This is a genomic window from Burkholderia sp. BCC1988 (assembly GCF_905339895.1).
Taxonomy (GTDB): Bacteria; Pseudomonadota; Gammaproteobacteria; order Burkholderiales; family Burkholderiaceae; genus Burkholderia.
Genome location: NZ_CAJPHA010000004.1, coordinates 1 through 229,341 on the forward strand (window position 1 = coordinate 1; position 229,341 = coordinate 229,341).

The 229,341-nt window shown below is 67.6% G+C and carries 211 protein-coding genes, 1 tRNA gene and 4 pseudogenes (1 of these 216 only partly in view); 107 read left to right on the forward strand and 109 right to left on the reverse strand.

The features are described from left to right. From U4012_RS06605 to U4012_RS06615, 3 genes are all read right to left on the reverse strand, one after another. Positions 1-2,775: beta strand repeat-containing protein (locus U4012_RS06605; RefSeq protein ID WP_321797096.1), on the reverse strand; the 2,775-nt coding region annotated here is incomplete at its 3' end. A 93-nt stretch (positions 2,776-2,868) separates the two neighbouring features. Further along, positions 2,869-4,293 carry an HlyD family type I secretion periplasmic adaptor subunit gene (locus tag U4012_RS06610; protein ID WP_124489852.1) on the reverse strand — a complete coding sequence of 475 codons (1,425 nt, stop codon included), beginning with the start codon at positions 4,291-4,293 and terminating at the stop codon, positions 2,869-2,871. Further along, positions 4,277-6,469, reverse strand: coding sequence for a type I secretion system permease/ATPase (locus tag U4012_RS06615; RefSeq protein ID WP_321797099.1), 2,193 nt, complete (start codon positions 6,467-6,469; stop codon positions 4,277-4,279). Before U4012_RS06615 ends, U4012_RS06610 begins: the two co-directional genes overlap by 17 nt. A gap of 469 nt (positions 6,470-6,938) precedes the next feature. Between U4012_RS06615 and U4012_RS06620 the strand changes: the two are divergent. The 23 genes and pseudogenes from U4012_RS06620 to U4012_RS06730 form a co-directional block, all read left to right on the forward strand. After that, positions 6,939-7,865, forward strand: a pseudogene (locus U4012_RS06620) (potassium channel family protein); the annotation flags it as partial. Positions 7,866-8,396: 531 nt separating this feature from the next. Continuing rightward, complete coding sequence (locus tag U4012_RS06625) at positions 8,397-8,582, forward strand: hypothetical protein (RefSeq protein WP_321797101.1); 186 nt, start codon at positions 8,397-8,399, stop codon at positions 8,580-8,582. A 10-nt stretch (positions 8,583-8,592) separates the two neighbouring features. Continuing rightward, a complete protein-coding gene (locus tag U4012_RS06630) occupies positions 8,593-8,910 on the forward strand; it encodes a hypothetical protein (protein WP_321797103.1) in 318 nt (105 codons plus the stop codon). Beyond that, the gene (locus U4012_RS06635) at positions 8,907-9,176 is read left to right on the forward strand and encodes a hypothetical protein (RefSeq protein ID WP_321797105.1); all 270 of its coding nucleotides are present in this window, start codon (positions 8,907-8,909) and stop codon (positions 9,174-9,176) included. Before U4012_RS06630 ends, U4012_RS06635 begins: the two co-directional genes overlap by 4 nt. Next, on the forward strand, positions 9,176-11,005 hold the full coding sequence (locus tag U4012_RS06640) for a replication endonuclease (protein ID WP_321797107.1): 1,830 nt from the start codon (positions 9,176-9,178) through the stop codon (positions 11,003-11,005). Before U4012_RS06635 ends, U4012_RS06640 begins: the two co-directional genes overlap by 1 nt. Positions 11,006-11,105: 100 nt before the next feature. After that, complete coding sequence (locus U4012_RS06645) at positions 11,106-11,285, forward strand: hypothetical protein (RefSeq protein ID WP_321797109.1); 180 nt, start codon at positions 11,106-11,108, stop codon at positions 11,283-11,285. Positions 11,286-11,296: 11 nt separating this feature from the next. Beyond that, positions 11,297-11,599: a hypothetical protein gene (locus U4012_RS06650; RefSeq protein ID WP_321797111.1), complete on the forward strand. Its 303-nt coding sequence runs from the start codon at positions 11,297-11,299 to the stop codon at positions 11,597-11,599. Between the two features lie 2 nt (positions 11,600-11,601). Further along, the gene (locus U4012_RS06655) at positions 11,602-12,186 is read left to right on the forward strand and encodes a hypothetical protein (RefSeq protein WP_321797113.1); all 585 of its coding nucleotides are present in this window, start codon (positions 11,602-11,604) and stop codon (positions 12,184-12,186) included. Next, entirely contained in the window at positions 12,183-12,842 is a 660-nt protein-coding gene (locus tag U4012_RS06660) for a hypothetical protein (RefSeq protein WP_321797115.1), read from the forward strand. The genes U4012_RS06655 and U4012_RS06660 overlap by 4 nt, the downstream gene beginning before the upstream one ends. Before the next feature lie 114 nt (positions 12,843-12,956). Beyond that, positions 12,957-13,136, forward strand: coding sequence for a hypothetical protein (locus tag U4012_RS06665; protein WP_321797116.1), 180 nt, complete (start codon positions 12,957-12,959; stop codon positions 13,134-13,136). 7 nt (positions 13,137-13,143) lie between these two features. After that, positions 13,144-13,266 carry a hypothetical protein gene (locus U4012_RS06670; protein WP_321797117.1) on the forward strand — a complete coding sequence of 41 codons (123 nt, stop codon included), beginning with the start codon at positions 13,144-13,146 and terminating at the stop codon, positions 13,264-13,266. Between the two features lie 59 nt (positions 13,267-13,325). Continuing rightward, positions 13,326-14,168 carry a major capsid protein P2 gene (locus U4012_RS06675; protein WP_321797118.1) on the forward strand — a complete coding sequence of 281 codons (843 nt, stop codon included), beginning with the start codon at positions 13,326-13,328 and terminating at the stop codon, positions 14,166-14,168. 33 nt (positions 14,169-14,201) lie between these two features. Continuing rightward, positions 14,202-14,651, forward strand: coding sequence for a hypothetical protein (locus U4012_RS06680; protein WP_321797119.1), 450 nt, complete (start codon positions 14,202-14,204; stop codon positions 14,649-14,651). Further along, positions 14,651-14,920, forward strand: coding sequence for a hypothetical protein (locus U4012_RS06685; protein ID WP_321797121.1), 270 nt, complete (start codon positions 14,651-14,653; stop codon positions 14,918-14,920). Before U4012_RS06680 ends, U4012_RS06685 begins: the two co-directional genes overlap by 1 nt. Before the next feature lie 29 nt (positions 14,921-14,949). Then, positions 14,950-15,288 (forward strand): hypothetical protein, encoded by a 339-nt coding sequence (locus tag U4012_RS06690; protein ID WP_321797123.1) that lies wholly within the window; start codon positions 14,950-14,952, stop codon positions 15,286-15,288. A 26-nt stretch (positions 15,289-15,314) separates the two neighbouring features. After that, a complete protein-coding gene (locus U4012_RS06695; protein ID WP_321797124.1) occupies positions 15,315-15,866 on the forward strand; it encodes a hypothetical protein in 552 nt (183 codons plus the stop codon). Then, a complete protein-coding gene (locus tag U4012_RS06700) occupies positions 15,866-16,570 on the forward strand; it encodes a hypothetical protein (RefSeq protein ID WP_321797125.1) in 705 nt (234 codons plus the stop codon). The genes U4012_RS06695 and U4012_RS06700 overlap by 1 nt, the downstream gene beginning before the upstream one ends. Continuing rightward, positions 16,567-18,243, forward strand: a complete 1,677-nt coding sequence (locus U4012_RS06705; RefSeq protein WP_321797126.1) for an SGNH/GDSL hydrolase family protein — start codon at positions 16,567-16,569, stop codon at positions 18,241-18,243. Before U4012_RS06700 ends, U4012_RS06705 begins: the two co-directional genes overlap by 4 nt. Then, positions 18,240-18,854: a glycoside hydrolase family 104 protein gene (locus U4012_RS06710; RefSeq protein WP_321797128.1), complete on the forward strand. Its 615-nt coding sequence runs from the start codon at positions 18,240-18,242 to the stop codon at positions 18,852-18,854. The genes U4012_RS06705 and U4012_RS06710 overlap by 4 nt, the downstream gene beginning before the upstream one ends. Then, entirely contained in the window at positions 18,851-19,183 is a 333-nt protein-coding gene (locus U4012_RS06715) for a hypothetical protein (protein ID WP_321797130.1), read from the forward strand. The genes U4012_RS06710 and U4012_RS06715 overlap by 4 nt, the downstream gene beginning before the upstream one ends. Next, entirely contained in the window at positions 19,180-19,638 is a 459-nt protein-coding gene (locus U4012_RS06720) for a hypothetical protein (protein WP_321797131.1), read from the forward strand. Before U4012_RS06715 ends, U4012_RS06720 begins: the two co-directional genes overlap by 4 nt. Before the next feature lie 4 nt (positions 19,639-19,642). Further along, positions 19,643-20,080, forward strand: coding sequence for a 3TM-type holin (locus U4012_RS06725; RefSeq protein ID WP_321797132.1), 438 nt, complete (start codon positions 19,643-19,645; stop codon positions 20,078-20,080). After that, positions 20,077-20,331 (forward strand): hypothetical protein, encoded by a 255-nt coding sequence (locus tag U4012_RS06730; RefSeq protein WP_321797134.1) that lies wholly within the window; start codon positions 20,077-20,079, stop codon positions 20,329-20,331. The genes U4012_RS06725 and U4012_RS06730 overlap by 4 nt, the downstream gene beginning before the upstream one ends. Before the next feature lie 88 nt (positions 20,332-20,419). On the opposite strand, the gene U4012_RS06735 is transcribed toward U4012_RS06730, so the two are convergent. The 4 genes from U4012_RS06735 to U4012_RS06750 all read right to left on the reverse strand — a co-directional run bounded on the left by U4012_RS06735 (position 20,420) and on the right by U4012_RS06750 (position 26,385). Then, on the reverse strand, positions 20,420-20,842 hold the full coding sequence (locus tag U4012_RS06735) for a hypothetical protein (RefSeq protein ID WP_321797136.1): 423 nt from the start codon (positions 20,840-20,842) through the stop codon (positions 20,420-20,422). A gap of 14 nt (positions 20,843-20,856) precedes the next feature. Then, entirely contained in the window at positions 20,857-21,312 is a 456-nt protein-coding gene (locus U4012_RS06740) for a DUF3653 domain-containing protein (protein WP_321797138.1), read from the reverse strand. 369 nt (positions 21,313-21,681) lie between these two features. Beyond that, on the reverse strand, positions 21,682-22,278 hold the full coding sequence (locus U4012_RS06745) for a recombinase family protein (protein ID WP_044848672.1): 597 nt from the start codon (positions 22,276-22,278) through the stop codon (positions 21,682-21,684). A gap of 21 nt (positions 22,279-22,299) precedes the next feature. Further along, a complete protein-coding gene (locus U4012_RS06750) occupies positions 22,300-26,385 on the reverse strand; it encodes a CheR family methyltransferase (protein ID WP_321797141.1) in 4,086 nt (1,361 codons plus the stop codon). A gap of 702 nt (positions 26,386-27,087) precedes the next feature. Between U4012_RS06750 and U4012_RS06755 the strand changes: the two genes are divergently transcribed. From U4012_RS06755 to U4012_RS06765, 3 genes are all read left to right on the forward strand, one after another. Beyond that, positions 27,088-27,477, forward strand: coding sequence for a hypothetical protein (locus U4012_RS06755; RefSeq protein ID WP_124485938.1), 390 nt, complete (start codon positions 27,088-27,090; stop codon positions 27,475-27,477). 98 nt (positions 27,478-27,575) lie between these two features. Then, a complete protein-coding gene (locus U4012_RS06760) occupies positions 27,576-27,773 on the forward strand; it encodes a hypothetical protein (protein WP_044848675.1) in 198 nt (65 codons plus the stop codon). A 130-nt stretch (positions 27,774-27,903) separates the two neighbouring features. Further along, the gene (locus U4012_RS06765; protein ID WP_321797146.1) at positions 27,904-28,458 is read left to right on the forward strand and encodes a phasin family protein; all 555 of its coding nucleotides are present in this window, start codon (positions 27,904-27,906) and stop codon (positions 28,456-28,458) included. 34 nt (positions 28,459-28,492) lie between these two features. On the opposite strand, the gene U4012_RS35890 is transcribed toward U4012_RS06765, so the two are convergent. Further along, positions 28,493-28,786: a hypothetical protein gene (locus tag U4012_RS35890; protein ID WP_415750357.1), complete on the reverse strand. Its 294-nt coding sequence runs from the start codon at positions 28,784-28,786 to the stop codon at positions 28,493-28,495. A 543-nt stretch (positions 28,787-29,329) separates the two neighbouring features. Between U4012_RS35890 and U4012_RS06775 the strand changes: the two genes are divergently transcribed. Next, complete coding sequence (locus tag U4012_RS06775) at positions 29,330-29,821, forward strand: PRC-barrel domain-containing protein (protein WP_321797148.1); 492 nt, start codon at positions 29,330-29,332, stop codon at positions 29,819-29,821. 52 nt (positions 29,822-29,873) lie between these two features. On the opposite strand, the pseudogene U4012_RS06780 reads toward U4012_RS06775, so the two are convergent. The 6 genes and pseudogenes from U4012_RS06780 to U4012_RS06805 all read right to left on the reverse strand — a co-directional run. Continuing rightward, a pseudogene (locus tag U4012_RS06780) lies at positions 29,874-30,026 on the reverse strand (BON domain-containing protein); the annotation flags it as partial. Positions 30,027-30,205: 179 nt separating this feature from the next. Continuing rightward, positions 30,206-31,210 (reverse strand): chemotaxis protein CheB, encoded by a 1,005-nt coding sequence (locus U4012_RS06785; protein ID WP_321797151.1) that lies wholly within the window; start codon positions 31,208-31,210, stop codon positions 30,206-30,208. Between the two features lie 204 nt (positions 31,211-31,414). After that, the gene (locus tag U4012_RS06790; RefSeq protein ID WP_321797153.1) at positions 31,415-35,557 is read right to left on the reverse strand and encodes a CheR family methyltransferase; all 4,143 of its coding nucleotides are present in this window, start codon (positions 35,555-35,557) and stop codon (positions 31,415-31,417) included. Between the two features lie 364 nt (positions 35,558-35,921). After that, a complete protein-coding gene (locus tag U4012_RS06795) occupies positions 35,922-36,188 on the reverse strand; it encodes a hypothetical protein (protein WP_321797155.1) in 267 nt (88 codons plus the stop codon). A gap of 40 nt (positions 36,189-36,228) precedes the next feature. Continuing rightward, entirely contained in the window at positions 36,229-37,242 is a 1,014-nt protein-coding gene (locus tag U4012_RS06800; RefSeq protein ID WP_321797624.1) for a hypothetical protein, read from the reverse strand. Positions 37,243-37,626: 384 nt separating this feature from the next. Beyond that, positions 37,627-39,222, reverse strand: coding sequence for a GMC oxidoreductase (locus U4012_RS06805; protein ID WP_321797626.1), 1,596 nt, complete (start codon positions 39,220-39,222; stop codon positions 37,627-37,629). A 359-nt stretch (positions 39,223-39,581) separates the two neighbouring features. Here U4012_RS06805 and U4012_RS06810 point away from each other — a divergent pair, with 359 nt between their 5' ends. Both U4012_RS06810 and U4012_RS06815 read left to right on the forward strand, forming a co-directional pair. Continuing rightward, positions 39,582-39,842, forward strand: a complete 261-nt coding sequence (locus U4012_RS06810) for a hypothetical protein (protein ID WP_044848681.1) — start codon at positions 39,582-39,584, stop codon at positions 39,840-39,842. Between the two features lie 788 nt (positions 39,843-40,630). Further along, positions 40,631-40,891 (forward strand): hypothetical protein, encoded by a 261-nt coding sequence (locus tag U4012_RS06815; RefSeq protein WP_044848682.1) that lies wholly within the window; start codon positions 40,631-40,633, stop codon positions 40,889-40,891. A 149-nt stretch (positions 40,892-41,040) separates the two neighbouring features. Here the strand turns inward: U4012_RS06815 and U4012_RS06820 are convergent, their stop codons facing one another. After that, on the reverse strand, positions 41,041-41,997 hold the full coding sequence (locus tag U4012_RS06820; RefSeq protein ID WP_321797159.1) for a hypothetical protein: 957 nt from the start codon (positions 41,995-41,997) through the stop codon (positions 41,041-41,043). Positions 41,998-42,023: 26 nt separating this feature from the next. Beyond that, complete coding sequence (locus U4012_RS06825) at positions 42,024-44,369, reverse strand: hypothetical protein (protein WP_321797161.1); 2,346 nt, start codon at positions 44,367-44,369, stop codon at positions 42,024-42,026. Positions 44,370-44,650: 281 nt separating this feature from the next. Here U4012_RS06825 and U4012_RS06830 point away from each other — a divergent pair, with 281 nt between their 5' ends. Beyond that, entirely contained in the window at positions 44,651-47,035 is a 2,385-nt protein-coding gene (locus U4012_RS06830; protein ID WP_321797163.1) for a xanthine dehydrogenase family protein molybdopterin-binding subunit, read from the forward strand. Then, a complete protein-coding gene (locus tag U4012_RS06835) occupies positions 46,963-47,421 on the forward strand; it encodes a (2Fe-2S)-binding protein (protein ID WP_321797165.1) in 459 nt (152 codons plus the stop codon). Before U4012_RS06830 ends, U4012_RS06835 begins: the two co-directional genes overlap by 73 nt. A gap of 17 nt (positions 47,422-47,438) precedes the next feature. Here U4012_RS06835 and U4012_RS06840 read toward each other — a convergent pair whose 3' ends face one another. Beyond that, a complete protein-coding gene (locus U4012_RS06840; protein WP_321797166.1) occupies positions 47,439-49,556 on the reverse strand; it encodes a serine/threonine protein kinase in 2,118 nt (705 codons plus the stop codon). Positions 49,557-50,003: 447 nt separating this feature from the next. Here U4012_RS06840 and U4012_RS06845 point away from each other — a divergent pair, with 447 nt between their 5' ends. Next, positions 50,004-50,222: a hypothetical protein gene (locus U4012_RS06845; protein ID WP_124645719.1), complete on the forward strand. Its 219-nt coding sequence runs from the start codon at positions 50,004-50,006 to the stop codon at positions 50,220-50,222. Between the two features lie 29 nt (positions 50,223-50,251). Here U4012_RS06845 and U4012_RS06850 read toward each other — a convergent pair whose 3' ends face one another. Beyond that, complete coding sequence (locus U4012_RS06850) at positions 50,252-50,494, reverse strand: hypothetical protein (protein WP_321797171.1); 243 nt, start codon at positions 50,492-50,494, stop codon at positions 50,252-50,254. 42 nt (positions 50,495-50,536) lie between these two features. Continuing rightward, positions 50,537-51,058, reverse strand: coding sequence for a lecithin retinol acyltransferase family protein (locus U4012_RS06855; RefSeq protein WP_321797173.1), 522 nt, complete (start codon positions 51,056-51,058; stop codon positions 50,537-50,539). A 482-nt stretch (positions 51,059-51,540) separates the two neighbouring features. On the opposite strand from U4012_RS06855, the gene U4012_RS06860 reads away from it, so the two are divergent. Both U4012_RS06860 and U4012_RS06865 read left to right on the forward strand, forming a co-directional pair. Continuing rightward, complete coding sequence (locus U4012_RS06860; RefSeq protein ID WP_044846565.1) at positions 51,541-51,825, forward strand: hypothetical protein; 285 nt, start codon at positions 51,541-51,543, stop codon at positions 51,823-51,825. 84 nt (positions 51,826-51,909) lie between these two features. After that, entirely contained in the window at positions 51,910-52,680 is a 771-nt protein-coding gene (locus U4012_RS06865) for a PP2C family protein-serine/threonine phosphatase (protein WP_321797177.1), read from the forward strand. Between the two features lie 15 nt (positions 52,681-52,695). Here the strand turns inward: U4012_RS06865 and U4012_RS06870 are convergent, their stop codons facing one another. The 8 genes from U4012_RS06870 to U4012_RS06905 all read right to left on the reverse strand — a co-directional run bounded on the left by U4012_RS06870 (position 52,696) and on the right by U4012_RS06905 (position 64,159). Further along, on the reverse strand, positions 52,696-54,024 hold the full coding sequence (locus U4012_RS06870) for a sigma-54 interaction domain-containing protein (RefSeq protein WP_257772333.1): 1,329 nt from the start codon (positions 54,022-54,024) through the stop codon (positions 52,696-52,698). Further along, positions 54,021-57,092: a peptidase domain-containing ABC transporter gene (locus U4012_RS06875; RefSeq protein ID WP_321797181.1), complete on the reverse strand. Its 3,072-nt coding sequence runs from the start codon at positions 57,090-57,092 to the stop codon at positions 54,021-54,023. Before U4012_RS06875 ends, U4012_RS06870 begins: the two co-directional genes overlap by 4 nt. Positions 57,093-57,110: 18 nt before the next feature. Then, positions 57,111-57,863 (reverse strand): peptidylprolyl isomerase, encoded by a 753-nt coding sequence (locus U4012_RS06880; RefSeq protein WP_321797183.1) that lies wholly within the window; start codon positions 57,861-57,863, stop codon positions 57,111-57,113. A 101-nt stretch (positions 57,864-57,964) separates the two neighbouring features. Further along, positions 57,965-59,374: an HlyD family secretion protein gene (locus U4012_RS06885; RefSeq protein ID WP_082088613.1), complete on the reverse strand. Its 1,410-nt coding sequence runs from the start codon at positions 59,372-59,374 to the stop codon at positions 57,965-57,967. After that, on the reverse strand, positions 59,361-61,220 hold the full coding sequence (locus U4012_RS06890) for an FHA domain-containing protein (RefSeq protein ID WP_321797187.1): 1,860 nt from the start codon (positions 61,218-61,220) through the stop codon (positions 59,361-59,363). The genes U4012_RS06885 and U4012_RS06890 overlap by 14 nt, the downstream gene beginning before the upstream one ends. Before the next feature lie 191 nt (positions 61,221-61,411). Further along, positions 61,412-62,839: an efflux transporter outer membrane subunit gene (locus U4012_RS06895; protein ID WP_321797628.1), complete on the reverse strand. Its 1,428-nt coding sequence runs from the start codon at positions 62,837-62,839 to the stop codon at positions 61,412-61,414. Between the two features lie 423 nt (positions 62,840-63,262). Then, a complete protein-coding gene (locus tag U4012_RS06900; protein ID WP_124485920.1) occupies positions 63,263-63,688 on the reverse strand; it encodes a DUF4399 domain-containing protein in 426 nt (141 codons plus the stop codon). A 42-nt stretch (positions 63,689-63,730) separates the two neighbouring features. Then, positions 63,731-64,159, reverse strand: coding sequence for a DUF4399 domain-containing protein (locus U4012_RS06905; protein WP_257772328.1), 429 nt, complete (start codon positions 64,157-64,159; stop codon positions 63,731-63,733). 400 nt (positions 64,160-64,559) lie between these two features. Here U4012_RS06905 and U4012_RS35895 point away from each other — a divergent pair. Together U4012_RS35895 and U4012_RS06910 are read left to right on the forward strand one after the other, a co-directional pair. After that, positions 64,560-65,183 (forward strand): annotated as a pseudogene (locus U4012_RS35895) (caspase family protein); the annotation flags it as partial. A gap of 3 nt (positions 65,184-65,186) precedes the next feature. Next, positions 65,187-66,458, forward strand: coding sequence for a formylglycine-generating enzyme family protein (locus U4012_RS06910; protein WP_415750364.1), 1,272 nt, complete (start codon positions 65,187-65,189; stop codon positions 66,456-66,458). A gap of 34 nt (positions 66,459-66,492) precedes the next feature. On the opposite strand, the gene U4012_RS06915 is transcribed toward U4012_RS06910, so the two are convergent. The 8 genes from U4012_RS06915 to argH form a co-directional block, all read right to left on the reverse strand. Next, positions 66,493-67,941: an MmgE/PrpD family protein gene (locus U4012_RS06915; RefSeq protein ID WP_321797191.1), complete on the reverse strand. Its 1,449-nt coding sequence runs from the start codon at positions 67,939-67,941 to the stop codon at positions 66,493-66,495. Continuing rightward, positions 67,938-68,204 (reverse strand): hypothetical protein, encoded by a 267-nt coding sequence (locus U4012_RS06920; RefSeq protein ID WP_321797193.1) that lies wholly within the window; start codon positions 68,202-68,204, stop codon positions 67,938-67,940. Before U4012_RS06920 ends, U4012_RS06915 begins: the two co-directional genes overlap by 4 nt. A gap of 24 nt (positions 68,205-68,228) precedes the next feature. Next, positions 68,229-68,846 carry a polysaccharide deacetylase family protein gene (locus U4012_RS06925; protein WP_321797195.1) on the reverse strand — a complete coding sequence of 206 codons (618 nt, stop codon included), beginning with the start codon at positions 68,844-68,846 and terminating at the stop codon, positions 68,229-68,231. After that, positions 68,843-69,733: a polysaccharide deacetylase gene (locus tag U4012_RS06930; RefSeq protein WP_321797197.1), complete on the reverse strand. Its 891-nt coding sequence runs from the start codon at positions 69,731-69,733 to the stop codon at positions 68,843-68,845. The genes U4012_RS06925 and U4012_RS06930 overlap by 4 nt, the downstream gene beginning before the upstream one ends. 7 nt (positions 69,734-69,740) lie before the next feature. Continuing rightward, the gene (locus U4012_RS06935) at positions 69,741-70,574 is read right to left on the reverse strand and encodes an ABC transporter substrate-binding protein (RefSeq protein WP_124485914.1); all 834 of its coding nucleotides are present in this window, start codon (positions 70,572-70,574) and stop codon (positions 69,741-69,743) included. Positions 70,575-70,682: 108 nt separating this feature from the next. Further along, a complete protein-coding gene (locus tag U4012_RS06940; RefSeq protein WP_415750358.1) occupies positions 70,683-71,486 on the reverse strand; it encodes an amino acid ABC transporter ATP-binding protein in 804 nt (267 codons plus the stop codon). After that, on the reverse strand, positions 71,483-72,376 hold the full coding sequence (locus U4012_RS06945; protein WP_321797202.1) for an amino acid ABC transporter permease: 894 nt from the start codon (positions 72,374-72,376) through the stop codon (positions 71,483-71,485). Before U4012_RS06945 ends, U4012_RS06940 begins: the two co-directional genes overlap by 4 nt. Further along, positions 72,370-73,803, reverse strand: a complete 1,434-nt coding sequence (gene argH / locus U4012_RS06950; protein WP_124485911.1) for an argininosuccinate lyase — start codon at positions 73,801-73,803, stop codon at positions 72,370-72,372. Before argH ends, U4012_RS06945 begins: the two co-directional genes overlap by 7 nt. Before the next feature lie 126 nt (positions 73,804-73,929). Here argH and U4012_RS06955 point away from each other — a divergent pair, with 126 nt between their 5' ends. Next, on the forward strand, positions 73,930-74,808 hold the full coding sequence (locus U4012_RS06955; RefSeq protein ID WP_321797204.1) for a LysR substrate-binding domain-containing protein: 879 nt from the start codon (positions 73,930-73,932) through the stop codon (positions 74,806-74,808). A 31-nt stretch (positions 74,809-74,839) separates the two neighbouring features. On the opposite strand, the gene U4012_RS06960 is transcribed toward U4012_RS06955, so the two are convergent. The 5 genes from U4012_RS06960 to U4012_RS06980 form a co-directional block, all read right to left on the reverse strand. Further along, on the reverse strand, positions 74,840-75,397 hold the full coding sequence (locus tag U4012_RS06960; RefSeq protein WP_321797206.1) for a GNAT family N-acetyltransferase: 558 nt from the start codon (positions 75,395-75,397) through the stop codon (positions 74,840-74,842). Between the two features lie 73 nt (positions 75,398-75,470). Then, positions 75,471-76,220 carry an amino acid ABC transporter ATP-binding protein gene (locus tag U4012_RS06965; protein ID WP_044846549.1) on the reverse strand — a complete coding sequence of 250 codons (750 nt, stop codon included), beginning with the start codon at positions 76,218-76,220 and terminating at the stop codon, positions 75,471-75,473. Continuing rightward, positions 76,207-76,857, reverse strand: coding sequence for an amino acid ABC transporter permease (locus U4012_RS06970; RefSeq protein WP_321797208.1), 651 nt, complete (start codon positions 76,855-76,857; stop codon positions 76,207-76,209). Before U4012_RS06970 ends, U4012_RS06965 begins: the two co-directional genes overlap by 14 nt. Then, positions 76,854-77,540, reverse strand: coding sequence for an amino acid ABC transporter permease (locus tag U4012_RS06975; protein ID WP_044846547.1), 687 nt, complete (start codon positions 77,538-77,540; stop codon positions 76,854-76,856). Before U4012_RS06975 ends, U4012_RS06970 begins: the two co-directional genes overlap by 4 nt. Positions 77,541-77,629: 89 nt before the next feature. Then, a complete protein-coding gene (locus U4012_RS06980) occupies positions 77,630-78,436 on the reverse strand; it encodes a transporter substrate-binding domain-containing protein (RefSeq protein ID WP_321797211.1) in 807 nt (268 codons plus the stop codon). 444 nt (positions 78,437-78,880) lie between these two features. On the opposite strand from U4012_RS06980, the gene U4012_RS06985 reads away from it, so the two are divergent. From U4012_RS06985 to U4012_RS07010, 6 genes are all read left to right on the forward strand, one after another. Continuing rightward, positions 78,881-80,374 (forward strand): efflux transporter outer membrane subunit, encoded by a 1,494-nt coding sequence (locus U4012_RS06985; RefSeq protein ID WP_415750359.1) that lies wholly within the window; start codon positions 78,881-78,883, stop codon positions 80,372-80,374. Continuing rightward, positions 80,371-81,444 carry an HlyD family secretion protein gene (locus U4012_RS06990; protein WP_124519794.1) on the forward strand — a complete coding sequence of 358 codons (1,074 nt, stop codon included), beginning with the start codon at positions 80,371-80,373 and terminating at the stop codon, positions 81,442-81,444. Before U4012_RS06985 ends, U4012_RS06990 begins: the two co-directional genes overlap by 4 nt. Further along, the gene (gene rbbA, locus U4012_RS06995) at positions 81,441-84,254 is read left to right on the forward strand and encodes a ribosome-associated ATPase/putative transporter RbbA (RefSeq protein ID WP_321797217.1); all 2,814 of its coding nucleotides are present in this window, start codon (positions 81,441-81,443) and stop codon (positions 84,252-84,254) included. Before U4012_RS06990 ends, rbbA begins: the two co-directional genes overlap by 4 nt. A 2-nt stretch (positions 84,255-84,256) precedes the next feature. Next, positions 84,257-85,381: an ABC transporter permease gene (locus tag U4012_RS07000; protein ID WP_124485894.1), complete on the forward strand. Its 1,125-nt coding sequence runs from the start codon at positions 84,257-84,259 to the stop codon at positions 85,379-85,381. A gap of 153 nt (positions 85,382-85,534) precedes the next feature. Beyond that, positions 85,535-85,720, forward strand: coding sequence for a DUF2964 family protein (locus U4012_RS07005; RefSeq protein WP_044846572.1), 186 nt, complete (start codon positions 85,535-85,537; stop codon positions 85,718-85,720). Positions 85,721-85,889: 169 nt separating this feature from the next. Next, positions 85,890-87,293 carry an MBL fold metallo-hydrolase gene (locus tag U4012_RS07010; protein ID WP_321797221.1) on the forward strand — a complete coding sequence of 468 codons (1,404 nt, stop codon included), beginning with the start codon at positions 85,890-85,892 and terminating at the stop codon, positions 87,291-87,293. Positions 87,294-87,386: 93 nt separating this feature from the next. Here U4012_RS07010 and U4012_RS07015 read toward each other — a convergent pair whose 3' ends face one another. Genes U4012_RS07015 through U4012_RS07035 form a run of 5 tightly spaced genes read right to left on the reverse strand, consistent with a single transcriptional unit; the run spans position 87,387 to position 92,556 of the window. After that, positions 87,387-88,427: a zinc-dependent alcohol dehydrogenase family protein gene (locus U4012_RS07015; protein WP_124645760.1), complete on the reverse strand. Its 1,041-nt coding sequence runs from the start codon at positions 88,425-88,427 to the stop codon at positions 87,387-87,389. Continuing rightward, entirely contained in the window at positions 88,424-89,455 is a 1,032-nt protein-coding gene (locus tag U4012_RS07020) for a bifunctional enoyl-CoA hydratase/phosphate acetyltransferase (RefSeq protein ID WP_321797630.1), read from the reverse strand. The genes U4012_RS07015 and U4012_RS07020 overlap by 4 nt, the downstream gene beginning before the upstream one ends. An 8-nt stretch (positions 89,456-89,463) precedes the next feature. After that, a complete protein-coding gene (locus U4012_RS07025; protein ID WP_321797224.1) occupies positions 89,464-91,293 on the reverse strand; it encodes a PHA/PHB synthase family protein in 1,830 nt (609 codons plus the stop codon). Continuing rightward, positions 91,290-92,036 carry a beta-ketoacyl-ACP reductase gene (locus tag U4012_RS07030; protein ID WP_321797225.1) on the reverse strand — a complete coding sequence of 249 codons (747 nt, stop codon included), beginning with the start codon at positions 92,034-92,036 and terminating at the stop codon, positions 91,290-91,292. The genes U4012_RS07025 and U4012_RS07030 overlap by 4 nt, the downstream gene beginning before the upstream one ends. Then, positions 92,026-92,556 (reverse strand): hypothetical protein, encoded by a 531-nt coding sequence (locus U4012_RS07035; protein ID WP_321797227.1) that lies wholly within the window; start codon positions 92,554-92,556, stop codon positions 92,026-92,028. The genes U4012_RS07030 and U4012_RS07035 overlap by 11 nt, the downstream gene beginning before the upstream one ends. 190 nt (positions 92,557-92,746) lie before the next feature. Here U4012_RS07035 and U4012_RS07040 point away from each other — a divergent pair, with 190 nt between their 5' ends. The 4 genes from U4012_RS07040 (at position 92,747) to U4012_RS07055 (ending at position 96,212) form a co-directional block, all read left to right on the forward strand. Beyond that, positions 92,747-93,586, forward strand: a complete 840-nt coding sequence (locus U4012_RS07040) for a universal stress protein (RefSeq protein WP_321797229.1) — start codon at positions 92,747-92,749, stop codon at positions 93,584-93,586. An 8-nt stretch (positions 93,587-93,594) separates the two neighbouring features. Continuing rightward, the gene (locus tag U4012_RS07045; protein WP_321797231.1) at positions 93,595-94,806 is read left to right on the forward strand and encodes an acetate/propionate family kinase; all 1,212 of its coding nucleotides are present in this window, start codon (positions 93,595-93,597) and stop codon (positions 94,804-94,806) included. Between the two features lie 69 nt (positions 94,807-94,875). Beyond that, complete coding sequence (locus U4012_RS07050; protein WP_124485885.1) at positions 94,876-95,379, forward strand: universal stress protein; 504 nt, start codon at positions 94,876-94,878, stop codon at positions 95,377-95,379. Then, positions 95,376-96,212 (forward strand): universal stress protein, encoded by an 837-nt coding sequence (locus U4012_RS07055; protein ID WP_124485884.1) that lies wholly within the window; start codon positions 95,376-95,378, stop codon positions 96,210-96,212. Before U4012_RS07050 ends, U4012_RS07055 begins: the two co-directional genes overlap by 4 nt. Before the next feature lie 52 nt (positions 96,213-96,264). On the opposite strand, the gene U4012_RS07060 is transcribed toward U4012_RS07055, so the two are convergent. Beyond that, a complete protein-coding gene (locus tag U4012_RS07060; protein WP_321797235.1) occupies positions 96,265-96,714 on the reverse strand; it encodes a universal stress protein in 450 nt (149 codons plus the stop codon). 251 nt (positions 96,715-96,965) lie between these two features. Between U4012_RS07060 and U4012_RS07065 the strand changes: the two genes are divergently transcribed. The 3 genes from U4012_RS07065 (at position 96,966) to fnr (ending at position 100,806) form a co-directional block, all read left to right on the forward strand. Continuing rightward, a complete protein-coding gene (locus tag U4012_RS07065; protein ID WP_321797237.1) occupies positions 96,966-98,960 on the forward strand; it encodes a PAS domain S-box protein in 1,995 nt (664 codons plus the stop codon). Beyond that, entirely contained in the window at positions 98,957-99,604 is a 648-nt protein-coding gene (locus tag U4012_RS07070) for a response regulator transcription factor (RefSeq protein ID WP_321797239.1), read from the forward strand. Before U4012_RS07065 ends, U4012_RS07070 begins: the two co-directional genes overlap by 4 nt. 428 nt (positions 99,605-100,032) lie before the next feature. Then, positions 100,033-100,806 carry a fumarate/nitrate reduction transcriptional regulator Fnr gene (gene fnr, locus U4012_RS07075; RefSeq protein WP_044846528.1) on the forward strand — a complete coding sequence of 258 codons (774 nt, stop codon included), beginning with the start codon at positions 100,033-100,035 and terminating at the stop codon, positions 100,804-100,806. A gap of 25 nt (positions 100,807-100,831) precedes the next feature. Here the strand turns inward: fnr and U4012_RS07080 are convergent, their stop codons facing one another. Next, entirely contained in the window at positions 100,832-101,821 is a 990-nt protein-coding gene (locus U4012_RS07080) for a zinc-dependent alcohol dehydrogenase family protein (RefSeq protein ID WP_321797242.1), read from the reverse strand. A 173-nt stretch (positions 101,822-101,994) separates the two neighbouring features. Here U4012_RS07080 and U4012_RS07085 point away from each other — a divergent pair, with 173 nt between their 5' ends. From U4012_RS07085 to U4012_RS07100, 4 genes are all read left to right on the forward strand, one after another. Next, on the forward strand, positions 101,995-103,002 hold the full coding sequence (locus U4012_RS07085) for an Acg family FMN-binding oxidoreductase (RefSeq protein ID WP_321797245.1): 1,008 nt from the start codon (positions 101,995-101,997) through the stop codon (positions 103,000-103,002). Between the two features lie 19 nt (positions 103,003-103,021). Next, entirely contained in the window at positions 103,022-103,357 is a 336-nt protein-coding gene (locus U4012_RS07090; RefSeq protein ID WP_321797247.1) for a c-type cytochrome, read from the forward strand. A gap of 22 nt (positions 103,358-103,379) precedes the next feature. Continuing rightward, a complete protein-coding gene (locus tag U4012_RS07095; RefSeq protein ID WP_321797249.1) occupies positions 103,380-104,399 on the forward strand; it encodes an LOG family protein in 1,020 nt (339 codons plus the stop codon). Between the two features lie 140 nt (positions 104,400-104,539). Continuing rightward, the gene (locus U4012_RS07100) at positions 104,540-104,773 is read left to right on the forward strand and encodes a hypothetical protein (protein ID WP_124485878.1); all 234 of its coding nucleotides are present in this window, start codon (positions 104,540-104,542) and stop codon (positions 104,771-104,773) included. Between the two features lie 121 nt (positions 104,774-104,894). On the opposite strand, the gene U4012_RS07105 is transcribed toward U4012_RS07100, so the two are convergent. The 6 genes from U4012_RS07105 to U4012_RS07130 all read right to left on the reverse strand — a co-directional run bounded on the left by U4012_RS07105 (position 104,895) and on the right by U4012_RS07130 (position 108,304). Then, positions 104,895-105,134, reverse strand: coding sequence for a hypothetical protein (locus tag U4012_RS07105; protein WP_321797252.1), 240 nt, complete (start codon positions 105,132-105,134; stop codon positions 104,895-104,897). A gap of 48 nt (positions 105,135-105,182) precedes the next feature. After that, on the reverse strand, positions 105,183-105,833 hold the full coding sequence (locus tag U4012_RS07110) for a BON domain-containing protein (RefSeq protein ID WP_044846525.1): 651 nt from the start codon (positions 105,831-105,833) through the stop codon (positions 105,183-105,185). Between the two features lie 205 nt (positions 105,834-106,038). Further along, a complete protein-coding gene (locus U4012_RS07115) occupies positions 106,039-106,473 on the reverse strand; it encodes an Hsp20/alpha crystallin family protein (protein WP_044846524.1) in 435 nt (144 codons plus the stop codon). Between the two features lie 177 nt (positions 106,474-106,650). Then, complete coding sequence (locus U4012_RS07120; protein ID WP_321797256.1) at positions 106,651-106,926, reverse strand: DUF1488 domain-containing protein; 276 nt, start codon at positions 106,924-106,926, stop codon at positions 106,651-106,653. 40 nt (positions 106,927-106,966) lie between these two features. After that, on the reverse strand, positions 106,967-107,440 hold the full coding sequence (locus tag U4012_RS07125) for a universal stress protein (RefSeq protein ID WP_124485876.1): 474 nt from the start codon (positions 107,438-107,440) through the stop codon (positions 106,967-106,969). Between the two features lie 240 nt (positions 107,441-107,680). Continuing rightward, positions 107,681-108,304: a hypothetical protein gene (locus U4012_RS07130; RefSeq protein ID WP_321797258.1), complete on the reverse strand. Its 624-nt coding sequence runs from the start codon at positions 108,302-108,304 to the stop codon at positions 107,681-107,683. 143 nt (positions 108,305-108,447) lie between these two features. On the opposite strand from U4012_RS07130, the gene U4012_RS07135 reads away from it, so the two are divergent. From U4012_RS07135 to U4012_RS07145, 3 genes are all read left to right on the forward strand, one after another. Continuing rightward, the gene (locus U4012_RS07135) at positions 108,448-110,046 is read left to right on the forward strand and encodes an AAA family ATPase (protein ID WP_321797260.1); all 1,599 of its coding nucleotides are present in this window, start codon (positions 108,448-108,450) and stop codon (positions 110,044-110,046) included. A 427-nt stretch (positions 110,047-110,473) separates the two neighbouring features. Beyond that, entirely contained in the window at positions 110,474-112,900 is a 2,427-nt protein-coding gene (locus U4012_RS07140) for a membrane-bound PQQ-dependent dehydrogenase, glucose/quinate/shikimate family (RefSeq protein WP_321797262.1), read from the forward strand. A 107-nt stretch (positions 112,901-113,007) separates the two neighbouring features. Continuing rightward, on the forward strand, positions 113,008-114,114 hold the full coding sequence (locus U4012_RS07145) for a porin (protein ID WP_321797264.1): 1,107 nt from the start codon (positions 113,008-113,010) through the stop codon (positions 114,112-114,114). 53 nt (positions 114,115-114,167) lie between these two features. On the opposite strand, the gene U4012_RS07150 is transcribed toward U4012_RS07145, so the two are convergent. Then, entirely contained in the window at positions 114,168-114,938 is a 771-nt protein-coding gene (locus U4012_RS07150) for a class I SAM-dependent methyltransferase (RefSeq protein WP_321797266.1), read from the reverse strand. A 303-nt stretch (positions 114,939-115,241) separates the two neighbouring features. Between U4012_RS07150 and U4012_RS07155 the strand changes: the two genes are divergently transcribed. Continuing rightward, the gene (locus U4012_RS07155) at positions 115,242-115,562 is read left to right on the forward strand and encodes a hypothetical protein (protein ID WP_044846518.1); all 321 of its coding nucleotides are present in this window, start codon (positions 115,242-115,244) and stop codon (positions 115,560-115,562) included. Positions 115,563-115,612: 50 nt separating this feature from the next. Here the strand turns inward: U4012_RS07155 and U4012_RS07160 are convergent, their stop codons facing one another. Then, positions 115,613-116,611 carry an ABC transporter substrate-binding protein gene (locus U4012_RS07160; protein WP_321797269.1) on the reverse strand — a complete coding sequence of 333 codons (999 nt, stop codon included), beginning with the start codon at positions 116,609-116,611 and terminating at the stop codon, positions 115,613-115,615. A 67-nt stretch (positions 116,612-116,678) separates the two neighbouring features. Beyond that, positions 116,679-117,023 (reverse strand): DUF3088 domain-containing protein, encoded by a 345-nt coding sequence (locus U4012_RS07165; RefSeq protein ID WP_044846516.1) that lies wholly within the window; start codon positions 117,021-117,023, stop codon positions 116,679-116,681. 478 nt (positions 117,024-117,501) lie between these two features. Here U4012_RS07165 and U4012_RS07170 point away from each other — a divergent pair, with 478 nt between their 5' ends. From U4012_RS07170 to U4012_RS07185, 4 genes are all read left to right on the forward strand, one after another. Continuing rightward, complete coding sequence (locus tag U4012_RS07170) at positions 117,502-118,686, forward strand: porin (RefSeq protein ID WP_124485866.1); 1,185 nt, start codon at positions 117,502-117,504, stop codon at positions 118,684-118,686. A gap of 126 nt (positions 118,687-118,812) precedes the next feature. Continuing rightward, positions 118,813-120,072: a sulfite dehydrogenase gene (gene soxC, locus U4012_RS07175; RefSeq protein WP_321797272.1), complete on the forward strand. Its 1,260-nt coding sequence runs from the start codon at positions 118,813-118,815 to the stop codon at positions 120,070-120,072. After that, positions 120,065-120,622, forward strand: a complete 558-nt coding sequence (locus tag U4012_RS07180) for a cytochrome c (RefSeq protein WP_321797274.1) — start codon at positions 120,065-120,067, stop codon at positions 120,620-120,622. The genes soxC and U4012_RS07180 overlap by 8 nt, the downstream gene beginning before the upstream one ends. A 112-nt stretch (positions 120,623-120,734) precedes the next feature. Next, positions 120,735-121,934, forward strand: coding sequence for an LLM class flavin-dependent oxidoreductase (locus U4012_RS07185; RefSeq protein WP_321797276.1), 1,200 nt, complete (start codon positions 120,735-120,737; stop codon positions 121,932-121,934). 2 nt (positions 121,935-121,936) lie between these two features. On the opposite strand, the gene U4012_RS07190 is transcribed toward U4012_RS07185, so the two are convergent. The 6 genes from U4012_RS07190 to U4012_RS07215 all read right to left on the reverse strand — a co-directional run bounded on the left by U4012_RS07190 (position 121,937) and on the right by U4012_RS07215 (position 128,719). Beyond that, the gene (locus tag U4012_RS07190) at positions 121,937-123,310 is read right to left on the reverse strand and encodes an LLM class flavin-dependent oxidoreductase (protein WP_321797278.1); all 1,374 of its coding nucleotides are present in this window, start codon (positions 123,308-123,310) and stop codon (positions 121,937-121,939) included. Between the two features lie 39 nt (positions 123,311-123,349). Further along, on the reverse strand, positions 123,350-124,567 hold the full coding sequence (locus U4012_RS07195) for an acyl-CoA dehydrogenase family protein (protein WP_321797281.1): 1,218 nt from the start codon (positions 124,565-124,567) through the stop codon (positions 123,350-123,352). Positions 124,568-124,737: 170 nt separating this feature from the next. Next, entirely contained in the window at positions 124,738-125,625 is an 888-nt protein-coding gene (locus U4012_RS07200; protein ID WP_321797283.1) for an ABC transporter permease, read from the reverse strand. Next, complete coding sequence (locus tag U4012_RS07205) at positions 125,622-126,563, reverse strand: ABC transporter ATP-binding protein (RefSeq protein ID WP_415750360.1); 942 nt, start codon at positions 126,561-126,563, stop codon at positions 125,622-125,624. The genes U4012_RS07200 and U4012_RS07205 overlap by 4 nt, the downstream gene beginning before the upstream one ends. 127 nt (positions 126,564-126,690) lie before the next feature. Continuing rightward, positions 126,691-127,746 carry an ABC transporter substrate-binding protein gene (locus U4012_RS07210; RefSeq protein WP_321797285.1) on the reverse strand — a complete coding sequence of 352 codons (1,056 nt, stop codon included), beginning with the start codon at positions 127,744-127,746 and terminating at the stop codon, positions 126,691-126,693. 43 nt (positions 127,747-127,789) lie between these two features. Then, positions 127,790-128,719 carry a TauD/TfdA dioxygenase family protein gene (locus U4012_RS07215; protein WP_124485858.1) on the reverse strand — a complete coding sequence of 310 codons (930 nt, stop codon included), beginning with the start codon at positions 128,717-128,719 and terminating at the stop codon, positions 127,790-127,792. A gap of 363 nt (positions 128,720-129,082) precedes the next feature. Here U4012_RS07215 and U4012_RS07220 point away from each other — a divergent pair, with 363 nt between their 5' ends. Further along, complete coding sequence (locus U4012_RS07220; RefSeq protein ID WP_321797288.1) at positions 129,083-131,272, forward strand: ATP-binding protein; 2,190 nt, start codon at positions 129,083-129,085, stop codon at positions 131,270-131,272. An 82-nt stretch (positions 131,273-131,354) separates the two neighbouring features. Here U4012_RS07220 and U4012_RS07225 read toward each other — a convergent pair whose 3' ends face one another. Next, a complete protein-coding gene (locus tag U4012_RS07225) occupies positions 131,355-132,065 on the reverse strand; it encodes an MgtC/SapB family protein (RefSeq protein ID WP_124485856.1) in 711 nt (236 codons plus the stop codon). Between the two features lie 381 nt (positions 132,066-132,446). Here U4012_RS07225 and U4012_RS07230 point away from each other — a divergent pair, with 381 nt between their 5' ends. After that, positions 132,447-132,731: a helix-turn-helix domain-containing protein gene (locus tag U4012_RS07230; protein WP_044843467.1), complete on the forward strand. Its 285-nt coding sequence runs from the start codon at positions 132,447-132,449 to the stop codon at positions 132,729-132,731. After that, positions 132,721-134,025, forward strand: a complete 1,305-nt coding sequence (locus tag U4012_RS07235; RefSeq protein WP_044843466.1) for a HipA domain-containing protein — start codon at positions 132,721-132,723, stop codon at positions 134,023-134,025. The genes U4012_RS07230 and U4012_RS07235 overlap by 11 nt, the downstream gene beginning before the upstream one ends. A gap of 174 nt (positions 134,026-134,199) precedes the next feature. Here the strand turns inward: U4012_RS07235 and U4012_RS07240 are convergent, their stop codons facing one another. After that, positions 134,200-134,583, reverse strand: a complete 384-nt coding sequence (locus U4012_RS07240; protein WP_124519732.1) for a hypothetical protein — start codon at positions 134,581-134,583, stop codon at positions 134,200-134,202. Between the two features lie 249 nt (positions 134,584-134,832). On the opposite strand from U4012_RS07240, the gene U4012_RS07245 reads away from it, so the two are divergent. The 4 genes from U4012_RS07245 (at position 134,833) to U4012_RS07265 (ending at position 136,793) form a co-directional block, all read left to right on the forward strand. Next, positions 134,833-135,273: an Hsp20/alpha crystallin family protein gene (locus U4012_RS07245; protein WP_124528629.1), complete on the forward strand. Its 441-nt coding sequence runs from the start codon at positions 134,833-134,835 to the stop codon at positions 135,271-135,273. Positions 135,274-135,288: 15 nt separating this feature from the next. After that, complete coding sequence (locus tag U4012_RS07250; RefSeq protein ID WP_044843463.1) at positions 135,289-135,696, forward strand: Hsp20/alpha crystallin family protein; 408 nt, start codon at positions 135,289-135,291, stop codon at positions 135,694-135,696. A gap of 412 nt (positions 135,697-136,108) precedes the next feature. Then, positions 136,109-136,672, forward strand: coding sequence for an Hsp20/alpha crystallin family protein (locus U4012_RS07260; RefSeq protein WP_321797297.1), 564 nt, complete (start codon positions 136,109-136,111; stop codon positions 136,670-136,672). A gap of 47 nt (positions 136,673-136,719) precedes the next feature. Continuing rightward, a tRNA-OTHER gene (locus U4012_RS07265) sits at positions 136,720-136,793 on the forward strand. A gap of 79 nt (positions 136,794-136,872) precedes the next feature. Here the strand turns inward: U4012_RS07265 and U4012_RS07270 are convergent. The 10 genes from U4012_RS07270 to U4012_RS07315 form a co-directional block, all read right to left on the reverse strand. Then, a complete protein-coding gene (locus U4012_RS07270) occupies positions 136,873-137,268 on the reverse strand; it encodes a hypothetical protein (protein WP_321797299.1) in 396 nt (131 codons plus the stop codon). Positions 137,269-137,352: 84 nt separating this feature from the next. Further along, entirely contained in the window at positions 137,353-137,607 is a 255-nt protein-coding gene (locus U4012_RS07275; RefSeq protein ID WP_124485851.1) for a hypothetical protein, read from the reverse strand. 109 nt (positions 137,608-137,716) lie between these two features. Beyond that, complete coding sequence (gene groL / locus U4012_RS07280; protein WP_321797302.1) at positions 137,717-139,339, reverse strand: chaperonin GroEL; 1,623 nt, start codon at positions 139,337-139,339, stop codon at positions 137,717-137,719. Positions 139,340-139,416: 77 nt separating this feature from the next. Then, a complete protein-coding gene (locus U4012_RS07285) occupies positions 139,417-139,734 on the reverse strand; it encodes a co-chaperone GroES (protein ID WP_124485849.1) in 318 nt (105 codons plus the stop codon). 653 nt (positions 139,735-140,387) lie between these two features. Beyond that, positions 140,388-140,810: an ACT domain-containing protein gene (locus tag U4012_RS07290; RefSeq protein WP_321797305.1), complete on the reverse strand. Its 423-nt coding sequence runs from the start codon at positions 140,808-140,810 to the stop codon at positions 140,388-140,390. Positions 140,811-140,906: 96 nt separating this feature from the next. Further along, complete coding sequence (locus U4012_RS07295; RefSeq protein WP_321797307.1) at positions 140,907-141,386, reverse strand: GNAT family N-acetyltransferase; 480 nt, start codon at positions 141,384-141,386, stop codon at positions 140,907-140,909. Positions 141,387-141,570: 184 nt separating this feature from the next. Continuing rightward, the gene (locus tag U4012_RS07300; RefSeq protein ID WP_124485847.1) at positions 141,571-141,792 is read right to left on the reverse strand and encodes a hypothetical protein; all 222 of its coding nucleotides are present in this window, start codon (positions 141,790-141,792) and stop codon (positions 141,571-141,573) included. A gap of 49 nt (positions 141,793-141,841) precedes the next feature. Beyond that, complete coding sequence (locus tag U4012_RS07305) at positions 141,842-142,654, reverse strand: fused MFS/spermidine synthase (RefSeq protein ID WP_415750361.1); 813 nt, start codon at positions 142,652-142,654, stop codon at positions 141,842-141,844. A 5-nt stretch (positions 142,655-142,659) separates the two neighbouring features. After that, entirely contained in the window at positions 142,660-142,923 is a 264-nt protein-coding gene (locus tag U4012_RS07310; protein WP_321797310.1) for an HPr family phosphocarrier protein, read from the reverse strand. Between the two features lie 35 nt (positions 142,924-142,958). Further along, positions 142,959-143,405, reverse strand: coding sequence for a hypothetical protein (locus tag U4012_RS07315; protein ID WP_044843496.1), 447 nt, complete (start codon positions 143,403-143,405; stop codon positions 142,959-142,961). Positions 143,406-143,612: 207 nt separating this feature from the next. Here U4012_RS07315 and U4012_RS07320 point away from each other — a divergent pair. After that, a pseudogene (locus U4012_RS07320) lies at positions 143,613-143,964 on the forward strand (alkylphosphonate utilization protein). Positions 143,965-144,283: 319 nt separating this feature from the next. On the opposite strand, the gene U4012_RS07330 reads toward U4012_RS07320, so the two are convergent. After that, complete coding sequence (locus U4012_RS07330) at positions 144,284-144,481, reverse strand: ribbon-helix-helix protein, CopG family (protein ID WP_044843458.1); 198 nt, start codon at positions 144,479-144,481, stop codon at positions 144,284-144,286. A 168-nt stretch (positions 144,482-144,649) separates the two neighbouring features. After that, positions 144,650-145,417 (reverse strand): YoaK family protein, encoded by a 768-nt coding sequence (locus tag U4012_RS07335; RefSeq protein ID WP_044843457.1) that lies wholly within the window; start codon positions 145,415-145,417, stop codon positions 144,650-144,652. 245 nt (positions 145,418-145,662) lie between these two features. Here U4012_RS07335 and hyfB point away from each other — a divergent pair, with 245 nt between their 5' ends. Genes hyfB through U4012_RS35900 form a run of 7 tightly spaced genes read left to right on the forward strand, consistent with a single transcriptional unit; the run spans position 145,663 to position 153,211 of the window. Beyond that, positions 145,663-147,669 (forward strand): hydrogenase 4 subunit B, encoded by a 2,007-nt coding sequence (gene hyfB / locus U4012_RS07340; protein ID WP_321797315.1) that lies wholly within the window; start codon positions 145,663-145,665, stop codon positions 147,667-147,669. Then, on the forward strand, positions 147,663-148,613 hold the full coding sequence (locus U4012_RS07345; protein ID WP_044843455.1) for a respiratory chain complex I subunit 1 family protein: 951 nt from the start codon (positions 147,663-147,665) through the stop codon (positions 148,611-148,613). Before hyfB ends, U4012_RS07345 begins: the two co-directional genes overlap by 7 nt. Then, entirely contained in the window at positions 148,614-149,273 is a 660-nt protein-coding gene (locus U4012_RS07350; RefSeq protein WP_044843454.1) for a formate hydrogenlyase, read from the forward strand. Next, a complete protein-coding gene (locus tag U4012_RS07355) occupies positions 149,266-150,729 on the forward strand; it encodes a hydrogenase 4 subunit F (RefSeq protein ID WP_044843453.1) in 1,464 nt (487 codons plus the stop codon). The genes U4012_RS07350 and U4012_RS07355 overlap by 8 nt, the downstream gene beginning before the upstream one ends. Before the next feature lie 3 nt (positions 150,730-150,732). Beyond that, the gene (locus tag U4012_RS07360; RefSeq protein ID WP_321797319.1) at positions 150,733-152,295 is read left to right on the forward strand and encodes an NADH-quinone oxidoreductase subunit C; all 1,563 of its coding nucleotides are present in this window, start codon (positions 150,733-150,735) and stop codon (positions 152,293-152,295) included. Further along, positions 152,295-152,810: an NADH-quinone oxidoreductase subunit B family protein gene (locus U4012_RS07365; protein WP_044843451.1), complete on the forward strand. Its 516-nt coding sequence runs from the start codon at positions 152,295-152,297 to the stop codon at positions 152,808-152,810. Before U4012_RS07360 ends, U4012_RS07365 begins: the two co-directional genes overlap by 1 nt. A gap of 5 nt (positions 152,811-152,815) precedes the next feature. After that, the gene (locus U4012_RS35900; RefSeq protein ID WP_415750362.1) at positions 152,816-153,211 is read left to right on the forward strand and encodes a DUF2970 domain-containing protein; all 396 of its coding nucleotides are present in this window, start codon (positions 152,816-152,818) and stop codon (positions 153,209-153,211) included. A gap of 212 nt (positions 153,212-153,423) precedes the next feature. Here the strand turns inward: U4012_RS35900 and U4012_RS07375 are convergent, their stop codons facing one another. Together U4012_RS07375 and U4012_RS07380 are read right to left on the reverse strand one after the other, a co-directional pair. Further along, complete coding sequence (locus U4012_RS07375; RefSeq protein ID WP_044843449.1) at positions 153,424-153,636, reverse strand: DUF2909 domain-containing protein; 213 nt, start codon at positions 153,634-153,636, stop codon at positions 153,424-153,426. Next, positions 153,633-153,983 (reverse strand): hypothetical protein, encoded by a 351-nt coding sequence (locus U4012_RS07380; protein ID WP_044843448.1) that lies wholly within the window; start codon positions 153,981-153,983, stop codon positions 153,633-153,635. The genes U4012_RS07375 and U4012_RS07380 overlap by 4 nt, the downstream gene beginning before the upstream one ends. 357 nt (positions 153,984-154,340) lie before the next feature. Between U4012_RS07380 and U4012_RS07385 the strand changes: the two genes are divergently transcribed. Continuing rightward, positions 154,341-154,526 carry a ribbon-helix-helix protein, CopG family gene (locus tag U4012_RS07385; protein ID WP_044843447.1) on the forward strand — a complete coding sequence of 62 codons (186 nt, stop codon included), beginning with the start codon at positions 154,341-154,343 and terminating at the stop codon, positions 154,524-154,526. A gap of 21 nt (positions 154,527-154,547) precedes the next feature. Here U4012_RS07385 and U4012_RS07390 read toward each other — a convergent pair whose 3' ends face one another. Together U4012_RS07390 and U4012_RS07395 are read right to left on the reverse strand one after the other, a co-directional pair. Continuing rightward, entirely contained in the window at positions 154,548-155,384 is an 837-nt protein-coding gene (locus U4012_RS07390) for a spermidine synthase (protein ID WP_124528647.1), read from the reverse strand. 46 nt (positions 155,385-155,430) lie between these two features. Continuing rightward, the gene (locus U4012_RS07395) at positions 155,431-155,775 is read right to left on the reverse strand and encodes a zinc ribbon domain-containing protein YjdM (RefSeq protein ID WP_044843445.1); all 345 of its coding nucleotides are present in this window, start codon (positions 155,773-155,775) and stop codon (positions 155,431-155,433) included. A 365-nt stretch (positions 155,776-156,140) separates the two neighbouring features. On the opposite strand from U4012_RS07395, the gene U4012_RS07400 reads away from it, so the two are divergent. From U4012_RS07400 to U4012_RS07410, 3 genes are all read left to right on the forward strand, one after another. Beyond that, positions 156,141-156,404 (forward strand): HPr family phosphocarrier protein, encoded by a 264-nt coding sequence (locus tag U4012_RS07400; RefSeq protein WP_321797330.1) that lies wholly within the window; start codon positions 156,141-156,143, stop codon positions 156,402-156,404. Between the two features lie 75 nt (positions 156,405-156,479). Next, positions 156,480-156,701 (forward strand): hypothetical protein, encoded by a 222-nt coding sequence (locus U4012_RS07405; protein ID WP_124485839.1) that lies wholly within the window; start codon positions 156,480-156,482, stop codon positions 156,699-156,701. Positions 156,702-156,912: 211 nt separating this feature from the next. Further along, positions 156,913-157,467, forward strand: a complete 555-nt coding sequence (locus tag U4012_RS07410; protein ID WP_235879327.1) for a GNAT family N-acetyltransferase — start codon at positions 156,913-156,915, stop codon at positions 157,465-157,467. A 93-nt stretch (positions 157,468-157,560) separates the two neighbouring features. On the opposite strand, the gene U4012_RS07415 is transcribed toward U4012_RS07410, so the two are convergent. From U4012_RS07415 to U4012_RS07425, 3 genes are all read right to left on the reverse strand, one after another. Next, complete coding sequence (locus U4012_RS07415) at positions 157,561-158,046, reverse strand: DUF1641 domain-containing protein (RefSeq protein ID WP_124485837.1); 486 nt, start codon at positions 158,044-158,046, stop codon at positions 157,561-157,563. 113 nt (positions 158,047-158,159) lie between these two features. Beyond that, on the reverse strand, positions 158,160-158,642 hold the full coding sequence (locus tag U4012_RS07420; RefSeq protein WP_321797335.1) for a BON domain-containing protein: 483 nt from the start codon (positions 158,640-158,642) through the stop codon (positions 158,160-158,162). A 512-nt stretch (positions 158,643-159,154) separates the two neighbouring features. Continuing rightward, positions 159,155-159,550: a DUF305 domain-containing protein gene (locus tag U4012_RS07425; RefSeq protein WP_044843440.1), complete on the reverse strand. Its 396-nt coding sequence runs from the start codon at positions 159,548-159,550 to the stop codon at positions 159,155-159,157. 189 nt (positions 159,551-159,739) lie between these two features. Between U4012_RS07425 and U4012_RS07430 the strand changes: the two genes are divergently transcribed. Further along, positions 159,740-161,566, forward strand: coding sequence for a thiamine pyrophosphate-requiring protein (locus U4012_RS07430; protein ID WP_321797338.1), 1,827 nt, complete (start codon positions 159,740-159,742; stop codon positions 161,564-161,566). Positions 161,567-161,640: 74 nt separating this feature from the next. Here U4012_RS07430 and U4012_RS07435 read toward each other — a convergent pair whose 3' ends face one another. Both U4012_RS07435 and U4012_RS07440 read right to left on the reverse strand, forming a co-directional pair. Beyond that, a complete protein-coding gene (locus tag U4012_RS07435) occupies positions 161,641-163,416 on the reverse strand; it encodes a glycoside hydrolase family 15 protein (RefSeq protein ID WP_321797340.1) in 1,776 nt (591 codons plus the stop codon). 5 nt (positions 163,417-163,421) lie between these two features. Further along, on the reverse strand, positions 163,422-163,631 hold the full coding sequence (locus U4012_RS07440; RefSeq protein WP_321797342.1) for an SDR family NAD(P)-dependent oxidoreductase: 210 nt from the start codon (positions 163,629-163,631) through the stop codon (positions 163,422-163,424). A gap of 304 nt (positions 163,632-163,935) precedes the next feature. Between U4012_RS07440 and coxB the strand changes: the two genes are divergently transcribed. The 4 genes from coxB to U4012_RS07460 are packed head-to-tail and all read left to right on the forward strand — an operon-like array spanning position 163,936 to position 169,643. Beyond that, positions 163,936-164,991 (forward strand): cytochrome c oxidase subunit II, encoded by a 1,056-nt coding sequence (gene coxB / locus U4012_RS07445; RefSeq protein WP_321797638.1) that lies wholly within the window; start codon positions 163,936-163,938, stop codon positions 164,989-164,991. 13 nt (positions 164,992-165,004) lie between these two features. Further along, positions 165,005-167,644 carry a cytochrome c oxidase subunit I gene (ctaD, locus tag U4012_RS07450; protein WP_321797344.1) on the forward strand — a complete coding sequence of 880 codons (2,640 nt, stop codon included), beginning with the start codon at positions 165,005-165,007 and terminating at the stop codon, positions 167,642-167,644. Then, positions 167,641-168,042 carry a cytochrome C oxidase subunit I gene (locus U4012_RS07455; protein WP_321797346.1) on the forward strand — a complete coding sequence of 134 codons (402 nt, stop codon included), beginning with the start codon at positions 167,641-167,643 and terminating at the stop codon, positions 168,040-168,042. Before ctaD ends, U4012_RS07455 begins: the two co-directional genes overlap by 4 nt. Continuing rightward, a complete protein-coding gene (locus tag U4012_RS07460) occupies positions 168,033-169,643 on the forward strand; it encodes a cytochrome c (RefSeq protein WP_321797348.1) in 1,611 nt (536 codons plus the stop codon). The genes U4012_RS07455 and U4012_RS07460 overlap by 10 nt, the downstream gene beginning before the upstream one ends. 66 nt (positions 169,644-169,709) lie before the next feature. On the opposite strand, the gene U4012_RS07465 is transcribed toward U4012_RS07460, so the two are convergent. The 9 genes from U4012_RS07465 to U4012_RS07505 form a co-directional block, all read right to left on the reverse strand. After that, complete coding sequence (locus U4012_RS07465) at positions 169,710-171,056, reverse strand: MFS transporter (RefSeq protein WP_044843434.1); 1,347 nt, start codon at positions 171,054-171,056, stop codon at positions 169,710-169,712. Positions 171,057-171,136: 80 nt separating this feature from the next. Beyond that, entirely contained in the window at positions 171,137-171,535 is a 399-nt protein-coding gene (locus U4012_RS07470; RefSeq protein WP_044843433.1) for a RidA family protein, read from the reverse strand. Between the two features lie 112 nt (positions 171,536-171,647). After that, complete coding sequence (gene benD / locus U4012_RS07475; protein ID WP_124521064.1) at positions 171,648-172,424, reverse strand: benzoate diol dehydrogenase BenD; 777 nt, start codon at positions 172,422-172,424, stop codon at positions 171,648-171,650. Further along, the gene (gene benC, locus U4012_RS07480) at positions 172,421-173,443 is read right to left on the reverse strand and encodes a benzoate 1,2-dioxygenase electron transfer component BenC (protein ID WP_321797351.1); all 1,023 of its coding nucleotides are present in this window, start codon (positions 173,441-173,443) and stop codon (positions 172,421-172,423) included. Before benC ends, benD begins: the two co-directional genes overlap by 4 nt. Before the next feature lie 39 nt (positions 173,444-173,482). Continuing rightward, the gene (benB, locus tag U4012_RS07485; protein WP_044843430.1) at positions 173,483-173,971 is read right to left on the reverse strand and encodes a benzoate 1,2-dioxygenase small subunit; all 489 of its coding nucleotides are present in this window, start codon (positions 173,969-173,971) and stop codon (positions 173,483-173,485) included. After that, on the reverse strand, positions 173,968-175,326 hold the full coding sequence (locus U4012_RS07490) for a Rieske 2Fe-2S domain-containing protein (protein WP_124519710.1): 1,359 nt from the start codon (positions 175,324-175,326) through the stop codon (positions 173,968-173,970). Before U4012_RS07490 ends, benB begins: the two co-directional genes overlap by 4 nt. 116 nt (positions 175,327-175,442) lie before the next feature. Further along, the gene (gene catA / locus U4012_RS07495; protein ID WP_321797359.1) at positions 175,443-176,387 is read right to left on the reverse strand and encodes a catechol 1,2-dioxygenase; all 945 of its coding nucleotides are present in this window, start codon (positions 176,385-176,387) and stop codon (positions 175,443-175,445) included. Between the two features lie 74 nt (positions 176,388-176,461). Continuing rightward, the gene (catC, locus tag U4012_RS07500) at positions 176,462-176,752 is read right to left on the reverse strand and encodes a muconolactone Delta-isomerase (RefSeq protein ID WP_321797361.1); all 291 of its coding nucleotides are present in this window, start codon (positions 176,750-176,752) and stop codon (positions 176,462-176,464) included. A gap of 45 nt (positions 176,753-176,797) precedes the next feature. Next, a complete protein-coding gene (locus U4012_RS07505) occupies positions 176,798-177,934 on the reverse strand; it encodes a muconate/chloromuconate family cycloisomerase (protein ID WP_321797363.1) in 1,137 nt (378 codons plus the stop codon). Positions 177,935-178,432: 498 nt separating this feature from the next. On the opposite strand from U4012_RS07505, the gene U4012_RS07510 reads away from it, so the two are divergent. From U4012_RS07510 to U4012_RS07540, 7 genes are all read left to right on the forward strand, one after another. Continuing rightward, on the forward strand, positions 178,433-178,555 hold the full coding sequence (locus U4012_RS07510) for a hypothetical protein (RefSeq protein ID WP_321797366.1): 123 nt from the start codon (positions 178,433-178,435) through the stop codon (positions 178,553-178,555). 150 nt (positions 178,556-178,705) lie between these two features. Continuing rightward, positions 178,706-179,344 (forward strand): hypothetical protein, encoded by a 639-nt coding sequence (locus U4012_RS07515; protein WP_321797368.1) that lies wholly within the window; start codon positions 178,706-178,708, stop codon positions 179,342-179,344. A gap of 335 nt (positions 179,345-179,679) precedes the next feature. After that, positions 179,680-179,988 carry a hypothetical protein gene (locus tag U4012_RS07520; protein WP_321797370.1) on the forward strand — a complete coding sequence of 103 codons (309 nt, stop codon included), beginning with the start codon at positions 179,680-179,682 and terminating at the stop codon, positions 179,986-179,988. Positions 179,989-180,114: 126 nt separating this feature from the next. Then, positions 180,115-180,405 carry a hypothetical protein gene (locus U4012_RS07525; protein ID WP_321797372.1) on the forward strand — a complete coding sequence of 97 codons (291 nt, stop codon included), beginning with the start codon at positions 180,115-180,117 and terminating at the stop codon, positions 180,403-180,405. A 342-nt stretch (positions 180,406-180,747) separates the two neighbouring features. Continuing rightward, on the forward strand, positions 180,748-182,220 hold the full coding sequence (locus U4012_RS07530) for a benzaldehyde dehydrogenase (RefSeq protein ID WP_321797375.1): 1,473 nt from the start codon (positions 180,748-180,750) through the stop codon (positions 182,218-182,220). 14 nt (positions 182,221-182,234) lie between these two features. Beyond that, entirely contained in the window at positions 182,235-183,362 is a 1,128-nt protein-coding gene (locus U4012_RS07535) for an NAD(P)-dependent alcohol dehydrogenase (RefSeq protein ID WP_321797377.1), read from the forward strand. A 183-nt stretch (positions 183,363-183,545) separates the two neighbouring features. Then, positions 183,546-184,811 (forward strand): helix-turn-helix domain-containing protein, encoded by a 1,266-nt coding sequence (locus U4012_RS07540; RefSeq protein ID WP_321797378.1) that lies wholly within the window; start codon positions 183,546-183,548, stop codon positions 184,809-184,811. A gap of 187 nt (positions 184,812-184,998) precedes the next feature. Here the strand turns inward: U4012_RS07540 and U4012_RS07545 are convergent, their stop codons facing one another. The 4 genes from U4012_RS07545 to U4012_RS07560 form a co-directional block, all read right to left on the reverse strand. Next, positions 184,999-186,762, reverse strand: a complete 1,764-nt coding sequence (locus tag U4012_RS07545) for a ShlB/FhaC/HecB family hemolysin secretion/activation protein (RefSeq protein WP_321797380.1) — start codon at positions 186,760-186,762, stop codon at positions 184,999-185,001. A 77-nt stretch (positions 186,763-186,839) separates the two neighbouring features. Beyond that, the gene (locus U4012_RS07550; RefSeq protein WP_321797382.1) at positions 186,840-187,106 is read right to left on the reverse strand and encodes a hypothetical protein; all 267 of its coding nucleotides are present in this window, start codon (positions 187,104-187,106) and stop codon (positions 186,840-186,842) included. Positions 187,107-187,108: 2 nt separating this feature from the next. Further along, positions 187,109-196,471 (reverse strand): hemagglutinin repeat-containing protein, encoded by a 9,363-nt coding sequence (locus U4012_RS07555; protein ID WP_321797384.1) that lies wholly within the window; start codon positions 196,469-196,471, stop codon positions 187,109-187,111. Between the two features lie 555 nt (positions 196,472-197,026). Beyond that, a complete protein-coding gene (locus tag U4012_RS07560; protein WP_321797386.1) occupies positions 197,027-198,211 on the reverse strand; it encodes a sugar transporter in 1,185 nt (394 codons plus the stop codon). Between the two features lie 201 nt (positions 198,212-198,412). Between U4012_RS07560 and U4012_RS07565 the strand changes: the two genes are divergently transcribed. Beyond that, positions 198,413-199,087, forward strand: a complete 675-nt coding sequence (locus U4012_RS07565) for an HAD family hydrolase (RefSeq protein ID WP_321797388.1) — start codon at positions 198,413-198,415, stop codon at positions 199,085-199,087. A 118-nt stretch (positions 199,088-199,205) separates the two neighbouring features. Here U4012_RS07565 and U4012_RS07570 read toward each other — a convergent pair whose 3' ends face one another. Continuing rightward, complete coding sequence (locus U4012_RS07570) at positions 199,206-199,448, reverse strand: DUF6566 family protein (RefSeq protein ID WP_321797390.1); 243 nt, start codon at positions 199,446-199,448, stop codon at positions 199,206-199,208. Between the two features lie 179 nt (positions 199,449-199,627). Here U4012_RS07570 and U4012_RS07575 point away from each other — a divergent pair, with 179 nt between their 5' ends. The 12 genes from U4012_RS07575 to treY all read left to right on the forward strand — a co-directional run bounded on the left by U4012_RS07575 (position 199,628) and on the right by treY (position 222,489). Then, positions 199,628-200,323: an MgtC/SapB family protein gene (locus tag U4012_RS07575; protein WP_321797393.1), complete on the forward strand. Its 696-nt coding sequence runs from the start codon at positions 199,628-199,630 to the stop codon at positions 200,321-200,323. Beyond that, entirely contained in the window at positions 200,320-200,658 is a 339-nt protein-coding gene (locus tag U4012_RS07580) for a hypothetical protein (RefSeq protein WP_321797395.1), read from the forward strand. Before U4012_RS07575 ends, U4012_RS07580 begins: the two co-directional genes overlap by 4 nt. Next, positions 200,655-202,877, forward strand: a complete 2,223-nt coding sequence (locus U4012_RS07585; protein WP_321797397.1) for a VTT domain-containing protein — start codon at positions 200,655-200,657, stop codon at positions 202,875-202,877. Before U4012_RS07580 ends, U4012_RS07585 begins: the two co-directional genes overlap by 4 nt. Next, on the forward strand, positions 202,868-203,683 hold the full coding sequence (locus U4012_RS07590; protein WP_321797399.1) for an endonuclease/exonuclease/phosphatase family protein: 816 nt from the start codon (positions 202,868-202,870) through the stop codon (positions 203,681-203,683). The genes U4012_RS07585 and U4012_RS07590 overlap by 10 nt, the downstream gene beginning before the upstream one ends. Before the next feature lie 12 nt (positions 203,684-203,695). Next, positions 203,696-204,184 carry a phage protein NinX family protein gene (locus U4012_RS07595; RefSeq protein ID WP_321797401.1) on the forward strand — a complete coding sequence of 163 codons (489 nt, stop codon included), beginning with the start codon at positions 203,696-203,698 and terminating at the stop codon, positions 204,182-204,184. A gap of 184 nt (positions 204,185-204,368) precedes the next feature. Next, entirely contained in the window at positions 204,369-207,761 is a 3,393-nt protein-coding gene (locus U4012_RS07600; RefSeq protein WP_321797403.1) for a maltotransferase domain-containing protein, read from the forward strand. Further along, complete coding sequence (gene treS, locus U4012_RS07605; protein ID WP_124521782.1) at positions 207,761-211,171, forward strand: maltose alpha-D-glucosyltransferase; 3,411 nt, start codon at positions 207,761-207,763, stop codon at positions 211,169-211,171. Before U4012_RS07600 ends, treS begins: the two co-directional genes overlap by 1 nt. After that, positions 211,168-213,369 carry a 1,4-alpha-glucan branching protein GlgB gene (gene glgB / locus U4012_RS07610; RefSeq protein WP_321797405.1) on the forward strand — a complete coding sequence of 734 codons (2,202 nt, stop codon included), beginning with the start codon at positions 211,168-211,170 and terminating at the stop codon, positions 213,367-213,369. Before treS ends, glgB begins: the two co-directional genes overlap by 4 nt. A gap of 32 nt (positions 213,370-213,401) precedes the next feature. Beyond that, positions 213,402-215,516 carry a glycogen debranching protein GlgX gene (gene glgX / locus U4012_RS07615; protein ID WP_321797407.1) on the forward strand — a complete coding sequence of 705 codons (2,115 nt, stop codon included), beginning with the start codon at positions 213,402-213,404 and terminating at the stop codon, positions 215,514-215,516. A 9-nt stretch (positions 215,517-215,525) separates the two neighbouring features. Next, complete coding sequence (treZ, locus tag U4012_RS07620; protein WP_321797409.1) at positions 215,526-217,415, forward strand: malto-oligosyltrehalose trehalohydrolase; 1,890 nt, start codon at positions 215,526-215,528, stop codon at positions 217,413-217,415. Beyond that, positions 217,412-219,718: a 4-alpha-glucanotransferase gene (gene malQ, locus U4012_RS07625; protein ID WP_321797411.1), complete on the forward strand. Its 2,307-nt coding sequence runs from the start codon at positions 217,412-217,414 to the stop codon at positions 219,716-219,718. Before treZ ends, malQ begins: the two co-directional genes overlap by 4 nt. Next, a complete protein-coding gene (gene treY, locus U4012_RS07630) occupies positions 219,715-222,489 on the forward strand; it encodes a malto-oligosyltrehalose synthase (RefSeq protein ID WP_321797414.1) in 2,775 nt (924 codons plus the stop codon). The genes malQ and treY overlap by 4 nt, the downstream gene beginning before the upstream one ends. Positions 222,490-222,610: 121 nt before the next feature. Here the strand turns inward: treY and arsH are convergent, their stop codons facing one another. The 5 genes from arsH to U4012_RS07655 form a co-directional block, all read right to left on the reverse strand. Further along, complete coding sequence (arsH, locus tag U4012_RS07635; RefSeq protein ID WP_321797417.1) at positions 222,611-223,333, reverse strand: arsenical resistance protein ArsH; 723 nt, start codon at positions 223,331-223,333, stop codon at positions 222,611-222,613. Positions 223,334-223,353: 20 nt separating this feature from the next. Further along, a complete protein-coding gene (gene arsB / locus U4012_RS07640; protein ID WP_321797419.1) occupies positions 223,354-224,424 on the reverse strand; it encodes an ACR3 family arsenite efflux transporter in 1,071 nt (356 codons plus the stop codon). A 67-nt stretch (positions 224,425-224,491) separates the two neighbouring features. Beyond that, positions 224,492-224,986, reverse strand: a complete 495-nt coding sequence (locus tag U4012_RS07645; RefSeq protein WP_321797421.1) for an arsenate reductase ArsC — start codon at positions 224,984-224,986, stop codon at positions 224,492-224,494. Positions 224,987-225,008: 22 nt separating this feature from the next. Next, the gene (locus tag U4012_RS07650) at positions 225,009-225,344 is read right to left on the reverse strand and encodes a metalloregulator ArsR/SmtB family transcription factor (RefSeq protein WP_321797423.1); all 336 of its coding nucleotides are present in this window, start codon (positions 225,342-225,344) and stop codon (positions 225,009-225,011) included. A gap of 71 nt (positions 225,345-225,415) precedes the next feature. Then, a complete protein-coding gene (locus U4012_RS07655) occupies positions 225,416-225,664 on the reverse strand; it encodes a hypothetical protein (protein WP_321797425.1) in 249 nt (82 codons plus the stop codon). Between the two features lie 120 nt (positions 225,665-225,784). On the opposite strand from U4012_RS07655, the gene U4012_RS07660 reads away from it, so the two are divergent. Beyond that, the gene (locus U4012_RS07660) at positions 225,785-227,035 is read left to right on the forward strand and encodes a phosphatidylserine decarboxylase family protein (RefSeq protein WP_321797428.1); all 1,251 of its coding nucleotides are present in this window, start codon (positions 225,785-225,787) and stop codon (positions 227,033-227,035) included. Between the two features lie 16 nt (positions 227,036-227,051). On the opposite strand, the gene U4012_RS07665 is transcribed toward U4012_RS07660, so the two are convergent. The 5 genes from U4012_RS07665 to U4012_RS07685 all read right to left on the reverse strand — a co-directional run. Beyond that, the gene (locus tag U4012_RS07665; protein WP_321797431.1) at positions 227,052-227,276 is read right to left on the reverse strand and encodes a hypothetical protein; all 225 of its coding nucleotides are present in this window, start codon (positions 227,274-227,276) and stop codon (positions 227,052-227,054) included. Between the two features lie 282 nt (positions 227,277-227,558). Continuing rightward, on the reverse strand, positions 227,559-227,900 hold the full coding sequence (locus U4012_RS07670; protein WP_044843396.1) for a DUF1488 domain-containing protein: 342 nt from the start codon (positions 227,898-227,900) through the stop codon (positions 227,559-227,561). Between the two features lie 3 nt (positions 227,901-227,903). After that, positions 227,904-228,452 (reverse strand): type 1 glutamine amidotransferase domain-containing protein, encoded by a 549-nt coding sequence (locus tag U4012_RS07675; protein WP_044843395.1) that lies wholly within the window; start codon positions 228,450-228,452, stop codon positions 227,904-227,906. A gap of 329 nt (positions 228,453-228,781) precedes the next feature. Then, positions 228,782-229,147, reverse strand: coding sequence for a DUF3022 domain-containing protein (locus tag U4012_RS07680; protein ID WP_321797433.1), 366 nt, complete (start codon positions 229,145-229,147; stop codon positions 228,782-228,784). An 89-nt stretch (positions 229,148-229,236) separates the two neighbouring features. Beyond that, positions 229,237-229,341: the end of a hypothetical protein gene (locus U4012_RS07685; protein ID WP_321797435.1), read on the reverse strand. Its footprint extends 453 nt past the window's final position; 105 of the gene's 558 nt are visible here — the last part of the coding sequence; the start codon falls outside the window, past its right edge — the gene reads right to left on this strand; its stop codon occupies positions 229,237-229,239.

Consider the following 229,341-nt stretch of genomic DNA (forward strand, 5'->3'; position numbering starts at 1 on the left):
GTGATCGGATGCGCTGCTGCCGGAATCGGTGGTGAGCGCCACGCCGGGTGCGGCGGCCGACGTGTCGAGCGTGAAGCTGAACGAAGTCGGATCGGACGTGTTGCCGGCGATATCGGTCTGCCGGACCTGTACGTCGTTCAGGCCTTCGGTGGCGCTGAAACTGGTGCTCCACGTATGACCGCCATCGGTCGAATATTCGACGGTGGCGCCGGTTTCGACGCCGGCCAGGTTCAGCGTGCCGACATTGGTGATGTGATCGGACGCACTGCTGCCGGAATCGGTGGTGAGGGCCACGCCGGGGGCGGCGGCCGACGTGTCGAGCGTGAAGTTGAACGACGTCGCCGACGACGTGTTGCCGGCGATATCGGTTTGCCGGACCTGCACATCGTTCAGGCCTTCGGTGGCACTGAAACTGGTGTTCCAGGTGTGGCCGCCGTCGATCGAGTATTCGACGGTGGCGCCGGTTTCGACACCGGACAGGTTCAGCGTGCCGACATTGGTGACGTGATCGGACGCACTGCTGCCGGAATCGGTGGTGAGGGCAACGCCCGGTGCAGCCGCCGAGGTGTCGAGCGTGAAGCTGAACGACGTCGTCGACGACGTGTTGCCGGCGATATCGGTCTGCCGGACCTGGACGTTGTTCGTGCCTTCGATGGCGTTGAAGCTGGTGCTCCAGTGCGCGCCGTTGTCGACGCTGTACTGCACCGTGGCGCCGGATTCGACACCGGTCAGGTTCAACGTGCCGACATTGGTGACGTGGTCGGACGCATTGCTGCCGGAATCGGTGGTGAGCGCCACCCCGGGCGCGGCAGCCGACGTGTCGAGCGTGAAATTGAACGACGTCGCCGACGAGGTGTTGCCCGCGACGTCGATCTGGCGGACCTGCACGTTGTTCACGCCTTCCAGGGCACCGAAACTGGTGCTCCAGTGCGCACCGTTGTCGACGCTGTACTGCACGGTGGCGCCGGTTTCGATGCCGGTGAGGTTCAACGTACCGACATTAGTGACGTGATCGACAGCGCTGCTGCCCGAATCGACCGCCAACGCCACACCGGGCGCGGCAGCCGACGTATCGAGCGTGAAGCTGAACGACGTCGCCGATGACGTATTGCCGGCGACGTCAACCTGCCGGACCTGCACGTTGTTTACGCCTTCGAGCGCACCGAAGCTGGTGCTCCAGTGCGCGCCGTTATCGACGCTGTACTGCACGGTGGCGCCATTCTCGATGCCGGACAGGTTCAACGTGCCGACATTAGTGACGTGATCAACAGCGCTGCTGCCCGAATCGACCGCCAGCGCCACACCGGGCGCGGCAGCCGACGTATCGAGCGTGAAGCTGAACGACGTCGCCGCCGACGTGTTGCCGGCGACGTCGATCTGCCGGACCTGGACGTTGTTCGTGCCTTCGACCGCGCTGAAGCTGGTGTTCCAGTGCGCACCGCCGTCGACGCTGTACTGCACGGTGGCGCCGGTTTCGACGCCGGTCAGGTTCAACTTACCGACATTGGTGACGTGATCAACAGCGCTGCTGCCCGAATCGACCGCCAGCGCCACACCCGGCGCAGCCGCCGCCGTATCGAGCGTGAAGCTGAACGATGTCGCCGCCGACGTGTTGCCTGCGACGTCAACCTGCCGGACCTGCACGTTGTTCAACCCTTCGACGGCACTGAAGCTGGTGTTCCAATGCGCACCGTTATCGACGCTGTACTGCACGGTGGCGCCGGTTTCGATGCCGGTCAGGTTCAACGTACCGACATTGGTGACGTGATCAACAGCACTGCTGCCCGAATCGACCGCCAGCGCCACACCGGGCGCGGCAGCCGACGTATCAAGCGTGAAACTGAACGACGTCGCCGCTGACGCATTGCCCGCGACGTCAACCTGCCGCACCTGCACATTGTTCACACCCTCGACCGCCCCGAAGCTGGTACTCCAATGCGCACCATTATCGACGCTGTACTGCACGGTCGCGCCACTCTGAACCCCGGTCACATTCAGCGTACCGACATTCGTGACGTGATCAACAGCACTACTGCCCGAATCGATCGCCAGCGCCACACCAGGCGCCACAGCCGCAGCCGTATCGAGCGTGAAACAGCACGACGCCGCCGCCGACGCATTGCCGGCGATGTCGACCTGCCGGACCAGCACGGTATTCGTTCCCTCGACCGCGCTGAAGCCGGTGCTCCAGTGCGCGCCGTTGTCGGTGCTGTACTGAACGGTCGCGCCGTGTGCGATCCCGCCGAGCGAAAGCGTGCAGTCCGACGTGATGTGGTCGGTGGCCGAACTGCCCGTGTCGTGCGCCAGCGCGACGACAGGGGCGGGCGGTGCAATATCGACATAGGCGGTCGCCCAGCTCAGCGTGCCGTTGCCCAACCGGATGGCGTACGTGAAGCTGTCCTGCGCGTAGCCGAGCGTATTGAAGCTGTTCGACAGCCATGACGCATCGAGATGGCTCGCATCGTATCCGACCTTGCCGTCCGACGTGACCCAGATGTGCGCGCCGTGCGCGCTGTAATCCATGCTCACGGCTTCGGCTCTTGCCGTGTCCTGCGTCAGCAGCGCGGTCTGCTCGAGCGCGACGGTCGCTTCGGTGCCGGAGTCGAGCGAGTAGAGCGTCTTGGCCGCGCCGCCGAGATCGTTCGCCATCACGTTCAGGTAGACGGTGGTGAGTGCATTGTCGGTGAGCCCTGTCTGCGCCGACATGAACACATCGTCTTGTGCCTGCGGCGTATTGCTGATGGACACCGCGGTGCCGTTCGAAGTCGTCGCCATGTCGTGCTCCCCGTCCTGTCTGATGTGTATTGATGCAGGCATTTCGCCGCCCCATGCGGCGCTCGCCTGCGGATCTGCAAATCGGTCTTCGTATCAGCGCTCGCGCAACGCCATTTCCTTGGTCTTGATGACGGGCTTGAGCAGGTAATGCAATACGGTCCGGCGGCCGGTCCGGATGTCGACCGTCGCGATCATGCCCGGCACGATCGCGACCGGCTGGCTGCGGCCGCTCGGCTTGTTCTGCCGCGTGCGCACCAGCACGCGGTAGTAGCTGTCGGGTTTCTCGCCGGGGCGGTCGGGCACGATCGTGTCGGCGCTGATGTCCTCGACGACGGCCGGAAAGCCGCCGTAGATGGAAAAGTCGTACGCGGAGAGCTTGACCGTCGCGTCCTGCCCCGGATGCAGGAACGCGATGTCCGCGGGCCGCACGCGCGCTTCGATCAGCAGCGTGTCGTCCAGCGGCACGATCTCCAGCAGGTCCATCCCCGGCTGGATCACGCCGCCGACGGTGTTGATCTTGATCTGCTTGACCATGCCCTTCAGCGGCGCCCGCACCAGCGTGCGCGTGACGCGATCCTCGAGCGCCACATTGGCCGCGCTCAGCGCGGACTGTTCGGCGCGCGCCTGGTTCAGCTCCTTCATCGCGTCGGCGCGGAAGTGCGCGGTCGTTTCGTCGATCTTCTGGCGCGCTTCGCGATAGGCGGCTTCCAGCCGCGGCATCGCCAGCCGCGTCGCGTCGAGGTCGCCTTTCATGTCGTTGGCCTGCCGTTCGAGCCGCAGGACTTCGACATCGGATACCGCGCCTTTCTGCACGAGCGGGCTCGTCAGCGCCAGCTCCTTCGCGACGAGGCCATAGCTATGCTGCAGCTGCGCCTGGCGCGAACGTTTCTCCGCGAGTTCCTGGCGATGCTGTTCGGCCTGTTGCCTGAGCACGTCCAGATTGGCCTGCAATTCGCGCTGGCGCGATGCGAACAGCGAGCGCTCTTCGTCCAGCAGGCCGGGGCTCGTCTGCGCCAGCCGATCGGGTGCGACGAACGCGGCGCCGTTCGCCTCGGCGGTGAGGCGCGCGATCCGGGCAAGCAGCGCGGCATCCTTCGCCTGTCCTTCCTTGTACGACGACGTGAAGCGCGTATCGTCGATGCGCATCAGCGGCTGGCCTTTCTGCACGACCTGTCCCACGCGCACCATGATCTCGGAGACGATGCCGCCCTCGAGGTTCTGCACCACCTGCACCCGGCTGGACGGGATCACCTTGCCTTCGCCGACGGTCACTTCGTCCACTTCGGCGAACGCGGACCAGGCGAGGGCGACGACGAAGAAGGCGAGCGTCGCCCAGAGTATCCAGTGGCTGAAATAGCGCGGCCCTTCCATTGCCGCAGCGCAGCGTTCGCGCATGAACGCCGTATCGTCGGCGCGCGGCCTGAGGGCCGCGCCGATCCGTGCGACCAGCGCCTTGAGCGCCGCGGCGCGGTTCATCGTCGGCGTATCCGCGCCGTCGGGTTCAGCCAGCAGCGACATGGAGCGTCCTCCCTGCAAGCGCGGCCAGGACCTGGTCCTTCGGGCCGTCGGCGACGACGCGGCCCTGATCCATCACGATCAGGCGGTCGACGAGCGTGAGCAGCGACGGGCGATGCGTGACGAGCAGCAGCGTGCGGCCCTCGAGGCGGGCCGCGAGCCGCGCCTTGAACAGTTCCTCGGACCGGTTGTCCATCGCGCTGCTGGGCTCGTCGAGCAACAGCACCTGCGGCGACAGCAACATCGCGCGGGCGATCGCGACCGCTTGACGCTGTCCGCCGGACAACGCTTCGCCGCGCTCGCCGACGGCGAGATCGAAGCCGTTCGGCAAGCGGTTGACGAAGTCGGCGACCCCGGCGACCTGCGCGGCGCGCAGCACGGCGTCGTCGTCCACGCCGGGCGCGCCCAGCACGATGTTGTCCCGCACGGTGCCGTTGAACAGCATCACGTCCTGCGGCACGTGGCCGATCCCGCGCCGCAGCGCGGCGGGATCGTACTGGCGCAGTTCGACGCCGTCGATCAGTACGTTGCCGGAAGCGGGCGGATAGAGCCCCAGGATGAGTTTTTCGATCGTGGTCTTGCCCGAGCCGACGCGTCCGATGATGCCGACGCGCTCGCCCGCGGCGATGCGGAACGACACGCCGTCGAGCGACGTGCCGCTCTGGCCCGGGTACGCGAAGCCGACGTTCCGGAATTCGATCTCGCCGCGCAGCGCCGGCCGGTGCACGAAGCGCTGGTCGGCCGGGCGCTCGCCGGGCAGGTTCATCACGCCGCTGATCGACGCCAGCGCGCTGCGGGACTGGTGGTAGCGGGTCAGCAGCGACGCCACCTGGCCCATCGGCGCCAGCGCGCGGCCCGTCAGGGTCGTGCAGGCGATCAGGCCGCCGGTCGTGAGGCGGTCGTCGCCAATCATATAGACGCCGCACAGGACTACGGCGAGATAGGCCACCTGTTGGGAGAACATCGCAAAATTGACCGCGCATCCCGACAGCAGGCGCGACTTGAGCCCGAGCCGCGCGATCTCGCCCAGCAACTGCTCCCAGCGGGCCTGCATCGGCCCTTCCGCGCCGTTGACCTTGATCGTTTCGAGGCCGACCAGCGTTTCGATCAGCAGCGCCTGCCGTTGGCTCGCGTGGCGCTGGCTGGCCTGCACGGCCCGCGCGAGCGGCCCCTGCACGGCAACGCCCCCGCCGATCACGAGCGGCAGCGCCATCAGCGGCAGCCAGCCGAGCCCGCCGCCGACCCAGAACATCGCCGCGATGAACACCACCGAAAACGGCAGGTCGATCAGCGCCGCCGCGGTGGCCGACGTGAGGAAATCGCGCACCGCTTCGAATTCCTGGATCTGCGACGCGAATCCGCCGACCGACGGCGGGCGCGCGGCCATCCGGATGCCGAGCACTTTTTCGAACAGGTTGGCGGACAGGATCACGTCGATCTTCTTGCCGGCCATGTCGATGAAATAGCCGCGCAACGTGCGCATCACCACGTCGAACACGATCACGAGCACGATGCCCGCCGCCAGCGCCCACAACGTCTCGAGCGCGTGGTTCGGCACGACCCGGTCGTAAACGTTCATCGTGAACAGCGGCATGGCCAGCGCAAACAGGTTGACCAGCATCGACGCGAGCATCACTTCCGCGTAGATCGGCCACGACTGCGCGACCACGCCCCAGAACCAGTTGCGCGGGCGCGGCACGGCGCTTTCCGCGTCGCGCGCGTCGAACCGGTGGGTGGGGCGCGCGAACAGGACGAGGCCGGCATGGCGTTGCGCGAGCTCGGCCGGGGCGAGCGCTGCCTCGCCGCAGCCGGTTTCGGGAAGGATCACCTGCACGGTGCCGGACGCGTTTCTGCGAACCAGCACGCATGCCTGCCCGTCGTTCAGCAGCAGCACGACGGGCAAGACCGCGTCCGGGATGTCGTCGAGCGCGCGCCGGGCCAGTTTGGCGGAAAGGCCCGCGCGCGCCGCTGCCCGGATGAACAGCGCCGGCGTCAGGCGCTGGCCGGCCAGCGGCAGGCCGGCCACGAGCGCGTCGGCGCCCACGGGCCGGTCGAACAGCCGCGTCAACACAAGCAGGCAGCCCAGCAGCGGATCGTCCTCGATGCCCGATCCGTGGGGCAGCTCCCATGCACGCGCGCCTGCCGCGCCCGCCGCGGCTTCCGTCGTGGCGGCGTGCATTACAGTACGCCGCCACGCAGGTGACGGTCGGACTGGTGCGGCAGTCCCCCCGGCGCGGATATCCCCGCCGTCAAGCGCTTTGTCTTGCTCATGCGCTACCCCGATGTTGTTCGTTCGATGTCCGTCGCTTGGTGCGACTGCTTGTCGACTACTGCCTTACGTCGGAGCAACAGCAAGTAGCGGGCCAGATGGGGTGGTGGGCGCGCGCAGCACGGCGGTGCGTGCTTGCGCGAGCCGGCCGGCCGGCGCGAATGGCGATTTGGTTTCGGATCTGATACGAATGAATGCGCGTGGCGTTGCGGACGTGCGCGGCGCGATGCGCGGTGGCGCTCACGCTCTCGTGCGCGGATCAAGATGGCAGGGCAGCAGGGCGGTGGCGAACCGTCGCCGTGGCGCAAGCGGGGCGCTGGGCCCGGCCTCGAGAAATGTTTCAGCGCTGAAACGTCCGGGGTGTCGCGACGTATCGCCGATGCAACGTGGTAAGGCCGGGGGCCGGCAGGCTTGCCGCAGGCGCGCCCGCGATCCGTGGCAGGCGCCGCGTGCGCGCACGCTGTTCACGCGTCCCGCGACGTCGCCGCGGCGCACGCTGCTGTTCCGTCTCGGCGCGGTCGTGGTGCTGTGCATGCTCGCGTTTCTCGTGCTGTATCTCGATCGCGACGGCCTGCGCGATTCGACCAAGAGCACGCCGATGGGCATCGCCGATCTCGTCTATTTCACGATGGTCACGGTCGCGACGGTTGGCTACGGCGACATCGTGCCGGTCACCGCGCGGGCGCGGCTGATCGATGCATTCCTCATCGTGCCGATCTGCATCGGCATCTGGTTCATCTTCCTGGGCACGGCGTATCAGTTCGTGATCCAGCGCGTTGTCGAGGAATTCCGCATGAAACGCCTGCAAAAGCAACTGACCGATCACATCGTCGTGTCCGGCTCGATCGCCGTGCGCGAGCTGCTCGACAGCGGCGTCGATCCGGCGACGGTGATCGTGATCGACGCGCAGCAGCAGGCGCTCAAGGCCGCGACGTCGCTCGGCGTGACCGGGCTGCTCGGCGACCCCGCGCACGAGGACCTGCTGCAGCAGGCGCAAGTGCGCTCGGCGAAGGCCGTGATCATCTCGGTGACCGACGACCCGACCGCGATCCTGCTGACGCTGTCGGTGCGCAGCATCGCGCCCGAGACGAAGATCGTCGTGCGGATCCAGAAGAACCTGTATCAGCGGCAACTGCGCCAGGCGGACGTGATCGTGTCGTCGACGAAGATCGGCGCGCTGCTGCTCGCCGATGCGGTGCACAGCCGCTACATCGTGCCGTTCGTCAACGACATGCTGTCGACCCGCGGCCGCGCGCCACGGCGTGAGCTTGCCGTCCGCCACGTCCTGAATGACCTTGAATCGATCCAGCTCCCGCATGCTCATGGTGATCAGTCCAGGTTGGCCCACGATGCGCTCCAGCAGTTCAAACCGCCGCCAGCATGCGCCGAAACCCTCGAACTACGACATTTCAACTTTGCCCAGATGCGACATTACAACTTTGCTCCCACATCAAAAAATTCGATCATCGGCAAAGTGTCAACCGATAATTTATTTCGGTTAATTCGGTGCCCGAATAATCGATTCGGACTACCGTGTCTCACCTTTCCGCTATGCGACTGCGCCCCGCGCAGCCCTGTCCCAGCGTGCGTTTCGCACCGATTCAATTCCTGTCAGAAACCTTGTAACGCTTAGTCGGGCTGTGCACCGAATGCGGCCCGAATATCGCATTTAGGTCAATCCATTTCAAATGAAAAAGACCAATCGGGGTGCGGACTTAATAGCGTGGATGCCGGGACGAATCGTGTTTGAGGAACGGCCGATGTTTTCGCCCGCGCAATTCATGACGCTGATTTCTACCACTGACGCGCTCATGCGTCGCCTTGTGCGGGGGTACTGATGAAACTGCGATTGCTGATGCAACTGCTGATGCTGGCTCACCGTGCGGGCGTTAAGCGCGGAAGAGGCGACACCCGGCCGTGCAGCGCGGGTTCGCTGTTGTGCGAAGCGCCGCACCCGATCGAGGCTCAAGACCTCGGCATGCTGCTCGCAGCCGTGACGGAAAATGAGTCGGTGATCGAATGAGCGCGGCCGAGTGGTGCGCTTCGTGGGCCGTGTGCATCGCTGGGGCATGGGCGATCGAGCGCGGCATTTCGTGGGTACAGCGGAGGGCGTGGCGATGATGGTCGGTCTGCAGTGGTGGATTTTCGCGTGCGTGATGACGGCGGCCATGCTGGGCGGCTGCGGGCGTGCGAACGGGAGCGACGCAAAGGTGGTGTATCGCGAAGGCAACGACGGGAATCTGATGACGGCGTACGACCGTGAATCGGGGTGCTGGTACGTGCTGAACGGACACGGCATCACCCCGCGCCTTGGGGCGGACGGTAAGCCGATGTGTGGTGGCGCGAAATGAGCGGCTCGGCGGCGTTCGAGGATCTCGGTTACCGGATTGAGGATGGAGATATCGGATATGTGGGTGCTTCCCATGCGTCTTTCGTATCAAAAATTCCCGCGCGGATCAGCGGTCGCGCGACGGAAATGGGCTCGGCGATATGCCGCGAGCTGGTGGGGCAACTGCGCGCGCGCTTTCAGCCACGCGGCGAGCGTGAAGGCACGCGCCCCATTGCGCCGTACGCGTATCAAGCGGCGGTCGCGTACGTGACGCAGGGGCGCCGCTGATGTGGGTCTATGCCGTCGACGCGAAAGCGTCCGTCGAAGCGTTGCCGGCCGCGCAAGGCCTGCGCAAGCGCGTGCCGCTGCGCTGGTATGCGCGCGCCGTGCGCGAGGCGCTCGCGGCGGGGCGGAAGTCGGCGCACAGGCGGCAGGCGTCGCACATGTTCGACGTGGGCGCGGCCGGCGAGGCGCTCGCGGCGTTCGCGGTAGACCACGCGCCGAGCGACGCGGCGATCCGGCCGGATGCCGGCGATTGGGAAATCGTAGAGAAGGCGCGACGCATCGCGGCCGACGTGCAATTGGCGACGCACGGGCTGGAGATTGGCGACGCGCTGATCGTGGCGCGCGTGCGCTGCGATCTGTACGGCGTGGCGATGCCGGATATCGAGGATGCGGAAGGGCAAGTCGCGCGCGTGCGCTGCGAGTTGTGGTGGCGGCGTCGACTGCGCACGCAGCACGCGCGCGGCGCCGAAGCGTCGAGCGTGCGCCTGCGGTTGGTGCATTACGGCGGCGACCCCTACGCGAGCCGCGAGGCGGTCGCGCGGCGCCTGGGGCAGAACGCGCGGAACCGGCTGACGCTGGAATCCGTCGTGGTCGAGAACGATGAGGGCTATCGCGCGACGCTCGCAGAGCTGGCTGACAAGGGCACCGCGAACAAGGCGATTCGCCGCGGCGAGCTGATGACGCGCTTGCGCGGTTGCGAGGATTTGGCGGTCGACGCGCGGTTCGATGCGGTGATGTTCACGCTGACGTGCCCGTCGCGGTTTCACGCGGTGCGCCAGCTCGGCAAGGGCATGCGCTTCGTGCCGAACAAGAAATACGACCCGGCGCTGACCCCGCGCGACGGACAGGCGTATCTGCGCCGCGTATGGGCGCGCATCCGTGCGGAGCTGGCGCGGCTGGGCGTGCGCTATTTCGGGATGCGCGTCGCGGAACCGCACCACGACGCGACACCGCACTGGCACGGGCTCGCGTTCTCCGACGACATAGCGACGTTCGAGCGCGTCATGCGAAAGCACGGCCTGCAGGATTCGGGCGATGAGCGCGGCGCGCAGGAGCGGCGCGTGAAGTTCGAGCGGATCGACCGCGCGCGCGGCTCGGCGGTCGGCTACATCGCGAAATACATCGCGAAGAACGTCGACGGCGCGCACGTAGGCGACCACAAGACGAACGAGGGTTTCGTGGTGGCGCCCGATCTGCTGGGCGATCTGGAAATCACGCCGTCGCAGCGCGTCGAGACGTGGGCGGCGACGTGGGGAATCCGGCAGTTTCAGCAATTCGGCGGGGCGCCGGTGGGCGTGTGGCGCGAGCTGCGCCGCGTGAAAGAGGAGGATTTGCCGCGTGAGGACGAATCGACTGCAGTGCGCGACGCATGGGCGGCAGCGCAAAAGACTGCGGAGCGGCCGGCGGATTGGGCGGCCTACTGCCGGGCGATGGGTGGCGTTGCGGGTGAGGCGCGCGCCGTCTGCGTGAAGCGCGTGCCGACGATCCGCGAGGGGCGCTACGGCGCCGCGCGCGTGCTGGTGCCGCACGGCGTCGCCGCGCGCGGCGTCGCGACGGTGACGGATGGGATTTGCCGCGGCTACTCGATCGAAACCGAGATTTTCGTTCCGTCGACGCGGCATGAATGGCGGGTGGTTTCGCGCAGCGGCGCAGCCGCGAGCACTCGGACTTGTGTCAATAACTGTACGGGAGGGAGTGGTGATGGGACGGGTGACCGCAGACGGGACGGTGATGGAAGGGGGGCGCTGGCTTACCGCCGACGAGCTTCAGCACTTCAAGGAACTGGCGATCGCGGTGCGGGTGCAATACCAAGCTCTGCCGCCGCTGATTAAGACGATGGGCGCCGACAAGTTTCAGCCGGCGTTCGCACTGGTTAGCGCCGTCGAGGCGCTGTAATTCGCTGCATTTCGCAGCATTCTTCAGGAGAGCACCATGTTCAATAGCTTCAAGGCACTGATCGAGAAAATGCGCAGCAATATCGAGCACCGTCTGCACTTGGCGGACGAGCTGGAGGCGCTGGAGGCGCGCGTGACGGCGGTCGAGGCGTATCTGCCGAAGCCGGCGCCGGCAGAATCGGCGCCGGTCGACGGCGCGGCAGCCCAGCAAGCGTAACGGGAGGCGCCATGCCGTATCTCGGAAAAGCCGATTGCCACGTGTGTGATCGCGAGGTCGATGTATCGGAAAGCCGCAACGGCATGGCGTACTACCGCTGTGCCGCGTGCGGCGCGTGGATGCAGCTGAAGGGCGCGCGCGGCGATCGGCTGCTGCGCCAGCATATCCGTGCGTTTCACGACCCCGACGCGGCCCCGCCGACCCCGGCGAAACCCAGCGAAACGCAACCCACGCCGGCCCCGCAGCCGGCCCCGCAAACCAAGGCCGAGCCGGCGCCTAAGCCGCGCCCGAAAGCCGGATTTTGGAGCGTATGACGATGCCCCCCATTCAAGACACCCGCGCCGATTCGACGCTCGATCGGACCGGCGACCAGCAGCCGGCCGACGTGCTGGGCGCGATCGCGCAAGAGGAAATCGACGCGGACGCGGCGCTTGCCGCGAAGATCGAGAAGCAAGTGCAGGACGATGCGGAAGCGGCGTTCGCCGCGCTGGCCGACGATTGGTCCGGCGCGATGCGCCACGCGGCCGATATCGTGACGGCGGCAGCGCCGGAGCTGAAGCCGGTGTGGAACGTCGACGCGATGAACCGCATCGGCGCGGCGCTCGCGCGCTGCGATCTGCACTACGGCTGGGGCGGTGCCGCGCAACTGTTCGGCCATCCTCTGGTCGCGCTCGGCGTCGCATCCATGCCGGTCGTGATCGGCACCGCCGCCTATTTCAAGGCGAAACAGGCAGAGGCGCGCGCGGCCGCGCTGGCCGCGCGGAACGCGATCGCGGACGCGCGCACCGGGCCGATGACGAAGCCAGGGCATCCCGGCGCACCGGTCGCGCCGGTCCCGGCCGGGCCGCACCTAGGCGATGTGATCGACGTATCGCTGGCGCGTGACACGGTGCAGGCATGAGCGGCGCCGCCATCACCAATAGCGCGGACATCATCGGCGTGGTCGGTGCGTCGGGCATGGGAAAGGGGCTCTACGTGAAAGACTACCTGCGGCGCCTGCGTGCGTCGCGGGGCGTGCTGGTGTGGTCGCCGCTGGAGGACACCGACGACTACGCGGACGTGATCGGCGGTGAGCGGGTCGACTCGATCGCCGCGCTGGTGGCGGCGATCAGGGCTGGAAAGCGGCGACTGGTGTTCGTGCCGTCCCATAAGCCGACGACGCTGAAGGAACAGTTCGATCGATTCTGCCGTGTGGTGTGGGAGCTGGACGGCTGGGCGGTCGTGGTCGAGGAACTGTCCAACGTGACGATGGCGAGCTGGGCGCCGCCGGCATGGAAGAAGATCAGCACAGCGGGGCGCCACAAGGGGCTGACGGTGATCGGCACCAGTCAGCGGCCGGCGCACGTCGACAAGGATTTCTTTGGCAACTGCACGCAACTGCGGTGCTACCGGGTCGGCTACCGCAGCGATGCTGTCGCGATGGCCGACGTGATGTTCGTGGATAACCCGGCGGAACACCGGACCCTGCTCAAGCTCGACCAGTTCCACTACATCCACCGCGACAAATTTGCCGGCATCAACACGCCCGGCGTCGTTTCTCCGCCAAAAAAACGCTGATTTTGGCGTCCGGTCGAGCCTGCGAAACGCTGCAAAACGCTGCGTTTCGCAGGATTCGACCATTTCTCGATCCGCCGCGACGATCCGGGCTACACCACTCCATCAAGGTGCCCCGTGTCCACCGGAACCCCGTCCTACCTGCCGAGCCGCTACCGCTTGTCGCAAGAAATCATCGCGACAACGGTCGGCGTGCTCGTCGCCGCCTGGATCATTTCCAAGGTGCCGAGCCTGAAAGCGCTGGTCGACGGAAACACGATCTGGAACACGGAACAAACCCTGTTTCCCACTTCGTGAGGATCGAATGAACAAGGCTCATCTGCATGCAGCACTCGCCACGCTCGCCACGTTCGCCGTGGTCGCGTTCATCCAGAAAAACGTGATGCCGGTGCCGGTCGTCGGCGCGTATCTGCCGGGCGGTCAGTAACCCGCTATCGCGCCGCGCGCTGCCGCGCGCTCGCCATTCACATTTCAGGAGAACGCGCCATGCGCAAGGAAAGACTCGTCAACTTCCAGAACATCGCCGCAGGCCAAGTGGCGATCTTGACGTGCCCGATCGGGCCGACCTATGAACGCTTCAAGATCAACCTGACCGGCGGGCTGCTGATCACGCATCTCGATCAGATCGTCGGCAAGATCAACGACAAGCCGTTCTTCACGGTCAGCGGCGCCGATCTGCTCGCCGAAAACCTCTACGAAGGGCGGTCGAATCCGACCACGCTCGTCCTGCTCGATTTCCTGCGCCAGAACGCAAAATCGAGCGCGTCGAAGATGGGCGCAACCGCGCAGACCAGCGAGCAAATGCTCACGGCGCTGTCGAGCGCGCTGATGCAAAAGCTCACGTTCGAATTCACGATCAACGGGAGCGCGCCGGGCGGCTCGAACATGGTCGCGTTTGCGCAGCTCAACGACCCATCCAAGAACCCGATGGCGCTCAAGCAGCTCTATTCGGCGTTCGCGTTCCCGAACGCGCAGGACAACGACATCGTGCTGGCGGTCGGCCGCGCCGGCGCGATCATCAAGAAGCTGTACATCCACCAGTCGAACTATGGCGCGGGCGGCGCAGGCGCGATCAGCTACATGCAGGTGCGCAACCAAGGTGTGATCATCTGGGAAGGGGCGCCCGCCGACGCGGCCGGCGATCAGGGCGACTACGGCAAGGTGCAGCAGAACGGCCTGACGGTGGTCGACTTCGATCTGCAGGGCTTTCGCGAAAAGTGGCTCAACACGGCGCTCACGCAGAACGTGTTCCTTCGCCTCACGACCACCGGCGGCCCGTTCAACGGCCGGCTGTATCAATCGATCGTTGACCCGGTGCAGCGCGCGTAACGCGGCGTCCGTTCAACCCACAAGGGAGGGCGTATGTCGCTTTTCGACTTCACCATGCCGGACGGGTCGAGCGGCGCCGACCCGTCGACGCTCGACGCATACAGCGCGGGCGGCAGCGATACGACCGACTGGTCGACGCTGACCGGTGTGACCAGCGGGTCGCCGGGCGCCGGCTACGGCTTCGCGACCGGCACCGACACGTTGCCGCAGTCGGCATCGTCGCAAACGCTCGGTCAGCTCCAATCGGGCGGCAGTTCGATCGACTGGAACACGATCCTGATGGGCGGCATGGCGGCGCTGGTATCGGCCGACTCGATCTCGCACGGGCTGACGGCGACCGGTCAAGCGCTGCCGACCTACAAGGCGCCGAACGGGAACGTGTATCCGGTCGGGCAAGGCCCGATCGGTTATCGATCGGGCGGCGGCTTCATGACGCTGTTGCTGATCGGCGCGGTGCTGTTTCTGATCGCGGAGGAAAAGTAATGGTCGCGCCACTGCCAGGGCTTTCGCTGCCGCCGCTGAATTTCGGCGGCGGCTCGGCCGCGCCGTCGAGCGCGTCGCTGTATGACCCGACGAGCTTCACGGATGGCGCGTTCGTCGTGTCCGGTTCGCCGCAACTCGGCACCAGCGTGGCCGGTGCAGTGGCGGGCGCGACAAACAGTTTCGGCATGTTCAACGTGAACAACCTGATGCCGTATCTGTTGATCGGGGGCGTGCTATGGCTCGCGCTGCGGCACCGCAAGTCAGCGTAAGAGAGACGGGCGCCGATGAGGCGCGGCCGTTGCTCGAGCGCGTCGAAGCGTTCATGACCAACGATCGTGAGACGGTAGCGGGGCTCGCGGCGGTTGGCCGCTGTTTCGTGATCGAGCAGGACGGACGGCCGGTCGCGGCGTATGTGTTGCAGCGACAGGGCGATGAATGTTTCGTGCTGGCGGCGGCTGGCGCGGTCGACTTCGATCTGACCGCGTTCGGGCTGGCGCTGATCGAGGCGCATGCGCGCGGCCTTGCCTCGGTCGCGTTTCAGACGCGCCGGCCGGGGCTGATTCGCAAGGCGAGCCGGCACGGCTACCGGATTGCCGGGCGCTGCGAAGCGGGCGTCATCATGAGGAAATCACTGTGATTCGGAACCCACAACAAATCAAATTGATGGCGCTGGGCCTGCCGCCCGTGCCGGCCAATGGCGGCGGCGGTTCGTCGGATTCGCAGGCGTCGACTACGACGACGAACGCTGACCAACGGCTGTCCGTTGCATCGGGCGTGGGCGCTACGGCATCGAGCGGCGGCACCGTCACGCTGAATGTGAGCCAGCTCGACGGCGGCGCCATCGCCCAAGCGTTCGGCCTCGGCGCGCACGCGCTCGACAATGCCGCGCAAGTCGGCACTGCCAGCATGAGCGCGGTGTCGCACACGGCCGAACTGGCGATCAACGGCATGTTGTCCGACTCGGCCGGCACGCGCAGCGCGTATGCGGACGCGGCGTCCGCGGCGATCGCCGCAGCCCGTGACGCCAGTAAGCAGGTAGCGAACGCATACGGTACAGCGACGACAGACGTGATGAACGCGTATGGAGACGCGAACGGTGCGATCAGCGCCGCGTATCAGGACACGCAAACCAGTAACGTGCGGACGCTGATGATCGGTGCGCTGATCGTCGCCGCGCTGGCGGTGTCGATGCCGCTGATCGCAAAGGAGGTCTGATGAAGACCTACACCGCGAAAATCAACGGGGCCGGCTCGCCGTTCCAATCGCCGATCGGTGGGCGCGTGCTGCTGATTCAGGCGTCCGATATCGGGCCGGTGCTGACGGTGATCCTGTCGGACGCGAAGGGCAATCGGTATGAGGTCGGCAACGTCGGCGCCGCGTTCAAGGCAAAGCCGGCGTTCGGTTTCACGTCGGTCGAAATCGACGCACCAGCCGCAGCGAACGTGACGTTCATCGTGTCGGATGGCGACGTGGACCTGCAGGCGAACGCAGCGGGCGTCACGGTGATCAACACGGGCGCGAACCCGGTGCCCGTCTCGCTGGTCGCCGAGCCCGGTGCGCCGGTGCCGGTGACGGTGCAGGGTAATGTGAACGTGACCGGCGCGCAGCTCACTGCGACGAACGTCGGCATCACGCAGGCGGGAAACGCTGCGGAGAATGCACCGGTGCCGGTCCCAGCGTTCAACACGGCCGCGCCGAATCAGGTGGCACTGCTGGCCGCAGCCGCGGCGCGACGCGCGGTGCGGTTCCGGAATGCCGGAACAGGGATGGCCTATATCGGTGGCGCAGGCGTGACGCCGAGCAACGCGGTGCTCGCGCTGAATCCCGGCGACGTGTGGACCGAAAACGACGCGGCGCCCGCCGCGTGGTTCGGGACCAGCGACAACGGCGCGACCATCAACATTCAGGTGCTGCAATGAGCGGATTCGTGCGCAAAGCCACGCTGCCGGCGCTCGCCGCATCGCTGCCGAACTGGAAGCGCGGCGGCGTCGCAGGCAAGAAAGTCGCGTGGGTGGGCGACTCGACCACCTACATCATCGCGACCACCGGACAAATCCAGAACTATCTAAATTCGACCTATGTGAGCGAGCCGGGTAGTCCGCTCTATGGCGTCACGAACCTCTGGTTCGGGTCGAACGGCAACACGCTGTACAACTTCCTGCACGGGACGCCCGCGGGATTCGGAATCGGCGACGTGATCGCGGCGGCCCCGGACCTGATCGTGTTGTGCTACGGCATCAATGACACTCGTCAGGGCGCCACGTCGCAAGCGCAGTTGGTGACGATGCTGAAACAGGCCGTCAACACGCTGCTGGCCGCGCTGCCGAATACGGATATCGTGCTTCGGATGCCGAATTCGTTTCTCACCACGGACCCGGGTGGCTTCGGTTACGTGGTTCCGATCTCGAATGCGCAGCAATACAGCTCGATCCTGCAGGGTGCGTATCTCGCGCTCGAAAATGTATGGCCGAACGTCCCGCTGGTGAAGATTCAGGGTGACGTGTTCCCGGAGGTATGCCCGGCAGCCGGCACCTTGTGGTCAAACCAGATTCACCCATCAGTGGCCGGATACGAGCGGATCATTGACGACGTGGTGCAAAAGCAAATCGGTTGGTATCCGGCCTACAGTGCGGCGCTCGCCGCGCAGGCGATTGCGACCGATTACACCAACGCACACACGTACTATCCGCGCGTGGTGGAAACAGACGATTACCAGTTGCTCACGACGGGCGCATTTAGCACGCAGGGCAGCGGCTACTTGAATTTCGGCGGCGACGTGGGTTGGGTCGGCCAGATCCTCCCGGGCGATATCGTCGTGCAAAACGGCCAGTCGGCATTCACGCTGCCGGCCACCGTGGGCGTGATCAATAACGCGGGCGTGATCGACCTCACGAACCTCGGCGCGGGCAATCCGACCTATGCGCAAGCGGGCGGCACGGTGTCGATCTACCGCCACAAATACGCGGGCATCGCGGCCGCGAAACCGTATCTCAGCGGGAGCACTGCCTATCCTGCGTCGCGTCGACTGCGGATTTCGGCTGCGGGCAACGGGTTCATTCGATTGCAGTCCATGCCCGGTGAAGAGCCGGACGTGACGACGTGGAATTTCCAGAACGGCGACGTACTGCTGTTGTCGGCGAGCGGTGTGGTCACGCTCGCCGGAATCAGCGTCTCGCTGGTGGCCGGCGCGCTGCAGATCAGCATGCCCGGTACCGACTTCACCGGGAACAGTGGACAGTGCTTCGTCGCCTCGAAAAACTTCGAGAAGCCCGGCGAACTGGAGCCCATGCCGGTGACGCTCGATCGCGTCGGCGTGCTCGCCGCTGAAACGCTCACGCGCACGATTACGCGCGGCGGCGTCTACGCGACGCTGATCGCGACCCTGCTCACAGTCGGCACGACGCAGACGACGGTGCAGCTGTACGACAACGGCACGCTGTTCGCGACGGTCACATTCCCGCCAAACAACGGGGCCGGCTCGATCGCGTGGGCGAGCGGTAGCAGCGCGACGATCCTGCCTGGTCACAAGATCACGGCCGTGATTACGCCGGGCACGAACGCGGCGGGCCTGTCGCTGGTGCTCGACGTATGAGCGCGGCGCCGCTGCTGATCCTCGCGGCCGGCGCGCTGATGCTGATGAACGCGAGCGCGGCCGAACAAGACGCGGCCAGCTTCACGCCGGGCGATGTGTTCGGCGGAATCACGGGGGACTATTTGGACATGACCACTTCAGCGACGGGCATCAACGGCGGCAATCGGCAAGCATTCCTCGATATGACCGCGCGCAGCGAATTGGGAGCAGCGTTGATCGCGGAAACCGATAACGGCTACAACGTGTTGGTGGGCGCGACGGCGGCGAACCCGCTCACCTTCAGCGACTACAGCACGCACCCGCGCATCCTGAACCGTGCATTGGATAGCACGGCGGCGGGCCGCTATCAAATCAACTGGCCGACGTTTCAGACGCTCGCGCGTCAAACCGGCGTCTCGGACTTCTCGCCCGACACGCAGGACATGTTTGCGCTGACGCTGGCCGCGAACAAGGGCGCGCTGGCCGATATCGACGCGGGCAATATCGAAGCGGCCATCGCGCGCTGCGCGCCGGTGTGGGCGTCGTTCGCGGGCGCCGGGTACGGTCAGCACGAAAACACGCTCGCGTCGCTGGTCGGCTGGTTTCAGGCGGCAGGGGGCACGGTGGCATGAGCAAACTGAACAATCTGGCAACCGGCCTCGGCGTCGCGGCGCTCGGTTTCGCGCTGGTGCAATATTTCCGCGCGAAATCGAGCGGCGCGAGCGCGGCCGGTAACGCGGCAATCGCGGCGAATCCGAACGCCGGCTCGATCTGGCAAACGCTTACCTTTCCGCTCGGTGATGCGTCCGGCGGCGTCAACATGACCGGCACGCTCGATCAGGTGTACAGCTCGACGGCGTGGAACCCGGACGCGATTTCGGCGCAAATCGGCGCCGATACGGTCGCGGCGATGGGGCAGGCCGGGCAGGGCATGGGGAATTCGTGGGGGTTCCACCTGTGAGCCTGAAAAGCGATGCGCTGGAGGTCGGCGTAACCGTCGTGCTGGCCGGTGCGGCGCTCTGGTATGTCGGCCGCAAGGTGTCGGGCGGCGTCTCGTCGCTCGGCAGCGCGATATCGAACGGGTTGCAGGCGGCTGGCGGGGCGGTGGTCGACACCGCATCGAGCGGCTGGAGCTCGGCGACGGCGCCCGTGCTGCCGACCGATAGCGGCGTGCCGGCGGTCGACGGCGCGGCGGCGCTCGGCAACGGCGTGGTGTCGGCGCCGGTCAATGCGGTGGACTCGCTGTCGATGGGGCTGATCGGCGGCAGTGGCGGAACATCGGGTAACGGCGGGCTCGGCGGCTGGCTCTGGCGCGTCATCAGCGGCGAGGCGTTCGCGCCGAGTGCATCCAGCACGCCGGATGCACAGGCACCGGTAGATGCCGGATTCGATCTTGGAAATTCGTCGGGGTGGTGAAAGCATGGGACTTCTTGACGCGATCTTAGGGCCGGCGGGCGGGGTGGTCAGCCTGTTCGATGACATCATCAAGCGCGCATGGCCGGACCCGGCGCAGCAGGCGCAAGCGCGGCTGCAGCTGCTCGACATGCAGCAGCGCGGCGAGCTCGCGGAACTCGACGCGGACCTGAAAACGCGGCTCGCGCAGATTCAGGTTGACGACGACGAAGCGAAGTCGGAAAGCCTGTTCAAGTCGGGATGGCGCCCGTTCGTCGGCTGGACGTGCGGCGCGGGCGTCGCGTATATGCTCGTCGTGCGGCCGGTCGTGTCGTGGGCGTGTGACGCCTTCTGGCACGTGCCGGCGCCACCCGCGATCGATACGATGGCGCTGCAGTCGATCCTGTTCAGCATGCTCGGCATCGCTGCGGCGCGCACCGTCGAAAAACTGAAGGGCGCGCAATGACGACTGCCGCGCTCAAGCTCGACCGATCGATTCCCGTGTGGGGGATCGTGTGCGCGCTCGCGACGTTGGCCGCGACCGGTGCGGGTGTGGTGTGGAATCTGTCCGGCATCGCGCACGACGTGTCGGAAGTGAAACAGACGCTTGTGGGCCTTCAGGCTCACGAAGAGAACCGCGACGCGCGCGTAACGGCGCTGGAGGCGCGCGTGGTGAAACTGGAAACCAGCGTCGACCTATGGAGGAAAGCACCATGACCAAGCGTCGTCGCACGCCCCCGCGCAACAAAGACGGCCGGTTTCGTCGCCGGAAGTAAAAAAGCCCCGCTTCGGCGGGGCTTTGTCGTTAGAAGGTCGAGCCGGCTGAGTGGCAGGATATGTCGATGAATTCATGCCCGGCCACGCGCACGCCGGATGACATCGCCTCGGCGCGGCTACCCTGGACAAGCGAATCACCCGTCGCTTGCGTGCCTTCGATCGTCACGCCGTATACGCGCGGCGGCGCCGTGCCGGGCCCGCGTTTGAACAGCCGGGAATTCTGCTCGAAACCGAACACGGCGACGACCGGCAGGCCATTGAACGTCAGACCGCGCCGCGGCGGGTAATACGTCAGGTCGGAAACGAGCGGACGATTAAACGACGCGGCTTCCGCGCGCACGAACGGCACGGCGCCGTCGAACACGTTGCAACTGAGGATCGGATAAGACAAGTCCTCGGCGTGGGCCGAAACGCAGGCGATGGACAGCGCGAGCGCGCCGATTTTTCTCATTGGGGGAATCCTCATTAAGCAGTGCGGCTTTTCGGTTTCGGCGGTGGGTTGGTCGGGCGGTCGAACGCGTCATTCGCGGCGCCGCTCATCGCGTCGAGGCGCCGGGCCTGATCATAGACGATCGTTTCGAGCTGCTTGATGCGGCGCTGATGCGCGTCGAGCGCCTGATCTTTCCAATGCCACGCGTTGATGTCGCGCACGGTATAGCGGTGGCCAGTGGGTCCGACCAAGGCGTCGCCGTCGAAGTGGAACTCGCGCCAGTCCTCCGACATGCCGGGTAGACGGCCTTCCGACCAGACGCGCAGCAGCGCAAGCGCGGCCGGCGGCACACGGGTGGCACCGGTGCGCCATCGCATCAGCGTGGTGCGATGCACGCCAAGGATGGCGAGCGCGGCCGGCAGGGTCACGGCGCGGGTGGCGCGGTCGATCAGGTCGCGCAATTCATCGGGGGTCGGTTCAGGCAGGTACATGCGCTTCACCATTGGTACAAGGGTAAGACGGGGATTCGGCATCGCGTGACTCTTGGGGACAGGATGCCGGAGATAACGGCGCAGAATGCCGGGCTCTGCATGGCTGGACTTGCCACAACCTAGGCGGAATCGGACAAGATGTTTCAGGCTTGTAACGATAGATGTTTGATTTGTAACGCATTGTGTCATCCATATAGCCCCGATCAATTGGTCTGTTTTTCTGATAGCTGACACGGGGTAAAAAACCGTGCAAGATGCACTCGAACTGCACTACGGGCGGGGTCTGACCATGATCGAAAATGCGATAATCGGCATTATGTCAACTACACTTCCGACTGTACCCGAGCAGTCAAGACATTTGCGCACCCGTCAGTCTTCGGTAGCGGCAGTCGCGGAAGACGCCCGTATCCGCATGACGGTTTGACGCGAGGTGCCGAATTTACGTGCGACCTCGCTGACCGACAGGCCTTTGTCGAGCGAACGCATGACGCGCTCCTGATCGTGGCGCGACAGCGAGGCTGGCCGGCCAGTATGCTGTCCGCGTTCCTGCGCGAACTTCAGGCCGTTCTGGCTGCGTTGGCTTCTCGTCGCGATTTCCATCTGGACGATCGCGCGCAGCGTTTTGACCGCTTGCCGTTCGGGACGGCCTGCGAGGTCCACGTTGCCGAGCTCGACGCACAGGACGGAAATTCCTTTGTCGCGACATGCCATCAACGTCGAAAGTACATCGCGCGCGCTGCACCCGAGCGCGGAAAGTTCGAGTACCACCAGAGAATCGCCGGGAGCAACGCGCCGCAACAGCCCCTTCAGTTCCGGCCGACCGGCTGCCGCGACGTACGGGTGCACATGCTCGATCGCGGTGCGGCTGAGCACGACGGTGTAACCGGCCTTGTCGAGCTCGAACAACTCCTTTTCCGGATCCTGACGATCGACTGGTTTGTTGAGGTAGAAATAAGTGCGAGCCACGACGGTGTCCTGGAGCGGGCATCAACGACGCGAACGCGCAAGAACGGACAGCAAGTCGTCCAGCGCCACCGGTTTCAGCAGATGCGCATCGAAGCCGGCATTCGTGGCCTCCTTCACGTCGGCCTCCTGGCCAAAGCCGCTGAGCGCGATACAGGTCACCGATCTGAGCGCCGGCGCTTCGCGCAACTTCGCGATGAACGCCAACCCACCCATGCCGGGCATGCCGATATCGGACAGGACGAGGTCCGGTATCTGGCCGTCGAGCAGGGACAACGCCTCTTCTCCGCTGGTCGCCGTCTGAACGATCGCGCCATCGCTTTCCAGCAGGACCTTGAAGGTTTCGACGGTTGTAGCGTCGTCATCGACCATCAGGATATGCAGACCGTGCAACGATTCCGTCATGGGTCCGCTGGCAGGACTCGCAACTGCGACAGCGCGATGGGTCGGGAGCGTGATAGTGAATGTCGCGCCGCGGCCGACACCTTCCGATTCCGCCCGTACCGCGCCGCCATGCAGGCTCACGAGATCCCTGACCAGCGCAAGGCCGATGCCGAGGCCGGCACGGCGTGCGTTCGAGTCCCGGCTTTGCTGGAACATGTCGAAGATGTGCGGCAACAGCGACGGCTCGATCCCGCTGCCGGTATCTGCCACACGCAGCACGGCCTCGGCATGTTCGTTGACCTGCAGCGAGACATCCACCGAACCGCGCTGCGTGAATTTCAGCGCATTGCTGATCAGGTTCCAGACCGTCTGTTCGATTCGCGTGATGTCGGCATGAATGATGACCGGCGAGCCCGTCATGGCGACGTTGAGCGCGAGGCTGCGCTGGGTCGCTTCGGCCTGGACGGCGTCGGTGACACGACGGACGACCTCGCGCAGGTCGACGGGCGTCCGCACCACCGACAGCTTGCCGGTCCGTACGCGCGAGATATCGAGTAAATCGTCGATGATCTGGGCTTGACCCATCACGGTGCGCCGGATCGTGTCGGTTGCGCGCAAGAGGTTCAGGTTTTGCCGCGTTTCCGGCGCGCGCGCAATCAGTTCCGCGCTCGCCGAAATCAGATTGAGCGGATGCTTGAGTTCGTGGGATACCACGGCAAGGAATTCGTCGCGCCGCCGCTGGGTATCCCGCTCGCTGGCTTCTCGAACGAGTTCGGGTTTTGCGGCGCGGGCGGCCGTTGCGGACTCGGCGAATTCCCCGAGGTCACGAGCGATTTTCGCAAATCCGCTCACACCCGGTTCATCCAGACGCGCCAGCACGCCGCTCGCAAAGAAGTGCGTGCCGTCCTTGCGCTGATGCCAGCGCTCCTCCTCGGTGCGCCCGTTCAGTCGAGCCTCCGCGAATTCGCGCCGGGCAACGTTATTGACACGGTCCTCCTCGGTCGAAAGGATATCGGCGGACTGCCCGATCATTTCCGCTTCCGTGTACCCGAAGATCCGCTTCGCACCGGCATTCCAGCTCGTGATGAGGCCGTCGTCGTCGAACGTGATGATCGCGTAGTCCTTGGTGCCCTCGGCCACGATACGCATGCGCCGTTCGCCTTCGCGCAGCCGGTCTTCCGCGTGACGACGGTCCGTGATGTCGACGAACGACAGCACCGCGCCGTCGATACGATCTTCCGTCGTCCGGTAGGGAACGAAGCGCGCGAGATACCAGCGCCCATCGTTGCTCTTCAGCTCCCGCTCGATCAGGCGCAGCGAATCGAACGCCTCCGCTGCATCGTCGGCGAGCTTCGGGTATTCGAGCCGATGCGTGATATCCAGCAACGATCGTCCGATATCGGAAGGAATGATGCTGAAGACATCGGTCGCACGCGGCGTGTAACGCTTGATGCAGATATTGCGATCGACGAAGATCGTGCCGATGTCGTTCGCGGCAATCAGGTTGTGCAAGTCGTCGTTGATCTTGCCGGTTTCCTCCACCTTCGATTTCAGCTCGGCATTGACGGTGGTCAACTCCTCGTTGATCGACTGAAGCTCTTCCTTGCTGGTTTCGAGCTCCTCTGTCGCCGAACGCAGTTCTTCGTTGATGGCCTGAAGTTCTTCGTTGGAGGCCTTCAGCTCTTCCGTCGACGTTTCCGACTGCTCGATGGTCGACTGAAGCTGCTCTTTCGTGCGCTGCAACTCGCGCTCGAGCTGGTTGATGATCGGATCTTTTTGCGCGTCGGCCGTCGATGTTTCCGATCCGCTCATGCTGTCTTCGACTTCATCGAACAACACCAGCACGAAATCCGCATTGGCCTCGGGATCGTGCACGGGACGCGCCGTCATGTTGACGAAATACGAACGTGCCTCGCGCTCTATCCTCACACGTCGCGCTTCCACACTGCGATTCGTGTGCAACGCCTGGTAGATCGCGGTGCGCAGTTCGAGCCGCAGCTCGGGGCGCACCACCGCGATGATGTTGTGAGACGGTTCGCCCCCCGAGTACTGCAGGAAGCGCCCTGCGCGGTCGGACAAGTGAACGATTTCGGAATCACGGCTGACGAGCACGCTGGGCGGTGCATGTTGCTCGACAAGACGCTGATGCAGGTCGCCAAAGGAGAGGCGGCGGCGTCCCGGCGGCTGCACCGTCGAAACGATCGGCCGTGCGCTCAGGGTGCTGGAAATCGACGCCGGCACGAGCGTATCGCCGCGCACCGCCACGTTCGCACGGTAGATGCGGTTGCGCTTGTCGATGACGGTGAACATCGAACTGACGCTGTCGGCCGATTCGGAGCTGCCGAGAAACAGCACGCCGCCCGGACGTAGCGCGAAATGAAACATCTTCAGAATTTCAATCTGGGCTTCCCGATCCAGATAAATCAGCAAGTTACGGCAGCAAATCAGATCGAGCCGCGAGAACGGTGGATCGCTCAACACGTTGTGATGCGCAAACAGCATGTGCTCGCGCAGTTCCTTCTTGACCCGATAGTGCGCGGCGTCTCTTGTAAAGAACTGGCGTACGCGGCCCGGCGTCACGTCGGCGAGAATCGAATCGGGATAGAGGCCGGCACGCGCGAAGGAGATTGCCCGCTCGTCGATATCGGTCGCGAAGACCTGGAACGAATTGCCTTCGGGCGACTTCAGCGATCGATCCTGCAGCAGCATCGCCAGCGAATAGGCTTCTTCGCCGGTGGCGCATCCGACCGACCATACGCGGACGCGGTCCTGCTCGTCTCGCCCATCGAAGATACCGGGCAGGACATCCCGCTCCAGCACGTCGAACGCCTCCTTGTCGCGGAAGAAGTTCGTGACGCTGATCAGCATGTCCTGCAGCAGCGCCTGGGTTTCCTCCGGGTGCAGGTGGAGGTGGTCGCGGTACGCCTGCAGATCGGTGATGCCGTTGACCTGCATGCGGCGCTCGATCCGTCGCAGAACGGTCGCCCGCTTGTAATGGCGAAAATCGTGCGCGGTGCGCGTGCGCAGGATGATCATGATCTCGCGCAGCGCCCGTTCTGCCGCCTCGTTGCCCAGATCGTAGAGGTGTTCCTCGTTTTCGACCGCCGGCAGATGTATTTCCTTTGCAGTCAGCCACAGGTCCATTAGCCGCTGCGGCATCTCCGCCGCAGTGGTCACGAAGTCGACCATGCCGGTCGCAATCGCGCTGCACGGCATGCTGTCGTATTCCGCTTCCGCCGGGTCCTGGGCAAGCGTGATGCCGCCCATCTCCTTGACTCTGGACAGCCCGACGGACCCGTCCGAGCCGGCGCCGGACAGCACGATGCCGATTGCGCGTTCGCGGTGGGCTTCCGCCAGTGTCCGGAAAAACAGATCGATCGCGGCCTTGCGCCCCCCTTCCTCAGGCTGATTGGGGGCGACGCGCAAATAGTCGTCGACCATCGTCAGCGCGAGCGAGGGTGCGATCAGATAGACGTGATCCGGCTGAATGGGCGTGGCGCTCGTCACCTGGAGCACGGGCATGCTGGTTGCCTTCTGCAGCAGCGAAGCCATGTTGCTTTCGTGATCAGGCGCCAAATGCACGACCACGACAAACGCCATCGACGTGCGCGCCGGCAGCGCTTCGAAAAATTCAAGGAGCGCACTCAACCCGCCCGCCGATGCGCCGATACCGACGATCGGATGATTTGCCTGGCTCGGGAGGGTGTGGCCGCGTCTTTTCGACATCGCTGCTGATCCTTCGGAAGAATAGGTATTCGCGGCCAGGGTCAGGCAGGCTCCTGGCCCGCTTGCACCAAGATGCGCAGTAAACTTCCATTATCCTTCGAGAAGCAGCGACTGCAAGATTTTTGCCGCATGCCGCCATGCCGCGCGCGCCGGGCCGTCGCCCGCCTCTTCCCCCTGCCGCGACGCAGGGTCGCCGCACCGCCCCGCCAAGTATTTTTTTTCCGCGGTACGCCCGACACATCGATCGTCATACATCTCACATAACCGAAACAGCTGCGCAGACAGTTGCCGAAACTGAAATCTCCGATGCGCGGGATATCGCAACGAAAATCGGTCATGAATGTGCCTGATGGAAACGTATCCATTGGATTCGGGCTTCGCACATCCACGTCGTTGGCGACAACAGGGAGCACGCGCAGTTTTCGCGCCGCACGCTCAGTGCGCGATCTCGCCGACCATTGGGTCGCGACAAGGTGCCGGCCCCGCCGCGTCTCTCCTTGTTCGCTATCGACAACCGAAGGCGTCGCATTCTCACGCTCGAACGTATCGACGAGCGAGAAATCGCTCTTGCCTCCAGTCGGCGCAGCTGTCCGTAATGCTCAACATACGGACATGTTTACGTCGTGTACTCGCGATCGTCCCTGGCCTATGCTACGTACGGTCCCATCCCGGCTCGGACGAGCTCCTTACAGGGAAATCGCGATGGTTGTTCAAAGGCTTTCGATTCGTGCTGACTTCGGCAAGCTGAAGGTCATCGCGGTCTGGCAATGCCTCGCAAAAAACGGCATGAAAGTGTGTCGTTGGAGAGTTGAAGTCGATCGGACGACCCGCATGGAATCGATGACGGTCGACGTTATCGGCGCCCATCCGATGCGCATCGCCGACCTCGCCGCCATGCTCGGCGACCCGCATCTCGAAATGAGAGTCGCGCCGTTTCATTTGACGGTGATCTCGAATCCCGGAGCCGAGCCTGCATCGGGCGCGGGCGGCGCACGCGACGCGGTCGGTCCATTCGCACGCGTACGCTCAGGTCCGCGGCTGACGCTGGCCGGAGATGTCACGGATCACGTCACGTGCTCCAGGCGAAAATGATCGCGCCAAAGCGCGAGACGTAGTCCCGGTTTGCGGTCGTCACGACCGACACTCAGTGGATCGGTAAAAACGCCTATTTCAAATTCCAGGAGACAAAAATGCTGAGCCCTCACGAATTGGCGGCGCTCATGCTGATCAAGTCGTCGCCAGACCAGATCGACATGGAACGCGAGGAACTCGATACGCTGCTCGAGCAGCAACTCGTCATACTCGAGCGGCTCGCTTCCGGCGTGCGGCGTCCCTCGGTGACGGATGACGGCGAATTGCTGCTTCGTGCAGTGATGCGGGCACATTGACCAGCCTTCGCTGACCGACCGGGTCATGGCGGCCAGGCGCGACAGGCGAAAAGCCGTGACGTGGCCGACGTCCGCGCGCCGAGCAGGTGAACATCCACGGTAATTCATTCAATTCAGGAGATTGTTGATCATGCAAACCCATGAATTGGTTTCCGGCGCGCAGCGCGCCAATCTCGACACTTTTTTCGATCTGGCCGGCACGATGGTCGATGGTGTCGGGAAACTGGCTGAACTCAACGCGCGCTTCACGCGGTCGACGCTGAAGAGCGCGCTGGAGATCGGACAGAACGCGATCGTCAAGCCGCAAGACTGGTTGGCGATCCAGAGTGCGACCGTCGCGCCGATGGCCGAGAACGTTCAGTCCTACAGCAGCGAGTTCTGGGGAATCATGTCGTCCGCCCAGACGTCGATGCTCGAGGCCGCGCAGGCGGGAAGCGACGCGTATGTTCGTCGTGTCCAGACCTTCGTGGAAAACGCGACGAAACACGCGCCGAGCGGCTCCGAGGCGGCCGTGGCTGCCTTGAACTCCGCGATCGATGCCGCCAACGAGTTTTATCTGACGCTAGGGAAAACCGGGCAGCAGGCGGTCGAAGTCGCGCAAAGCACCGTCGATGTGGCGGCGGCCGCGGTGTCGAAGAACGCCAGGCGCGCGATCGAGCAGGAGCAGCGCGCGGCGAAACGATAATTTGGCCGGCAGTGCCGCAGCCTGTCGCCGCACATCACTCGACCAAGCGGACATTTTCCATCGCGGACCACGCCCGGATCGACTGTGCATTTGCGGGCATCTGCGGGGCTTCACGCGCGCTCGTCGGCGTCGGATTCGATCGAGCGTGCCTGTTTGACTTGTCGATTGTTCCGGTTGAAAAACCACGATTGTCCAGCTGTTTTTCCCGCGCGGCGAGTGCGAAATCGTCCTGCGGATGGCTCGCCGACTGCAACGCCCGACGCACGGCTTCGGTATCGTCGAAGCCGGCATTCCCGAGCCACCGCACCTCCCTCTTGCCCTCGAACATCAGCCTGTCGGGCCGCGAAACCGGCGGCTCGTGCTTCCAAACCTGAAAGCGGTCCCTCGCCGTATCGAATCCACCGCCGCGAACGTTGACTTCGTAGTGGACCGGATGTGTCGGTTTCGGCCAAGTCGTAGCGCCCTCCTGCATTGTCGACGCCGCCGTTGCGGGCGTTGCACGGCCGTTGCCATGTCGCGGCCCGCAGGCTCGCTCCCCCGCCCGGCCGCGGCGCCGGCGTCGTGATGTGACGGGAGTGGCTGCCGCAAGCGGCATAGCCGCGCCGCCGCGGGAACGTCCGTTGCGCTGGCGAACGCGTGCCCCGAAGGAGCATCCGACACGACCAAACCCCACCACGCCGGCGACGACGCGTTGACCCTGGGCCGGCGCGCCGTACATTCGACGCCGCCGCAGGCGTATCACGGCGGCACGCATGCGTATCGTTCGGAGCAGCATGTCGACGATGCGCGACGCGTCCCGCCGATTTGGAAACTCACCCGCGCGAAACGCTGCCCGACAGAGTCGACATTCGCGCCAGCCAGTAGGATCACCATGAACATCACCGACCACCACGGAACCCGCATCATTCGCAAGGAACGTGAAACTGCGCGCGGCCCTGGCCCCGACTTCATGGCCGCCAGTACGCTCGAAGGCGACAAAGTGCTCACCGCGGACGGCGACCACGCCGGCAGGATCAAGGCGATCATGCTCGATGTCGGCTCCGGTCGAGTCGCCTATGCGGTGCTGTCGAGCGGCGGCCTGCTCGGGATTGGCGACAAGCTGCTCGCAATTCCATGGAACGAGCTCACGCTTGACGCTGCACACAAGTGCTTCGTGTTGTCGGTGTCAATCGAACAGGTTCGCAGCGCGCCGGGATTCGACAAGGACCACTGGCCGGCTCTGGCCGATCCGCAATGGGCCGGACCGATCCGCGACTACTACAGCAGCGTGCCTCACTGGAGCGTCGATGACGAGTTCGGGTCCGATATGCCTGAAGATCAGCTGGCGCCAAATGTTCCTGGGCACGACGGACGCCAGCGCTGACACGCGGCGGTTGCATCGTCGCAGGAGAGCAGCATGGAAACGTGCGCCGGCATCTGGGCCGGATCGTGAGCTGGTCGTGGGCGTGCTGCACGCCATCGACCTGCTTCACCGTATTGACGGCGAGCGTGCGCTGCTGCAGGTCCGGCACACTGCCCGTCAGCACGACGTCGCCGTGGCGCGTCTTCACGTGGATATCGCCTGACGACACGTTGTCCTTGCCCACGCGTTGCCATCCAGACAACAACCGTTTGATCTAAAACCGATGTCTATTGGGGCAGTTCGCAAGACCGCATGCGGTCGAGATCGCTCTCATCGGAAAACTGAACGGAAATCAAGGCCACCCTGAAACATACGTCGTCTGCCGCGTTTCCAATCAGCGTCCGCTTACTGCGTTTCGCTCCGGTGCATCGTCGCCCCCACGGCATTGCGCAGGACCTCCGCGAGTTGCTCGTTCTCATCGATGCGGGCCTGCTCGATTGCAACGTCCTCGGCGTTGCCGCTCTGTCGGGCCCATTTCTGGCGCTCGAGCGCAAAGATCATCCGTTCGTGAACCGCCCGGATCGCCGCCCATATCGTGTCTTCCGCTTTCTGCGCCTGCGCGTCCTCCAGCGAAAGCACGGAGAACGCGTGCCCGGTATGGCACCGATAGCGCAACGGGCGATCGTCGCTCATGCGCCACAACACGCCGTGGCAACTGGGGCATGTGAGCGCGGAGCGTTCGCCGATCGCATCAAGAAGCTGTGGCGTCACGAGGCCGCGCTCCGCAAGCCGGGCCTCTTCGTCCAGATCGCGCAACTCTGCCATCTTGTCCCTCTCCTCCACACGTGCACCGTAGACCGCTGCATGAATGGTCTGCGGCAGTTCATCGGCCCGGGCGATCGCATCGGCGCCCGCCGCGGCAAGCGCGCTGCGCGGCATGGAAGGCGCGTCGCACTCATCGGGGTCCTGAACGATCCCGTAGCCGTCGCGGGCCCGGATTGCGGCCAGTCCGGCTGCGCCGTCGTCCAGATCGCCGCTGAGCACCACGCCGACCACCCCGGCGCCGTATTCACGTGCCGCCGATCGAAACAGCGGATCGGCGGCCGGACGGGTGTAGTTTTCGGCAGCGGTATCGAGCAACAAGAAGATCCCGCCGCGTAGAATCATGTGCCGATCCGGCGGCGCGATGTAAATCCTTCCCTGCTGGGGGCGTTCCCCATGCATCGCCTGGCTTGCCAGCAAGGGACCCCATCGCGTCAGCAGCTCCGGCAGGATCGTCCGATGCCGGCCAATGTGCTGCACGATGCAAATCGGCACCGGGAGATCCGCGGCAACGCCCGCCACCAGCGTCCGGAGTACCGCGAGGCCACCGCGGGACGAGGCGATGACAACAATGTCTCGGTGGTTCATGGCACCTCCTATGCGGATGGTGCAGCAAGATTAGTGCCCGATACGGGATGCCGCCGAATGAACCACGTACGAGCAGGCGGTACGAAGCGCAGACCGACGCTCGAATAGACGACCTCGACGCGGGGACGAATGCATGCAGATGGACGACAGCGGACCGTCGTCCACTGCCATCCCGTCACACGCGCATTGAACAGGCGCGCGACTTCACTGAAGGTCGGTCAATGCGGCAAGCAGCATCCCGAAATCCAGCGGTTTGGCGAGATGCGCATCGAATCCGGCGTCTGCGGCAGCGTCGACGTCGTCCTGGCGGTTACGGCCGGTCAACGCGACGACCTTCAGGTTCGCCCACCGGGGGTCGGCCTTGATCCTGCGAAGCAACTCGTAGCCGTCCATGTCCGGCAGTCCGATGTCGGACACGATCGCGTCGATCGGTGTCGTCGGCAGCAGCTCCAGTGCCGAGGCGGCGGTTTCGGCGGTGCTGACCACCGCGCCCGCCAACTCCAGCAGCGCAGTGAGCGACAGCGCCGTCTCCTGGTCGTCCTCGACGAGCAGCACGCGCAGGCCGGCGATGCTCCGCTCCGACACGTCACCGCCGGTGGCGGACACCGCGCGCTCGTCCGCCGCGGCCGGCAGCCATACCGTCATCCGCGTGCCTTGCCCCTGACCATCGGAAGCCGCCGAAATCCGGCCGCCGTGCATCTCGACGAGTTGCCGCACGAGCGCCAGACCGATGCCGAGGCCACCGCGAGCCCTGTCGCGCGGCGCCTGCCGAAACATGTCGAATACATGCGGAAGCATCTCGCGATCGATGCCCTGGCCGTTGTCGACGACGTCGACACGCAGCATCCGCCCTTCGTGCGTCAACTGCACCACGATCTGCCCATGAGGCGGCGTGAACTTCAGCGCATTGGACATCAGGTTCCAGAATATCTGCTCGCATCTCACCGGATCGGCGAGCGCGATGGCCGGATCGGCCGGCAACTCCGTTTTCAGAACCAGCCCGCGCGCGTGCGCGTCGGCCTCGCAGGTATCCGCGATCGTGCGCAAGATGGCCGTCAGGTCGACCCGCGATACGTCGAGTGCCAGCTTTCCGGTCTGGATGCGCGACAGGTCGAGCAGGTCGTCGATGATCTGGGCCTGCGCGCGTACGGCCTGGCGGATCGAATCGGCCGCCTCGCGCACGGCGGGAATGTCGCGCGTCTCGGGAAGGCGCGGCAGCATCTCCGACTTGACGCCGATCAGATTGAGCGGATGTCGCAGCTCGTGCGACAGCACCGCGATGAACTCGTCCTTCAGCTGGTTCGAGCTCAGGGCCTGCTCGCGTGCGGCCTGTTCCCGCGCGAGCGCTTCCCGGTTCGCATCCTCGCTCTGCTTGCGCGACGTCAGATCGCGGACGATCTTCGCGAACCCGCTGAACGAGGTGTCCGAAATCGGCGTGACGACGCCGCTGCAGAAGATGCGGCGCCCGTCCTTGGTACGGTGCCAGCGCTCGTCGTCCGCGCGCCCTTCCCGGGTCGCGATGTCGCGCTCGCGCGCCGGCACGAGCGCCTGCCGGTCGTTCGGTTCGTAGATCAGCTCCACGTCCTGACCGATCATCTCGTCCTCCGTATAGCCGAAGATGCGTTCGGCGCCGGCATTCCAGCTGACGATCGATCCATTGTTGTCCTGGATGATGATCGCGTAGTCCTTGGTCGACTGCGCGACCAGCCGCAGGCGTTGCTCGCCCGCGCGTGCCGCTTCTTCCGCGTGATGCCGGTCGGTGATGTCGATGAGCGTGATCACGGCGCCGTCGATGTGATCGTCCGCGGTGCGATAAGGCAACAGCCGCATCAGGTACCACCGTCCCGTCTCGCTCTCGATCTCGCGTTCGATCAGGCGCAGCGACTGGAACGACTGGCGGACGTCGTCCGCGAGCGTCGGATATCGCAGCGCGTGCGTAATATGGAACAGCGACCGGCCGAGGTCCGTATCGATCAGGTTGAAGATCGCCGTCGCGTTCGGCGTGAAGCGCTTGACGCGGATCTCCTTGTCGACGAAGACGGTGGCGATTTCGCTCGACGCAATGATGTTGTGGAGGTCGTCGTTCGCCTTTGCGGTGTCCTCGATGCGCGCCTGCATTTCGGCGTTCGCCGTGGTCAGCTCTTCGTTGACCGACTGCAGTTCTTCCTTGCTGCTTTCGAGCTCCTCGCTCGTCGAGCGCAGTTCCTCGTTGATCGCCTGCAGCTCCTCGTTCGACGCCTTCAGCTCCTCGACCGACGTTTCATACTGCTCGATGATCGTCGCCAGTTGCTCGCGGCTGTGCTGCAACTCCTGTTCGAGCTGCGCGAGCACCGGATCCTGTCCGCTCGCTTCCGCCTGATCCTCCTCGGTCATGCGGCCGGCCACCTCGTCGAACACGATCAGCAGGAATTCCGAATTGGCGACCTTGTCGTGAAACGGCCTGACCGTCATGTTGATCCACGACACGCGAGCCTCGTGTGTCCACTTGACGCGCCGCGCCTCGACGCTCGTGCCCGTTTGCAGCGCGCGGAAAATGGCCGTGCGCAAGTCGAGCCGCAGGTCCGGCAGCACCAGCGTCATGATGTTGCTGGACAACTCCCCGCCGACATGCCGCAGGAATCGCCCGGCGTTGTCCGACAGGTGAACCACGTTGGATTCCTTGTCGATGATGACGCTCGGCGGTGAATAGGTTTCCAGCGCACGCTGATGAAGCTCCGAATAGGAGAAGTTGCGCTGGGCCGGGCTGGCCGGAACCCGCATCGGCGGTTGAGGCGCGGAGCGCTCGTCCCCGCCGGATTCGACCTGGAAAAGCGGCGGGAAGCCGGTGACCGGTTTCGCGCGATGCGTGACGACGCGCGCCTGGTAGATCCGCCGCTTCTTGTCGACGACCGTAAACAGATCGTCGGCTGCGTCGGCCGATTCCGCGGTGCCGAGGAACAGATAGCCGTTCGGACGCAACGCGAAATGAAACAACTCGAGGATCTGCCGCTGCACCGCGCGCTCCAGGTAGATCAGCACGTTGCGGCACGAGATCAGGTCGAGGTGCGAGAACGGCGGATCGCGCAGCAGGCTGTGGGCGGCGAACAGGATGCGCTCGCGCACGGCCTTGGCAATCACGTAGTGCGCGCCCTCGCGCGTGAAGTAGCGCTGCAGCAGCGGCGCAGGCACGTCCGTCGCGATCGACAGCGGGTAGGAGCCCGTGCGTGCGCGGACGATCGCGGCTTCGTCGATATCGGTCGCAAATACCTGGATCGCCTGGCTCGACATCGATGCCTCGCGTGCCCGCGCGAGCAGCAGCGAGATCGAGTACGCCTCTTCCCCGGTCGCGCATCCGGCCACCCAGACCCGCACCTGCTCCTCGGCGGATTCCGGCGCGAACAACTGGGAGATCACCTCGCGTTCGAGGAAGTCGAAGGCCTCGCGATCGCGGAAAAACTGGGTCACGCCGATCAGCATGTCGGCCAGCAGCGCGTTGGCCTCGTCCGGGGCGGTCCGCAGGAAGTCGCGGTACGCGAGCATGTCGCGCTGGCCGTTTACCTGCATGCGCCGCTCGATACGTCGCAGCACCGTCGCCCGCTTGTACAGCCTGAAATCGTGGCCGGTGCGTACCCGCAGGTGCATCAGGATGTCCGACAGCGCCCGTTCGGGATCGTTGGCGCCGGGCCGATCGCCGATTTGCTGCATCTGCGTGAGTTCGAGGGTCTGTTGCTCGATGCGCCGCGCATTCGCCCAGAGGTCCAGCAATTTTTGCGGCATCTCGGCCGCCGGCAGCACGATATCGACGCGCGCCGTCGAGATCGCATGCTGCGGCATCTCCGCGTACTCCGCATCGTCCGGCGTCTGGGCGAGCGTGATGCCGCCCGCCTCCTTGATACGGCTCAAGCCCGCCGCGCCGTCCGAGCCGGTACCGGACAGCACGATGCCGATCGCGCGCGAGTCGTGAGCGTCCGCCAGCGTCCGGAAAAAGTGGTCGATCGAGAGCGCGGCACCTTCGGCGGAGCTCAGCGGGCTACAGCGAAGGCAACCGTCGGACATCTCCAGCTGCATGCCGGGCGCGATCACGTAGATATGGTTTTTTTCGATCGCTACCGTGGTCGTCACCTGATGCACCGGCATACCCGTCGTGTGCTGCAGGACGTTGTCCATATGGCTGACTTGTTCTCGTGCCAAATGGACGATGACCACGAACGCCATGTCCATGCCCGTCGGCGCGCTCTCGAAGAAGGTCTGCAAGGCCGTCGTGCCGCCAGCGGATGCCCCGATGCCCACAACCGGAAACGGCAGATCGCTCTTCACCGTGGTGGACGGGTGTGGCTGCTCCTGATGGGTCGGCTCTTGCCGTGACATTGATTTTCTCCTGATGCTGTAGCTGGACGTCGCCTGTCGGGCGCCAACCGCTGGGGCGTCACATGGATCGGGGCGCAGTTCCGCAACGGGCCGGGCCTGTTCGTGGCCATGCACTCTATCAGGTTGGCAGCCGGCTATCGGGAGCGCGCTCGAAGGCGACCGCACGGACTCGCGATATCGACCGGTGAAGCCGGCTTCGTCCCAGCGCCTGATGGATATTCGGCAGCCTGTGATCGTGCTCGCGAGACCTTGCATGGGCGCTCGTGCGTATTGTACGCGGCGATCGAGCGATGAGCCGGCATCCTGACCCCGAATTCATTCGCCGGTCGTCCCGTTGCGCCGCGATACTCGAATTTCCGGAGTCTTATCTCCCTGAAGGCAAACGCGGCGACAGGGACAGCCGATCGACTTGGGATCGGCGGACGGTGTGAAAGTCATGCGCATTGGTGAGTCCTGATCGCAACGCAGCGCCGCCTGCGTTCGCGATATGGGTGACGGCCGCACCGGCCCGCGCATGGGCATGCGTCTCGATTCGCATCGCGGGAACGTCGAGGCGCCACCCGTGCTCGAGCGCGCTGCCCGTGCCGCCGTACCACTCGCTGACCGCCGGGTTCTTTGCCTTGTCGAGCAACGCTCTGTGAACAGAATGCGCCTGCGCTTGAAAACAAGCCCTAGAAATTGCGTGCCACGCCGACCATGAACATGTCCTGATCCTTGTCGTTGCCGGTTGCGACGCGATTGAAGCGCAAGCTCGCCGCCCAATCGGGCGTGACCTGATACGTCACCTGTGCGCTGAGCAACGCATTGAGTCTCGTTGTGCTCGAGGCATCGTCCCGGTCACGCGACAGGTACGGACCTACGCCTGCCGAAAGCGTCCATTTGCTCCTGATCGGCGCGACGTACCAGATTTGCGCTGCCACGCCTCTGCGGCCGGCGACGCCGTTGTTGCCCTCGTAGATGAAGCTCGCCGAATAGGCCCACGCATTGCCGAGCGGCCGCTTGACTTCGACCATGTAGCCCTTTTCGATCGGCACTTGCGGACGGTTCGTCTGCGACGTTCCGGCCCACACGCCGACCTGCGTCTTGCCGTCCGAAAACGCCGGTCCCGGATCGCCGCCAAAATCCGAGCCGATGCCGAAGAGCACCGCGTCGGAGTTGAATCCGCCGATCATCTGCACGTGGTTGTACTGCACCTTGAGGAAGAAGCGGTCGGGAACGACGTAATACCGCACCGCTGCAGACGCACGCACGCCCCATCGCTTGTCGTTGCGCGGCTCATTGTCGACGTGTGTCGTGTCCATGCTGAAATACGGCCCGGCCGACAATTCGAGCGCGAAGCGATTGCCGAGCGGCCAACGAAACGAACCCAGCGCGGCGAAGCCGTCGCGGTGGTGATTCAGCGGATGGCCCTCGTTCAGATACGCGAGATAGACGGAGAAGTAGTCGTTCAGGACGTCGCCGAAGCCGACTTCGTACGCACGCCAATGCATGTCGCCACCCTCGGTCGCGCGTCCGTCGCCATACACCGCATAGACGTCGATCTTTCTTTCCGCTGGCTTGAAGCCGGCCGGCGAGCTCGCAGGATTGTCCTCGGCGTGCGCGTGGCCCGCGCCTGCCAGAATGACCAGACCGGCGATCGAGCTGGTGACGAAGAAGCGCGCATAGTTGCGACGGCACGGTCCCATTTGGATTCTCCCTGACCTTGGTAACCTCGACCTGGTTCGACACAACGCCATTTGTCGCATCGCCCTTGATGCCGGGCGCTTGAGCATCGGCTCTCCTGCCTTCAAACGATCAAACGCAATCTCCGCCTCGCCGCAGCCACCGTGCAGCGCAGAATCACTCGGTTGCTCGTGATGAAGCAATATCGCTCCGTCTTGCAACGAACAATAGGTGTTTGCCTCCTGCAATGCCTGCCGTTTCGCAAAGGCAGGACCACCCAACGGTACGCGCGTGGAAATCGTATCGGTATTCGCCCCGATCCCGATGCGTTCGGCGCGCGTGTCCACGCTATCCATTGTGACGATCAGGATGCCCCGTCAACCGTCGCCGATCCGGAACACCTTCGCTTAACGCCGGCCAAGCAACACGGCGACGTTGCGCTCGGCCAATGCGGCGATCGTGCGCGACGGATTCAGCCCGAGCGCACGCGGGATCGTCGCACCGTCCATCACGTAGAGCCCGTCGTAACCGAATACTTTTCCGTCCGCGTTTACCACGCCATCCGCGTGCGTGAGCCCCATGTTGCAACCACCGAGCGGATGCGGGGTGATCAGCCTGTGGAAGTCGCTCCACGTCGGAGGGACGAAGGGTTCGCCGCCCGTGGCGGCCGACAGGCGCCGGTGCGTGTCGACCATCGCATCGACCACCGCCTGCGATCGCGTGTACGACCAGTCGAGCCGCAACACGCGACGCCACGGCGCAAACCAGCAGCGACCGAGACGCATGCGCCCGTCTCCCGGATCGATCGCCTGGCCGAACCAGGGCATCATGTTCTCGACCGGGTCGTCGCAATCGAAATGGCGCGCGAAGGCTCGCCAGAACGTGCGCATCGCCGTGCCGTGCGAGCGCTGCAGGTGGCGGCGCACGAAATCATGCGCAAGATTGGGCACGCCGCCATCCTCGACGAACAAGGGCTGACCATCGTCGGCAGCCCCGTCGAGCAGGTCGATCGCGGCGGAAATGGTGACGCCGTGCGACGGCGAGATCTTCCGGCTGCCGTAGAAGGCCGGCGTCACGAAGTCGCCGTTGAAGGCCCAGCCCCAGCCGAGCCGCGGCGATAGATTCGGCAGCGTGCGATGCGCGTCGCGACAGCGCAGCAGCAGCTCGGTGCTGCCGATCGATCCGGCGCTGACGATCACCCTGGTCGCCGTGACGGATCCGGGCATGAAACTGCCCGCGGCCGGATCGATGACGTTGAAATGCACGCGCCATCCCTGGCCGAGCGGCTCGAGCTTGTGCACGACGTGCAGCGGCAGGATCGTTGCGCCATGGCGCTCGGCCACGGCCAAATAGTTCAGATCGAGCGTGTTCTTCGCCGACACCTGGCATCCGATGTCGCAATTGCCGCAGTGTACGCACGTGCCTTGCGATACCCCGTGCACGTTGACGTACCTGACGGAATGCCGGTCGTCACGCGCGTCGGGCAAGGACGGATCGTAAGTCGACGAAAACGACACGGCGAGCGGCAACTTGCGATACCGATCGCCCCAGCCGCAGGCGTCGGCCGCGTCGCGCAACAAGCGGGTGCGTTCGCTGATCTGGTTGTCGGGCACCTCCTGGACCGACAGCATCCAGCCCACGCGCTGGTAATAAGGCTCGAGCGCCTCGTACGTGATCTCCGGCGGCCAGCCATGCTCGAACGCGTCGGGTTTTGCCTCGACCGAGACGTTGGCGTAGATCAGCGACCCGCCGCCGACGCCCGCGGCAGTCACCACCGACATGTCGGAAAAAACACGCAGGTCGGCCCAGCCGTGGAAGCGTTGCGGGTTCTGCTGGTTCCAGAGCCACGGGTCGGTCTCGTCGCGCGGATACGTCTTCGGCGTCCAGCGCCGGCCACGCTCCAGCACCAGCACCCTCCATCCCGCTTCCGCGAGGCGGCAGGCCGCCACCGCGCCCCCGAAGCCACTGCCGACCACGACGACATCGTATTCAAGCGCGCTCATGACGACGATCTCCTGACGCAGGTGCGCCACGGTTCCGATACGAACGACCCGAAGCATCCGCGGCATCGCGAGGCCGGACCGAGCGAAGCCGATGCGGGCAGTCAGGCCGCCTTCGTGTTGGATGACGCGAAACAGTTGCCCGGCAAATTGTTTGGCAACACCCGACATCGTCTTTCCGCGAGCTTGCCCGGCGCACGCGGCGAATTATCGGAGGCTGGATGAAATGTCCTTTGTTTTCATTGGGTTAAGCGACAATCGCGCAGGCGTGACGCGGGCTGGCACGCCTCATGCATTTGTAGCTGCGAGCGCAACGAAAACGTGCTCTCTTCCAAAACCGCAGCAAACTTAGGAGATTTATCATGTCCGCACTGATGATCAGCGACCTGTCCCGCGCCCACGAACTCAGCCGCAAGGAAATGGCTTCCGTCCGCGGTGGTAGCGTGTTCCAGAACTACGGAATCAACAACATCGCAACCGGCGGCGGCTTCTCGTTCGCGAGCCCCAATACCATCACGGCCCCGGTCACCCAGGTCGATGCATCGACCCACCTGGATCTCACCAGCGTGACCAACTCGATCAACAACCTCGGCGGCCTGGTCGTCGGAAAGCTGGGCCTCTAAGCTGCGCCGGATGTCCGCTCAGCGGCAACCGTGTCCGACAGCGTCGACCGAAACGCTCCAGCCCGCCGCGGGGTTGTCCTCGCGGCGTTCAAAGCCCGCCAGGCCGTGTTCCCTGGCGGGCTTCCCTGCATGATAAAAACGAAGCCGGCATGAACGGGCAGATGGGCCGACGCCCCGTCGGCAGCACCGCCCGCGTCCATCAGCGGCCGGGCTGATCCCGCCGCGCCTTCGACCTCCCTTCCCTGCACGCGGATCCGCTTCGCCTCGTCGAGGCGGATGGCGCCGCGGCGCCCGTCATGGTTCCGCGTGGTCGCATCGATGCGTCGTTGGCCGTCGGCGCGGCAGTCCCGATGCGTTGTGCCATTCCGGATGGTACGCGTTAAATTCAGTGATCCGAAGTACATCGTGACGATCGTTGCGTCAAGGCCGGTTGCCGCCGACCGTCGGCGCAGCATCGCGTCGAGGGCTTTCCTGCGCAGGCGCTCACACGCTGCGGCTGCCCGTCGATGCCTTCGACGCGAATCGCAAACGTCATGTCCCGTTCCTGTTGGCCGGGATAGAACAGCAGACGCGGAAACCGTCTGGAAGAACCCGACACCGCCGTGCTCCGATCTTGCCCGGCGAACCCGGTGAAATCGCGTCGAGCGGATTGAATTGCGTTTGTTTTCATGAGGTTGGATGTGTTTCCCGCGCGCATGAGCAGAGCCTGGCACGCGCCGTGCATTGATAGCTGCGAGCGCAACGAAACGTGCTCTTTCCAAACCGCAACACACTCAAGGAGATTGACCATGTCCGCACTGATGATCAACGATCTGTCCCACGCCCACGAACTCAGCCGCAAGGAAATGGCTTCCGTCAGCGGGGGTAGCGTGTTCCAGAACGCAGGTATCAACAACATCGTGACCGGCGGCGGATTCTCGTTCGCCAGCGCCAATACCATCACGGCGCCGGTGACGCAGGTCGATGCATCGACCCACCAGGATCTCACCAGCGTGACCAACTCGATCAACAACCTCGGCGGCCAGGTCATCGCGAAGCTGGGCTTGTAAGTTTCGCGATGCTTGCTTGCAGTCGCAGTAGTGTTTCGATCGAGTCGTACCGAAGTTCCTCAGCCCGCCGCGGGTTCGTCCCGCGGCGTTTCAAGCCCGCCAGGTCCCGCTGGCGGGCTTCTTTGCATGGTCGAAAGCGCAACCGGCCTTCATGCCGCATCCACTGCCGCGCAGTGGACTGCGTCGCGCCATCCGAGATCGAGCCCAGCACGCGCGTAACTCCGTGCCAACACGGCTCTGCTGCGCTCGTAGCTGTGTGTCACCCAGTCGCAGTACAGCGCGGCCAGCACGCTTGCCCGACCGGGATGACGCGAAACGTCGACGGCCATTGCACCCGCGCGCAGGCCGGAAGCGATGGCGAAACGCAAACCGTCTCCTGTCGCGGGGTCGAGATAACCCGCCGCATCGCCGCACACGATATAGCCCGGGCCCGCGGTCCGGCGCACGCACTGCCAGCGTCTGCCCTCGCGCCACACCGGTCCGACGGGTGTCGTGTCCGCCGGCCACGCGATCTCGCCATCGCGCAGCGTCGATAGCGACGTCCAGATCCGGAACGTGGACGTCGCCCTCATCCACAGCCAGCCGCCGCGCGCGATGTTCCAGTATGTGCCGGGGTGCGTGCCGGGCCCGCGCGCGTAGCCGCGGCGAAGCCAGAACAGCGAAGAGTCGGTCGCCACCTCGAGCCGCATCGCGCGACGCAGCCACCCGTTGACGCCGGTTGCATCGATCACGGTGCTTGCGCCGACAGCGCCGTCGCCGTGCGTGATGCCCACGACCGCGCCATGTTCGACACGCGCGAGAAGCCCGCCGGCGGGCGCACGTGAATAGCGAACGCCGGCAGCCAGCGCTTCGGCACGCAGGCCGTCGTCGAGCCGGCTGCGGATGACCGCACGTCCCCGCTGCGCATCGGCCACATCATCGAGCCATGTATGCGGTTGCCGCGCGAGGCTCGGCGCCAGTCGATCGAGCAGCGCGAGCGCGGCGCCGGACACGCATTCCGGCGCCGCCCGCGAACGCCCGCGGCCCAGCATCCACACGTTGCCGCCCGCTCTTGCTGCCGCGATCGCGGCAGCGCATCCGGCAGGCCCGTCGCCGACCACGAGCACGTCGATCGCATTCATCGCGGTTCCCTTCAGTAAAGCCCGAGCGCGTGCGGCCCCGGTGCGCAGCGCAGCACGGGGCCGATCACCCGGGCCTCGGTCGCATCGCAACGGATCGCCTCACCGTAGCGCACGCGCAACCGTCCCGGCATGTGCTGCGCCGGCGTCGCATCGGCAGCAGGCAGAACGAAAAGAAAGCGATAGCGCCCGGCAACGCCCGACGCGTCCGCAGCCTCGGCTTCGCGAAGTGCCCGCGCGGATACCAGCCACAGCTTCGTATGCGACGGCGTTTGCCCGTGGTCGCATGCGGCGACGGCATGGCGCAATGCACCGATGCGCCGGATCAGCTCGGCCGAATCGACATGCTCGAACGCGCCGTACAGCATCTCGCCGTGCAGCGCGTTGGCGACGTAGTCCGAGCGTTCGATGTCCGCGTAATCCACGCTGCCGTCGGGCGTCAGGTACGGGCCGTATTCGCCGTCCCATCCGCGCCGCGTGTTCGACTCGTCGCCGCGCGTGACCAGCGGATGACACGGATGCAGGCCGAGTTCATGGTCGAGCATCGGGATCGCGGTCGGCGCGTCGCTCCGGTTGAAGGTTCTGGACGCGTCGGGACTCACGGCGGGCCAGAAGCTGTTGGAGGCAGCGCACAGCTTGATATCTTCGGCGAACGGGCTGCCCAGCCCGAAGGTGGCGAGGAAGATGCCGCGCCGGTTGCCCGCATAGGTGACGTCCCAGCCTGGCGCAAACACGCCCGAAGACGCGTCCGACAGAAACGAGGTCATGCGCGGCATCTGCACGTCCCGGTCCCGCCGCCGCGCCGAGCGTGCCGCCCGGCTGAACGCGACGGCGACCGTCTCGTCACGCGGCGAAAACGCCTGCGTATGGCTGAACGGATCGACGTGATGGGGATTGGCCGGCAGGCGCTCGGCGCTGAGCGATATCGGCGAGCCGCTCCTGAACTGCGACTTCGGATCGATCCGCCGGTCCTTGAACCAGCGCTGCAATTCCGCCTGGTCGGCGTACGGGTAGAAATCCGGCGCGGCAACGACCGAATAGGCCGGGTGTACAGCGTGTCCCGCCAGCTCGGCGATACGGATCGTCACGACGCCTTCGCTGCAGTGATCCAGAAACAGCTGCGCGCGATAGCCGCCTTTGCCGACTTCCCCGAGGAATGCCCGTCGGTCGACGGGATGCGCGCGCATATCCGTGCAGGAGCCGTCCTCATGCGCCTTGTGCCGGATGTTGATGAACTCCGGTGCATTGCGCGGTTCGGGAAATCGAAGCCAGGCGGGCGCGAAATGCGGAAAATAGTGCTGCCGCACGTCGTCGACGGCGGCCAGCACCAGCTTCCACAGATTCGTGATGATTCTCATCGTCGTGAAGCGCCGGTTGGCGAGCGGGGCCAGCCGCCATCGAGCCGGCACGCCGAAGCCGTGCACGCCGAAGTTGGCGGCGTTCACCGGCTCGATCAGCGGCCGCGCGGCCGGGATCAGGAGTACGGCCGCGCCCGAACGCTTCAGTGCGACTGCCGGGGTGCTCGCGCCGGCAGGCGGTGCCGTGCCGGCGTCCTCGGAGCAGATCGCATACGGTGCGCCGCCCAGATCGCCGGATGGCGACGGCCGCACGCCCCAGCGCGCCTCGACGGCCCGCTTCAGCTTCTCGCCGCGATGGCAGTGGCCATATTGCAACGTCAACCGGCGTCCGGGCAGGCATTCATCGGGAAACAGCTTGCGCACCGGTTCGATGAAGGTGCGCCGATCGTCGCCCGCTTGCCTGCCCTCGATCAGCGCGAGCGTGCCGGGGCCGGCGACCCGGCGCACGAGAAACGCGCCATAGCGCGCCGGCATCGCGCGGACATGCTCGATCCCGTCCGGCACGTGCGGCACGAAGCTGCGGGTCTGCTCGTCGTAGCTTGCGTCGACGTCGCCGTTGCGGGCAATGCCGAGTCGCGAGAACACGAGGTCCGCATGCTGCTGATGTCCGGTACGGCGCGCGGGCCGGTACTGGTAAGCCAGCACCGCGATGTCCAGCGTCTGCCAGTCGGGCGGCAACGGCGCCAGCGCATCGATGTAGTTCTCCAGCAAGTCGATTGCCTCGAGGCGTACGCCGGCATCCGGCGCCGGGCACGTGGACAGTGCGAGCAGGTGATAGACCAGACTGCGTGCCGGGTCGCCGGGCTCGATCGCCCGCGTGGTGTCCGGGCAGAGATCGTGAATGCGCGGATCGTCCCAGTCGATCGGCAGCGGCCGGCTCAGTCGCTTCGCCGTCTCCTCGGGCGTGCCCGAATCGGACAGGTCGAGACCGTGACGTTCGAACGCTGCTCGCCACGGCGCCGGCAACCCGAGCAGCAACGCGTGAACCTCATCGACGAGCATCGACGGCCTCCGGCGGTGGTGCGTTCGAAGCGGCCGGCTCGATGCGCTTCGCGTCCCGGAACCCCACGCATGTCGATCCGGTCGCTGCAGGCCGCCTCTTCAGCGCTTGTTTCAAACGAACCTCACACTCAGGTTCTCGGTTGCCGAGATCAGTGACTAATATAGGTGATTGCAGCTGCAATGAAATGTCGGATTGTGTTTGAAACATTGAATGCCGGAGGCGCGTGGCGTGATTCGCCGGCGGCGCCGTGACTCGATCAACACATGTCGGCGGCCACCTCATGTTGACGCGCAGAACCTTCGTGCTGGGCAGTGCGGGCGTGGCGGGCACGCTGGTGATCGGCTGGGCGTGGTGGCGCCGCGACGACCGGCTGGCCATACCCGCGCAGCTGGCGATGTCGCGCGTCGATGTGCCGCTGAACGGCTGGGTGATGATCAGTTCCGCTAACGACGTGACGATCGTCATGAGCAAATCCGAAATGGGCCAGGGGATACATACCGGCGCGGCCATGTTGCTGGCCGAAGAGCTGGATGCGGACTGGTCGCGCGTGCGCATCGTCATGTCCCCGCTCGACACGATCTACAAGGACCGCGAATCACTGGCCGACGGCCTGCCGTTTCGTCCCGATGACGACAGCCTGCTCGCGCGCGGCGCGGCGGCCCTGGTGCGCCACGGCGCACGCTATCTGGGTTCGATGGTAACGGGCGGATCGACGAGCATGATCGATCTGTGGGGGCCCATGCGCGAAGCGGGCGCCACGGCCCGCATCATGTTGCGCAGCGCCGCGGCGCAGCTTTGGCAGGTGCCCGTCGCCGAATGCGAGACGAAAGCCGGCGCGGTGCTGCATCGGTCGGGGCGCTCGGCGACGTACGGCGAACTTGTCGAGCGCGCGCGGGACGTGCCGCGCCCGGCACATGTCGCTCTGAAGGACCCGAAGACTTTCATGCTGGTCGGGAAACGGCTGGGCCGCATCGAGGCGCACGCGAAGCTCGACGGCAGCGCGCGCTATGGCATCGACGTGCTTCCGGACAAGCTCCTGTATGCGAGCGTCGCGATGTGCCCGACACTCGGCGGAACGGCGCTGGCGGTCGACCGGTCCAGGGTCGGCGGCCTGAAGGGCGTGACCGGCGTCTTCACGATCGCGCCATACCACGGCGGAACGGGAGGCGTTGCCGTCATTGCCGACAATCCCTTCATCGCCATGCGGACGTTGTGCGGGTTGCCGGTCACATGGGATCACGGGCCGGCTGCGGGCGTGAATACCGCGGACGTCCGCACGGTATTGACGCGCGCCCTCGACGGCGATGACGGGCGCCACGTGTTCTACGCCGCCGGCGACGCCGATGCGGCGCTGGGCCACGCGAAGCCGTTCGTCGCGCAGTACGAAGTGCCGTACCTGGCTCACGGGCCGCTGGAACCGATGAATTGCACGGTGCGGGTCGACGACGACGCGGCAACGATCTGGTGCGGCACGCAGGTTCCGATGGTGGCACGCCGGGCAGTCGCGGCGCTGCTGGGCCTGGACGAAGACAAGGTGGTCGTGAACCAGCAATTGATCGGCGGGGCCTTCGGCAGGCGGCTCGAAGTCGACTTCATCACGCAGGCGGCCGCCATCGCGCTTCATGCGAAGGGGCGGCCCGTCCAGACGATCTGGTCGCGCCCGCAGGACATGACGCACGACTTCTACCGCCCGGCCTGCGTGGCGAGATACAGCGGCGCCATCGATGCGAGCGGCAGGCTGGTTGCCTGGAAAGGCGTGTCGGCGAGCCAGTCGATCAGCGCGCAGGCGATGCCGCGCACCTTCGGCATGCCGGGCCTCGCCGCGAAATGGCTGCCCGACGCCACCACGGCGGAAGGCGCATTCGACCTGCCCTATGAATGCGCGAACATTCTCGTCCAGCACAATACGGTGACGCTCCCGGTTCCGGTTGGCTACTGGCGCTCCGTCGGACACTCGCATCAGGCATTCTTCGTCGAGAGCTTCATCGACGAGATGGCGGCGCTGGCTCGCAAGGACCCGATCCAGTTTCGGCTCGACATGCTGAAGCAGCCGGCGCACGAGCGCCACGTGGCCGTGTTGCGGGCGCTCGTCGCGCTATCCGGCTGGCGTTCGCCGCTGGCGTGGCGTGACGAGACCGGCGCGCGGCGCGCACGCGGCGTCGCGATGCACGAATCGTTCGGCAGCGTGGTCGCGCAAGTCGCCGAACTCCGGCAGGACGGTGACGGCTTTCGCGTGACGCGCGTGTTCTGCGTGATCGACTGCGGGCTGGCCGTGAATCCGAACCTGGTCGAGCAGCAGATGGAGAGCGGGATCATCTTCGGATTGTCGGCCGCGCTGGAGCAGGCGATCACGATCGAGAACGGGCAAGTCGCGCAGCAGTATTTCGACAGCTATCCGCTGGTCAACATGGAGACTTGCCCCGAGATCGTCACGCAAGTCCTGGCCGGCGGGACCGAGCCGCACGGCGTCGGCGAAGCGGGCACGCCGCCGATCGCGGCGGCCGTGGCGAATGCGCTGTATGCGCTCACGGGCGTGCGTCATCGCACGCTGCCGCTCATCAAGCCGAGCCCGCCCGGGCAAGGAGACGACCGATGGTGTCAGTCCGTATCAACGGGGAAACCGCTGACCTCGATACCGAGCCCGACACGCCGCTGCTCTGGGTGATTCGGTGCGAACGGAAGCTGACCGGCACGAAGTTCGGCTGCGGTGTCGGCGTCTGCGGTGCGTGCACGGTGCTCCTGAACGATCAGGCCGTGCCCGCGTGCCAGTTGCCGGTCGGTACGCTGAACGGCGCGCACATCACCACCATCGAAGGGCTGGACGGCGTCGAAGCGCGGGCGCTGAAGAACGCGTGGATTGCCGTCGACGTCGTGCAATGCGGCTATTGCCAGAGCGCGCAGCTGATTGCCGCCACCGCGCTGCTGATGCGCTGCCCTCGCCCCGACGACCACCAGATCGACGAAGCCATGAAGAACATCGCATGCCGGTGCGGCACGTTTCCCCGCATCCGCCGCGCCATTCACCAGGCGGCGCAAGCGCTGGGCCGCTGACCGGCGCATCGGCCCGATCAGTGGCCGTTGGCATGCGTCGTGATCTGGATGAAATCGGCGGCAATGCGCCCCTCGCCGTATTTGGCCTCGAACAGCTTCAATTGCCGCTCGATTGCCGCGAGATAGGCGGCGCGCGGCTCGGATGAAGGCCGTAACCCGTCGAACAGCGGCGCGGGCGTGACGAGGAGCACGATCATCTCGGTGCCGAACGGCGGCCCGATCACCCACTCGCCCATGCTGCCGATCGTCGCGGCGTAATTCGGCGGCGCCTGGTTGTCGCGTTCGCGGCTGCTCGGCACGAGATGCACGACGCTCCCGTTCAGCACGTAGTAATCGACGTTCACATACGACTCGTAAGCGGGTGTCGTGATGTCGATGACGAGCGGGCTGCCTTCCGCGAGATGCGCGTCCGGCGCTCGCGTACGGAGCGACGCGGCGTGTGACGATGCCTGATTCGATCGCCAGTACGGGGCCAGCGCGCTCACGACCTCGCAATCGCGGGCATCGACCGGACGCACGTCGAGCCTGGCTGCCGGCCCGCCCGCCAGGCCGCCGAGTGCGCTGCGCACGCGGCCGATGCCGACACCGGCTTCCGTATAACCGCGCACCTGCAGCACGCGATCCTGCACCGATGCAACCAGCGCCGAACACGGTACGCGCGCCAGCGCAGCCGTCACGGCCGCCAGCGAGATCGCCGGTGCGGGTGTCGGTGCCGGTGCTGCCGGCGGCGGTGCGCTGGCAGCAGCAGGCACGGCGTTCGCGGCGGCCGCCGGCGCGCTGCCGGCACTGGCGCTCGCCGTCGCGCCATTCCCGCCGCCGGCGGTCGCGTGCGCAACCGTATCCGTTGCGGAGCGCCCGTCACCGCTGCGCGAAAGCGCCTGGTAGCCGTACCAGAGCACGGCGACCGCCGCCGCCGTGCAAGCGCCCACGGCCACCCCCACGCGTACGCCCGATGCCCGGGCCGGTGGCTTGAGCACGCCCATGCCTTCCAGGAACTGGTTGACGCTGGGCGTGCGCGCCGCGCGGTCGAACGACAACGCGGCGCTCAAGGTTCGCCATTGCGTGCGATCGAGACCGGGATGACGCTCGGGCCGCAAGTGGTCGTGACGCGCCTGGGTGGCCGACAGCCGATTGAACGGATGGTGCCCGGTCAGCAATTCGTAGGTGACGCAGGCGAGCGCGTAGACGTCGTCGCGCGGATCCGGCTCGAGATGCTCGAACATCTCCGGGCTCGCATAGGCCGGCGTGATGCCGCCGAGGCTCGCCGGGTCGAACACGGTCACGTCGGGATCCTCGTCGCGGCGCTGGAATGCGCGCGCAATCCCGAAGTCGATCACCTTCACCTCACCGCGGTCGGTCAGGAATACGTTGGCGGGCTTGAAATCGCAGTGAACGAAGCCGCGCTCGTGCGCGTAGGCGAGCGCCTGGCCCATGCCGGCGATGATCGGCAACGCGGCATCGAGGGGCATGCCCTTGAAGTCCGGCGCGCGCAGCACCTTGCTGAGCGGCCGGCCCGACAGATACTCCATCGTGAGGTAGACGAGCGGACCGTCGCGATCGAAGTCGTAGACGGTGACGATGTTGCGATGGGCGAGCGTCTGCGCCTTGCGGGCCTCACGCTGAAGCGCGATCAGCGACGTCGGCTGGCCGCGAAACTGCACATTGAGCACCTTGATCGCGATGTGCGGCTTGCGATCCGACGCCTCCAGCTTGCGCAGGTCGAGCGCCTTGTACACGGTACCCATGCCGCCGACGCCCAGGCACTCCTCCAGCACGAAGCGCCCGTTCAGCGTATCGCCGATGCCTTTCACGCGCTCGCCGTCGACGGACAGTGCGTCGCCCGACGGCCCGGGCGCGATGCCCGGACGCGCGTCCGGCCGAAGCGGGCTCTCCTGGATCCGGGTCGCGTCGCCCGCGGATGCCGTTCTGTCGCGACACCGCTCGAGGCGTTTCAGCACTTCCACATAGATATCGTCCGACAACGGCTGCGTGGTTTGCGTCTGGTCGAGCACTTCGCGCAACCGCGCGCAATCGACCTGATCGGTCGCCAGCACACGGTCGATCTCCGAGAAGAACGCTTCCTGCGACAGCGTCCCGCTCTGGAATGTCTGAATCAGCTGCGCAAAGCTCATCATTCGTATGCCGTCTACTCAGCTTCAGCTTGCCGACCCGCTTCGGCGTCCCGCGGCGCCGCCAGGGCAAGGACCGTCCACGACGTACCCGTGCAGCGCGACATGTCGTTGATGCACCGGACACCATCGAACCCGCGCACGCTGCCACGTCATCATCAGACGAATTCGGCTGCGCGCCGCACCGGCCGCGGGCCTTCTGACAGGACGTCTAACAAATCATACTAGTCTGCGGTCACGCCCTGTGCAATCGGTGCCGGAACTAGAATTCACGTCGATCGATCGCGAACCGGCTGCAGGTTTTCGCCGTCCACGCGCGCCCGCGCTGCCCGATCGATTTTCCGGCGCGCGCGGTCGTGCGGCGAACCTATACTGGACAGATTCCCGGTACGTCGGCACATCGCACGATGCTGCATGGCTGCCCCTCTTCCATCCGATTTCGCGGAGTCAACCATGGGCGTGCTCGTCATCAACGATCTTCCCGAAAGCGTCGACCTCGACCGCCAGGCGATGGCCGCCATCAGCGGTGGCGCGCGGGTCCGTGCGCATCAGACGATGCTCGCGCCGCAGCCTTTCCCCTATCTGCACACCGACGCCCGCGGGGCTGCACTGAAACATGCACCGGCGGCCGAAGCGGCGGCGTCCCCGGCGCGCCCGACCCTGTTGCGCTGACGGCACACCATCCGGCCGCGCACGCACGATCAGGCCGCCTGCGACATCATCGCGGGCCGCCGATCGGCCGGCGGGAACACGCACCACGAGCCGTCGTCGTGACGAAAGAAGAAGATCGCGATCGTGCCGGCCGGATGCACGGCCTCGACGCAGACGAAGCGCCGCCGTTGCACCGGCAGGCGGCTGAAGCGCACGATGCGCGCCGGCACGCGCGCGCTCGGCGCGAGCCACTTGTCGACCTGCATGCGCAGCGAGGATTCGGTTCCGTTCATTTGAGCCCCCTGATGACGATGTCGAACGCGCCGGGACGTCGCTCATGCGGCGGCGATGGCGGCCACGGCACCTCGTCCGCCCGCGCGCCGCGCCGCGAGCAGCGCGCGGCAGACGGACAGCGCGAACCGGACGGCCGTCCGCGGATGCATGACGCAGGTGCGAACCTGCTCGCTGTGGCCCGTCCCTTCCACGCACCACGTGCAGAAGTGCTCGCAGTTGTTCGTGAGCAGGCGATAGCGGTTTTCGCCCAGACGCGAACGCGCGCGCAGCACCGCGGTGCGTCCCGCATAGGCGGCGTACGGATGCGGCACGACGCGCACCGCGTGACCGGCGGCGAAGCGTTCGAGCGTGACTTCCTCGATCGGGCCGCGATGCAGCGACGTGCACAGCCCCGCGTAGTGGACGACGCGCCCGTCGCCGACGTAGATGCCGTGATGGCTGTAGGCGCCGCGGTCGGAAACCAGGTGCGCGCCGAGCGGCAGTGCGTCGACGCCGCCGGACAGCGAAGCTGCCTGCGCGCTTGCGTCCGCAATGCTGTTCACTGGTTGAAGGTCGCGTTCCATGACGGGCTCCGTCTGCAGGTTGGCGGCCGCCCGTGTTGCTCATGGGTCAGCCGGTTGCCAACTAACCTGCATCAAGCGTGCCACTATCCGCGGCGCCCGCCGTGCAAGGCCTGGCGGGAAACGCCCGGCGAACCGCGCACCGCGCTGTCGCCGCGCGGCCAACCGTTTACCGGGGATTTTGTTGGTGCGGCAGCACCAGTCGGCGCGCCCGACCGCCGTCTGCATGTGCCGGAGCAGGTGTCGGTTTCGCGACCACGTTCGTGGCCCCGACTGTTGGCTCGCGTACAACCATTGCGGGACGAGGCCGCGACGCACTAGGATGCAAGCAACGCGTGTCGATCGCGCCTTGCCTTGCCGCGCGTGGCGCCCGGGCGGATCGACGCCCGCGCCCGGGCCACGCACGCGGGTCGTGTCGCGCATGGCACGAGGTTTGCACGTATCGGGTACCCGGTTCGTCGGCAAGCCCCATTCGGAGACGCATCATGACCACGCTCGCAATTACCGACCTTCACATGCAGCGCGACATCGACCGCAAGACGATGTCGTTCATCCGCGGCGCAGGCGCGCCGTGGGTATTCGGCTGGATCCAGCCGTACACGCCGCCGGCGCCTGCGTTCGGGCCGGTCGTCAACCTCTATCAGACGTACAACACGTTCTACGCGAACCAGGTTCTCAACCAGATCCAGAACATCGACGTCGCGAACTCGGCACCTGGCGCGAACATCGTGGTCGGGGTCGGCGCGGACGGCAGGAACCGGCTCGTCTAGCGCCGGTTTCAAGCCGGCCGGCAACGCGCGTTCACAAGCCCTGATCGGCATGAACCCGCCCTGAACGAAAAGGAATGGCGCGCCGTGAGCGCAGAACTGCAATGGACTTCGGCGTCACGCACCGACGTGGGCCGGGTTCGCGAGATCAACGAAGACGATTGCCTCGCGTTGCCGCACCGTGGCCTGTGGGCCGTTGCGGACGGCATGGGCGGACATTCGGCCGGCGACCTCGCGAGCCGGATGATCGTGCAGGCGCTGGATCGGCTGGCCGCCCCGGCCACGCTGGCGGACTTCATCGCGGCGGCGCGTACCGCGCTCGATGCCGTCAACGCGCACTTGCGCGAATCAGCTGCCCAGCGCGGCGTGCGCATGATCGGCAGCACGGTGGCGGTGCTGCTCGCGAGCGGCCGCCAATGCGGCTGGCTGTGGGCCGGCGACAGCCGGATCTACCTGTACCGCGACGCGCGCCTGACGCAGCTGACGCTCGATCACAGCCACGTCGCGGAACTGCAGGCGCAGGGCCACCTGAGCGCACAGCAGGCGCGCCATCACCCGTCGCAGCACGTGATCACGCGCGCGGTCGGCGCCGCCGAGCAGCTGCAGCTCGACGAACGACGCATCGACGTATGCGACGGCGACATGTTTCTGCTGTGCAGCGACGGCCTGAGCAACGAGCTCGACGAGGCCGACATCTCGGCCGCCCTCGCCTGCGGCGATTGCGCACGCGCAACGGACGAGCTCGTCGCCCTCGCGTTGCGCGCGGGCGGCCGGGACAACGTCACCGCGGTCGTGATCCGCGCGTCCGATCCCGATGCGTCGGACCGGACGCTCGCCAATCCTTCCGTGCGACGCTGAACGATCGCGCGACGCCTACGCGTCCTTGTCGGGCGTCGCGGGGTCCTGATGACGGAACGCTTTCGAACGGATGCCGTGCTTCTTGAGCAGCATCTGCAGGTGCGACCGGTTCATCTCGCAACGGCGCGCCAGTTCGGCCACGGTGCCGCCGGTCTCCTGCAACCCGCGTTCGAGAAACGCACGCTCCGCCTCGTCGCTTGCCGCACGCTTCGCGTCGCTGAGCGACATCGGCCTGCCCGACGCGCCGTCATCGGTCGCGCGAACGGCGGCCGACCCGGTTTTCGGCCGGATGTCCTCGGGCAGGTGCTCGATATCCGCGACCTCGCCGGCCAGGCACGACAGACGGTAGACGAGGTTGCGCAGTTCGCGGATGTTGCCCGGATACGCGTACGTCAGCAGGAAGTCGCGCAGCTTCGGCGTCGTTTTCAGGGGCCTGCGCTTCAGCGCCCCTGCCGCCTCGTCGCCGAAGTACGCGAGCAAGAGCGGGATTTCGTCGCGACGCTCGCGCAGCGCGGGCAAGGTCAGATGAATGACGCTCAGGCGATAGAACAGGTCCTCGCGAAAGAGCCCCTGCTCGCTCAATTGCCGCAAGTTCTTGTTGGTGGCGGCGACGATGCGCGTGTCGACGCTGATCGGCTCGTCCGAGCCGACCCGCTGGATCTCGTGCGATTCCAGCACGCGCAGCAGCTTGACCTGGCCCGACAGCGGCAATTCGCCGATTTCGTCGAGGAAGATCGTGCCGGTGTGCGCGCTCTCGAACTTGCCCTTGCGATCGTTCGACGCGCCGGTGAACGCGCCGCGCCGGTGCCCGAACAGCTCGGACTCGAGCAGGTTGTCGGGAATCGCGCCGCAGTTCACCGAGATGTAGGGCCGATCGGCGCGCGCCCCGTTCGCGTGGATGACTTTCGCCATCAGTTCCTTGCCGGTCCCGCTCTCGCCGTCGATCAGCACCGGCAGATCGGTCGGCGCGGCCTTCTCGGCGATTTCGAGCGCGGCGAGCAGCTTCGGGTTGTCGCCGAAAATGCCCTCGAAGATGAAGCTGCGCTCGATCAGCGCCTGCCGCCGTCGTTGCACCGCGGGCGCGGGCGCCTCCGGCGCGTCGGCCGAATCGGCTGCGTCGGGCGCCTGCGGCGCGGCCACGGCGGCCTCGACGAAGCGCTCCTTGCGCGACATCTGCATGACTTCGTCGCGCAGCACGTTTGCCTGATTGAGCAGCTTTTCGATGTCGACACGCTCGAGCTTGGGCGCCCAGCGCAGCATCGAGCGCAGGATCTCGATCTTCTCGAGCAGGCCGGCATACGAGACCGCGGAGTTGCCGAAGCCGTGCGGGTCGAAGAGTTTCATGATGCGCCCAGCTGTTTCTGCACGAGCTGGTAATACATGCCCTGAAGGGCGACCAGCTCGTCGTGCGAGCCCTGTTCGACGATCGCGCCTTCGTACAGCACGAGGATCTTGTCGGCCCGCATGATGGTGCTGAGCCGGTGCGCGATGATCACCGCCGTGCGCCCTTGCAGGATCTCGTGCATGTTCGCGAGGATGTTGCTCTCCGACTGCGTGTCGAGCGACGACGTCGCCTCGTCGAACACGAGCAGGCGCGGGTCGTGATACAGCGCGCGCGCGATGCAGAGCCGCTGGATCTGGCCGCCCGACAGGCCCACGCCGCGCTCGCCCACCACCTGCTCGTAGCCGAGCGGCAATTTGCTGATGAAGGCGTGCGCGTCGGCCATCCGGGCGACCTCCTCCATGCGGCGCCAGTCGGGGCTCGTGTCGCCGCAGGCGATGTTCTCGGCAATCGAGCCGGAAAACACCAGGTTGGACTGCATCACATAGCCGATCTGCTGGCGGTAGTACGCCTTGTCGATCGCGCTCATGTCGTATCCGTCGACCACGATCTTGCCGTCCGTGGGCGCATAGAATCCCACCAGCAGCTTCGCCAGCGTGGTTTTCCCCGAACCGCTGCGCCCGACGATGGCCACCATCTCGCCGCGCTTGATCGTGCAGTTGATGTTCTCGAGCACGTAAGGCGTTTCGTTGCCGCCGTAGCGGAAATACACGCCCTCGAAGCCGATGTCGCCCTGCAGGTCGGGCAGCAGCACGCGCGAGGCCAGTCCAGACGGCTGCTGTTCGGGTTCGAGGTCGAGGACGTCGCCGAGCCGTTCCATCGCCACCGCCGCGTCGTTCATCAGGCTCCACATGCCGACGAGCCCCATCAGCGGCGCCAGCACGCTGCCCATGAACGCATTGAAGGCGATCAGTTGCCCGATGCTGAGTTCATGGGCGAGCACGAGGTTCGCGCCGACCCACAGGATCACGATGGTGGTCGCCGCATTCAGCAACTGGCTGCCCAGCGCGACCAGGATGTTGAATGCCTGCGCGCGGTACTGGACGTCGAGCGCCTTCGCATACTTGCGCTCCCACTTCAGCCGCACCGAGCGCTCGATGCCCATGCCCTTCACGGTCTCGACGCCGCCGAGCGTCTCCATCAGCAGCGACTTCGCATCGGTGGACGCGGCGAACACCTCGCGCGCATAGCCTTTCAGCTTCGGCGTCGCGAGCGCCGTGAGCGCCATGATCGGGATCACGAACGCGATCAGCACCAGCGTCATCTTCACGTTGTAGAGGAACATGATCGTGAAGTAGATGAAGATCATCAGCAGATTGAGCGCGGTGGTCACGGTGGACTCCGTCAGGAACGCCCGGATCGTCTGGTTCTCCTGGAAGCGCGCGAACACGTCCCCGCTCTTGCGGCGCGCGAAGAACGAATACGGCAGCGACATCGTGTGTTTGTAGAACTGCGACATCATCGCGAAGTCGAGGCTGCGCACCATGAAGTTGGAGAGATGCGCGCGGATCGTGGTCATCAATTGCGTGAACACGTGCGAAACGACGAGCCCGGCGATCAGCAGGTGCAACAGGCTCACGTTCTGGTGCACGACGACCCCGTCGAGGATGTTCTGGATGATGAGCGGCGGTATGACGCCCAGCATCTGGATCACGAACGTCGCGAGGAACAGGTGCGCGAGGATCTTCCGGTAAGGGCGCAGATAGCCGATGAAGCGCACCCAGGGCGAGCGCGACTCGGCCGGCGCCGCGGCCGGCCCGCTCGCGGTAAACAGCAGGCAGGTGCCGCTCCAGCCGCGCTCGAACGCCTCGACGCTCAGCTTCCTGAAGCCGAGCGCCGGATCGGCGATCCGCACCCACGACTTCGACACGCCGTACACGACGACGTAGTGGTAGCCCTCCCAGTGCACGATGAACGGCAGGTCGAACCCGAGCAGCGCCTCGTACGTGCACTGCACGCCGCGCGTCGCGAAGCCGACCGCCTCGCCGGTGCGCGCGAGACTGTCGAGCGTCGCGCCCTGGGTCGTCACGTTCGCCAGATCGCGCAGCTTGCCGAGCGTCATCGCGACGCCGTAGTGACGGCAGATCATCGCGAGGCACGCGGCCCCGCAATCCATTTCCTCCGCCTGCTCGACCAGCACGAAACGCTTGATCATGCGCTCGCCGAACGCGGCGTCGGCGCCGATGTCGATCTGCAGCGGATGGCGGCGCCGTTCGGCGAGCTTCTTCTGCCGCTGCAGTTCCTGGTCGACGAAGCGGATGCGCTCCTCGAGCACCTCGCGTAATTTCGGGTTGCGCTCGAGCATGAAGTGCACGGTCTTTTCCGGAATGACGAGCAGGCGCGTATCGGTGACGGCGGTGACGGTCGCCGCCTGCTCCTGCCGCAGCAGGCACGCGCGCTCGCCGAAGATCTCGCCTGCGCCGAGCGTCGCGAGCGGATAGTCGTTGCCGTCCTCGCGGCACGAGACGCTGACCTCGCCCTGGCGCACGACGTACAGCCGCAGGTCGCCGCCCGGGCCCTGCCGGACGATCTCCTTGCCGGCCGGCACGCGCTTCACGCCGACGCTCGACACGTATTCCTCGAGCTCGGCGCGCGTCAGCTTGCCGCGCAGGTCGAACAGCCGCGTCACGAAACCGCCGGCCGAGCTGATCGCGACATAGCTCGTCACGAACGCCTGCGCGGCCGGGTTGTCGCGCAGGATCGGTTCGATCGCGCTGCGCGGGATGCACAGCACCTCGGTCTTCGTCGACGCGCGCACCGACACCTCGTGCCAGTATTCGCGCAGCATCGCCATTTCACCGAACACCTCGCGTTCCTTGCGCACGCCGACGCTGGTTTCCTTGCCGCGCTCGTCGGCGATCAGGCGCACGGACCCGCTGCGCAGCACATACAGGCCCTCGGCGAGGTCGCCGCGATTGCAGACGGTGTCGCCGAACCCATAGGTGCGCACCTGCGCATGGGCGGCCATGCGATCGAGTTCGTCGTGCGAGAAGAGCGACAGCGGCTCCACCGACGCGAGAAACGCCGCGAGCGACGGGGTGCTGGCCGGGGCGGGGGCTTGTGCGTCCATCGATGCGGTTCTCCGTGATCAGCGTGCCTCGATGATGTGTTCCTGCGCGCGCTCGGCGAGCCACTCCTCGCGCAGCAGGCGGCGCACCTCCGACGCGACGTCGGCGTCGAGCGCGGCCGGGTGTTTCGCGGTCACCGAGAAGATCTCGAAGAACGCGCCGTCCGGCGCCGCGAACGGCCCGAGCAGATCGCCCACGTGCGCGTTGAACACCTTGGCCTCGATATCCGTCTTCAGCGAGCCGCGCAGCACCTTGCCGATCACGCCGCCGCGCTCGCTCGTGTCGGCGATCGAATGCTCGCGCGCCATGTCGCCGAAGCAGCTCGGGTCGTCCTCGAGGATCGCCATCATCTCGCGCGCCTTGCCTTCCGAGTCGAGCACGATGTGGCTGACTTCGATGCTGTCGAACTTCGGCGAATTGAGCTTGAAGTACGCGTCGACGGCCGCATCGCTGCACACCGTGTCGAGCGTCTTTTCCTGGTACAGCGTATCGGTGATGAAGCGCTCGAACTCGTCGAGACTGACGCCGAACACGTCCAGGTAGCGGTTCATGTCCGCGGCGCGGTGCAGCCCGCGCACGCGGCGAAACTGGTCGGCACGCACCTGGATCTCTTCCGGCGTGACCTGCATGCCCATCTTCCTCGCCGCGATCACCGTCAGCCGGTCGCGAACCTGCTGTTCGACGAGGCCCTCGAACTGCCCGCTGAGCTTCAGCACGCGAATGAAGTCGTCGGTGCCGATCACCTCGTCGTCGATACGCACTATTGCCGTCATTTCGTTCCCCTTGATCCCTGTCAGCGGCGGTTCGCCCTGATGCGCCGCCGGTGCCTCGCCTCACCGCTTGCCTGCGTTCCGCTACGCCGTGGCGGCGCCCGTCAGCCCGCGATCTGCCTGAACGGGTCCAGCGCGAACCCGATCAGGCGGCGCTCGCGCACCACGATTTCCGCCGTGGCCGTCATGCCGTAGCGCAGCGGGTAGGTCGTGCCGGCAATCGTGTACGCGTTGCGCACGAGCGCCACCCGGCCCTCGTAGACGGGTTCCTTCGTCTGCGCCTGCGGCTTCGTCGCCGGCGAAATGTATTCGAGCGTGCCGTCGATCACGCCGTAGCGCTGGTACGGAAACGCATTGAACTTGAGCTTCACGGGCAGGCCCTCGTGAAGGAACGCGCGGTCCTGCTCCGCGATCGCGACCTTCACCACCGGCCGCGCATCCGACGGCGCGATGCTGCCGAGCGGCGTGTTGGCGAGGATCTTGTCGCCGGGCTGCGTCGTGGTCACATCGGTGATCACGCCGGAGACGGGCGCCAGCACGAGCAGGAAATTGTCCTTGTCGATGTTCTCGAAGCGGATCCGCGCGGCGGCATCCGCGGCGAGGCGCGCCGTCTGCACCTGCAGACGCAGCTTCTCTTCGGTGTTCGCGATGTCGCGCACGGTCGCGTCGTACTGGATGCGCAGCCCGGCGAGCGTCTCGCCGCTGCCTTCGAGTTGCGCCTTCGCCTGCGCGAACTCGTGGCTCTGCTGCGCCTCGAGCTGCGTGAGCCGCGCCTGCGCGACGCGGTAGCTGTCCTGGGCCTGCAGGTAGGCGCTGCGTTTCTGTTCCACCTGGCTCTGCGACACGCCGCCGCCGCCCGGCAGCGCGAACAGGCGCGCGTACTTGTCCTGTTCGTCCTTCGCGAGATCGAGTGCGTGGCGGGCGTTGTCGATATTGCTGCGCGCTTCGTCGATCTGCGCGTGCTGCGATTGCGCGAGCTTGCTGGTGCCTTCGGCAATGCGGTTCTGGTGCAGGTGCTCCTCGACCTCGATCTGTTGCTTCAATGCGTCGGCCTTGCGCTCCATCAGCTGCTTCTTGTCCGGAAACTGCTTCCATTCGCGCTCCGCGTCGTCGAGCTTGAGGCGCGCATCGAGCGCGTTGGTCGCCGCCTCGATCGCGCCGCGCGCGTTGATCCGGCCGATCACGTCGTTCTTTTCGACCGGCTGGCCTTCGGCGATGTAGATGTCCACCAGCTCGCCGTCGACGGGCGCGTAGATGCGGCGCACCTCGGACTCCGGCGCGAGCGCGCCCGGCGCCGTCACGATGACGTCGGCGCGGCCGACGAACGACCACAGCAGCGCGCACACGACGAGCCCGACCATCGCGATGATGGTCGCCTGCGTGAGCCGCCACGGCCGCGCCGTCAGGATCGCGATCCCTTCGACGCTGTGATCCTCCAGCGCCTCGCCCAGCGAGCGTGGCGGCTCCGGCGGCGGCGCCTGGCGCGCGCGCTTGAGCAGACTATCGAGCTTCACTGCGCCCTCCCGACGAAGCGAGCCGCTCCAGCGTCGCGACATGGGTGGCGAATTGCGGCGTCGCGAAGCGGAACTGCCTGAGGCGATCCAGTACGGCCGGCCCGTGGCCGGCCCGCGCGTCGCTCTCGAACTGCAGGTACTGCTGCAGGTCGGCCCGCACCGCGTCGAGGCCGCCGAGGCGCGGATAGCGCTGCTCGTCGTCGGCGAGCAGCGCCGGGAGACCGTCGAGCCGGTCGTCGTCGAGCGCCGACGCGATCGCGCGCTGCAGCCGCTCGAGCGCGGCCACGTAGACGGAGTTGTCGCTTTGCAGCCGGCGCAGCTGACTGAGCGCGTCGGCATACAGCACGCCGAACGCGGGAACGTATGACGAAATCCGGTCGAGCAGCCGCTGATGCGCACCCGGGTCGTCGTTCCAGCGGCCGGTCAGCGCCTTGATCGGCGCTTCGTCGCGATAGATGCGGATCGGCGCTTCCGCCCCGCCGCGCCCGGCGACGAACGCCTGCAGCTCGCCGATCCACGCGACTTCGTCGACGAGCGGGCGCGCGTCGGCGTTGTGGCGCGCCAGCGTGCGCATGTCCTGCACGACGGCACGGGCGCGGTCGAAGGCGCGCGCGTTCATCGCGGCGATCCACTCCGGCACTTTCGACCGGACGAGCGCCTCGGTGCCCAGCGCGACGAACGCCGGGTCGTCCGGATGGCTCGCCAGATGGCGGTCGGCGAGTTGCGCCGCCTGCGCGGCGTCGCCGCGCGCCAGCAGCGCGTGCATCTCGCGCAGCGGCGCGTCCTGGAAATACAGCGTCGCGACCAGCAGGCCGACCGCCGCGAGCAGTGCGCCGCTCCACCCGCCGAGCCGGCGCAGGTTGACGTGCCCGCTGCCGCCGAACGCCTCGCTCAGCTCCGACAGGAAGACTTCGATCCTGCCGCGCCGGCGGCGCGCGTCATGCGCGGTTTCGGCGGCGCCGTGCGCGGCGTGCGGGTTGACCTCGTCGTCCGACTGAACGGCCGGCACCGTGCAGAAGATGTCGAGGAACGAATGCGCGGTATCGACGAAGGTGGTCCGGTCGGGGTCCGCGGCGGCCACATGCGCGGCGGCGCCGGGCGACGATGCGGCCGTCACGGTGGAGTCCGGCCCCGGCTCGCGCTGCACCCCGACGCGATAGACGAAATGATCGCCGCCGAAGGCGAGCAGCGCGCCGTCGCCGAGCGGCACCGCATGCTCGTCGAGGCGCCGGCCGTCGACGAACGTGCCGTTCGTGCTGCCGAGGTCTTCCACGAAGACGTCGCCGTCCTGCACGTAGATGTGCGCATGACGCCGCGACAGGTAGTTGACCTGATGCGGATACGCGTTCCGGTAGCAGGCGAACGTGTCGTCGGTCTTGCTCACGAGGAACGGGAAGGCGGTAATGATGACCGGTTGCAGGCCGAGATCGCCGCGCTCGGGCGTGAGTGTGACGACGGCAGGCCGCGCCGGCCGATGCGTCGCGCGCGGCACGAACGCGGCGCGGTACGCCAGCGCGCCGGCGAAGCGCAGTTCGTCGCCGTCGCGCAGCAGGTGCGGCTTGTCGCCGACCTCGACACCGTTGACGGCCGTACCGTTCTTGCTGCCGAGATCGGCGACGTAGGCCGCGCTGCCTTCGAAGAAGATGCGCGCATGGCGGCGCGACAGGTCGGCCACCAGTTCGGGCCTCGCGGACGCGAACGGCGTGTTGGTCCGCCCGACGGCGAACAGCGCGTGGTCGATCCGGATCTCGCTCAGCTCCGGATGCGAAACCGGCTTGAGCACGATGTCGAACTGCCGGTCGAGCGCGGCGCGTTGCTCGGCAATCGAAGCGGCGTCTGGAACCATGATTCGGCCAACGATCGACATGCGCCCGCCAATGGAGACGCGGCGCAGGCAACGCGACGCGCTTTCGAACCACCTGAGTGAAGCCGCACCGCCAACGCACGTGGCGGCACGATCGTGAAAAAAGTTTAGGCGACGGATGGCGGTAGTCAATCGGCTGGCGCCGATCGCGCGGCTGCGCAGGGCTGGCGTGTTCATTGCAGCGCGTGGCCGGTCGGCTCGCTGCCTGCATTCGAGATTTCGACCGCGCGCCAGCCGCCGCCGATCGCCTTGTAGAGCGTGACCGTGTCGCTCAGAATCTGCTGATGATTGGCGAGCAGCGCGAGTTCCGCGGATGCCACCGAACGCTCCGATTCGAGCACCTCGAGTTGCGAGACGAGCCCTTCCTTGAGCTGCGCCTCGACCTGCGCTGCGACGGTGCGCAGACGCGCGCTCTGCTGCTGAAGCTGTATGCGCTGCTGCTTGTGCGCGTCGAGATCGACGAGTGCATTTTCCACCTCCTTGAACGCGGTAAACACGGTCTGCCGGTACTGCTGCTCGGCGACCTTGGTCTGCGCCTCGGTCGTCTTGATGTGCGCGCGCACGCCCGGGTCGAACATCGGCAGGTTGATGCTCGGCAGGAAGCTGAACGTGAAGGCCTTGAAGAGATCCGACAGCGCGAACGCCGCGGTGCCGCCACGCCCGGTCAGGCTGATCGACGGCAGCTGCGCCAGCTTCGCCGCGCCCACTTCGTCATACGATTCGAGCACGCGGTACTGCGCGGCGACGACATCCGGCCGGCGCGCCAGCAGTTGCGCGGGCAGCCCCATCGGCACGTCCGGCAGCTTGACGCGCTGCCGGAGATGGCCGGCGGGCATCCTGAATTCGCCGGCCGGCACGCCCAGCAGCGTCGCGAGCGCGTTCTCGGCCGTGTCGCGCGAGCGGTGCAGTTCGATCAGTTCGTTCGCCAGCCCGTTGATCTCCGCGCTCTGCCGCAGCACTTCGGTCTGCGGCGCGATGCCGTTCGCCAGCATCGACTGGTAGATCGCGAGGATCTTCCGGTTCTTGTCGAGCGTGCGCTGTTCCTGCTCGATCTGGTCGTCGAACTGGAGGATCCGGAAATACGTACTCGACACGTCGGCGACGAGCGTCAGGTAGCCGGCGCGCCAGTCGGCCTCGGTCGCGCGGTATTCGGCCTTCTGCGCCTGCACGCCTTTCTCGACCTTGCCCCAGATGTCGATCTCCCAGTTCACCTGGCTGCCGAGGTTGTAGGACTTCGACAGCGTCTGATGCGTGTTCTTCTCGAAGTCCACGCCCGCGCCGAGATCGGCGCTCGGCAGCGCGCCCGCCTGGACTTCGCCGACCTGCGCACCGGCCACGCCGATGCGCGCCGCCAGCACCTTGATATCGACGTTGCCCGCGATGGCCTTGTCGATGAGCGCGTCGAGCGTCGGATCGTCGAAGCTCTTCCACCACTCGGCGTTGACCGCGTCCGACGCGGATACCGGCCCGCGCGCATGCGCCCAGGTGGTCTTTGCCGGCATCTCGGGGCGCTGGTAGACGGGCACGTTCAGGTCCATGCAGCCGGACAGCAACGCCGCGCATGCGCCGGCGGAACCGGCGATGCGGGCCAGCGAACGCATGAGGCCGCGGCAGTTGCGCGTGGCAGTCGGCGACAGGCAGGTGTTCACGATCGACTCCTTGGGCGGAACGCGGCGACGATGCGGAATCGGCGGAAGTGTTGGTGTCGATGCTGCAGCGTGGCACGCTCGCGTCTCATCTCGCATGGCGCGTGCCAGCCGCTCGCGGGGGCGGCGGCAATCGTGCCGGCAGGCTTGCCGGCGCGGGTCCGGGTCACGAAGACGGGAATTGGCACGACGTGCGCGCGGCACCGGGATCAACGGTGCGTGATGGGGCGTCGCAGACAGTTCGGGCTCGGGATGTCGGGTGTGCGCCGACACTTGGCGCATCGGGCGGCCGCGTCGCCGTCCGGCGCCCGCCCGCTCACCTGCTCGCGTGAGCGCGAGCGCGCGTACGTCAGCGATCGCCGATCGGCGTGCGCGACGTCACTTCACGTAGATCGTGATTTTCTTCGAGTAGACGGGGGGATTGTGCGGCACGTGGTTGGCGTCGCCCATCAGGAGCTGCAGCGTGTGCTTGCCCGGCGGAAGCTCCAGCGTGGTCTCGGTCTCGCCCGCGCCGAAATGCAGGTGATTGCGGTCGGACGGAATCGGCTGGTCCATCGGCGGCAGGTCCGTATCGACCAGCAGGTGATGGTGGCCCGTGTTCGGAAACTGCACGTGCGACGGCGCGACACCCATGTCGCGCAAGCCGAACCACACGCGGAACGGACGTCCGGCCGGCATCACCTGGCCATCGTTGGGCCAGCCGATGTAGACGACGGCCTTCGGGGGATGCGTGCCGGTCTCTGCGGTCGCCGCCCCCGTCCATAGCAGCGTCACGGCAACGGCGAAGAGGATGAGCTTGTTCATGGCGGCAATTCCCGGTTCGGGCGGCAGGCGCGGGATGGCGCGCTACTTGACCGTGATCGTGATCTTCTTCGAATACACCGGCGGATCGTGCGGCACGTGGTCGTGGTCGCCCATCAGCATCTGCAGCGTGTGCTTGCCGGGTGGCAGCTCGATACGCGCCTCGGTTTGACCGGCACCGTAATGGAGGTGATTCCGGTCCGACGGTATCGGCTGGTCCAGCGGCGGGAGATCGGTATCGATGAGCAGATGATGGTGGCCCACGTTGGGCCGCTCGATGCCTTTCGGGCAGATGCCCATGTTGCGCAGGCCCATGCGCACCCAGAACTTGCCGCCCGTGATCGTTGCGCCGTCGGACGGCCAGATGATGTAGGCCTCGGCGCCGGGCGGCGAAGTCGTACGCCCGGCGGCGAACGCGATCCTCGGCGCCAAGACGGTGGCGGCCAAAGCCAACAAGGTAGCCCTTCTTCGCATCGTGTTGCTCCTCGCGTGGATGGCGGCGCGCGGCGTCGGACAGTGGAGCGTGTCTAACAGCTTAGGACGTAATCGACAGGAAGGCACATAACGATGTTCCAGGGTAACGGGCCGGCCGCGATGCGCGGATCCGTATGTCCGTTTTTTGCAAGACCCGCGGGTGGATCCGGTGATCGCCGCCAGGCGCACGTGCTATCTTGAATGTGTCCCGGCCGCGCCCGTGCCTGCCGCAAGCCGGCATTGCGCTCGCCGCGACCGAACACCCGGCAATGGCTGCGCTCCGCCTTCGGCATCGGGTCCGACGGCGCACCCTGGGGGGCTCAACATGTGGCGAATACTCCTGCCCGCATGCCTGCTTGCGTCGATCTCGGTGGCATCGAGCACGTGCTCCGGCGAGGACATGCATGCTTTTCCCGCACCGCCGTCGGCGTCCGCGCGCGCCCCGTCAGTCGAACCGCGGCGCGTCGCGCTCGTGATCGGCAACGGCGCCTATCGTGATCATCCGCTCGCCAATCCCGTTCATGACGCCGATGCAATGAGCGACGCGCTGCGCGCGCTCGGCTTCGACGTCATCACGTTGCGCAATGCGACCCGGCAGCAGATGCTCGACGGGCTTGCCGCGTTCGAACGCCACGGCGCGGCCGGCGGCACCGGGCTGGTCTATTTCGCGGGCCACGGCGCCAGCGTCGGCGGAGCGACATGGCTCGCGCCGGTCGATGCCGACGTCGGCGCGCCGGCCGGCCTGTCGCGAACGGGTATCGACCTGCAAACCGTGTTCGATGCGACGTCGCGGCCGCGCGGCGACCGGATTGATCTGATCATTCTGGATTCCTGTCTGATCGCGCCTCCCGGTGCCGGCCACGTGGCGGCCCGCGAGCCGCCGCCGCATACGCTCGTCGCATACGCGGCAGCGCCCGGCGCAGGCGCCGCCGACGGTACGGCGCATGGTGTCTACACGGCAGCGCTGCTGCAGACGCTCGCGGTGCCGGGGCTCGGGATCGCACAGGTCTTCGACCGTGCCGGCGCGATGGTCGAACGCGCCACCGGGTATCGGCAGACGCCGTGGATCGCGTCTTCCCTGTCCGGTGCGGCAGCGACGTTGGCGTTCACCGCGGCGCGTCGCGCAGGAATCGCCGACGCGTATTCCGGCGGCGGCACGGCGCAACGATCCGACGTGCTGGCGGACGTCGGCATCGTGGCGCTCGATAGCCGCGGCGTGATGCCGAAAGACAGCGCCGAACAGTACGAAATCACGTTCTGGGAGTCGATCAAGGACAGCAAGGAGGCGGGCGACTACGAAGCCTATCTGAAGACCTACCCGAACGGCCGCTTCGCGCAGTTGGCGCAGGCTCGTCTCGCACGACTGCGCGCGGCCGCGTCCAAGGCGCCCGCGGCCTCCGCGCCCGCGCAGACGGCGAGCGCCGCGCCGGCCCCCGCCGCCGTTTCGGCTCCGGCTCCGGCTTCGGCTCCGGCACCTGCGCCGGCGCAGCCCGCGCACACGTCCGGCTCGACGCCGAAAGCGCCGCCGCCCCCTGCCGCGGCGGCCCCGTCGGCACCGCCGCAGAAAGGCGGCGCGACGGCCGCCAATGAAATCCACGATTGCCCTGCCTGCCCCGCCATGCTGGCGGTCAGTCCGGGGGCTTTCACGATGGGCAGCAATTCGGGCGATCCGTCGGAAAAGCCTGCGCATCGCGTGACGCTCGATCACGCGTTTGCGCTGGCGAAGTACGGCGTGACCGTTGCGCAGTGGAACGCGTGCCGCGACGCGGGCGCCTGCCCGCGCCTGCCCAACGACAGCAACACGGCGGCGAACGCGCCGGTGCGCGACCTGAGTTGGGACGATGCGCAACTGTACGTCAAGTGGCTGTCGAAAATCAGCGGCAAGTCTTACCGGCTGCCGACCGAGGCCGAATGGGAATTCGCGGCCCGTGGCGGCACCGCGACGCGCTACTGGTGGGGCAACGAGATGCGCCCGGGCAACGCCAACTGCAAGGACTGCGGTCAGCCGTGGCATGCCGACGCACCGGACAACGTCGGCTCGTTCGCGGCCAATCCGCTCGGCTTCTACGACATGGGTGGCAGCGTATGGGAATGGGTCAGCGATTGCTGGCACAACTCGTACAGGAATGCGCCTGCCGACGGCCGCTCATGGGACGAGCCGAATTGCCAGGTCCGCGTCATCCGCGGCGGCTCGTGGCGGGATGGTGCAGGCTACATGCCCGTTTCGACACGCTTCAAGTACGACAGCAGCGTACGTTATTCGGCAAACGGGTTTCGGGTGGCGCGGGACTTGAAGTAGGCGGATCTCGGCTCGCGAACGGCCGGCCGCCGTGTCAGCGACGGGATGTTGGTCTGGAATGCAATGCCTTCGATGACGGAGATGATTTCGGCGTGTCAAGCGAAGCGCCTCCGTCCGTCGCGAGCAACGCGTTCAACACCCGCGCGTCCGTCAACCGCTCCAGCGACAGGCACGTTTCACTCAACGCATCGATCTGCGCACGCTGCTCGAGCGCCATGCCGGCCAGCGCCCGAAACTTCGCCAGCAGCGCCGCGTCGGACAGCGGATTGCGCGGGTCGCCGAGCGCGATCGGCACGTGACGCGATTCCCGCCGTCCGTCCGCGCGATGCAGGATCACGGTCGGCTCGTCGAGATCGCCGAGCGCCGGATCGACCTCGATCGCGATGCGTGCGAGCAGCGCCGTGATGCGCGCATCGGTGCGCCTGTCATCGCGATAAGCGTCGATTCCCGTGTCGCCGAACGCAAGGGCCGCTGCCACCGCGTACGCGAGACTCATCTGCGCCGACGACAGCGTCGACAGCTCGCAGCCGCCGCACATCCGGGCGACGAATGCGCTCGCGCGCACGACCACCCGCTCGATCTCGCCGGCTTCGAAGGTGCGCCCGTCCGCAAGCTGCAGCGCCGCGTCGACCGCGGCGTGCGCGCTGCGGCACGACGCGTGCGGCTTGATCGAGCAGCGCATCACCTTCCAGTGCGCGCCGAGGCCGTCGGTCAATGCGTCGGGCACCTGCGATTGCGCGGCGAACGCGCTGAAGAAGCCGCCCCACACGTCGTCGAACACCTGCGCGGGGCCGCTCACGCCTTCGCGCGCGAGCAGCGCCGCGAGCACGCCGCCCTCCGCCGCCCGCCCGGCATGCAGCCGCTTCGTCTGCGAACCGTCGTGGATGAAGCCCCACAAGCCGCCGGAGAAACTCGCCGCATGGCCGAGCGCGTCGCGCGTGCGCGCGGCGTCGAGTCCGAACACGCGCGCGCTCGCTGCCGCCGCGCCGAACACGCCGCAACTGAGCGTCGAGTGCCAGCCGGCACCGTTGTGGGCGGAGTACCCGCCGGCCGCCTCGAGCACGCGCCGGCCGACGTCGTAGCCGAGCACGACCGCCGCCACGCATTCCCGGCCGGCCACCGGGCGGCCCGCGCACGACAGCGCGGCCAGCACGGCCGGCAGCACGACCGCGCCCGAATGATCGCAGCCGCCGGAATCGTCGAGCTCGAGCGCGTGTGCGGCGATCCCGTTCACGAACGCCGCATCGCGCGCGCCCGCGGCCCGCCGGGTGCCCCACAGCGTCGCGCCGCCATCCCCGACCGTGCCGGTCAGCGCCCGCGCACTGCAGGTCTCGACGGCGAACGTACCGGCCAGCGCCGCCCCGAACGTGTCGAGCACATGACGCTTCGCTTTCGAGACCACGTCGTCCGGCATTGCGTCGGCGGCCGTCTGCGCGACGAACGTCGCAAGCCGCGTGGCGCGCGTTTGCGTCACCGTCTTCATCGCGCCGACGCCTCCGCCACGCAATGCGCGAATACGTCGACCGGATGGCCCGGCGGATTGCCGGGCACCCGGGCACGCCACCAGCGTGCGATGTCGCGCCCGGTCGCGAACCAGACGTCGCCCGCGTCACGCAGATGCGCAAGCAACGCGCGCAGCAAGTCGATGCGCCCCGCGGTGCCGATGATCTCCGGATGCAGGCGCAGCACGCAGCAGAGCCCGAAGCGGCGAAACCCGTCGACGTCGCGCCGCCAGTTGTCGAGCACGTCGCGGTACGCGGCGATGCGCGGCTAGCCGGCCGGCACGGGTGGCGACAGGTTGAACTCGAAGTAAGGCTCGTCCTCGAGCTCGTAGTGCAGCGGCAGCTCGACGAGCCGGGCGCCGTCCGCGCGATCTTTGCCGCGCGGATGCACGTACGGCAGATCGTCGCCGCGCCACGACGACGACCACGTGAAGCCTTCCGCGACGAGCCAGTCCGCGAAGCCGTCGGCCCAGTTGCCGGTGAACGAGCGAAAACCTTCCACGTCGCGGCCGATCGTGTCCGCGAGCGCCGTGCGCCCGATACGGCACGCGTCGATCTGCGCGGCGAGCGGCAGCACGTCGAAGTCTTCGCAGCGATAGCCGCTCACGCCGAGCTCATGCCCGGCGGCCGCGATCGCGCGCACGGCAGCGCCATGCGTTTGCGCGACGCGGCCGGGCACGAACCAGCTCGTCGGCACGCTGAATTCGTCGAAGGCCGCGAGCAGCCGATCGACGCCGCGCGTCGCGCCGTAGCGCCATGCCGACAGCGATTTCTCGCGGCCGACGATGCGCGGCTCGCGCGTCTCGATGCCGTGTATGTCGTTGAAATCGACCGTGATCGCGACCGCGCAGCGCGCGCCGCCCGGCCAGGCTGGAAGTGTCGTCACGGGCTGCTCCGTTGCGTCGATTGCGTCGATTGCGTCGTTTGCCTGCCGTGCGCGTGCTGCGCGAGCCACCAGTCGGCCACGTCACGACAGCGCGCGAACCAGACGCCGTCCTGCGCGCGCATGTGTTCGAACCACGCTTCGAGTAACGCGAGGCGCCCCGGCTTGCCGCAGACTTTCGGATGCAGCAGGGTCGTCAGGCACAGCCCTTCGCGATAGACGCCGTCGAATTCGCGTGTCCAGTTGTCGAGCGTCGCATCGTAGCCGGCGATCCGGTCGAGTCCGGCCGGATAGTCGGGGTTGCGGTGATACGCGAGCGACGCGTAATCGTCGGTCTCCCAGCGGCCGGGAATCTCGACGAGCGGCGGCTCGCCGTCGGCGCCGGGCAGCAGGTACGGACGGTCGTCGCCGCGCATCGAGCTCGAATAGCGCACCCCGGCTTCGCGCAGCACGCCCAGCGTCGCCGCGCTCCAGTCGCCGGACGGCGTGCGGAATCCGACCGGCCGCACCCCGAGCGTGCGCGCGAAGACGTCGGCCGACTGTGCCATGATCTCGCGCTGCCGCGCGGGTTCGAGCGTCCAGAACGCTTCGTGCCGGTAACCGTGATAACCGATCTCGTGGCCGCGCTCGACGATTGCCGCGCATTGCGCGGGCCACGTCCGCGCGATCCATGCGGGTACGAAGAACGTCGCGGGCAGGTCGAACGACGCGAGCACGTCGAGCAGCCGGCCGAGCGCGCGCCACGGCCCGTAGCTGCCGAGCGTGAAATACGCGGGGTTGCGCCAGATCGATCCGTTCAGCATCGCGTCGCCGGTCGGGCCGTCGAGGTCGAACGCGAGCGCGACACACGCGCGCCGCGCGTGCGGCCAGCGGGGAGCCAGGTCAGTCATCGCGCGCTCAGTGCGTGCCGTTGATCGTCGCCTTCGCGACCGCGTGTTCCTGCAGCCCCCATTTCGCGAGCAGCTTGTGATACGACCCGTCCGCGATCATCTGGTTGAGCGCCGTCGTCAGCGCACTGCTCAGCGCGGTATTGCTCTTCGCGACGCCGATGCCCGTGTATTGCGACAGGAACGGCTTGCCGACCGGTGCGTACGCGTTCTGCTCGAGGCTGTTCTGGTACGGCAGCGTCTCGCCGCCCTGCACGGCCGCGTCGATGCGGTTCTGGCGCAACTGCATGCGCGCGTCCGACGAGCCGTCGGTGCCGACGACGACGATCGCCGGCTTGCCGGCCTTCACGCAGTTCTCCGCGCTCCACGCGGTCGTGTTGTCGGGGAACGACGTGCGCCGGCTCGACCCGACGCGCTTGCCGCACAGCGCGTTCATCTGCGCGAACTCGCCGGCGCGCGTCTTCAGCACGTAGAACTGCGGGCCCGTCTCGATGTAGTCGACGAACGTCACCGCGTCGCGGCGCGTCGGCAGGTCGGTCATGCCGGACAGGATCATGTCGACGCGCTGCGTCGCGACCGCGCTCATCATCTGGTCGAAGCTCGTCTCCACCCAGTTCAGCTTCGCGCCCATCTTCGCGGCGAGCGCCTCGCCGAGATCGACGTCGAAGCCCGCGAGCTTGTCGGTCGCCGGATCCTTGTATTCGAACGGCGGATAGTTCGGCACGATCGCGACGTTCAGCGTGCGCTTCGCGTTCGCGGCCTGGGCGACCGCGAACGACGCATGGAGCGCGAGCGCGCCGAATGCGACAGCGGCCAGCGTGCGGGTCAGGACGGATGCTTTCATGGGGATGTCGCCTTGTCGTGGTGGTGTAATGGGTACTGCAGGGCTGCGTTGCCCGTCTCGTCGACGGTTCGCTCGATCGGGCGCCGCGGTGCGGTGCGCCCGGTCCGTTCAGGCAATCACGGCCGAGATGAAGTCGCGGGTGCGCGCCTGCGTCGGCGCGGACAGCACCTGGTCGGGCGGTCCGCTCTCGACGATCCGGCCGCCATCCATGAAGACGACGCGATCGGCGACCTCGCGCGCGAAGCCGAGCTCGTGCGTGACGACGATCATCGTCATCCCGCTCTTCGCGAGATCGCGCATCACGGCCAGCACGTCCCCGACGAGTTCGGGATCGAGCGCCGACGTCGGTTCGTCGAACAGGATCAGTTGCGGATGCATCGCGAGCGCCCGCGCGATGGCGACGCGCTGCTGCTGGCCGCCCGACAGCTCGACGGGGAACGCGTCGCACTTGTGGCCGAGCCCGACGCGCGCGAGCAGCGCGCGCCCTTCTTCCAGCGCTTGCGCGCGGCGGCGCTTGAGCACCTGTACCGGGCCCTCGATCACGTTCTCGAGCGCGGTCTTGTGCGGAAACAGGTTGAAGCGCTGGAACACCATGCTGGTCGCGAGCCGCTGCCGCGCGACCTGGCGCTCCGACAGCTCGTGCAGGCGGTCGCCGGCACGCCGGTAGCCGGCCAGCTCGCCGTTGACCCACAGCGCACCGGCGCTGATCGTCTCCAGCTGGTTGATGCAGCGCAGGAAGGTGCTCTTGCCCGAACCCGACGGTCCGATGATGCACAGCACTTCACCCTGCACGACGTCGAGCGTGATGCCGTGCAGCGCCTGGAAATCGCCGTACGACTTGCGTACGTCTATCGCGCGAACCACTGCGTTCGTCATGACGTTCTCCCGATGGGGTTGGATCGTGTCGTTCATTTGCGGCCCGCCGCCCGGCCCGCGCCGCGCGCGAAGCGCCGTTCGACGCGCGCCTGCGCAAGCGACAGCACGGTGACGACCGCGAGATACCAGATGCCGGCGACGATCAGCAGCTCGATCACGCGAGCGTTCGCGTAGTAGATGTTCTGCGCGTTGTGCAGCATCTCCGCGTACTGGACGACGCTCGCGAGCGAGGTCAGCTTGACCATGCCGATCAGCTCGTTGCCGATCGGCGGCACGATCACGCGCATCGCCTGCGGCAGGATGATCCGGCGCAGCGCCTGCAGGCGTGCCATGCCGATCGATTTGGCGGCCTCGTACTGGCCGGTGTCGACCGACAGCAGTCCGGCGCGCACGACTTCCGACGTATACGCGCCCTGGTTGATGCCGAGTCCGAGCACCGCCGCGAGGAACGGCGTCATCACGTCGACGGTGCGGAATTCCGCGATCCCCGGGATACCGAGCGTCGGGAACACCAGCGCGAGGTTGAACCACAGCAGCAGTTGCAGGATCACCGGCGTGCCGCGAAACAGCCAGATGTAGCCCTGCGCGATCGCGCCGAGCACCGGGTTCGACGACAGCCGCATCACCGCGGTCGCGACGCCGAGCACGATGCCGAGCGTCATCGCGAGGACGGTCATCACGATCGTGTTGCCGAGCCCCGTCAGGATCGAGCGCGCGGTCAGGAACTGGCCGACGACGCGCCATTCGATCTGTCCGCGCGCGAACGCGAACGCCACATAGGCGAGCGCGGCAACGATCGCGATCGACGCGACATAGCGGCCCCAGTAGCGCCGGCGCACGCGCACCAGCCCGGCGATATCGTCCGCGGCGCGGGCGGCCGGCCCCGATGCGCCGTCGAGCCGGCTCGAATCGGAGGCGCTCAGCATGACGGCCCCCGGTAGTCGGCGGCCCACGCGGCCTGGCGTTCGATCGCGGCGCTCAGGCGGCCGATCTGCTCGCGCACGCGCGCGGGAGACGTGCCGCCCGCACCGCCGCGGGCCGCGACGGCCGCGTCGAGCGTCAGATGCGCGCGCACCGCCGGGGCGAGGCGCGTGTCGACGGCCTGCAGCTGTTCGGCGCTCGCATCGGCGAGCTCGATGCCGTCCCGCTCGCACGCGCGCACGAGCGTGCCGGTGATCTCGTGCGCTTCGCTGAACGGTACGCCCGTCAACGCGAGCCAGTCCGCGACCTCGGTCGCGAGCGTGAAGCCGAGCGGCGCCTGGCGACGCATCTCGTCGACGTTCACGCGCATCGTGCGGATCATTCCCGCCATCGCGGGCAGCACGAGCTCGAGCGTATCGATCGAATCGAACGCCGCGATCTTGTCTTCCGCGAGATCGCGGTTGTACGCGAGCGGCAGCGACTTCAGCGTCGCCAGCAGCCCCGTCAGGTTGCCGATCAGGCGCCCCGCCTTGCCGCGCGTGAGTTCCGCGATGTCCGGGTTCTTCTTCTGCGGCATGATCGAGCTGCCCGTCGCGTAGCCGTCGTCGAGTTCCACCCAGCGGAATTGCCGCGACGTCCACAGGATCACCTCTTCCGACAGGCGCGACAGATTCACGGCCAGCATGCTCGTGACGAACACGAATTCGGCGACGTGATCGCGCGCGGCCACCGCATCGATCGAGTTCTCGCAGGGCGCGTCGTAACCGAGCTCCTGCGCGGACAGCTCGGGCCGCACGCAGATGGCCGAGCCGGCGAGCGCGGCCGCACCGAGCGGCGAACGCGCGGTGCGGCGGTCCCAGTCGACCAGCCGGTCGGCGTCGCGGTACAGCGACTGCGCATGCGCGAGCAACTGATGGCCGAACACGATCGGCTGCGCCGGCTGCAGATGGGTGAATCCGGCGGTCACCGTGTCGACGTGCCGGCTCGCCTGGCCGACCAGCGCGTCCTGCAGGTCGAGCACGCCGCGCACGAGCGCGCGCGCCTTGTCGCGCAGGTACAGGCGCAGGTCGTTCGCCGCCTGGTCGTTGCGCGAGCGCCCGGCGCGCAGCTTGCCGCCCAGCGCCGGCAGCCGCTGCGTGAGCACGCGCTCGAGGAAGGTGTGCACGTCCTCGTCGGTGAGCGACGGCGCGATCGCGCCGGCCGCGTAGTCGCGCGCGATGCCGTCCATCGCGGTCAGCAGTTGCGCGAGCTCGTCGTCGTTCACGATGCCGGCGCGGTTCAATTCGCGCGCATGCGCGCGGGAGCCTGCCAGGTCGTACGGCACGAGGCGGAAGAAACTCGGATCGGAGCGCGACAGGTCCTGCAGCGCGTTCGACGGTTTCGACTGGAAGCGGCCACCCCACAGGCGCTCGATCGGTTCGGTAAGGCTCATTGCGGTCGACCTCGACTCGGTTGGATTGCCCCTACTGTAGGCATTCAATTTTTTTTGTTGTAGCGAGAAATTGAATCCGCTTTAATGAAATTTTTCTCAGCATCGTCGCGTCCGACGAGCCTCCCGATGCGCAATCGCCTGCCGCCGCTGAATCCTCTTCGTGCGTTTGAAGCCGCTGCGCGGCGCGGCAGCGTGTCGGCGGCCGCGGATGAACTGCACGTCACCGCGAGCGCGGTCAGCCACCAGATTCGCATTCTCGAGAGCACGCTCGGCGTCGCGCTATTCGTCAGATCAAAGGCCCGCGTGAAGCTCACGCCGCAAGGCGAGGCGTTGCTGGAACCGGTCGGCGCCGCGTTCGACCTGATCGCGAACGCCGCCGTCAGGCTCGATTCGCCGGTGGCCGCCGGCGATCTCGTCGTGTCGACGCCGCTGTCGCTGACGTCGCGCTGGCTTGCCCGGCATATCGGCGACTTTGTCGAGCGTTATCCGGGCATCCACCTGAAGGTGATTCCGTCGAACGACGATCGCGAGGTCTATTCGCCGGACGTCGACGTCTGCATCCGCTACGGGGAAGGCAACTGGCGCAACCGGGCGGTCGAGCTGCTCGCGCATCCGGCGCTGTTCCCGGTCGTGAGCCCGGCGTTGATGAACGGGCCCGATGCGATCCGCAAGGTGCAGGATCTCGCGGGGCGCACGCTGTTCTGCGAGCATGCGGGCTCGTGGATGCGCTGGCTGGCCGAAGCGAAAGCCGACCGGCTGCCGGGCATCCGCATCCTCGAGATCGGCAACGCGCACATCGGTGTCGAAGCCGCGGTGCATGGCCAGGGCGTCGCACTCGGCGACAGCCTGTCGGTGCGCGACGACCTGATCGACGGCACGCTCGTGCGGCCCTTCAGCGAAACCGTGCCGTCACGCCATGCGTACTATCTCGTCGCGCGTCACGAGATGACCGAGGCGCCGCTCGTGACTGCGTTCACGGCGTGGCTGCGCGCGCGCGTCGCGTGATGCGCGCACGTGTTTGCGACGAGGCGGGAAGTCAGGAAACGAGACTCGTCAGGTCGTCCCACACCATCACGATGTTCTGCGATCGCCAGATCGGCCCCGCGTCGACGTACTCGCCGGCCAGCCGGCCGTTCAACGACGCGTAAAAGGCGATCGCGGCGTCGTTTCCCTTGACGACGCTCAACGCCGCGCCCTGGTACCGCATCGTTTGCAGATGCGTTGCGAGCCGGGCGAGCAGCGTGCGGCCGATGCCGCGACGCTTGAACCCGGGATCGACATACAGGAACTTGATCTCGCCACGGCCGCCGAAGATCGGCTCCGACGGCGCGCCGGCCGCGCCGATGCCGACGATCGTGCCGTCGGTTTCCGCCACGAGCACCAATTGGTCGCCCGCGTTCGACGCCAGCTTTTCGCGCCATGTCCTGCCGCGATGGCGCTCGTCGAGGACGGCGTGCGCCTGCGCCGGCGCGAGATCGCGATAGGTATGCCGCCAGACCTTGACGTGAAAATCGGCGATCGCCTGCGCATCGTCGAGGTGGGCAGACCTGACGGATATTACGGACATGGAAGACTCTCTCGGCTGGCTTGGCACACGCGGGCGCGGCGCACGAGCCGGATTGTCGACGATCGGGGCGACCGTGTCAGCACCCCGCGGGCGTCGCGAATCAGCGCGCAACCGCTTCCGTGTTCCGGACGCTGCCCAGAAACCGCGTCAGCTCCACCGTCTGCGGCCGCTCGAAAATCTCTTCGGCCGTCCCGCTCTCCCACACCCTGCCCTGGTGCATGAACACGATCCGGTCGCTCACCGCCCGCGCGAAGTTCATCTCGTGCGTGACCATGATCAACGTCATGTCCTCGCGCGCAAGCTGCGCGACGACGCCCAGCACCTCGCCGACGAGCTCGGGATCGAGCGCGGACGTGATTTCGTCGCACAGCAGCACGCTCGGCTTCATCGCGAGCGCACGCGCGATCGCGACGCGCTGCTGCTGACCGCCCGACAGCTGTTCCGGAAACGCGTCGAACTTGTCGCCGAGGCCGACGCGCTCGAGCATCAGTTCCGCGATCGCGCGCGCCTGCTGGCGATGCGACTTTTTCACGACCGACTGCGCGAGCATCACGTTCTGCCCGGCGCTCAGGTGCGGAAACAGGTTGTACTGCTGGAACACCATGCCGACCTTCAGCCGCAGCGCACGCAGGTCCGCGTGCCGCGCATCGACGCGTTCGCCGTCGATCGAGATCGTGCCCGCGTCGATGCTCTCGAGTCCGTTGAGCGTGCGCAGCAGCGTGCTCTTGCCCGAGCCGCTGCGGCCGATGATCGAGACGACCTGCCCGCGCTCGACGGAGAAATCGATGCCCTTGAGCACATGATGGGTGCCGAAGTTCTTTTCGAGACCACGGGTTTCAACGAGCGGCATGCCATCTCCTTTGCAACGTGCGCGCATAACGGGTAAGCGGATAACAGAGCGCGAAATAGATCAGCGCGACGAGGCCGTACACGACGAACGGCCGGAACGTCGCGTTCGAGATCGCGATGCCGACCTTCGTCAGCTCGGTGAAGCCGATGATCGACACGAGTGCCGTATCCTTCACGGCCTGCACGCCGAAGCCGACCGTCGGTGCGATCGCGATGCGCGCGGCCTGCGGCAGGATCACGTGACGCAACTGCTCGACGTAGCTCATGGCCAGGCTCGCCGACGCCTCCCACTGCCCTTTCGGCACGGCCTCGACGCAGCCGCGCCAGATCTCCGCGAGATACGCGCTGGTGAAGAACGTGAGCCCTGCGGTGGCCGCGATCCACGGCGGCACGTCGAGCCCGACGAGCGGCAGGCCGAAGAACACGATGAACAGTTGCATCAGCAACGGAGTGCCCTGGAATATCTCGATGTACAGCTTCGCGATGCCGCGCAGCAGCGTGGAGCTCGACACGCGCATCACGAGCAGCCCGAGACCGACGACGCCGCCGGACAGGAACGACACGATCGACAGTACGATCGTCCAGCGCGCGGCCAGCAGCAGGTTCGCGAGAATCTGCCCGAACGTGAATTCGATCATCGCGCACCTCGCACGCGACGGGAGAACAGGCGGCGCCCCATCGAGCCGAGCGTGGCACGCAGCAGCAGCGCCATCGCCAGATACGCGAGCGCGATGACGAAGTACGTCTCGAACGCGCGGAAGTTGCGCGACTGAATGTAGCCGGCCGCATAGGTCAGGTCGGCCACCGAGATCTGCGACACGACCGCCGAGCCGAGCATCGTGATCACGATCTGGCTCGACAGCGCCGGAAACACCTTGGCGAGCGCCTGCGGCAGCACGACGTGGCGCAGCATCTGCGCGCGCGACATCGCAAGCGCGGACGCCGCCTCCAGATGCCCTTTCGGGACGGCGGCGACGCCCGCGCGCACGATCTCGACCGAGTACGCGCCGAGATTGAGCGTCATCGCGAGGATCGCGGCCGTGTATTCGTCGATGTGCACGCCGAGCGCGGGCAAGCCGAAGAAGATGAAGAACAGCTGGACGACGAACGGCGTGTTGCGGATCGCCTCGACGTACGCGCCGATCAGCGGGCGCAGCCGCACGGCCGCGCGCGCGTCGGCGCTGTACGCGGCCGCGCCGAGCACGCCGAGCGCCACGCCGAGTACGGTCGCGACCGCGGTGAGCGCGAGCGTGATCGCCGCGCCGCTCGCGAACACGCCGGCGTATTCGGCGAGCTCGCCGAATTGAAGCTGGTAGCTCATGACGATTGAGTAAAGTCGGGTTCGGACAACGACACCCGCCGCGCCGGCGATGCCGGCCGCGGCGATGTATCAGGCGACACTGCGATTCGTCACAGTCCGGCCGGCAACGGCTGGCCGAGCCACTTCTTCGACATCGCGCCCAGCGTGCCGTCCTGCTTCGCATGGGCGATCGTGTCGTCGATCTTCGCGAGCAGGCGCGGTTCGTTCTTGTTGACGCCGACGAAGCACGGCGAATTCTTGATCACGAACTTGACCTCGGGCCGGCGCGGCGGATTCTTCGCGAGAATCGCCGCCGCGACGATGTTGCCGGCCGCGATCAGTTGCACTTGCCCCGACAGGAACGCCTGGATCGTAGCGTTGTTGTCCTCGAAGCGCTTGATCGTCGCGTTCGGTGCGAGCTGCGACAGCGCGATCTCCTCGAGCGCGCCGCGGGTGGCGCCGACCGTCTTGCCGTTCAGGTCGGCGGGCGCGCTGACCTTCACGTCGGCCGGCCCGAACACGCCCTGGAAATACGGTGCGTACGCGCTCGAGAAGTCGATGACCTTCTCGCGCTCAGGTGTCCTGCCGAGCGACGAGATCACCATGTCGACCTTGTTGGTCGTCAGGTACGGAATCCGGTTCGCACTGTTCACGGGTACGAGCTTCAGTTTCACGCCGAGCGACTTGGCGAGGAGTTCGGCCATGTCGATGTCGTAGCCCTGCGGCTGCATGTCCGTGCCGACCGAGCCGAACGGCGGATAGTCTTCGGGCACCGCGACGCGCAGCGCGCCGTTTTTCGCGATGGTGTCGAGCGCGTCGGCATGCGCCGGCGCAGCAGCCAACAGCGCCATCACGGGGGCGGCGATCAGCGCAGCCAGCCAGGTGCGTCGGGGGAACGGTCGAGTCGTCGGGCTCACGGTGAATCTTCCTTGTCTGGTATGTCGTCGGGCAGCGCGCAACCGTTGCGCGGCCGCGGGTACTCCAGCAAAAACCGGGCCACCGGTGCGAAACGCTTGCCGTACCGGCACTCGATGGAAATTCCGGCGCACCGCATTCCCCATTTCGGTGCGTGGGCCGGCACCGGCGCCAGCGGCTGCCCTCGCAGCGCGCGCCGGCGCACCAAATTACCTAACCGGTTCATTCCGCGAAGCGGGGCCGGTGCTTGGGGGCGCATGCCGGTTCCTGGGCATTGATCGGGCACGCGCGTCAAGCGAGCAGCCCCTCGAAACGCATCCCCGCCCAAGTGACACAGATCAAGGGGAAACCCGGTAATCGTCGGATATAAGTGAATCCGAAGCGGCGACGCCCCGCGGGCGGCGCCATCCCGAATTCCCGCATTTCCGTATTCGACGAGGCATTCCATGCGCGCTGCCGCGCTTCCCGTTCGCTGTCATCCTGCCGTCGTGCGGCGCATGCGTGCCATTGCGCTGGCGGCGGGCATGGGGCTGCTGTCGGGCTGCCTGTCGCTTGCGCCACCGGACGAGCGTCCCGCCGCACCGATTCCCGCGTCCTTTCCGGAGCCGTCCGCCGACGCGACACCCGCGGCGCCCGTGCCCGACTGGCAGGCTTACTTCGTCGACCCGCGCCTTCGCGCGCTGATCGGCCAGGCGCTCGCCGACAACCGTGATCTGCGCGCGGCGGTCGCACGCGTCGAGCAGGCGCGCGCGGTGTACGGCATCCGCGGCGCGGATCAATGGCCGACGATCAGTGCGGGCGCGGCCTACGCGCGGTTTCGCACGCCGGGCGGCTTTCTCACTCCGGCGCCCGTCATCGGGCAGGTCTATCAAGTCCAGCTGGCCGAGACGCAATGGGAGATCGATTTCTGGGGCCGCGTGCGCAACCTGAAGGAAGCAGCGCTTCAGCGCTACCTCGCGAGCGACGCAGCCAGGCAGGCGGTGACGCTGAGCGTCGTCACCGGTGTCGCGGACGCGTATCTGACCCTGTGCGAGATCGACGAACGCATCGCGCTGACCCGCGCGACGATCGACACGCGCCGCGAATCGCTGCGGATTTTCCGGCTTCGTCACGCGGCCGGCGCGATCTCGCGCCTCGATCTCACGCAATCGGAGATCCTGCTGCAGCAGGCGGAATCGCTCGGCGTGCAGTTGCAGCAGGCCCGCGCGACGGCGGCCGATGCGCTGGCGTTGCTCGTCGGTGCGCCGCCGGCGCTGGGCGCCACGCCGCTCGCGCTCGACGACGGCGCGGTGCTGCCGTCGCTCGCGCCGGGCCTGCCCTCGTCGCTGCTGACCCGGCGCCCGGACGTGATCGCGGCGGAGCGCGAACTGCAGGCGAGCCGCGCGAACATCGGCGCGGCGCGCGCGGCATTCTTTCCGCGCATCGCGTTGACGAGTGCGATCGGGTCGGGAAGCAGCGCGCTGCACGACCTGCTGTCGCCAGGGTCCGGCGTGTGGTCGGTGATTCCCAACGTCACGCTGCCGCTCGTCGACGGCGGCCGCAACCGGTCGAATCTCGCACTGGCGCGCGCGCAACGCGAAGAAGCGCTCGCCCGCTACGAGCAGACGCTGCAGCGCGCGTTCCGCGACGTGTCCGATGCGCTCGCCGCGCGCCATTGGCTCGCCGACCAGGTCGCCATCGAGCGCGCCACGCTGGCGTCGCAGGCCGAGCGGGCGCGCCTCGCGAAGCTGCGCTACGACAGCGGGGCGACCCGCTTCCTCGAAGTGCTCGATGCGCAACGGGACCTGATGAACGCCGAGCAGCAGCTGGTCACGACCCGTCGTGCGCTGCTGTCGAGCCGCGTCGCGCTGTACGGCGCGCTCGGCGGCGGCGTGATCGACACCGGCAAGACTGCCGCGGCAACGGCGCCCCTTTCGACTGATTCGGACAACACACCATGAAAACCATCCCGCGCCCTCTTCTGATCGGTATCGGTGCGGCCGTGCTTGCGATCGGCCTCGCGTACTACGGGTGGACGCGCTGGCACGACGGCCAGGCGGATGCGGGGCTCGTCAGCGGCAACGGCCGCATCGAGGCGACCGAAATCGACGTCGCGACCAAGCTGCCGGGGCGCGTCACCGCGATGCTCGTCGACGAAGGCGACTTCGTGACGGCCGGCCAGCCGCTCGCACGCATGGACGTCGTCGTCCTGCAGGCGCAGCTCGACGAGGCACGGGCGCGCGAGCAGCAGGCGGTGAACACCGCGGCGAGCATCGACGCGCAGGTCGCGCAGCGCCGCAGCGACAAGGCCGCGGCCGCGGCCGTCGTCGTGCAGCGGGAAAGCGAGCTGGACGCGGCCACGCGGCGGCTCGCGCGGTCCGAAACGCTATCGCGCGACGGCGCGTCGTCGATGCAGGAGCTGGACGACGATCGCGCGCGCGCCGGCAGCCTGCGCGCAACCGTGAACGCCGCGCGGGCCCAGGTGCAAGCCGCTCAGGCCGCGATCGACGCCACGCAGGCCCAGCTCGTCGCGGCGCGCTCGGCCGTGACGGCCGCTCAGGCGACCGTGGCGCGCGTGCGGGCCGACCTCTCGGACAGCGAACTGACCTCGCCGCGCGACGGGCGCGTCCAGTACCGGATTGCCGAGTCGGGCGAAGTCCTGCCGGCAGGCGGCAAGGTGCTCAACGTCGTCGACCTGTCCGACGTGTACATGACGTTCTTCCTGCCCGAAGCGGTCGTCGGCCGGGTCCCGCTCGGCGCCGACGTGCGGATCGTGCTCGATGCGGCACCGGAATACGTGATTCCGGCCCGCGTGTCCTACGTGTCGAGCACCGCGCAGTTCACGCCGAAGACGGTCGAAACGGCCACCGAGCGGCAGAAGCTGATGTTCCGGGTGAAGGCACGCATCGATCGCGACCTGTTGCAGCGCCACCTGAAGCTCGTCAAGACCGGGTTGCCGGGCGTGGCGTGGCTGAAGACCGACCCGCACGCGGGCTGGCCGGATCGCCTCGCGATCAGGGTGCCGCAATGAAAGCGGCGCCGCCCGTCGAGACGGATGCCGGCGCGACCGGCGCTGCGCCGGTGTCGGCCGATCCGGGCTGGGTCGCACGGCTGTCCGGCGTCTCGCTGCGCTACGGCGACAAGGCCGCGCTCGACGACGTGACGCTCGATATCCCGGCCGGCCGCATGATCGGGCTGATCGGGCCGGACGGCGTCGGCAAGTCGAGCCTGCTCGCGCTCGTTTCCGGCGCGCGCGCGATCCAGCAGGGCCGCGTATGGACGCTCGACGGCGACCTGTCGTCGCGCCGCCATCGCGCGCGCGCGTGCCGGCGCATCGCCTACATGCCGCAAGGCCTCGGCCGGAACCTGTACGCGACGCTGTCGGTCGAGGAAAACCTGCAGTTCTTCGCGAGACTGTTCGGCCACGATGCGGCGGAGCGGCGCCGAAGGATCGACGCGCTGACGCGCAGCACCGGCCTGCAACCGTTCCTGGACCGCCCGGCCGGCAAGCTGTCCGGCGGCATGAAGCAGAAGCTCGGCCTGTGCTGCGCGTTGATCCACGATCCCGACCTGCTGATCCTGGACGAGCCCACGACCGGCGTCGATCCGCTGTCGCGCGCGCAGTTCTGGGAGCTGATCGGTCGCATTCGCGCCGCCCGCCCGGCGATGAGCGTGCTGGTCGCCACCGCGTACATGGACGAGGCCCGGCGGTTCGACCGGCTGATCGCGATGGACGCCGGCCGCGTGCTGGCCACCGGCAGCCCCGGCGAGCTGCTCGAGCGCACCGGTTGCGACACGCTGGAAGCCGCGTTCATCGCGCTGCTCCCGGAGGCGCGCCGGCACGGACACCAGCCGGTCGTGATCGCGCCGTTCGAGGCCGATCGGGCGGCCGGCTACGCGATCGAGGCGGACGGGCTGACGATGCGGTTCGGCGATTTCGTCGCGGTCGACCACGTGAGCCTGCGGATCCGCCGCGGCGAAATCTTCGGCTTTCTCGGCTCCAACGGCTGCGGCAAGTCGACGACCATGAAGATGCTCACCGGCCTGCTGCCCGCATCCGAAGGCACCGCAACGCTGTTCGGCCGGCCGGTCGCCGCGAACGACATCGACACGCGCCGGCGCGTCGGCTACATGTCGCAAGGGTTTTCGCTCTACGGCGAACTGACCGTCCGGCAGAACCTCGTGCTGCACGCGCGCCTGTTCGGCGTGCCGGAGGCGGACGTGCCCGCGCGCGTGACTGAAATGGTCGCGCGCTTCGGGCTGGCCGACGCCCTCGACGCGCTGCCCGAGCGCCTGCCGCTCGGCATGCGGCAGCGGCTCTCGCTCGCGGTGGCGATGGTGCACAAGCCCGAGCTGCTGATCCTGGACGAACCGACGTCGGGCGTGGATCCGGTCGCGCGGGACGACTTCTGGCGGCTGATGATCGAGCTCGCGCGCAACGATCGCGTCACCATCTTCATTTCGACGCACTTCATGAACGAGGCCGCGCGCTGCGACCGCATCTCGCTGATGCATGCGGGCCGCGTGCTCGCGAGCGCCGCGCCCGAGGAACTGGTGCGCCTGCGCGGCGCCGCCACGCTCGAAGACGCGTTCATCGGCTACCTGAGCGACGCGCAGAAAGCGGATGGCGCGGACGGTGCGCCGGCCGATGCGCGGTCCGACGCCGGCTGGCTCGCCGCGCCGCCCGCGGCGGCCGGCGCCGGTCGTGCGGCGGCATGGTTCAGCCCGGCGCGCGCCGGCAGCTATCTGTGGCGCGAAGTGCTGGAGCTGCGACGCGACCCGTTGCGCGCGACGCTGGCGCTGTTCGGCTCGCTCGTGCTGATGTGCGTGATCAGCATCGGGATCAGTCTCGACGTCGACAACCTGACGTTCGCGGTGCTCGACCGCGATCAGTCGATCCTGAGCCAGGACTATGCGCAGAACCTCGCCGGTTCCCGCTATTTCGTGCCGCGGGCGCCGCTCGCGGACGACCGCGACATCGAGCGCCGCATGCGCAACGGCCAGCTGTCGCTCGCGCTCGAGATCCCGCCCGGTTTCGCGCGCGACGTCGCGCGCGGCCGCCGCGTGGAGATCGGCGCATGGGTCGACGGCGCGATGCCGATGCGCGCGGAGACGATCCGCGGCTACGTGGCCGGCATGCACGAAAACTGGCTGCGCGACCAGGCGAAGCGCCGGCTCGGCGTGTCGCTCGCGCCGGCCGTCGACATCGCGATCCGCTATCGCTACAACCCGGACGTCAAGAGCCTGCCGGCCATGATTCCCGCGATCATGCCGATGCTGCTGCTGATGCTGCCCGCGATGCTGACGGCGCTCGCCGTCGTGCGGGAACGGGAGCTCGGGTCGATCGTCAACCTGTACGTGACGCCCGTCACGCGGGCCGAATTCCTGCTCGGCAAGCAGGCGCCGTACGTGATGCTGGCCATGCTGAACTTCCTGCTGATGGTCGTGCTGGCCGACCTCGTGTTCGGCGTGCGGATCAAGGGCAGTTTCGCGACGCTGGCGGCCGCGGTGCTGATCTTCAACGTCGTGGCCACCGGCATCGGGCTGTTCGCGTCGACGTTTACCCGCAGCCAGATCGCCGCGATCTTCATGACGATCGTCGGCACGCTGATTCCCGTCGTGCAGTTCTCGGGCCTGCTCACGCCGCTGTCGTCGCTCGAGGGCAGCGGCAAGTGGGTCGGCACCGTCTATCCGGCCACCTACATGCTCGCGATCAGCCGCGGCGTCTACAACAAGGCGCTCGGGCTGGCCGACCTGTCGTCCCAGTTCTGGCCGATGCTCGCGGCCGCGCCGGTCATCCTGGTCATGACCGGCGTGCTGCTGCGCAAGCAGGAGCGCTGACCATGTCGCGCCTGCTCGTCATTTTCCGGCTCGGGGTCAAGGAACTGTGGAGCCTCGCCCGCGACCCGATCCTGCTCGCGCTGATCGTCTACACGTTCAGCGCGTCGATCTACGTCGCGGCCACCGCGCGCCCGGAAACGCTGCACAAGGTGCCGATCGCGATCGTCGACGAGGATGCGTCGCCGCTGTCGGCGCGCATCGCGGCGGCGTTCTTCCCGCCGCAGTTCGCGCCGCCCCCGCTCGTCGACGCCGGCGCGGCCGATCGCGGGCTCGACAACGGCGACTACACGTTCTCGCTCGACATTCCGCCCGACTTCCAACGCGACGTGCTCGCCGGCCGTCACGCGACGGTCCAGCTGAACGTCGATGCGACCCGCATGACGCAGGCGTTTACCGGCGGCGGTTACGTCCAGCAGATCGTGTCGGGCGAGATCGATGCGTTCGTGCGGCGCCAGCGCGGCACGTCCTTGCCGCCCGTCGATCTCGCGATGCGGATGCGCTTCAACCCGAATCTCGACGAAGTCTGGTTCGGCGCGCTGATGGAGCTGATCAACAACGTGACGATGCTGTCGATGATCCTCACCGGCGCCGCACTGATTCGCGAGCGCGAGCACGGCACGATCGAGCATCTGCTCGTCATGCCGGTGACCGCGGCGGAAATCATGCTCGCGAAGGTCTGGTCGATGGGGCTCGTCGTCGCGGCGGCGGCCGTCGCGTCGCTGACGTTCGTCGTGGGCGGCGCGCTGCACGTGCCGATTCCGGGATCGGTGCCGCTGTTCGTGGCCGGCATGGCGCTGCACCTGTTCGCGACGACGTCGATGGGGATCTTTCTCGCGACGCTCGTGCGCAGCATGCCGCAGTTCGGCATGCTGCTCGTCCTCGTGCTGCTGCCGCTGCAATTGCTGTCGGGCGGCCTGACGCCGCGCGAAAGCATGCCGCCCGTCGTGCAGGACATCATGCTGGCTGCGCCGACCACGCATTTCGTCGAACTCGCGCAACGCATCCTGTATCGCGGTGCCGGGTTCGATGCGGTGTGGGCCCAGTTCGCGGCGCTGTTCGCGATCGGTTGCGTGCTGTTCCTGCTGTCGCTGACGCGGTTCCGCAAGACGATTGGTCAGATGACTTGAGCGGCGCGTCGATTCCGTGATGCCGGGATTCGTCGGTTGATACAGATCAATCGCGCCGGCGCGCGGCACGCGATCATGGCACATGTCTTGCGCAACCGATGGCATGCGCCGACGGCAACGCCGTCCACGGCGGCCGCTTCCCGGGAGAACGTCATGATGGGCCTGCGATACCGAAACGCGTTCGCGACGCTCTGCGTATTCATCGCGCTCGCGTCGCTGCTGGGCGTCGTGCATGCGATGCTGATCGACGAGCGGGTCGTGCCGTACGCGATCGTTGCACTGGTGTCGGGCATCGTGGCGTTCGTCGCGCAGCTGGATCCGGCGCCGCCCGGGCGTTAGCGGCACCGCCCGGACGCATTGCATTCGGGGCATCGTAAGCGGCATCTTACGCGTCGCGTTCAAGCCGTTCGTCATCGGAATCCCGCCATTCGTGATTTCGGTCAACCGCCGCGCGCGCGTTCGGGATGTAATCGACTTACTGTTCCGTCGACTCCCGGGGAGGCAACCCATGAAACTGACTTTTCTCGGTGCGACCGAAACCGTGACCGGCTCGAAATATCTGCTCGAGCACGGCGGCCGGCGCGTCCTGGTCGATTGCGGCCTGTTCCAGGGGACCAAGAACCTGCGGCTGCGCAACTGGCGCGCGCTGCCGTTCGCGCCCGACACGCTGGACGCGGTCGTGCTCACGCACGCGCATCTCGATCACACCGGCTATCTCCCGGTGCTGGCGCGCGAAGGCTATCGCGGGCCGGTGTACTGCACGGCGGCCACGGCCGAACTCTGCGACATCATGCTGCGCGACAGCGCGCGGCTGCAGGAGGAGGAAGCCGACTTCGCGAACCGGCACGGTTATTCGAAGCATCATCCCGCGCAACCGCTCTACACGCTGGACGACGCGCAGCGCGCGCTGCGCCTGCTGCAACCCGTCGCGTTCGACGAATGCACCGCGCTGGGCGGCAGCCTGTCGTTCCGCCTGCTGCCGGCCGGGCACATCCTCGGCGCGGCGAGCGTCGTGATGCACTGGGATCACAAGGTGCTCGCGTTCTCCGGCGATCTCGGCCGGTATCACGACCCGATCATGCAACCGCCGCGCCCGCCCGCGCATGCCGACTACCTGGTGGTCGAATCGACGTACGGCGACCGGCTGCATCCGGCGTCGGATCCCGAAAACGAGCTGGCCGGGATGTTCGACAAGACCTTCGCGCGCGGCGGGGTCGTCGTGATGCCCTGCTTCACCGTCGGCCGCGCGCAGGAGATCCTGCACTACATCGCGCGGCTGAAGGCGGCCGGCCGCATGGCGCGCGTCCCGGTGTTCGTCGACAGCCCGATGGCGACGGACGTGACCGAAATCTATCGCCACCATATCCTCGAACACCGGCTGACGGCTTCCGAAGCGAATGCGCTCGGCCACGCGGCCACGATGATCCGCTCGGTCGAGCAGTCCAAGGCGATCGCCGAACACCACGGCCCGATGGTCATCATCGCCGGCAGCGGGATGGCGACCGGCGGGCGCGTGCTGCATCACCTGAGCCGCCATGCGCCGGACGCGCGCAACACGATCGCGCTGGTCGGCTACCAGGCCGCCGGCACGCGCGGCGCGGCGCTCGCCGCGCACGAGCCGACGCTGAAGATTCACGGCGAGTACGTGCGCGTGCGCGCGCAGGTCGAGTCGATCACGACGCTGTCGGCCCATGCCGACTACGAAGAGATCCTGAAGTGGCTCGGCACGATGCAGGGCGCGCCCGTGCGGACCTTCGTCACGCACGGCGAACCCGCTGCCGCGGATGCGATGCGCCGGCGCATCTCGGAGCGCCTGCATTGGCCGTGCGAGGTGCCGACTTACGAGCAGTGCGTCGATCTGGACGCGATTGAATCAAACAACACGCAGGAACCCACCGCGCTGTCGTCCTGACTGGCACTGACTGCCGGCGCGTCGCCGGCGCAACGCCGGCCGCGCGTGACGGGCGGCGGAAGCACCCGGTTTCCGCCACGCGCGGCCCGCCACTCAGCCGATTTCGATGATGACCTTCAGCGCGTGGGTCTGCGCGGCGCGCCCGAACGTGTCGTACGCGCTTTCCACGTCGTCGAGCGAGAACCGGTGCGTGATCAGGCGCGCCGGATCGAGGCGCCCGGCGCCTACCGTCTTCAGCAGCATCGGCGTGCTGACCGTGTCGACGAGCCGCGTCGTGATCGAGATGTTGCGATCCCACAGCTTCTCGAGGTGCAGATCGGCCTTGACGCCGTGCACGCCGACGTTCGCGACGACCCCGCCAGGCGCCACGAGCGCCGTGCACATCTCGAACGTCGCCGGAATGCCGACCGCTTCGATCGCGCAATCCACGCCCACGCCGTCGGTCAGCTTCATCACTTCCGCAACCGGGTCGCCGCCGTGGCCGTCGATGCAGTCGGTCGCGCCGAAGCGCCGCGCGACCTCGAGCCGGTTGCCGTCCGGGTCGATCATGATGATCCGCGCGGGCGAATAGAACTGCGCGGTCAGCAACGCCGCCAGCCCGATCGGCCCCGCGCCGACGATCGCGACCGAGCAGCCCGGCTGCACCTTGCCGTTCAGCACGCCGCATTCGAATCCGGTCGGCAGGATGTCGGACAGCATCACGAGCGCGTCCTCGTCCGCGCCGGCCGGAATCCGGTACAGGCTGGTCGGCGCATGCGGGATGCGCACGAACTCGGCCTGCGTGCCGTCGATCCGGTTGCCGAGGATCCAGCCGCCGGTCGTGCAATGCGAATACAGTCCGCGGCGGCAGTACTCGCAGCGGCCGCACGACGAGATGCACGAAATCAGCACGTGGTCGCCCGGCTTCAGCGAATCGACCGCCGCGCCGACCTGCTCGACGATGCCCACGCCTTCATGGCCGAGAACGCGGCCCGGCTCGCACGTCGGCACGTCGCCCTTGAGGATGTGCAGATCGGTGCCGCAGATCGTCGTGCGCGTCACGCGGACGATCGCGTCGGTGGGCGACTGCAGTTCCGGTTTGGGCCGCCGTTCGAGCGCCTTGCGCCCGGGGCCGTGGTACACGAGTGCTTTCATCGCAACTCCTCCATCGAAAGGGGGGCCTGTTCAGGCATCGGGGCGGCGTCATGCCGGACTTGCGCCAGCAACACCGCGAGCGCGCAGGACGCGACCCGGACGGCAACGCCGTCGGCGCGGCTCGTCAGCACGATCGGCACGCGCGCGCCCACGACGACGCCCGCGTTCGCGGCGCCGCCCAGGTATTCGAGCTGTTTCGCGAGCATGTTGCCCGCTTCGATATCGGGCACGACGAGGATGTCCGCACGGCCGGCAACCGGCGAGTCGATCCCCTTCTCGCGCGCGGCCCGTTGCGATATCGCGTTGTCGAACGCGAGCGGGCCGTCGACGACCGCCCCCGTGATCTGCCCGCGCTCGGCCATCTTCGCGAGGGCCGCCGCGTCGAGCGTCGAACGCATCGCCGGATTGACGGTCTCGACCGCGCACAGCACCGCGACGCGCGGGCGCGCGACGCCCAGCGCATGCGCGACGTCGATCGCGTTCTGCGTGATGGCCGCCTTCTGCGCGAGATCCGGTGCGATGTTCACCGCGGCGTCGGTCAGGATGAACGGCCGCGGATACGCCGGCGCCTCGATCAGGAAGCAGTGAGACATGCGCTTGTCGGTGCGCAGGCCCGATTCCGCGGCGACGACGGCCCCCATCAGCTCGTCCGTGTGCAGGCTGCCCTTCATCAGCGCGCCGGCGCGGCCCGACGCTGCGAGTGCCACCGCGCGGGCCGCCGCGGCGTGGCTGTGGGGAACGTCCTCGATCGTCCATTTCGCGAGATCGACGCCCGCTTCGCTCGCCGCGCGCAACACCTTCGCGCGCGGCGCGACGATCAGCGGTTCGATCGATGCGCCCAGCGGCGACGCGTTGAGCGCGGCAAGCGCGACGAGGCTGGCCGTGTCGCACGGATGCACGACGGCCACCGTCAGCGGCGGCGCATGGCGCGCACGCGCGATCAGGGCGGGCAGTTCGCCGTCCGCGCGCGGCAACAGGCCGGGCAGGCACGCGCCGGCGGACGGATCCGGATGCAGGTTCAGGTTCATGTTCATATTCAGGTCTCCAGCACGTAGCTGCCGGGCGCCGCGCCGAAGCCGGCGGCCGGCACGCGTGCGGGCACCTCACCCGACGAATGCGCGTGCAGCCAGTCGTGCCAGCACGTCCACCACGATCCGTCGAGCGCGGGCGTTTCGCTCACGAAGTCGCGCCGGTTGCGGTAAGGCGCGCCGGGCTCGCGCGTCGCGCAGCGATAGTGGCGTCCCGGATGGCCGGGTTCGGACACGATCCCGGCATTGTGGCCGCCGGAGGTCAGCACGAACGTCAGCGCGTGGTGCGTGAGCAGATGGAGCTTGTAGACGGAACGCCAGGGCGACACGTGATCGCGCTCGGTCCCGACCACGAACGTCGGCACGTCGAGATCCGACAGCGCGACCGGCCGCCCGTCGACGCAGTAGCGGCCGGCCGCGAGATCGTTGTCGAGAAAGAGGCGCGTCAGGTATTCGGTATGCATCCGGTACGGCATGCGCGTGGTGTCCTCGTTCCACGACATCAGGTCGTTCGGCTTTGTGCGCGTGCCGAGCAGGTATTCGCTCATCATGCGCGACCAGATCAGGTCGCGCGCGTTCAGCAACTGGAACGCGGCGGACATCTGCGCGCCGTCCAGGTAGCCCTGCCGCCACATCAGCGCATCGAGCGCGGACAGTTCGCTCGCGTCGATGAAGAGGCCGAGTTCGCCGGGTTCGCTGAAATCGGTCTGGGCCGCGAGCAACGTGACGGAGCGCAACGTCTCGTGCTGCCGGCCGTCGCGCGCGAGCGCCGCCGCGCCGATCGCCAGCAGCGTGCCGCCGAGGCAGTAGCCGACCGCGTGGACCGCTTCGCCGCAGATCGAGCGGGCCGCGTCGAGCGCCGCCATGCACCCGTCGCGCAGATAATCGTCGAGCCCGAGCTCGCGCGCTTCCGCACCCGGATTGCGCCACGACACGGCAAACACCGTGTAGCCGGCATCGACCAGGAAGCGGATCAGCGAATCGTGCGGCTGCAGGTCGAGGATGTAGTACTTCATGATCCACGACGGCACGATCAGGATCGGCTCGCGTGCCACGCCGGCCGTCGTCGGGTCGTATTGCAGCAGCTCGCACAACGCGTTGCGCCAGACGACGCGGCCCGGCGTGATCGCCACGTCGCGCCCCGGCAGATAGGTGCGCGTGTCGCGGGCCCGCGTGCCGCGCGCGCGTTCGAGCAGCGCGTTCGCGTCTTCCAGCCAGTGCCGCCAGCCTGCCGCGAGATTCGCGCCGCCGCTGCGCATCGTCGCGTCGAGCACGACCGGGTTGGTCGCGAGGAAATTGCCCGGCGAGCATGCGTCGAGCCACTGTCGCGCGGCGAATCCGACCAGCTCCTCGTGGTGCCGTTCGACGCCCGGCACGCCGCGCGTCGCGTCGCGCCACCAGCGCTGGATCGACAGGAAGCCGTCGCGGTACGCGCGAAACGGCCATCCGGACCACGCGGGCGCGGCGAAGCGCGCATCGGCCTGCCCGGCGTGCACGGCCAAGCCGCCCGCGCCGGCATCGTCGGCCTCGCCCTCGCCTTCGCCTTCCGGGTTGGCCGCGGGTGCCACGGCAGCCAGCCACGCCTGCGTCGCAAGCTCGAAGCATTTTCCCGGCGACACGGCCAGATGCGCGCCCCAGTCGAGCGTGGCCAGCGCGAGCGACACGGGCGACAGCCCGAAGGTCATCGCGGCCACGTTCGCATGCGCGGCGCGGTTCCATTGTTCGGCGGGCGACAGCCGGACCGGCGTGCATCCGGCCGAACTCGACGCCGGTGCGTTCGTACCCGTTGGCCGCATCGACTCGTGCTCGATCGGCATGCGCATGACGGATGCGTTCATCGCATGTGCATGCCGCCGTTGACATCGAATTCCGCGCCGGTCGCGAAAGCCCCCGCGTCGGAACACAGGAACGCGACGAGTTCGGCGATCTCGCCGGGATTGCCGAGGCGGCCGACCGGGATCTGCGGCAGGATCTTCGTGTCGAGCACGTCCTTCGGCACCGTCTCGAGCATCGCGGTGGCCAGATAGCCCGGGGCCACCGTGTTGACCGTCACGCCGTGGCGCGCGAGCTCGAGCGCCAGCGCCTTCGTGAAGCCGTGGATGCCGGCCTTCGCGGCCGCGTAGTTCGCCTGCCCGTATGCGCCGCGCGAACCGTTCACCGAGCCGATGTTCACGATCCGCCCGAAGCCCGCCTCGATCATGCCCGGCACGAACGGCTTCGTCATGTTGAACATGCCGTCGAGGTTGGTGCGCAGCACCGCGTCCCACATGCTCTTGGTCATCTTCACGAAGGTGGCGTCCTGCGTGACGCCGGCGTTGTTGACGAGCACGTCGACGCGCCCGAACTCGGCCAGCACGCGTGCCGCGCAGTGCTGGCACGAATCGTAGTCGGCGACGTCGACCTCGAACGCGTGGAACGTCCGGCCCGCCTCGCGTTCGTGCGTGAGCCACGTCGCGACGTGGTCGTTGCGCTCCGTATGCGACACCGCCACCGTCATGCCTGCATCGTGCAGGCGACGGCTGATCGCGGCGCCGAGGCCCCCCATGCCGCCCGTGACGAACGCGACCCGGTCAGCGCACATGGTCGTTCTCCTGCGCGCCGGTCGTGCCGTTCAGGCGGCGGGCGGCAACCGGCGCCCCGTCGCTCGCGTCCTCGATCCCGCGCTCCAGCGCCGTCATCCAGTCGGCCCACGGCATGCTGGCTTCGTTGACCACGGCCAGTCGCCCCAGGTCGGGCAGCCAGTCGGTCTGATAACGCGACATCGCGCCCGCGCCGTATTCGCGCAACCAGGTGCGCCATGCGCCGGCGTTCTCGTATTGCGCACGCATGCACAGCTCGGCGGCATCCTGCCAGATCGCGACGCTCGCGATCGCGTAGTCGCGCATCACCTGCCGGGTCGCCTCGCCGAAGGCCGGCCACTCGTTCGTGTCAGCCAGCGCCTGCTGCAGGTGGCGAACCGCGGCGCGGTCCCGCTCGATGCGCCGCCCTGCCAGCGCATGCCATTCATGCTGCCAGTCGCTATTCAGCGCGACCATGCGCAGCGCGAGATCGCAGCCCGCGCGGCAAGCGTCGTTCGGTGTCGTCAAAGCGTACGTACTCATCGGCGTCCCTCGTTCGATCCGGTCAATGGGTTGGCATCGCGCCTCGTGCCGCCTGCCCGGGATCGGCATCGCGACCGCTTCACTGTGCGGGCATCGCGCAGGGGAGCCGTTGATCTGAGTCAAGTACGCGGAAACCCTGCTCCGTAGACTGGATTGCACTGGCGGTTACCCCGTCGATGGAGCGATTCCGATGAGCTACAAGAGCATAGTCGTGCACCTCGATACGAGCGCCCGCGCGCATTCGCGCCTCGAGTTCGCATTGCGCCTCGCGCGGCGCTTCGGCGCGCACCTGACCGGCCTGTTCGCGGTCTACACGCCGGAGCCGCATTCGTTCTACGTGATGGCCGGGTCCGCCGATTACTTCCGTGAGCGCCGCGAACAGCGCGACGAGCGGCTCGCCGCGCTGGAACGCCTGTTCCACGCCGAGACGGCCCGCGCGAAAGTGCCGGCCGCGTGGGTGCGAGCCGACGAGCGCGCGAACCTGGCCGTGCCGCGCGCCGCTCGCCTGGCCGACCTCGTGATCGCGGGCCAGAGCGACCCGAACGATCCCGAGACCTACATCGACGACCAGTTTCCGGAGAACCTCGTGTTGTCCGCCGGCCGCCCGGTGCTGTTCGTGCCGTGCGCGGGCGAATTCCCGTCGGTCGGCGAACGGGTGTTCATCGCGTGGGACGGCAGCCGGGAAGCGGCCCGCGCCGCGCACGACGCGCTGCCCTTTCTCGAACACGCGAAGCGCACGACGGTCGCGGCCGTGGTCGACGGCGCGTCGGAAGCGGCGGCCACGCGCATTCCGGCCGCCGACGCCGCGCTGATGCTGGCGCGCCACGCACGCGACGTGAACGTGCTCGATATCGATGCCGGCGCCGGCCCCGCGGTCGGCGACACATTGCTGTCGCGTGCTTATGAAACGGGTTCCGACCTCCTCGTGATGGGCGCCTACGGCCATCCGCGCTGGCGCGAGCTGGTGATGGGCGGCGCCACCCGCACGGTGCTGGCGTCGATGACGCTGCCGGTCCTGATGTCGCACTGAGCCGGCCGATGCGTACGCTCGCCCTGCTCGTCGTCAATGCCGGTTCGTCGAGCGTGAAGTTCGCGCTCTTTGCCTGCCCGCCGCACGGCGACCCCGCGCGGCGGCCGCTGCACGAGGGCGAAGCGGTCGCGGCCGGCAACAGCGTGTCGATCCGCTTCGACGCCGAGCCGGACGGTTCGCTGCCGCTCGGCACGGCGGACGATCCCTACCGCGCCGTGCTCGCGCGGATCGCGGCGTGGATCCGCGTGAAGTTGCCGCACGTCACGCTGGGCGCGATCGCGCATCGCGTCGTGCACGGCGGCGCACGCTACGTGGAGCCGACGGTCGTCGACGACGACGTGCTGGACGCGCTGCGCACGCTGACGCCGCTCGCGCCGCTGCATCAGCCGCACAGCCTCGATGCGATCGACGTGCTGCGCGACGCGTTTCCGGACGTCCCGCAGATCGCCGTGTTCGACACGGCGTTTCATCGCACGCTGCCGCGCGTCGAGCAGCTGCTGCCGCTGCCGCATGCGTGGTTCGACCGGGGCGTGCGCCGCTACGGATTCCATGGGCTGTCGTACGAATACCTGTCCGTCGCGCTCGACGAGTCGTTCGGCGCCCGTGCGCACGGCCGCGTGATCGCCGCCCATCTCGGCAGCGGCGCGAGCCTGTGCGCGCTGCGCGACTGCCGCAGCGTCGCGACGACCATGGGCTTCTCCGCGCTCGACGGATTGATGATGAGCACCCGCTGCGGAACGCTCGATCCCGGTGTCGTCCTGCACCTGCTCGAGGCCGGCAAGCTGTCCGGCGACGAGCTGGGACACATGCTGTATCACGAATCGGGGCTCAAGGGCGTGTCGGGCGCGTCGGGCGCGTCGGGCGACCCGCGCGTGCTGCTCGCGCGCGAGGCGGCCGGGGACGAAGCCGCCCGCGATGCGCTGGCGCTGTACGTCCATCGCATCGTGCGCGAGACGGGCGCACTGACCGCGCTGCTCGGCGGCCTCGACATGCTGGTCTTCACGGCCGGCATCGGCGAACACTCGGCGGTGTTGCGCGAGCGGATCTGCGCGTCGCTCGGCTGGCTCGGCATCGCGCTCGACGCGCGCGCGAATGCCGATCATGCGCACGTCGTGTCGTGCGCGTCGAGTGCGGTCACGGTGGTCGTCGAGCCGACCAACGAGGCGTGGGTCGCGGCGCGCGCCGCGGTGCGCGTGCTGCGCGCCAATCGCGACGCTTGATCCAGATCAGCGCGAGCGGCGCATACGCGCCGATGATGGTTCCATCGGCATCCGTTGAAGGGAAACGTCATGTACTCGAACATTCTGGTCGCGCTCGACGGCAGCGATACGTCGTCCCGCGCACTCGACGCCGCGCTGAACCTCGCGGCGGAGACGGGTGCGCGGCTGACCCCGGTCTACGTCGTCGACTTCCTGGTGCCGGCCTACGACACGTACGGATACGATCCGTCGATCCTGATCGATGCATTCCGCGAGGAAGGACTGCGCGTCACGGATGACGCGGCACGCCGCATGAAAGCGCGCGACGTGGCCGGCACGCCGCAGATCTCCAACGTCGCGCCGGCCGGCGAAGACGTTGCGCACCGGATCGTCGGTCTCGCCGGCGAGATCGGCGCCGACCTGGTCGTGATCGGCACGCATGGCCGGCGCGGTTTCCGGCGCATGTTCCTCGGCAGCGTGGCCGAGCGCGTGCTGCGTCAGGCCACGTGCCCGGTCCTGACGATACCGGCGAGCTGCGCCGGGCAGGCGCCCGCCGAAACCACCGCGGCATCAACCGAAAAGGAGCCGTCATGAGCTACAAGACCCTGCTCGTCCATCTCGACGACAGCGAGCGCTGTGCGACGCGCGTCGACCTCGCGCTCCAGCTCGCGCGACGCTGGAACGCCCATCTGATCGGCCTCTACGTGGTCTGCCAGGACCTCCTCGAGCCGCTGCGGCGGCCGGACGAACCGCTGAAGCTGGCCGTCTACGAACGCCTGTGCGAACAGCGGCGCAAGGAGGCCGAGGAGCGATTCCTCGCGGCCGCCGAGCGCGCGGGGCACAACCAAGTCGAGTGGCAGGCGCCGGCCGGCGAGGCGACCGCCGCCGCGGTCCTGCACGCGCGCCATGCCGATCTGCTGGTACTCGGCCAGGAAGACCCCGACGACCGGCTGACCTACGTCGCACGTCATTTCGTCGAGGACGTCGTGATGGGCAGCGGACGCCCGGCGCTCGTCGTGCCCTACGCGGGCGACGTGCGCACGCTCGGCGAGAACGTGCTGATCGGCTGGGACGGCGGGCGCGAAGCCGCCCGCGCGCTGGCCGACGCGCTGCCGCTGCTCGCCCGCGCGCGCTTCGTCAACGTCGAGACGGTCACCCGCGGGCAACCCGATCCGGACAAGACGCCGGCGGGCGTCGACGTCGCCGCGTATCTCGAACGGCACGGCATTCGCGCGTCGTTCTCGACCACGCCGCGCGAACGGCCGGTGAGCGTGGGCGCGACGCTGCTGAACCGGGCGACCGACCTGCATGCGGATCTGCTGGTGATGGGCCTGTACAGCCATGCGCGCATGCACGAACGCGTGCTGGGCGGCGCGACGCGCACGATCCTCGAAACGATGACGGTGCCGGTCCTGCTGTCTCACTGAGCGAACGAAAACGGGGCAGCCGCGCGCGGCTGCCCTCGTCCCGTCACGACCGTCACAACATGCCGGCACACGCGCCCGGCCCCTCCCGTACGACCAGCACCGGCCGGTCCGCGATGCGCACCAGTGATTCGGCGACGCTGCCGAGGAACATGCGCCGGAAACCGCGCCGGCCATGCGTGCCCATCACGATCAGGTCCGCGTCGCATTCGGCGGCGGCACGCGCCAGCACGTCCGATACGTTCTCTCCGCGCGCGTCGATCGTGTGCGCGATGCCGCGTACGCCGGACAGCCGGAACGCCGTTTCCGCGTCCGAGACCGCGACCGCGGCCTCGTTCGTGTCCAGCCCGGCCAGGTCGCGCTGGTCGGCCAGCCGCGGCGCATCCGACACCACGCACATGGCGATGACCAGACCGCCCGACTCGCGGGCGAGCGAGATCGCCTCGTCGAGCGCGAGGCGCGCGCCACGGCTGGCGTCGAGTGCCGCAAAGATCCTTTGGTACATGACGCCTCCCAGTTGTCGTCAGGGGTCGACCGGTTCGTGAAGCCAGTCTGATCCTCGCAGGCGACGCTCCGTTGACGCGGGTCAAACACGCGCGGCGCCGCCCCCTTGCGCGTCGGTCCCGATTGGCGAACGTCGGCAAAACGCGCACAATTCAGGGCGATATCGCAGTTGCGGCCTGCCCCGCCTTTCGTGCCCCGCGTCCGGGCCCGCCGCCAGCCAGCCGTCGACGAAATCCGCCAGGATGAACGGCAATGACAGTGAATGCGCCTCCCTTCAAGGCCGGGCCGGGTCCACACCGGACCCGGCCCGGGCGATATGCCGCCATGGCCGCGGTGCTGACGCTGGCGCTCGGCCTGGTTGCGACATTTGCCGCATCCCGGGTACTGCAGAACGACGCACAACACGCCGCCCACGCAAGGTTCGAGCAATCCGCGACGCGCGCGACGGCCGCGCTCCGCCGCAGTCTTCTCGGCGCCGCTGCCGTATTGCACGGCGCCCGAGGGTTCGCATCGGCACTGCCTGCGCCGCCATCTGGCGCCGCATGGCGCCGCTATCTCACCGGTCTCGATCTGGACGGATTGCAGTCGCCGGTCCACAGCATCGGGAGAATCGAGCCGAGCATCGCGGAGGACGATCAGGCGACCCGGCAGGCGCTGCAGCGCGCGGCGGAAACCGGCGAGGTCGCGCTTGCCGCGAACGCGATCCAGGACGGCACCGGTGCGACGCCCGCCCGGATGGAGCTGACGCTTTACCTGCCGATCTACGCCAATGCCGAGGACGGCACGGCGTCCGGGCCGCGGCACGCAACGGCGACCGGGTACGTTTATGCCGCGCTGAATCCGGATCGTCTCGTCGATCCTTCCCTGCTCGATCCGCTGCGCCTGGAAATCGTGGCCGACAATCCCGCGGCGCCCGCGTATTCCGGCGGTTCCGGCTTCGTCGTCGGCGGCGCCGCCGGCGCCCGCGACGTGCTCACGCGAACCGATACGCTGACGTTCGGCGGCACGCCGCTGTCGCTGCGCTACAGCGCGCCGCGCGCTGCCCCGGCCCGCGCCGCGACGACGGTCCTGCTGGCCGGCACCGTGCTCTCGCTGACGCTGGCCGCGCTCGTGCGGCAGGTCGTCGCGAAACGCGCGCTGGCCCCCGCCGGCGACAGCCAACCCACCGAGGCGCGGATGATGGGCATCATCCGGTCGTCGATGGAGGCCATCATCACCGTCGACGAGCGCCAGACGATCGTGATCTTCAACCCGGCCGCCGAACACGTGTTCGGCGTCAGCGCGATGGAGGCGGTCGGTACGCCGCTGTCCCGCTTCATCCCCGAGCGCTTTCGCGCCGCGCATGCGCGACACGTCGAGCAGTTCGGCGTGACGGGTGTGTCCGAGCGCCAGATGGGGCGGCAACGCGTGCTGTTCGGCTTGCGCGCCGACGGCACCGAGTTTCCGATCGAGGCGTCGATCTCGCAGATTCGCGACGGCACCGGCAAGCTGTACACGGTCATGCTGCGCGACGTGACCGAGCGGGTACGCGCGGAAAACGCCCTCGAGCAGTCGCGCGAGGAACTGCGCGAGCTGTCCGCCAACCTGCAGAACGTGCGCGAGGAAGAGAAGACACGGATCGCGCGCGAACTGCACGACGACCTCGGCCAGCAGCTCACCGCACTCAAGATGGATCTTTCGGCCGTCGAGCTGGGGCTCGCGGGCATCGTCGCCCCCGACACCGGCGTGCGCGAGCGGCTGGGCGGCATGCATCGCCTGATCGATTCGATCGTTGCGTCGGTCCGGCGCATCGCGGCCGACCTGCGGCCGGTGATGCTCGACGACCTGGGTCTCGTTCCGGCGATCGAATGGCTTGCAAACGATTTCACGCGCCGCTACAGGATCACGGTCGACCGTGAGCTGCCGCCCGTCGATACCGCGTTCACCGGCGCCGGTGCGACGACGCTGTTCCGCATCGTGCAGGAGGCGCTGACCAACGTCGCGCGGCACTCGGACGCGACGAACGTGAAACTGGCATTGAAAGTGGAAGACGGTTATTGCATGCTGCGCATCGCGGACAACGGTCACGGCGCGCCGGAGCCCGCCCGCAACGGGCAGGACCGCCCGTCGTTCGGCCTGATCGGGATCCGCGAGCGCGCGCACATGCTCGACGGGACGGTGACGATCGACAACCGGCCGGGCGCGGGTTTCACGATCACCGTGGCGTTGCCGCTGCACGCCATCCAGCAAGGAGAAGTGCCTTCATGATCAGGGTACTCATTGCCGACGACCACGCGCTCGTCAGGGACGGCCTGCGGCACATCCTGCAGAGCGCGAGCGGTTTCGAGGTCGTCGGGGAAGCGCAGGACAGCGCGTCGACGATCGCGCTCATGCGCGGCACCGATGCCGACGTGCTGGTGCTCGACCTGTCGATGCCCGGCCGCAACGGCGTCGAACTCATCAAGCAGATCAAGGACGAGAAGCCGGGATTGCATGTCCTCGTGCTGACGATGCATGCCGAGCAGCAGTACGCGGTGCGGGCATTCCGCGCGGGCGCCTCGGGCTACATGACCAAGGAAAGCGCCAGCGCCGAACTGGTCGCCGCATTGACCAAGATCGCGGCCGGCGGTGTCTACGTCAGCCTGACCATGGCCGAGCAGTTCGCGCAGAGCCTGAACGAGCCGACCGATCTCCTGCCGCACCAGCGCCTGTCCGACCGCGAGTTCGACGTGTTCCGGCGCGTCACCACCGGCGAGTCGATTTCCGAAATCGCGCAGGCGCTGTGCGTCAGCGTCAAGACCGTCAGCACGTACAAGACGCGCATCCTCGAGAAGATGCAGATGGCGAACGACACGGCACTCGTACGCTACGCGATGCGCCACAAGCTGTTCGAGGACCCGGACGAGCTCTGACGGCGGCATCGGGCGCGGTCGCGTCTTCGCCCGATGCCCTGACCTGAAGGCATCGGTGACGGCGGCCGGGCCGGCGCCGGCGGCGCCGCACCGTTCATCTGCGTCCGGCACCCCGCCGCGACGCTCGCGACAAGTTGCCGCACCCCTGTAGGAAACGTCCTACAAGACTTCCGTCTCACCTACCGCAACTTCAATTCCGGCTGATTTTCTTGACGCCGCGCAACATCCATACTGGCATCAGTAAAAACGAGCAAACGTGCCTCCCGGAGCAACGGCCGCAACATCGTCGAGACTGGCGTATCGGTCTCCCGGTGCGTCCGGCGGGGCTTTTCCGAGAGGAAGGCGGCAGAGACCAAAGCCGCCGGTACAACGGCCAGCGCGACCCCGCCCGACGGCGGGCCGCCGCTGTCCCCGAACTGGAGCCGATCATGCAGAGCAGTGCCGAAGCCACGACGACCATGCCGATGCGCCCGTTCATCCCGCTGCATCGCGTCGAAGCGGCGGATCAACCCAAGCGCGCCGCGTCCCGCTGTTCGACGTGCGCATTGCGGACCGTCTGCATGCCGTCCGATCTGTCGCCCGACGATTTCGCGCGCGTCGACGCGATGATCTGCACGACGCGCCACGTCAAGCGCGGCGAAACGCTGTTTCGCGCGGGCGATGCGTTCAACAGCATCTACGCAGTAAGAACCGGGTCGTTCAAGACCATCGTGATGCATCGCGACGGCGACGAGCAGATCACCGGCTTCCAGATCGTCGGCGAGTCGCTCGGGCTCGACGGCGTGTACACCGGGCACCACAACGGCGACGCGATCGCGCTCGAGGACAGCACGGTCTGCATCATCCCGTTCGGCCAGCTCGAGCAGATGTGCCGCGAAGTGCGGCCGATGCAGCACCACGTGTACCAGATGATGGGCGGCGAGATCGTGCGCGAATCCTCGCAGATGCTGCTGCTCGGCACGATGAGCGCCGAACAGCGGGTGGCCGCGTTCCTGCTGAATCTGTCCGCGCGCTTCAAGGCACGCGGCTACTCGGCCGCGGAATTCGTGCTGCGGATGACGCGCGACGAGATCGGCGAATATCTCGGCATGAAGCTCGAAACCGTCAGCCGCATGCTGTCGAAGTTCCAGCACAAGGGGCTCGTCGCGGCGCAAGGCAAGCAGATCCGGATCGTCGATTCGGAAGGCCTGCAGCAGATCTGAGCGCGCCGCGGCGCCGTCGAGCAGCTCAACCGCGCATGCCCAGCACGGCGGCGCCCGATACGCGGCCGCCGCGCAGGTCGTCGAGTGCGCGGTTCGCGTCGGTCAGCGCATAGCGCACCGCCTCGACCCGCAGCGGCATCGCGGCCGCGATCCGCATGAATTCGACCGCATCCGCGCGTGTCAGGTTGGCCACCGACGCGATGCGGCGCTCGCCCCACAGCCACGCGTACGGAAAGCCCGGGATGTCGCTCATGTGAATGCCGCCGCACACGACGATCCCGCCCTTGTCGAGCGCGCGCAGCGCGGCCGGCACCAGCGCCCCCACCGGCGCGAAGATCAGCGCGGCATCGAGCGGCTCCGGCGGCGCTTCGTCGCTGCCGCCGGCCCACGCCGCACCCAGCGACAGCGCGAGCTGCTGCGCGACGGTATCGCCGGGCTTCGTCAGCGCGAACACCTTGCGTCCCTCGCAATGCGCGACTTGCGCGACGAGATGGGCCGCCGCACCGAAGCCGTAGATGCCGATGCGGCGCGCGTCGCCCGCCATCCGCAGGGTGCGATAACCGATCAGGCCCGCGCACAGGAGCGGCGCGGCTTCCAGATCGGAGTAGCGCTGCGGCAGATGCACGCAATAGCGATGGTCGGCGAGCGCGCACTCGGCGTAGCCGCCGTCGATCGTATAGCCGGTGAATCCGGGGGTGTCGCACAGATTCTCGCGGCCGGACGTGCAATATGCGCAATGCCCGCACGTCGAGCCCAGCCACGGCACGCCGACCCGGTCGCCGACGGCGAAGCCCGTCGCGCCTTCGCCCAGCCTGCGCACCGTCCCGACGATTTCGTGACCCGGAATCAGCGGCAGCTTCGGGTGCGCGAGCTCGCCATCGACGACGTGCAGATCGGTCCGGCAGACGCCGCACGCGTGGACGTCGATCAGCAGCTGTCCCGCCGCGGGCGACGGATCCGGCACGCGCGCTTCGCGCAAATGCGGCGTCGTGCCGTCAAACATCATCGCAAGCATGCTCGCCTCCCTGCGCGACCGGTTTCGCGCGCTTCGCCATCCAAGGCTAGTCGCTCCGCCCCGCGTGCGTTCGGCGCGATGACCGGCGCTTGACGTGGGTCAACGGCCGCCGGACGGTTGCTGACACGATGAAGTGGCACGACGCCGCCCGCGCGGCGACCTGGAGATGATCGATGATATCCGTTCCCCCGCTTGCCGCAAGCGCCCATCCCGACCAGCAGCTGAGGGAGCTGCTGGGCTACGCGGTGCTGGCGCCGTCCAGCCACAATTCCCAGCCGTGGCGCTTCCTGGTCAACGGCGCCACGATATCGGTCTGCGCGGACCGCGTCCGCGCGTTGCCGGTGGTCGATCCGTTCGATCGCGAGTTGATCATCAGCTGCGGCGCGGCGTTGCTCAACCTGCGGGTCGCGCTCAATCACGCCGGGCTCGCCCATACGATCGGCACGTTTCCTTCCGAAGTCGATCCCGATCTGCTGGCGCTCGTCCGCGTCTGCGACGACGGCTATTCCGATGCGTCCCTCGGCACGCTGTTCGATGCAATTCCGGAGCGCGTCACGACGCGCGCGCCGTTCGAATCGACGGCCGTGCCGCACGAGATCCAGCAGGCGCTGATTGCTGCCGGCGTCGCGGAAGGCGCCGACGTCGCGTGCGTCGACGCGCTCGCGCACCGTGCGCGCGTGGCCGAACTGGTTGCCGAGGCCGACCGCCAGCAGTTCGCGGACCCGCACTTCCGGCGCGAGCTGGCGAGCTGGATCGATCCGCGCCGGCACGCCGACGGCATGCCGGCATTCGCGGCCGGCGTGCCGGCGCTGCTGGATTTCGCCGCGCCCGTCGTGACGATGGCGGTACGGACCTTCGATCTCGGCGACGGGCTGGCCGCGCTGCATCACCAGCTCGTCGGCGCGTCGCCGCTGATCGTGTGCATCGCGACCGTGCGCGACGATCGCGACGCGTGGCTCGCCGCCGGGCAGGCGCTCGAGCGGATCCTGCTCGTCGCGACGCGCGCCGGTTATACCGCGTCGTACCTGAACCAGCCGATCGAGACGGCCGGGTTGCGCGCCCACCTGCGCCACATGCTCGGGCTGCGCGGCGAGCCGCAGTTGCTGCTGCGCGTCGGGCGCGGCCCGCATACGCCGCATTCGCCGCGTCGCCCGCTCGACGAAGTGATCTCCTTCACCTGATCTCGACGAGGAACCGAACATGAACATCGTGCGTTGCGCCGCCCTCTGCGCGCTCACCGCGCTCGCCGGCACGGCCGCCGCGCAGACGACCGTGCCCGAGCCGACCGAACTCGTCAATGCGCAGCACTGCATGTTCTGCCATACGCCCGACAAGACGTTCCTCGGGCCGTCGTTTCACGAGATCGCCGAGCGCTACCGCGGCGATCCGCACGCCGCCGCGCAGCTGGAACGCAAGCTGCGCGTCGGCGGCCGTGCGCACTGGGGCGACACGCCGATGCCGTCCGCCATCGATCGCGGCGGCCCGCTGTCTCGCGACGACGCGCATCGGCTCGTGCAATGGGTGTTGAGCCAGTGACCGTCGCGTGGCGCTTCCGTTCATGTCGACCCTCGTCAAACGCGCGCCCGCCGGCATGACACGCGGCCACGCACGCCGCGGCCCCGCCCCCGCCGCGACGATCGCCAAGATGCGCGGCAAACGGCTACGCGCGAGGCCCGATGCCGTCGTCGGCAAGAACGCCATCCCGCGCCGCGCGCGGCGCGTCGCCCCATCCCCGAACCGCGTCTCGGCCGAAGCAGACGCGACCCTTCTGCGGGGTTCCGGCATGCGCGGCATCCGGCTGCAATTCGATTACTGGAAAGCCGAGGAGCGCCTGCAGAACGAACGGATCGGCCATGCGGTCGTGATCTACGGCAGCACGCGCATCGTCGCGCCGTCGGTCGCGAAGGCGCGGCTGGACGAAGCGAATCGCCTGCTCGCGGAGCGTCCGTACGACGCGAGCCGGCGGCGCGCCGTCACGATCGCCAGCCGGCTCGTCGAATACAGCGTGTATTACCGCGTCGCGCGCGCGTTCGGGCGCATCGTCGCCCATGCCGACCGGTGCACGCGCACCGCGCGGCTCGCGATCGTCACCGGCGGCGGCCCCGGCATCATGGAGGCCGCCAACCGAGGGGCGTACGAGCGCGGCGCGCCGAGCATCGGCTTCAATATCGAGCTGCCGCGTGAACAGGCGCCCAATCCGTACATCACGCGGGCGCTCTGCTTCCGGTTCCACTATTTCGCGATCCGCAAGCTGCACCTGCTCGAGCGCGCGAAAGCGGCCGTCTTCTTCCCCGGCGGCTACGGCACGTTCGACGAGCTGTTCGAAGTGCTGACCCTGCTGCAGACGCGCAAGATCGCGCCGCTGCCGGTCGTCCTCGTCGGCGAGGCGTACTGGCGCCGCGCGGTCGACCTGGCGTTTCTCGCGGACGAAGGGATGATCGACCGCCGCGACCTGGAACTGTTCACGTATTGCGAATCCGCCGAGGCGATCTGGGACGCGATAGGCAGCTGGTATGCGCGGCGTCGCGAACGCGCGCCGGCACGCTGCAACGGGTCTTCGAAGCCACGTTCCGTGTAGGAATCCGCCGACGAGACGGGTGCGATTCCTACCTCGACTTCGGGGCACGCTGATTGAATCGGGAGCGCGCGGCAACGATACTGAAACCACGGATACCGGCCGACCGGCACGCCGATCGCACAACAACCAGGAGAAGCGTCATGTCACACGCCGACTATCGTTCCGATTCGGGGATGCGGGCCGCCGCATCCGACACGGCCGACACGGCCGCGCTCGACACGCTGGCACTCGTCGCGCTCGCCCGGGACGCCGGCATGCTGGTGACACTCGACGGGCAGATCGGGCGCGAGCGCTACGAAAGCGTGACGGGATCGATCGCCACACTGGCCCGCTTCGCCCAGGCGCTGCAGCTTTCCGCGCTCAAGGTGGAGTGATACGCGACGGCGTGGTGTGGCGCCTCGGCATCTGTCGCCGGTGCGACACCCGCGTCGCCGCGCGGCTTCGCGCAGCGCGCGACGGGACCGACGCCTGCGTCGCCCCGCCCCGCTCACCGGTTCAGGTCGTGAAGGTGTTCGACTTGCGCATCTCGATCCACGTCATCCCGGCTCGCAGCGCGTCGATCGCGGCTTCGCGCTCGGTCGCATGCGTCCTGCAGTGCGCGAACGTCCGCTCGCACCTGCCGTCCGGCGATTCGAGCGTGACGTGGATCCGGCAGCGGAAGGCGCCCGTTTCGGCCGCGACCGTCTCGATCGCGACCGACCAGTCCGTTTCGTGAAGTTCGCCTGAAAGCGTCATTCGACCGCCCTCCCGGATCGCCGCGAACCGCTCCTGCGCCTGCCGGACTTACTCGACCACCAGATCGTCGATCACGGCACGCACGCCGCGCGCGGACCACGCGGCACCCCGCACGGCCTTGCGCTCGGAGAACGAGCCGACCTTGCCGGACAGCCGCACGGTGCCGTCGTGCACGTCGATCGCGATGTGCCTCGCCTCGCGCTCCGCATGGCGCATGATCGCGCGCTTGATGTTGCCGCCGATGTCGGCCGAACCGACCGTCCCCTGTACCGCGATGTGGTCGGTCACGCCCGTCACGCTGCGCATCTGCGAGATCGCGCGCACGGCCAGGTGGCTCTGGTACGCCCAGTCGACCTTGCCGGACAACGTGATCCAGCCGCGTTCGACCTGCACCTTGACCGCGTCGTCATGCAGCCCGACCGTCCAGTGCAGCACCGAACGCACCGCTTTCGCGATGTCCTCGTCGGTGCGCACGTCGTCGTCCGGCAGATGCACGGTCATGTCGACGACGAGCGCCTTGACGCCGGCCACGCGGTTCGCCGCGCGCTCGATCGCCAGCTTCTCCGCGTAGCTCGGCGGGTGCCCGGAAAGCGTCACGATCCGGTCGGCCACCTCGACGCCGATGCGGGTCGAATCGATCGCCGGGTCGGACTCCAGTTCGTCCTGGACATCCTCTTTCAACTGCTTGTCGGTTTTCATCGTCTGCTCTCCTGTAAGCCCGCGGCGTGCCTGTTGGCCGCACGCAGCCAGCGTTGCACACGCGCGGCTTTCGATCGCTGATGCAGGTCAACGGATGCCGGGCGCCGCACGTCGTAGCGCGGCGAAGCGGCGCGCGGATCGCTCCGCGCGTCGGCTCCTGCCGATGGGCGACGCGTGCCTGCCTCGCCCGCTGCCCGTCGTGCGATCAGCTGATCGTGAGTTTCTTCTGCCCGACCGGCGCCTTCTTCGGCAGCGTCAGCGACAGCACGCCATCCTGATACGTCGCCGTCGCGCTCGCATCGTCGATGTCGCCGGACAGCGAGAACGAGCGGCTGATCGCACCGCTGTAGCGCTCGCGCCGGATCACGCGCTCGCCTTCCTTCTGCTCGTTGTTGCGCTCGATCTTCGCGTGGATCGATACGGTATTGCCCGTCACCTGGACGTCGATATCGTCCTTGGCGACGCCGGGCAGTTCCGCATTGACGGTATACGCCTTGTCGTTTTCGGTGACGTCGATCTTCATCGATGCAAGATCGGGCTGGTCCGCCAGCGCCATGCCGCGCAGCGGCCTGAACAGCCCCTGGAACAGGTCGGATACGGGTTCGATCGAAAACGGATCGTAACGCGTCATGTTGCTCATGGTTCGTACTCCTCATATGGTGACATGCGGCCGGTGCGCTCGTCCCGACAGCAGCGGCCGCAATGAAGATCGGAGGGCGCGACACCCCATGTCGCGCATGGGACGATTGATCCTTGGAAATCCAGCGTACCTCCGCGCCCCGGCGCGCGCTTGACGCGCGTCAAGGGCTGCGGCCGGTTACGTACAGAAGCGGAAATAGCCGCTGTGAAGCAGGACCGGCCGGCCGCCGATTTCCTCGAGCAGGCAGCGGGCAGCGCGCTCGATGGCGGGACGATGGCGCGCAAACGCGTCGACGAGATCCTGCTCGCGAGGCGACGCCGCGCAGAAGTGATCTTCCAGCGCGGCCGCAGTGATCGAACAGCGTACGCGCCGGCCTTCCACGAGCGCCGGAAAGCTCAACGCCGGGTCGAATCCGCAATACGTCGGCTGTTCGGAAGGAAACGATATCTGCATGATGATCACCTGGGGAGGTAGGCGCTGGCCGACGGCGACACTAGGCCGCCGCGACCGTCGCGGGCGCGGCATCCTCACCGCGCACGAGCAGGACCGGGCAACTCGATGCGCGCAGGAAACGTTCGGCGACGCTGCCGAGCACCAGCCGCCGGACCCCGCGCCGACCGTGCGTGCCGACCACGGCCAGATCGATCGAACGATCGACGACGTAGCGCTGCAGGCGCGCCGCGACGTCCTGGCCGAAATCGGTCTCGATGAGGTCCGTCTCGCCGTTGACTGCCGCGCGCGAGATCGTCCGGTCGGCGTCTCGCAGGATCGCGGCGCCGTGGCGCCGGATCTCGTCGAGCAAGGCTTCCGGCTCCATCCGGCCGCCGTAGGCGAACAGCGTGGACTTGTCGACGACGAACACGGCGAACAGGCGGGCGCCGCACAGCCTGGCCATCCTGAGACCTTCGTCGAGCGCGCGATGCGCCGAAGGACTACCGTCCGTGGCAACCATGATATTCGTGTACATGCGAACCTCGCTGATGAACGGACGCGCCGACGGCGTTCGGCTTCGCTTCCATCATCGGCGCTCGCCGCGGGCAGGCGTTGACCAAGGTCAACGGTCGGGAGCCGCCGCGAAACCGGCACGCGTGGCGACTGGCGCTCGTCGCGGCATGCGGGCCGAAGCGGTCGGCGGTCGGCCGTTGGCCGGCATCCGGCCGACCGGGAGGCGAGGCGCCGCATTGCCGAGAACCGACGGCATCCGCCGCTAGCCCGGCGGGTTCTCGTCCGACCGGAAGCCTTGCTCGATTTCAAGGATCTTCCTGGCGCACGCAACGTATTGCCATCCCGGGCCGCCGTTGCTGTCATACATGCCCTTGCACATCGCCTTGAGCCGGATCACCGAGCCGCCGCCACCCGATTCCGCGCGCGACGCCCAGAGATAGACTTCTCCGGCCACATACGGTTGCGCCGTCTCGATCCGGTCCGCACTGAATCGCGTGATTCGGGTCGACGAATGATCCTGGACGTAGCGCCGCGTGCGGCTCCACGCACGGTCGCACTCGGACGGCGTCGAACACTGCAGCGAGGTGGCCTGACGCATCTCGAGCAGTCGTGTTTCCATCGTCCTGAAGGTCCCGGTTCGCTCCGCCCCGGCACATGCGCCCAGCGCGAGCAGCACAGCCATCGCCAACGCCCGTCGTTTCATCGTCAATGCCTCGTCCGGCCGTGAATTCCGCATACGGTCACGCGCCGCTTTGCGCGGGCGCTCGAACCGACTGTATTGCCGCCCCGGGGAATGCGGTTGACCTGCGTCAAGCGTCTGATCGCGCGTCTGTCGGGCGTCCGGCTTGACCGGCATCAAGTCGCGATACGCCGTGGTCGGCTGCAATAGGGTTCGTCGCGTCGGCAATTCCGGGCCTGCCGGCCGGATCCGGCGACATCGGGCGAACGAGAACGCGCATACTCGTTTCGTATCCAACCCGCCGGGCGCGGCAACGCGTACGCGCGCCCCGTATAACCGATCCGTTCATCATGTCCCGAGCGCCACATGTCCCGTTCGCGCCGAGCCGCGGAAACGCACGACGAAAGTCGAGACAATTCGATCGCGCGTTGCGCCGGCCAGATACCTATCCCCATCCCGCCGGCCGGATCGAGCGGATCGAAACCCATCTGTCCGTCGTTTATCTGGCCGGGCGCTACGCGTACAAGCGCATCAAGCCGGTGCGCTTCGCCTTCGTGGATCTCGTGCAGCCGGCGCGGCGGCGCCGCTGCGCGCTCGCGGAGTGCACGCTCAACCGGCCGTTCGCCGGCCCGCTGTACCTGGGCGTCTGGCCGCTCGTCACGCATGGCCGGCGGTGCGCGTTCGGTGCACCGGTGCCGACCGGCGGGCGCCGGCAGCGGACGGCGCCGGGCGAGTACGTGGTGCGCATGCGCCGGTTCGACGCGCACGCGATGCTGTCGGCTCGCAGCGCATCGCACGACGACGGTCTCGCGGACGCGGACGCCCTCGCCGATACGCTGGCCCGCCATCATCTGCACGCGTCGCGCCGTGCGCCGCGCGGCCATCCCGGCAGCGCGGCGAGCGTCGCGGCCCAGTGCCGGCCCTTGCTCGACACGCTCGACGTCGCGGTGCCGGACGAAGCCGTGCTGCACGCCTGGTACGAAGCCGAACTGACCCGCATCGCACCGCGGCTCGCCGATCGGCATGCGCTCGGTTTCGTGCGCGCATGTCACGGGGACCTGCATCTCGATAACATCGTGCGCTGGCGGAACCGGATCCTGATGTTCGACTGCGTCGAATTCGACGACGCGCTGCGCTGGATCGACGTGGCGAGCGATCTCGCGTTCGCGCTGATGGATTTCTCCGCTCACGGACGCGAGGATTGCGCCCACCGCCTCCTTTCCGGCTGGCTGGCGCGGACGGGCGACCATGCTGCACTCGGCGTGCTGCCGTGCTACTTCGTCTACCGTGCGCTGGTGCGCGCGCTGACCGCCCGGCTGCGCGGCGACGCAGCGGCACGCGCCCGCTATCTGCGCATTGCGTCGGCGATGGCCGACGCACGACGCGATGCGCAGCCGGCGTTGCTCCTGTGTCACGGGGTTTCCGGTTCGGGCAAGTCGCTGGCGAGCCGTGCGCTGGCCGAGCGGCTCGGCGCCATCCGGCTGTCCAGCGACGTCGAGCGCAAGCGCCTGGCCGGGGCATCGGCCGGCACCCGCCTGCCCGCCGTTGCCTATTCGGATACGGCGATCGACGAGATCTACGACCGACTGCTTTCGGAGGCTCGCGTGGTCATCGACAGCGGCTACACGGCGATCGTCGATGCGACGTTCCTGCGCCGGCGCAACCGGACGGCGTTCATCGCGCTCGCCGCCCGGCTCGGCGTGCGCGTCGCGATGCTCGATTTCACTGCGAGCCGGGCAACGCTCGCCGCGCGTGTCGCTGCCCGGGCGGCACGCGGACGCGATGCCTCCGATGCCGATGCCGCCGTGCTGGCCCGGCAGATCGAGCATGCCGATCCGCTGACCGAAGCTGAAGCAGCGATCGCGATTCGTTTCGACACCGATTGCGATGCCGCGGCGTATGAAAGCGGCGCGTTCTGGGCGCCGTTGCTCGCCGCGCTGCACGCGTAGGCACGCGGCGCGGCTCGTGCCGGACGCCAGGATGGCGCGATCCGCCCGCACGAAGGCGGCTCGCTCGGCTTTCGAGGTGGTTCGCCCCCAACTTCGCCCGGGGCGGCTTCCCCCCGCTGCGGTTCGTTCACTTGCTGCAAGAAATCGACCGGGTTTCCGTTCGATCGCCCGTCGCACTAATCTGCAACACACTTTCAACCAATCGAACAAGAATCGACGAAAAAATGGGCGAGCAAAATCTCCGGTTCGCCATTAAAATGCACCGCTTGGTTAATTTCTACAGCTAACCAGGCTGCACGATCAGGACCTGCGAAGCCCGCGCATGCATGCCGTGCGGCGCCTTCTCCACGTGTTCGAACGGGGCCACCCACGGCGCCCTCTTCCCGCCTTTCGATGCAGCCCGGCGCAAACGGATAAGAAGACACTCATGTCCAAGCAATCCCCTGCAGAGCCGATTCGTGCTGCCGCCCGAGTCGGCCTGACCGCCGCGGGCGCGGTCTCGCTCCTTCTCGGCCTTTATTTCGTCATCGGCGGCGGCATGCTCGTCGCCCGCGGCGGGAGCGCGTACTACCTGCTGGCCGGGCTCGCCCTGTGTGCGACCGGCGTCCAGCTCGCCCGGCGCCGCGCCAGTGCGGTCGCGATCTACCTCGTGATGCTGATCGCCACGGTGCTGTGGGCCGTGTGGGAAGTCGGCTTCGCGTTCTGGCCGCTCAACGCGCGGATCTTCATGTTCTCGATGATCGGCATGCTGCTCGCGCCGGCCTGGCCGCTGCTGCGCCGTGCCGAAGGCCGGGCACCCGCACGCGGCATGGCATGGGGCATTGCCGCACTCCTGCTCGCCTGCAACGGCGCGTTCGTCTACGGCATGTTCGTGCCGCACGGCACGTTCGGCACCGAGACGCCCGTGCCGGCGGCCGGCAATGCAGGCACCGACGACTGGACGGCCTACGGTCACTCGGACGGCGGCGACCGCTTCACGCGCTACGCGCAGATCGATCGCGACACGGTGAAGCACCTGCAGGTCGCGTGGACGTTCCGCACCGGCGACACGCCGCTCAGCCCGGACGGCGGCGGCTCGGAGGATCAGCAAACCCCGCTGCAGGTCGGCAAGACGCTGTTCCTGTGCTCGCCGCACAACACCGTGATCGCCGTGGATGCCGCGACGGGCGCGGAGAAATGGCGCCATGCGTTCCCGACCAAGACGACGGTCTGGGTGCGCTGCCGCGGCCTCGCGTACTTCGATGCGGACAAGCCGCTCGTGCAGCCGACCGTCGCCGGATCGACGCCGGTCCTGCCGGTCGCCGCGTCCGGGGATCCGGCCGTGTGCCGCCGCCGCATTTTCATGAACACGATCGACGCGAAGCTCGTCGCGCTCGATGCGGACACCGGCAAGCTGTGCGACGGCTTCGGCGATCACGGCATCGTCGACCTGAAGGCCGGCCTCGGTAACGCGAAGAGCCCGTTGTACCAGCTCACGTCCCCGCCGACGGTCGCGGGCACGACGGTGGTCACGGGCGGCCGTGTCGCCGACAACGTGTCGCTCGACATGCCCGGCGGCGTGATCCGCGGCTTCGACGTGATGACCGGCAAGATGAAGTGGGCATTCGATCCGGGCAATCCGGACGATCACGCGCAGCCGGCGCAAGGCAAGACCTTCGTGCGCTCGACGCCGAACGTGTGGGCGCCGATGACCTACGATGCGACGTCGAACACGGTCTACATGCCGGTGGGCAACGCGGCGATCGACCTGTGGGGCGTGAAGCGCACCGCGCTCGACGAGAAATACGGCGCGTCCCTCCTCGCGCTCGACGCCACGACGGGCGCGGAAAAGTGGCACTTCCAGACGGTCCACCACGACCTCTGGGACTACGACGTGCCGATGCAGCCGACGCTGATCGAGTTCCCCGCGGAAGGCGGCAAGCGCGTGCCGGCGCTGATCGTCGGCACCAAGATGGGCCAGCTGTTCGTGCTCGACCGCGTGACCGGCAAGCCGCTGACGCAGGTCGTCGAACATCCGGTCAAGACCGCGTCGATTCCTAACGAGCCGTATTCGAAGACCCAGCCGCTGTCCGTCGGCATGCCGCAGATCGGCGCCGACGTGCTCAAGGATTCGGACATGTGGGGCGTCACGCCGATCGACCAGCTGATGTGCCGCGTGATCTTCCGCGGCATGCGCTACGACGGCCTCTTCACCGCGCCGGACACCGATCGCTCGCTCAGCTTCCCGGGTTCGCTCGGCGGCATGAACTGGGGCGGCCTGTCGTACGATCCGAACGCGGACATGATCTACGTGAACGACATGCGCCTGGGCCTCTGGGTCCACCTGGAGCAGGAGAAGAACCGCGGCGGCGCTTCCGACGGCAACGAATCGGTGAACGCGGGCATGGGTGCCGTGCCGCTCGGCGGCACGCCGTACTCGGTGCTGAAGGACCGCTTCCTCTCGCCGATCGGCATCCCGTGCCAGAAGCCGCCGTTCGGCAGCCTCACCGCGGTCGACCTGAAAACCCGCCGCATCGCATGGCAAGTCCCGCTCGGTACCGTGAAGGACACGCGCCTTCACGGCGTGCAGATGAACATGCCGTCACCGATCGGCATGCCCACCATCGGCGGCTCGCTGACGACCGGCGGCGGTCTCGTGTTCTTCGCCGCAACGCAGGACTACTACCTGCGCGCGTTCGACAGCTCGACGGGCAAGGAACTGTGGAAGGCACGATTGCCGGTGGGGAGCCAGGGCACGCCGATGAGCTATACAATCGGCGGCAAGCAGTACATCGTCATCTCGGCAGGCGGTGCGCGCCAGTCGCCCGATCGGGGCGACTACGTGGTGGCTTACGCCCTGCCCGACAGCAAGTAAGCGCCGGAATCGACCGGATCGCGTGCGGGACGGGGCGGCGAGGGTTGCCGCACCGTCCCGCATTCAGCGCGTCACCTCACTGTCTTGACTGCATGCTACCGTTGTCCATGACTCGTTCCTTTCCCGCCTCCCGCACCCGAAATCACGACCTCACGCCGGGACGCTGCCGATCGCGCCGGCCGGCGGCCGTCACACGTTTCGCACTGCGCATCGGTGCGGCCGCAACGGCCATTGCCGCACACGCGTCGGCGGCCCATGCGCAAAGCAGCGTGACGCTGTACGGCACGATCGACACGAGCATCGAGATCACGAATCCCGGCGCGGGTTACGTCGCCCGGATGGATTCCGGCGCGTATCGCGGCTCGCGCATCGGCGTGCGCGGCGCGGAGGATATCGGCAACGGCGTGAAGATCCAGTTCGATCTCGAGAACGGCTTCGGCTCGGCGGACGGCACCCTGGCCACCGCCAACACGTTGTTCAACCGCCAGGCCTGGATCGGCGTGAGCTCACGCTACGGCACGGTGCGGGTCGGCCGTCAGTATTCGCCGATCTACATCCCGTTCAAGGGGCAGCTCGATGCGTTCGGGGCCGGCACGATCGCGTCGGGGCTGAACAATCTGTCGAAAATCACGCCGTACGAAAGCAATGCGATCACGTACCTGTCTCCCGAGGTGCACGGCTTTTCGACCACGATCATGGCGTCGTTGCGCGACGCGAAGGACGGCGACGGCAACGGGCTGGCAGGCCACATCGAGACGTTCGCCTGGCATGACGGCCCGCTGCGCATTTCGTACGCACACCAGCAAACCCACGGCAGCGGCGCACTGCGCGCCAACCTCGGCGGCGTGTCCTATGCGTTCGGCCCGGTGACGGCTTTCCTGTCGTACTTCAATGGCGACGGCGGAACGCCGCGATATCACAGCGACGGCGTGTCGGCTTCCGCACGCTACGCGGTGAACGCGCGTTTTCGCGCGTCGCTGGGTTATACGTGGCTGCGCGACCGGTCGGGCCGCGACAACGATGCCGACCAGTTCAGCGCGGCATGCGAATACGATGTGTCGAAGCGGGTGCTGGTCTATGCGAGTGCCGCGTGGCTTCACAACCGCGGCCAGGCCACCTACACGCTGAGAGGCGTGAACGTGACCGGCCTCACGCCTTCGTGGCCGGGTGCGTCGGTGCGCGGTATCCAGTTCGGCGTGATCGATCGTTTCTAGACGACGCGCACGTCCGCGGCCGATGTCGCGATCGACGCGACGCGCCCCTTTCGCTAAAAGAATTTCGCAAGCCACCCCGGCGCCGCCGCGCGATCGAACACCACGTGCAGCTCCGGGCTGAACGAGCCGAATTCAAGCCCGTGCCGCGTCGCCAGCAGCGTCAGCGCCTGGCTCGTATAAAACGAAATATGCCCGTTGCGCGGCACGCAGTACCACCATTGCTCGATCCCGCGCGCGAGGATCTCCGGCGTGATCAGGGACGTCTGGAACAGCAGTGCGCCGGCAGGCGCCCGGTAGCGGATGATGTCGGCGAACAGGCTTCGCGGATCCGGATGATGCTCGAAGACCTCGAACGACAGGATCGAATCGAACTGCCCCTGCGGCGCGACGGGATGGCTGAACGGATCATACGAAGTCACGTCCGCGAAGCCGCGCGCGGACAACTTCTTTTCCAGCAGCCCGAGCCCCGAGCCGAAATCGAGAATGCGGGTCTCGCGCATCGACGGAAAGCTCGTGCAGATCAGGTCGGCGTGCTGCTGCGGACGATGCTCGAGATACTCCGGATCGTGGCGCGCGTAGTCGTCGTTGTACACGTGACGCGCAAAATCGTCGTGCGTCCAGTGGTCGAAGGCCGGCGTACACGTGAATCCGCATTGCCGGCACGCGTAGTAGTAGATCGGCACGCCCACGAACGGATCGACCTTTTTCCCGGCGATCATGTCGGCGCCGCAGCGCGAAAAATCGACCACGCCGCAGATGTCCGCGTCGGCACCGCACACCTTGCAGGCGATCGTCGCCGGATGGTTGGCCGGAATGTCAATCATGTTGCAGTCCCCTGGTTGGCTTCAGGCGTACGCGCCACCCGCTCGGTCACGTCGCCCCGGCGCCCCGGCGCCGTCTGCCGGAACGGCGTGGCCGACGGCTACCGCGGCGAATCGTCCCGATCCGCGCACGATACCCGGTTTCTGGCGAACATTTGTTAAATAGCTTGAATAGCCGACAACCGGTCGACAATTTGCCTTAACATCCGGCCACACGATCGACCACGGGCTTCAGCAAGGACCGCGGTCACCATTTTCAACGGCGCGAAAACGGGCGCGGCTTTCATTCGAACGGACGGACCGACCATGTTCCAATCACCAGGAGACTCCTTCGTCGGCGGCTCGCTGCTCGGCCTGTGCGTCGAGGTGCCGCTCGCCGTGCTCGTTTCGCTGATGATGCATGGCGTCGACTGGACCGGGCCGCGCATCGCGATGCTCGTCGCGACGCCGGTACTGATCGCGTGCACCGTGCTGCTGACCCGCCCGGTGGCATTCAGCACCGTATGGAAGCACAAGCGCTCGCCGTTCGAGCTGGACGACAATGTGCGCGCGTCGATCTACGGCCGGCTGACCGGCATCGCGCTCGGCCTGGTGTTCGGCATCATGGTCGCGACGACGTTCGCCTGATTCGATCCGCGCGACAGTCACCTACCGGCGTGTGAAGCGCCGGTCGCGCATCACGCCGACGCCACCAGCGCGTTGAACGACGTATCCCAGAACGGCGCGACGTTGGCCGGCCCATCCAGCACGCCGATTCGCGCGAATACGTCCGCGACTCGTTGATGCTGCGCGATCACGTCAGGCGTGACGGGCAGCAGTGCGTAGTCGTCGCTGCGCTGCGCGAACATCGCCTCGAGATCGGCAACCGGCACGCGCGTTTCGCCGTTCTGCGCGCGCGCATACGCGCCGAAATGCCCGTTCGCCCACGCATACGCGCGCTGGAACCGCAGCAGCAGATCGCCGGTCGCCGCGCGCCGGCGCGGGTCGTCCAGCGTGCGCGGGTTCGCATAGATCGGGAAATTGCCGGACAGATAGCCCTTGCCCGTCTTCAGCACGCGCGCCCCGTAACGGTTGCGCGCGAGCTGGCCGTTGTAGCCGTAGATCGCCCACGCGTCGAGGTCGCCGCGGTCGTACGCGGACAACCCGTCGGTCGGCGACAGGTTGATCGGATGGATGTCGTCGAAACCGAGGCCGGCCTCCGCGAGCTGCCGGTACAGGAAATAGTGCGACGTCGTCGCGCGCACATACCCGACGCGCTTGCCCTTCAGGTCCGCGATGCCGAGGATCGGCGTGTCCTTGCGCGCGAGCGTGACCTGGTTGTTCAGATCTTCCCGCGTACGCGAGATGAACCGGACGCTGGCCTTCTGGCGTGCGGCGAACACCGCGGGAATCTCGCTGCCCGAGCCGATGTCGAGCGCATCCGCGTTCAGCGCCTCGATGTGCAGCACGCCGTTGTTAAGCTCGCGCCACTCGATCCGGTACGGCGTGTCGCTCAGGCCGGCCGCCTGCAGCAGCGCGCGCCAGCCGCCCTTGTAGGTCGCGACGCGCAGCGTGGTGCCGGCAAGATCGGCGTTGACGGTCGGCGCGGCAAGCGCGACCCGCGCGACCACGGGGCCCGCCGCGATCGCGGCGCCGGCGAGCAGCAGGCGGCGGCGTGCCGCCGAAGTTGACGCCATCGGATACTCCTGTCGATTGAACGGTAAAGGGAAAAAGGAAGCCGCCGTGCGCGACGGCCGACGTGCGTCAATGCAGCGAAGGAAAACCGTGGCGCTCGGCCAGCAGATCGAGGATGCGGCGCGGGTCGGTGACGAAGCGCGTCGTGCCGAGCGCTTGCGCGTCGTCCGGCGCCGGTTGCGCGCTACCGAGCACGAGCACCGGCAGGCCTTGATGCGCGTCGTCGAGCACGTCGATCACCGCGTGCCGCGGCCGTTCGAAACCGACCCGGCGCACGTCGAGGCGGCCGGCCCGCTCGGGCGCGCTCGCAAGCAGGCCTTCGATCGCCAGTCCGTGAGGACAGACGAAGTGTCGGCCCGGATACTTCGGATCGGCAAAGCCCGGTTCCAGCAGAAACAACACATCCCGACTCATTTCACACGGCTCCCATATTCGTGGTTCAACCGGGCTGCACGCAGCGTGCGCTGCGCCCGGCGCTGGCCGGCTCGCGGCCGGATGCCCGACTCTACTGCCTTGCATCGCGCGGCCCTACCAACGTTTTGCGGAATCGATATGCAGGCGTGCCTACCGCATCGGCCGCGCGTCTCACAGAGCCGCGTTGCATAAAAACATCGTCATCCGAACGGATCTCGTCGCGATATCCAACGATTTCATCGATCGATATGCGCACGACCGCGCATGGCCGTCGCGCGATGTTCGCCATCCATGCCGATACGTCCGCTGCAGCACGCGTGCCGGACGCGATCGCGGCGCACGCGTCGAGCGTGCAGCGGCACGCATTGCAATTCGCTCGCGCAGCGAATTGCAAACCACGGATCGAACGTTCGTCGACCGGACCGACGTCAATAGCATCGTGATCCTCGCAGATTCACCCATAAAAAAGAGGTTATTCATGATCAAGAAGTCGGTAGTCCTGGGTTTGGTTTCGATCGGTTCCATCGGCGCGCATGCGCAGAGTTCCGTCACGCTGTACGGCGTCGTCGACGCCGGCTTTGCCTATACGAACAGCCAGGGCGGCGCGAGCAACATCCAGCAGACGAGCGGCAAGCTGAGCGGCAGCCGCTGGGGCCTGAAAGGCAACGAGGATCTCGGCGGCGGCCTGGCGGCCGTGTTCACGCTCGAAAGCGGCTTCCGGCCGAGCGACGGCGGGCTCGGCCAGGGCGGCCGCCTGTTCGGCCGCTCCGCGTACGTGGGCCTGAGCAAGGCCGACCTCGGCACGCTGACGTTCGGCCGCCAGTACGAGCCGATCACCGATCTCGTCGCGCAGTACGCGGGGTCCGGATTCTGGTCGCCGGCCACCCATGTCGGCGACAACGACAACCTGAACCAGAGCTTCCGGATCAACAACGCGGTGAAGTTCCGCAGCGCGACGATCGCCGGTTTCACCGCCGACGTGCTGTACGCGTTCAGCAACCAGGCCAACGGCGGCGCGGGCACCGGCTTCTCGAACAACAACGCATGGGGCGTGTCGGCGAACTACGTGAACGGCCCGCTGTCGGCGGGCGCCGGCTACGTGCGGCTCAACCACCCGAACGCGACGTCGAACACGAGCGGCGCGGTTGGCGGCGCGACCACGACGACCGGCAACGACTACAGCGGCGCGTTCTTCTACGGGCTGAACGGCGGCGTGCGCAAGCAGCAGATCGGCGTCGCGGGCGCGAACTACGCGCTCGGCCGCGCGACCCTTGGCTTCGCGTGGAGCCACACGCAGCTCGACTATGTCGACGGCTCGTCGCGCAAGTTCAACAACTACGACGTGAACGGGCGCTACCAGATCACGCCGGCGGCGACGCTGATCGGCGTCTACACGTTCACCGACGGACGCGCGAGCGGCTTGCCGGGCACCGGCGGCCAGACGCTGAAGCCGCGCTGGCACCAGTTCACGCTCGGGTTCGACTATGCGTTGTCGAAGCGCACCGACATTTACCTGTCCGGCATCTATCAGCTGGCCGCGGGCGATGCGAGCACCGCAACGTCCGGTGGCTATCGCCGGATCGCGGCAATCTCGAACATCGGCAGCGCATCGTCGACGAATCGGCAGCTCGCGTTCGTCAGCGGGCTGCGCGTGAAGTTCTGAGCGTTCGCGCAGCCGGCGCGGCGCGATAAGCAAAGCGGGAATCGTTGTTTGCCGCGTCGCGCCCGGTTGCCGAGAATGTCCGTTTTTCCGGATGCTGCCGCGCCCGCGCGCGGCACGGCTTCTCTCATGACCGACTCTCCTTCCCGCCCACGCCGCACCGGCCGACGCGCGGCGCTGCGCCAGCTCGCCGGCGGCTGGGCCGCCGCGATGCTGCCGGCCGGCGGCGCGCTCGCGGGCCAGCCGCTCGCACCGCTGGACGTGCCGCCGTGGACGCGTACGCCGGGCGCACCGCTGCTGTCGCCGCCGTATGGCCTGCCGGGCGCGCACGAACGCGACGTCATCCGTCGCAGCGCGCGCACGCCGGCGTTGCCCGGCTCCGGCTCGTCGATGACGCCGCTCGCCGACCTGTTCGGCGACATCACGCCGAACGGCCTCGTCTACGAGCGCCATCACGCGGGCGTGCCCGAGATCGATGCGCAACGCCACCGCGTCGTCGTGCACGGCCTCGTGCGCGAGCCGCGCAGCTTCACGCTCGACGACCTGCTGCGCTTTCCGTCCGAATCGCGGATCCACTTCCTCGAATGCTCGGGCAATACCGGCAGCGAATGGAACGGCCCGAGCGGCCTGCCCGTCCAGTTCACGCACGGGCTGCTGTCGTGCTGCGAATGGACGGGCGTGCCGCTGTCGACGCTGCTCGACGAAATGGGCGTCGATCCGGCCGCGCAGTGGCTGCTCGCCGAAGGCGCGGACGGCGCGGCGATGACGCGCAGCCTGCCGCTCGACCGGATTCTCGAACGCGCGCTCGTCGTCTATGCGCAGAACGGCGAGCGGCTGCGCCCCGAGAACGGCTACCCGGTGCGGCTGATCGTGCCGGGCTTCGAAGGCAACACGAACATCAAGTGGCTGCGGCGGCTGAAGCTCGTGCGCGCGCCGGAGATGACGCGCGAGGAAACGTCGAAGTACACGAGCCTGCTGCCGAACGGCTGCGCCCGCCAGTTCGTGTTCGAGATGGACGCGAAATCGGTGATCACGCGCCCGTCGGCCGGCCACCGGCTCGCGTCGCACGGCTACTACCCGATCAGCGGCTATGCGTGGTCGGGGCGCGGCCGGGTGCGCGCGGTCGACGTCTCGACCGACGGCGGCCGCACCTGGCGCGCCGCGCGGCTCGCGGGCGACGTGCGCGATCGCGCGCTGACGCGCTTCGAAGCCGACTGGGTCTGGAACGGCGAGCCCGCCGACCTGCAAAGCCGCGCGACCGACGAAACGGGCTACGTGCAGCCGACCCGCGACGCGCTCGTCGCCGCACGCGGCGTCAACTCGCAATACCACTACAACGGCATCCAGAACTGGCGCGTCGGCGCGGACGGGGAGGTGCGCAATGCGTAACACGATCGTGCGTCGGCTCGCGTCGTGCGCGGTCGTGTCGGGCTCGCTCGGCGCGCTCGCGTTGTCGGCGCTACCCGCATTCGGTGCCGGCTTCGGCCTCGGTCAGCCGGTCGACCGCGCGGCGCTCGTCGCATGGGACATCGACGTCGCGCCCGACGGCAGCGGCCTGCCGCCCGGGGCGGGCACGGTCGCGCGCGGCGCGCACGTGTTCGCCGACAAGTGCGCGATGTGCCACGGCGCCGGCGGCCAGGGCGGCGTCGGCGATCCGCTCGTCGGCGGCCTCGGCTCGCTGGCCGGCGCGAAGCCGAAAAAAACGGTCGGCAGCTACTGGCCGTATGCGACGACGCTGTTCGACTACATCCGCCGCGCGATGCCGTACAACGCACCGCAATCGCTGAGCGCGGACGAAGTCTATGCGGTCACGGCCTACGTGCTGCACCTGAACGGCATCGTGCCGGACGACACGACGCTCGACGCGCGCACGCTGCCGCGCGTCAGGATGCCGAATCGCGACGGCTTCGTGCCCGACCCGCGGCCGGGACGACTGTGACGCGACGCGATCCACCGGCCGGCACGACGCAGAACGGCCCGGCAAGACTGCCGGCATCGCGTGCCGGATTTTTTCGTTCGGCGCCAGCGCGCCGCGCAGGGAGGAGCCTACCTTGACCGACACATCCGCCGCGGCCCGGGCCGACGCGCCGCTCGTGGCGTCGCCGTTCGTCGACGTCCGTTCGCCGGCCGATTTCCCCGCCAGCCCCGCGTCGCGCGTGCTCGCGCAGCCGCTGATGCTCGGGCTGTTCCTGCCGATCCAGGCCGGCGGCTGGAGCGCCTCGACGCTGCCGCGCTCGACCGACTGGACGTTCGACTACAACGCCGACCTGGTCGCGCGCGCCGAGGCGTTCGGCTTCGATCTCGTGTTCGCGCTGTCGCAGTGGTTGCCGAAAGGCGGCTACGGCGGCGTGTTCGACGGCCAGGCGCTCGACTCGTTCATGACGCTCGCGGCGCTCACCGCGCGCACCGAACGGATCATCCTCGTCGCGACGAGCCACGTGCTCTACGGGCCGTGGCATCCGCTGCATTTCGCGAAGTTCACGGCGACGCTCGATCACATCTCGCGCGGACGCTGGGGCATCAACGTCGTGACCGGCCACCGCGCGATCGAACACGAGATGTTCGGCTGGAACCGGATCGAGCACGACCGTCGTTACGAGATGGCCGCCGAGTTCGTCGACGCGGTCAGCCAGCTGTGGGCCCAGCCGGACAACTTCAGCTATGCGCCCGCGCTGTCGAGCTGGCGGCTCTCCGGCGCGTTCGTCACGCCGAAGCCGCGCTACGGCCGCCCGCTGCTGATCAACGCGACCGGCTCCGACGCCGGCATCGATTTCGCGGCCCGCTATTCGGACATCGTGTTCGTCACGAGCCCGGCCGGCCCTGACGTCGATCTCGCGCTGGACGCGCTGCCCGCGCATACGGCCCGCGTGAAGGCGGCCGCCGCCGCGCGCGGCAGGACGATCCGCACGCTGCTCAATCCGCTCGTGATCTGCCGCGAGACGGCGGCCGAGGCGCGCGCGTACCGCGACGCGATCGTCGCGCATGCGGACGAAGGCAGCTTCCACCGCTTCGACAGCGACGCCCATGCGTGGCGCGGCGGCTTCGAACAACGCGCGCAGGCGGCCGCGCGTGCGATCGGCGGCAACATCTCGATCACGGGCTCGCCCGAGGAAGTCGCCGACTACATCGTGCGGCTGCATCGCGCGGGCATCGACGGCATCCAGTTGAGCTTCTACGACTTCAGGCCGGATCTCGACTTCTTCGGCGCACGCGTGCTGCCGCTGCTGCGCGACGCCGGCCTGCGGCGCTGAACTCAGGCAGCCGCGGCCGCCGCGGCGCCGGGCACGGCCGACGCGCGCCGCGCCGCGGGGCGCCGCAATCCGAGGTGATCGCGCAGCGTGCTGCCGGCGTAGTCGCTGCGGAACAGCCCGCGACGACGCAATTCGGGCAGCACGAGCGCGATGAAATCGTCGAGGCCGCCGGGCAGGGTCGGCGCCATCACGTTGTAGCCGTCCGCGCCGTAATGCAAGAACCGTTCCTCGAGCGCATCGACGATCTGCTCCGGCGTGCCGACGAGCTGCCAGTGGCCGCGCGCGCCCGCGATGCGCAGGTACAGCTCGCGGATCGTCAGGTTCTCGCGGCGCGCGAGCTCGAGCGTCAGCGTCTGCCGGCTCTTGCTCGCATTCGTTTCCGGCAGCGGCGGGATCGGGCCGTCGAGCGGATAGGCGGACAGGTCGACGCCGCCGGTCAGGCCCGACACGAGCGCGAGTCCGACCTTCGGGTCGATCAGCGCCTGCAGCGCGTCGAACTTCTCCTTCGCCTCGCTCTCGGTGCGACCGACCACCGGAAAGACGCCGGGCATGATCTTCAGCGTGTCGGGGTCGCGGCCGAACGCGGCGAGCTGCCCCTTCACGTCCGCGTAGAACGCGATCGCGTCGTCGAGCGTCTGCTGCGCGGTGAAGATCACCTCGGCCGTGCGCGCGGCCAGCCGCGTGCCGGCCGCCGACGAGCCGGCCTGCACGATCACCGGCTGCCCCTGCGGCGCGCGCGGCACGTTCAGCGGCCCGTCCACCCGGAAGAAGCGGCCGCGATGAGCGAGCACGTGGCGCTTGTCCGGGTCGAAGAAGCGGCCGCTGGCACGGTCGCGCACGAACGCGTCGTCGTCCCAGCTGTCCCACAGTCCGCGCACGACGTCGGCGAATTCCTCCGCGCGCGCATAGCGTTCGCCGTGATCGAAATGCGCATCGCGGTTGAAGTTGCGCGCTTCGTGCGCGCTCGACGACGTGACGAGGTTCCATCCGGCGCGGCCGCCGCTGATGTGGTCGAGCGACGCGAACTTGCGTGCGATGTGGAACGGCTCGTTGAAGCTCGTCGACGCGGTGCCGACGAGGCCGATGCGTTCGGTGACGGCCGCGAGTGCCGACAGCAGCGTCAGCGGCTCGAACTGCGCGACGTAGCTGTGCGCGGTGCGGCTCAGGAATTCGACGTCGTCGCCGCGCGTGCCGACGCCGTCCGCGAGGAACACGAGGTCGAACTTCGCGGCCTCGGCCGCCTGCGCGAGCCGCACGTAATGACGAAAGTCGACACCGGCGTCCGCCTGCGAGCCGGGATGGCGCCACGCGGCGATGTGATGGCCGGTCGGATACAGGAACGCGCCGAGGTGCAGGTGGCCGGTGCGGGTCGTCATCGGGGAGCTCCGGGAAAGTGGGCTGCGGGCGCAGCGGAATCAGAACACGCGTCCTTCGGTCAGGTGCGTGGTCACGCCGTTCAGGTCGTAGTCGCCGATCACCCGCGCCTTGTGCAGCAGCGGGTTGTGGCTGAAGATCGTGCGCAGGTTGCGCCAGTGCCGGTCGAGGTTGTGCACGCGCGCGGTCGCCGACGCGCCGCCCACTTCGAACAGCCGTTCGGCCGCGTACAGCGCGAGCTTGCCGACGATCAGCTGCGTGCGCGCGGTCGCGAGCGCGCTGTCGAGCACGCGTTCGTGCGCGTCCGCCGCGCCGGCCTCGATCGCATCCGCGGAGCGGTCGAGCGCACGCGCGTTGTCGCGCACGAGCGCGTCGATCGCGTGGCTGTGCGCCGACAGCTCGCCGACGATCTGCTGGATGAAATGATCGTCGCGCGCGCTCGCCGCCGGGCTGTGCAGCACCGGCCGGCCATGCTCGAGCACGTAGCGGCGCGCGTCGGCCGCCACGTTGCGCACGATGCCCGCGCCCGTCGCGACGAGATGAAGCTGCCGCAGCGCGCCGCAATGGCGGCCGACGAGCGTCGAGCCGTCGCGGGCCGCGACTTCGTCCGCGAATACCTGCACGTCGTGCAGCAACAGGCTGCCGCTCGCGGTCATGCGCTGGCCCATGCCGTCCCAGTCGTCGAGCACCTGCACGCCGTCGCGCGCGACCGGGATGATCACGGCGAGCGCGTCGCCCTGCTCGTTCTCCACGTTGATGCGCGCGAAATCGGCAAACGCGGTGCCGGTCGAATAGTATTTGCGGCCGGTCACGCGATGGTGCGCGCCGTCGCGGCGCAGCACGGTCGTGTTCTCGCCTGGCCGCGACGTGCCGCGCTCGGTCGACGCGCCACCGAAGATCGCGCCGGCCAGCGCGCGCTCGAGCTGCACGTCGTTGAACGGCGTGCGCGGCGACAGCCGCAGCGTCTCGGTCAGGTCGTAGTGGATGCGCAGCGCGTGCGCGAGATTCGAATCGGCGGCCGCGAGCGTCGCGATCGTCTCGAACAGGTCGACCAGCGTGCCGCCCAGGCCGCCGCGTTCGACCGGAATCCTCAGCACGCCGAGCGCGGAACGGCGAAAGAGTGCGAAGCCTTCGAACGGCAGTTCGCGACGCGCCTCGCGTTGCGCGGCGTCGCGCCCGATCGCCGTCGCGAGTTCGGGCAGTGCGGCGAGCGCGGCGCGCAACGCGTCTTGCGGTTCGGCACCATGACGGGCATTCATGCAGCGGTTCCTCATCGTCGAAAAGCGACGGCCCGCCGCACGATTGCGCAGGCCGTCGCCGCAGCCCGCAGGCAGCACCGAAAAGTATAGGGACGCATCCGGTGCGCGTGAAAAACCGATTTCAGCTTTGGTTATGCGTGCGCCGGGAATGCGCACGCACATCGATACGGTCAGTGCGGGATGCCCCAGCGGCGCACCGTCACGCGTTCGAGCGTATCGAACACGAGATGCTCGACGAGCAGGCCGATCACGATGACGGCCGCGAGGCCCGCGAACACGCGGTCGGTATACAGCTCGTTGCGGTTCTGGAAGATGTACCAGCCGAGCCCGCCCTGCCCCGCGCTCGCGCCGAACACGAGTTCGGCCGCGATCAGCGTGCGCCACGCGAACGCCCAGCCGACGCGCAGCCCCGACAGGATCGACGGCAGCGCGGCCGGCACGAGAATCAGCGCGATCTGGCGCAGGCCGGTGAGGCCGTAGTTGCGCCCGGCCATCTTCAGCGTGGCCGGCACGCCGGCGAACCCCGTGTACATGCTGAGCGCGAGCGGCCAGAGCACCGCGTGCACCAGCACGAACAGCAGGCTGCCGGTGCCGAGCCCGAACCACAGCAGCGCGATCGGCAGCAACGCGATCGACGGCAGCGGATTGAACATCGACGTGAGCATCGACAGCACGTCGCGGCCGATGCGCGTCGACACCGCGAGCGAGGTCAGCACGAACGCGAGCAATACGCCGAGCGCATAGCCGCGCAGCAGCACCGACATCGAGATGCCCGTCTTCACCAGCAGTTCGCCCGACGCGATGCCCTGCACGAACGCGGTCAGCGTCGCGCCGAAGGTCGGCACGAGCAGGTCGTTCGCGACGATGCGCGCGATGATTTCCCATGCGGCGATCAGCACGAGCGCGATGACGGCGCGGCGAAACCCGCTCGCGCCGACGATGCGGCGCCACAGCGGTGCGGGCGCCGCACGTTCGGCGTCGGGCGGCGGGTCGAGCGCGCGCACGTATTCGGCGCGTACGGGCGGCAGCGGCGGCAGGACCGGATCGATCGTGCTCATGATGCGATGCCCTCCGTGGCCGGTGCTGCACGCGTTTCGTCCGCTACATCGGTATCGAACAGCAGATGATGAATGCGCGCGACGCGGTCGCGGAAGTCGCCGCTGCCGACGCTGTCGAGCGAATGATCGTGACTGTTGAGCTCCGCGCGCACGCGGCCCGGATGCGGCGACAGCAGCAGGATCCGGTTGCCGACGACGAGCGCCTCCTCGATCGAATGCGTGACGAACAGCAGCGTGAAGCGGAACTCGTCCCACAGGCGCAGCAGTTCCTCCTGCATCTTGCGGCGCGTGAGCGCGTCGAGCGCGGCGAACGGTTCGTCCATCAGCAGCACGCGCGGCTGCATCGCCAGTGCACGCGCGATCGCGACGCGCTGCTTCATGCCGCCGGACAGCGTGTGCGGATAGGCATCGGCGAACGCACCGAGGCCGACCTTGTCGAGATAGTGCAGCGCGCGCTCGCTTGCTTCGGCGCGCGACAGCTTCGCGGCCGCGCGCAACGGAAACGCGACGTTCTCGACGACCGTCTTCCACGGCGGCAACTGGTCGAATTCCTGGAACACGACGATGCGGTCGGGGCCCGGCCCTTGCACGGGCCGGCCGTCGAGCGCGATCGAGCCCGACACGGGCTCGATGAAGCCGGCGATCGCCTTCAGCAACGTGGACTTGCCGCACCCCGACGGGCCGAGCAGCACGAAACGGTCGCTGCCATACACGTCGAAGCTGACCTGATGGGTCGCGCGCACGATCCGCGCGCCGCTCCGGTATTCGAGGCTCACGCGATCGATCGCCAGCAGGCGCTCGCTGTGCGCGCCGGCCGGCGCGGACGCGGATGCCGGCCTGCTCGCCGCGTCGGTGTCGGTGACGGGTTGGGCGGGCGGTACGGCAGCGCCGCGCGCCGCGTACGGCGGCAGCCCGATTCGGGGAGAAGTGGCGTTCACGATCGAAACTCTTGCGGGTAAAGCATCAACATACGGCGGCACCGCGCGCGGCCCAACCAACGATTGCACATATCGAAACCGCGTCGACGCATAAGCGTCGATCGCGGCGCCGCAGCGCCACGCCCGCTCAGCTGCCGCCGGCCGTCGCCGGATCGTCGAAGAAGTAGTCGCGCCACGACTTCGGCTCGTTGCGGATCGCGCCGGTGCGATACATGAACTGCGCGAGCTTCAGCGTGTTCTCCGGGGCCGTCTTGAACTGCACCTGCGGATTGCGCAGGATCTTCAGCAGCAACGCGCGATCGATCTTCGAGCCGTTCACGCGGATATAGGTATCGACCGCGCGCTCGGGATCGGCCGCGATCTGGTGCGCGGCGTCGGCGAGCGCGGCGACGAACGCGCGGTACGTCTTCGGGTTCTCGTCGCGGAATTTCTCCGTCGCGTACAGCACCGTCGCGGAACTCGGGCCGCCGAGCACGTCGTAGGAATTCAGCACGATGTGTGCGTTCGGATTGCCCGCGAGTTCCTGCTCCTGGAACGGCGGATTGCCGAAGTGGCCCGTGATCACGTTGCTGTTCGCGAGAATCGCGGCCGTCGCGTCGGGATGCGGGATCGCCTGCGTGAGCGGATCGAGCTTGTCGAACTGCTTGTCGCCCCACTGCTTCGCGGCCGCGTACTGCAGCACGCGCGACTGCACCGACACGCCGACGGCCGGCACCGCGATGCGGTCCTTCGCGCCCAGGTCGGCGATCGTCTTCACGTTCGGGTTGCTGCTGACGAGGTAGTACGGAAAATTGCCGAGCGACGCGACGCCCTTCACGTTCTGCCGGCCGCGCGTGCGATCCCACACGGTCAGCAGCGGCCCGACGCCCGCGCCGGCGACGTCGACCGCGCCCGACAGCAGCGCGTCGTTCACGGCCGCGCCGCCCGACAGGCGCACCCAGTCGACCTTGATGTCGAGGCCGGCCTTGCGCCCTTCCTTCTCGATCAGTTGCTGGTCGCGCGCGACATTCAGCAACAGGTAGACCACGCCGAACTGCTCGGCGATGCGGATGCGGCCTTCCGCGTGCGCGGCTTGCGGCGTCCCGGCGGCGGCCAGTACGAGCGCCGCGGTGAGCGTGGCGGCCAGTGCGCGGCGCGCGGCCACGGTCGTGCGGCGCAGGGCCGGCGAAAGCGGAAACGACATCGGAACTCCAGTGAGAATGAGGCGGCGAACCGGGACGTGCCGTTCAGAACGGCGCGTCACCTTCGATCGTGGTGCGGTACAGCTTGCGGCGCAGATGGTCGGGCGTGCCGGCCGCGAGATGCATCAGCGAGCGGTTGTCCCAGAACACGAGGTCGTGCTCGCGCCAGTGGTGCCGATACAGATGCTCCGCGCGCACGCTGTGCGCGAACAGTTCGTCGAGCAGTGCGCGGCTTTCGTCTTCGGGCAGATCGACGATGCGCGTCGTGAAATGCTCGCTGACGAACAACGCCTTGCGGCCCGTTTCGGGATGCGTGCGCACGACCGGATGCACCACCGCCTCGACCTGCGCGATCTGCTCGGCCGACAGGTTCGGCCGCCACGGGCTGCGCGCCTGCAGCTCCGCGTAGCGGGCAAGATACGTGTGCTCGGCACGCCGCCCTTCGACCGCGCGGCGCAGGTGCGCGGGCAGCGTGTCCCACGCGAGATGCATGTTCGCGAACAGCGTGTCGCCGCCCTCGGCCGGCAGCTCCTGCGCATGCAGCAGCGAGCCGAGGCTCGGCTTTTCCTTGTACGACAGGTCGGAGTGCCAGAAATGGCCGGCGTCGCCGAGCCCGATCGGCTTGCCGTTCTCGACGATGTTCGACACGATCAGCACTTCCGGATGCGCGGGCAGCGCGAACTGGTGCAGCACGTGGATCTGCAGCGGGCCGAAACGGCGGCTGAACGCGATGTGCTCGTCCGGCGTGATGCGCTGGTCGCGAAACACCAGCACGTGATGGTCGAGATGCGCGCGATGGATGCGCGCGAAATCGGCGGCGCCGAGCGGTTGCGACAGGTCGATGCCGACGACTTCGGCGCCGAGGGGCGCATCGAACGGGACGATGTCGAATCGCTGCGCGCCGGCCTCCGGCGGCAGGGCCGGCCGATGGCCGGCGGGCGTCGATATTGCGGCGCGGATGGCGGAAGTCGTCACGGTACAGCCCTTGATTCGGTAAAGATGCGAATCTACGAGCGCGTGCCGCACTGCGTCAACGAAGCGATTCGGATACGTTTATCTGCTGCAGCGATAAAGATCGCTGCTCGGACGGCGGGGCCGGCGGGCGGGCGTCCGCCACCCGACGCGGGCTTTCTGCAGTATTTACAAATGCAGCGCCGTCCGGCACCGCCCGCGTGGGCCGGGCCGATGCCGCGGCGTCGCCGGGCATCGGTGCCGGTCCGGCACGCAGCTTGCGCGCGCCGGACCGGATATGGCCGCGGCACGGAATCGCCGGCCGCCAACGGCATTGCCTGGTCGTGAGCGATGAAAATAGTCCCTCCCCTGCTGGAATCGGCGCCAATGCGGGCCGATCACTTCGTCCAGTTCTACGAGTCCGACGCGCAGCTCATGTCGGAAGTCGCCGTGTTCGCGGCCCAGGCGCTGAGCGCCGGCGGCAGCGCGATCGTGATCGCGCGGCCCGCCTGCCTCGCGGCGGTGCACGAGCGCCTGCACACGCTCGGTGCATCGGCCGGCGGCGCGGCCAGCGGCCGCATCTTCATGTCGAGCGCGCATGCGCTGCTCGACAGCTTTATGAATGGCGACCTGCCCGACCCCGCGCGCTTTCGCCGCTCGATCGGCACGATCGTCGAAGCGGCGATCCGCGCCGGCCGGCCCGTGCATGCGTTCGGCGAAATGGTCGCGCTGCTGTGCGCGCGCAACCGGTACGCCGCAGCGCTGCGGGTGGAAGCGCTATGGAACGCGCTGATCGAGCGGTACCGCTTCTCGCTCTACTGCGGCTATCCGCACGATGCGTTTGCGAGCGCCGAGCAGTCGGAGACGTTCCGCCACGTATGCGCGCTGCACCGCCGCATCCTGCCCGTCGCATCGCTGCGCGACGACGAAGGCGGGCTGTACCCGACGCTGGCGCTGGCGCAGCAGCGCTCGCGCGCGCTGAGCGACGAGATCCGCCGCCGCGAGGATGCCGAACAGCAACGCAACGGCGTCCTGATGCACGCGCCATTGCCGATCGCGCTGCTGTCGGGCCCCGCGCACCGGATCGTGCTCGCGAATCACCGCTTCTCGGCCTTGTGCGGCCGGACCGACATCGTCGACCAGCCGCTGACGGCGGTGCTGCCCGGCGGCGATGCGCCCGAGATCGTGCGGGCACTGGAAGCCGCCCGCGCGCAGGGCTGCTCGACGACGATCGGCGAGCACCGCGACCGGCCCGAGCCGGACGGCGCCCGCGTGTATCGGCTGCATTTCAATCCGCAGCCGCTCGCGGACGGGCTGGGCGTGATCGTCAGTGCGGTCGAGGTGACCGAGCACGTCGCCGCGCGCGAGAAGCTCGTCGCCGCGAACGCGGAGCGCGACCGGCTGCTGGGCGAGCTGCGCGACGCGAATCAGGCCAAGGACCAGTTTCTCGCGGTGCTCGGCCATGAGCTGCGCAATCCGCTGACGCCGATCTCGCTCGCGCTGGAGCTGATCCGCAACCGCGACGGCCACGCGACGCCGAACGAGATCGCGATCATCCAGCGCCAGCTCGATCACATGGTCCGGTTGATCGACGACCTGCTCGACGTGTCGCGCATCACGCGCGGCAAGATCACGCTGAAGAAGGAGGCCGTGCGGCTCGCCGACATCGCCGACCGCGCGGTCGAGATCGCGAGCCCGCTGCTCGAGCAGCGCCGCCACCGCCTGCAGGTCGACGCCGATCCGGACGCGCGCTGCCACGGCGACCCGGTGCGGCTGTCGCAGGCCGTCGCGAACCTGCTGACCAACGCGGCGAAATACACGCTGCCGGGCGGCGACATCACGCTGCGCGCGGCGCGCGGCGCGGACGACACCGCGATCGTCGAGGTGTGCGACAACGGCGCCGGCATTCCGCGCGATCGTCTCGACAGCATCTTCGAGCCGTTCTACCGGCTCGACGGCGAAGCGAAACAGGCGCATGGCGGCCTCGGCATCGGCCTTGCGCTCGTGCGCAGCCTCGTGACGCTGCACGGCGGCACGGTGCGCGCGGACAGCGCGGGCCCCGGCTGCGGCAGCACGTTTACGATCACGCTGCCCGAATACCGGCCGAAAACGGTGGCGGTCACCGTGCCGCAGCCGCCGCCCGGCATCCGCGACCTGGCGCCGGGCCGCACCGGCCGGCGCGTGATGCTGGTCGACGACAACGAGGATGCCGCGTCGACGCTCGCGCAATGGCTGCGCGAGGCCGGTCACGAGGTCGCCGTCGTGCACGACCCGGTCACCGCGCTGGCCGCGTACCGCGCCTATCGCCCCGACGTCGCGATCCTCGACATCGGGCTGCCGGTGATGGACGGCTACGAGCTGCTGCGGCGGCTGAAGGCGATCACCGAGGTCACGCCGTGCATCTTTCTCGCGCTGACCGGTTATGGCCGCAACGCGGATCGCGAACGCTGTCTCGCGACCGGGTTTCTGCAGCATTTCGTGAAACCGGTCGACCCGGCCGCGCTCCATCTCGCGATGAGCCGGCCGGGGACGGACGGCGATGCGCACGACGGCGCCGGTGCGGAAGCCGGGCGCTGAACGCTGAACGCTGCCGGATCCTGAATGCCGAATGCGGCACGAGGCACGCAACCAGCCGACGTTCCGGCAAGCGCCGTGCGGCTCAGTTCTCCTCGGAACAGCGGATCGACGTCAGGCCGGCCGATTCGACGATCCGGATCAGTTGACGCAGCATCGCATCGGCGTCGGCCGGTTCGCGCCACTTCACGAGCAGTTCTTCCTCGCGCAACGCACGCGCGGCCGTTTCGCGAAAACCGCGCGTGCGGCACGCGAAGCCCGCATTGTGCAGCCCGGTCGTCAGGCGCTCGCGCGCCGTCGAGCCCAGTTCGTACTCGACCGTGACCAGCGCAGTCCTGACGCTGCGCACGCGCTGCTCGACCAACCGCAGCGGCCATACGACCAGGAGGGCGAGCGCGAGCCCGAGCGCGCCGAGCGACAGCTGGCCGCCGCCGATGCACAGTCCGACGACGGTGACGAACCACAGCGTCGCGGCCGTGGTCACGCCGGATACGAGGCCGTCGCGATGCAGGATCGCGCCGCCGCCGATGAAGCCCATCCCGGTCAGGATGCCGAGCGGCAGGCGCATCGGGTCGAGCACCGAGAACCCGTCCTGCGGCTTGCCGGCCTGCAGCAGCAGCGCATTGACCTGCAGCATCGCCAGGCACGCGGCGAGACAGACGAAGATCGTCGTGCGCAGCCCTGCCGTCTTGCCGGATTCGCTGCGATCGAGGCCGATCAGCCCGCCCGCGACGAGCGCCAGGACGATCCTGACGAGGACCGCATCCCACTGAAGTACGACCGGCATCGGCTCCATGCGCGCCTCCCTGCAAATCTTCTTGCGTGATGCGTCGCGGCGTGGCCGCGGACGACGCTTGCGGCGCGCAAGGTTCGGGCCTGGCTCGCGCGCGTGTCACAGTGTCGGCGTGTCGCCGCGCGCACGGCTAGCGCCCTGACCGCTTAGTCGTCACACGCGCATGCGACCGGGCCGCCGTCACGGTCCCGCCCTTCTCCGCATCCGTTCGGATACGAAAATCGCCTGCGTCACGATTTCGCGCCTCCCGGTATCCGATCGGGTACGAAACGGCGCACCGGCTCCCCGGTTCGCCGCTCCGTTCCTGTACGGATACGAAATGATGCCCCGGCCGGCGAGTTGTGCAATACTGTTCCCGATCAGATACGGAGCATGGAGAACGTCATGTCGGAGTCCCAGTCCGTCGACACGATCGGCGCGCTCGCCCACCTCATCCGCGCGGCGCGGCTCCAGCAGGGGTTCACGCGCGACGAACTCGCGAACGCGACCGGGCTGTCGCCGAAATTCATCAGCCAGGTGGAAGGCGGAAAGCCGACCGCGCAAATCGGCAAGGTCATGCTGCTGCTCGGCGAACTGGGCGTGCGCCTGTACGCCGAGTCGTCGGTCGAGATTTCGGAAGCCACCGCGCTGAAGGCCGCGCAACGCCGCAGGAGCAGCCATGGCGGCTAGAACGCTGATCGCGTCCGCCAACGGCGTGCGCATGGGCACGCTGACCGACGACAAGGGCATCTGGTCGTTCGCGTACGACCCGCAATGGCTCGCGTCCCCGGCCGCCTATCCGCTGTCCCCGGCGTTCGCGCTGCGCGCCGGCCCCTACACCGACACGTCGACCGATCGCCCGGTCCAGTGGTTCTTCGACAACCTGCTGCCCGAGGAAGGCATGCGCACCTCGCTCGCACGCGAGGCGAAGGTCGACGCCGCCGACGCGTGGGGCCTGCTCGCGTACTTCGGGCGCGAATCGGCCGGCGCGCTGACGCTGCTGGCCGACGGCGAACGGGAAGCGCCCGGCAGCCTGCAGCCGCTGCCGCTCGACGAGCTCGAACGCCGGATCCGGGCGATGCCCGAGCGAGCGCTGACGGCCACCGCGCCCAAGCGCATGTCGGCGGCCGGTGCGCAGCAGAAGCTGCTGCTGGTGCTGCGCGGCGATGCACCCGACTACGCGCTGTACGAGCCGGTCGGCAGCGAGCCGTCGATGCACCTGCTCAAGCCGGACATGCGCGCGGCCGGCTACCCGCACTCGGCGATCAACGAATTCTTCTGCATGAAGCTCGCGCAGAAGATGGGGCTCGACGTGCCCGACGTGCACTTCCTGCGCGCGCCGTCCGCGTGCTACGTGATCGACCGGTTCGATCGCGACGTCGCATCGGCGCCGGCCGCACGCGTGCATACGATCGACGCGATGCAGTTGCTCAACTACGACCGCGGCTTCAAGTACCAGCGCGCGAACGCGCAGGAGCTCGCCCGCGCGATCGAGCGCACCAGCACGCGCGCGCTGGCGCGCCTGTCGGTGTTCCGCTGGACCGTGTTCAACGTGGTGGTCGGCAATGCCGACGCGCACCTGAAGAACCTGTCGTTCTTCGTCGACGCGCGCGGCTACCGGCTCGCGCCGTTCTACGACATCGTCAGCACGGTCGTGTATCACACGCCGACGCACCGCCCCGATCATCGCGGCGATCACTGGCCGCACTGCGAATTGACGATGCCGCTCGGCAACGCAACGCGCTTTGTCGAAATCGATGCGGCCGCGCTGATCGCGTTCGGTCAGGCGCTCGGGCTCAGGGAGAAAGCGGCGGCAAGCGAACTGCAGCGCTTTCTCGAACCGCTCGATCGCCACGTCGCGCAGACGCTCGAGGAAGTGCGGGCAATCGCGCGCCCGGACGCCGGCGAGACGCGGCTGCTGAATTCGATCGCGGCGATGCCGATCGCGGAGATGGGGCGCGCGCTTCGGCCGACGCACGGTTGAGGACGGGCATGAAGCATGCACATGGGTGCGCCGGTCCAGGTGGATCGCCAATCCGACGTCCGACGTCGGTCGGGTGCCCCATTCCGCGATCGTTGCCGCCGTGCCCGCCCCGCGCCGGCATGTCGGCAGACGCGAACCTGCGCCGGCCGTACGGCCGGGCGCCGAACCGCTCGGTCAGCGGATCGGCGGCGTCGAACTCAGCTTCTCCGACAGCATCCGTTCGTACACGCCGAAGTGCAGATCGACCTCCTTTTGCGTGACCGGGGTGACCGTGATGTTGATCTGCTCGGGCAACAGGCCCAGCACGACCGCGACCGCGGCTTCAAGTTGCGGTGCACAAGCCTTGTCCTCCGCCATCGTCGTGCCGACCAGCACGTCGTAGGTCTTTTCCTGCCGGCAGACGATCTCGACGAGTCGCGCCCGCGCGCTCATGTTGTTGTCGATCGCCAGCCTGACGACCTCGGTCACGGTGCGCATCGTCTCGGTCGGAAAGCCCTTCGTCGAGCGCAGCCGGATACGATGCCTGCCCAGCGTAAGCCAGTCCGTATCGAATTCCATGGCGTCCTCCGCATGCAGTTCCAAGCCGCTGCGATGATAGGTTCCAGCACCGGAATTTCAAGTGCAAAAATCTGCCGCCGCCCCTTGAAATTTTCCGCAGAGTGCCTATCTTGAGTTTCGCTCAGGCAGACGCGCGAACCGTTTCATCCCGCGCGCTGCGTGTTTCGATTTGTTTGCCGGCAGTCCGGCAGGCGAACTGGAGCGCGTAGGCCCGTTCGCCTCCCGATTGCCATCCAGGAGGATACGATCATGAGCGATCTTTACTTCGGAACCGATCTCTTCAGCGAGTTCGACCGCCTGCAGCAGCAGATGGCGCAACTCTTCGGCGGCTTCCCGTCCAGCATCCGCGCGAGCCGGCTCGGCGCATTTCCTCAGATCAACATCGGCGCGACGGACGAGTCGATCGAGATCGTCGCCTTCGCCCCGGGCGTCAGCGCCGCCGAACTCGACGTGTCGATCGACAAGGGCTTGCTGACCCTCAGCGGCGAACGCAAATCGACGCAACCCGACACTGAAAGCGAGACGCGTACGTACGCGCAGGAGCGCTTCGTCGGCGCCTTCCGGCGCGTCATCGAGCTGCCCGACACCGCCGATCCCGACAAGGTCCAGGCGCGCTACGAAAATGGCTGCCTGTCGATCAGTATCGGCAAGCGCGAGTCGTCCAAGCCACGCGCCATCACTGTCCAGTAACTCGAGGAGCCGATCATGAACGACATGACCAAACTGGCTGAACGCGACCCGTCCGCAGTCACGCGTCGCGACGCGGAACAGGCCACGCGCCGGATCACCCTCACCCCGGCCGTCGACATCTACGAGAGCAACCAGGGCGTCACACTGTGGGCAGATCTGCCCGGCGTGACGAAGGACAAGCTGGACGTCAAGGTTCACGACAGCAGCCTCTCGATCGAGGCCGAGGCGGTGGTGCCGACGCCGGCCAATCTGCGCCTGCAGCATGCCGAGGTCCGGGAGCCGCACTTCGCGAGGACGTTCACGCTGTCACCGGACTTCGATACGTCGAAGATCGAGGCAAGCCTCCAGGACGGGGTGTTGAAGCTGACGATCCCGCGTCGCGACGAGGCTCGCCCACGGCGCATCGAAGTCAGGACCGGCTGACCCTGCGGCAATGGCGGGTCGGGAAGATGGGCGGCGGGGAAAGCGCCGCCGCCCGTCGCGAACCAGGAGCGGGAGGCACCGGTTTCCGATGTCGCTCAGGAGTCCTGGAGAGGGCATGCGGTCCTTGTCCGCACCGTGCCCATGCGACGATCGCGACACGCACGTCCGCACCGGATGGCTACATCGCCATCGTCCGGATCGAACGGAACGATGAGGTGTCGGCCGACCGGCATCCGCCGCGTTTCGGCGAGCGCTGGACAAGCGCGGCCGAAACGCAGCGCGATGTGCTCGAGTACGCGGTGAAACTGATCGATCGCGACATGCCCGGCGCAGCCGAGGCTCGGGGCACGCATGCTGCCCGAGGGGCCGGCCGCCACGCTCGAAACGGATTGAAGCTGAATCGGAGGATGCCATGAATACCGATCCGAAAAAGTGGAACCCCTTCAAGTTCCTTCGCGGAACTGCCCGCAAGTCCGATGCGGAAGGCCCGGAAAACCCGCCGGCAAGCGAACAGTGGCGGGCCGCGTGGCCCGACATTCCGCGACTGTTCTCACGTGAGCCGTGGCGTGCGGTGGAGGAATTCCTTCATGACCCGCTCGCAGGCCGTGGCGCGCTCGAACGATGGTTCGGCGACTTCAGTTCATCGCGCTTCCAGCCGCGCATCGACGTCGTCGATGAAGGACCGGTGCTGCGCGTGACCGCCGAACTGCCCGGAATGGCGCGCGAAGATCTGAGGGTGAGCGTCGAGGACGGGGCAATCGTGCTGCGCGGAGAGAAAAAGCAGGACGTACGCAGCGAGGAAAACGGCTGTTACCGGCTGGAGCGCGCCCACGGAAGCTTCATCCGCACGATCCCGATGCCGGACTACGCCGACCCCGATCGCACGTTGGCAAAGTTCGATAACGGTGTACTCACGTTGACCGTGCCAAAGTCGGAGCCGACGCAGACCGCAAGTCGCACGATCGAAATCCGCTAGGGCAAACACGAAAAGTGCCGTGGTGGCGGGCGGATATCGGACGAACCGGGCCGTTGGCTCAGTTGGTGGAGCGGCCGACTTTTTTGTCCGTTGGTCACTGGTTCGAATCCGGTACGGCCCGCATGAAACCAAAAATCCGCTGCCCCCCGACAAACGCCGCTTGCCATAGGCGACGAACGCACCGCGTCCACGGATGATGGTCAGCCAGCCGCTGTGGAAGTGTCGTGGCAGACGTGCCCGAAGCGGGACACTTGCGACGCATATCGCACGGCGTCGTCCTTTGGACCCGGCTCGATCTCGCACCAGAATTCCTGATGACGGGCACCGAGACGGCGGGCCGCCTCGTAGCGATGAAAGTGACTGGCGAGCCAGAACCGGCACCCGTCGAAGAACACCTTCATGGCCGGCCGCGCCGCGCGCATCGAACCACGGCGGATAGCGGTCATGGCTTCCTCCAGCGCTTCGTCGGCGAATGTTTGCGCGCCGCGCAGTGCATCATCGACCGAGAGTTGCAGGAACTTGAGGTAGTCCCTCCCGAGCACGCCGGCAGGAAGCCCCATCGACGAGCGGACAGGCGAACGCGGTTCATTGGCCATGACAATGTCCGATTCAGCGGGTTGGCAAGACGATCGGGACGCGGGTTGATGTCGCCGCATCCCGAGCCGGCCGGTCGGGCAAGTTCATTCGTCGGCCATGAGATGGCGGATGACCAGCGCCGGATCGGCGATATCCAGAATCAGCCGGCGCAGTATGCGCCTGCGCATGTGCTCTTCGTCGAGACTCCAGGGCGCGCCCTTGGCGCTGAGATAACGCGCGAGCGCGTCCCGGTTGTCTGCGCCTGCGGGCAAGTCGAGCCGGACGGCCAGCAGTCCCGCCACCACGTCGTCGAGCTCGATGTCGAGCGGCTTCGAGTCGATGCAAAGTTCGAGTTTCATGTCGGTCACCCGCAAAAAGCGGCGCCGCTTCAGCGGGGCAGCGCGCGGCGCCGAACGTGTTGCGCCGGCCGCGACTGTTGGCCGGCGCGTACGAGACCCGCTGCCCGGGTCAGTACTCGAGCGCCGGTTCGGCGGACTGCGCCGGCTTTTCGTCCTTCGGCGCGTCTGCAACCGTCGCGTCGGTCGTCAGAATCAGCCCGGCGATCGATGCGGCGTTCTGCAGCGCCGTACGCGTAACCTTGGTGGGATCGACCACACCCGCCTCGACCAGATCGCCATATTCTCCGGTGGCCGCGTTGTAGCCGAAGTTGCCCTTGCCTTCGAGCACCTTCGCGATGACCACCGAAGGCTCGTCCCCCGCGTTCGAGGCGATTACGCGCAGCGGCGCTTCGAGCGCGCGCAGCACGATCTGGACACCGGCGTCCTGGTCGCTGTTGGCGCCTGTCAGGCTCGCCACCATCGAACGGGCGCGCAGGAGCGCTACGCCACCACCCGGCACGATGCCTTCCTCGACCGCCGCGCGCGTGGCATGCAGCGCGTCGTCCACCCGGTCCTTCTTCTCCTTCATCTCGAGCTCGGTCGCCGCCCCGACCTTGATGACGGCCACCCCGCCCGCGAGTTTCGCGACGCGCTCCTGCAGTTTCTCGCGATCGTAGTCGCTCGTGGCTTCCTCGATCTGCGTGCGAATGGACTTCACGCGCGCTTCGATGCGCTTCTCGTCGCCCGCGCCGTCGATGATGATCGTGTCGTCCTTGCGCACCTCGACGCGCTTGGCACGGCCGAGATCCTCGAGTGCCGCCTTCTGCAGCTGCTTGCCGGTTTCTTCCGAGATGACGGTCGCGCCAGTCAGGATGGCGATGTCCTCGAGCATGGCCTTGCGCCGGTCGCCGAAACCGGGCGCCTTGACCGCCACCACCTTCAGGATGCCTCGCATCGCGTTGACCACGAGCGTGGCCAGCGCTTCGCCATCGACATCTTCTGCAACGATCAGCAGCGGCTTGCCCGCCTTGGAGGCCGCTTCGAGGATCGGCAGCAGATCCCGGATGTTCGAGATCTTCTTGTCGTGCAACAGGATCAGCGCGTCGTCCAGGTACGCGGCCTGCCGTTCCGGATCGTTGATGAAGTAGGGGCTGACGTAGCCGCGGTCGAACTGCATCCCTTCAACCACGTCCAGCTCGTTCTCGAGCGACTTGCCATCCTCGACCGTGATGACGCCTTCCTTGCCGACCTTCTCCATGGCGTCGGCGATGATCTTGCCGATGGTCTCGTCGGCGTTCGCCGAGACCGCCGCCACCTGTGCGATCTCCCTGTTCGTGGAAATCGGCTTCGACAGCTTGCGCAGTTCGTCGAGCACCGCGGCCACGGCCTTGTCGATGCCGCGCTTGAGATCCATCGGATTCATGCCGGCGGCGACGTGCTTCATGCCTTCCTGCACGATCGCCTGGGCGAGCACGGTGGCCGTGGTGGTACCGTCGCCGGCCACATCGGCGGTCTTCGACGCGACTTGCTTGACGATCTGCGCCCCCATGTTTTCGAAGCGGTCCTTCAGTTCGATTTCCTTCGCGACCGACACGCCGTCCTTCGTGAGGGCAGGCGCGCCGAAGCCGCGCTCGATCAGCACATTGCGGCCTTTCGGCCCCAGCGTGACCTTCACGGCATCGGCGAGAACGTTCACGCCCTTGACGATACGGGCACGGGCGCTGTCGTGGAATTGGACGTCTTTTGCACTCATGTTGCTGCTCCGGATAGTAGTCGTTGACTCGACCCGTCGCGAACCGCCAGTCGGGTGTTCGCGACCGGCTCGGGATGTCAGGCGGCCTCACGCGAGGCGCCGACGTCGGCCTCGAGGAGGCCCATGACGTCTTCCTCGCGCATGACGAGCAGTTCCTCGCCGTCGACCTTGACGGTCTGGCCTGCGTATTTGCCGAAGAGAACCTGGTCACCGACTTTCAACTGGAGCGCGCGCAGCGTTCCATCCTGCAGCAGCCGGCCGCTGCCGACTGCGACGACTTCGCCTTGTTCTGGTTTTTCTGCCGCGGAATCGGGTATCACGATGCCCGAAGCCGTCGTCCGCTGCGTCTCGATTCGCTTGACGATAACCCGGTCGTAGAGGGGACGAATCTGCATTTCCATCTCCTGAGCGATTAAAGGATCACCAATAAGGGAATCCGGCTGCGGGCACCGAGGCGCGTGGAACGCCGCCGTGCAGCCGAGCCAATGTCTGGCGGATTGCGAAATAGAGGCGGCCGTCGCGCGCTTCAAGGGGGTGTGAAAACGGCTATTTGTAACAAATTGTTTCGGGGCGGCAGCGGAATGGGATTGCCCTGCCGAGGCGACGTACGGTGCGGCCGCGTCCCTCGCAGCGCCCGGAGCGAGCCCGGCAATGTGCAAGCGGGGGAATGGGCGATGCTGAATGGATAAGACAGGATAAGTATTCTTATCACAATGCATCTGTTTTTATTAAAAACTCGAACACGAACAAATACGCCGGGCCAATCGATCCCCTGCCCGCTCGCCCGTGTTTGCCTCGCACGGCATGACGAAACGCGAAGGCACGCGAAGACACAGGAACACGGCAGACGTACGCGGCAAATCACGCGAACGAAGCACCGCTGCGGCGCGTCGCCCGCGCGCATGCCGCAATGATTGGCCGTCGATATTCCGCGGCGGCCTCATCGGTCGAAGATCAGGCAGACCGCGCCGCACGCCCGATGCAACGCACGCGAGATTCAGCCGTGAAAGGCACCCCGCCTCACCCGGCAGTCGACTGAAGCGGCAATTCAGGACCTTTGCAGGATGTCTGTCGCCTGCTCGGCGTCGGCCAGCGAGTCGAGCGCGAGATAGGCAATGAACTGCGAACCGAGCACGGCGGCGGATACGCCGCGGAGATTGATCCCGCCGTCCGACAGTTTCTGGGTCAGCTCCGCGATGATCCCCATCTGGTCCAGCCCCATCACACGGATCGAGTGCAGGCTCGAGCTAGGACTGAATCCCGCCTGCGTGGCGGCACGAGTCTCCCGATCTCCCTGCAGCGGCGCGACGAATACCACCCCTTTGCCGGGTGCTTCCTGGGTGCGCCGGGCGACGATGAATTGCAAATCCACGCCGGCATCCCGCAACGCGTTCAGCACGTGTGCAAGACCGCCCGGCTTGTCCTCGATGGTGGCCGCCCATACGTCAACGCGTTCCACGAGCAGTTCCATGGCCCCTCCAAAAAGTCGGACCTCGATGAAGACAATCTATGTCGCGCATGACCGGCGAGCAAGGCCGCTTGTGCGAACGGCGTCATGCAGGTTCGCCTAGGAATCCGATGATTTCGCCGACGGGGGACGCAAGCCGAGCATGACCGCCTGCCGATGCCGCCATTGAAGCAGCGCGTCGCGGAACTCGTCGGATGATTGTCCGGGCGTAACCCGCCACGCTCCGGATTGAAAGGATCTCGCGGCGCGCCAGAACGACCGGGCCTCGGGCCCGTCGTCGATGGGAGTAATGGGCAACTGGTACGTTCGATGCAGATACGACAGGAAGGCGAGACCGTAGCCGCGGCGCCTCATCGTGGGGAGAATTTCCAGTCGATGGACATATACCCGATCGGTTCGCGGCGCCAGGCTGTATGTCGCCGCGCCGACGATACCGCCGGATGCCGCGAGGATCGCGACTTCCCACCCCGAATGCGGCACACCGTCGATGCCCAGATCGATCGGCGTCGATTGAAAACGAATCACGGGAAGCCGGCGAAATTTGCGTCGCGCAAAAAGGGACCGCAGGTAGGAAAGCACGTTCAGCCTTTCGTCATGTCCGCAGCGGCACGCTTGCTCATCTTCGCGCGCCACCGCAATTCGCAGCCGCACCCTGGCGCGTTGACGCTTCCCCTGTCGAACGCAACCGCCCATGACATGAACGACCCGGCATGGATGTGCGGATCGGCGCGACCGTGCGATTCGCGAGCGACGCCGACCAGAACTATTTCCGGTTCTTCAGGAACGTCTGTCCGGCTGCCGTGATCGAGACGCTTCCGCGGCCGTTCGTCGGATAGCGCACGAATCCTGCGCCGATGAGCTCGCGGGTAATGGACCAGCCAAGTGCGGGTGTATCGCGACCGTAACGAATATCGGCAAGGCGCTCCAGCGCCCAGATCGCGGATGCCGAGATGGTCGGAACGGTCGAAGCTTGGTTATCGCTCATGGCGTCTCCAGGGGTTTGATCATGATCAAGGGTGCCGCATGTATCGGACTCAATCGGCAAGACACGCACTCAGGCGCGTCCAGTCGTAACGGGCGCCGACCTCGATGCGTACGGCGGCATCGACGAGGTCGATGCCGTGGTGGCCGCAGTGCCGATCCGCACGTTCGATGAGTGCCTCGAGAGACGGCAGCGGTGCGTCGCTCTTCCAGGCGAAGGCGATCACGTTGCCCGCACCGTCTTCAGCCGGTGCGATTGCGACGGACGGGCCGAACGTCTCACGCAGCCTCGCGAGACAATCACCGAGTCGCGGATCGTCGCCGAGCAGATTGACGACGAGCACGCCGTCGTCGTTCAGTCGCGCGCGACAGGTATCGTAGAAGGCTGCGCTGCAGAGCTCGGACGGCGCGCCGTCCGCATTGAAACCATCCTGCAACAGCGCATCGAACGTGTGCGCGGTCGTCGACAGGTGCCGCGCCGCGTCCGCGCAGATGATCGTCAGGCGCGCGTCGTCGGGTGGAACGTGGAACCGGTCGCGAAGCGCGATCACTTCCGGATTGATTTCGATTGCGGTGAGACGGGTGTTCGGCAGGTTCCGATAGCAATACTTCACGAGCGAACCGCCGCCGAGCCCGATCAAGCCAACATGCGCGGGTTCCGGCTGAAACAGCAGGAACCCCATCATCGTGCGCGTATAGCCGAGTGCGAGCGCGTCCGGAGCCTCCCGCAGCATCGTGCTTTGCATGCCACGGCCGTCGAAGCACAGCGAGACGAGGTGCTCGTTTTCCACGACGACCGGCTTGTCGGCGATCTCGGCCGGGGAAGCCGCGCGCAGGCCCAGGAACGGAAAATCGACAGGCGGCACGCGGGTCAGCCCTCTTGAAGCAAGGGCAAGAGCGCACGAAGCGCCGCCTCTTCGTCCGGACCGCTTGCAAGGACTTGCGCGGATGCGCCGCGACGCACCTGCAGCGATGACATGGCCATGCCGTCCTTGGCATTCCCGCGCCGCCCATTGGCAATCAGCAGGATGTCGCTGTCGAAACGGCGCGCCGTGACCGCGAGCGCATCGCGCACGGCGGTCGCACCGTTCCGGCTCCAGGCGGGACCTGCTTCGAAATAGACGACGGTTGCCATGTTCCTCGCGTGTGGCGTGAGAGGGATGCTGGTATTCAGTGGGACGGGCCGATCCGGCAGGCCATCAGGAACGCCTGGAACTCGGTTTCCCATGCCGCGTTGCGCACGTCGATTTCGAAACCGGCGAGACGCTGCATTGCGCCGCTCAGATACACGGCACGGAGCAATCGAGGCGGCACGCCCTGCGCGAAACAGCAGCCATCCGCGTCGAGCAGCAGGCGCGGGTGGTGCCGGAACCGCGCACTGGCCACCGAGATGGGATCCATCACATGCCGAGCCGATTCCCGCGGATAGACGAACGCCAGATGAATACCGGCGGCCGCGAGCCGCTCGCCCACATCATGGAAGCGGTGGACCATCTGGAAGCCGCGCTCGCCGCCGCGCCCGACGCCCACCACGACAAGCCCCCGGCTCCCCGCGACCTCCGGCAGGGATATGGGCCGTCGATCGGGCAACAGCAGCATCCCATCCAGATCGAACATGTCGGCTACCTCCGCGAATCCGCCCTCAATTCCGGCGATCGGCGGCAAGGCTGAATTATAAGACAGCATTCATCGAATGTGTATTTCATTATAATGTTGTGTGCGCCCGTCCCTTGGTCGGCCCGCCTGCGAGCCGACGGCACGGCGCCCGTTCCGGCGAAGCAGGCATCAGCCCGCTTTTGCCGCCGACCGGCTCGAATCCGTCCGATGGAAGCCGCGAACGGTGCCCCCGCCTGCCCGCAATGCGCAATGGAATACACCTGCCCGAACGGCACACTGCATCTGTGCGCGGACTGAGGTCATGAATGGTCGGCGGGCGCCGGCATCGAATCCGCTGACGAATCGGCCAGGCGAGTCGTCAAGGACGCGAACGGCAATGCTGTCGGACGGCGGCGTGGCCGCGCGGATCAAGGATCTGCGCGTGAGGGGTCCATCGATCACGCTGAGAATGGGCGCCGAGGTAAAAAGCATCCGGATCGTCTGCGGCGATCCCGAGATCGACGGCAAGACCGACGCGGGCAGCTTCGTGCTCGCGGCGTGCTTTCGCCGGGAAGCGTGACGCCGCGCGCTTACCTACGGCGAACCCGCTTGTCGTCGCAGTGCGCTGCACGCGCTCCCCACCGACAACATATCTACCGGGATCGATCGGGCATGGAGCGCGGTTATCGGGATCTGCGCGGCGTGATCATCGATGCGATCGAAACCAATCCGGACGCGATCGCGCTACGCGATGTATTCAGGATTCCTGCAGACGATGCCCGGTTCAAGATGGCCCGTGCGGATGGCACGAAGTACGTGACACGGAAGGATGCCCATACCGACCCTGGCATGCGCGCGGCATGCGCACCGGGAAATCGACGTCCAGGCGGCTCGCGAACTCAGTCCGCGCTTCGCTTCACCCGTTTGCCGAGCGCGCTTTTCGTCTTGTAGCTCACGCCGTGTTGTTCGAGATACTCGCGAATCAACTGCCGCACGACTTGCGACGGCGTCAGGTCCTGCTCCGCGCAGAGCATGTCGAACGCCTCTTTCTTGGCGGGATCGATCAGGATAGTCAAGCGTGCGGTTTTCGTTTCCATTGCAGGGCAGAGTCGGCGATATGCTAATTTAATTATAATGCATCGGCCCTTGCGTACCACGCCGCAGAGCATTCGGCACGCGCGTGTGGCCCGGGCTCGGCGACAGCGCCTCTGGCAGGATCCGCCGCCGGCAACGCGCAGTCGGGTTTCGTTTCACCTTGTGCAGGCTCACGACCGGCGGTCAAGCCGATAGAGATAGTCGAGCACGTCGTCGACGACGGGCACGATCGCCAGCGTGACGAGTGCCGCGGCCAGCGGCACGGTCGACACGTAGCCGACATGCTTGAAGCCGATTGCGCCGGCCAGCCCCCCGACGAAGAACGACGCCAGCATCGTCGCGTGAATCCTGAGCTTCGCGCGGTTCGCGATCACCGTCTGCGCGTGCACGTCGGCACTTGAACGATTCCAGTAAAAGAGCTTGCCGAGTTCGATGCCGAGGTCCGTCACGATGCCCGTCATGTGCGTCGTGCGGATTTCCGCCCCCGACAGCTTGGTGATCATCGCGTTTTGCAGCCCCATGATGAAGCACAGCAGGATCACCGTGACCGGCATGAAGAACGCTTCCCAGAGCGCGAGATGGCTGCCGAGCAGCCCGAACAGGAGCAGCAGCGCCGCTTCGACCAGCAGCGGCAGCACGTACTGACTCTGCAGGCCACGGCGCCGCCCCCAGTTGACGAGCACGGCCGAGCAGCCGGCACCCACCAGAAACGACGCGAGCGAACCCACCCCGGCCAGCACGAGCCGGATGTCGCCGAGCGCGGTCTGATCCGCGATCGCCGACACGATCCCGCTCATGTGCGACGTGTATTGCTTGACCGCGAGGAAACCGCCGGCATTGGTTGCGCCGGCGACGAAGGCAAGCGAAAACCCGAGCTGGCGGTTCGCGGCCGCGCTGCGGTGTTTTCCCGTCAGGCTTCGGAAGTACTGCGCTGGCATAGGATCTTCCCTCATTCGCCCGGATCGGGAGACAACGACGCCCCGAGCGGAGCCCGGCGCGCCGCGGCACACCGCCACGGTCGCCCGTTCCATCCAGGGTGCCATGAGACTTTCATGATAACGGCATTATCATACCTTGTTATCCTGATTCGTCTTTCGGTGTCATAATGCGGGCAGGAACAGGTCGCGGAAGAAGCGGCCGTTCCATCACCTCGTCCAACCCGAGCGTACTGGAGACATTCCGGATGGCACCCGTGCCGGTCGTCCATTTCGTCCTGCTGGCCGTGGCCGCGTGGCTCGCGGTCGGCACGCTGGGGCTCGGGGCGCTGCGCCGCACGCGACTGGTTGCCCACGGCCTCTTTCCGCTCGGTGCGCTGGTCGGACTGCTCGTCGGCGCGGCGGGCCTCGCCGGCATCCTTGCCGAACCGTCTGCCGCGGTGCTGCCGATCGGGCTTCCCGGCCTGCCTTTTCATCTGCGTCTCGATCGCCTGTCCGGCTATTTCCTGTTCGTGCTCGGCCTCGTCAGCACCGGGATCGGCGCCTTTTCAGCCGGCTATTTCCGCAAGGGTGAAGGATCCGCGCCCGGGCTGATCTGCTTCGAATACCACGTCTGCGTCGCAAGCATCGCGCTGGTGTTGATCGCCGACGACGCCTATGTATTCATGGTCGCCTGGGAGACGCTGACGCTGTCCGCGACATTTCTCGTCATGACCAACCACCGGATCGGCGAGATCCGCCGGGCCGGTTACCTGTATTTCCTGATCTCGCACGTCGGCGCGCTGGCGCTGCTGCTCTCCTTCGGCATTCTGCAGGCGCGCACCGGCGACTACACCTTCGCCAACCTGCGCGCGCAGTCGCTGGATGCCCTGCCCGCGTCGTTCGCCTTCCTGTTCGCGCTCGTCGGGTTCGGCGCAAAGGCGGGGATCTTCCCGCTGCATGTGTGGCTGCCGGAGGCGCACCCCGCGGCGCCGTCGCCGGTCTCGGCGCTCCTCAGCGGATTCGTGCTGAAAGTCGGCCTGTACGGCCTGCTGCGCGTGCTGTTCGACCTGTTGCACGTGCAGATTGCGTGGTGGGGCGTGCTGCTGCTCATGCTGGGGCTCGGCACCGCGCTGCTCGGCGTGGTGTTCAGCACGATCCAGGTCGACATGAAGCGCCTGCTCGCCTATTCGTCGATCGACAACGTCGGCCTGATGCTCGTCGCGCTCGGTCTCGCGGTGCTGTTTCGCGCGTACGGGATGACGAGCCTGTCCGCGCTCGCGCTGACCGCGATGCTCTACCAGATCGTTGCGCACGCAGCGTTCAAGAGCCTGCTGTTCCTGGGCACGGGCGCCGTGCTCCACGCCACCGGCGAGCGCAACCTCGGCAGGCTCGGCGGACTGATTCGCTTCATGCCGTGGACCGCGTGGGCCGTGCTCGCGGGCGTCGCGGCCAGCGCGGGCCTGCCGCCGCTAAGCGGTTTCGTGGCCGAGTGGCTGCTGCTGCAGGGCTTTCTGTTCGCGCCGCGGTTGCCGGATTCGGTACTCGCCATGACGGTGCCGATCGCCGCCGCGCTGATCGCGATGTCGGCCGCGCTGGCCGGCTACACGATGGTCAAGTTCTTCGGCATCGTGTTCCTCGGGCAACCGAGAGAAGCGAAGCTGAACCGCGCCCGCGACGCGAACACGTGGGAACGGCTCGCGTTCTGCTGGTTCGCGGCCGCCAGCGTGCTGCTCGGGCTGATGCCCGCCCAGTTCGTCAAGCTGCTGGATCGCGTCACGCACACGCTGGTCGGCGCCGGCGTCGGCGCGGACAATCATGGCTGGCTGCTGTTCGCGCCCGTGTCGGCCGCTCGCGCGAGCTACATGCCGGCGGCGTTCATGCTGTTCTTCATCGCCTGCTGCGGGCTCGCGTGGGTGCTGGTACGGCGTTTCTATCACGGCCGGCTGCGCCGCGCGGCCCCGTGGGGCTGCGGCTTCCCGTTCACGACCGCGCGCATGCAGGATACGGCGGAAGGATTCGGGCAGCCGATCCGCGAAATCTTCGCACCCCTGCTGCACATCGAGCGGCAATTGCCGTCGCCGTTCGACACCCGGCCGGCCTACCGGGTGTCGGTGACCGATCGCACCTGGTCCGCGCTCTACGCGCGCATCGCGGCGCTCACGCAACGCGCCGCCGACTGGGCAGGCCGCCTGCAGACGGGCAAGATCGCGGTTTACCTGACCTACAGTTTCGTCGTGCTGATCGTGCTGCTGATGTTGGTGAGACGATGGTAACCCTGTCCGGCGTCATCTCGCAGACTCTCGAAATCGTGATAGCGATCGCGGCCGCGCCATTGCTCACGGGGTGGGTCAACCAATGCCGCGCCTGGCTTCAGAACCGGCGCGCGCCGTCCATCTGGCAGCCGTACCGGATGCTCCACAAGCTGTTCAACAAGGAATCGGTCATCGCGCACGGTGCGAGCCCCGTGTTCCGCGGCGCGCCCTATGTCGTCTGGGCCGCCATGACGCTCGCGTGCGCGATCGTGCCGACCCTGTCGACCGAGTTGCCGCTGTCGCCCGCCGCCGATGCGATCGCGCTCGTCGGCCTGTTCGCGCTCGCGCGCGTCGCGCTGTCGCTCGCGGCGATGGACGTCGGCACGGCGTTCGGCACGCTCGGCGCCCGCCGCGAAATGCTGATCGGCTTCCTCGCGGAGCCGGCACTGCTGATGGTGCTCCTGTCGGCCTCGCTGATCACGCAGTCGACACTGCTGACGAGCATCGTCGCGACGCTCGGCCGCGGCGAGCTCACGATCTATCCGAGCCTGGCGTTCGCCGGCATCGCGTTTACGCTGGTCGCGCTGGCCGAAAATGCGCGGCTGCCGGTCGACAATCCGACCACCCACCTCGAGCTCACGATGATCCACGAGGCGCTGATCCTCGAATATTCGGGGCGGCACCTTGCGTTGATGGAATGGGCGGCAAGCCTCAAGCTGTTCGCGTATTCGTGCATCGGTCTCGCGTTGTTCGTGCCCTGGGGCATCGCGAATGCGGGCGATCCGGTCGCGCTGCTGCTGGCGGTGCCGGTGCTCTTCATCAAGCTGACGGCAGGCGGTGTCGCGCTCGCCGTGGTCGAAACGGCCAACGCGAAGATGCGCATCTTCCGGGTACCGGAATTCCTGGCCACGGCCTTCCTGCTGGCCGTGATCGGCATGCTCGTCCACCTGCTGCTGGGGGCATGAATGCACGCCTACGCGACACAACTGATCAACTTCCTCGCGGCCGTGCTGCTGATGCTGTCGTTCGCGATGCTGAGCCAGCGGCGGATCCTGTCACTGATCCATCTCTATACGCTGCAGGGCGTCGCGCTCGTGTCGGCGAACCTGATCCTCGGCTTCGTCACGGCCGACGTGCACCTGTATGTGTCCGCCGGGCTGACGCTCGTGCTGAAGGTCGGCGTGATTCCGTGGTTCCTGTATCGGCTCGTGCGCAGGCTCGACGTCAAGACCGACGTCGAACCGCTCATCAACATCCCGACCACGCTGCTGATCGGCATCGTCCTCGTGATCGTCGCGTTCAACGTCGCCGCGCCGATCAGCCAGCTCGCGACCTCGGTCGCGCGCGGCACGCTCGGCATTGCGCTCGCGTGCGTGCTGCTGTCGTTCATGGCGATGATCACGCGCGCCAAGGCCATTCCACAGGTGATCGGCTTCCTGTCGATGGAAAACGGGCTGTTCTTCGCGGCGGCGGCCGCGACCAACGGCATGCCGATGATCGTCGAGCTCGGCATCGGGCTCGACGTGCTGATCGGCATCCTGATTCTGGGCGTCTTCATGTTCCAGATTCGCGAGCAGTTCGACAGCCTGGACATCCATCACCTCGAGAAACTCAAAGATGAATGACGCCCACGTCGTGCTCGCCGTGCTCGGGCTGCCGCTCGCGGGCGCCGCGTGCCTCGCCTGCGTGCGGCCGAGCCGGGTCGCGCGCCATCTGAACGTCGGCTTCAGCTTCCTGACCTTCGCGGCGACGCTGGTGCTGGCCGCGCGCACCGTCGAGCACGGCCCGTCGTTCGCATTCGGACGCGCGTTCTTCGTCGATCCGCTCAATGTCTATCTCGTTGCGCTCACGGCGTTCGTCGGCTGGACGACGTCGCTGTTTTCCCGGCCCTACATGCAGATCGAGGAAGCCCGCGGCCGGATGACGGCCGCGCGGATGCGGCTCTATCACAGCATGTATCAGCTCTTCATGTTCGCGATGCTGCTCGCGCTGCTGACCGACAACGTCGGCGTGTTGTGGGTCGCCATGGAAGCCGCCACGCTTGCCACCGTGTTGCTCGTCAGCGTCTACCGAACCGCCGCGAGCCTCGAAGCCGCATGGAAGTACTTCATCCTGTGCGGCGTGGGCATCGCCCAGGCGCTGTTCGGCACGATCCTGCTGTACCTCGCCGCGAGCCGGCAGCTGACCGACGGCGACGCGCTGCTGTGGACGAGCCTGGCCGCCGTCAAGACGCAGCTCGACCCGACGATCGTGTCGATCGCCTTCGTGTTTCTGCTGGTCGGCTACGGGACCAAGGTCGGCCTCGTGCCGATGCACAGCTGGCTGCCGGACGCGCACGCCGAAGGTCCGACGCCGATTTCGGCGGTGCTGTCCGGCCTGCTGCTGAACGTCGCGCTGTACGCGGTGCTGCGCTGCAAGGTGCTGGCCGACGGCGCGCTCGGCAATGGCCTGCCGGGGCGGCTGCTGGTCGGGTTCGGGCTCGTGTCGGTCCTGATCGCGTCGTTCTCGCTGTTCCGGCAGAAGGACGTGAAGCGCCTGTTCTCGTACTCGTCGATCGAGCACATGGGCTTGATGACGTTCGCATTCGGGCTCGGCGGCCCGATCGCGACGTTCGCCGGGCTGCTGCACATGACGGTCCATTCCCTCGTCAAGTCGGCGATCTTCTTCGCGGTCGGCCATGCCGCGCAGAAGGCCGGCACGCAGGCGATCGACGGCATTCGCGGGCTGCTGCAGGTCAGCCCGACGGTCGGCTGGGCCATGATGCTCGGCACGCTTGCGATTCTCGGCCTGCCGCCGTTCGGCGTGTTCGCGAGCGAATTCCTGATCCTGACGACGGCCATGAACACGCTCCCGTGGACCGCGCCGTTGCTGCTGCTCGGGCTCGCCGTCGCGTTCGCGGCGATCTTCGCGCGCGTGCAGCGGATGGTGTTCGGCGAAACGACGACGGCGACGCCGCTCGAACACCGGCCGGCGCTGCTGCCGGTGTTCGTGCATCTGGGACTCGGCCTGATGCTGGGCCTGTACGTGCCGCCTTACCTGGCCATGTGGTACCGCCAGGCGGCGACGATGCTGGCAGGGTGAACGATGCGACTCGACTTGATTCAGGCGGACGGCTCGACGCGCCTGCGGCACGCGGCAGGCCAGGTTCCGGCCGCCGTGGTTGACGTGGACGAACCGCGCTGGCTCGACATCGCGCACGCCGCGCGGAGCGAACGAAGCCGGCTCGTCGCGATGTGGGGCGGCGAAACGCGCGCGCGCGTATTTTCGGTCAATGCGGCGTACGAATGCGACGACGGCGTCCTGTGGGTGCGTCTCGCGACCGGGCCGGAACCGCGGGCCGACGGCGACTATCCCGATCTCGCGGGCGTGTTTCCCGCCGCAACGCGCATGCAGCGCGCCATTTTCGACCTGACCGGCCTGCGCGCGCGCGATGCGCGCGACACGCGCCCGTGGCTCAATCACGGTAACTGGCCCGACGACTACTTTCCGTTGCAGAAGCAGGCAACCGGCATCGAGCGATTCGAATCGAACGAAGCGGATTATCCGTTCGTGCAGGTTGCCGGCGACGGCGTGCATGAAATCGCGGTCGGGCCGATTCACGCCGGCATCATCGAGCCGGGCCATTTCCGGTTTTCCGTCGTCGGCGAGAAGGTGCTGCGGCTCGAGGAACGGCTCGGCTATGTACATCGCGGCGTCGAACGGCTGTTCGAACGGACGGCCGCATCGAACGGCCATCGCGTTGCGGGCCGGATCGCCGGCGACTCGACCGTCGCGTTCTCGTGGGCCTATTGCATGGCGCTCGAACAGGCCTGCGGCACGGCCGTGCCGGCGCGTGCGCTGGTGCTGCGCGCCCTCCTGCTCGAGCGCGAGCGCATCGCCAATCACCTCGGCGACCTCGGCGCGCTCGGCAACGATGCCGGATTCGCGTTCGGTCTCGCGCAGTTCTCGCGGCTCAAGGAGAACTGGATCCGGACCAACGGCGGCGTCTTCGGGCATCGCTACCTGATGGACCGGATCGTGCCGGGCGGGCTGGCCGTCGACATCGATCCGGAAGACGCGGCGATCCTCACCGAACAGTGCGAACGCATTGCACGCGACGTGCACGTGATGCGCAAGATCTACGAGGACCAGTCCGGGCTGCAGGACCGGTTTCTCGGCACCGGCCGCCTGAATGCCGACGTCGTCGCGCATTTCGGCGTGCGCGGCATGGCCGCCCGCGCCAGCGGCCAGAGCTTCGACGTGCGCGCGAACCTGCGCCCGGCCCCGTACCACGACCTGGCCGTCCAGGCCGCAAGCGATGCGCGCGGCGACGTTGCGGCGCGGGTCGCCGTGCGGTTTGCCGAAATCGACGAATCGCTGCGCCTGATGACTGTCCTGCTCGCGAATCTTCCGGAGGGGCCGATCGCCGCCGCCGTCATGCCCGCGGCGGCGCCATCCGCGGGCATCGGCTGGGTGGAAGGCTGGCGCGGCGACGTGTTCGTCGCGCTCGAGACGGCATCGGGCGATGCCATCGCGCGCTGCCATTGCCACGATCCGTCCTGGCAGAACTGGCCGGCGCTCGAGCACGCGATCATCGGCAACATCGTTCCCGATTTCCCGCTGATCAACAAGTCGTTCAACCTGAACTACGCGGGGCACGATCTCTGATGTGGCAACTCATCCGTCAATTCGCGCGCACCGACTTTCCCGACGAACCCGTGCCGGCCACCGAAGCCGCGTGGCGACACGAGGCGCAGCAGATTCGTCAGGACATACTCGACCTCCTCGGCCGCGCCTTGTGCATCCGGCAGATCGACGCGGGTTCGTGCAATGGTTGCGAGCTGGAGATCCACGCGCTGAACAACCCGTACTACAACATCGAAGGGCTCGGGATCAAATTCGTCGCCAGCCCGCGCCATGCGGACCTGCTGCTCGTGACCGGCCCCGTCACGCTGAACATGAAGGCCGCCGTGCTTGCCGCGTACGACGCCACGCCGGCGCCGAAACTCGTCGTCGCGGCCGGCGAGTGCGCATGCACGGGCGGCATCTTTGCCGACAGCTATGCGGTGTGCGGCCCCGTTTCGTCGGTCCTGCCCGTCGACGTGACCATCCCCGGATGCCCGCCCCCTCCGGTCGATTTGCTGCGCGGCATCCTGACCGCCTGCCGATCACGCGGAGCTTGAAGCGAATGCCCGCGGCAATCCTTCAGGCGGCCGATGAGGCGCGGATATCCGGATCCATGACGTCGTCTCGTTCGAACGCAAGCCGGGGCCGGCGCAAAGCCACCGAACGATCCGCGTGCAAACGGAAACGCGATGCTCACGCGCCGCGCGCGACGCGCGGTATCGGTATCCCTGCAACTTTTATTGAGGCGAAGGAAAACTGTATGACTGAAAAAGGAAAAGACCAGATCGTGCGTGCGTTCCGCGCGGTCTTCCTGGCGTTTCTCGGCGTCAACAAACGAAAGAATCTCGAAGCGGATGCGACGCAACTCAACCCGTTCGCGGTAGTCATTGCCGCGTTCGTTGCACTTGGCGCATTCATTGCGCTGCTGTTGATCGTCGTTCATCTGGCCGTGGGTTGACGGTTCGCCGCCACGAATGCGCGAGCTCGCCACGGCAACGCACCGGCCAGGTCGCGCGCATGCCCGATCGCTACGGTGTGAAGATCGGCAGGCCCGGTGCGATCGGGTCGCCCGGGTCGCCCGGCTCGATCGGCCGGTTCTCCCGTATCGTATCGACGATCCAGGTCATCGGCGCCGACCGCGCCGGTCGACGCGCGACCGAATGCCGCGCATCACCGCCCGATCGGCAGCCCCGTCGGTTCGATCCACCCGAGCCGGTATGCGATCAGCAGCGACAGGAACAGCGTGATCGACAACCCCACGCGCGCCGCCAGCGACCACGCCATCCGCTTGCTTCCGCCACGGTCGTGATTCATGAAATACAACGCGAAAACCAGGCTTCCGATAATCATCACGAAAGCCGCCGAAACCAGCGCAATCTTCATTGTTTGTGTTCCTCCAGACCCGAATCGGTCTTCAGCAGTTCGGCCAGCCTTTGCCGCTCGGCAGCGACGTCGGCGACGCCCGACGCCGGCCAGTCCAGCGCCACGCCATTACCCAGCGAATCGCGCACGAGCGTCTGGTAATGACGGTCGCTGATCCGGCCCTGCTCCATCGCTTCCGATATCTCATGCCGAAACGGTAGCGGAAAGCTCGCGTATCCGCGCGACAGCGCGGCATATTGCCGCGCGTCGATCTCTTTCGACGACGGCACGACGGCCCACACCACGACGGCCACGATGGCTGCAAACGGAATCGCCGTATAGCGGAGAACGAACTTGATCGGGGTCATGAGGCGGATATCGGAGTGGCGTGTAGTAATGGCGAAGCAACGGCCAGGCAGCGCCGCGGTGACGGCCCGCACGGGCCGCATGGAAACGGAAGCGGCCGGCACCCATCGCGCAAACGCCGGCACCGCTTGGGCAGGCCGGCGCCGGCAGCCACGTCCGACATTGTACTTAAAGCCCCATACGACCAACAGGGTATGATAATCCGGTTATCATGCTTGCCGCGCGATCGACGATCCGTTCTCAGCGCGCGAATGCCGGCGTCGCGAGTTCGCTCGCACACCACAATCGCGCATTCAGACAGAGCGGCAAAAACGGATGGATTATAATTTGATTAACATATCGACCGCGCCCGCCTCACGATGGAAACGAAAACCGCCCGCCTGACCGTCCTGATCGACCCCGCGAAGAAAGAAGCGTTCGACCTGCTCTGCGCGGAGCAGGATCTCACGCCGTCGCAAGTCGTGCGTCAGTTGATCCGCGAGTATCTCGACAAACACGGCGTCACGTACAAGACCAAGAGCACGCTCGGCAAGCGGGTGAAGTAAGCCCGGCCGAACCCGGCGCCGTCACGCGCAGATCTCCCACCGTGCATGTTCACGCGCGCGCCACACGAGCCGCGCGGGATCGATGCCCTCCCCGGCCTTCATGCGCCGGGCGGTGGACGACAGCTTGAGCGCGCCGGCCGAACCGAACCCGAGCGCGCGTTCGAGCAGGATCCGCAGCGACGGCAACGGGTTGCCGTTCTTCCACGCGAACGCGATGAAGTTGTTGTCGTCGCCGCACGGCACCAGCGCATACGAATCGTCGAACACCGCGCGCAGTTGCTCGAGATGCCGCGGCAACGCCGGATCGTCGTCCATGAAGTTGATCGCGAGCACGCCCGTTTCGCTCAGCCGCGCACGGCACGCGTCGAGAAAGGCCACGCCCGTGCAACTGCCCGGCATGCCGTCGGCAACGAACGCGTCGTGCAGGATCACGTCCGCCCGGACCTCGGGCCTTGCCACGTAGTCGGCGCCGTCCGCGCAGACCACCGCGAAGCGCGCGTCGTCTTGCGGAATCCGGAACACGTCGCGCAGCGCGATCACGTCCGGGTTGATCTCGACCGCGTCGATCGCCGTGTCGGGCAGGTGCCGATAGCAGTATTTCGCGAGCGATCCGCCGCCGAGCCCGATCATGCAGATGCGCGCCGGCACCGGCTGCAGCAGCAGGAAACCCATCATCACGCGCGTATAACCGAGTTCGAGCCTGACCGGATCCTGCAGCGACATGAAGCTCTGCGTGCCGAAGTGGTCGAAGTGCAGCGACACCGCGTGCTTCGTCTCGAGCACGAACGGCCGGCCGTCGTTCAACGGCATCGCCAGGAACTGCAGGAATGCGTCATAGGACGCTCGATCCTCGCTCATGCTCGGCAGGCCCGGTTGATCGGAGCGTCGGTCGCGCCGCGTGCGGTCATACCTTCTTCAGGTAGCAGGCCTTCAGCATGAAGCCGCCCATGTCGGTCTTGCAATCGACTTCGTGATCGCCGCCGACGAGACGGATGCTCTTCACCTTGGTGCCCATCTTCAGCGTGATCGATGAGCCCTTCACGCGCAAATCCTTGATCAGCACGACGGAATCGCCGTCCGACAGCACGTTGCCGTTCGCGTCCTTGACGACGTCGCCCGCCGGTTCGTCGCCCGCTTCGGCGCCGGCGCCGGCCGACCATTCATGGCCGCAGTCCGCGCACACGTAAAGCGTGCCGTCCGGGTAGGTGTTTTCCATCGCGCATTGCGGGCAGGCGGGGGCGGCGTTCATTGCAGCTTCCATTCGGTGGGGGTTCAGGTCAATCGAAAAAAATACCGGGCACGCAAGCACGTGGCCCGGACCGCGCGCGCACCGCTGCGATCCACGCATCGGCAGGGCAGCGCGATGCGCACACGACATTATAATGCAATACACATAATCCAGCTGTCGTATTATAATCGTCAGCTTTCGATCATTCGCCGGACTTGAAGGCGGTTTCGCTGAGGATGTCGACATGTTCGAGATGAATGCCGCACCGGCACCCGATGCACGGCGCGCGGCGCCCCGTCGGGAAGCCGCGCGCCGCGCGTTCGCGCCGTGCTGCCGGCCGGCCATTGCACGCCGTTCCGGCGATTTTCCCCGAGGCTGATCCGCACGTGGCAACCGTCGTCTACGTTGAAATCGGCCCCGCATGGAACCGCGGCCGTGCGGCCGCGTCCCGCGACGCAATCGTCGCGGCGGCACACCGCTTCGAAAGCGAGATCCTGCTGCTCGCCAACGGGCTCAGCGGCAGCGCGAAGGATGCAACGGCCATCGCGGCGCTGCAGATGCATGGCGGCACGTCCGCGCAGATGCTTGCCACCGGCCCCGACGAGGAAGCGGCGCTCCAGGCGCTGTTGCCGTTGCTGCAGGCGGGCTGACGCCGCCGCGCGCCGCGTCGCCCGATCCCACGGCCTCGTGCCGTTCACCCTGAATCACCCGTCCCCGAGGAAGCGATGAACGACAACGTCACGTCCAATTCCCCCAACCTGTCCGCATCCGCGCTCTGGGCGCTCGAGCGCCTCGCCGACGTGCGCTACGGCCGCGATGCGCCGGCGCTCGGCTGGTCGGTCGAGCAGGAACTCGTCGGCGCGGGCTTCGTCAGCCATGCCGCGCATGGCCGTTCCGGAGCATCGATCACCGCGCACGGCCGCAACTTCCTGAAAAGCCGGAAGTAGGAAACAGGAAACGGCCGGCACGGGCGCGCTGCTGCCACGCGACCGCCGTCCCGTGCCGACCCCGTCGGGCGACGGCTATCCCGGCGATGCGATTCGCATGCCCCGCTGCCGGCGGGGATTTGCGGCCGCGCCGCGGTTTCCGCGGTATCGTACGGGACCCAAGTGCGGCGCACCGTGCCGCCTTCGCCTTCCTTTCCTCATGGAACGCCCGATGACCTCCCGCGCCCTGCCGCCCGTCACGTCCCCACCGGTTCTCGACACGCCCCGCCTGATCCTCGAAGGCCATCCGCTCGGCGACTTCGACGCGCTCGCCGCGATGTGGACCGAGCCGACCGTCGTCGAGCACATCTTCAACGGCAAGCCGTCGGCGCCGCGCGACTCGTGGATGCGGCTGCTCGCGTATCGCGGGCTGTGGCCGCTGCTCGGCTACGGCTACTGGGCGATCCGCGAGAAGACAACGGGCCGCTATGTCGGCGATCTCGGCTTCGCCGACTTCCACCGCGCGGTCGAGCCGCCGATTCGCGGCGTGCCGGAAGCCGGCTGGGCGCTCGCGAGCTGGGCGCACGGCAAGGGCTATGCGACCGAGGCGCTGGCGCATGCGCTCGGCTGGCTTGATGCGCAGAACCGGTTCGAACGCAGCGTGTGCCTGATCGCACCGACCAACGTCGCGTCGATCCGCGTCGCGCAGAAGGCCGGGTATGCCGATCCGGTGCGGATCCGCTTCAACGACGCCGATTCGCTGCTGTTTTCGCGCGCGTGCCGCTAGGCACGATGCCGCTGTCGCCGCCGACGACGGAACGCGCAACGATCGCGAGCCAGCACAACCCTTGCATGCCGCGGGTCGGTGCGCCCGCCGCCGTCACGTGTCCGCCGGCTTGTCGCTGAGCGCGGACGACGCCGGATTCTCCGGCTCGCGCGCGAGGCCTTGCGCGAACACCTTCAACCCTTCGAGCAGCGGCGTCAGCGCATCCCACAGCGCTTCGTCGTGCAACAGCCGGTACGCGCCGCGTACGCCGGGCGCGACGTGCTCGTGCTCGGCCGGCTGCCACGCGCCGATGTGATGCAGCGCGTCGGCGGCCGCGAACACGGCCTTGCCGAACTGCTCCGGCGGAATCCGCGACAGCGCCGTCACGAGTGCCGCGAGATTCTGCATGCCGCTTTGCATGCCGGGCTTGTCGAACGCGCCGACGAACGTCTCGGCCATCTGCGCATTCGCGCTGACGACCTCGTTCGCGAAGCGCAGGAAGCCATGGCGGTGGAGGCTGCCGAGCAGGCTTTCGAGCGCGTGGTGCGCGTCGGGCTCCGGTGCCGGAGGCGTCGTGGCGGGATAGGGACGATCGGTCATCAGCGGTTCTCCGGATGAGGCGCGGCGTGACGGACGTTGCGGCCGCCACGCGTGCGCCGGATTCGTGTCGTGCTTCGTTCACCGCGCCCGCCGGCGCGCAGCCGATGTCGCCGTCAGTGCGTCGGGCCGCCGGGCGGCGCCTTGTATTCGCTGCGTGCGCCCATCGCATCCTCGACGGTCTGCACGCCGCGCAGCGCGGCCACGCCGTCGACGACGGCATGCCGTTCCGCTTCTTCCACCTGCCCGCTCAGGCGCACGTGCCCGTGCTCGACGGTCACGTCGACGTCGCGCGGACGCCCGACCAGATGGCCCAGCGCGGCACGCACGCGTTCGGTGACCAGTGCGTCGTCCGCGTCGCCGGCGAGCCAGTCGGCGCGCAGCCCCGCGATCGCGCCGCGCGCATGGTCGGCCGCGCGCTTCGCCTGCGTATTCGCGTAGTCGACCACGCCGTGGCGGCCCGCGGCAGCCTTGTCGCGCACGTACGCGCGCCGCCGCCCGCCCGACGCCGGATCGAGGAAATACATCGCCGCCGCGCCGCACGCGACGGCTACCGCGAGATTCAACAACGGGTTGTTCGAGCGTGTTCTGGAAGTCATGGGAGCACCGTGGTCGATACCCGGGACAGCCGGGCTTCGCCGACACGTGCAGCATGAGCCGTTCCTCGCCGCAACGCCGCCGCTGCGGCGGCGTTGCGCGCACGCCGGTGCGGCATCCGGGCCGCGTGGCTTACTCTGCGACGGGGCGATCGAAATGACAAGCGCTTGAAAATTCCGCGACCGGCGAGCACCGTCGGCCATGGACGGTGACGGGCACGGAAACCGCGGCATGCGTCGGTGACGCGCGCCGAATGGCGCGGTACACGAGCCGGCCGCGGCCTGCGAGCCGGTTCATGCGTGAGCGTCGGGCGACGTGCGTTGCCGCCGCGCGTGCGTATCCGTGTCGCGGGCGGGCATGCGACTGACCGTTAGTTGCAATTGTAGGATCACCCGCCGGGGTCCTGACCGCGGGCATGCGGCGTCCGCCGTCGGTCATGCCCACGCCCCCTGCGCGGATGCGGCCCGGCGCGACACGACCGACCGCGCCCGCTCAACCGCGTGATGGCCGGCGCTCACGGTGTCGCGCCGTGCATCTTCTGCCAGCGCTCCATCAACGCGATCTCGTCGCGCTGCGCGGCGACGATGCGGCTCGCGAGCTGCCGCAGCGTCGGGTCCTTGCCGTACTTCAGCTCGACCCGTGCCATGTCGATCGCACCCTGGTGATGCGGCGCCATCTGCGACACGAAATCGCGATCGGCGTCGCCGGAATAACGCGCGCCCTCCATCGCATCCATCATCCTGCGGTCGGCGCGCTTGTACGCCTGGGTCGAGGTGTCGGGAACGGTCACGGTGTCGGGCGGGCGCAATTGGCCCCCCGCCGGCGATACGGCTGCCGCGGCGGCGACCAGCAGTGCGCAGGCGGCGCAGTGCCGGGCCGCGCGCACCGGGCGGCGGGTGAATGCATCCATGTCACGGCTCCTCGGGAATTGAACGGTCGGTTGCCTGCTCTTCGCGTGCAACGCCTGCCTGCAACGCCCGTACCCGACGCAGCCGGCACGCCCGCACGGCACGCGCATTGCGCGACGCACCGGCAACGCCGCGCACGGCGATCGCCCGCGCGCGGCGCATCGGCTCATCCCGAACCAAGGAGAAACGGCATGGCGACAGTGGCGGATTTCATCGTCGAGCGGCTGTATGACTGGGGCGTGCGCCGCATCTACGGCTACCCGGGCGACGGCATCAACGGCTTCTTCGGCGCGCTCAGCCGGGCCGAGGACAAGATCGCGTTCGTGCAGGCGCGCCACGAGGAGATGGCCGCCTTCATGGCGTCCGCGCATGCAAAATTTACAGGCGAGCTCGGCGTGTGCGTCGCGACCTCGGGCCCCGGCGCCACGCACCTCGTGACCGGCCTGTACGACGCGCGGCTCGACCACATGCCGGTGCTCGCGATCGTCGGCCAGCAGGCGCGCGCGGCGCTCGGCGGCCACTACCAGCAGGAAGTCGACCTGCCGGCGCTGTTCAAGGACGTTGCGGGCGCATTCGTCCAGCTTGCCGTCGTGCCGGGCCAGGTGCGCCACCTGGTCGACCGCGCGGTGCGCATCGCGCTCGGTGCGCGCACGGTCACCGCACTGGTGCTGCCGAACGACCTCCAGACGCTCGACTACGCGCCGCCGAAGCGCGCGCACGGCACCGTGCATTCGGGGATCGGCTACACGCCGCCGAAGGTGGTGCCATATCCCGACGACCTGCAGCGCGCGGCCGACGTGCTCAATGCCGGCAAGCGGGTCGCGATGCTGGTCGGCGCGGGCGCGCTGCGTGCGACCGACGAGGCGATCGCGGTGGCCGACCGCCTCGGCGCGGGCGCGGCGAAGGCGCTGCTCGGCAAGGCGGCGCTGCCCGACGACCTGCCGTGGGTGACCGGCGCGATCGGGCTGCTCGGCACCCGGCCGAGCTACGAGCTGATGAGCGAATGCGACACGCTGCTCGTCGTGGGCTCCGGTTTCCCTTATTCGGAATTCCTGCCGAAGGAAGGCGAGGCACGCGGCGTGCAGATCGACCTGAAGGCCGACATGCTGAGCCTGCGCTACCCGATGGAGGTCAACCTCGTCGGCGACAGCGCCGAGACGTTGCGCGCGCTGCTGCCCCTGCTGAAGGAACGGGACGACACCGGCTGGCGCGACCGGATCGCGAAATGGAATGCGGACTGGCGCGACACGCTCGCGGCACGCGCGGCCGCGCAGGCGAGCCCCGGTCGCGGCGTGAATCCGCAACGCGCGTTCACTGAACTGTCGCCACGGCTGCCCGGCGACGTGATCCTGACGAGCGATTCGGGCTCCTGCGCAAACTGGTATGCGCGCGACCTGATGATGCGGCGCGGGATGATGGGCTCGCTGTCCGGCGGCCTCGCGTCGATGGGCGCCGCCGTGCCGTATGCGATCGCCGCCAAGTTCGCGCACCCGGCGCGCCCCGTGATCGCGATGGTCGGCGACGGCGCGATGCAGATGAACAACATGGCCGAGCTGATCACCGTCGCGAAGTACTGGCGGCAATGGCCCGATCCGCGCTGGATCTGCATGGTGCTGAACAACGAGGACCTGAACCAGGTCACTTGGGAGCAGCGCGTGATGGAAGGCGACCCGAAGTTCGACGCATCGCAGCAGATTCCGGATGTGCCGTACTATCGCTTCGCGACGCTGCTCGGGTTGAAGGGCATCTACGTCGACGACCCGGAGCAGCTCGGCGCCGCGTGGGACGAGGCGCTCGCGTCCGACCGTCCGGTCGTGCTCGAGGTCAAGAGCGACCCGGAAGTACCGCCGCTGCCGCCACACGTGACGCTGCAGCAGGCGAAGCACTTCGCGCAAACGCTGGTGAAGGGCGACGCGCGCGAGGCGAACGTGATCGTCGAGACCGCTCGGCAGGTTCTGTCGGCCGTGCTGCCGGGCAACGGCGAACACGGTGGCAAGGGCGGGACAAGCCGGTCGTAGCGCATCACGGGCGGGACGGCGCGGTGCGCGTGTCGTGCCGCCCCGTCGCGTGCGGCGCGGTGCAGCGCAATGCGTCAGCCGATGTCGACGTCGTCGCCGCCGTCCTGCAGCGCGAGCGCCGCGTTGACCAGGCCGACCTGCGCGAGCGCGAACGGGAAATTCCCGCACATGCGCCGCGCCTTCACGTCGTACTCCTCGGCCAGCAGACCGACGTCGTTGCGCAGGCGCAGCAGCCGCTCGAACAGCGCGTGCGCGTCGGCGTCGCGTCCCTGCATCCGGTACACCTGCACCAGCCAGAAGCCGGCCGCGACGAACGCCCCCTCGTTGCCCTCGCAACCATCGTCGAAGCGCGGCGGGCGATAACGGAACGGCAGGCCGTCCTCGACCAGCTCGCGCTCGATCGCGGCGACCGTCGCCGCGACGCGCGGGTCGGACGCGTCGAGCATCCCCGTCAGCGGAATCAGCAGCAGGCTCACGTCGAGCCCGTCACCGTCGTAGCGGTCGACGAAGCGGCCGAGTTTCGCGTGGTAGCCGTGCGCGAGGACGTCCGCATGCACGGTATCGGCCCAGCGTCGCCACGCGTCGAGCGGCGCGTGATGATCGAACGCGTGTGCGGAGCGGCACGCGCTTTCGACGGCCGCCCATACCATCACCTTCGACGACGTGAACGGGTGCCGGCCGCTGCGCACTTCCCAGATCCCCTCGTCCGGCTCGCGCCAGATCGTCGCGAGATGCTCGAGCAGCCGCCGCTCGAGCATCCATGCGTCGTCGTCGGGCGGCAGCCCGTGCCGGCGCGCCTGGTACAGCGCGGCCAGCACTTCGCCGTACACGTCGAGCTGCAGTTGTTCGGCCGCCGCGTTGCCGAAGCGCACCGGCCGCGCGCCTTCGTAACCGGCCAGGTGCGCGGCTTCCCATTCGTCCGCCCGCCGGCCGCCGTCGGCCGCGTACAGCACCTGCAATTGCGCCGGATGATCGGCGATCGCGCGCACCAGCCAGTCGCGCCAGCGCGCCGCCTCGTCGCGGTAGCCGCAGCGCACCAGCGCGCGCAGCGTGAAGCTCGCGTCGCGCAGCCAGCAGTACCGGTAGTCCCAGTTGCGCATGCCGCCGAAGGATTCGGGCAGCGAGCTCGTCGGCGCCGCGACGATGCCGCCGGTGCGCACGCTCGACAGCAGCTTCACCGTGATCAGCGCGCGCTCGATCGCGTCGCGATACGGGCCTTGCGCCGTATTGCACGTCGACCAGGCGCGCCACGACGCGAGCGTGTCGCGCAGCGACGCGTACGCATCCGGCAAGGGCGGCGGCCGGTCATATGAACGCGCGTAGCTGATGCAGAAATCCGCGCGCTCGCCCGCGGCGATCCGCTGCGTGCCGACGAGCCGGTCGTCCCGCACGTCGAGGTGCGCGTCGGTATCGAGCCACATCGCGTCGCCGCCCGTCATCATTCGCCAGCGCCGGCCGAGCCGGCGGCACCACGGCAGCGCGTGGCCGTAGTCGAAGCGCACGCCGAGATCGACGTCGAGTTCGACCGCGCCGCGCTCGCCGCGCACGCTGCGGATCAGGCACGGGTCGGGCGCCGCCCAGTTCATCCAGTCGATCACGACGGCGCAGCCGGACGACGTCTCGAACGTCGTTTCGAGCACCGCGCTGCCGGGCAGGTAGCGGCGCGTCGCGCGGGCCCCCGGATCACGCGGCCCGATGCGGAAGCGGCCGTTGTCCGGCGTGCCGACGAGTGCGGCAAAGCATGGCGGCGAATCGAAGTCCGGCCAGCACAGCCAGTCGATGCTGCCGTCGAGCGCGACGAGTGCGGCACTGCGTCCGTCGCCGATCAGCGCGTAGTCCTCGATTAGCATCGCGCTCACCGGTTCAGCTTGCGCGCGGCGGCGTCGCCGACGTCGACGGCGAGCGGCGGCGCCTCGACGCCATGCGCGCACACTTCGCATGCGGTGTCGTGCAGCGTGCGCGGATCGCGGGCAGGCAGCGCGACCTTAGCACCGCGTCGCGCGAACGCATGAGTGGCGGCCCGGCCGCCCCCGGCACTCGCACTCGTGATCGCGACGGTCCTCACGGTCGATTCCTCCTGTTTGTTCGCGGTGGCCGGCACGCCGCCGAGACATTCCCGGGATTGCCGGCCGTAACACGATCGGCGTAGCAAACTGCGTGCCGGATATCGCACGGGCCGCGGCACCCTGCCCCCGAACGATGAACCGTCGCCCGATTTACAAGCCGGCTGTAACGCGCTGCACGTTGCGTGCACAACGCCGGGCGCCTCGCCTACGCGCCGTCCGCGCACGGAACTTGCTCCGCCGCGAACGGTTTGTCGTCACGCCGCCGGATCCGGCAAGGAGTCGCCGTTGCTCGTCCCGCCGTTCATGAGTGCGTGCCGTATTGCCGATACCGCCGATATCGCCGGTATTGCCGGCATCGCCGCGGCCGCGTGCATCGTCGCGCCGCGGGCAGCGCGTGCGGCCGACGCTTCTGCGTCACCCGCCGGCCCGCTGCCGCTCGCGTACGTCGCGCATGCTGCCGGCCCCGCTGCAGATCCGGTGCTCGTGCTCGGCTGGGCCTTGCTCGCGCTGTGCACGTTCGTCTGCGCGACGATCGCGGTGCTGCTGCTGATCGCGATGTTTCGCCGCCGCGCTCAGGCGGGCGGCGGTCACGGCAGCGGGCTCGCGATCGTGACGGTCGGCTCCGCGATCTCGATCGCGCTGCTGTTCGGCGCGCTGGTCTACATGCTGCGCGTGCTCGGCGCGATCGCAGTGCCGCCGCGTCCGCCCACGCTCACGATCGTCGTCACCGCGCACGACTGGTGGTGGGCCGTGCGCTATCCGGACGACGCGGGTGGCACCGCGTTCGTCACCGCGAACGAGATCCACATCCCGGTCGGCGAACCCGTCGCGGTCGAACTGAAGAGTGCGGACGTGATCCATGCGTTCTGGGTCCCGCAACTGGCCGGCAAGACGCAGACGATCCCGGGCCAGACGAATCACCAGTGGCTTCAGGCCGACCGGCCGGGCGTCTATCGCGGACAGTGCTCGCAATACTGCGGCGCGCAGCACGCGCACATGGCGTTCGAGGTCGTGGCCGAACCGCCCGATGCGTTTCGCGCGTGGCTCGCCGCGCAGCGGCAGCCGGCGCCTGCCCCGGCGGCCGGCGCCGAGCAGCGCGGCCAGCGCCTGTTCGCCGCGCGCTGCGCGGGCTGCCATGCGGTACGCGGCACCGACGCGCAGGGCGACGCGGGCCCCGACCTGTCGCATCTCGGCGCGCGCCGGCTGCTCGCGGCCGGCACGCTCGACAACACGCCCGACAACCTGCGGCGCTGGCTCGCGCAGGCGCAGCAGATCAAGCCGCAGACGCTGATGCCGTCGTTCGCGCTCGCGCCGCGCGACGCCGACGATCTCGCCGCATATCTCGCGACGCTGCACTGAACGGAGGATGACGATGGCCGTTGCCCGCGACCCGCCCGCCCCGCTCAGCCGCGTGCCGGACCTCGGCGAAGCGCCGCCCGGCTCCGCGCACGAGCGCGAACTGGCCGGCCTGTGGGAATCGGAACCCGGCTGGCGCGGCTGGCTCGGCACGGTCGACCACAAGCGCATCGGGCTGCGCTACATCGTCACCGCGTTCGCGTTCCTGCTGCTCGGCGGCGTCGAGGCGCTCGTGATGCGCATCCAGCTCGCGCGGCCGGATGCGACGGTGCTCACGCCCGCGCAATACGACGCGCTGTTCACGATGCACGGCGTCACGATGATCTTCCTGTACGCGCTGCCGGTGCTGTCCGGCTTCGCGAACTATCTGTGGCCGCTGATGCTCGGCTCGCGCGACATGGCGTTCCCGCGCCTGAACGCTTTCTCGTACTGGGCGTTCCTGTTCGCCGGGCTGTTCCTGTATGCGAGCTTCCCGCTCGGCGCGGTGCCGGACGGCGGCTGGTTCAATTACGTGCCGCTCACGTCGCTCGACTACAGCGCCGGCGCGAACATCGACATCTATGCGCTCGGCATGATCCTGCTCGGCGTCTCGACGACCGGCGGCGCCGCGAACTTCGTCGTCACGCTGCTGCGGATGCGCGCGCACGGGATGTCGATCGACCGGCTGCCGATCATCGTGTGGGGCACGCTCACCGCATCGGTCGCGAACCTCGTCGCGGTGCCGTCCGTGAGCCTCGCGTTCCTGCTGCTGTGGCTCGACCGCAATGCCGGCACGCACTTCTTCGATGTCGCGAACGGCGGGCGGCCGCTGTTGTGGCAGCACCTGTTCTGGATGTTCGCGCACCCGTGGGTGTACGTGGTCGTGCTGCCCGCGATGGGGATCGTGTCGGACGCGCTGCCGACCTTCTGCCGCCGGCCGCTCGTCGCGTACGAGGCCGTCGCGGTATCGACGGTGGCGACGATGCTGATCGGCTTCGAGGTGTGGGTCCACCACATGTTCGCGACCGGCATCGCGCCGCTCGCGCTCGCGTTCTTCGGCGCGGCGAGCATGCTGATCTCGATCCCGAGCGCGGTCGCGGTGTTCGCATGGCTCGCGACGATCTGGACCGGCCGCCCGGTGTTCCGCACGCCGTTCCTGTATTTCGCGGGCTTCGTGCTGATGTTCGTGATCGGCGGCGTGTCCGGCGTGATGACGGCCGCGGTGCCGCTCGACTGGCAGCTGACCGACACGTATTTCGTCGTCGCGCACCTGCATTACGTGCTGCTCGGCATCAACGTGTTCCCGGTGCTCGGCGGGCTCACGTACTGGTTCCCGAAATTCACCGGGCGGATGATGAACGAGCGCTTCGGACGCCTGACGTTCTGGGTCGTGCTGGTCGGCTTCAACCTCGGCTTCTTCCCGATGCACGTCTCCGGGCTGCTCGGGATGCCGCGCCGCATCTATACCTATCCGTCCGGAATGGGCTGGGACACGTCGAACCTGCTGACGACGATCGGCTCGTTCGTGTTCGGCATCGGGATCGTGATGTTCGTCGTCAACGCGCTGGTCAGCGCGCGGCGCGGCGCGCGCGCCGGCGGCAATCCGTGGGGCGCGGCCGGGCTCGAATGGTCGGTCGCGTCGCCCGCGCCCGTGTACAACTTCGCGGTGCTGCCGCTCGTGGCGTCGCGGCACCCGCTGTGGGAAACGCACGACGACGCGAAGCGCACCAGCGTGCAGGTCGGCTACCGGCTCGCGGACGGGCGCGAGGCGCTCGCCGTCACGCCGCTCGCGGCGACGCCGAGCGCGATCCTGAAGATGCCCGAAGACAGCAGCGTGCCGCTCGTGCTCGCGCTGCTCGCGACCGCGGTGTGCGCCGCGCTGCTGGCGCGCTCGCCGACGCTCGTGTGCGCGGCCGTCGCCGGCTGCGCGATCGGGACCGCCGTGTGGCTGTGGCCGCGCCGCACGCTCGGGCAGCGCGCGCGCCTGCCGGCCCGCGATACCACGCAGGCACCGTCGGTGGCCGCCGGGCTGGATCCGGAACGGCCGCCGTCGGCCGCGGTGCCGCCCGGCGCGCCGGCCGCGTGCGTCGAGCCGTTGCCGGTCGGCAGTTACGGCGAACGCGCGGGCGGCTGGTGGGGCGTCATCACGCTGATCGTGACCGAGGCCGGACTGTTCGGCTACCTGCTGTTCTGCTATTTCTACCTGCAGTCGCAAGCGGCCGCGCCGTGGCCGCCCGAAGGGATGCCGAAGCTCGGGCTCGCGGCCGGGAATACGGTCGTGCTGCTGTCGAGCAGCGGGTTCGTGTGGCTCGCCGAGCGCGCAGTGCGGGCCGGCAGGCAGACCCGCGCGGTGGCCGCGCTCGCCGTCGCGCTGGCGCTCGGCGTCGCGTTCGCGCTCGTGCAACTGCACGAGTGGCGCGACCATCCGTACGGCCCGACCGCGCATCTGTACGGCAGCCTGTACTTCACGATCACCGGCTTCCACCTCGCACACGTGGTGGCCGGCCTCGTGATCCTCGCGCTGCTCGCCGGGTGGACCGCCGCCGGCTTCTTCGGCCGCGAGCGACGCGTCGCGCTGACGGTCGGCGGGCTCTACTGGCACTTCGTCGACATCGTGTGGCTGTTCATCTTCACCGCGCTGTACGTGTCGCCGTACTGGCTCAGGAGCCCGGGATGAACGGCGCGCGACGCTCGTGGACGCCCTTGCTCGCGATCGCGGCCGGCCTGGTCGGCGCGCCCGCGCTGTGGTTCGCGCAGATGCTCGCGTCCGAAACGCTCGCGTCGACCGCGTGCTATCCGCTCGGCGTCGCGCAGGCGGTGCCGCGCTGGGCGCACGTCGGCGTGTGGCTCGCGCTGATCGCCGCGTGCGCGTTCGCGCTGGCGGCCGTCTTCGCCACGTGGCTCGTGCGCACCTGGCAACGCCGGCATGACGCCGATGTGCAGGCCGCGACGCGCGACGACAGCACGCGATTCCTCGCGCGCTGCGGGATGCTCGCCGCGCTCGGGTTCGTGATCGGTCTCGTGTTCACGGGGATCGTCACCGCTTTCCTGGGGCCGTGCAGTCCATGGCGCTGATCTCGTTCGTTGCGCTCGCTTCGATCGTTTCGCGCCCGGCGCGTCTCGTTCCGGGGCGCCGCGCCGGCGTTGCGCTCGCCGCGTGCGCCGTGCTCGCCGCATGCGACATGCAGCGGGACGACCACGCGATGTCCGCCGGCGATACGGCCGACGCCGCGTCGGCGGCTGAAGCAGCCGAGCCCGCATCGGGCTGGCGGTTCGTGAAGATTCTCGCGGCAGCCGATGCCGGGGCGTCGATGTCGGCGCGGGTGGAAAGCGATCGGCGGCTGTCGCGGTCGCGCGATGCGACGGCGTCGGATTCGGCAGCCTCGGGGGCATCCGCCACGCCGCGCGATGCGGCATCCGCGGCGTCCGCGGCCGCCGCCCGTCGCCCGGTCGTAGCCGCCGCCGCCGCGAGCGCCGATGCCGCCACCATCGCGCGCGGCCGCTATCTCGCGTTCGCCGGCGACTGCGCGGCCTGCCACGACGCGGCCGACCACACGCCGTACGCGGGCGGCCAGCCGGTGAATTCCCCGTTCGGACCGATCTATGCGCCGAACATCACGCCGGACACGGCGCACGGCATCGGCGACTACACGCTGCGGCAGTTCGACGACGCGTTGCGGCGCGGCGTGCGCGCGGACGGCAGCCGGCTCTATCCGGCGATGCCGTACCCGTCGTTCGCGCGCATGACCGACGACGACGTGCGCGCGCTGTACGCGTATTTCATGCGCGGCGTGGCGCCGTCCGCGAACGCTGCGAAGCTCACGCAACTGCCGTTTCCGTTCAACCAGCGCTGGGCGCTCGCGCTGTGGAGCCTCGCGTTCGCGAACCACGACCGTTTCGCGCCGCAGCCGTCGCAATCGTCGGAATGGAATCGCGGCGCGTATCTCGTGCAGGGGCTCGGGCACTGCGGCGCATGCCATACGCCGCGCGGCCCGGCCTACAACGAGCGCGGCTACGACGAACGCAGTCCCGCGTACCTGACGGGCGGCATCAACGATCACTGGTTCGCGCCGAACCTGACCGGCGCGAATGCGGACGGCCTCGGGCGCTGGACCACCGACGACCTCGCCGCGTTCCTGCGCAGCGGCCACGCGGTGCGCGGTGCCGTGTTCGGCGCGATGGCACCGGTCGTCGCCGAGAGCACCGCGCGGCTGACGGATGCGGACCGCCACGCGATCGCCGTGTACCTGAAGTCGTTGCCCGCGCAACCGACCGCCGCGACGAATCCGCTCGGCGTCGGCGTCCCGCGGCTGACGGCCGCCGGGCCGCGGCCGGAAGGCGGCCAGCAGGCGCCGGGAGCCGGCGTATATGCAGGATTCTGTGCGCGTTGCCACGGCGCCGACGGCGCGGGCGTGCCCGGGCGCGGGCCGCCGCTCGCCGGCAATTCCGCCGTGCTCGCGGCCGATCCGACCAGCGCGATCCGGATCGTCGTGGAAGGCGCACGGCCGGCGCCCGGCACGCACGGGCCCGTGCAGCGGATGCCGGCGATGCGCGGTGTGCTGACCAGCAGCGAGATCGCCGCAGTGGTCAGCTATGTGCGCGGCGCGTGGGGCAATCGCGCCGCACCGGTGTCGGAGCAGGATGTGAGACGGTTGCGGGCGGCGATCCACCGCTGAACCCCGGTCGCGATCGACATGTATGACTAATCGAACCGTACGAACCGGACCGGCCGGTTCACGCGCTCAGTGCGGCATCGCCGGCGCCGCTTCGACGTCGGACCGGCCCGGGCGCAGGCAGAGCGTGGCAAGCGCGGCGCCCGCGAGCGGCACGGCCAGCGCGAGGAAGAATCCGGACGGCCCGCCCCACGCCAGGAACGTGCCGCCGACGGCCGAGCCGGCGATCGCGCCCGCGCGGCCCATCCCGATCGCCCAGCCGGTCGCGGTCGCGCGCAGCGCGGTCGGATACGCGCCGACGATCAGGTAGTTCAGCGCGATCTGCTGCCCGCCGATGCCGAACCCGGCCGCGCCGACGAGCGCGAACACCAGCGCCCAGTTCGTGCCGGCGTAGCCGAGGGCGAGCGCGATCGCGATGCCGGACGCGAACATCGCGCCGAGCAGGTTGCGCGTATTCACGCGCGGCAGCACGATCGACAGCGGGATCGCGCAGACGATGAACACCGCATTGACGATCACGGTGCCGACCGGCGCCTGCTGCGCGGTCAGGCCGGCCGCCTTCAGCACCGTCGGCAGCCACGACAGCAGCATGAACCATGCGATCCAGTTCAGCAGGTAGATCGCCCAGATGCCGAGCGTGTTGCCCGCGTGGCCGTCGCGGAACAGCGCGGCGACGCTCGCTTTCGTCGTCGCCTCTTCGGGCACGGACAGGCGCGCGTCGGACGGCAGCGCCTGTGCGACGATCTTCGACAGCGTCGCCCGCACCCGCTGCTGCGCGCGTGCGTCGTCACGCGACGCCAGATAAAACAGCGACTCCGGCAGCAGCAGCGCGACGAGGCCGAGCACCGCGAGCGGCGCCGCGCCGCCCACGACGAAGATCCCCGGCCAGCCGATCACCGGCAGCATGCGCGCGGCGAGCAGCCCGCCGAGCATCGCGCCGGCGGGCAGGCCGAGCAGCACGCCCGTCATCACCGCGCCGCGCAGCCGGGCCGGACAGTATTCGGCCGCGAGCGCGAGCAGCACCGGCGTGCAGCCGCCCATCCCGAGCCCCGCGACGAAGCGCAGCGCGAGGATGTGGCGTGGGTCGCCGGCCCATGCGGTCGCGAGCGTCGCACTGCCGAACAGAGCAAGGCCGATCATGATCGCCGGCCGGCGGCCGATGCGGTCGCCGACGAGGCCGAGCGTCATCGCGCCGATCGTCATGCCGACGATCCCGGCGGTCAGGATCGGGGCGAGCGCGCCGGCCGGCAGCCGGAACGACGCGAGGATCGCCGGGCCGGTAAACGCGATCGCCTGCGTGTCGAAGCCGTCGAGCAGCGCGATCAGCACGCACAGCGCGAGTACGCGAATCTGCAACGCGCCGAGCGGCGCGTCGTCGATCAACGCGGGAATCGAGCGAACGGAAGCAGCAGTCATGAAAGCGTCTCCAGGATCGCCCCGTCGTTGCGGGGCGATCCGTTTATCGTTTTTGAATTACGGCGTGAAGGGGTCGCGTATCAGTCCGCCTGCACCGCGACGGCCTTGATCTCGACGATGTAACCGGGCGAGCCGCCGAGCATGTGCGCGCCGACCGCGGTCCACGCGGGCCGCGGATGCGCATGCAGATAGCGGTCGCGTACCTCCATGAACAGCGGCAGGTCGCGCATGTCGGTGTGGAAGGTCGTCAGGTCGACCACGTCGTCGAGCGATGCGCCGGCCGCCTCGAGCACCCGCTTCAGGTTCTCGAACGCCTGCACGATCTGCGCCTCGCGGCCTTCGACGAGCTGCATCGCGGCATCGCGGCCGATCTGGCCGGATACGTAGACGGTATCTCCGACCTTGACCGCCGGCGCGTAGCCGATTTTCTCGTACACGGCTTCCATTCCGGCGGGGATGATCGCTTCGCGTTTGGGCATGAGTGTCTCCGGGGCCGGCACGTCGGCGCCGGCCGGTTGTTGGATGGTTGCTGGATGGTCGTTCGCGCGCATGCCGGACTGCGGCGCGCACGTGTCGGAAGAAGCGCGCCGCTCAACCCGTATCGCCGCCCGCGACCGGCAGCACCGTGCCGGTGATGTAGCTCGCCTCGTCCGACGCGAGGAACAGGATCGGCGCGATCTGCTCGTCGAGGCTGCCGTAGCGCTTGAAGAAAGTCGAATCGGTCACCTGCCGCACCGCTTCGGCCATCCACGCCTGCTCCTGCGCGTTGTCGCCGGCCGCATTGCGCGGCACGCGGCGCGGCGGCGCCGTGGTGCCGCCCGGCGCGGTCGCGACCACGCGGACGTTGTGCTCCGCGTATTCCATCGCGAGCGCCGCTGTCAGCGCATTGACGCCGCCTTTCGCCGCCGAGTACGGCACGCGGCGAATCCCGCGGGTCGCGTTCGACGATACGTTGACGATCGTGCCGCCGCCCGCGGCCAGCAGGTGCGGCAGCACCGCGTGGCAGCTGTAGAGCGTCGGCATCAGCGAGCGGCGGATTTCGGCGTCGATCTGCTCGGGTTCGAACTCGGCGAACGGCCGCATCCGGATCGCGCCGCCGACGCCGTTGATCAGCACGTCGATCCGGCCGAACGTCGCGACCGCGCACGCCATCGCCGCGCGCGCGCCGTCGTAGGTCTCGAGATCGGCGATGAAGCCGGCCGTGTTGCCGCCAGGTGCTTCGGCGGCCACCTCGGCCACGAAGTCCGCGCGGTCGACGAACAGCACCTGGCCGCCCTCGGCCGCCGCGCGCAGTGCGACGCCGCGGCCGATGCCCTGCGCCGCGCCGGTGACGACGACGACCTTTCCGGAGAATCGTTGCATGGTCATGCCGCCTTTGCCGTCACGTTCGGGGTGAACTTCTCGTAGTGGAAGCTGTTGGGCTTCACGCCTTGATCGTCGAAGTACTGGCGCACCGCGTCGACCATCGGCGGCGGGCCGCACAGATAGACGTCCACGTCGCCGTCGTTCAGCGCATCGGCCGGAATGTGCTGCGTGACCCAGCCCTTGCGTTCGTGGCTCGACGCCGCATCGGCGACGACCGTCGCAAAGCTGAAGTTCGGCAGCTTCGCCGCATACGCTTCGATCGCGTCGACCAGCACGAGGTCGAGATCGCGCGTCACGCCGTAGATCAGGTGCACCTTCTGCTGCGAACCGCTGCGCGCGAGCACCTCGAGCATCGACAGGAACGGCGCGAGACCCGTGCCGCCCGCGAGGAACAGCAGCGGCCGCGCGACGTCGCGCAGGTAGAAGCTGCCGAGCGGCCCGTTCAGTTCGAGCGTGTCGCCGGGTTTGGCCGATTCGAGCCACGTGCTCATCACGCCTCCCGGAATCTTCTTGATCAGGAATCCGACCTTCGTGTCGCCCGGCGCGGACGAGAACGAGTACGAGCGGTGCTGGCCGCTGCCCGGCACGCCGATGTTCACGTACTGGCCCGGCAGGAACACCGGTGCGGCCGCGTCGACGTCGAGTTCGAGCACGATCGCCGCGTCGTTGTGCGGGTCGACCTTCGTCACGGTCGCGGCGAACGCGCTGTGGCCGGTCTTGCATGCGACCGACGAGCTCGGCACCGCGATCACGCAATCGCTTTGCGGCACCATCTGGCACGTCAGCACGAGGCCGCCGTCCTTCTCGTCCTCGGTGAGCGCGTCGTCGATGTAATCGTCGCCGAGGTCGTAGCTGCCGCTTTCGGCGCGGCACTTGCAGGTGCCGCACACGCCGTCGGAGCAGTCCATCGGGAGGTTGATCTTCGCGCGGAACGCGGCGTCGAGCACCTTCTCGCCGGCCTTGCAGTCGATGAAGCGGGTGACCCCGTCCTCGAAGTTCAGTGCAATCTTGTAGGTGGACATGACCTCGTCTCCCTGTGTTACTGGTCGAAACAATCGGCGTCAGACGTGGTACACGTCGAGCACCTGCCGGATGTAGTCGTTCTTCAGCACGATCTTCTTGTTCGAGATCAGCAGCGCGTCGCCCACCTGGCGCAACGTGACGAACATCGTGCCGAAGAAGTGATCGGTCACGCGGTAGCGGTGGTTCAGCGTGTGGAAGTTGTAGCGCACGTCCACCTCGCCGTCGCGCTCGGCCAGCACCTCGACGTTCGTCACGTTGTGGCTCGTGCGCGGCTCGGGCGTCGACGCGCCGCTGCGCTCGGTCTTGATCCGGAACACGCGATCCTCGAGGCCGCCGCGATCCGCGTAGTACATCAGCGAGATCTGGCTGTGCGGATCGTCGGTCGGCCGGTCGTCGTCGTCCCACGCGGGCATCCAGTACGTGACGTCTTCCGTGTAGCAGGTGAGCCACGCGTCCCACTCGCGGTCGTCGAGCAGGCGCGCTTCGCGATACAGCGCCGCGCAGATGGTCCGGTAATCGATGTTCATGCTTCCACCTCCCCGCGTTCCTGCTTCAGTGCATCGCGCATCACGTGCACCCAGTGTTCGTGCTGGCACACGAACAGCCCTTCGTCCTCGCTGCGCTCGCCCGACATGCGCGGGTTCAGCCCCATCCGTTTCGCGTTCTCGTCCGGCCCGTCGATCCACAGAGGCGCGCCGCGCGACAGGTCGTTCCACATCGCCGTGATGCCCGCGTAGCCGGCCTGGCACGCGCGGAACTCCTCGAGGTCGTCGGCCGTGCCCATGCCGCTCACGTTGAAGAAGTCCTCGTACTGGCGGATCCGCGTCTCGCGGTCGGCGTCGCTCTCGCCCTTCGGCGCGAAGCAGAAGATGCTGACTTCGGTCTTGTCGACGCCGAGCGGGCGCACCACGCGGATCTGCGTGCTGAACTGGTCCATCAGGAACACGTTCGGGTACACGCACAGGTTGCGCGTCTGGTTCACGATGAAGTCGGCCTGCACTTCGCCCACGCGCGCCTTGATCTCGTCGCGGTGCTGGTACACGGGCCGCACTTCGGGGTTCATCGTCTTGGTCCACAGCAGGATGTGGCCGTGGTCGAAGCCGTACACGCCCGCGACCGACTTGCTCCAGCTGTTCGCGTCGACGGCCTTGGTGCCGTCCTCCTTGCGGCGGCCCATCGTCGCCGCGTAGTTCCAGTGCACGGTGCTCACGTGATAGCCGTCGCAGCCGTTCTCCATCTGCATCTTCCAGTTGCCTTCGTAGATGTAGGAGGAGTTGCCGCGCAGCACTTCGAGGCCGTTCGGCGCCTGGTCGACGATCTGGTCGATGATCACGCGCGCCTCGCCGAGGTAGTCCTCGAGCGGCAGCACGTCGTCGCTGAGGCTGCCGAACAGGAAGCCGCGATAGTTCTGGAAGCGCGCGACCTTCTTCAGGTCGTGCGAGCCGTGCGTGTTGAACTGCACCGGATACTCGGTCGTCTTCTCGTCCTTCACCTTCAGCAGCTTGCCGGTGTTCGAGAAGGTCCAGCCGTGGAACGGGCACGTGAAGCTGCCCTTGTTGCCGTGCTTGCGCCGGCACAGCATCGCGCCCTTGTGTGCGCATGCATTGATCACCGCGTGCAGCTCGCCGGTCTTGTCGCGCGTGATGACGACCGGCTGGCGGCCGATCCACGTCGTGTAGTAATCGTTGTTGTTCGGGATCTGGCTTTCGTGCGCGAGGTACACCCAGTTGCGCTCGAAGATGTGCTTCATCTCGAGCTCGTACAGCGCCTCGTTCGTGAAGATGTCGCGGCGGCAGCGGAAGATGCCGGCCTCCTTGTCGTCCTGCACGGCGGTGGCGAGCAGGTGGTCCAGTTCGGTGGTGGGGTCGATCGTGGCGGACATGTTGGTTCCTCCTGTGCGCGTGCCGGGTCCTGCAAGCACGCTCGCATCGGTATCGATTGAATCTCGCGGGAGCCCGGCCGGCGGCGGCGCCTGCGCGCCGCCGAGCCGTCGGGCGGTTATGCCGTGGCGGAAGCGCGCAGGCGTTCGACGATCTGGTTGTCCTTGCCCTCGACGCGCGGCGTCAGGACGAAATTGAACTCGATGTCCTGGTACGCGTCGGCCTTCAGCCCGAGCGCGGCGCCGCCGGTCTTGCCGGTGACGGGCGGGATCAGCTCCTCGCGCGTCGCATACGCGAAGTCGTCCCAGATCAGCGGGTCGCCGTCGATGTTGAACTGGGTCGTCAGCTTGCGGTGGCCGTCGCTCGTCACGAAGAAGTGCACGTGCGCCGGGCGGTTGCCGTGGCGGCCGAGGCGGTCGAGCAGCTGCTGCGTCGCGCCCTGCGGCGGGCAGCCGTAGCCGACCGGCATCAGCGTGCGGAACTCGTACTTGCCGTCCGCGCCCGTCTTCACCGCGCCGCGCAGGTTGAACTCGCTCTGCGCGCCGGTCGGGTCGAAGTGCGAATAGAAGCCGTGCGAGTTCGCGTGCCAGCACTCGACCAGCGCGCCGGCCACCGGCTTGCCGTCGAGATCCTTCACGGTGCCGTGGATCACGAGCGGGCCCGCACCTGCGTCCGCGTCGAGGTCGATCTTCGCGACGCCGTCGCGCACCGGCGCGCCGGCGACGTACAGCGGGCCTTCGATCGTGCGCGGCGTGCCGCCGTCGAGGCCGATCGCCTCGTCCTCGGCGTCCATCCGGATGTCGAGATACTTCTCGAGACCGAGGCCGGCCGCGAGCAGCGCCGCTTCGCCGTCCTGGCCGAGCTTGTTCAGGTAGTTCACGCCGGCCCACACTTCGTCGGGCGTGATGTCGAGGTCGTCGATCGCCTTGAACAGGTCGCCGAGCAGCCGCAGCACGATCTGCTGCGTGCGCGGGTCGCCGCCGTTAGCGCCGTTCGCGCCCGCGTTCGACGCGGCCTTCAGCAGATCCTGCACTTCCTTGGTTTCGAAAACTTTGACGCTCATGATGGTGTCTCCACGTGTATTTGGGGAAAGGTGACCCGGGGTGCTCGCCGTTGCGGAAGCGGCGGCACCGTGGCTCAAACGTCGCCGTCGTGTATCGACGACGGGTGGCGACACAACGGCGTCACCGAAATCTTCATGTACGGGAACAGCGGCAGGCCGCTCAGGATCTCGTGCAGCTCGGCGTTGCCCGACACGTCGAACACGCTGTAGTTCGCGTATTCGCCGGCGATGCGCCAGATGTGGCGCCACTTGCCGCTGCGTTGCAGCTCCTGCGAGTACGCCTTCTCGCGAGTCTTGATCTCGTCGGCCACCGCGGCCGGCAGGTCGGCCGGGAGGTTGACGTCCATGCGTACGTGGAAAAGCATCGTGATGTCCTGGTACGTGAGCGGGTTGTCGCGGGTATTAGCCGGTCAGCGGGCGACTTTCGTCAGCCCGTCGCGGGTGAAGCGCGCGACCTTCGCTTCGTCGAGTTCGATGCCGAGGCCCGGGCCGCTCGGCACGGTCAGCTCGAAATCGCTGTAGTCGAGCGGGGTCGCGAGAATTTCTTCGGTGATCAGTAGCGGTCCGAACAGTTCGGTGCCCCACTGCAGGTTCGCGAAGCTCGCGAACAGATGCGCGGACGCGACCGTGCTGAACGCACCTTCGAGCATCGTGCCGCCGTACAGCTCGATGCCGGCCGCATCCGCGATCGCCGCGACGCGTTGCGCCGCGAACAGGCCGCCGCTTTGCTCGATCTTGATCGCGAACACGTCCGCGCCGTGCTGCTTCGCGATCTCGAACGCGCTGTCCGGGCCCTGCAGGATTTCGTCGGCCATCAGCGCGACCGGGAAGCGGCGCATCAGCCGTGCGAGCGCCGCGGCCGACGCGACCGGCTGCTCGACCAGTTCGCAGCCGGCATCGGCCAGCGCCGGAATCGCGCGCGCGGCCTGCGTTTCGCTCCATGCCATGTTCACGTCGACGCGCACCGAGGCACGCTCGCCCACTGCCCGCTTGATCTCGGCCACGTGCCGGATGTCCGCGTCGAGCGCCTTCGCGCCGATCTTCAGCTTGAACACGTTGTGGCGGCGCAGGTCGAGCATCCGTTCGGCTTCGGCGATATCGGTCGCGGTGTTGCCCGATGCGAGCGTCCACGCGACCGGCAGGCGATCGCGCCGGCGGCCGCCGAGCAGTTCGCTGACCGGCACGCCGAGGCGCTTGCCGTGCGCGTCGAGCAGCGCGGTTTCGAGCGCGCTCTTCGCGAAATGATTGACCTTCGCGAGCTTGCCGAGGAACGCCATCAGCGTCTGGACGCGCGTCGCATCCTTGCCGATGATCGCCGGTGCGAGATACGCGTCGATCGCGAGCTTCATCGCCTCCGGGCTTTCCGGGCCGTAGGCCATCCCGGCGATCGTCGTGCCTTCGCCGAGGCCCGTCACGCCGTCGCTGCAGGTCACCTTCACCAGCATCAGCGTCTGGCCGTGCATCGTGGCGACCGACAGCTTGTGCGGACGGATCGTCGGCAGGTCGACGAGGCGGGTTTCAATGCGTTCGATGGTGACTGAGGACATGGGGCACGCTGCGTGTGGGGAGTTCATGGGACGGATTTATACGCGGCGGGGAAATGGAGCGTCCAATACTTTTGGTCTCGCTTTTTGATACCTGGGAGGTATTGGAAATCGCTTGAATGCGCTTGATATTGCGGCGCACCATACCTTTTTTGGCTAGGTATGCGGGCTGAGAGGCTTGCTGGAGCGCGGTCTTGCGTGTCCGGGGTGTTGCTTGGGCGGGGGTGCGGTGCGGCTGCTTTCGGTGGGGGGAAATCGGCTGAAAACCGGTGGGCTGCCTGAGCCGATCAGGGTTTTCCTGAGGGGAAACACGCGGGGTTGGCCGTCCGGTCTTCGGCTTCGGCGTCGGTTTCTGCGGACGAACGAAAAACATCGGTACGCGGATATCGACGCCCGACGCAGAGGCCCCTCATCCATCAGAAGCTGACAGTACACGCCGTAGCTGCTGCAGGAGGCGCGATGCCGCGGCATTCAGGTGTTACGTTGCCTATGGACGTCAGCATGAGCACGAGGGGTGGCGCGACCTGGGGGCCCGGCTGGCTCCAGAGGTTCCAGAAGGGCGTGCTCGACACCCACCAGTTCACTGTTTTCGGCGTGTGGCAAGCCGAAGGCGAGGTACATTGAGTGACCGCTTTCCGGGATCACCGTGGGGCCGTTCCGGGTCGGGCGCGGGCATCCGCATCGGACAGCAGCCGGCCACAAGCAGTTATTGGACCGACGGCGCGAGATTGGCGACAATCTTCAGCACCAAACTTCGGGGGCTTCGATATGGTCATGAAATTCATCCTCGAAACCATTGATGTGAACACGGCGTGTCCTGCAGAGAGCTTTCAGATCGAAGTGCCAGATTCGTCTGTTATTTCCTCTTTGTTGGAAGACGAGGAATTTGACGCAGGCCGTGACTATGAGTTGGACGCGCACGAGACGGCTCGATTCTCATCGTATTTCGGTTTCTCAGTTGGAGAGTCGGCCTCGGCGATTCTGAGACCCCGTCATTGGCTTGATGACCTTCCTTACCAGGCCCACACAAATCGGGAGCTTGCGCTGATGCTTGACGGCATGAAACCCTTTGCCGCCTTCAGCGAAGAATATCCATCGTTGACAGACGACAGCGTGATTCCAGAGCGACTGTTCGACCGCTATGTGGCGGATGGACGATTCCTAAAGAGAGAGTACATCGATACAGAAATTCTTAATGGCTACCGTACAAGGCGCGTTTTGTATGCACGACCTAATGAAGCGTGGCGGATTGATGCCTATATCCTTATTTGGCATACGGTGCAAGTGACCGGCTGGAACGAATCACTTGAACGCATGGAGGGGTTCCTTCTAGGTTACGAGGCGTGGCAGACAGACGCATACATTCGTGCGGCCAAAGCACGAGCGGGTGCAAGCCAGCAACACGCACCATGACTGGCGACGGTAGCAAATTGCGATCCGTTCACGGGGTGCATCAAAAGCGAATAACCGAGTGGACATCAAAAAAACGCTCCAAGCGAATTCATTTGCCGGGCCGGGTTAGCCTGTCCTCCGGATGGCGCCAGCCGATTGCATCTCATCTGAGCTATCCCCCTTCGCGACAACTAGCGAGACGAAGGGATAAGCGAAAGCACATACTAGGACGGCTGAAGCAACTGTAAGAGGTGGTACGCGGCCAGAGGCGGTCGTTCAAGTCCATGCTTCGTCGCGGCCGCGCGTAATGGGTCTGCGTCTGGCGGGTCAGATGCTGCTTGGAGGCAGATTGAGAAATGAAAAATATTCAGATCATTGACGGCGCAGAAAATTGTGTTTATGACATTTTTGCAGTGACAGACGAACAGTTTGATTTGATATTTCCGGAGGGGACTGACATTGCATTCATCGACGAGGTTTATGACCGATCCGATGAAGCGTCGTTGGATGCTGTCTTCGCTGAGATATGGACTCGTCCGGTGAAGAAGAAGGAAGCGAACGGTATTCACGGCACGCTCTTCTATGAACTCGAGCAGAAGAAGAAATACTACCCTTCCAGGAAAGACGATGAAGCAGTCAATCCTGACGGTAGCTATTTGCGATAGCGAGATCTGGACAACGATCGAGCTTCCCGACCGGCCAGGGACGTTCACTGGTACTCGGTGCCAGAATGGTCGACAATCCGACAATGGCGCATCTATCGGAACCGGTTATCTTAGGGATCGTACTGGATGAAGAACACACTGGGTTACCTGCATGAGGTCTGGCTCTGCCCGGACGGATTCGGCAACGCTCTACCCGCATGCATCGCCCACGGACCAGCCGGAGATGCCGCCCGTGCCCTCAATGAGCCGGGCAGTGAATGGATATGGACGTTTTGGGCATCGTCACATGCGGAGGCGATGGGTATTTATTACGAATTCGTCGGCTATGGAAAGTACGCATCCCGATTCGACGACGATCTCCTTCCTTATCCGCAAGATTGGTATGAGCGCCAAGTCGCCCATCTGAACTGCAAGTGATCGATGCATGCGCGTCTGCCCAGCGTCTTTGTGTGTTGCATCGACCGGTTGAATCCACCGTCGGTGACTGCCGATCCGGAAAAACATGAGCGCAGGTCTTGGCACAGATTCGCGCGATGAGCGTTGTCAGGCACGGCGCAGCTCCTACTGCACCAACAATCCCCACACCGACTGTTCAGTTTCCGCACACCAAATCGCAGAGACCCACCGATCCGCGCGGCCGCGCCGGGTGGGAATAAACCCGTATAGCCCCGCTTCTCCTCACCCGCCTACCCTCGCGCGCATGCTGGTCGGGCGGCGCAACGCCCGCTCCGGCCGATCGGAATTTCGTGAGGAGACTACATGGATAGCAGCAGCAACACCGCCCTGTTCGACGCCGACATCTGGCGCGGCAAGACCTTCACCGGCCGCTGGCACGCGAGCCCGCACACGGCCGACGTGATCGAACCCGCAACGGGCAACACACTCGGCCGCATCGGTCTCGCGGATGCCGGGACAATCGCCGACGCATCGGCCGCCGCGCATCGCGCGCAGCCCGCCTGGTTCGCCCTGCCCTACGACGACCGCGCGGCGGTCCTGCGCCGCGCCGCAGCCGTCGCCGAAACGCACTTCGATGCGATCGTCGACTGGCTCGTGCGCGAAAGCGGCTCGACGCGCGCGAAGGCGTCGTTCGAGACCTCCGTCACGATCAAGGCGCTGCACGAAGCAGCCGGACTGCCGTCGCGCGCGGCCGGCGAAGTGCTGCCGTCGGCGGCCGGCCGGCTGTCGCTCGCGCGCCGCCGCCCGCGCGGCGTGGTCGGCGTAATCTCGCCGTTCAACTTCCCGCTGTACCTCGCGATGCGCGCGGTCGCACCGGCGCTCGCGCTCGGCAACGCAGTCGTGCTGAAACCCGATCCGCGCACGGCCGTGTGCGGCGGCGTCGCGATCGCCCGCGTGTTCGAGCTCGCCGGCCTGCCGGAAGGCGTGCTGCACGTGCTGCCCGGCGACGGTGCGGCCGGCGCGGCGCTGGTCGCCGATCCGCACGTCGCGATGATCCAGTTCACCGGCTCCACCGCGGCCGGGCGCAAGGTCGGCGAAGCGGCGGGCCGCCACCTGAAGAAGGTGTCGCTCGAACTCGGCGGCAAGAACTCGCTGATGGTGCTCGAGGACGCCGATCTCGATCGCGCCGTTGCCAACACCGCATGGGGCGCGTATCTGCATCAAGGCCAGATCTGCATGGCGACCGGCCGCGTGCTCGTGCAGCGCGCGATTCACGACCGCTTCGTCGCGAAGCTCGTCGAGAAGGCACAAAGCCTGCGGGTGGGCGACCCCGCGACCGCGGACGTCGGCCTCGGCCCGCTGATCAATGCCGCGCAGCGCGATCATGCGGCGAGCGTGGTCGACACGGCCCGTCGCGCCGGCGCACGCGTCGAGACGGGCGGCGGCCATCGCGACCTGTTCTTCGAGCCGACCGTGCTGAGCGGCGTCGCGCCGGGCAATCCGGCATTCGACGAAGAGATCTTCGGGCCGGTCGCGATCGTCGTGCCGTTCGATACGGACGACGAGGCGATCGCGCTCGCGAACCGGACAGAGTACGGGCTGTCGATGGCGATCCTGTCCGCCGACGTCGGGCGCGCGCTCAGGATCGGCGAGCGCTTGAACACCGGGCTGCTGCACATCAACGACCAGACGGTCAACGACGAAGTGATCAACCCGTTCGGCGGCGTCGGCGCATCGGGCAACGGCTCGAGCATCGGCGGCAGCGCGAACTGGGAAGAATTCACGCAGTGGCAGTGGCTGACGATCAAGGGTGAAGCGCCGCTTTACCCGCTTTGACGAGGAGACCGACCATGTACACCGAAAACGATACGCGCGCCGTCACCGCGGCCGTCGCCCGTGCCGCCGGCGCGCCCTTCTCGATCGAATCCGCCCGGATCCGCGCGCCGCGCGGCGACGAGGTGCTGGTGCGCGTCGTCGCGACGGGCCTGTGCCACACCGACCTGATCGTGCGCGACCAGTACTACCCGGTGCCGCTGCCGGCGGTGCTCGGTCATGAAGGCGCCGGCGTGGTCGAGGCGGTCGGCCCGAACGTGAAGACGCTCGCCGCGGGTGACCACGTCGTGCTCACCTACGGCGCATGCGGCCACTGCGCGTCGTGCGTCGGCGGTCACGGCGCGTATTGCCGGCAGTTCTTCGGGTTGAACTTCGGCGGCGCCGACGCGGACGGACAGACCGCGATCCGCGACGCAGCCGGGCAACCGCTGCACGATCATTTCTTCGCGCAGTCGTCGTTCGCGAGCTACGCGCTCGCCCGCGAAAACAACGCGATCAAGGTGCCGACGCAGGCGCCGCTCGAACTGCTCGGGCCGCTCGGTTGCGGGATCCAGACCGGCGCGGGCGCGGTGATCAATTCGCTCGCGGTGCGCACGGGCAGCAGCTTCGCGAGCTTCGGTGCCGGCGCGGTCGGCATGAGTGCCGTGATGGCCGCGCGCGTCGCGGGCGCCACCACCATCATCGCCGTCGACATCGTGCCGTCGCGGCTCGCACTGGCGCTGGAGCTCGGCGCGACGCACGCGATCAACAGCAAGGAAGTCGACGTCGTCGACGCGATCCGCGAGATCACCGGCGGCGGCGTCGACTACGCGCTCGAGTCGACCGGACTGCCGGCCGTGCTGTCGCAAGGGATCGATGCGCTCGGCTCGCGCGGCACGATGGGCGTGGTCGGCGCGCCGAAGCTCGGCACCAAGGCCGAATTCGACGTGAACAGCCTGCTGCTCGGCGGCCACACGATCCGTGGCATCGTCGAAGGCGACAGCGTGCCGCAGACGTTCATTCCGCAGCTCGTGCAGCTGCATCTGCAAGGACGGTTTCCGTTCGACCGGCTGGTGAAGTTCTATCCGCTCGACCAGATCAACCAGGCGGCGGAAGACAGCAGCAAAGGCATCACGCTCAAGCCGATCCTGCGTTTGCCGCATTGAGCGCGGGGGCGCCGCCGGCCAGCGGTGGCCATCGTGGCTATCGGGCGGCAATCGGGCTGCGATCGGCGGCGCCCCTGTCGGGAAAATACCGCGCTGCGGGCGCCGGGCTATATTACGCATTCGCGCGACACGCCGGGCCGCCACGCCCGGCCCCGGACACTCGACCCCCAAATGGAGCGCAGCGTGAAGACGGCCCCCGAATCCCTTGCACGGCCGGTCGACCTCGACCGGCTCCGCGCCCGCTTCGCGGCGGGCGAGCCGCTGCCGGAAACAGCATTGCCGGCCGCCGTCGCGCGCTCGTGGCTGCGTTCGCGCGACGCCGGGCTCCGGCCGTGGCAAACCGCCCGCTACGAAATGCAGCGCGAGTTCGACGAACCGCGCGCGGACCGGCGGCTGCTACGCTGCGTCGCGCAGGAGATCGAGCAGCTGTGGGCCGCGTTCGGCGGCAGCGAGTGGACGATCTTCTGCGTCAATCCGCGCGGCACGATCATCCATGCGCGGCGCAGCCCGCAATGCGACGACACGCTGCTGACGCCGATCGTCGCCGGCCGCCGGATCGTCGAACCGAACATCGGCACGACCGCGCCAAGCTGCGTGATTCACGACGGCACGGAGGCCGTCGTTGCGGGCGCGCAGCACTATCTCGACGAGTTTTCGCGGGTGTTCTGTCTCGCGGTGCCGCTGGTCGGCTTCGACGGCGAAGTGATCGGCGCGCTCGACATCACCGGCATCGGCCGGCGCAATGTCGTGCAACTGCGCGAGCAGTTCCGGCATGCGGCGCTGTCCGCCGAGCAGCGGCTGTATGCGATGCTGCGCGACTGCCATCTGCTGCAGGTGCAATACGATCCGCGCTGGCTCGGCACGCCGCTCGCCGGGGTCGTCGCGCTCGACGAAGCGGGCCGCGTGCGCGCGGTGAGCCGGCTCGCGCGCCAGATGCTCGACCTCGCGCCCGAAGGGCCGATCGCGCCGGTCGATCTCCGGCAACTGTTTCCCGGGGCGACGCCCGCGCAACAGCGCCGCCTGCTGACGCCGGCGCGCACGCCGCAACGGATCGCGCGGGACGATGGTAGCCACGTATGGGTGCGCACGGTGCGTGCGCCGCTCGATCGGGCGACGACGGCGCGCCACGCCGATGTGCTCGAAGAAGCCGCCGACGTGTGCAATGCGGCGCCGGCCGCCAGCCCTCAGGCGAGCCTGCACGAACAGTCGCTCGACGCGATCCGCCGGGCGCTCGGCGAGCACGACGGCAATGTGTCGGCGGCCGCGCGGCAGCTCGGTATTTCACGCACGACGCTTTATGCGAAGCTCAGGCGGCTCGATGCGGCGGGGCTCAGGACTGGCGGGCCGCATCGCGTAGACCAAAATGAAGTCGCCACCGTTTGCGAAGTGAAGATGTCGCTCCGTCGGTCGTCGTTGACCAAGAAATGCGGAACCCTCGGGAATTCGTGAGGTTGCACGCCGCGCATTAAGGTTGTCACTGAGCACGGCATCGCGAAGACGTGCGGACAGCGGGGACGCGGTTCGTGACTCACGGACTAGACTGCGGCGATCCGCGCGGTCGGAAACACCGTCGGTTCCTGGTCCTCGCCGGCGTCGTCCGGTCCGCGACGCGCCGCGCGCCTCCGTCGCGTCGTTATCAAAACTGCGCCGTCACCTGGAACCCGAGCGTAACCCGGGCCGTTGGAAAACCGGACGGCTTGTAGATCGGCGTTCCTGCGAACAGGTCGTAGCCTAACCCACCGAAGCGCGTCCCGACGCTGCCCTTGACGCCGATCACCGCGCCGGCAAGCTGCGTTCCGACTAGCGCGACCGGCTGCGGGCCCCACACGCGGCCATAGTCCAGCCCGGCGTAAATCGCTTGGCCCGTTTGGCCGATCGGCATTTGCAACTCGTTGCGCCAATACAGGCCACGTGCTGCCGCCAACATCGTTTCACCGTCGAAACCGCGCACCGTGTAGCGGCTACCGATGGTCAAGTCATCGATGTAATACAGCGTATTACCCGTGTACTGGCCGTGAATGCTCGTCACATAGCGGAACGGCTGCTTGGCGATCGCAAACGGCACCGACAGATTCGCATCCACCACCGCCATCTTGTAGCGGTAGGTCGGGCCACCACCGGCCGCGAGTACGTCATCCCGCGCGCCGAGACCACCGACACCCTGGCGATAAGCGAGCGTGCCGTCGAACTGCGCGCCATCGAAGTAGTGACGATCAGTCAGGCCGAATTCGATGACGGTTGTGTTGCGGCGTTGTTGCGTGATTTCCGTGTCTTCGATGAAGCTTTCGCCGAAGCGACGCGACAGGCGGACATACCCACCGAACACATCGTTCTGACTGCGCAGCAGCACGCGCGCCAACTTGAAATCCAGCGTCTTCGAATTGCCGCTCGCGACGAACGTCTGGTTCACGCCGGCAATCTGTTGATAGTAGGTGTTCGTGTACGCCGCAACCGTGGCGGTCCAGTAGCCCCACGGAATCGAATAGAAGCCGTTCCAGCCGTGCGACCCGAGGCGCTTGTCGCCGAATTCGAGGTCTTGACTGACGCCGACGTTGAACACGTCGTTCAAGGCAAGCGGGTTGTCGATGCCGATCGACAGATTGCCCTGCAGTCTGCCTGTTGCGCGTGTGCCTGAATTATCGATCGACGCGACGACGGTCCACGGCTTGCCGCGCTTCACGTCCAGCACCACGTCGCTTTCGCCCGGCTGGTCAGCAGGGACGATTTGCATCGAAACGTCCTGACTGCTGACGCGCTTCATCTGCTCCAGACCTTGTTCGAGGTCGCGCAGGTTCAGCACTTCGCCGTCGCCGGTCGGGAACGCGGTCTTCCACGTGCCGCGCAATTTCTCGTCGGCGAAGCGGACGTGCCGAATCACACCCGGAATCAGGGCAAGCTTTAGCGTGCCGGTTGCCAAATCCTGTTCCGGCAGTAACACGCGCGTCGTGATGTAACCGCGCGCCAAGATTTCCCGAGACAAGCCCTTGACGATCGTATCGACGCCTTGTTTGCCGACACATTGGCCCGCGTAGTGGGTGAGCCATTCACGCGCGAAGGCAAAGCGATCCATCGGCAGTGCGGAAGCGCCGGCCGACTTTGCGGCATCGGGCAGCGAATCGGGCACGTCAAGCGCGAAGCGGTCGATATGGAAACACGGGTGTTCTTCGCTCGGCAACGGCGGATAGGCTTCGGCGCGCGGTACATCCGACCGCACGGAAGGGGCACGCAACGCCGCGTCACGTTGCTGCGCGTCGCGTTGTTGCTGTGCCTGCCGGTCCTGTTCCGCGTTCGCACGCGCGGCAGCGGCCCGATCTTCAGGCGTGGGGGCCTGCTGTGCGTATATCCCGAGCGACGTCAAAGCTACGAACGGCAATACCGTCAGTCGTTTATTCAGTTTCATAGACCTATTTTTTTGTAATTTTTCCCGATGCGCCGTTGACTGAGCGAAGTTGCGCCCTCATAGGAAATCGCGCCGCCTTATTCTGTAGATTCTCTCACATACGTTACGAATTTATTTCGACCACCCTCTTCTAAATGCAATCGACCGCATACTGAACATCGGTAAACCGTAACTCCATTTTTTAGGATGACATCATAAAAATTCTCATCAGTAAAAATTTCTCCACCGCCCAATGAATCACCTATCTCGTCGATAGATTTTTCTGGAACAAGAGTCCATTCATCATCAGTCGTTCCGCCAGAAAGATTGATCACATTTCCACATTTACAAGTGAATTTTGGCATTTTCATTTCCCACTAGTCGGCCGATTAAATCTAAAAATAGCACCGTTCGAATTTTGAAAGAATATGGTTTGAATGCTTTGTGCGTTTGGCTTTCCCCACATCCGAGCTGCGATCGATGCCATGTCGCCATTTGACAAATTGGCCTGCACAAGTACACCATCACCTTGACTAGCTTTTTTCTCAATATTTTTTACGATATTCGAAGGATTTAGATTCTCTGGAGTATAGACATCGATTTGCCCGACGCCCGACACTCCCAAGTCTGCCGTTCGAACACCAGTAACACCCTGTGATGATGCCGTAGGTTGATGAGTTACATCGTATCCAGCATCAGCCAACCCTTGCCCCGCCCGAACCTCATTTGAATCTGGCGTTGCACCGGCTTCAACATTTACATTTCCTTTTCCGCCATTGTTGTTTCCGTTATTCAGCATGGCATTTCCTGCAGAAATGCCCAATGCAGCATTCGCAGCTTGTACCGCACCTGTCGTGACCAACACGGTGCCGCCGCTCGGCGTCATCGGGTCGCCGCCGCCCATTGCCCCCAGCGCGGTAGCCGCTGCAAGATTAACACCTTGTGATATCTGCGCACCGACAGGCTGATGCATGAATTTTGAAAATTCATTCTGCATCATCCCAACAGCCAGATTGACACCCGAACTAATGGCATTGCTGCCCGTTTTACGCGCTGACTGAATGGTGTTGTAGAGGTCAATCACCTGCTGCGCAAGGCTGTCCGATTCCTTGTTCGACGCCTTATTCTCTGTATCCCTCGACTGGTTGTACAGGCCGACGTTCGACGCCATCGCAGCACCCGCTGAACCACCCACCAACGCGCCCCCGAGACCCGACAAAATATTGCTCGCCACATTGCCGAGCAGCGTCGAACCGGTCGCTCCGGCAATCGAATCGCTAACCGCCTCAGTCTGCGGTGCGAGCTTCGATGCCAGACCCGCGCCAGCTGCGCCGCCAACCGTCGAGAACACGCTACCGCCGCCCAGCCCGCCAATCAACGCGCCGCCCGCTGTCTGCATCAGTGCACGCGAATCTCCACCTTCCGACCATGATTTCGCTTCGGACAGCGCTTGCGACGCCGTGGCTGCGTATGCCTCAGCGGTGTCGGTGTCGCCCGCCTGTATTGCAGCCTTCGCTGCCGCCGTCGCATCCTTCGCGGTGGAAAGGGCGTCGTCGCGTTTCATATCGGCATAGGCCCCAATGCCTTGTGCTACCACCTGGCCGGCCGCTTGCGCGGCATTCATCGTGTCGGCCTGCTTATCCAGCAGATTCTGCACGTCCGGCGTCTTCGACACCGTTCCGTTCAGGTTCGACGTGTCGCGATTCAGGTTAGCCAGGTCCTGTGTCTGGCCTGCCGGATTCGTGACATTGATCGTGCCGGCGCTAACGCCACTACGCGTGGTTGCGTTCTCGTTTCCGCTGTCCGATTGCGAAATCATCGGCGTCACGCCGCCCGAACCACTTACCGAATCGGGTCCGATAGCCTTGCCGGTATTGCTCACGCCTACGCCAGCACTAAACCCATTGCTGTCCGCCGCGTAGTGCGAGTGATTTTCAATATCGCTGGTCGTCAACGTCCCGGTCGTCAACGTGTTCTTCGACGCATCAGCCGTGCTGCCGATATATGCGCCTTTCAGGTCGGTATTACCCTTTACGTTGACATCGAAACCGCCGCTGCCGGCTTGAATGCCGGCCTGTTCGTTCACACCGGCATAGTTGCCATCCGCATGCCCGTTCTGCGCGCTGACACTTGCGGTTCCACCGCCCATCGTGCTGACACTAATACCGCCGCCCACGCTGCTTTGATGTGCCGTGCTGTACGTCGTGTCCTGTATGCTCTGCACGTTCAGGTTGCCGCCAACGTCCGCCTTCACGGTGCGACCGGACACGTTGGAACCGATCACGTTCGTATCGCCGCCGCTGAGAAGCGTCACGCTATTCGCACCTGTCACGTGCGAATTGTTCTGCATCGCGGCGTCGCTGTTGCCGTCGCCGTGTGCGCGCGACATGGCAGCCGACACTCCGATACCGTTCGTGCCGATCGACACACCGACGCTTGCGCTTGACGACGAGTTCGAGCTGCGCGTTGAATCCGTGTTCGTCGTGTTTTGCAGGTCAATCTGATTCTTCGCGACCAGCAACACATCGTTGCCCGACACGTTCGAACCCGACACGGTGATATTGCCGCTGCCCGGCGTGCTGTTGCCAGTCGCAATCAGGGAAGTGGTGCCGCCGGCCTTAACGTTCGATCCGACCTGCGTCGTCTGGTTTTCCGACGTGTCGAGTCGGCTATGGCTCGATCCGACGCTGACTTGAACGCCGATGCTAGGCGCATTCGACGCGCTTGATACGCCGTTCTTCGCCATATCGTACGCACCGTAGCCGGCCATTGCTGCATCGCCGCCTGCCGCAATTGCGTGCAGGGCTGTTGCACGGCTGTCGCCGGCACCACTCTTTCCGGCCTGCGCCTGCTGGTACGCACCGTTGATCGCATCGCCGATGCTGCCCGACAGGCCGAGCGTGACGCCGCTGCTGCTGGTTGTCTCGCTATGGGTCCTGTTGCTGGTATCCGTCGCCGAATCGATCACGACGTTCGCGGCGCTGCCCGTCAGGTTCTTTCCGGCAATCAGGTCGCTGCCCGTCACATGCAGCGTGTCGCCGGCCTTGACTGTCAGGTTGCCGTTGAGCGAGCCGACCGTGCTCGCGTTGTTCGTGACGGACGCAGCATGATCCGTATCAGTCTTCTTCTGCGTGCCGATGCTCACGGTCAGACCGCTTGTACCGATACCCGAATGCGTTTCGCGATAGTAGCTGTCCTGCGTGACCGAATCTTTGGACGTCGTGATATTGACGTTGTTCGTCGCGGCAAGACTCACATCGTTCGTACCGACGACCGTGCTGCCTTGAACGGTCAGGTCGTGGCCCGACTGAATGTTGACGGTATTGCCCGAAACCGTGCTGCCGACGCCGACGTTCGCGCGCGTGTCCGTCATCGAATCGGTCTTCGTGCTGCTGACGAAACTGCCGCGCTGAACCTGCACCGACTGGTACTTGTCGTGTTCCTCGCGCGCTTCGTTCACCGTGACGTTACCCGTTGCAACGATGTTCGCCGTACCGGTGGCGTTCTCAACGCCGTTCGTCATACCAGCGGTGAGGGACGAACCCGTGAGTGTCACGTTGCCTTTCGATGCGTCGTTGCTCGCCGCGCCGAGCGACGCATTGCCGCCTGCCGTGAACTGCGTACCAATGGCGTGCTCGTCGTAGTTGTGATCGACTTCTTTGCGCGTCTTGCTGTCCGCCGCGACGTTATCGAGCTTCGCGGTATCCGTGACCGTCGTCGCCGTCAGATTGCCGCCCGCGAGCACCGCCAAATCCTTGCCGGCAGTGACCGTCGCACCCTTGAGCATCGTATCGTTACCGCTTTGCATCCCCAAGCTGCCGCCTGCGGTGATGCCGCTCGTGACGTTCTTCGTCGTGGATTCTTCCCAATGATGCTGATCGTTCAGATACATCGATTGGTTCGTCGTGGATTGAACCGCATCGACGTTGATATCGCGGCCTGCGGTAACCAGCGCATCGCCACCAGCCGACAGATTCGCACCGTGAAGCGAGAGATCGCGACCCGCCTGAACCGACAAATCACCCGTTGCCGCGATCGTGCCTTGCTGGCCGATCAAGCTTGTACTGGCCTTGCTTGCCCCCGATGCACCGGTTGCGCCCACCGCATCGACCAGCGTCGTGTTGACGATATCCCGACCGGCACTGACGGCGACCCGATTACCGGTAATCATCCCCGACGAGTTGACCACATCGCTGCTGGCCGATACGACCGTCGTGCCGTTCTTGCTGTCGCTGGAAATCGTACCGCCGCGATTCAGGATGTCCGTTGCGGTGAGAACCGTCTTCGTACCGCCCTTGATGACACCCGAGTTGGTCGTGCTGCCGGTCGTATGAATTTCAACATCATCGGCCGCGATCAACGCACCGGTCGGTTGCAGGTCGTTCGCATGGGTTTGCGCCATGTAGACAACCGGAGCCAACACATGCGTCGTGCTGCCATCGGGCAGGGTCACGGCCTGGTCGACGAGCCACACGATATCGCTCGTCAGCGCATCCATTTGCGCAGCAGACAGCGCCATGCCCGGCACCAGACCAAACGACTTCGCATAGTTCGCGCCATTCGTCATCAGCGCGCGATACTCGTCTTCGGCGCTCGCGTAGCCCGGCAGGAAGGTGCGCCCCGTCAACTGCGTAATCTGGTTGCGCACCATCTGCTGTTCATACATGCCATCGCCCAAGCGCTTTTCGATACTCGCCGGGTTCAGGTTCAACTGGCCGAGCATGTAGTCGCTCGAAATGAAATTCGTATAGCTCGTCAGACGCGGATCGGTGACGACCAAATACGGTTGCCCCGGTGCGGAGTGGATCGAGTACATGCCGCTGGTCGGCAGCGTGATCGACAATGCACCGGTTGCGCTCGCAACCGATTGAAGTGCGGGGACCGTGGTCGAACCGCTTGCCGCGCCGACCTTGTTTAGCGTGCTACCCGACACCCCCTGATTGGCGGAATTGTTGCCGAGCGTACCGCCCGTCGCACCGGTCACGGAACTCTGCGCGGCGACGTTCTGGTTATTGACGCTCTGGCCGGTGATCGACACCGACTGATTTGCGATGATCGTGCCGCCCGTACCGCCGATCGCGACCGGTGTATGGACAACCGTCGGTTCAACGATCGTGCCGCGATCCTGCGTCGTGTCTTCGTTCCATGCGTACATCGACACGATATTGTCGGTCTGGTACTGATACAGCGTGCGACCGACGTTGTTCACGACCGTGCCGCCATAACTGCCGCTACCCACAGAGCCGTTCTGCTGCGTGCTGCCGATCTGAATCGACTTGCCGGCAGTGATGGCGCTGTAGTCGTTGTTGATCGTGCCGACGTTCGCCATCGTGATACTGCCGCCCGCGACGAGCTGCGCTTGTTGCGCCTGGCTCGTTACCTTGTCTTGCTGCGTCGTGGATGTGGTATCGCGCCAGATTTCGACGCGTTGATAGCCGTTGTGGCCGTCGCTGCGCGTCGTGTATTCCGTATCCGGGACGTAGTTGATGTGCGGGTCGTAGGCGTCCCAATAGTTGACCGTAACCGACCCGTCCGGGTTGGTCGTCAGCGTGTTGTAGTAAATCGTCTGCTGCTTGCCGTTGACGTTCACGACCAGCACCTTGTCGGTCGCGTTCGGTCCGGACGATTCCGATACGATCTGCGACGGGCTATAGCTCGAAGTGAGCGGCGTCTTATAGCCATTCACCCACATTGCCTGCGAGCAGCCGCCGTTCGGGTCCGCGTTCATCGTCGCGCACACGATGTATTTCTGGCGCTTGGTTTCGTGCTTGCTCGTCGTGCCAGTCGTTTCGGTCGTGACCGTCGGCGCGGGGCGTGTGTTGGTGAATGTACCGGCCGCGAGTTCGACGTTGCCTTGTGCTTCGATCGTGGATTGATCGTTCAGCACATTCTGCGTGCGGTTCGCGAGCAAGCCGTTCGCATCGCGCTGACCGTTCGCCGCGATATTGATATCGCCGACGCTGAACAGGTTCGCACCGCCCGTATTCGACAACTGATTCGTCGCGTACAGGTTCAATTGGTTGGCGGCGGCGAAGACAGCAGCGGCTCCGGTATTGTTGATCGTGTTCGCATTCGACGTGACGTTGGCACCGATGACGGTACCCGTATTGTTCAACGTGGCGCTGTTGGTCGTAACCGTATCGCCTTCGATGCGGCCTGCGTTGTCGATCGTGCCGCCGTTCGCGTTGACGGTCGTGTTCGCGGAATTCAAATCCGCGCCGCTCTGGTTGTCGACGTTCGCAGCATTCACGGTGAGCGCGCCGTTCGCATCCAGCACGCCCTGGTTCGTCAGCTTGCCTGACGTGGTGAAATTCAGGTTGCCGTTCGCGTGCAGCCTGTTCGCTGCCGTCTGCGTGTAGTCGCTCCCGAGCGTGATCGAGCCGTTACGACCCGCGACGATGGAACCGTCACCCGACAGCGTGCCGGTGATCAGCGTGAGGTCTTGATCGCTACCGATCGCGCCGCCCTGGTTCGACAGGGCACCCGTCTGAATCGATACGCTGCCGCCGCTGCCGGCGTCATTGCCGATCTTGCCGGACGTGTCGTCAATCGATGCAGCCGTCAGCGACAACACGCCGTTTGCCCGCACGGAACCATTCTGGTTTGAGAGCGCCGCGTTCGCACCATTGAACGTCAGGTTGTTCGCGGCCGACAGCACACCGCCGGAATTGTTCGCGTTGCTGCCGACATTCAACGTCAGGTCGTGGCCGGCCAGCGTCTGACCACCTTGCGCATTCGTAAGCGTTTGCGCGGTCAGCGTCACATCGCCATTGCCGCCGATCGTGCCGGCACCGGCTTTGCCGGACGCATCCGTGTTCGTGATCGACGCGCCGCCGTCGATCGTCGTCGCGCCCGTACCGATATTGGCAATTCGTCCGTCACTATTATCGATGCTGGATCCGGACAACTGGAGCGTCGCGGTTGCGCCGTTCGCCTCGATTTGCCCGCCGTTATTGAGCACCGCTCCTTGCGCCGCAACCTTCAGGTTGCCGTTCGCCTGTATCAGGCCGGCCGAATTTGCGAGCTGGCCGTTCGATTGCACGGACAGCGACTGTGCTGCCAGCAACGAACCGTTCGAATTGTCGACCGTGCCACCCGAAACCGACACGTCACCGTTTCCGCCGATCGTGCCGCCTGCCGTGTTCGTCAGTGCGTTCGTCGCCGTGACGGACAGCGCATCCGTGCCGAGCGCTTTAACGGCGCCGCCATCGTTCGCCAGGCTGTCGGCCGAGATCGTCAACGCGTGATTCGACTCGATCGCACCGGTTCGGTTGTTGATCGCGCCTTGGGATTTGATCGTGACGCTATCGGCACCGATGTAGCCGGACACGCTGTTGTCGAGCGACTGAACATCGAGCCTGGCCTGCCGCTGCGCGGACAGCGTACCGGCTTGATTCGAGACAGCGGCGGCGGTCAGTGCGAGCGCGCCATTGGTCGCGATGGACCCGCCGTTATTCGACAACGCACCGGTTCCGATGGTCAGCGTACCGGTACCCGCATGCGCGATTTTGCCGTGGTCGTTAATCAGCGTCGCAGGGGTGAGACTCAGGTCGGTGCTGTTCGTCTGTACGGTGCCTGAACTATTGTCGAGCGTGCCGGAAACAGCAATGGTGGTCGGGTTCGTGCCGGTCTGCGTGACCACGCCTGAACGGTTTTCAAGGTCGGTCGCCGTCAACGACAACTGGCTGCCCTGAATCGAACCTGAACTGTTGTCCAGGTTGGCCGCGCGAACGTTTGCCAACGCGCCGGCAGAAATGCTGCCGGCTGCGTTAGCCAGGTGCGAGCCGGCATCGATCGTCGCATTTTGGCCGGCCGTCAGCGAACCGCTGCTGTTGTCGATGGACTGCGCACCGACCGTCAAATCAGTAGCGGCGCTGATCGATCCTTGGTTGGCGATGCTGCCGGCCTGAACCGTGACGGCACCATCACCACCGATCACGCCGCCTTGCGCGCCGTTCGCGGTCGTGCCTGCTGCGTTCGTCAGTTGGCCGCCGGTCGTGATCGACAGACCATCGCTGTTCAGGGACGTAATGCGCCCAGCGGAATTCTGAAGCGAAGCACCGACGACCTTCATTTGGCCGGCGCTCTGAATGATGCCTTGCTGATTGTCGATCGTGCCGCCTTCCACGTCGGCGCTATTCTGCGATACCAGCGTGCCGGCCCGATTCGAAATCGCACCTGACGTGCGCACCGTCAGCGCACCCTGTGACGACACCGTGCCAGCTTGATTCGACAGGCTGCCCGCCGTCAGCGTGGCACCGCTTTGGCTGGACAGGCTGCCGCGGTCGTTGACGATCGCGCCCGCTGCGGTTGCGTTCAACGCGCCCTGTGCACTCGTCGTCGCGTTCGACAGGTTGATATCGCCGGCCGTCGCGTTCACATCCAGCGTGCCGTTCGTCGCCGTCTTGCTGCCGGCCAGATTGATGCCGTAGCCACGCAACGTCGTATTACCGCCCGCGATGTTCTGGCCGGTTGCGCTCAACTGGCCCGTCGTCGTCACTTGCAGGTCACCGGCTTGCGTGACCGTCCCGTTGCTGTCGACGCCTGCGCCGATTGCGCCCGTGGAATTCAGCGAGCCGGCATTGACGCCGACGTTGTGCTGTGCGGCGAGCGTGCCGCTATTCGTCATGTCCGCGCCGGTAGTCATCGACACGGATTGCTGACTGTAAGTCGTGCCGTTGTTGTCGATGCCGCCGCCGGCCGATACCGCAACGTTACCAAGCGCGCCGATCTTGCCGGACTGCACCAACCGCCCGTCGGTCGTGAGCGTCATGCCGGCCGCGTCCGCCGAAAGCGTGCCGGCATTCTGGACCCCGACCGCGCTGCCTGAACTCACCAGAAAAATGCGGTTGGCGTACATACCGCCGAGCTGGCCGACGTCGATCGCAACCGCCGGAGCCGCACCGTCGCCCTGAATCGGCGTCGACGCAAGCGTGTCGTGATTAACCTGATTCGAACCGGCGATTACGTTCAGATTTTTCGCATAAATGGCTGCATTCGCCTGAACGGCGCGCGCTATGATGTCGACCTGATCGATATTTGCCGCATTCAGGCCCGATCCGGATACCGTGACAAGCCCTCGATTCACGTTGAAACCGGCCACCGATCCATCTGCTCCGTAATACGGAACGCCAGTTGTCAATACGGCGCGCGAGGTATTAATAAATCCGCCGCCATCGATTTGCAAGCCGGCCGGATTGGAAATGATGAGTTCGGCTTTTTGTCCGGCAATCTCGACGAAACCGCGAATCGAGCTTGGATTATTGCTGTTGACCTGGTTGACGATGATCCGCGCAGCGTCGTTCGGCCCGAAATTCGGGTTGCCGTTGATCATGCCCGCTTGCTGCGTGTTGACAATCGTGGGCGAATTATTCAATATCGCGCCGGATTTCGAAACGTCGAACTGGTTATAGGTATTTAAAGATACACCCGCATTTCCGGGCTTATTAATATTGACCTGCGGCAAGCCGTTTTGCGTCTGGATCACCGAAGGCGCGTGCGCACCGCCGCCGACAATCTGCGCATTCGCCCACATGGGTGTCGCGCCTGCCGCGACCAGTACGGCAAATGCCGCGTAACGCAACGCAAATCGTGCAAATCCACGCGACACACGCGCTACGGCAGGGCCTTCGCCCCCGCCGACCTTGCCCGACGCGGTGGCGGTTTCTTCGACAGCAATCAGCATGCCGCGCACGCGGCTGAACACCAACCGATAGTTATTTTGGTTCATTATTGTGGTCTACTCGAAAATCGCACACCCGCGTACAACCGATTATTTGATGACCACATCATCTCGCAGAACACAACCGCGCGTCTCGCACTGGCGAGTCAACAATTGTCAAACGCTTCGAAACGAGACTCAAATTTCGAATTTCAGACGTGACTGATTGACTTGCGCTCGAGCCTCGCTGCTCGAGTTTCCACGATATATCCGACAGCTAACCTCCCCCGACCCATTACCGCAGCGTGGAAAGGATCTCAACGAAATCGCTCTCTTCAGCGAGGCGCGCCACAACCGCGCGATTTTCCGCTCACGCATCGCAGCATCAGGGAACGCATGGAGGCAGATCGGCGTGCACGTGCGGCGCCACGCGAAATCACGCATGCCAAGCACGCGTGCCTGAAGTCGGACAACGATTGAGTTTGAGGCTGAAGGCGTCCAGCGGGCGCGGCGTCGTGACCGGCCGCATCGCATGCCGGTAAACATCCTGTGCATTGACGCGCCTGCAGCGATCAGTGCAACGCGCCGGCGGCACGATCGCCGCCCCCGCCGGCCCAGCGGCAGCTACGCCAACGCCCGCCGCTCATGCAGCCGCAACGCGGCCCACGCAATCCCGGCCGAGAAGATCCCGACCACGCCGCCGAACGTGCCGATCCACGGCAGGCCGAAATCCCCGGCGATATGGTTGCCGAGCAACGCGCCGGCACCAATCCCGACGTTGTACAGCCCGGAAAAGATCGACACCGCGAGATCGGTCGCCTCCGGCGCCAGCTTCAGCACCCACGCCTGCATCGCGAGCCCGAAGCAGACGATCGCCCCGCCCCACACCAGCGTGTGAACCGACAGCGTGACGATGTTCAGCGCGCTCGGGAACAGGATCAGCAGACAGGCCGACAGCGCGATGATCGACGCGAGCAGGAAATCGGCCGGCCGTTCCGGAAACACGCGATTGAAGCAGAGCGCGGCCGGCATGCCGGCCACGCCGAACAGGATCAGCACGTAGGTAATCCGGCTGCTGCTCGCATGATTGACGCTCTGCACGAACGGCTCGATGTACGTGTACGACGTGAAGTGCGCGGATACGACCAGCACGGTGATCGCATACAGCGCCACGAGCGCCGGCTTCCTGAGAAACGCGCCGATGCTGGACAGCGATCCGGCGCCCTGGCTCGGCAGCACCGGCAGCGTCATGCGCAGCATCAGCAGCGCGACGGCCGCCGCGCCGCCGATCACGAGGAACGTCACGCGCCAGCCGAGCGCCTCGCCGATCACGCGTCCGAGCGGAATGCCGGCGACCATCGCGATCGCCGTGCCCATCGCGAGCAGGCTCAGCGCGCGGCTTTTCCGGTCGCTCGGCGCGAGCCGCACGGCCAGCGGAACGGAGATCGACCAGAACACCGCGTGCGCGCACGCGATGCCGAGCCGGCCGATCATCAGCACCGTGAAATTCCACGCGACGCCGGTCACGACATGGCTGCCGACGAACACCAGCATCGCGCAGCTCAGCAGCTTGCGACGCTCGACGTGGCGCGTGACGAACGTGAGCGGCAGCGACACGACGGCGACGGCCCACGCGTAGATCGTCAGCATCAGGCCGACGTCGGTCGGCGGCATCCTGAGGCTGTCGCCGATCGCGCTCAGCAGCGCGACGGGCACGAACTCGGTGGTATTGAAGATGAAGGCAGCAAGGGCCAGGGCCAGGACGCCCCACCACGACTGTTCGGAACTGACGGCGTCCGGGGTTGCCATACGGGAATTCGACGAAGGTTGGGGGCGCGTGCGGCGCGGGCAGCCGGCCCGGCGCATCGGCGCGATTGTACCAGCGGCACATGACATGCCGCGGCGGGCCGCGCCGCCGGGACATGGCGATGACACGGCCGCGCGCCGATAATGCGTCGAAGGACATTTCACGGACGATTTGCCCGAACGTCATCGGGCCGGGAGATTCACATGCGCATTGAAACGTCGTTTCTGTTCGATCTCGACGGCACGCTCGTCGACAGCGTCTATCAGCACGTGCTCGCGTGGAAGGAAGCGCTCGATGCCGAAGGCATCGAGCTGTCGGTATGGCGCATCCACCGCAAGATCGGGATGAGCGGCGGCCTGTTCCTGAACCAGCTGCTGCGCGAAACGGCCGGCGACCTCGACGCCGAGCGCGTCGAGCGGCTCGCGCGGCTGCACGCGGCCGCGTACCAGCGGCTGCGCACGCAGGTCCGGCCGCTGCCGGGCGCGCGCGAGCTGCTGGCCGCGCTGTCGAACGCGGGCATCCGCTGGGCGATCGCGACCAGCGGGCGGATGGAAACGGCCGCCATCAACCTCGAGGCGCTCGGCGTCGATCCGGCGAAGAATGTGGTCGTCACGCGCGATCAGGTCAAGTATGCGAAGCCGGATCCCGACCTGTTCCTGACGGCCGCGGCGAAGCTGAACGTGCCGATCGAGCACACGGTGGTGGTCGGCGACAGCATCTGGGACATGCTCGCCGCAAGCCGCTGCCGCGCGCTGGGCGTCGGGCTGCTGTCGGGCGGTTACGGCAGCGACGAGCTGGAACGCGCGGGGGCGCTGCGCGTGTACGACGATCCGGCGGATCTGCTGTGGCATCTCGACGAGATCGCGGCACGGCCATAGACCGTTCGCGTTAGCGGATCCCGGCGCGCGCGGCGTCGGCATGCAGTCACGAAAGCGCCGAGCCGCGCACACGCGCCCTGTTGATCGAATCGGGTCGGTCGATTCGATTCGCCCCGAATCAATCGTCATCGACCCGCTTGTCGATCAGATAACGCCCGCGCTCGACGCCCGCGCGCAGCGCCTCGTCCTGCGTCGACCATTCGGAGCCGGCCGGCTCCGGCACGATCAGCTCGATGCGGGCACCGTCGACATAGACCTGCACCTCGTCGTCCCACGCGCCGCGTGCGTTGCGCCGCGCCCATACGCGAATCTCGTGGCCGCGATACGGGTCGCGAACCTGTGCGTCCTGTTGATGCTGCATCCTGGCCTCCTGTACTTATCTGCGATGGCGATGCAAAAAATGCGCGCCGCATGACCGCCGCGTGCGCCGTCGGCCCCGCGCGCACGCGCCGTGCCCGCTATCGGCCGCCCCGGCACGTGTCTTGCGTTCGTGCCCGGTATCGAACCGCTCCGGTCCGCCAGACAACAAAGGAGGCCGCGATGATCGGCCATATCGAACTCGTCGGACGCCTGCTGCTCGCCGCGCTGCTCGGCAGCGTGATCGGGCTCGAACGCGAACGGCTGAACTGGGCCGCCGGGTTGCGTACGCACATGCTGGTGTGCGTCGGCTCGGCCCTCGTGATGCTCGTCTCCACCTTCGGCTTCGAGGACGTGCGCGGGCAATACGGCGTCGTGCTCGATCCGTCGCGGGTCGCCGCCCAGGTGGTCTCGGGCATTGGCTTTCTCGGCGCCGGGTCGATCCTGCTGCGCGGCGAAGTCGTGCGCGGGCTGACGACGGCCGCGAGCCTGTGGGCGGTGGCCGGCGTCGGCCTGGCCGCGGGCGGCGGCATGTACGTCGCGTCGATCGGCGCGACGGCGATCGTGCTTGCGATCCTGGCGGGCGTGAAGCCGCTCGAGCGCCGCTTCATCGCGCAGCGGCAGCAGCGCACGCTGCGGCTCGTCGTCGAGCGCGGCGGCCTGACGCTCGACGTCCTGCACGACGCGCTCGGCGCGGGCCGCGTGCGCGTGAAGCGGTTCATCGTCCAGCAGTCCGACGACGATCCGGAGACCGACGACATCTCGATATCGTTCTCGCGCACGAGCGGCGCGGAATTTGCGGCGATCTGCGAATCCCTGCAAGGCATCGCCGGCGTGCGGACCTGCAGTCCCGACACCTCGTCAAGGAGTTTCGCGTGACCCAGACCGACCTGCTTTCCTATCTCGTGTCGAGCCAGCTGGCCGCGCGCATGCGCGGCGGCACCTGGCTCACCACCAGCCAGGTGGTCGGCGCGCTGCGCGCGTGGCTCGCGTGCCATCACGCCGAATGCGGCTGGCTCGACCGGATCCGGATCGCGAACGCGTCCGCGACGATCGCGCAACGCATCTACGACGTCGCGGCCGCGTACGGCGAACCCGAGCACGGCGAACGCGTCCGGCTCGACGCCGGTTCGCCGGAACTGCAGGCGCTGCGCGCACGTTGCGACGCGCTGCTGCAACGCATCGACGGCGGCCGGGACGTCGACACCCGATGATCGCGCCGGACCGCAAGCCGCGCGCCGCCGTCGCGACGGCGGGCCCCGACGAGGCGGCGGCCGCCCCCTCGCGCACGGCCGAACCGGTGCGACACGGCCTGCTCGAATGCGGACGCAACTGCGACACGATCCGCAGCGCGGACCGCTTCGCGATGCTGGTGGACGGCGCCGCGTATTTCGCGACGCTGCGCGCCGCGCTGCGGCGGGCGCGCCATACGGTGTTCATCGTCGGCTGGGACGTCGACAGCCGGATGCGCCTCGCGCCGGCCGACGCCGCCGGCGACGGGCTGCCCGACACGCTCGGCGCGTTCCTGCACGCGCTCGCGGCCGCGCGCCACAACCTGCGCATCTACGTGCTCGCGTGGGACTTCGCGATGATCTACGCGCTGGAGCGCGACTGGCCGCCCGTCTATCGCGCCGCGTGGCGCGCGCATCGCGGCATCCGGTTCCGGCTCGACGACACCCATCCGCGCGGCGCGTCGCATCACCAGAAACTCGTCGTGATCGACGACCGGCTCGCGTTCGTCGGCGGGCTCGACCTGACGCGCGAGCGCTGGGATACGCCTGCGCACGCGGCCGACGATCCGCGCCGCCGTGACGCCCGCGGCATGCCGTACGGCCCGTTTCACGACGTGCAGGCGATGTTCGACGGCGACGCGGCCGCCGCGATCGGCGAGCAGGCGCGCACGCGCTGGCGCAACGCATGCGGGCGTCCGATCGCGATCCGCGCGCAGCGCCATCTCGAGCGCGACGAAGACGTCGATCCGTGGCCGCCCGGCGCGCGCGTCGACGTGAACCACGTGCGGCTCGGCATCGCGTACACGGCGCCGCGCCACCGCGACCGCGAGCCGGTGCGACAGGTGCGCGCGCTCGTCGAGGACACGATTCGCGCCGCGCGGCGCCACCTGTACATCGAGAACCAGTATTTCACCGCGGCCGTGGTGCGCGAAACGTTGTCCGCGCGACTGGCCGACCCGCACGGGCCGGACGTGACGGTCGTGGCACCGCGCGTGCAGAGCGGCTGGCTGCAGGAAGCGACGATGGGCGTGCTGCGCGCGCGGCTGCACGACACGCTCAAGTCCGCCGACCGCTTCGGCCGCTACCGGCTGCTGTACCCGCACGTCGACGGCCTCGGCGACACATGCGTGAACGTGCACAGCAAGATCCAGATCGTCGACGACGAATGCATCGTGATCGGCAGCGCGAACCTGAACAACCGGTCGATGGTGCTCGACACCGAATGCTGCATCGCGCTCGTCGCGGCGGGCGAGCCGCGCATCCGCGCCGCGATCGCCGGCCTGCGCGAGCGCCTGCTGGCCGAACATCTCGGCACGCCGCCGGCCACGGTCGCCGCTGCGTTCGCGCAAGCCGACCGGCCGAACGCCGCGCTCGACCGGCTGCGCGCGAAACCGGGCCGCACGCTGCGCGTGCTCGACCCGGTCGTGACGCCGCAGCTCGACGCGTTGGTGCCGGTCAGCGCGCGGCTCGACCCCGAGCAGCCGATCGAGCCGGACCGGTTCGTCCGCGAGTTCCTGCCGCGCGAGCAGCATCGCCCGCTGACCGCGCGCTTCCTCGCGCTCGGCGCGGCCGTGCTGCTGGTCGCGGCGCTCGCGTTCGCGTGGCGCTTCTCGCCGCTCGGCAAGGCGCTGAACGTCGCGGCGCTCGCGCAGGCGGCGGCCCGCGCCGCGGCACTGCCGGGCGCGCCCGCCCTGCTGCTGGCCGGCTACGTGGTCGCGGCGACGCTGTCGGTGCCGATCACGCTGCTGATCGCCGCGACGGGGCTCGTGTTCGGCGCGTGGCCGGGCTTCGCTTACGCGGCCGTCGGCTCGCTGACGGCTGCCGCCGCGACCTACGGGATCGGCCGCTGGCTCGGGCGCGACGCGGTGCGCCGATTCGCGGGCGCGCGGGCGAACCGGCTCAGCGAACACATCGGCCGGCGCGGCGTGGTCGCGATGGCCGTGCTGCGGCTGTTGCCGATCGCGCCGTTTACGATCGTGAACCTGGTCGCCGGCGCCTCGCACATCGGCCTGCGCGACTTCCTGGTCGGCACCGCGATCGGGATGCTGCCGGGCATCTTGCTGACGGTCACGTTCGCGCACCAGCTGACCGCCGCGTTCCGCCATCCGGGCCCTGGCGCATTCGCGTGGCTCGCGGCGATCGGCGTCGCGCTGGTCGGCGTGTCGGTGCTGCTCGTCAGGGTGCTGCGACGATGGCGCTGAGCCGGCAGCCGGCCCCGCCGCCGGACATCGTCACGTCGGACGGCGCGCCCGCCGCCGCGCCGGGCGGACGCGACCTGCGCATCGCGACGTACAACATCCGCGGCGGCTACGGTGCGTGGCCCGCGCGCGCGGCCGATCGAATCGCGGCGGTGATCCACGAGCTCGACGCGGACGTGATCGCGCTGCAGGAAGTGCCGCTCGGCGGCACGCGCGCGCCCGACGTGCTCGCGCACCTGCGCGACGCGACCGGCATGCACGCGGTGGCCGGCCCGACCATCGACACGCCGGAGCGCCGCTACGGCAACGCGGTGCTGTCGCGCTGCCCGATCCGCGCCGCGCGCACGCTCGACCTGTCGTTCCACCCGCGCGAGCCGCGCGGCGCGCTCGATGCGGACATCGACTGCGGCGCCGGCACGCTGCGCGTGGTCGCGACCCATCTCGGGCTGTCGGCGAACGAACGCAGCGCGCAGGTGCAGCGGCTGCTCGCCGCTTTCGACACCGGTGCGATGCCGGTGATCCTGATGGGCGACATCAACGAATGGTTCGTGCGCGGCCGCGCGCTGCAGGCGCTGGTCACGCGATTCCGCCGCGCGCCGGCGCCGCGCACGTTCCCGACGCTGTACCCGATGTTCTCGCTCGACCGGATCTGGATCCATCCGGGCGAGTTGCTGGTCGACGTGACCGTGCATCGCAGCATGCTGGCCCGGCGCGCGTCGGATCATTACCCGCTCGTCGCGCGCATGCGTGCGCGGTCCGCGCCCGGCACGCCGCCCGCGCGCGACGCGCACCGCGCCGACGAAACCTGACGGAGCAAGCCCATGCGAACCGACGAACTCGACGGAAGGGCCCTCGACTACTGGTGCGCGCGCGCACTGTGCGCGGACGACGAAAACACGCTGTACTTCACGGCCATCGAGCCGCAGGTGATCGTGACCGCCGCGTGCGATGCGTTGCGGCGCCTCGACGCGCATTTCGCGCCGTCGGCGTCGTGGGCCGACGCGGGGGCGGTGCTCGATCGCGTCGGCGATCTGCGGATCGCGCGGCGCGGCGACGGCGTCGAATGCGACGCGTGCTTCATCGACGGCCCGTCGACCTGCGCGGCACGCGCGCCCGACGCGCGCACCGCGTTGCTGCGCGCGTTCGTGCGCGCGCGCTTCGGCGACGACGTCGATACCCCTCCGCCGTTTCCGCACCGGATCGAGCGCGGCGCGCCGGTGCGCTACGACCCCGGTGCGCCGCTGCCCGAAACGGACGACGATCCGGCCGCCGGCGACAGTTCGGACATTCGCTCGATTCCGCGCATGTGACGACGCCGGAGGCCCGGGCATGGGCCATGCGTGCGATGGCATGACCCTCCCGCGTTCATGTAAAAAGGACAGGGTTCCGCCCCGGCATCCCGCCCGCGCGTTGCCGCGCCGGGCGCCGCGCTGCAGGCACGCGGGTTGCGGCGCACGGCCGTTACCGTTCGCCGCCGCCCGGACCCGCCATCCCATGAACGCCACCCCGCCCTTCGCTCCCCACCTCTACTTCTGCGACGCGCGCCTCGTCGGCCCGCTCGACGCGTGGCCCGACACGTTCGCGCACATCGCCGGCATGGGCTTCGATCACGTGCTGATCGGCGGCTTCTGGGCCGCCAGCGTCGCGGGTTTTCCGCGCCACGTCGCCGACTTCCACCGGCCGGCCGCGACGTTCGCGACGCGCGCCGGCGCACTCGAAACCTTCTCGCGGCTCGCCCAGCTCGCGCACGGCCACGGGCTGCGCGTGCTGCTCGAAGTCGTGCCCGACCGCATCGCGCGCGACAATCCGCTGCGCGCCGAGCATCCGGACTGGTACGCCGAGCGCGCGCACGACGACGCGCTGATCGATCCGCGCTGCGGCGCGCATGAACTCGACGTCGCCCATGCGCGGGTCGGCGACGACGCGACGCACGATGCGCTCGCCGCGTGGTGGTGCGCGCATCTCGCCGCGTTCGCGGACGCCGGCGCGGCCGGCTTCCTGATCGACGCGCCGCATCACCTGCCGGCCGCGTGGTGGCCCGGCTGGCGCGCGGCGCTGCGGCGCGCGCGCCCGGACGTCGCGGTGCTGGCCGGCGTGCCCGGCCATGCGCGCGACGCGCTCGCGCAACTCGAGGGAGCCGGCTTCGACGCGGTGTTCTCGTCGGTACGCTGGTGGGATCTGCGCTCGCCGTGGTTTGCGGACGAACACCGGCTGCTGCGCCGCATCGGCTCGCCGATCGCGTTTCCCGACGCCTTCGACGGCCCGCGTCTTGCCGACGACTGGCACGACGCGCCGGACGAGACGCTCGCCCGCGCGTACCACCGCGCGCTGTGGACCGCGGCCGCGCTCGGCACCGGCTGGCTCGTGCCGATGGGCTTCGAGCGCGGCGTCGCGCTGCCGCTGATGGTGCGCGATGCGGACGCCGCGCGCTATCGCGCCGCGTTCGACGTCGCGCGCTTCGACCTGTCCGGCGCGATCGCCGACGCGAATGCGTGGCGCCGCGCGACGCCGCTTGCGGCCGGGCGCGGCGAAATCGCGCAACTGAGCGCGCCCGGCGCGGCCGCGACCGCGCTGCTGCGCGGCATGGGCCCGTCGCTCGAGCACGACGACACGGCACTGCTGATCGCGCTGAATCCCGCTCTCGATGCCGACGCGCCGGTCGATCCCGCGACGATCCTGCCCGGTGTGCCGGGCGGCTTCACGCAGGTCGCGACGCCGGCGGGCACGCACACGCATGCACCGGTCGCGCTGGCCGCCTTCACGCTCGAACCCGGCGGCTACGCGCTGCTCGACGCGCGGCGCGCGCCGCCCGCAACCACGCGCGCCGGCGCCGCGGACGAGCGCGCCGCGTTGTCCGCCACGCTCGCGGCCGACCGGATCGCGATCGAACGCGTCGAGCCGGCGGTCGACGGCGGCCGCTTCGCGATCAAGCGCGTGATCGGCGAAACGCTGGTTGTGCACGCATCGATCTTCACCGACGGCCATGCGCATCTCGCGGCCGCGCTGCAGTGGCGCGCGGACGACGAAGACGACTGGCGCGAAGTGCCGTTCGTCGCGGAACCGAACGACCGCTGGCACGCGCGCATCGCGCTCGACCGGCTCGGCCGCCACGCGTTCCGCGTGATCGCGTGGCGCGACGACTGGGCCTCGCTCGTCACCGACATCGCGAAGAAGCGCGCGGCCGGCCAGGACGTGACGCTGGAGGTGCGCGAGGCGCAGTTGCTGCTCGCGACCGCGCTGAAGCGCGCCGCGCCGGACGGTCCGCACGCGGTCCGGCAGATGGAACGGCTGGCGGCCGACTTCGACGACGCGTCGCACGAACGCCGTCTCGCACTGCTCGGCGAACCCGCGCTCGCCGACGCCTACGCGGCGCTGCGCTACCGGCCGTTCGTCACGCACGACGAGACCGTCTACCCGGTCGAGGTCGAGCGTCGCGCCGCACGCTTTTCCAGCTGGTACGAGCTGTTCCCGCGCTCGGCGAGCAACGACCCGCACCGGCACGGCACCTTTGACGACGTGATCGCGCAACTGCCGCGCATTCGCGACATGGGCTTCGACGTGCTGTATTTCCCGCCGATCCACCCGATCGGCACGACCGCGCGCAAGGGCCGCAACAACACGCTGAAGGCCGGCCCCGACGACGTCGGCAGCCCGTACGCGATCGGCTCGCCGGACGGCGGCCACACGGCCGTGCATCCGCAGCTCGGCACGCTCGCGTCGTTCCGCGCGCTGATCGATGCGGCGCGCGCGCAGGGGCTCGAAATCGCGCTGGATTTCGCGATCCAGTGCTCGCCCGACCATCCGTGGCTCGCCGCCCATCCGGGCTGGTTCGCGTGGCGGCCCGACGGCTCGCTGCGCTATGCGGAAAATCCGCCGAAGCGCTACCAGGACATCGTGAATCCCGACTTCTATGCGCCCGACGCGCTGCCCGACCTGTGGCTCGCGCTGCGCGATGTGGTGCTGTTCTGGGTCGAAGCCGGCGTGCGGATCTTCCGCGTCGACAACCCGCACACGAAGCCGCTGCCGTTCTGGGCGTGGATGATCGCGGACGTGCGCGGCAGGCATCCGGACGTCGTGTTCCTGTCGGAGGCGTTCACGCGCCCCGGAATGATGTACCGGCTCGCGAAGATCGGCTTCTCGCAGTCGTATACGTACTTCACGTGGCGCGAGACGAAGCACGAATTCATTGACTACCTGACCGAGCTGAGCGCCGGCCCCGCGCGCGAGTTCTTCCGGCCGAACTTCTTCGTGAACACGCCCGACATCAATCCGCGCCACCTGCAGAACGCGCCGCGCTCGCAGTTCGTGATCCGCGCGGCGCTCGCCGCGACGCTCGCCGGCTCGTGGGGCCTGTACTCGGGCTTCGAGATCGGCGAATCGGCACCGCTGCCCGACAGCGAGGAATACGCGGACGCGGAGAAATACGAGCTGCGCGCGCGCGACTGGGCCAAGGCCGCGCACATCGGCGGCGAAGTCGCGCGGCTGAACCGCGCGCGGCGCGAGCATCCGGCGCTGCAGACCCACCTCGGCCTCACGTTTGCCGACGCGGACAACGACCAGGTGCTCGTGTTCGTGAAGGCGACGCCCGCGCACGACAGCGTCGTCGCGGTCGCGATCAGCCTCGACCCGTGGCATCCGCAGGCCACGAACTTCATGCTCGATGCGTCGCTGTGGCGCGGCCTCGGGCTCGTCGACGGCGAACCGCTCGACGCGCTCGAACAGGACGCCGCGCGCGCCGAAACCTGGCGCGGGCATCGCCAGTACGTGTCGCTCGACCCGCACGTGCGGCCCTATGCGATCTGGCGGCTCGCGCCGTCTCCCGGCGCCGCGCGAGCGGCGGCGCCCGACCCGGGCGGTGCCCGGGGCCCTTCCGGAGCACACGCATGATGAAACGCGAAGACTCCCTCGACGACGTGCGGCGCGCGCAGTTCCCGTCGCTCGCCCCGGCCGGCACGCCGCGCCGGCGCCGTGCGCGGCGCCGCGCGCCCGCGCTCTGCGCGGACGATCCGCTGTGGTACAAGGACGCGATCATCTACCAGGTGCACGTGAAGTCGTTCTACGACTCGAACAACGACGGGATCGGCGACTTCCCCGGCCTGATCGCGAAGCTCGACTACATCGCCGAGCTCGGCGTCGACACCATCTGGCTGCTGCCGTTCTACCCGTCGCCGCGCCGCGACGACGGCTACGACATCGCCGACTACCGCGACGTGCATCCCGACTACGGCACGCTCGCCGACGTGCGGCGCTTCATTCGCGAAGCGCACGCACGCGGCATCCGCGTGATCGCCGAGCTGGTGATCAACCACACGTCGGACCAGCACCCGTGGTTCCAGCGCGCGCGGCGCGCGAAACCCGGCTCGATGCATCGCGACTACTACGTGTGGTCCGACACCGACACGAAATACGCGGGCACGCGGATCATCTTCCTCGATACCGAAACGTCGAACTGGACCCACGACCCGATCGCCGGCCAGTACTACTGGCACCGCTTCTACTCGCACCAGCCGGACCTGAACTTCGACAACCCGGCCGTGGTGCGCGAGGTGATCCAGGTGATGCGCTTCTGGCTCGATCTCGGCATCGACGGGCTGCGGCTCGACGCGGTGCCGTACCTGGTCGAGCGCGAAGGCACCAACAACGAGAACCTGCCCGAGACGCATGCGATCCTGAAGCGGATCCGCGCGACGATCGACGCCGAGTACCCGAACCGGATGCTGCTCGCGGAGGCGAACCAGTGGCCGGAAGACGTGCAGGAATACTTCGGCAACGAGGACGAATGCCACATGGCGTTCCACTTTCCGCTGATGCCGCGCATCTACATGTCGATCGCGAGCGAGGACCGCTTCCCGATCGTCGACATCATGCGGCAGACGCCGGCGCTCGCGCCGAGCAACCAGTGGGCCGTGTTCCTGCGCAATCACGACGAGCTGACGCTCGAGATGGTCACCGATTCGGAGCGCGACCTGCTGTGGCAGACCTATGCGAGCGACCGGCGCGCGCGGATCAATCTCGGCATCCGTCGCCGCCTCGCGCCGCTGATGGAGCGCGACCGGCGCCGCATCGAGCTGATCAACTCGCTGCTGCTGTCGATGCCCGGCACGCCGGTGATCTACTACGGCGACGAGCTCGGGATGGGCGACAACATCCACCTGGGCGACCGCGACGGCGTGCGCACGCCGATGCAATGGTCGTCGGACCGCAACGGCGGCTTCTCGCGCGCGGACCCGGAACTGCTGGTGCTGCCGCCCGTGATGGGCTCGCTGTACGGCTACGACGCGATCAACGTGGAGGCCCAGACGCGCGACCCGCATTCGCTGCTGAACTGGACGCGCCGCATCCTGTCGACGCGCCGCGCGACGCAATCGTTCGGGCGCGGCACGATCCGCTTCCTGCGCCCGGAGAACCGCAAGGTGCTCGCCTACCTGCGCGAACTCGAAGGCCACGAGACGGTGCTGTGCGTCGCGAACCTGTCGCGCGCGTCGCAGGCCGTCGAACTCGACCTGTCCGAATTCGCGGGCCGCGTGCCGATCGAAATGACGTCGGATTCGCCGTTTCCGCCGGTCGGCCAGCTCCCGTATCTCCTCACCTTTCCGCCGTACGGGTTCCTGTGGTTCGTGCTGTCCGAGCATGGCCGCGAGCCGTCGTGGCGGCAGCCGCATGCGCAGCCGCTGCCCGAGTACGTGACGATCGTGATGCGGCGCGGCGACGCGCGGCCGGACGTCGGCCAGCTGCATGCGCTCGCGCACGATGCGCTCGCGTCGTGGCTCGCACGGCGGCGCTGGTTCGCGTCGAAGGACCGCAAGATCGGCGACGCGTGGCTGAACGTCGTCACGCCGATGCCGGACGAGCCGTTCCAGTACGCGGAAGCATGGGTATCCGCGAGCGACGGCGGGGTCGAACGCTACGTCGTGCCGCTGGCCGCCGCGTGGGGCGGCGAGACGTCGCAGCCGCTGTTCGCGCAGCTCGCGCTCGCGCGCGTGCGGCGCGGCCATACCGTCGGTTACCTGACCGACGCGTTCGCGCTGCCGTCGTTCGCGCGCGGGATGCTGCGCAAGCTGCGCGACGGCGCGACGGTGCCGACTTCCGACGGCGGCCGCCTCGACTTCCTGCCCGAGCAGGCGCTCGCCGCGCTCGATCCCGGCGACGACGCCGAAGTGCGCTGGCTCGCGGCCGAGCAGAGCAACAGCTCGCTCGTGATCGGCGACGCGATCGTGCTGAAGCTGGTGCGCAAGGTCGCGCACGGTATCCATCCGGAAGCGGAGATGAGCCGCCACCTGACGCGGATCGGCTATGCGAACACCGCGACGCTCGCCGGCGAAGTCGTGCACGTCGATCCGGACGGCACGCCGCATACGGTCGCGATCCTGCAGCGCTACGTCGACAACCAGGGCGACGCGTGGACGCGTTCGTTCGACTTCCTGAGACGTGCGGTCGACGAGCTCGCGCTGCCGGCCGTCGACGAAGGCGACGCAACGGAGTCCGGCGAGGAACCGGACGCGCTGCTCGGCTATGCGGCGTTCGCCGGGATCGTCGGCACGCGGCTCGGCCAGTTGCACGTCGCGCTCGCGCAGCCGTCCGACGACCCGGCGTTCGCGCCGGAGCGCGCGACCCCGGCACACGTCGATCACTGGCGCAGCGATGCGATCGCGTCGTTCGAGCACGCGCTCGACGTGCTGGGCACGCGGCTCGATACGCTGGCCCCCGCCGAGCGGGCCGCGGCCGACACGCTGCTCGCGTCGCGCGACGCGGCCGTGCGGGCGCTCGGCGAACTGGTGCCGCGCACCCTCGACGCGCAATGCACGCGGATCCACGGCGATTTCCATCTCGGCCAGGTGCTCGACGTGCAGGGCGATGCGCTGCTGATCGACTTCGAGGGCGAGCCCGCGCGCCCGCTGGAGCGGCGCCGCGCGAAGTCGCATCCGCTGCGCGACGTGGCCGGCTTCCTGCGCTCGCTGTCGTACGTGAGCGCGGCCGCGCAGTTCGTGATCGAGAAGGCGCCGCCGCAGGCGGCCGGCCGCAAGCGCGCGCTGTTCGACCGCTTCGGGCAGGCCGCCGCCGACCGCTTCGTCGAATGCTATCGCGCGGCCGCCGAGCAGGCGCCCGAACGCTTCGTCGACCCGCGTTATGCCGATCGCCTGCTCGCGTTGTTCCTGATCGACAAGGCGTCGTACGAGCTGTGCTACGAAGCCGCGAACCGCCCCGACTGGCTCGGCGTGCCGGTCGGCGGGCTCGCCGCGCTCGTCGAACGCCTGCTCGACACGCACGGTGAACCCGACGACGGAGGCACCCGATGACCGACACGCTGTTCGACCGCCACGATATCGATGCGCTGCTCGCCGGGCGCCATCCGGACCCGTTCGCGTGCCTCGGCCCGCACCGGGATGCCGGGCGGATCGTCGTGCGCGCGCTGCTGCCCGGCGCGCGGCGCGTGCGCGCGGTGACGCCCGACGGCGACGAACTCGGCACGCTCGCGTGCGTCGACGAAGCCGGCTGCTTCGCCGGGACGATCGCACGCGACGGCCACTACCGGCTCGCGATCGAGTGGCCCGACACGCGGCAGGTGACCGACGATGCGTATGCGTTCGGCACGCTGCTCGACGACGCGGCGCTCGCGCGGTTCGCGGCCGGCGACCCGGCCGCCGTGCTCGAGTGCCTCGGAGCAACGCCCACGCGCGTCGACGGCATCGACGGCGTGCGCTTCGCGGTATGGGCGCCGAACGCGCAGCGCGTATCGGTGGTCGGCGACTTCAACACCTGGGACGGCCGCCGTCATCCGATGCGGCTGCGGCGCCCGTGGGGCGTGTGGGAACTGTTCGTGCCGGACATCGGCGCCGGCGAGCACTACAAGTACGAGCTGCGCGCGAGCGACGGCCGCGTGCTGCCGCACAAGGCCGATCCGTGCGCGCGCGCGACCGAAGCGCCGCCGCGCACCGCATCGGTGGTCGCCGACACGGCGGCGCTCGACGCGTTCGCGTGGCACGACGACGGCTGGATCCACGCGCGGCCGCATCCGGATCGTCGCTTTCGGGTGCCGTGGTCGATCTACGAGGTGCATCCGGAATCGTGGCAGCGCGTGCCCGAGGAAATGGACCGCAGTTCGACCTGGGACGAACTCGCCGAGCGGCTGATCCCGTACGTGCGCGGCATGGGCTTCACGCACGTCGAGTTCATGCCGATTTCCGAGTACCCGTTCGGCGGCTCGTGGGGCTACCAGCCGCTCGCGCAGTTCGCGCCGTCGGCGCGCTTCGGGCCGGTCGACGGCTTCGCGCGCTTCGTCGACCGCGCGCACGCGGCCGGCATCGGCGTGATCGTCGACTGGGTGCCCGCGCATTTCCCGAACGATCCGCACGGCCTCGCGCAGTTCGACGGCAGCGCGCTGTACGAGCACGCCGATCCGCGCGAGGGCATGCACCCCGACTGGAACACCTGCGTGTTCAACCTCGGGCGCAACGAGGTCGGCGCGTTCCTCGTCGCGTCGGCGCTCGCGTGGGCGCGCCGCTATCACGTCGACGGGATCCGCGTCGACGCGGTCGCGTCGATGCTGTACCGCGACTACTCGCGCCGGGAAGGCGAATGGGTGCCGAACATCCACGGCGGGCGCGAGAACCTCGAAGCGGTCGCGTTCCTGCGCACGCTGAACGACACATTGCACGGTGCGCTCGCGCCGCCGGGCATCGTCACCTTCGCGGAGGAATCGACCGCGTGGCCGGGCGTCACCGCGGCGACCGGCGACGGCGGGCTCGGCTTCGACTTCAAGTGGAACATGGGCTGGATGCACGACACGCTCGCGTATCTGCGCGAGGATCCGATCCATCGCCGCTATCACCACGACCGGATGACGTTCGGGCTCGTGTATGCGTTCTCCGAGCGCTTCGTGCTGCCGCTGTCGCACGACGAGGTCGTGCACGGCAAGGGTTCGCTCGCCGCGAAGATGCCCGGCGACGCGTGGCAGCGGCTCGCGACGCTGCGCGCGTACTTCGGCTTCATGTGGGCGCATCCGGGCAAGAAGCTGCTGTTCATGGGCAGCGAATTCGCGCAATGGGCCGAGTTCGCGCACGACGCGACGCCGCACTGGGACCTGCTCGACGCGCCCGCGCATCGCGGCGTGCAGCGGCTCGTGCGCGACCTGAACCGCGCGTACGCGGCCGAACCGGCGCTGCATGCGCTCGATTGCCACGCGGCCGGCTTCGCGTGGCTGATCGGCGACGATCGCGACAACAGCGTGTTCGCGTTCGCGCGCCGCGACGACACCGGGCGTCTCGTCGTCGCGGTCTGCAACTTCACGCCGGTGCCGCGTGCCGGCTATCGCGTCGGGTTGCCCGCGCCCGGGCAGTGGCGTGAACTGATGAACACCGATGCCGCCGTGTACGGCGGCACGAATGCCGGCAACGACGGCACGGTGTCGACGGAGGCGATCCCCGCGCACGGCGAGTCGTGGTCGGCCACCTTGCGCCTGCCGCCGCTCGCGACGCTGTGGCTGAGCCCGGCCTGACACCCGGCGCCCTCGACACGGAGACGATCCCCATGCCGACCGCCCTGCCCGCCCGTCTCGAACCCGGCCGCTGCCATCCGCTCGGCGCAGCCTGGGACGGCCTCGGCACCAACTTCGCGGTGTTTTCCGCGCATGCGCAGCGTATCCAGCTGTGCGTGTTCGACCCGACCGGCCGCAAGGAGCTCGCGCGCCTCGACCTGCCCGAATGCACCGACGAGGTATGGCACGGCTACCTGCCGAACGCGCATCCGGGCACCGTGTACGGCTTTCGCGCGGACGGCCCGTACCAGCCGCAGCACGGCCATCGCTTCAATCCGACCAAGCTGCTGCTCGACCCGTACGCGCGCAAGCTGGTCGGTCACTTTCGCTGGTCCGACGCGCTGTTCGGCTATCGCGTGCATTCGAACCGCGCGGACCTGTCGATGGATCGCCGCGACTCGGCGCCCGCGATGCCGAAGGCCGTGGTGGTCGACGAGGCGTTCGACTGGAGCATGGACCGGCGCCCCGACGTGCCGTGGCGCAGCACCGTGATCTACGAGACCCACGTGCGCGGCGCGTCGATGCGCCGTGCCGGATTGCGCGCGCCGGAGCGCGGCACGTTCGCGTCGCTCGCGCATCCGGCGTTCATCGATCACCTGCTGTCGATCGGCGTGACGACGGTCGAGCTGCTGCCGGTGCACGCGTTCCTGCAGCAGCGTGCGCTCGTGAACCGCGGGCTGCGCAACTACTGGGGCTACGACACGGCCGCGTTCTTCGCGCCGGAGCCGGCCTACCTGTCGACGCGGCGGCTCGACGAAATGCGCATCGCGATCCGGCAGCTGCACGCGGCCGGCATCGAAGTCGTGCTCGACGTCGTCTACAACCACACGTGCGAGGGCAACGAACTCGGCCCGACACTGTCGTGGCGCGGCCTCGACAACGCGAGCTACTACCGGCTGCGGCCGGACGACCCGCGCTACCACGTCGACGAGACCGGCTGCGGCAACACGCTGAACCTGTCGCATCCGCGCGTCGTGCAGATGGTGATGGATTCGCTGCGCTACTGGGCGAGCGCGTTCAACGTCGACGGCTTTCGCTTCGATCTCGGCGTGACGCTCGGCCGCGAGGATCACGGCTTCGAGCCGGGCGCGGGTTTCTTCGACGCGCTGCGGCAGGACCCGCTGCTCGCGCAGCGCAAGCTGATCACCGAGCCGTGGGATCTCGGCCCCGGCGGCTATCAGCTGGGCCGCCACCCGCCCGGCTTCGCCGAATGGAACGACCGCTTTCGCGACACCGTGCGGCGCTTCTGGCGCGGCGACGCCGGGCAGCGCCCGGAACTCGCCGCGCGGCTCGCGGGCTCGGCCGACCTGTTCAATCATCACCGGCGCCGCACGTGGGCGTCGGTCAACTTCATCACCGCGCACGACGGCTTCACGCTCGCCGATCTCGTGTCGTATGCGGACAAGCACAACGAAGCGAACGGCGAGGACAACCACGACGGCCACGGCGACAACTGCAGCGCGAACTGGGGCGTCGAAGGCGCCACCGACGACGCGTCGATCCGCGACCTGCGCGCGCGGGTCGCCCGCTCGATGCTCGCCACGCTGTTTACCGCGCTCGGCACGCCGATGATCGTGGCCGGCGACGAATTCGGCAGGACGCAGCACGGCAACAACAACGCATATTGCCAGGACAACGAACTGTCCTGGCTCGACTGGGATCTCGCGCGCAGCGACGAAGGCGCGCAGATGACGCGCTTCGTGTCGCGGCTCGCCGCATTGCGCCGCATGTACCCGCTGATGTCGGCGCCGCGCTATCCGTCCGGCGACCGCGACGGTGCGCCGGGCATGCGCGAGATCGACTGGTTCGACGAGCGCGGCGACCCGCTGAGCGTGCCCGCGTGGGAGGACGGCGAGCGTCGCGCGCTGGCGATGCGGCGCGTCGGCACCGGCCGCACCGGGCGCACCGAGGCGCTGCTCGTGATGCTGAATGCGTCGACCCACGTCATCACGTTCAAGCTGCCCGCCCCCGTGCTCGACTATCGCGTGCTGCTCGACACCGCGTCGCCCGACGGCGGCCCGCGCGGCTGGCCTGACGCCGGCCTCGACGTCGCCGCGCACGCGGCCGTGATCGCCGTCGCGGCCGTGCCACCCGCCCCGCCCTCGTGAGGAGCCGCCATGACGTCACGCACCGCCCATCCGCCCGGCACGCACGCATTCGCGTCGTCGTTCGGCGCGACCTGCCTCGACACGGAACACACGCGCTTCCGGTTGTGGGCGCCCGCGAGCCGCACGGCCGCGGTCGAACTGCACGGCGAACGGCGCGTCGCGATGCTGCCGGCCGGGGACGGCTGGTTCGAGGTCGTCGCGCCGTGCGGTCCCGGCACGCTGTACCGCTTCCTGCTCGACGACGGTCTCGTGGCACCCGATCCCGCATCGCGCTTCCAGCCGCATGACGTGCACGGCCCGAGCCAGGTCATCGACCCGGCCGCGTACCGCTGGCGCAACGACGCGTGGCGCGGGCGGCCGTGGCACGAGACGGTGCTGTACGAACTGCACGTCGGCGCATGCGGCGGCTATGCGAACGTCGAGCGGCGCCTGGCCGGGCTTGCCGCGCTCGGCGTAACCGCGATCGAGCTGATGCCCGTCAACGCGTTCCCGGGCGCGCGCAACTGGGGCTACGACGGCGTGCTGCCGTTCGCGCCCGCGGCGTCGTACGGACGGCCCGAGGAACTGAAGGCACTCGTCGACGCCGCGCACGGGCTCGGGCTGCAGGTGTTGCTCGACGTCGTCTACAACCACTTCGGCCCCGAAGGCAACCTGCTGCCGCGCTATGCACCGGGATTTTTCCGCGCGGACCGGCAGACCGCCTGGGGGCCCGCGATCGACTTCTCGTGTGCGCAGACGAGCGCGTTCTTCATCGACAACGCGCTGTACTGGCTCGACGAATTCCGCTTCGACGGCCTGCGCATCGACGCCGCGCATGCGATCGACGACGATGCATGGCTGCGCGAGCTCGCCCGCCGCGTGCGCGCGTATGCGGGCGACGCGCGCCACGTGCATCTGGTGCTCGAGGACGAGCGCAATCGGGCGAGCCTGCTCGGCCCCGGCGGTTTCGACGCGCAGTGGAACGACGACTTCCACAACAGCGCGCACGTGCTGCTCACCGGCGAGCGCGAAGGCTACTACCGCGCGTACGCCGATGCGCCGCTGCGCCATCTCGCGCGCACGCTCGGCGAAGGGTTCGCGTACCAGGGCGAGCCGTCGCCGCTGCACGACGGCGCGCCGCGCGGCGAGCCGAGCGCGCACCTGCCGCCGACCACGTTCGTCACGTTCCTGCAGAACCACGACCAGATCGGCAACCGCGCCTTCGGCGAGCGGCTGCGCGCGCTCGCGAACGACGACGCGGTGCGCGCGGCGACCGCCCTGATGCTGCTCGCGCCGCAGGTGCCGCTGCTGTTCATGGGCGAGGAAGTCGGCAGCACGCAGCCGTTCCAGTTCTTCACCGACTATCGCGGCGCGCTCGCCGACGCGGTGCGCGAAGGCCGGCGCCGCGAGTTCGCCGCGTTTTCCGCGTTCGCCGATCCCGCGCATCGCGACGCGATTCCCGATCCGAACGACATCGGCACGTTCCTGCGCTCGTCGCCCGGTCATGCCGGTGCGGACACGTGGCCCGACGCCGACGCGTGGCGGCGCTTCTACCGCAGCGCGCTGGCCGTGCGCGCGGCGCTCGTGACGCCGCATCTGCCGGGCGCCCGCGCGCTCGGCGTCGAGCTGCTGTCCGCTATCGGCAGCGGCAACCGCGACGGCGACGGCAGCGCGGAGGCGCTCGTCGCGCGCTGGCGGCTCGGCGACGGCAGCACGCTCACGCTCGCATTCAATCCCGGCTCGCGCGACGCGCTGCTGCCGATGCTGCCGGTCGGCAAGATCGTGTTCGAGACGCCGCCGCGCGCGCGCGACCGTCTGGCCGAGCGGCGACTGCCCGCGCGCACCTGCATCGCGTGGCGCGACGGTGCGGTCAACCGCGATGCGCTCCATCACCGCACGAACGGGCACACACGACAATGACGACCGACGTGCCGATCGCAGACCTCGCGCGTGCGGCCGGGCTGGCGCCCGACTGGATCGACGCGGGCGGCGTCGCGCGGCGGGTGGGCGACGACGCGCTCGTCGCGCTCGTCGATGCACTCGGCTGGCCATGCGGCACGCCGAACGAGCGGGTCGACAGCGCGGCCGCGCTGACCGATGACCGGGACGCAACGCCGCGGGTCGTCACCGGCGACGCCGGCGTGCCGCTGACGCTCCCGCGCAGCGTCGCGCCGCCGGGCGCGCGCTTGCGGATCGCGCTCGAAACGGGCGAGCACGTCGACGCTCGCGTGGCCGACGCGGGCGAATCCGGCGCACTGCCGCCGCTCGCGGTGCCCGGCTATCACGCGCTCGAGATCGGCGAGCAACGCATCGGGCTCGCCATCGCGCCGCCGCGTATGCGGCCGTTCACTGCCGACGACGGCGTGGCAGGTGCGCAGCGCCGCTGGGGCATCGCGGCCCAGTTGTACAGCCTGCGCCGCACGGGCGACGACGGCGCGGGCGACTACACCGCGCTCGCCGGCCTCGCCGCGCACGCGGCGCGGCACGGCGCGCACGCGGTCGCGATCAGCCCGACGCATGCCGGCTATCCGGCACTGCCCGAGCACGACAGCCCGTATTCGCCGTCGTCGCGGCGCTGGCACAACGTCGCGTATCTCGACTGCGACGCGGTGCCGGGCGCCGATATCGTGCAGCGGATGCACGGCGCGGCGGCACATGGCGCTCCCGCGCCCGATACGCCGCTGATCGACTGGCCGCACGTGCTGCCGCTGAAGCTGCGCCGCTTGCGCGCGTGCTTCGATGCGTGGCACGCGAACGGCGGGCCGTTGCGCGACGCGTTCGAGCAGTTTCGTGCGGCGGGCGGCGCGGCGCTCGACGCACACGCGCGCTTCGACGCGCTGCAGGCGTTCTGCATCGAACACGGAATCGGCGCGGACTGGCGGCAATGGCCCGCGCCGTGGCGCATGCCGGCCTCGGCCGAGGTCGACGCCTTCGCACACGCGCATGCCGAGACGATCGCGTTCCATGCGTTCCTGCAATGGTGCGCGTCGGACGCGCTCGGCAACGCACAGCATGCGGCGCGCGAGGCCGGGATGGCGATCGGGTTGATCGCCGATCTCGCGGTCGGCGCCGATCGCGCGGGCAGCGACGCGTGGGCGCACGGCACGACGCTGCTGCGCGGCGTGTCGGTCGGCGCGCCGCCCGACCTGTTCAATGCGGACGGCCAGGCCTGGGGCGTGACGACGTGGACGCCCGCCGCGCTGCGCGCGACCGGCTTCGCGCCGTTCGTCGACCTGTTGCGCGCCGCCTTCGCGCAGGCGGGCGGGGTCCGTATCGACCACGTGCTCGGCTTCGCGCGGATGTGGATCGTGCCGGACGGCGGATCGCCGCGCGACGGCGCGTACTTGCACTATCCGCTCGACGATCTCGTGCGGCTGGTCGCGCTGGAGGCGGCACGGCATCGCGCGGTCGCGATCGGCGAGGATCTCGGCACGGTGCCGGCCGGGTTTCGCGAGCGCCTCGGCGCGCGGGGGATCGCGGGAATGCGCGTGCTGTGGTTCGAGCGTGAGGCGGATGGCGCGTTTCGGCCGCCGTCGGCGTGGGATCGCGACACGGTCGCGATGACGTCGACGCACGATCTGCCGACCGTGGCGGGTTGGTGGCGTGGTGTCGATCTCGAGTGGCGGCGGGGGTTAGGTGATGCAGATGCAGATGCAGATGCCTCCGAGGATGCACGCACCGACGACGGGAGTGGCCAAACGCAACGCACCGCGAGCGCGCGTAATGTCGGTGACGACATCGGTCGCGCCGCGGCCGCACACGGAGCGGGACGTTACGAACGAAACAAACCTGCTTTGCGTGACGAGCACCCCGCCAAGGATGTCGGTCACGGCGTGCCCCAAACACGCGACACGCCGCCGCCCGCCCCCGACCTCGCCCTCACTGCGGCCCAGGCCGAACGCGCGACCGAGCGCGCGGCACTATGGCGCGCGTTGCAGCAAGCGGGCTGCGCGCCGCCCGGCGATCCGGTACCGCGTGCCGACACGCCACCCGTCGATGCAGTCCTCGCGTATGTTGCGCGCAGCCCGTCGCCGCTCGCGATCGTGCCGCTAGAGGATCTGCTCGCACTGGACGCCCAACCGAATCTCCCCGGCCCGCCGCGCGGCCATCCGAACTGGCTGCGCCGGCTGCCGCGCGCGGTCGACGCGCTGTTCGACGCCGACGTACGCAGACGCATCGCGGCGCTCGAGCGCGCACGCCGCGCCCGGGAGCAGGACGTATGATTCCGCGCGCGACCCTGCGACTGCAACTGCACGCCGGCTTCACGTTCGACGACGCGGCCGCGCACGCCGACTATTTCGCGCGGCTCGGCGTGAGCCACCTGTACCTGTCGCCGATCACGACGGCCGAGCCCGGTTCGCTGCATGGCTACGACACCGTCGACCATCACACGATCAGCGCGGAACTCGGCGGCCCGGCCGGCTTCCGCCGCCTCGTCGACGCGTTGCACGCGCGCGGCCTCGGCGTGATCGCCGACATCGTGCCGAACCACATGGGCGTCGGCGGCGCATCGAACGGCTGGTGGAACGACGTGCTCGAATGGGGGCCGGCGAGCCCGTACGCGCGCTACTTCGACATCGACTGGCATCCGCCTGACTCAGCGCTCCACGGCAAGGTGCTGCTGCCCTGCCTCGGCGCGCCCTACGGCGACGCGCTCGCCGCCGGCGACGTCGCGCTCGGCGCCGAGCCGTCGAGCGGGCGCTTCTTCATCGCATGCCCGGGCAGGACGCTGCCGGTCGCCGCCGCGACCTACGCCGAGATCCTGCGCATCGCCAACCGTGCGGACCTGAACGCGCTCGCCGAACGGTTCGCCGCCGCGCCGGTGCGCGGCAGCGCGCACCTCGCGGACGCGCATACGGCGCTGCGCGACTACGCCGCCGCCCAGGGCCCGCATGCGTTCGACGCGATACTGCGCGGCGCCGATCCGCGCCGCGCACGCTCGCGCGCGTGCCTGCATCGATTGCTCGAACGCCAGCACTATCGGCTCGCGTGGTGGCGCACGGCCGCCGACGAGCTGAACTGGCGGCGGTTCTTCGACATCGCGACCCTCGCGGCCGTGCGCGTCGAGGACGAAGCGGTGTTCGACGCGGTGCACGCGCTGCCGCTGGCGCTTCATGCGGCCGGCTGCCTCGACGGCCTGCGCGTCGATCACGTCGACGGCCTCGCCGACCCGGGCGCGTACTGCCGCCGCCTGCAGGCGCAGCTCGCCGCGCAGCGCGACGAGCAGCCCTATCTCGTCGTCGAGAAGATCCTTGCGCCGGGCGAGACGCTGCGTGAAGACTGGTGCGTCGACGGCACGACCGGCTACGACTTCATGAACGACGTCGCCGCGCTGCTGCACGATCCGGCTGGCGCGGCGCCGCTCGCCGCGCACTGGGCGGCCGTGTCGGGCTCGGCGCGGTCGTTCGCGCAGGAGGCGGTGGCCGGCAAGCGGCGCGTGCTGAAGCGGCAGCTCGCCGGCGAGCACGAACGCGTCGCGCGGGCGTTGCACCGCATTGCGCGCGCGGCACCCGCGACGCGCGACCTCAGCCGGATCGCGATTCATCGCGTGCTGGGCGAACTCGCGGTGCACCTTCCCGTGTACCGGATGTACCCGACACCCGGCAACGAGCCGACCGGCGCCGATCGTCGCGTGCTGGCGCACGCGTACGACGCGGCGTGCGCGACGATCGATCCGTCCGACCGCTACGCGCTCGATCGCGTCGCCGGCTGGCTCGGGCTGCCGGGCCTGCGCGCGCCGCGCGCGGATGCCGAGGCGCTGCATGCGGCGCGCGTCGCGTTCGCGCAGCTCACCGCGCCGCTTGCCGCGAAGGGCGTCGAGGATACCGCCAACTATCGCTACGGCCGGCTGCTGTCGCGTAACGAGGTCGGTGCCGATGCGGGCGATTTCAGTCTGTCGCGCGGGGCGTTCCATGCGCGCAACCGCCGTCGCGCGCGCACCCTTCCGCATACGCTCGTCGCGACCGCGACCCACGATCACAAGCGCGGCGAAGATGCGCGCGCGCGGCTCGCGGTGCTCAGTGAAGTGCCGGACCTGTGGCGCGCGGTGTCGCTCGACTGGTCCGCGCTGAACCAGCCGCGGCGCGGCGGCGCGCATCGCGATCTCGCGTGGGCGCCGGGGCCGGCTGCGGAAGCACTGCTGTACCAGACGCTCGTCGGCTGCTGGCCGCCGGCGCTCGCGCCCGACAATGCGGACGGGCTGGCGACGCTTGCCGAGCGCGTGGTGCGCTGGCAGACGAAGGCGCTGCGCGAAGCGAAACAGCATACGGACTGGCTCGCACCCGACGCGGACTACGAGCGCGACTGCGAACGGTTCGTCCGCGCGATCCTGACGCCGCATGGCGCGGGCGATTTCGTGCACCGGCTGCATGGGTTCGTCGCGCGGATCGCGCCGGCCGGTGTCGTCAACAGCCTCGCGCAGGCGGCGCTGCGGATGGCGTCGCCGGGTGTGCCCGATCTGTATCAAGGTACCGAGTCATGGGATCACTCGCTGGTCGATCCGGACAACCGGCGCGACGTGCCGTTCGCGAAGCTCGCGGCAGAGCGGGTCGACGAACCGGTCGCCGCGTACCTGCGGGACTGGCCCGACGCACGCGTGAAACGCGCGCTCGTCGAGCGGATGCTCGCGCTGCGCGCCCGCTGGCCGGCGACGTTCTCGGATGGCGCGTATGTGCCGCTGCGCGTGCGCGGCAGGCTCGGGCGGCATGCGCTCGCGTTCGCGCGCTGCGACGCGACGGCGACGGTCGTGGTCGTCGTGACGCGGCTCGCGTGCCGGTTGCTCGGCGAAGTGCCGGGGTTGCCGCGCATCGCGCCTGCGGAATGGGGCGATACCGCGATCGTGTTGCCGCGCGGCGCGAGCGAGCGGTGGATCGACTGGCTGAACGGCGGGCGCGAAGTCGACGCGCCGGACGGCATGCTGCGGCTCGATCGCTGTCTTGCCGCGTTGCCGGTCGCGGCGCTGGTGGCAGCCGACGAGCAGCGCCTGCGACCGTGAGCGATGTTGTGCACATGCCGGCGCCCGAGATGTGCTTTCGCGCGGCCGACTTGCACGCTACCCGACAGGCAGACCGACGCTCAACCGAACCATCCAACCCGCTTCCCCACGCGAGTCATCCTCAAATCCCCCGCTGATTCACCCGCTTCGACAACGCCTCCGCGCTTTCCTTCCGTTCGCTGTACCGGTCGACCAGATAGGGGCCGATGTCGCGCGTCAGCAGCGTGAACTTGACCAGTTCCTCCATCACGTCGACGACGCGATCGAAATAGGCCGACGGCTTCATCCGCCCCGCTTCGTCGAATTCCATGAACGCCTTGGCCACCGACGACTGGTTCGGGATCGTCAGCATGCGCATCCAGCGTCCGAGTACGCGCATCTGGTTCACCGCATTGAACGACTGCGAGCCGCCGCTGACCTGCATCACCGCAAGCGTCTTGCCCTGCGTCGGCCGCACCGCGCCGACCGACAGCGGAATCCAGTCGATCTGCGACTTCATGATGCCGGTCATCGCGCCATGTCGTTCCGGCGAGCACCAGACCATCCCCTCCGACCACATCACCAGCTCGCGCAATTCGACCACCTTCGGGTGACTTTCGGGCGCATCGTCAGGCAACGGCAGGCCGCTCGGATTGAACACGCGCACCTCGGCGCCCATCGCCGTGAGCAGGCGCTCGGCCTCCTCGACCAGCAGGCGGCTGAACGAACGATCGCGCAGCGAGCCGTACAGCAGCAGGAAACGCGGCGGATGCGTCGACGGCGACGCCGGCCGCAAGCGGCTCGCGTCCGGTACGCGAAAGAGTTCGGCGTCGAGTTGCGGCAGGTCGGTCAGTCGGTCGGTCATGGATGGATTCCGTGGTTTGCTCAAGTGCGCTCGTACCAGCCCTTCGACCGGTTGACGATGCGCACCACCAGCAGCATGACCGGCACTTCGATCAGCACGCCGACGACGGTCGCGAGCGCCGCGCCGGAATGGAAACCGAACAGGCTGATCGCGGCCGCGACAGCCAGCTCGAAGAAGTTGGACGCGCCGATCAGCGCCGACGGGCATGCAATGTTGTGCTTCTCGCCCACGGCACGATTAAGCCAGTATGCGAGCGCGGAGTTGAAGAACACCTGGATCAGGATCGGCACCGCGAGCAGCGCGATCACCAGCGGCTGCTTCAGGATCGCTTCGCCCTGGAACGCGAACAGCAGCACGAGCGTGGCCAGCAGCGCGGCGATCGACCACGGGCCGATTTTCGTCATCGCGGCGTCGAACGCAGCTTGCCCGTTCGCGAGCAACACCTTGCGCCAGATCTGCGCGAGGATCACCGGAATCACGATGTAGAGCACGACCGACGTGAGCAGCGTCGCCCACGGCACGGTAATCGCGGACATCCCCAAAAGCAGCCCGACCAGCGGCGCGAACGCGATCACCATGATGCTGTCGTTCAGCGCGACCTGCGACAGCGTGAACAGCGGATCGCCGCCGGTCAGCCGGCTCCACACGAACACCATCGCCGTGCACGGCGCGGCGGCCAGCAGGATCAGGCCGGCGATGTAGCTGTCGAGCTGGTCCGCCGGCAGCATCGGCGCGAACAGATGCCGGATGAACAGCCAGCCGAGAAACGCCATCGAGAACGGCTTGACCAGCCAGTTCACGACGAGCGTGACGCCGATGCCTTTGACGTGCTGACGCACTTCATGCAACGCCCCGAAGTCGACCTTCACCAGCATCGGGATGATCATCACCCAGATCAGCAGCCCGACCGGCAGATTGACCTGCGCGTACTCCATGCGGCCGATCTGCTGGAACACGCCGGGCAGCATCTGGCCGAGCGCGATGCCGGCGACGATACACAGCGCGACCCAGACCGTCAGGTAGCGTTCGAAGAAATTGATCGCGGGCTTCGCAATGGCATGGCGAGGCGGGATCGCGTTGGACGTGTTCATCGAAGAGGATTCCGTGCGGGAGCAACGCACGCGGCACGCCGTTTCACGCGCGCCACCGTGCGAGCGCTCAGTTTCGCGAGATGGCGGTCAACGCCGCCTGCAGTTCGGCATCGCTCATGCGCTCGAGCGGCAGCGCCAGCAGTTGCAGCATCCGGTAGCCGAGCGCCTCGCGCGTCAGTTCGAACGCGAGCCGCTTGCCGGCATCGCCGCCCTCGGCGTTCGACGGATCGGCGTAGCCCCAATGCACTTTCACCGGGCTGCCGGGCCAGTACGGACAAGCCTCCGCGGCCGCGCTGTCGCATACCGTGATGACGACGCGCAGGTGCGGCGCGCCGTCGCCGACGAATTCGTCCCAACTCTTGCTGCGGTATCCGGTGACGTCGATACCGGCGCGCGTGAGCGCATCCAGCGCGAACGGATTGAGCCGGCCGCTCGGCGCGCTGCCGGCGCTGTAGGCGCGCACGTCGCGGCCGAGTTTCCCGGCCCAGTGGTTGAGCATTCCCTCCGCGAGCACGCTGCGCGCGGAGTTGTGGGTACAGAGAATCAGGACGTTGGTGGTCATTGGCGGGCGGGTGAATGCATGCTCAGGTTTGGTCGGAGCAGGAAGTCGAACAGGCGGACACCGGCGTGCACGGATTGCCGCCACAGCAGTTCTCGGTGAGGTAGCCGATCAGCCCGTTCATCGTCGCGAAGTTCGCGCAATAGAACACGAAGCGGCCTTCCTGGCGGCTCGTGACGAGCTGCGCATGGGCCAGTTCCTTCAGATGAAACGACAGCGACGACGGCGGCACGTCGAGCAGCGTCGCGATTTGCCCGGCCGGCAAGCCCGACGGGCCGGCCTGCACGAGCGCGCGAAAGACGGCGAGGCGAGACTCATGCGCGAGTGCCGCCAGCGCGGAGATGGTCTGGTTCGTTTCCATTTTTCGATAATACTCGAAATGTGGAAACGATGGCAGGAATGCATCGCATCCCGCCGCCGCGCGTCACACCGTCACGACCATTCTTCGGGCGGCATCGCGCCGCCGTCATCCTCCCACTGCGGCTCGCCCGCCCCTTCCTTGCGGGTCGGCGCCACCGGCCCGTTCCCGCTGCTGCGTTCGTTTCGCCGCGTGTCGCGGGAGGTCGCCGCGCGCACGCGCGCCCGCGTGCGGGTCGGTGCGACGGTCCGCTGTTCGCTGCCGCGGCGCTCGTCGGTCGACGCCGCGTCCTGGATCTGTCGCGCATTCGAAGCTGCGTTCATGTGTGCCCTCCCGGCTCATTGAAAGAGACCTTCGTTGAAACGCGCAGCAATTCGGGTGCCGCCTGTCGGGCAAGCGCCTTGCTCCCCCGTTTCGTACCGCAACCCTTTCCGGAGCCGACCATGCCGATCGACCGCAGCACGCCGCCCGCAACGCGTCACCGTCTCGGCGAATGGATGGCCCGCGAGGAATCGCAGATGGCCGGGTACCGCGCGAACATCGCGAACGCAGCGCGCGCGCAGGCCGGCGAACAGCTGCGCACGCCGGCCGTGCAGGCGCTCGCGCGGCTGTTCGACGACAACGCGGTGCTGCGCATGAGCCTCACCCGCGCGATCGACGAGGCGCTCGAATCGGGCCGCATGCTCGGCTACGCATCGATCGGCGAACTGATGACCGTGATCGACCACCTGATGACCTACACGCCGCCGTTCAGCGAAACGAGCCTGGTCGTGTGCCCGCTGAACGCGTTTCTCGACTGGCCGATGTGCATGCCGTCGGGCCACGCGGTGTTTCGCGACGCGGCGGTCAACGCGCACCTGAAGCAGGTGCTGAACGTATGGTGCGACTTCCTCGGCGGCCCGCATTCGCGCGCGCATCTCGACACGTCGCCGCCCGACGGCTGGTTCTGCGATGCAGCGCGCACGCGCGTCGGCCTGTCGCAGTTCCAGTATCGCGAGGACCAGCCGTACTGGGGCTTCGACTCGTGGAACGACTTCTTCACGCGGCGCTTTCGCGCGGGTGCGCGGCCGGTCGCGGCGCCGGACGATCCGCACGTGATCGTCAGCGCGTGCGAGGCCGCGCCGTATCACACCGAATCCAGCGTGAAGATCCGCGACAGGTTCTGGATCAAGGGGCAGCCGTATTCGCTGCGCGACATCTTCACGCCCGCGCGGCTGCCGCTCGCCGAGCGCTTCGTCGGCGGCGACCTCTACCAGGCGTATCTGAGCGCGTACAACTATCACCGCTGGCACGCGCCGGTGCGCGGCACCGTCACGCACGCGTACCGGGTCGACGGCACCTACTACTCGGTCGCGGAAGCGGAAGGCCCGGACCCGGCCGGGCTCAACGACTCGCAGGGCTACATGACGGCCGTCGCCGCGCGCGCGGTGGTCGCGATCGACTGCGACGATCCGGGGATCGGGACGGTAGCCGCGGTGTTCGTCGGGATGGGCGACGTGTCGTCGTGCGTGATCGAGGTCGTGCCGGGGCAGCGGATCGACAAGGGCGACGAGATCGGCTATTTCCAGTACGGCGGCTCGACCTGCTGCCTGCTGTTCGAACCGGGCGTGATCGACCGCTTCCAGTGCGCGCCGCCGTTCGACGGCGATACGCCGGCCGTGCAGGTCAACGCGCCGGTCGCGATCGCGCACTGAGCCGCGCGGTTCGCCATCACGCGTCGGCACTGCCGAACTCGCGCCCGGCGTGCCGCAGCATGCGCTGCACGATCGACAGCCCGTCCGGCGTCAGCGCGAGCCGGCTCGCGCCCGATGCGTCGGCGCGCATCTCGATCAGGTGTTGTTCCACCAACGCGACGATATCTTCGCGGTCGGCCTGGATCTGTTCCGGCGCGCGATGGACCAGGAACAGTGCGGCAAATTCATGTGCGGTCAGCATGTTGTCTCCCCCATTTGACGGCTTGGCGCGATACGACGATGGCATCGCGCCGGCGCAGGCGCGAATCGTGCGCCGCGATCTGAGGAGACATGCAGGGAGTGTGCCAGTATCTGGGACGAAGCGGCCCGGCGCCCGGCCGGCGCGCGGCGTGATGTGTCACTTCAAGGCGCTCGGGGGCCGCTGCAAAGTTTTCAACGGCGTGTAATGGCGCCCAATGGTGCGAATGGAACGGCACGGGCGCACTGCGGCACGGCAGCGGCACGCGCCGCATGCCCCACGGACTCACGACTTCCGCGAACGGAACATCCCGGCGCGGGCGGTTTTGCCCGCCGCCTTGTCGCGCACGCGGAAGTAGCCGCTGTGGAGTTCCACGCCGCCCTTGCCGTCGACCAGCACGTCCGCGCACGCGGCCTCGATGCGCGCACGGCCGCGCTCGAACGCGTCGCGCAAGTCGGCTTCGAGCGCGGAGCGCGCGCCGAAATGATCCTCGAGCGCTTCGACCGTGATCGTGCAGGTTTGCGGCTTCCCGTCGACCTCGACGACGAAACGCATCAGCAGCGCCGCGCCGTCGAACTCGGGCGGCGCGTCGGTCAGCGTCACGTGGCGAACGGGTTCGGCCGGCATCGCTCAGGGCCCCCGCGACGCGAGGCACTGCACCAGCGCGCCGTTGAATGCGGGCAGGTCGGCGGGCTTGCGGCTCGTGATCAGGTTGCCGTCGCGCACGACCTCCTGGTCGACCCACTTGCCGCCCGCATTGCGGATGTCGTCCTGCAGGCTCGGCCAGCTCGTCATCGTGCGGCCGTCCACCAGCCCGGACGACACCAGCAGCCAGCCGCCGTGACAGATCGCGGCAATCGGCTTGCCCGCGCCGACGGCCGCGGTCACGAATTCGCGCGCGGCCGGCAGCATCCGGATCGCGTCGCCGTTGACCACGCCGCCCGGCAGCACGACCGCGTCGTAATCGCCTTCGCGCGCATCGTCGAACGTGCGGTCGACCTTCACGCGATCGCCCTTGTCGACGTGCCTGAACCCCTGGATCTCGCCGCGCTTCTGCGAAATCACGTCGACCTGCGCGCCCTCTGCCGTCAGCGCGCGCTGCGGTTCGACGAGTTCGGCTTCCTCGAAGCCGTCGACCGCGAGTATCGCTACCTTGCAATGATCCAGTTTGCCGATCATGGATCGCTCCCTGTCGTGTTGTGGCACCGGATGTGCCGTACCCTGCCGTGTCCGTCGACGCAGCAATGGGCGTGCCGCGCCCGGCGGGATGGCGGCCGGCGCGGTGCCGCCTTGAAGGGGCGCGACCCCGATCGGCGGTTGGCGGTTGGCGGCGCGCACGCGCGTCGCGGCGTGATGCGTGCCCCCATTGGATAGCGCCGCGCGGCGCCTGCAAAGATTTCAACGGGATGTAACGTGACGCCGGCAATACCCGCGACTATCGGCGGCAGCCGCCCGGTGGCCTGCATGCGGGGACGTACCCGCAGCGCGCCGGTGCCGGCCCGCCGCGCTCACTGCAGGTGACGCGCGGCGTCGAGCATCGCGTCGGTCAGCTCGATCGTCAGCGTCAGGTCCTCGGTGACGTCGGGCAGCGCGTCGAGCGTGGCCTGCACGCTGTCGTGCAGCATCGCGTGCACGCGCATCCGCGCGGGCTCGTCAAGGTCCGCATAGCGCTCCATCGTGTCGCAGTCGAGCGCGAGCACGACCGCGTGCCGCGCGGTATCGTGCGGCGCATCGGGCGCGAGCGCCCACGCCGCATGAAACATGATCCTGCCGGTCGCGACGTCGACATGAACCGTCGTATCGAGACCCTCGGTCTCGGCGGCGTCGGCGTCCAGCGCATCGTCGTCGAGCGAGATCCGGGAATTCGATTGCATGTTGTCCTCCTGCGTGGTGGCGACCGGCCGGCCTCGCGCGCGGCGTCCGCCAGCGCGCCGCGCCGGGCGCCGGCGCGGCGCCGAGATCGTCAATAGCTGCTGGAACCCGCGCTGCCCGTGCCGCCGCCACCCGAGCCGGTCGCCCCCGGCAAGCGGCCGGTGCCGGTGCCCGCGCCGGTTCCGCCCGGGGCCGC

Coding starts and splice junctions, on each gene's coding strand:
- U4012_RS07245 (WP_124528629.1), top strand. CDS start 134,833: ATGAGCGATCTTTACTTCGGAACCGATCTCTTCAGCGAGTTCGACCGC.
- U4012_RS07085 (WP_321797245.1), top strand. CDS start 101,995: ATGATATCCGTTCCCCCGCTTGCCGCAAGCGCCCATCCCGACCAGCAG.
- U4012_RS35900 (WP_415750362.1), top strand. CDS start 152,816: ATGCCCGCGGCAATCCTTCAGGCGGCCGATGAGGCGCGGATATCCGGA.
- U4012_RS06680 (WP_321797119.1), top strand. CDS start 14,202: ATGTCGCTTTTCGACTTCACCATGCCGGACGGGTCGAGCGGCGCCGAC.
- U4012_RS07140 (WP_321797262.1), top strand. CDS start 110,474: ATGTCCAAGCAATCCCCTGCAGAGCCGATTCGTGCTGCCGCCCGAGTC.
- U4012_RS07000 (WP_124485894.1), top strand. CDS start 84,257: ATGTCGCGCCTGCTCGTCATTTTCCGGCTCGGGGTCAAGGAACTGTGG.
- U4012_RS07355 (WP_044843453.1), top strand. CDS start 149,266: ATGAATGACGCCCACGTCGTGCTCGCCGTGCTCGGGCTGCCGCTCGCG.
- U4012_RS07090 (WP_321797247.1), top strand. CDS start 103,022: ATGAACATCGTGCGTTGCGCCGCCCTCTGCGCGCTCACCGCGCTCGCC.
- U4012_RS06755 (WP_124485938.1), top strand. CDS start 27,088: ATGGTTGTTCAAAGGCTTTCGATTCGTGCTGACTTCGGCAAGCTGAAG.
- U4012_RS06955 (WP_321797204.1), top strand. CDS start 73,930: ATGCGCAATCGCCTGCCGCCGCTGAATCCTCTTCGTGCGTTTGAAGCC.
- U4012_RS06710 (WP_321797128.1), top strand. CDS start 18,240: ATGAGCGCGGCGCCGCTGCTGATCCTCGCGGCCGGCGCGCTGATGCTG.
- U4012_RS07435 (WP_321797340.1), bottom strand. CDS start 163,416: ATGCTAATCGAGGACTACGCGCTGATCGGCGACGGACGCAGTGCCGCA.
- U4012_RS07550 (WP_321797382.1), bottom strand. CDS start 187,106: ATGCCAAAATTCACTTGTAAATGTGGAAATGTGATCAATCTTTCTGGC.
- U4012_RS06830 (WP_321797163.1), top strand. CDS start 44,651: ATGTTGACGCGCAGAACCTTCGTGCTGGGCAGTGCGGGCGTGGCGGGC.
- U4012_RS06640 (WP_321797107.1), top strand. CDS start 9,176: ATGTGGGTCTATGCCGTCGACGCGAAAGCGTCCGTCGAAGCGTTGCCG.
- U4012_RS07055 (WP_124485884.1), top strand. CDS start 95,376: ATGAGCTACAAGACCCTGCTCGTCCATCTCGACGACAGCGAGCGCTGT.
- U4012_RS06975 (WP_044846547.1), bottom strand. CDS start 77,540: ATGAGCTACCAGCTTCAATTCGGCGAGCTCGCCGAATACGCCGGCGTG.
- treS (WP_124521782.1), top strand. CDS start 207,761: ATGAAACGCGAAGACTCCCTCGACGACGTGCGGCGCGCGCAGTTCCCG.
- U4012_RS06825 (WP_321797161.1), bottom strand. CDS start 44,369: ATGCTCGTCGATGAGGTTCACGCGTTGCTGCTCGGGTTGCCGGCGCCG.
- U4012_RS07005 (WP_044846572.1), top strand. CDS start 85,535: ATGATGGGCCTGCGATACCGAAACGCGTTCGCGACGCTCTGCGTATTC.
- catA (WP_321797359.1), bottom strand. CDS start 176,387: ATGAGCGTCAAAGTTTTCGAAACCAAGGAAGTGCAGGATCTGCTGAAG.
- U4012_RS07515 (WP_321797368.1), top strand. CDS start 178,706: ATGAAATTCATCCTCGAAACCATTGATGTGAACACGGCGTGTCCTGCA.
- U4012_RS07395 (WP_044843445.1), bottom strand. CDS start 155,775: ATGAACGCCGCCCCCGCCTGCCCGCAATGCGCGATGGAAAACACCTAC.
- U4012_RS06785 (WP_321797151.1), bottom strand. CDS start 31,210: ATGAACCACCGAGACATTGTTGTCATCGCCTCGTCCCGCGGTGGCCTC.
- U4012_RS07040 (WP_321797229.1), top strand. CDS start 92,747: ATGAGCTACAAGAGCATAGTCGTGCACCTCGATACGAGCGCCCGCGCG.
- U4012_RS06805 (WP_321797626.1), bottom strand. CDS start 39,222: ATGAGCGCGCTTGAATACGATGTCGTCGTGGTCGGCAGTGGCTTCGGG.
- U4012_RS06915 (WP_321797191.1), bottom strand. CDS start 67,941: ATGAAGACGGTGACGCAAACGCGCGCCACGCGGCTTGCGACGTTCGTC.
- treZ (WP_321797409.1), top strand. CDS start 215,526: ATGACGTCACGCACCGCCCATCCGCCCGGCACGCACGCATTCGCGTCG.
- U4012_RS06675 (WP_321797118.1), top strand. CDS start 13,326: ATGCGCAAGGAAAGACTCGTCAACTTCCAGAACATCGCCGCAGGCCAA.
- U4012_RS07155 (WP_044846518.1), top strand. CDS start 115,242: ATGTTCCAATCACCAGGAGACTCCTTCGTCGGCGGCTCGCTGCTCGGC.
- U4012_RS06725 (WP_321797132.1), top strand. CDS start 19,643: ATGGGACTTCTTGACGCGATCTTAGGGCCGGCGGGCGGGGTGGTCAGC.
- U4012_RS07530 (WP_321797375.1), top strand. CDS start 180,748: ATGGATAGCAGCAGCAACACCGCCCTGTTCGACGCCGACATCTGGCGC.
- U4012_RS07065 (WP_321797237.1), top strand. CDS start 96,966: ATGACAGTGAATGCGCCTCCCTTCAAGGCCGGGCCGGGTCCACACCGG.
- U4012_RS07330 (WP_044843458.1), bottom strand. CDS start 144,481: ATGGAAACGAAAACCGCACGCTTGACTATCCTGATCGATCCCGCCAAG.
- U4012_RS07290 (WP_321797305.1), bottom strand. CDS start 140,810: ATGGAACTGCTCGTGGAACGCGTTGACGTATGGGCGGCCACCATCGAG.
- U4012_RS07300 (WP_124485847.1), bottom strand. CDS start 141,792: ATGAGCGATAACCAAGCTTCGACCGTTCCGACCATCTCGGCATCCGCG.
- U4012_RS07275 (WP_124485851.1), bottom strand. CDS start 137,607: ATGAAACTCGAACTTTGCATCGACTCGAAGCCGCTCGACATCGAGCTC.
- U4012_RS06635 (WP_321797105.1), top strand. CDS start 8,907: ATGAGCGGCTCGGCGGCGTTCGAGGATCTCGGTTACCGGATTGAGGAT.
- U4012_RS06750 (WP_321797141.1), bottom strand. CDS start 26,385: ATGTCGAAAAGACGCGGCCACACCCTCCCGAGCCAGGCAAATCATCCG.
- U4012_RS06760 (WP_044848675.1), top strand. CDS start 27,576: ATGCTGAGCCCTCACGAATTGGCGGCGCTCATGCTGATCAAGTCGTCG.
- arsH (WP_321797417.1), bottom strand. CDS start 223,333: ATGACCGACCGACTGACCGACCTGCCGCAACTCGACGCCGAACTCTTT.
- argH (WP_124485911.1), bottom strand. CDS start 73,803: ATGAGCCTTACCGAACCGATCGAGCGCCTGTGGGGTGGCCGCTTCCAG.
- U4012_RS07545 (WP_321797380.1), bottom strand. CDS start 186,762: ATGAAACTGAATAAACGACTGACGGTATTGCCGTTCGTAGCTTTGACG.
- U4012_RS07285 (WP_124485849.1), bottom strand. CDS start 139,734: ATGCAGATTCGTCCCCTCTACGACCGGGTTATCGTCAAGCGAATCGAG.
- U4012_RS06930 (WP_321797197.1), bottom strand. CDS start 69,733: ATGACTGACCTGGCTCCCCGCTGGCCGCACGCGCGGCGCGCGTGTGTC.
- catC (WP_321797361.1), bottom strand. CDS start 176,752: ATGCTTTTCCACGTACGCATGGACGTCAACCTCCCGGCCGACCTGCCG.
- U4012_RS07465 (WP_044843434.1), bottom strand. CDS start 171,056: ATGACTGCTGCTTCCGTTCGCTCGATTCCCGCGTTGATCGACGACGCG.
- glgB (WP_321797405.1), top strand. CDS start 211,168: ATGACCGACACGCTGTTCGACCGCCACGATATCGATGCGCTGCTCGCC.
- U4012_RS06855 (WP_321797173.1), bottom strand. CDS start 51,058: ATGGAACGCGACCTTCAACCAGTGAACAGCATTGCGGACGCAAGCGCG.
- U4012_RS06705 (WP_321797126.1), top strand. CDS start 16,567: ATGAGCGGATTCGTGCGCAAAGCCACGCTGCCGGCGCTCGCCGCATCG.
- U4012_RS07380 (WP_044843448.1), bottom strand. CDS start 153,983: ATGACCCCGATCAAGTTCGTTCTCCGCTATACGGCGATTCCGTTTGCA.
- U4012_RS07350 (WP_044843454.1), top strand. CDS start 148,614: ATGCACGCCTACGCGACACAACTGATCAACTTCCTCGCGGCCGTGCTG.
- U4012_RS06870 (WP_257772333.1), bottom strand. CDS start 54,024: ATGAAACTCTTCGACCCGCACGGCTTCGGCAACTCCGCGGTCTCGTAT.
- arsB (WP_321797419.1), bottom strand. CDS start 224,424: ATGAACACGTCCAACGCGATCCCGCCTCGCCATGCCATTGCGAAGCCC.
- U4012_RS07170 (WP_124485866.1), top strand. CDS start 117,502: ATGATCAAGAAGTCGGTAGTCCTGGGTTTGGTTTCGATCGGTTCCATC.
- U4012_RS07410 (WP_235879327.1), top strand. CDS start 156,913: ATGACCTCCCGCGCCCTGCCGCCCGTCACGTCCCCACCGGTTCTCGAC.
- U4012_RS06835 (WP_321797165.1), top strand. CDS start 46,963: ATGGTGTCAGTCCGTATCAACGGGGAAACCGCTGACCTCGATACCGAG.
- treY (WP_321797414.1), top strand. CDS start 219,715: ATGATTCCGCGCGCGACCCTGCGACTGCAACTGCACGCCGGCTTCACG.
- U4012_RS06655 (WP_321797113.1), top strand. CDS start 11,602: ATGCCCCCCATTCAAGACACCCGCGCCGATTCGACGCTCGATCGGACC.
- benD (WP_124521064.1), bottom strand. CDS start 172,424: ATGACCATGCAACGATTCTCCGGAAAGGTCGTCGTCGTCACCGGCGCG.
- U4012_RS35890 (WP_415750357.1), bottom strand. CDS start 28,786: ATGTTCGAGGGCAAGAGGGAGGTGCGGTGGCTCGGGAATGCCGGCTTC.
- U4012_RS07345 (WP_044843455.1), top strand. CDS start 147,663: ATGGTAACCCTGTCCGGCGTCATCTCGCAGACTCTCGAAATCGTGATA.
- U4012_RS07060 (WP_321797235.1), bottom strand. CDS start 96,714: ATGTACCAAAGGATCTTTGCGGCACTCGACGCCAGCCGTGGCGCGCGC.
- U4012_RS07310 (WP_321797310.1), bottom strand. CDS start 142,923: ATGGCAACCGTCGTCTATTTCGAAGCAGGTCCCGCCTGGAGCCGGAAC.
- U4012_RS07360 (WP_321797319.1), top strand. CDS start 150,733: ATGCGACTCGACTTGATTCAGGCGGACGGCTCGACGCGCCTGCGGCAC.
- U4012_RS07020 (WP_321797630.1), bottom strand. CDS start 89,455: ATGAACCTGAACCTGCATCCGGATCCGTCCGCCGGCGCGTGCCTGCCC.
- U4012_RS07235 (WP_044843466.1), top strand. CDS start 132,721: ATGGCGGCTAGAACGCTGATCGCGTCCGCCAACGGCGTGCGCATGGGC.
- U4012_RS06935 (WP_124485914.1), bottom strand. CDS start 70,574: ATGAAAGCATCCGTCCTGACCCGCACGCTGGCCGCTGTCGCATTCGGC.
- U4012_RS07180 (WP_321797274.1), top strand. CDS start 120,065: ATGCGTAACACGATCGTGCGTCGGCTCGCGTCGTGCGCGGTCGTGTCG.
- U4012_RS07115 (WP_044846524.1), bottom strand. CDS start 106,473: ATGAGCAACATGACGCGTTACGATCCGTTTTCGATCGAACCCGTATCC.
- U4012_RS06730 (WP_321797134.1), top strand. CDS start 20,077: ATGACGACTGCCGCGCTCAAGCTCGACCGATCGATTCCCGTGTGGGGG.
- U4012_RS06875 (WP_321797181.1), bottom strand. CDS start 57,092: ATGGACGCACAAGCCCCCGCCCCGGCCAGCACCCCGTCGCTCGCGGCG.
- U4012_RS07220 (WP_321797288.1), top strand. CDS start 129,083: ATGCGGGCCGATCACTTCGTCCAGTTCTACGAGTCCGACGCGCAGCTC.
- U4012_RS07420 (WP_321797335.1), bottom strand. CDS start 158,642: ATGACTTCCAGAACACGCTCGAACAACCCGTTGTTGAATCTCGCGGTA.
- U4012_RS07120 (WP_321797256.1), bottom strand. CDS start 106,926: ATGCAGATATCGTTTCCTTCCGAACAGCCGACGTATTGCGGATTCGAC.
- U4012_RS07665 (WP_321797431.1), bottom strand. CDS start 227,276: ATGCTGACCGCACATGAATTTGCCGCACTGTTCCTGGTCCATCGCGCG.
- U4012_RS06985 (WP_415750359.1), top strand. CDS start 78,881: ATGCGCGCTGCCGCGCTTCCCGTTCGCTGTCATCCTGCCGTCGTGCGG.
- U4012_RS07455 (WP_321797346.1), top strand. CDS start 167,641: ATGAACGGCGCGCGACGCTCGTGGACGCCCTTGCTCGCGATCGCGGCC.
- U4012_RS07160 (WP_321797269.1), bottom strand. CDS start 116,611: ATGGCGTCAACTTCGGCGGCACGCCGCCGCCTGCTGCTCGCCGGCGCC.
- U4012_RS07470 (WP_044843433.1), bottom strand. CDS start 171,535: ATGCCCAAACGCGAAGCGATCATCCCCGCCGGAATGGAAGCCGTGTAC.
- U4012_RS07670 (WP_044843396.1), bottom strand. CDS start 227,900: ATGCCGGCCGAACCCGTTCGCCACGTGACGCTGACCGACGCGCCGCCC.
- U4012_RS07025 (WP_321797224.1), bottom strand. CDS start 91,293: ATGAACGCATCCGTCATGCGCATGCCGATCGAGCACGAGTCGATGCGG.
- U4012_RS07165 (WP_044846516.1), bottom strand. CDS start 117,023: ATGAGTCGGGATGTGTTGTTTCTGCTGGAACCGGGCTTTGCCGATCCG.
- rbbA (WP_321797217.1), top strand. CDS start 81,441: ATGAAAGCGGCGCCGCCCGTCGAGACGGATGCCGGCGCGACCGGCGCT.
- U4012_RS06800 (WP_321797624.1), bottom strand. CDS start 37,242: ATGGGACCGTGCCGTCGCAACTATGCGCGCTTCTTCGTCACCAGCTCG.
- U4012_RS07570 (WP_321797390.1), bottom strand. CDS start 199,448: ATGCAGCATCAACAGGACGCACAGGTTCGCGACCCGTATCGCGGCCAC.
- U4012_RS07565 (WP_321797388.1), top strand. CDS start 198,413: ATGCGCATTGAAACGTCGTTTCTGTTCGATCTCGACGGCACGCTCGTC.
- U4012_RS07035 (WP_321797227.1), bottom strand. CDS start 92,556: ATGAGTACGTACGCTTTGACGACACCGAACGACGCTTGCCGCGCGGGC.
- U4012_RS07405 (WP_124485839.1), top strand. CDS start 156,480: ATGAACGACAACGTCACGTCCAATTCCCCCAACCTGTCCGCATCCGCG.
- U4012_RS07105 (WP_321797252.1), bottom strand. CDS start 105,134: ATGACGCTTTCAGGCGAACTTCACGAAACGGACTGGTCGGTCGCGATC.
- malQ (WP_321797411.1), top strand. CDS start 217,412: ATGACGACCGACGTGCCGATCGCAGACCTCGCGCGTGCGGCCGGGCTG.
- U4012_RS06880 (WP_321797183.1), bottom strand. CDS start 57,863: ATGACGGCAATAGTGCGTATCGACGACGAGGTGATCGGCACCGACGAC.
- U4012_RS06940 (WP_415750358.1), bottom strand. CDS start 71,486: ATGAACGACACGATCCAACCCCATCGGGAGAACGTCATGACGAACGCA.
- ctaD (WP_321797344.1), top strand. CDS start 165,005: ATGGCCGTTGCCCGCGACCCGCCCGCCCCGCTCAGCCGCGTGCCGGAC.
- fnr (WP_044846528.1), top strand. CDS start 100,033: ATGCAGAGCAGTGCCGAAGCCACGACGACCATGCCGATGCGCCCGTTC.
- U4012_RS06610 (WP_124489852.1), bottom strand. CDS start 4,293: ATGTCGCTGCTGGCTGAACCCGACGGCGCGGATACGCCGACGATGAAC.
- U4012_RS07590 (WP_321797399.1), top strand. CDS start 202,868: ATGGCGCTGAGCCGGCAGCCGGCCCCGCCGCCGGACATCGTCACGTCG.
- U4012_RS06810 (WP_044848681.1), top strand. CDS start 39,582: ATGTCCGCACTGATGATCAGCGACCTGTCCCGCGCCCACGAACTCAGC.
- U4012_RS06615 (WP_321797099.1), bottom strand. CDS start 6,469: ATGCACGCCGCCACGACGGAAGCCGCGGCGGGCGCGGCAGGCGCGCGT.
- U4012_RS07095 (WP_321797249.1), top strand. CDS start 103,380: ATGTCGACCCTCGTCAAACGCGCGCCCGCCGGCATGACACGCGGCCAC.
- U4012_RS07600 (WP_321797403.1), top strand. CDS start 204,369: ATGAACGCCACCCCGCCCTTCGCTCCCCACCTCTACTTCTGCGACGCG.
- U4012_RS06895 (WP_321797628.1), bottom strand. CDS start 62,839: ATGCGTTCGCTGGCCCGCATCGCCGGTTCCGCCGGCGCATGCGCGGCG.
- U4012_RS06625 (WP_321797101.1), top strand. CDS start 8,397: ATGAAACTGCGATTGCTGATGCAACTGCTGATGCTGGCTCACCGTGCG.
- U4012_RS07270 (WP_321797299.1), bottom strand. CDS start 137,268: ATGGCCAATGAACCGCGTTCGCCTGTCCGCTCGTCGATGGGGCTTCCT.
- U4012_RS06765 (WP_321797146.1), top strand. CDS start 27,904: ATGCAAACCCATGAATTGGTTTCCGGCGCGCAGCGCGCCAATCTCGAC.
- U4012_RS07655 (WP_321797425.1), bottom strand. CDS start 225,664: ATGAACGCAGCTTCGAATGCGCGACAGATCCAGGACGCGGCGTCGACC.
- U4012_RS07675 (WP_044843395.1), bottom strand. CDS start 228,452: ATGATCGGCAAACTGGATCATTGCAAGGTAGCGATACTCGCGGTCGAC.
- U4012_RS07135 (WP_321797260.1), top strand. CDS start 108,448: ATGTCCCGAGCGCCACATGTCCCGTTCGCGCCGAGCCGCGGAAACGCA.
- U4012_RS07315 (WP_044843496.1), bottom strand. CDS start 143,405: ATGTTCGATCTGGATGGGATGCTGCTGTTGCCCGATCGACGGCCCATA.
- U4012_RS06695 (WP_321797124.1), top strand. CDS start 15,315: ATGGCGCTGGGCCTGCCGCCCGTGCCGGCCAATGGCGGCGGCGGTTCG.
- U4012_RS07650 (WP_321797423.1), bottom strand. CDS start 225,344: ATGGAAACGAACCAGACCATCTCCGCGCTGGCGGCACTCGCGCATGAG.
- U4012_RS07335 (WP_044843457.1), bottom strand. CDS start 145,417: ATGCCAGCGCAGTACTTCCGAAGCCTGACGGGAAAACACCGCAGCGCG.
- benC (WP_321797351.1), bottom strand. CDS start 173,443: ATGTCCACCTACAAGATTGCACTGAACTTCGAGGACGGGGTCACCCGC.
- U4012_RS07525 (WP_321797372.1), top strand. CDS start 180,115: ATGAAGAACACACTGGGTTACCTGCATGAGGTCTGGCTCTGCCCGGAC.
- U4012_RS06990 (WP_124519794.1), top strand. CDS start 80,371: ATGAAAACCATCCCGCGCCCTCTTCTGATCGGTATCGGTGCGGCCGTG.
- U4012_RS07045 (WP_321797231.1), top strand. CDS start 93,595: ATGCGTACGCTCGCCCTGCTCGTCGTCAATGCCGGTTCGTCGAGCGTG.
- U4012_RS07145 (WP_321797264.1), top strand. CDS start 113,008: ATGACTCGTTCCTTTCCCGCCTCCCGCACCCGAAATCACGACCTCACG.
- U4012_RS07365 (WP_044843451.1), top strand. CDS start 152,295: ATGTGGCAACTCATCCGTCAATTCGCGCGCACCGACTTTCCCGACGAA.
- U4012_RS07510 (WP_321797366.1), top strand. CDS start 178,433: ATGAGCACGAGGGGTGGCGCGACCTGGGGGCCCGGCTGGCTCCAGAGG.
- U4012_RS07520 (WP_321797370.1), top strand. CDS start 179,680: ATGAAAAATATTCAGATCATTGACGGCGCAGAAAATTGTGTTTATGAC.
- U4012_RS07560 (WP_321797386.1), bottom strand. CDS start 198,211: ATGGCAACCCCGGACGCCGTCAGTTCCGAACAGTCGTGGTGGGGCGTC.
- U4012_RS06890 (WP_321797187.1), bottom strand. CDS start 61,220: ATGGTTCCAGACGCCGCTTCGATTGCCGAGCAACGCGCCGCGCTCGAC.
- U4012_RS06735 (WP_321797136.1), bottom strand. CDS start 20,842: ATGAGAAAAATCGGCGCGCTCGCGCTGTCCATCGCCTGCGTTTCGGCC.
- benB (WP_044843430.1), bottom strand. CDS start 173,971: ATGAACATCGATTACCGGACCATCTGCGCGGCGCTGTATCGCGAAGCG.
- U4012_RS07260 (WP_321797297.1), top strand. CDS start 136,109: ATGAATACCGATCCGAAAAAGTGGAACCCCTTCAAGTTCCTTCGCGGA.
- U4012_RS07390 (WP_124528647.1), bottom strand. CDS start 155,384: ATGAGCGAGGATCGAGCGTCCTATGACGCATTCCTGCAGTTCCTGGCG.
- U4012_RS07150 (WP_321797266.1), bottom strand. CDS start 114,938: ATGATTGACATTCCGGCCAACCATCCGGCGACGATCGCCTGCAAGGTG.
- U4012_RS07050 (WP_124485885.1), top strand. CDS start 94,876: ATGTACTCGAACATTCTGGTCGCGCTCGACGGCAGCGATACGTCGTCC.
- U4012_RS07490 (WP_124519710.1), bottom strand. CDS start 175,326: ATGTCCGCCACGATCGACCCCACCACCGAACTGGACCACCTGCTCGCC.
- U4012_RS06905 (WP_257772328.1), bottom strand. CDS start 64,159: ATGCGAAGAAGGGCTACCTTGTTGGCTTTGGCCGCCACCGTCTTGGCG.
- U4012_RS07030 (WP_321797225.1), bottom strand. CDS start 92,036: ATGTGCGCTGACCGGGTCGCGTTCGTCACGGGCGGCATGGGGGGCCTC.
- U4012_RS07015 (WP_124645760.1), bottom strand. CDS start 88,427: ATGAAAGCACTCGTGTACCACGGCCCCGGGCGCAAGGCGCTCGAACGG.
- U4012_RS07430 (WP_321797338.1), top strand. CDS start 159,740: ATGGCGACAGTGGCGGATTTCATCGTCGAGCGGCTGTATGACTGGGGC.
- U4012_RS07505 (WP_321797363.1), bottom strand. CDS start 177,934: ATGTCCTCAGTCACCATCGAACGCATTGAAACCCGCCTCGTCGACCTG.
- U4012_RS07425 (WP_044843440.1), bottom strand. CDS start 159,550: ATGGATGCATTCACCCGCCGCCCGGTGCGCGCGGCCCGGCACTGCGCC.
- U4012_RS07240 (WP_124519732.1), bottom strand. CDS start 134,583: ATGGAATTCGATACGGACTGGCTTACGCTGGGCAGGCATCGTATCCGG.
- U4012_RS07660 (WP_321797428.1), top strand. CDS start 225,785: ATGCCGATCGACCGCAGCACGCCGCCCGCAACGCGTCACCGTCTCGGC.
- U4012_RS06660 (WP_321797115.1), top strand. CDS start 12,183: ATGAGCGGCGCCGCCATCACCAATAGCGCGGACATCATCGGCGTGGTC.
- U4012_RS07070 (WP_321797239.1), top strand. CDS start 98,957: ATGATCAGGGTACTCATTGCCGACGACCACGCGCTCGTCAGGGACGGC.
- U4012_RS06945 (WP_321797202.1), bottom strand. CDS start 72,376: ATGCTGAGCGCCTCCGATTCGAGCCGGCTCGACGGCGCATCGGGGCCG.
- coxB (WP_321797638.1), top strand. CDS start 163,936: ATGAGTGCGTGCCGTATTGCCGATACCGCCGATATCGCCGGTATTGCC.
- U4012_RS06850 (WP_321797171.1), bottom strand. CDS start 50,494: ATGAACGGAACCGAATCCTCGCTGCGCATGCAGGTCGACAAGTGGCTC.
- U4012_RS07225 (WP_124485856.1), bottom strand. CDS start 132,065: ATGGAGCCGATGCCGGTCGTACTTCAGTGGGATGCGGTCCTCGTCAGG.
- U4012_RS06715 (WP_321797130.1), top strand. CDS start 18,851: ATGAGCAAACTGAACAATCTGGCAACCGGCCTCGGCGTCGCGGCGCTC.
- U4012_RS06900 (WP_124485920.1), bottom strand. CDS start 63,688: ATGAACAAGCTCATCCTCTTCGCCGTTGCCGTGACGCTGCTATGGACG.
- groL (WP_321797302.1), bottom strand. CDS start 139,339: ATGAGTGCAAAAGACGTCCAATTCCACGACAGCGCCCGTGCCCGTATC.
- U4012_RS06685 (WP_321797121.1), top strand. CDS start 14,651: ATGGTCGCGCCACTGCCAGGGCTTTCGCTGCCGCCGCTGAATTTCGGC.
- U4012_RS06845 (WP_124645719.1), top strand. CDS start 50,004: ATGGGCGTGCTCGTCATCAACGATCTTCCCGAAAGCGTCGACCTCGAC.
- glgX (WP_321797407.1), top strand. CDS start 213,402: ATGCCGACCGCCCTGCCCGCCCGTCTCGAACCCGGCCGCTGCCATCCG.
- U4012_RS06860 (WP_044846565.1), top strand. CDS start 51,541: ATGACCACGCTCGCAATTACCGACCTTCACATGCAGCGCGACATCGAC.
- U4012_RS07575 (WP_321797393.1), top strand. CDS start 199,628: ATGATCGGCCATATCGAACTCGTCGGACGCCTGCTGCTCGCCGCGCTG.
- U4012_RS07100 (WP_124485878.1), top strand. CDS start 104,540: ATGTCACACGCCGACTATCGTTCCGATTCGGGGATGCGGGCCGCCGCA.
- U4012_RS07210 (WP_321797285.1), bottom strand. CDS start 127,746: ATGTCGTTTCCGCTTTCGCCGGCCCTGCGCCGCACGACCGTGGCCGCG.
- U4012_RS07595 (WP_321797401.1), top strand. CDS start 203,696: ATGCGAACCGACGAACTCGACGGAAGGGCCCTCGACTACTGGTGCGCG.
- U4012_RS07010 (WP_321797221.1), top strand. CDS start 85,890: ATGAAACTGACTTTTCTCGGTGCGACCGAAACCGTGACCGGCTCGAAA.
- U4012_RS07195 (WP_321797281.1), bottom strand. CDS start 124,567: ATGAATGCCCGTCATGGTGCCGAACCGCAAGACGCGTTGCGCGCCGCG.
- U4012_RS07080 (WP_321797242.1), bottom strand. CDS start 101,821: ATGCTTGCGATGATGTTTGACGGCACGACGCCGCATTTGCGCGAAGCG.
- U4012_RS06790 (WP_321797153.1), bottom strand. CDS start 35,557: ATGTCACGGCAAGAGCCGACCCATCAGGAGCAGCCACACCCGTCCACC.
- U4012_RS07645 (WP_321797421.1), bottom strand. CDS start 224,986: ATGACCACCAACGTCCTGATTCTCTGTACCCACAACTCCGCGCGCAGC.
- U4012_RS07125 (WP_124485876.1), bottom strand. CDS start 107,440: ATGTACACGAATATCATGGTTGCCACGGACGGTAGTCCTTCGGCGCAT.
- U4012_RS07535 (WP_321797377.1), top strand. CDS start 182,235: ATGTACACCGAAAACGATACGCGCGCCGTCACCGCGGCCGTCGCCCGT.
- hyfB (WP_321797315.1), top strand. CDS start 145,663: ATGGCACCCGTGCCGGTCGTCCATTTCGTCCTGCTGGCCGTGGCCGCG.
- U4012_RS06965 (WP_044846549.1), bottom strand. CDS start 76,220: ATGCCGCTCGTTGAAACCCGTGGTCTCGAAAAGAACTTCGGCACCCAT.
- U4012_RS06700 (WP_321797125.1), top strand. CDS start 15,866: ATGAAGACCTACACCGCGAAAATCAACGGGGCCGGCTCGCCGTTCCAA.
- U4012_RS07230 (WP_044843467.1), top strand. CDS start 132,447: ATGTCGGAGTCCCAGTCCGTCGACACGATCGGCGCGCTCGCCCACCTC.
- U4012_RS06650 (WP_321797111.1), top strand. CDS start 11,297: ATGCCGTATCTCGGAAAAGCCGATTGCCACGTGTGTGATCGCGAGGTC.
- soxC (WP_321797272.1), top strand. CDS start 118,813: ATGACCGACTCTCCTTCCCGCCCACGCCGCACCGGCCGACGCGCGGCG.
- U4012_RS07415 (WP_124485837.1), bottom strand. CDS start 158,046: ATGACCGATCGTCCCTATCCCGCCACGACGCCTCCGGCACCGGAGCCC.
- U4012_RS07190 (WP_321797278.1), bottom strand. CDS start 123,310: ATGACGACCCGCACCGGCCACCTGCACCTCGGCGCGTTCCTGTATCCG.
- U4012_RS06670 (WP_321797117.1), top strand. CDS start 13,144: ATGAACAAGGCTCATCTGCATGCAGCACTCGCCACGCTCGCCACGTTC.
- U4012_RS07555 (WP_321797384.1), bottom strand. CDS start 196,471: ATGAACCAAAATAACTATCGGTTGGTGTTCAGCCGCGTGCGCGGCATG.
- U4012_RS07460 (WP_321797348.1), top strand. CDS start 168,033: ATGGCGCTGATCTCGTTCGTTGCGCTCGCTTCGATCGTTTCGCGCCCG.
- U4012_RS07385 (WP_044843447.1), top strand. CDS start 154,341: ATGGAAACGAAAACCGCCCGCCTGACCGTCCTGATCGACCCCGCGAAG.
- U4012_RS07585 (WP_321797397.1), top strand. CDS start 200,655: ATGATCGCGCCGGACCGCAAGCCGCGCGCCGCCGTCGCGACGGCGGGC.
- U4012_RS07110 (WP_044846525.1), bottom strand. CDS start 105,833: ATGAAAACCGACAAGCAGTTGAAAGAGGATGTCCAGGACGAACTGGAG.
- U4012_RS07250 (WP_044843463.1), top strand. CDS start 135,289: ATGAACGACATGACCAAACTGGCTGAACGCGACCCGTCCGCAGTCACG.
- U4012_RS06970 (WP_321797208.1), bottom strand. CDS start 76,857: ATGATCGAATTCACGTTCGGGCAGATTCTCGCGAACCTGCTGCTGGCC.
- U4012_RS06645 (WP_321797109.1), top strand. CDS start 11,106: ATGTTCAATAGCTTCAAGGCACTGATCGAGAAAATGCGCAGCAATATC.
- U4012_RS06740 (WP_321797138.1), bottom strand. CDS start 21,312: ATGTACCTGCCTGAACCGACCCCCGATGAATTGCGCGACCTGATCGAC.
- U4012_RS07375 (WP_044843449.1), bottom strand. CDS start 153,636: ATGAAGATTGCGCTGGTTTCGGCGGCTTTCGTGATGATTATCGGAAGC.
- U4012_RS07200 (WP_321797283.1), bottom strand. CDS start 125,625: ATGAGCACGATCGATCCGGTCCTGCCGCCGCTGCCGCCCGTACGCGCC.
- U4012_RS06910 (WP_415750364.1), top strand. CDS start 65,187: ATGGTCGAACGCGCCACCGGGTATCGGCAGACGCCGTGGATCGCGTCT.
- U4012_RS06775 (WP_321797148.1), top strand. CDS start 29,330: ATGAACATCACCGACCACCACGGAACCCGCATCATTCGCAAGGAACGT.
- U4012_RS06815 (WP_044848682.1), top strand. CDS start 40,631: ATGTCCGCACTGATGATCAACGATCTGTCCCACGCCCACGAACTCAGC.
- U4012_RS07680 (WP_321797433.1), bottom strand. CDS start 229,147: ATGCAATCGAATTCCCGGATCTCGCTCGACGACGATGCGCTGGACGCC.
- U4012_RS06840 (WP_321797166.1), bottom strand. CDS start 49,556: ATGATGAGCTTTGCGCAGCTGATTCAGACATTCCAGAGCGGGACGCTG.